This is a genomic window from Citrobacter sp. RHBSTW-00859 (assembly GCF_013729795.1).
GTDB classification, from domain to species: domain Bacteria; phylum Pseudomonadota; class Gammaproteobacteria; order Enterobacterales; family Enterobacteriaceae; genus Citrobacter; species Citrobacter braakii.
The window spans coordinates 3,663,217-3,887,675 of sequence record NZ_CP056284.1 but is presented as its reverse complement, the minus strand read 5'-3'; the positions used below and the strand labels follow the sequence as shown (position 1 = coordinate 3,887,675).

Below are 224,459 nucleotides of genomic sequence, written 5' to 3'. Positions count from 1 at the left end.
CATATCGGTCCACGCTTCCACGTCGTACAGCGCGCCGAGGTTACGACCGTAATCAAACGAGCCAAGGTTTTTTAATTTCAGACCGGCAAAGGCCAGACGGGTTTTTTGCTGGTTTGAGTCGTTTTCGGCTTTATTGCCGGCGAACTCTGCTTCCCAGCGGCCATATCCCGTCAGTTCATCGTTAATTTGCGTTTCGCCTTTAAAACCTAAACGGATATAGCTCTGGTCGCCGTCTTTGCTGTCATAATCCGTCATGTAATGCATGGCTTTTACTTTGCCGTACAGGTCCAGTTTATTACCGTTCTTGTTATACACTTCCGCTGCCTGTACGGATGCCGACGCAGTAATACCCATCACCACTAATGCCAGAGTGCTCTTTTTCATTTTCATTCCTGATTAAAAGTACGCGCTAATATTCACTGGGTGTGATCCCCGTTAAAAGACAGGAGGGTTTTTAACGTCTGGTAATGAACGTTTTATGACAAAGTAAGAATATTTTTAAAAAAGGATGTTTTTTTGTTTCTGTAATAAATGCGTCAAAATCTGCCGCTACGCTTGCTGATCCTGCGCAATAAAATTTCATGCTTTGTGCGCTGGTTGTTGGCAACCGGGGCCAGTCCTGCTAAAACGTTCGTTTGATATCATTTTCCCCAATTTTGAATGGCAGAGAATCATGAGTGACAGCCAGACGCTGGTGGTAAAACTTGGCACCAGTGTGTTAACGGGCGGATCGCGCCGCCTGAACCGCGCCCACATCGTAGAACTGGTTCGCCAGTGCGCGCAGCTCCATGCCGCAGGGCATCGTATTGTTATCGTTACCTCGGGCGCGATTGCCGCCGGACGTGAGCATCTGGGATACCCTGAGCTCCCGGCAACGATAGCCTCGAAACAGCTGTTGGCGGCGGTAGGGCAGAGCCGATTGATTCAACTGTGGGAACAGTTGTTCTCGATTTACGGTATTCACATCGGACAGATGCTGCTAACGCGTGCGGATATGGAAGACAGAGAGCGCTTCCTTAACGCCCGCGATACGCTACGCGCGCTGCTGGATAACAACATCGTTCCTGTCATTAATGAGAACGACGCCGTAGCGACCGCCGAAATTAAAGTCGGTGATAACGACAACCTTTCAGCGCTGGCGGCGATTCTGGCCGGGGCCGATAAGCTGCTGCTGCTGACCGATCAGCAAGGGCTGTTTACCGCCGATCCGCGCACTAACCCGCAGGCTGAGCTGATCAAAGACGTTCACGGTATTGATGATGCGCTGCGCGCCATTGCCGGTGATAGCGTCTCGGGTCTGGGAACCGGTGGTATGGGGACTAAACTGCAGGCCGCTGATGTTGCATGCCGCGCCGGGATTGACACCATTATTGCCGCAGGCAGCAAGCCGGGCGTAATTGGCGACGTGATGGAAGGCGTTTCCGTTGGGACGCGTTTCCATGCACAGGCCTCTCCGCTGGAGAACCGTAAACGCTGGATCTTCGGCGCACCGCCAGCCGGGGAAATTACCGTTGATGAGGGGGCGACCGCAGCGATTCTGGAGCGTGGCAGTTCATTACTGCCAAAAGGTATTAAAAGCGTGACAGGCAACTTCTCTCGTGGTGAAGTGATCCGCATCTGCAATCTCGAAGGGCGCGATATTGCCCACGGCGTTACCCGCTATAACAGCGATGCGCTGCGCCGTATTGCCGGACATCACTCACAACAGATCGACACCATCCTGGGCTACGAATACGGTCCGGTTGCTGTCCATCGCGACGACATGATTACCCGTTAAGGAACAGGCATATGCTGGAACAAATGGGCATTGCTGCCAAAGCTGCGTCATACAAGCTGGCGCTGCTCTCCAGTCGCGAAAAAAACCGCGTACTGGAAACGATAGCTGATGAGCTGGAAGCGCAAACGGAAAGCATCCTCAGCGCGAACGTACAAGATGTTGAGCAAGCGCGAGCCAACGGCCTGAGCGAAGCAATGCTCGACCGCCTGGCGCTGACTCCGGCGCGTCTGAAAGCGATTGCCGACGATGTGCGTCAAGTATGTAATCTCGCCGACCCGGTCGGGCAGGTGATTGACGGCGGTCTGCTGGATAGCGGCCTGCGTCTCGAACGTCGTCGCGTTCCGCTGGGCGTGATTGGCGTGATTTATGAAGCGCGTCCAAATGTCACCGTTGACGTGGCTTCCCTGTGCCTGAAAACCGGTAATGCGGCGATCCTGCGCGGTGGGAAAGAGACGTACCGGACGAATGCGGCAACCGTGGCGGTTATCCAAAAGGCGCTGGAAGCCTGTGGTTTACCCGCTGCAACCGTGCAGTCGATAGATAACCCGGACCGCGCGCTGGTCGCTGAAATGCTGCGTATGGATAAGTACATTGATATGCTGATCCCTCGCGGTGGCGCGGGTCTGCATAAGCTGTGCCGTGAGCAGTCGACTATCCCGGTCATCACCGGCGGCATTGGGGTTTGTCATATTTATGTTGATGATAGCGCGGAGATCGACCCGGCGCTGAAGATTATCGTCAACGCCAAAACCCAGCGTCCGAGCACCTGTAACACCGTAGAAACCCTGCTGGTGCATCAGGATATCGCTGCGCGTTTTCTGCCTGCGCTGAGCCAGCAGATGGCACAAAGCGGCGTCACGCTGCATGCCGACGACACCGCGCTGGCCACATTGCAGGCAGGGCCCGCTAACGTGGTTGCGGTGAAAGCCGAAGAGTATGACGACGAGTTTCTGTCGTTGGATCTGAACGTGAAAATCGTTACCGATCTGGACGATGCTATCACCCACATTCGCGAGCATGGGACCCAGCATTCCGATGCCATCCTGACGCGCACCCTGCGTAACGCCGATCGTTTCGTGAATGAAGTGGACTCTTCTGCCGTGTACGTTAACGCCTCTACTCGTTTTACCGATGGCGGCCAATTCGGACTGGGGGCGGAAGTGGCTGTGAGTACGCAAAAACTGCACGCGCGTGGCCCAATGGGTCTGGAAGCACTGACCACCTATAAGTGGGTTGGCTTCGGTGACGACACGATTCGTGCGTAATTGAAAACGGGCGATGCCATAATAGGTCTATGATTTTCAGGTCTGTTAAGGCATTGCTCGGTTAATTCTACTCTTTACCCCGCTACCGCATTTGTTTTCTATCCTGTGTTTTATCATCATCCGCATCAGTCTGGTTTTTAGCCATGTGCTCCCCGGCGTCGAAAAGGCGACGTATCACAGAATTTTCCCTACCAGCATGAATTTTCTGGGTCTGCGGCTCACGTATTGTTCCTATGGTCCAATCTATTAGAATCAGTCTCATTTTTATGAGGAGTCGTTGCGTGAAATCGGATATTCACAAACATAGCATTCCTGTTGTGCCACTCGGCAACCCGTTTCCCCCCCGCCATTGTTCACTGTGTCCAAAGGGCGCGGCGATTGATCGTGATAATCAATACCGATTAATAGACAAAAGAAGGAAGTTTAAAGCGGGGGAGATACTCGCCCGCCAGGATGGAGCCGCGGACATGCTTTTTGTTATTCACGAGGGGTACTGCACGTCCAGCGTGGAATGTGGTGATAACGATTTTATCAGTCGCTTTTATGTTCCGGGAGACATCATGGCGCTGGATGCCGTTGAGGGGGGTAAGTATCTGACAACGATCAAGGCTGCAACGGCTGCGGAGGTATGTCATATCGATATTGCGCGGTTGTTCAAGGCAGCAGAAAAGGAGCCGTCGGTTGCAGCGGCAGTCATCAAGTTTCTCTGCAGGGACAATGGATTCATTGTTGAAAAACTACGGCGTTATGCCAATAAACATGCTGAGGCCAGAATCGCTGCTTTCCTCGTGGAGTTTTACGAAATGCATTTACGTATTGGCAGGCCTGAAACGACGCTTCGCTTGCCATTCTCGCGGGAGGAAATTGCCAGTTATCTCGATCTTAAAATTGAAACCGTTAGCCGCTCATTAAAATCCCTCGAACATCAAAAGTTGATTAGCTTACATCGGGTCCGTACGGTAACAATTAATAGTTATTTGGGGTTAAAAGGTTTCAGCTAACCCTATCTTTGCCGTGCGTTATTTATCTCTTGATATTCCAGGAATATTCATTTTATATGGAAAATTCCTGGTTTTATTTATGTGGAATAATTATCAATTCGAATGATAATCCTACAGGTCAGCGCTATTTTTATAAGAATATTCCCTCTTAAATAAATATTTCATGAGAATTTTCTTGTGAAGTTAAAAAGTTAGCATAATTGCAACAAATAATAAGCATTACAGAGAGAGTATGTGGATGTTAATTATCTTTATGTTTTTTAAGAGTTTTACTCCTGGGCTATTTGTATGATCTTTTTGATATTTATCAAAAACATAAAAAAGATGAATTGTTTGGTTTTTATTGTTCGTGTGGATAATAATTCTAAAAATGTACGTATTTTAAGGTAATTATATCTTAGGAAACTTCTTGGATAATGTTTTTTATAGGAAAATTCTTAGTTTTTTGTAATTTTTACGTTTCAGGGTTTGTTGAGATGTTACTTAATCCAAATGATAATTTTTTGGCGCGGCAATTCTGGCTCGCAATTAATGGAACCGCTGGAGTGACTTAATAATAAGACTCGGTGGTGAGTTTGTTCTTAGGAGAAGATAAAATGAAAAAAATATTATTAGTAACATCTCTGGCTTCTGTATTTGTTGCAGCAAATGCAATGGCAGATGTTACTGCTTCTGCAACAGCCTCGTGGGACGCGACGGCAACGAAAGATACCACCAGCATGTTGGTTGTCACCCCGCTGAACTCTTTAACTTTCCAGTATGCTGAAGGGCTGAATGCCTTCAACTCTCAGGACGGTGCTTTTGATGTGACGATTCAGGGTCAGGAGACGGCAACTGATTTTGAACTGACTGCTCAGATTATTAGTAACACTCTGATCAACGCCAGTGGTGATGCTTCTACCCTGAACGTAGGGGTGGCATGGAATGGCACTGCGCTGACTAATTCATCAGATACTGTCCTTGTTAACTCCAGCTCCACTTCTGGTCTTGAAAGCTTGATGGCTGATGGCGCTTATAACGGTGCCGATCGTGTCAGCGATCAATCCAACTTCAAATTCACCATCGCGTCAGCGACTTCTGATGGTAGTCAGACAGTAGCAGATTACTCTGCACTGCCAGACGGCTATTGGACTGGCGATGTAAAAGTACAGTTCAATGCAACCTGGACGACTCCGTCTGCCTAAGTAATAAAAATTCGGGAGAATTTTTTCTCCCGAATTTATCAGGAATGGTGTCATGAAAAAATATTTACCGGCAGCGATGTTGGTAGGGTTAGTAGCATCTTTTCCCGGATGGGCAATTAATGTTGGTGAAATCACATCGATCATGACTTCTGCTGAGAGTTCATTATCGAAAGAAATTATAAATACGACAGATGCGGCGCGTTATGTCAGTGTTTCGGTAAAACAATTGTCATCACCTTTGGCGGGGGGAATCGAAATAAAGCCCGTTAATTCCGGAGAATTACTCTCTACACCTGCCAATCTTATTCTTCCTGGCCAGGCGAAGGATGTATTTCGTTTCTTTTATAAAGGACCTGCAGATGATGTCGAGCGTTATTATCGTCTGCAATGGATAGATGAGCCGGTCACCGAGAGCGCGGAAACCCGGGCGAATAAAATGGCTGTTGCAACAGCGTCGGCTGAAATTGGCACTATCCTGGTAGTCGCGCCGCGCAAGGAGCGTTTTGAATATAGCCGAAATGGCGATGTTATTACTAATACCGGCAATGTTTCGTTTCGTGTGATCGCCTATGGGGCTTGTAAAGATAAGGCTCGCGATCGGGGACGAGGCTGTCGCGAACGTTATTACATTATGCCGGGTACAAAAATAAAATTACAGTTTACCGACATTAGTAATAGCCGTTCACGCATCGGTATCTGGCACGGTAAGCAGTTTATTACAGTGAAGTGATGGTCAATAGCAGGGATAAATAAAATTACCGGAATGTAAGGATGCAGATGACAACAACAAATATTGTCGGCGGTAGCATTTGTCTTTTTCTTGCGCTGACACCAGGATTTTCACATGCAGCCCCAGTAAAAGTGGGTAATTATGTTATCCCCAGCGCTTTCGCCCGTTCACTGGAGCAGGGAATGACGGTGCCGGTATATATTCGTTACAACGAGACTGATGAGAAAAGTCAGCAAAAAGTTGCCGATGCGGTGATTTCCCTTGTTGATGGCAATATTACGGTTAAAGCCTTGGCTCTTGCTGAATTGCCCAATAATGCCGTGTTATCTGGAAAAACCCGCGCGTTGGTGGAAAAAATTCGTGATGTGAAGTTTCACGATAACACCAACATCGAGCTATCGAATGATGCACGTCTGCAACTCAATGTCTCCTCATTTCACCTGGAGATGATTGTCAGCAAAGATGCGTTAACTGAAGCGATTGTCGCACGCAGCAGCCTGCTTGGACCTTCCAGCGTGGAGACTCTCTCTAACGTCCTGAACTATAACTTTGGCACCTACTACAACGATTATCATAACGGCAGCAGTACCCGCAGCTATCTGACGATGGACAATACAACATCGCTGCGTGAACACCATGTCAACATTAACGGTTCGTTTTACGGCATAGGCGACAGCAACAGCACCAGTAAACTCTATCGCGCGATGTATGAGCGTGATTATGACGGATATCGACTGGCGCTCGGGATGCTCGACACCTGGAATGTCCAGTCTATTGCCAGCCTGAATGCGCTGAATGGTGGGAAAATTTATGGCGTAAGCTACGGAAACAAAGGAAGTACGGTTGTTGAGAATACCTCGCTTTCGCTCACGCCAATTACCGTATTTTTGCCAGCCGCTGGCGAGGTTCATGTATTTCGTGACGGGCGTTTGCTCAGCGTACAGAACTTTAATATGGGCAGTTATGAAATTGATACCAGTCGTTTCCCGTATGGTGTTTATGATGTCACGGTAGATATCGTGGTCAATGGCCGGACAATTAATAGTCGTATCAGTCGGGTTAATAAAATCTTTGCCCGCCAACAGGCAGCCGGAATTGATCAGCTCTCATGGCAACTGTTTGGTGGCTCACTGGATTATGACCGTGTGAGTTATAAGCGAAACCACTATCAGGATTTAGGCAATGAGCAGACCTGGATTGCCGGCGGTGCCGCATCGGTGACGCTGGCGATATTGTCGGGGCTGGGCCTGAAATCTACGCTCTACGGTTTTGGCAACAATACGGTTAATGAAACGGATGTCACACTCAATGTGAATGAATACGTAAGCATTGGCAATCAGACGCTGGTAGCGAACGATTCGTCATGGCGAAACATCAGTAATATCAATCTCAATATCCCCGAGGGATATGGTTCCCTTTGGGCATCTCGTGAAGACAGTAAAATTGGCGACCGTCTGCCCATGCAGGAGCGTGACAATTATTCCATTGGTGGCACTCTTAACCTCGGAAAGTTTATTCCTCATGGCGGCTCGCTTACCGTGAGTCAGACGGAGAATCGCTACTCGGGAAATAAATACCGTAACCTGGACTACAGCACGAACCTTTATTCAGGCAAGTATGCCACGGTTGGGTTGCGCGCAGGTATTCAGCGTTATTACTACAACAACCGGAATGACGATGGGCGACAGGAACGTTATGTCAGCCTGGATTTATCGTTGCCGTTGGCGTCCTGGATGAGCATGGGCGTCTCCCGGGATCGCTATGGTAGCACTCAGGGTAATCTCAGCGCGCGCAAGCAGTATGCTGAAGGCCCCATTAAATCGGTCGGATTGTCGGCTTCGACACGCCTGAGTGGTGAGCAGTATTACGACAATAATTACTCGGTAAACGGCAATCTGAGTTATGACACGAAATATAACGCCGGCACCGTATCGGTAACGCGTTCTGCGGACAACTCCACCAATATGAACTTCTCTTCTCAAGGTTCCCTGGCGTGGGCAGGAAAAGATTTCGGTCTGAGTAAAGAGAGGCAAAGGTCAGGCATTATTGTGAAAACCGATTTGACCGGCGAAGGGAAACTGGCTGCGAAGATTAATAACCGAAATTATCTTCTCAGCGGTAAATCAAATTTCATTGCACTGCCGCCTTATGCTCAGTATAAGCTGGAGATCCTCAATGATAAAAACTCTGAAGACAGCTTTGATATTGTTTCAGGGCGCAAACAGGAACTGACGCTATATCCGGGTAACGTGGGTGTTATCAACCCTGAAGTGAAAAGTATGGTCACCGTATTCGGGCGTATTCGTTATCCCGATGGGCAGTTGGCTGCAAACACCGATATTCATAATCACATCGGTAAAACGCGTACGGATGAAAAAGGGGAGTTTGCTATCGATATCGATAAGAAATATCCGGTCATCACGTTAATTTCAGCCAATGGCAGCCTATGCGAAGCCGATCTCGATTTGGAAAAAGCACGCGGCGCAGCGTGGGTTGGTGATGTGAAATGTTCCACGCAAACCACGATGGCGCAGAGGTAATAAAATGAAAGTATTAATTAAAGTAGCTACTGTAATCTGTGCCGTGGGGAGTTTCACGCCTGCGCCTGCTTTGGCTTTAAATGCAGTATCTTCCGGCTCAGTCAGTAATAACTATTTGTTTATTGAAAATGCCATTGATAGTGAATACTTTATCACCCCCTCCGCACTCGACCCTCGTTTCAGCGGTTCAAACACGTGGATAAAATACGGTACCTCTCAGGTAAGTCTCGGGTATTTAGGTTTTGTCATCTGGACTGCGCCAGGAAATTATTATCAGGACATGTGGATTGATAATTCCCCGATTAACGGGCCTTTTCGGGGGATCCGTTGTTATAGCGGCAGCCAGTGTCCATCAACTGGATTTATTGCCGGGCAAGGCACTGATAAAAACGGCTTTTATCATGCGCAGGTAGGCTCTGTCGCAGGTGTTATTGGTGGCGCCTACGGATTCGCTTCCCTGACGGATACTGCCTATGAGTACTTTCGCAATGTGCCTACCGGTAGCAGCGAAACCTATGTGTTCAACCGTTGTTATACTTCCGTGGATTATGATTATTCTTCCGGGCAACGTTGCAAAGATCAATCGAAAGGATTATGGAATTACGTCAATTATACGTTAACCAAACGCGGTCATCTGTCACTGGTATCGACTAATGCATTTCAGGAGCTTTGGGTTGCCAGCGACGGTACGCCGAGCATCACCAAAGACACTGGTTATTGCGAGCTTGGCGTGGTTAACGGCGAAGACGGCGTGATTTGCAAAATGGTAAATTATAACCTGCAACAAACCGCCAATCTGACCGCCTCTCTGACGTTTCGCGCTTATGTCGACACGGCGATGCTTGGTTTTACGCCTGGACCGGCCACCGTGAAATACTCCGGGAATGGTTCAAACTGGTATAACTATGGTACTTCAACTGCTTATTACAACGTTTTCACGACCTCTGGAGAGTACATATATATTTTTCTGTCAAAAGTGTTCCTGAAAAAACTCGTCGATTCAGGAATTAGCATTACTAACACTCAACCGTTTACCTTCGGTTTTTATAATGGCTTAACACCTGAGTCAGGGCACTACCAGTTTACGCCTTCGCTACAGATCAATATTGTGCCGAAGGAGTATGGGATCAGTATCGTCTCTTCAGACAACACCGCTTCTGCGAGCGGCAGTGGCAAGATTGGCGACGCCGCTCCTATAGAAATAGATTACACCGTGACAGTCTCCGGTCCTCGTCAGGCTGATAGCATTACCGCGCAAGTTATCGGAGAAAGTACGACGATAAACAGTGTGCCTTACTGTCTGTTTACCTCCCCTCAAGGCGGGCTGTCAGTCCCAATCCCCGCCTTTCTGCAGTACAACAGTCAGTCGGGGGGCGTGGTGAAGAAACGAAATAGCTGTAGTGAAGCAGCAATCAATATGAGCGATGCGCAGTGGCAACAGACGCCCTGGGACGCAAATAACAATGATGATGGAAGCTACTATACTACGGATTTAAAATTGCTTTTCCCAATGAATGATTCAAGGTCGATGTTAACTGTTTCCGGTACAGATTGGGAAGGTGTCGTCAGTGCCAGTGGAGAGATAAAAGTCACGGCGAATTGGGTGGGAGTGACGCCATGAACCGCTGCCGTTTGGTGTTTAGATGGGTATTTATCTTACTTTCCGGGTTGACTATATTCTCCGCACAGGCTGTCTACCTGGAGTCGACCATTTATGAGATGCCATCGGATAAATCATTTATCAGCAAACGGATCTATAACGATAGTCAGAAACAGAATTTGTACAGTATTGGCGCAGTAAAAATTGATAAGCCTGGACCGGGAGGTGAAAACAGAAGTGCCATTGCTGAAGGCGAACTTCTGTTTACGCCGCTGAATTTTTCACTGGCTCCGCAGGCGAGTGAGTTTTTTAAGATTTTCTACCGTGGACCGCAGGATGATAAAGAACGCTATTACCGAATTCTGTTTCGTGAAATGCCGATAACGCTGTTTACCGAGCGTAATCAAGGGAAAGGAGGGCAGGCTCTCCCGGTGATCGCTATGGACACCATATTGGTTGTTCGCCCGAGAAAAATGAATCTGGCCTACACCATTGATGAGGCAAACGGAACACTGAAAAACACCGGGAATACTTTTTTTAAAATCATCGTACACCTGGGGTGCAACTCAACCGATGATGAAGCCACCATGCGTTATGTGTTGCCGGGTGAAACCTGGCGTAGTAGCGAATTGAAATCAAAAAACCGGAAATTTATCGTTGCATTGCAGAAATACATACCAGTAGGTCAGGGGTGCTTCAAACTCAATCAATAGTAAGCATTAAGTCTGATCCGATATGTCATGGTTAGATATCGAACCTATACTGTAACTATCTTTATACAATGCAGTGATCAGCTCGGCACAGATGAAATTTTAGTCATTTGCACTCAACGTCACGGTAATTAAGAGTCAGGTAGTATGAACAGTATAATTAATGAACAGGTTGAGTATGATTCCACCAGAAAAAGCCTGAAACATCGCGATACGACAATAATTCTTTCGGCGTCTACCGCGAGACTACTTGAGCTATTCATTGCCCATAAAAATCAACAAGTCCACCGCGAGTTTATCATTGAAGAAGTCTGGAAAAAGCATGGCATGGCCCCATCGGGTCATAGTCTTAATAAAAGCATCAGTATTTTGCGAAAAGCATTTAGTGAGCTGGGGGCGGGTAATCCCATTGAAACGCTGCCTCGGCAGGGATTTTTGTTCCATGCTTCGATCAGCGATGAATCGTCATCTTCCTCTGAAGATGAAACTGTGCGTTCGGTAACTGAGACGGTGAACTCATCCGTAAGACCAAAACGTAAAAACATTATTCTGTTCATTTTATTATTTGCATTTCTTGGAAGCGCTATTTTTATATTTTTAGCACTTAATTCAAGTTCCAAAAATTTTATCTATATCAGGGCAATAGATGATTGTGAACTTTATACTGCCGATGACAATAATGCTGATAAAACGAAAGCATTTTTATCTTCTGATATGTGGCGAAAAGTAAATGCGGCTTGTCATGATGGCAAGAAAACAATTGTTTTTTATGACGATAATAATTTATCAGCCGGCAATGATCTTAGAGTGAATTTGCTTGGGATTTGTACGTTAGAGAAAGGAGGGGTTGTCCGTGAATGTGAAAATTTTGTTTATTAGTGGGGCAATCTTTCTTGCAGCGATAACAGCATATTTTTTATATCGCCATCAAGAACCTGAGACGCTGACCTGCTCGGCAAAAACTTGGAGGCGCAAACTCAGAGGGTAAAAATTGAAGGTGAAGTTCTGCTGGTTTTTCGTATTTCTTCTGCTACCGAAGGGCGGGTATCTCAGATAGGAAGCCTCAATATTCAGGGTAAAAATTATGCTGTAGATCGTAATGTTATCCTGAATTTTATTGGTAAAGATCGTGATGGTTACCTGCAGACCCGTCGTGTAGCTATTGTTAAAAATAAAAATGATAATGTTCCTGATGACGTTACCGAACAACTCATGTCACGACAGGAAATTTTTTATTATAAGATCATCCATATCGCCAAAAATGTCTATGCGATCAGAGATCTGCGACGTACGTTAATGGTTTGTCGGGCAGCATGAGTAACAATAATATGTTATCCTTATGGTTTTGGTGGTTTTATATTTTGTCGTTTTTAGTATTCGTGGTTTTTTGTTTTGTCTTGCAGTGAAAATGAGCAATAGGATTTGTATTGATGAAGAATTAGGATTTTTCCTTTTTCAATAATTAAAATGGCCTTAACATTTAATGGTAATATTCATATGGATAATCGTGATTATAAAATCTGAAACTGCGTGAGATGACTTATGGATAAAGTTAATTCGCGGACTGCATTGTAATTTCTGGAGGCTAAAGGTGTTGTATATTCTCTCGTGTATAAAACGAGGGACCTGGCATGCCATAAATTTAAGTTGGTGGTAACTATGAATACGAAAAAGGTTTTTCTGCTCAGTTATGATATTTTTCTTTTCTCAGGGATAAAAGCGTGGTTGCCAAATCTGGTGTTGGTCGATGCGCGGGCATTTATTTCTGGTTCACAGTCAATTATTCCACGGTATCCATCCTGTTTACTGGTGATCGATAACCGGTTACCATTATTCCAGGTCAGGAAGTGGTTTCAGAGAAATAGCACGCAGTTTATCAATATAAACTGTATTGTTCTTCGGATGAATGAAAACCGTTCTATTAATCGGGGATATGAAGAGTATGCATTCATTAATGGACGGGAACTATCGGATCAGCTGATTTCTCAGTTGAGAGCCAATCTAATGGCTCCCAATGAGGTTGTGGAAGTCACTAAAGGTTCAGCGATATTTACGTTTCATTTGACTGAGTTTGAAGAGAAAATGCTGTATGCATCTTTCACAAAGGAAAAATTGCACGATTTTTGTCATGCTAACTCGATAACAATTAAGTCAGTGTATCGATATCGGGAACGAATTACCGCTCGTCTGGGATTTTCTCATTTTAATGAAACTATCATTTTTTTAACCAGGAATAATCTATTGCATGAAGGTTCCTCGACGAACAGTTATTCTGGTAAGAATGTAATATACGGCGAAGCATATGATGTCTCAGATTCTAGTCGACTGAGTATGGCAATAAGGAATGAAGAGATCATTCCTTATTTTCAACCCATCGTAAATATCAACGAAGATGTCTGTGGTGTTGAGGTTTTGGCTCGTTGGCCACAGGGGGATAATTATGCTATTTCTCAGCGTGAGTTTATACCGCTGGCTGAAAAAAGTGGCTTAATGAATGAGTTAACGAGCTATTTAATGAACACCGTCGCGCGTAATCTGGTCGACGGAAGCGAGGATTTCAATAAAACTTTATTCGTCTCTTTTAATGTGAGTCCATCAGGTTTAAGTAACCCCGTCTTTTATTGGGAGTGTCTTAATTTTATGGAAATAACGCAAAGGCTACCAATAAAATTGATGATTGAAATAACTGAAAACCAGACTCTCACTATTACTCCTGCAATCAAAGAGCTGATACGATCGTTGCGAAACAGAGGGGTTCTGTTTGCTTTAGATGATTTTGGGACGGGATACGCTAACCTTTGCTATCTCAATGAGTTAGACCTGGATGTTATAAAAATTGATAAAACGTTTATCAAAGCTATTAAAGAAGTTGAGCAACATATCCCTATGCTCGAGTCAATCATTCACCTTTCCGAACTCCTGGGGTTACGCATGGTGGCGGAAGGCGTTGAATATGGCTATCAGCAGCAATGGTTGGGGAAAAATAATGTTGATTACCTGCAGGGTTATCAATTTTTACCGCCAGTGACGTTTGATGATTTTATGCGTTACTACAAGCAGTCTTTAGATTTTTTTGAATCAGCGTCGGATTCTACTTTCTCAACGTAAAGCCTTTCGGGAACATCAGGGGCGGATGCCTCTGATGCAGGTATTTTTGTCGAGGTGAGTACGATAACTCCCGCCTGTCTGGTGAAGGCGATAGCCTGTTGTGAGTGAGGCATCGTTTGTTTATGTATCTAATACGGGGTATTTATAGCGGTATCAGCGTTAATTAAACCGATTCCAAGGTGAGTTCCTGGCCATGCGTCATTTCCTGACAAAATTAAGAGTCTGGTTTCCGCCGCCTCTTATCTTAGTACTTTTTCTCGTTGCGGATGTGCTGACGGCGAGTCCGCGTTTCACATTCGGCGGGGTGAATATCGTGATAAGCGCATTGCTGGCCGGCGTCAGTCTGTTGGTGATATTGCATACCGCGTGGCAGATGCGGATGAAACGTACGACCCTGAATCCGCTGCATGCACATAAATCTACCACGCTTGTTACCGACGGATGTTACGCCTGGAGCCGCAACCCGATCTACCTTGGTATGAGTGGACTCCAGTTGGCCTTTGCTCTTTGCATCGGTAGCCTGACTGGAGTACTGGCTGTACCGGTGTTTATGCTGGCGGTTGCCAGATTGCATATCGACTTTGAAGAGGAACAACTGCGAAAACATTTCGGGCTGGAGTGGGAGCGCTATGAACAACACGTTCGCCGCTGGTTATAGTAATACCCGACCACGTATAAGCATGCCTGTAACGACACGATTCGTGCGTAATTGAAACCGGATGATGCAAAAATAGGCGTTTGATTCGCAAGGCCATTGACGCATCGCCCGGTTAGTTTTAACCTTCTACCCCGTGCTCACATTCTTGGACATGTCCTTTTCAGGGCCGATATAGCTCAGTTGGTAGAGCAGCGCATTCGTAATGCGAAGGTCGTAGGTTCGACTCCTATTATCGGCACCACTAACCACGCGGGTTCACGCGATATTCACCAGCCCAGCAAAAGCGCCTTGTGCCATATTTGTGCCATTCCCCGCCAGGAATGAGTCGATTTGCATGGCGTGCTGCGTCAGGTGATTCGGTGCCAGATGTGCATAACGCTGCACCATCTCGATACTTTCCCACCCGCCCATTTCCTGTAGCGCACTGAGTGGCACGCCGGACTGTACCAGCCAGCTTGCCCAGGTGTGCCGCAGGTCATGGAAACGGAAATTTTCTATTCCCGCCCGCCTTAACGCCGCGCGCCATGCCGTGTTAGCATCAGACCGCATTTTGCGCACCGCCTTTGTTCTCGTTCCATCCGGGCGAACGGATGATTCAGTGTGAACAAAGACCCACCGGTTATGTTTCCCCAGTTGCTCCCGTAGCACCTTACAGGCCGATTCGTTCAGGGCGACCCCAATCGCCCTTCCTGCTTTCGCGTCCTCGGGGTGAATCCACGCGACCTTCCTCTGCATATCAATTTGTGACCACTCCAGATCGGTGATGTTCGACCTGCGCAGCCCTGTCGCCAGTGCAAAAATAACAACTGGCTTCATATGCTCGGGAAGCTCCCGGATCAGGTTCGCCGCTTCCTCTTTGGTTAGCCAGCGAATACGCTTATTTTTCGGCACCGGGCATTTGATGTTCGGCGCTTTGGCTATCCATCGCCATTCGTTGGCCGCGCATCGTAACAGCGCCCGGATGAAAGCAAGGTGCGTCGCCTTCGTCGCCAGCGACGCTGGTTTATCCTTAAATTCAGGAACCGGCTTACCTCTTCGCAGCAGGCTGTCCCGTTTAGCCTCCCAGTTCATTCGATGTTTGCGATTAACCATCGAACTCACCGCCGACAAGATCCTGTCTTCCGTGATTGCTGACAGGTCCATTCCTTTGAAGTGCATCCTCCAGAATCCGATCCGGCTTTTGTCATCGTCCAGGCTTTTCTTGTGCTGCTTTTCGTTAAGCCAGCGAACGCATGCTTCATCGAACGTTCGCGGTTTAAACTCCCCCATCTTATCAACTCGCCATGCTTCAGCTTTCAGCTGATCATAGAGCTCCTGCGCTTGCCTTTTGTCCGTTGTCCCAAGAGACCGTCTAATTCGACTTCCACCAGGCGTAACGAAGTCGCAGTGCCACGTACCGGCACGTTGTTTGATTGACATGCTTTATCCTCCTGCACATCAACCGCATTCACGGGTTGATTGTGGATCGGGTTCTTCACTGCCGCAATACAGTCTGTTTTGCAGATCAGATATGGGCTTTTTTTCTTATGTGGATTTTTTCGGGTAGCAGCCAGGCGACCGGACTTTATCCACTGGGCAATCGTGCCTTTATCCACTTTTAGGAAGGCGGCGGCCTCATCTCTGGTAAATACTTCTTCTTCCATCGATGTTCTCCAGTGGCCCCCAGCCGGGGCCGTCATTGTTAATAAGTGTGCCTGTGCTGGCAGGTTTCGAAGTTTACGAACGCCGATCATTGCTGTGGCGACATAGCTGGTTGCCCGGTTGACGACTTCGACAGTGACCTTCATACCATCAACCTCAACGGTGTAATTTGTCTGGTGTTTCTGCCTGCCATAATCGCCATATTTTGCGTGGTGCGCCGCCAGCGCAACATCGCAAGCGCGGCGACCGATAGGTGATTGCTTACTGCGATTAATCAGCTTCATCATCACTGCACTCCCAAAGTGGCTACGACATCACTCGCTGTTTCGCGGGTGCTGCCTTTGCTGGATATAGCCCGGCGAGCATTGACGTGGTGCAGCGTGAAGCCGTGCTGTTCGTAAAGTTCAATTACGCGCGGAGCGGTAGAATTGCTGATCACCACTTTTGCACCTCGCTGGTGGGCTGCCACACAGCTTTCCGCAAGCTCTACCTGGCTATCCCATGAGAACCCACCAGCCGCGTAGTTAGTGAAACCAGCGGTGCCGGGCAGCGGTTCATAAGGCGGATCGCAGTAAACGACGTCACCATCACCTGCCAGCGCGAGCGTGCGCCTGAAGCCTGCATTCATGAATACGCATGCGTGAGCCTTCCGCTTAAATGCCCTGATCTCTTCTTCCGGGAAATATGGCGCTTTATATTTCCCAAAGCCGACGTTAAAAAAACCGTCCAGGTTGTAACGGATCAGCCCGTTGAAGCAGTGCCGGTTGAGGTAAAGGAACGCTGCTGCGCGCTCGACCGCATCCAGCCGCTGCGCGTTGAATGCTTCACGAATTACCGTGTAGTTTTCGGCATCATTCAGATGCCTGAATGCCTTCATTGCCTCATAGATCACCGAGTCGGGGACCACCGCCAGCATCTGATACAGGTTAATCAGGTCAGCGTTGACGTCAGCCAGAAGAAAGCGTTCGTGCTTGTCTGAGTTAAGGAACACCGATCCGCCACCCACAAAAGGCTCAATAAGGCGTTTCCCTGCGGGGATCAGGCGATCCAGTGCCGGCAGCAGCGAATATTTGCCGCCAGCCCATTTAAGGAACGGGCGCTGCCAAATTCGTGATGCTGTATTGTGTGCGGGTGGCAGCTTAACCGCTTCATTGAATTGCTCAACGCAAACACTTACAAATCCGTAATTCATGCTGCACCTGCTTTTCGTTAAGTTCTTCAGCCAGTCGTTGCGCCTTCAGTGGGTTGGTAACGACATCACCCCACGGCAGCAACCATCCGTTTTTCTCTTTGAGCCAGGGAAGGCGCACCGCGCCAACCCTGATTTCGTCCTGCGCGTGCGTCATAGCGCATAGATAGAGTGAGAAGGGAACGGAAGACCGATCGGCGCAAATGGGATATCGTCGTCAAAGTCGACTGGTGGCTGACCGCTGTTCTGCTGCAAGCGAGACTGTGGTGCGCCACCAGTCTGATTTGCATAAGGGTTACCGCCATGTTGGGTATTGCGTGGGCCAGAGAATTGCGCGCCGCCGTGGATACGTTCGTCCTTGTCCTTCATCGACAGTTCAAGCGCGGCGATCGCTTCTGCCGGGGAATTTTCTGCGTGCTCGGCGTAGGTTTTACGCGTTCCCGGCTGGAAAACGTGGCGAACTTCGAACTTGTAGCCGTCGCCGCCGTCGTTTTTGGTGTACAGCACCTTCTGAAGGAACAGGCCCACCTTTTTGCCAACCAGTGCCGGGCAGTGCCATTCGATGCCGTTTTGACCCTGTACCTGCTGCGGTTGCGCCTGTTTGACCTGGGCGACCCACATAAGCGCTGATACCAGCCCCATGCCGAAAGTCTGCTGGCCGTCTTTCCCGAGGAAGTTAATGCGCAGGTAATTTGCTTTTGCCCCGTTCGAGTCCAGGCTCAGTTCGAGCGCCTGGGACTGGCTGCCATCTTTACCGAAGGTGTACACCGCAGAAACGATTTCACCCTCGTAAGCGCCGGTTTCGCTGATCCCGCCTGTTGCGCCAGCTTTCTTCGCCATCTCAGCCGTTTCGTTGTTCCACATAAAAGTCATTGGTTGGTTCATCGTTAAATCCTCAAAGTTACAATTCGGTCATAAATTCGGTGATAGCCACGTCTACGGCGTGGAGGTCGTTGTCCATTTCCGTCTGATCAGGGAACAGGTCAGGCGGCGCTTTGGCGGTGTCGTTGTCATCGCCTTTGATGAGAAAAACGTGTTTGCCGTCTTTCTTGATGGCGCGCAGCACGATGGAGAAATAGCCCTCTGGCGTCAGCTTTTCGTTAAGCATCTTCCCGGTGGTCTTCATGCGGATCTTTCCCTCGGTCTCTTCGGTGTGAGCCAGGAAATAAACACGGAAGTCGTCCGGAAGTTCGGTGGCCGCCATGATGATTCGCCAGATGTGATCTGCCATTTCGGTGAACTTGGCATAGCCGGTCTGGTACGCGCGGTTCATGTTCTCGTGCTGCATGACCACCTGGAAATCGTCGATGATCAGGACGCGGCGCGTTTTCGACTGCACCATGCGATAGATGGTGTCCAGCACCGTTTCCCAGTTATCCGAGCGCAGAACGTTACCGCGCTGTTTGCTTCCGTCTGGCAGCTGCTTGCCGTGAAGTTTCCAGCCCGCAGACTTGAACGGCAGCATTTTGGGGATGCACTGGAGCAGCATCACATCGTCCGGATTGAAGTTGCGCAGGCTGTAGGACTTGCCCGCGCCAGAGTCACCGAGGATCAGCACTGGAGTACCCATCATTTACCCCCGTTCAGCCAGTGTTCAGCCGTAAACAGCACGTCTTCGTCGTCGCTGTTGGCAACGAGCCAGCGCAGGTAACCCGGTTCTGTTTTTGCCAGCTCTGCGAACGAGACGCCTTTATGCTTACCGAAGCGGAGCGCATGCAGCAGGGAAGGGTTATTGGAAATGGCGCGCATTTCGCCCATCGTCCATTTCGCCAGGCGGCCCATATAGAGCAGCAATTCGGCGGTGACGTAGCAGTCATACAGCGCTCGGTGAGCGTAAAGCCCTTCTGGTACTTCCGGTTTCAGCCCGAGGCTGTAACGCAGGTACTGGTTGCTGTGGCTCTTGTGCTCCGGCAGGAGCGAACGCGCCAGCTTGGCGGTGCAGAGCCATGGAGCGTTCATTGCGGGAAGCTTGGCTTTATCGAACTTCGCGTTGTGGGCGACGTATGCATCGGCACCCATATAGCGGCCAATTACTTCACTGAGCAGCGGCGCGCCTTCCACCATGTCTTCGGTGATATGGTGAATCGCCATGGCCTCAAAACCGATCGCCACGCCTGGCTTAACGAGGTCGCTCATTGGGTTGCAGATCACCCCGTCGACAATATCGACGCTGGCAATTTCCACCACGGTTTCCGGGCCGCCTTCCAGCCCAGTCGTTTCGGTATCAATGACACGCAGCATTGTTAATCCCCTGTGTTCTGTAATCACAAACTGCATCGAAGTGCGCGAGCTGGTGGGCGATGGCCTCAAGGTCAGCTGGCGATAAGTGGTACATCAGGCACAGCAACGCGATAAGGTTCATCGCCTGCTGCTGTTTGGTCGTAGCCTGCATATCCATTCCTCTTAAAAAGGTTGTAAGAATCCCGCCGCTGAATAAGCCGACTGTTTGTTAAATTTGGTTTTACTGATTCCCTGCTAATGGATGGCAGGTTTACCGTGCTGGTTGAGATAGACTTCTATCTCTTCACTAGTGATTCGCAGACGTTCGAACAAAGTGAACAGATACAAGCCTTTTCCTACGTTTGCTGAAGCACGGTATGTGCGCCCCTGATACTTAACCAACATTCCAGGTAGAACACTGTTTCTTGGTAATGTTGTTGTGCCGTAATTAGCCATCTCATCCCCTTGCCGTCTTCCCGGCTGCCAGAACTTTTACCCGGGCATTCGCGTTTGAATGCGTTGTTTGGATGAGCTAACAATAGCTAAAGCGATTATTTGAGTCAATCGCTTAAACGATAATTTATTTAGCTAAAGCGATAATTTTATGATTTATAAGATTATTTATTTGATTGGGAAATGTGCGATGAAATGATATTAGCGAAGGAATTGGGGGAATTTTAATCAGGTCAGGAACAATAAAAAACCCGGCAAGCCGGGTTTATGCGAAGCGCTTGTACTCTATTGATTGTCTTAGTAGCACTTTAGCCATTACGTAGAACTGATCTTCGTCTTCTGACTCAACATACCATTTCTCGTAGATAGGGTTGTCTGAGATGACAGCAAGCCGATCTCTTTGCATCTGAAGTCTTTTGACGTGCAGAGTTTTTCCGAACACAAATACGTAAACGCCATCACCATCAAAATGAGTCACGCCAGTATCAACAAAAATTTGATCTCCTGGTGAGATGGTTCCATCCATGCTGTCGCCGTTAACAGTGATAACTTTTACATTATCTGCGGGGCGGTTTCCGAAAAGTGCGCGAGCCTGTTCAGTTGTGTATTCGATTGCTCTTATGGTTTCGATAAAATCACTGGTAACTAGCGAGCCAGGACCGGCGCTGGCCTTAACGTCAAGCACATCCACGCGGTAAACCTCATTCATAACTGGTTTAATTTGGCATAGCGTGTTTGCTTCGCGAATGCCAGATTCCAACATCTCACCTTGCCCCGTTGAAAGCCATTCAGGACGCACACCCAGAACAGATGCGATCTCTACTGTTTTTCGTGAGCCGTTCGCACCTTTAAGTAACTTATTTACGCTGGACTGAGCCATGCCTACATCTTTCGCCAGCCTAGCCTGCGTGTATCCAGCGACGTCCATTGCGTGCCCTAAGCGTTCTGAGAATCCCATAAAAGCCTCTTTTTAAGTCCTCTTTAAATAGTATCGCCAAGGCGATTGTTTGGCAAAGAATCGCATAGGCGATTGACAATCGCTAAAGTGATATACATAATCGCTTTAAACTGATAGCTGAGGTGATTATGAAGAACCCCGCAGTAGAAAAAGCGATTGCCCTTGTCGGTAGTCAGAAAGAGTTAGCTAAACGCTGTGGAAAGGCTCAATCAACGATCTGTGATTGGTTGAACGGGAAGAAGCGTATTTCTCCTGTTCATGTCCCAGACCTTGTTAATGCCGTTAACGGAGAGATTCAGGCATACGAATTTCGGCCTGATCTTCCATCCATTTTCCCACATCCAAATAACCACGCCATTTAGTCAAACCAGTGGCGTAACTCACTTTATGAGGATTATCACCCATGGAGAACGCAATCGCACGAAAGTTAGACCCGCCAGTTATCAATCCGGTTGAGATCGAAAGCGTCCTGCTCAACCGGCTTGCATCAGTGGGCCAGAAGTCTTACGCCGAGCATATGGGCATCAGCGAGTCGACAGCCAGCAGGCGTAAAGCCGAAGGGCATTTCAGCACCATGGCGAAAGAGCTGGCCTTCCTGGGGATTCAGGCCGCACCACCGGAAGCAGTGCTGGTATCGCGTGAATATCTGGCCTCAGTCGAAACGCTCGCTGATATCGGGCTGAAAGCCGAACGGGCAAGGCCGGGGCCGCTGGGGTGGGATTAAACCATGAACCATATCGAATTCATCGAAAAGCATGTGCGTGAAGAACTGCTGAAGCTCGGTTTCTCTCTGGGTGTGGCTCAGGGGGGGGGCGTTCCAGGCTATCGACATGTACAAGCGCATGAGCCAGGCAAGCAGAAAGGGGAAGATTTTTGATGATGTTTTACGGCACGCAAAACTGAGGGCGGAGAAGCAGCAGTTACCCGCTGACCGCTTTGAGAAGCGAAAAGTTAAACGGAACGCCCAGCCGGGCCTGTTCTGAAAAGGCGAAAGCCGCTGTGCACGAACACAAGCGGCTCTCAGGTGCAACAAACGTCAGTAAATTGCGAGGTTAATTCTAATGCCAAAGCGCAAAAAGTACCAGGAAAATGAGGAACGACGCCTTCAGGATTCCCCTGACGGGCTGGTGGTTGCCGCGTCAAAAAACAGGGCGTTCGCCGAACGTCTTGTTGGCGTGATCCGTCTGGCTCTCGCTACGTCGGGAGTGAAAAATGGGCGTCGTTAAGTTAGCAGACTACAGGCCGCCGCTGGAGGTCGTGGAGCATCGCGTGGCGCAGCTGGAAGATGGTTTTACTCGTGTTGCTAATGAGCTTCTCGATGCTGTCATGGCATCCGGACTAAGCGAAACAGAGCTGTGTGTCGTCCTCGCTGTTTGGCGCAAGACGTACGGCTACAACAAGAAGATGGACTGGGTTAGCAATGACCAGCTTGAGCAGATGATTGCCAAGCATCACACACACTGTTCGACTGCAAAAAATCAGCTTGTTGCCAAAAAAGTCTTGGTCCAGGAGGGGCGTAGCGTGGGTATGAATACCAGCATCATCGAGTGGAAAACAAAGATTAACGGATTCTGCAAAACATTAGCTAAACCTGCTAAGGATTCTTTAGCGGAAGTTGCTAATAAAAACTTAGCTGAAAGTGCTAAGGAAACATTAGCGGAAGGTGCTAAGGATGATGGTGAAACCTTAGCAGAATCTGCTTTTGAAACTAAGCAGGATCTGCTAACCACAAAAGACAATATACAAAAGACAATAAACAATACCCCCCTACCCCCAGAGGGGGAGTGTGTCGGGCAGGAAGAAAAACCTGTCACAAAGAAAACTCAGATCGACTACCAGGCGGTGCTGTCTGCATACAACACCACCCTGGGAGACCGCCTTCCCCAGGCAGAGGCACTAAACGACAAACGTCGCCGTGCTATCAAACGCCTGCTGACCGAACTGAAAGAGCCAACCGTCGAGGCGGTGGAGAATTACTTCGCCGCTTTCGCTGAGCGAGCACCAAAGTTTTACTTCGGTGAGAACGACAGAGGCTGGCGCGCCAGTTTCGATTATCTGTTGCGCTCTGACACCCTGCTGAAAACCAGGGAGAAAGCGCTATGACCGACATGAACATGATCCCGCAGAACATCGAAGCCGAACAAAGTGTGCTGGGCGGCATGATGCTGGATAGCGGTAGCGATCGCTGCCAGACCGCCATGTCGATGCTCAAACCAGAATCGTTCTACATCCGCCCCCACCAGGTGATTTTCGCCGAGATGCGGGAGCTGGCAGCCAACCAGAAGCCTATCGACCTGATCACCCTGATTGAGTCGCTGGAATCTAAAGGGCTTGGCGAGCAGGCTGGTGGCTTCGCTTACATGGCCGAGATATCCAAAAACACTCCCAGCGCGGCGAACATCGTTCACTACGCCATGCTGGTGCGCGAGAAAGCCATGGAGCGTTACGGCATTGACAAGCTGAACAGCGCCACCGAGCTGCTGTATTCCCGCAACGGGATGACCACCAGCCAGAAGTTTGACGCTATTCAGACCCTGTTCACTGATATCGCTGACTACGCGAAAACCGGTAACCGCCGGGGGCTCCGCGAGTTTTCGGAAGTGATGGGCGACTGGGTGGACGAGGTGGAAGCGCGCTGGAGCGACTCAGACGCAACGCGTGGACTGTCGACGGGGATTGGCTCGCTGGATGACCTGCTGCAACCGAAAGGACTGGTTAAAGGTGCTCTGATGGTGATCGGCGCACGTCCGAAGATGGGTAAAACCACGCTGTATAGCCAGCTGGCCGTCAACTGTGCCGAAGTTGAGCAGCTCCCCGCGCTGATGTTTAGCCTCGAAATGCCGGATAAGCAGATTGTGGAGCGCATGATCGGGCAGGTCAGTCGCGTGAATACCGACGTGTTTTATGGCGATCGGTACGACGACGCGCAGGTGGCAATGGCTTTTGCCGCTGGTGGACGTCTGGCCCAGACCGGAAACCTTTACGTCGACGACACGCCCGGGATCACGCTGGCGCACATCGTCGCAGAGTCACGCCGCATTAAACGCGAACGCGGCGCTGTCGGCATGGTGCTGGTGGACTACCTGACCCTGATGACCGCAGACAAGGCTGACCGTAACGATCTGGCCTACGGGATTATCACGAAGGGGCTGAAGAACCTGGCGAAGGAACTGAACTGCATCGTGGTGCTGCTTACCCAGCTGAACCGTGATCTGGAGAAGCGCACTAACAAACGCCCGATGCCGAGTGATTCCCGCGACACCGGGCAGATTGAGCAGGATTGTGATTACTGGATCGGCATCTACCGCGAAGGCGCATACGACGAAAACGCAGATCAGGCGGCTACCGAATTGCTGTTGCGCCTGAACCGCCACGGCCCGACCGGCGTTGTGTATTGCGACCAGCGCAACGGTGCGATCTACGACTGTGACCAGGCTGCTGCTGAGCAGAAACGCCGCGCGAATGATGCCAGACCCAACAAAAAGAGGGAATTTTGATGAAAATTTACATTGCTGGGCCAATGACCGGCATCCCGAAATTTAACCGCCCTGCGTTCCATTTTGAGGCTATGCGCCTGTCGTCGGAAGGCCATGTGGTGTTAAACCCTGCGACGCTTCCCGATGGCCTGAGCCAGCCAGAGTACATGGATATTTGTCTCGCGATGCTCCGCTGCGCTGACGGCATTTTCCTGCTGTCCGGCTGGCAGAACTCCGCAGGCGCAAAAGCGGAACACGCTCTGGCTCAAAAGCTGGATCTGGAAATCATTCATCAGGAGAGTGCGGTATGACCAACAAAACTAAAGAACTCGTAGCTGCCGGGCATGCGCTGGCGAAAGAGCTGCATTGCGCTGAGTCTGCCGCACTGGTGCGTGAACTGGCTACGCAACTGGATGTGCAGCGTGCTCGCGCTGATGTGTTGGCTGACGCAGAGAAGCAGAACGCCGAGCTGAAAGACGAGAACGAGTACATTCGGAATCGCTTCAAAGAGCTTGATCGGATGTTCGGTAAGAACCTGATTGTCATGCAAGCGGCTGTTATCGACTGGCGCACCACCGGCGACGCCAAGAACGGGATGGCATGGATTTTTAACACCCTGCTTGGTCCTGGTGAGCTACCCAACGAGGACGAGAAAGACGCTCAGGCCTACTTTGACCGCGAATACGCGCCACTCGACAAAGAGTTAATGGAATTGCACCAGTGGTTTTGGGAGCGCCATAAGCGCATTGAATCCAAAGGTACTGTTATTCAGGAGGCTGCCCAGTGAACGAAGTATTTGTATTGATCAAGATAACCGCGATGGTCATTGGTATTTCTGTCGCTGTGCTGGGGCTGATGTCATTCGTGATGTGGCAAAACCCGTTTCGCTTCATCAAACCGATGTTTGCCGTAAGGGTTTTGGTGGCGTTAGTAGCATACGCATGGTTCCTTTGCTTTATTCCGGGGGCATCACAATGAACAGGAACACCATCAATATCGGCGAGTCAGCATCATCGGCGCAATTACGCAGGTTGATACGTGATCGGCACGCTGCATGGTCACAGGAAACCTTTGGGGATGTTGGTCCAGTCGGTCCGCTGAAACACCTTGCGAAAGAAGCGCTGGAGGCCGCCGCCGCGCCAGATGATTTATCCGAATGGGCGGATCTCCAGTTCCTCTTGTGGGATGCCCAGCGGCGTGCCGGCATCTCTGACGGCGAAATCACAGCAGCGATGGAAGAAAAACTGAAAGTGAATATGGCGCGCCAGTGGCCTGAACCGAAGGACGGAGAGCCGCGCCAGCATATCCAGAACGATTGGCAGAGTTGTAACCATCTTCTCCCGATTGGCGAGTTACTGAAGCGCCTCAATGAGCAAACGGGCGAAGAGTGGGTAAGCACTACAGATTTAGACTATGGGAAATGGGTGAGATGTAGTGATCGCATGCCAGCAAAAAGGGTAAATGTTCTCGTTTCCGATGCTGGTGGCAACAAATTTATTTGCTGTCATGAAAACGGATTTTGGCGCGATTTTAGGGTTGGTTTTAGTCGCTATGAAATCATTCACTGGATGCCACTGCCAGCAGCACCGCAGCAGGAGGTGATGTGATGAACTCTTTCGCGAAATACACAATTATTGACTGGATTGTCCTCTTTCAGGTGGTGCTCATCTGGTTTTTTATGGCTTACAGGGCAGGGAAATGGATTTTCGGCATAGCACTTCGCAAAGGCTGGCGGTGGTGGAATCGTAAGGATGAGAAGTTGCTGGCTTTGGATTCCTTTTACGAGGCGTTTAACCTTGGGGATATCCAGCCGGGGAATGCCATGGTGGTCACCACTGAAAGTGGTATGACTATTCGCATCCACAAGCCAAAGGGGCCGGATAATGGCTAAAACCGCCGCTGAACGCAAAGCTGCCCAGCGCGCCCGGCAAGCCGCAGCTGGTGGGCGTAAATTTGAGCTCATACTTGATACGCAGGAACTGGAGATGCTGGAACGTAATTGTGTATTACGCCGCCCAGGGCGAGCGCCGTATGAAATGAGCGAATACGTCGCAATGCTGATCCGCCAGGACGATGCCCGCGTTCGTGGTCGCATTAAGTCAATCAGCGCGAACCGCTGCGGTAAATGCGGAGATGCGCTGCCGGTTAAGTCGTGTCCGTGCGACGGTGATTCGCAATGCTGGGTTACGCGTGGTTGGCACGAAACCAAATTGACGGCGTGACATGTCACAATGTAATCAATAACATACAAGCCTCTTCGGGGGCTTTTTTGTCGGCGTTAAATTGCTTTTGCCACAATGCCCAGCCATAATATCCCTGTCAGCCTGAACAACTGACACCCGGACATTCGCGCCACGGAGAACACCATGGCGCAGCACCACCAGCTTAAACACAATCGCCTGACGTTATCCGACGTCAGAGATTTGTCGTATCTGTCGCTTAACCTCTTCGGGGGTGACGCGTGAGCCAACAATTCCACCTCGTTAACGAAAGCGTTAAGCAGAACGCTATCAACTACATTCGTCAGTTGCCAGTCGACAGTAAGCGCCCGCTGATACTCGACGTCAAAGAGTCGACGCGCACCGCTATTCAAAATCGCAAGATGTGGCCGCTACTGAAAGATCTTTCCGACCAGGTTCTCTGGTTCGGCAATAAATACGATTCCGACGACTGGAAAGACCTCATCACCGCGCTGGTGGCGAAGACCAAAAAGCAGGAACAGCGAATGGCCCCCGGGCTTGATGGCGGCGTCGTGATGTTCGGCCAGCGCACCAGCAAAATGACCATTCCCCAGATGGTAGAGGTCATCGAGGCGATTTACTGGTTCGGCACCCAGCAGGGCGTCACCTTCAGCGAACAATCCCGCAATGAAATCGAGTGGGCAAAGCGTTGGGGTGAAAAATGATTACTCACTTCCATGGAACCCCTATTTGGGGGGATTCAGGCTCAGTCCACCGAATTGCCGTAACCGGGGCTGGTGCATTTGTCTCTTACGCCCGACCAGATCAGTTAGCCGCTTCAATTAACCATGCAGTAGAGGTTGGAATTGATAATGGTGCTTTCTCGGCATGGAAGCGTGGTCTCGTTATTGATTGGGTCCAATTCTATCAATGGTTGATCAACTGGTATCACCATCCGAAGGTTAAATTCTTCGTTATCCCGGATGTTGTGGAAGGCGGGGAAGAAGATAACGACACTCTGATAAAGCAGGTGCCATCAATGTTCAAGGATAAGGCGGTTCCAGTATGGCACTTGCATGAGAGCATTGATCGCTTAGTTGAATTGTGCCGAAACTGGCCGCGAGTATGCTTTGGGTCTTCTGGTCAATTCGCAGTTATTCGAACCCGCCAATGGCATGCACGTATGACTGAAGCGTTTGAGGCAATTTATTGCCGTCATAACTTCAGGACGCTGATTCATGGTCTGCGCATGCTCGATGGAAGGGTGCTGGGAAATTACCCATTAACAACAGCAGATAGCACAAATTTAGCCTGCAATGTTCCCAAATTCGACAAAAAATACCCCGAACTAACCCGTGCGATCCGGGAGGCAGATTACTCAAAAGGTTTGAGTGAGAAAGAAGTAAAAGCACTCGTCTTGCGTGGAAGATGCGCAATCATGAAAAACACCATTGAATCAGTTCTGCCACCAACTCCAGAGCGGTGGGCATCCTCGTATCGGGAGGCAGCGTAATGGCTATCTACCGTAGCAAAAAATGGCTCGCTGCTGTCGGAAAGATCGAGCAGTGCGTGTTATGCGGTTCATGGGGGACGCAGGTAGCACATCGCAATGAAGGCAAAGGCATGGGCCTGAAAGCTGATGATTGCGCCACGGCGGCGATCTGCGTTTGCTGCCACGACAGCATCGACAACGGAAGCAAGCTATCGCGCGACGAACGTCGCCAGCTTATGGACCGCGCTATCGTTCTGACCGTTATCCAGATAGCCCGCCTTGGGCTGGTGGTGCCAGCATGAAAATTTACGACATCACCACGATCGGCAAGCCCCGTATGACCCGCGCCGACAAATGGAAAACACGGCCTGCGGTCATGCGTTACCGCGCATCCTGCGATGAAGCACGTCTGCGCAAAATCAATCTCCCTGAGTCCGGCGCGCATATCACCTTCGTTATGCCAATGCCCCCGAGTTGGAGCAAAAAGAAGCGGGAACAGCTCAACGGCAAGCCGCACCAGTCAAAACCAGACTGCGACAACATGCTTAAAGCACTGATGGATGCCCTGTTTGATGATGATTCCAGTGTCTGGGATTGTCGCATTACAAAGCTATGGGGCGAGAAAGGCCAGATCATCATTCGGGAGAACGGACAATGACACGCAACGACATTAACAATTACCAGAAAGCGTCTGTTGAGCGTACCAACCCGCAAAACGCCTGGGTGACGCTAGCAGCAGCTCCACGCAGATCTTACCTGGGGAAATACCGCCGACTTACACCATCGCAAAGCCGTTGGGTTCGTTCGTTGCTGAACCACTGGGGCGGCATGTACGGTGGCAGCGGAACAGAGCACCTTTCTGGTGGCGGTGGTATGTGGTCAATGATATTGACCGGCTGGACTGGCGAGCAGCAGGAGCGGATCGCTACCGTGCTGTCTGGTCTGCGTAAAATTGGCTATACCGGCGATGCGTTGTTTGAGCAGGCGAAAGCCATCATCTGGCCGAAGAAATCACTTTCTGACCTGATCGGCAACGCCGGGGATCAAGAGGAAGCTGCATTCATGGAGGCTATCATCCTGAAGTCCTTCAAGCCGGGTAATCCCGTGTATGAGATAGGGAAGGACTATTACACCTGGCGGAAAACCATCAATGGCATGGCACGATGGATGCAGTATTACTACGCGCCGTTTCTGACCGAAAAGCAATGTATTGACCGTGTGCGCTGGTGTATTGAGTTGTTCAACTCTGCTGTCTTCTTCACGCTAAAAGATGAATTAGGCTTCGAAAATGCAAAAACTTGCGAAAAAGACTTGAAAACGAGTTTTGAAACTGCATAATTCAGATATGCTCGGACGTCAAAGGCGAAAGAGCTTACCCACCAGCGGAGATGCCTTGCGCGGAGCGGTGGGAACCACATTTAAGCCCTTGCAGAAATGCAGGGGCTTTTTTATTGGCTCAATGCCACCGGGTGAATAACGTATGTACACGGCGATCATCTGCGCTTCTGGCCCGTCCCTTACTCCCGTTGACTGTCAAATAGCTGCACGCTCAGGGCTTCCTGTGATAGCGGTTAATTCATCGTGGCGAGCCATACCGGAATGCACCCACATTTACGCTGGCGATCTGCGCTGGTGGGATGTGAACATTCCCGCGCTGCCCGATGGCCCCGAACGCTGGTCATGTAACCGGAGAGCACACACCCGATACGGAGTGAACCTCTTCCCGACAGATACCAGCGGCACATTCAATTCGGGGCAGAGAGCGATCCTGTTTGCTCACTGGCTCGGGGCCATGCGCATCATCCTGCTCGGCTTCGATTGCTCGATCTCAAACGGTAGTCACTGGCATGGAGATCACACCGCCCTTGATAATCCGACAGCAGCTAACGTGAAGCGCTGGCATAGCGAGTTTGCCAGGGTTGCGGCGCAGCTGCGTGGAAACGTCAATATCATCAACAGCAGCCGCCAGACGGCGCTTAATTGCTTTCGTCGTTTACCTCTTGAAGCGGCGATCAGCGAGGTTACATGCTGAATTCTCCGATTTACATTGATGGCATGCTGGGAATGGGAGACACCATTTACCAGCGCGCTTTCGTCAAACAGCTGCCTGCGGGGACATTCATTAAGACGGCATGGCCGGAACTTTACGAAGACCTGCCAGTTAAAGCTGTCCGAAGTGATACCACTCTGAGAACGCAGCGTAAAAATGAGTTTCGCAGCTCCGCAAAGTTTTATCTGCCGCCATCGCCACGCCAGACGAAGCGAATATTTTACGGCCCGGATGATCTGCGGCGCGGTTCGATATTCGATGCCATGCGCCGCCAGTTCGGCGTAACGCCAGCAGCGCTTGATTTGCCATCCTTTGGCCCGGCGCAGTTTACGCACCAAAAGCCGATCGCCGTTATCCGTCCGGCAACGGTTCGTTCTGAATGGCGTAGCGACTCCCGAAACCCTGACCCCGATTACCTCCTGCGCGCATCGAGAATCCTGCGGCAACATTTCTGCGTGATTAGCGTTGCGGATTTGCAGGACGGGGAAGAGTGGCTGGTGGGTGAAGAACCAGAGGCGGATCTGAAAATGCACGCTGGCGAGCTCAATATCAAAGAGCTGATGCGCCTGGTTGAGCATGCCGCTGTCGTGATTACGCCTGTTGGCTGGGCGCTGCCCGCTGCCATTGCGTACAAAACACCTGTTTACGTTGTCGCTGGTGGGCGCGGTGGGCATAACGCTCCCGAAATAGTCACCGATCCGGCGATGGATTTATCCCGTGTTGGCTGGGCTATCCCGGACAATTATTGTCGCTGCGAAGCGTGGGATCACCATTGCGACAAACGCATCTCCAACTTTGATTCAAAATTCGAGGCCTGGCTGAATGAAGTCGTTTTATCAGGAACTGAACAGCGGGCTGGTATTCCTCCCGGAGCTGGGCATCGGTCGTTATCCGGTTCCAGCGTCACGCCCGTATGACGAGCAGTATTTCGCGAAGTATCAGCAGCTGGCCGACACCGAAACGGGCAGAGCCTTAACGCAATCCCGTATTGAGTTGGTGGCGCGCCATTTTCACGGTCCTGTTCTCGACGTTGGTATCGGTGCCGGTCAGTTCGTCTCTACCCGACCGGGAACGCTTGGGTATGACGTTAATCCGGCTGGTATCACCTGGCTGAACGAGCGGGGCGCATTCGCTGACCTCTACGCCAGTCAGTGGCGCGCGCTGACGATGTGGGATGTACTGGAGCACATCGACGAGCCGGAGCTGGCGGTACAGCAGGCTACAGAGTTTGTTTTCGTGTCGATCCCCATTTTTACTGATGCCGGAGACATTCTTCGCTCGCACCATTTCAGGAAGAACGAGCACATCTGGTATTTCACTGACGACGGTATTAAGCGCTGGTTTGCTGAGCAGGGCTTCAAATGCGCCGAACAGAACACCATCGAATGCCAGTTAGGGCGCAAGGGCGTCGCTTCGTCCGCTTTCCGCCGCGTTTAGTCCCCTCTTAGCCCATTGCATTTGGGTTTATTCCAGTTTCGCACACAGCACCCGCAAACAGGCGAGGTGAACCTATGAATAGCTCTCACGGGATTTTTGAACAAACCATGAAATGGATCGCGCTATATCTGCCGTCAGTTTACGCCGGGTTATGCGCTCTGGGCATCTCCGCGCTTATCGACATACGCGCAGGGAAGCCGAAACTCTACACCGCCACTGGCGCGCTAATCTGCGGCATATTCGCGCTGGCTGTTTCCGCATTGCTGGAATACCTGGGGCTGCCTGCTAATTCAGGGGCATTCGTTGGTGCGCTCGTCGGGTTTGTTGGAGCGGACAGACTGCGTGACATGGCGCTCGCTATCGTTGCCAGACGCGCCGGAGTTGGCAGCACTGAGGAAAATAAATGAATCAATCTCAATTTCAAATGGCGGCTGGTATCAGCGCCGGGTTGGCTGCGCGCTGGTTTCAGCCAGTAGATGCGGCGATGAAAGAATTTGGCATTACAGCACCTGCGGATCAGGCCATGTTCATCGCTCAAGTCGGTCATGAGTCAGGTGGCTTTAGCGCTGTAGTTGAAAATTTGAACTACACACCATCTGCGCTGGTGGCGACCTTCGGAAAGAGGATCACACAGCAGCAAGCTGATGCGCTTGGCAGAACAACCGAACACGCAGCCCGCCAGGATGCTATCGCCAATCTGGTGTATAGCAACCGCCTGGGTAACAAAGCGCCAGGCGACGGTTGGAAATATCGCGGCAGAGGGTTAATTCAAATCACTGGCCTCGACAATTATCGCACCTGCGGGGCGGCGCTGAAGTTAGACCTCGTTACTTCACCTGAACAGCTCGAACAGGAACTTCAGGCAGCACGCTCTGCCGCCTGGTTCTACACATCCAAAGGGTGCATGACCTACGGTGCCGATATTACTCGTGTTACGCGCATCATTAACGGCGGCCTGAATGGCATTGAGGACCGTAAGATCCGCTACAACAAAGCGCGGGCGGCGCTGCTGGTATGAAAATGAGTTATTGGGTGCTCATAGTGACGTTTATCGCCTGTATTGCAGGCGGTCTTGTCTGGTCAGCGGATCACTACCATGGAAAATTCCTGGAGGCACAGCGTCGCGCTGACGATGCAGAACAGCGTGCTGATTCCTCTGAGACAATCACCGCGAATGTCCTGCGCACCGTGGCAATAACGAACATCATTCTGGAGACAAACCAACATGCTAAGCAGCAGATCGCACTGGAGTCACAGAGAGCCGAGAACGATATCAAAGCTGCTGTTGCGGATGATGATTGTGCTGTTCGTGTTGTGCCTTCTGGCGCAGTTAAGCGGCTGCACGAATACGCGAACAGTCTACGTGCCGGTTCCGGTAGTCCCGTTACCAGACAGCCTGACGGCTGAAACACCGCAGCCAGACTTACCCGACCCGTTTACGTGGGGAGCAAGTCTTGACCTGAATGTCGCATTGCTGTCAGCGCTGGCGCAGTGCAACAGGGATAAGGCTGATATCAGGATTTTCGAGAACAACAGGGCAGGACAAACCGATGGCACGATTAAACGTTGAAGTTATCCCACCAGACAGCGAGGTGCTGAACGGGATTTTTGCAGAGATTGAGCGCAAATATGCGCGTCAGCCGCTGACGCCAAAAGTAATTGATGAAATGCAACGCGAAGCGACGCGCCTTGTACGGCGAATGATAACCACAAAGGTTACGTTCGTCCGGGACTGACATTACAGAAGCCCTTCACTGAGGGGCTTCGATAATGGAGCACTGGGATTATTCATGAACAGACCACACCCACCAGCGCATTTTACGATGCCACCTGACCCGAAGCCTTACATCAGCATAATGCCCGCCATTGACGTTGGCGAGTGGCTGAATCAGCACATCCTGAGCGATGAGGGTGACCTCTACAACCCTGACCACCAGCATTTGCTTGAAGCGGATCTGTGCTTTCTCTGGGCGTCGAACACTTTCGAGAAGAAAGGGCGGTCCGTGCTGGGGCAGGCGGAAGAAGTGGCAATGCGGGCTGGAGGCTGGCAGAAAGCGCGGATGGAGCAGCAGATGTATGAATGGTTCGGCAGGGTGCCGCAGTTCATCATCACGCTGGCCGCCGATTACTGCTCGCAATGTTCCGATCTGGAATTCTGCGCGCTGATAGAGCACGAGCTTTATCACATCTGCCAAGCGACAGATGAATTTGGTGCGCCGAAGTTCACGCAGGAAGGGCAGCCAAAGCTGAAGCTGCGCGGCCATGACGTGGAAGAGTTTGTGGGCGTGGTTCGCCGTTACGGTGCGAGCCGGGACGTGCAGGAAATGATTGATGCGGCGAATCAGCCAGCGGAGGTTGCTCATCTCGATATTGCCAGAGCGTGCGGGACGTGCATGCTGCGACTGGCTTAAATACTGGACTGTATAAGACGAATGGTGATTTATGGCTGCATTAAAACCTGATGTGAAAGCCTTCATCATTCAGTCGCTTGCGTGCTATGACACGCCATCGCAGGTGGTCGAGGCTGTCCAAAAAGAATTCGGGATCAGGATCACCCGCCAGCAGGCTGAATCTCACGACCCCACGAAGGCCAGCGGTAAGACGCTCGCCAAAAAGTGGATCGAGATGTTCCACGCGACGCGCGAACGGTTCCTGACCGAAACCAGCGACATTCCGATCGCGAACAAATCATATCGCCTCCGGGTGCTTGACCGCATGGCTACCCGAACGGAAGGGATGAAGAACTTCTCCCTGACGGCCCAGCTGATCGAGCAGGCAGCCAAAGAAGTTGGCGATGCCTACACCAACCGGCTCAAAGTTGAGAGCACCGGCAAAGACGGTGGGCCAATCAGAACGGAAACCGTGTCGTTGTCTCCGCAGGAGGCTGCCGAAGCCTATAAAAAATTCCTGGGCTGAGAATGCAAATTAGAGGAATGCTCCTGTGCCGATCCCGTTCCCTTTCGATTTCCACAAACCGGACTACAACGCCGTGTTTGATTGGAGAATGGAGAGGCTGGAGCGGATCAGGAAAACCCCTGAAATGCTTCCAGCCCTTCGTCAGTTTTATCGTACTAATCCGGCCCAGTTCATCATTGACTGGGGTATGACGACGGACCCGCGAAACCTCGACTACGGACTCCCGGCTACCATCCCTTTTTTGCTGTTCCCCCGTCAGGAGGAATGGATTAACTGGATCATGGACAGGCGTTCCAGTCTTGAACATGGACTGACGGAAAAAAGCCGTGAAATGGGGCTGAGCTGGACCTCTATCGGCCTGGCCTGTTCGTTATGCCTTTTCAATAAAGAAATGGTGATCGGATTCGGCTCCCGCAAAGAGGAATACGTCGATAGCACCGGCGACCCGAAAGCCCTGTTCTGGAAAGCTCGAAAATTTGTCGAACTTCTTCCGGTAGAGTTTCGCGGTTCATGGGATGAGAAAAAGCATGCGCCTTATATGCGCGTGGAGTTTCCGGAAACCGGCGCAGTCATTAAGGGCGAGGCTGGCGATAACATCGGTCGTGGCGACCGTACCACGCTTTATTTCGTGGATGAGGCGGCTTTCTTGCAGCGTCCATTGCTCATCGATGCCGCGCTTTCCCAGACAACCCGCTGCCGTATAGACCTCTCTTCGGTCAACGGCATGAGTAACCCATTTGCTCAGAAGCGACACAGCGGGAAAATCCCGGTGTTTACGTTCCACTGGCGCAGCGACCCGCGCAAGGACGATGAGTGGTACCGCAAGGAATGCGAAAAAATAGATAACCCGGTCATCGTCGCCCAGGAACTGGACCTGAACTACCAGGCATCTGCTGAGGGTATCCTGATCCCTTCTGAATGGGTGCAGGCTGCTGTCGATGCGCATATCAAACTGGGCATCCAACCGAGCGGCCAACGCCTTGGCTCAATGGATATCGCTGACGAGGGGAAAGACAAAAACGGCTTTTCTGCCCGTTATGGTTTCCTCCTGCAGAGTGTCCACGAATGGTCTGGCGAAGGGAGCGACATATACGCTTCCGTCGTGAAATCGTTTGGTTACTGTGACGATTACGGCCTCGATGAATTCCGTTTCGATGAAGATGGACTCGGCGCTGGTGCGCGCGGCGATGCTCGCGTGATAAACGAGCTCAGGCAGGCTGAGGGTCGGGGAACAATCACTGCTACGCCCTTCCGTGGTAGCGGCAGTGTTTTCGATCCGGAAGATGAAGCAGTTCCTGGCGATAACGGTAAAGCGGCGCGCCTGAATAAAGACTTCTTCGCGAACGCCAAAGCACAGAGCTGGTGGCATCTCCGCAAGCTGTTTCGTAACACCTTCCGCGCGCTGCAGGGAATGGACTACAACCCTGACGAGATCATTTCAATAAGCAGCGAAATAGAGAACAAAGACCGTCTGCTGATGGAGCTTTCACAGCCCACATGGTCGAAAAACGCCGTCGGAAAAATTCTCGTCGACAAGCAGCCGGACGGCACCAAATCACCGAACCTCGCGGACGCAGTAATGATCAATTACGCGCCGATGGATTCCTCTCTTGATGTTTGGGCCAAACTGGCCGGAGCGTGACATGTCCCGAAAGAAACGCCAAAACGGCGCACAAAAGCCCGTTGCGACAGCTGACGGGTATAACAACTTTAAAGCCAAACTCGGCAATAACACTCAGAACATCCAGACCGGCGGCATGTACATGCCTGGGTATATCACCCGCAACCGAGTGATGCTGGAGTTCGCCTACCGCTCATCTTTCCTGGTGGGTGCTGGCGTTGACTCTATGGCTGATGACATGACCCGCAAAGGCGTGTCGATCACGTCTAAGCTGGAACCGGGGCAGAAGGGGAAAGTCGACACTTTCTGGGATGATCTCGCTATCTGGGACGGCCTCAACGATACGTTGAAATGGTCGCGCCTTTACGGCGGCGCGCTGCTGGTGGTGCTGATCGAGGGGCAGGACATGTCTACCCCTCTGAAGCTGGACCGCATCAAAGAGGGGCAATTCAAAGGCGTGATGTGCCTCGACCGCTGGATGGTTAACCCGAGTTATTACGATCTGGTGACTGATTACGGCCCCGAGTTCGGTAAGCCGAAGTTCTACAAGGTGATCACCAATCAGCAGGGAATCCCACCCTGGAAAATTCACCACTCCCGCCTGATCCGCATGGAGGGCGATTCATTGCCATTCCAGCAGGCTCAGACGGAGAACGGCTGGGGCATGTCGGTAGTTGAACGAATTTTCGAACGCATTGAGGCGTTCGATACCGCGACTGTCGGCACCACGCAGCTGATCCATAAAGCGCACCTGCGAACGTACAGCATCGAAAAGCTGAGGAATATCCTCGCCACTGGCGGCGACCTCGAAAAAGCGCTGATGAAGCACATGGACATGATCCGCGAGTATCAGACCATCGAGGGCATGACCATCATGGATGCCGCCGATAAGTTCGAGACACACAGCTACTCGTTTGCAGGTATCGCAGATGTTTTACTGCGCTTCGCAGAACAGGTATCAGGCGCGACGGGCATCCCGTTGGTCCGCCTGTTCGGCCAATCGCCAGCAGGCTTTAGCACCGGTGACGGCGATCTGGAGAACTACTACAGCCGCGTGAACTCGCTGCAGGAACGCCGCCTTCGTCGCCATATTCGCTGGCTGATGGAAATCTCGTGGCGCTCCCTCTTCGGTGAGCCGCTGCCGGAAGATTTCACTTTCGAGTTCAACAAGCTCTGGGAAATGTCGGACACAGACCGTTCGACGATGGCAAGTAATGTGACGACCGCCCTGGCTACCGCCGTTCGTGATCTGAGCATGCCACCAGCCGCCGCCCTGAATGACCTCCGAAATCTTTCTGAGGTCCTCGGCATTGGCGGCTCAATCACCGACGAGGATATTGAAGATGCGAAGTCCCAGTGGCAGGAGGATGAACCTGAAACCATCCCAGCGCCGCCGATCGGAGATCCAGTATCGAAAAAGCCTGTTGGCGATAGCAAACCAAATCGGGCAAATAGTCGATGGTTCCTACGATGGTTCACAGGTAAGCGCTGACAACATATCGAAAACGCTGGTGGACTACTCCGAGGTGATCAGCGACTGGGCCGAGCAGGTCGGGCGCAGGATGTTCATTCAGGTCGAGCGGGAAGAATGGAACCAGTGGCGATCAGTATCTGAGGAAATTGGCGCAGGCCTGCGTGATGTAGTGGGCAATACGCCCGTCGGGCAGGTGGCGCAGGATATCGTTTACCGCCAGATTCAGCTGATGAAATCCCTGCCGCTGGAAGCCGCCGATCGCGTGAAGGATATCCAGCAGCGCGCAATGCAGGCGGTGGTTGCTGGTGAGCGTCCAGAACAACTCTACGAGATGATTATGGCCTCTGGCGATGTGGCAGCCAGCCGGGCGCAGCTGATAGCCCGAACTGAGATTGGCCGCGCTACCGGCGCGCTGACTCAGGCCCGAGCGCTATCTGTAGGTTCGGAGGGCTACTGGTGGCGCATCCACGGCGCAGGCACGCGCAAATCTCATCGCGGCATGAAGGATAAATTCGTGCGCTGGGATGACCCTCCCACGCTCGACGGCATGACCGGCCACGCTGGATGTCTACCGAACTGCGAGTGCTGGCCGGAAGTGCAGGTGCCAGCGCCGAGGAAGTAAGAGCGTTTATGAAAGATAAACTCCTCTATTCGTTGTTTATTCCCCGATTGCTTCAAGGGGTGGTGTTGTAGATTGGCAATTCCAATAACCGCAATTTAGGGGATTTAAATGACTGACTGGTTCGTTTCTTATACGGCTTATGATGCCGAGTTCAATCCGATGAAGCATGGCGTTCAAATTCTACCATTTGACTCCGCAATGTCAGCGTCGGATGTGCTTGCTGCAATTGATAAGCAGCTTTGCGCTGATTTTGATATCAACCCTAATTATCTGCAATACAACGCATTTAACCGAGTTTAAAACACATTCTCGTACCAAGGCCGCCACTGAGCGGCCTTTTTATTGCCCGCAATTCAGCAGGTAACTCATGAAATATTTCTTCACCACACGCCTGGGCGAAACTCGCTACCTACAGGCGGACGGCTCGCTGCTGTGCAAAGACGTTCCGATCGCCCGAACAGGAACGCAGGTCTACTTACCGGAGGAAATCGACCTCGAACCCGACGCCAGCGGTACTGTTACGGTGTGGCGAACGGAAGACGAGGTGTTTTCCACTGAGACAATGGCGAGCTTTGAGGGCGTGGCCGTCACGTTGGGGCATCCGGAAGACGACGCCGGAAACATCGTTTTCGTTAATCCTTCCAATTTTTCTGATCTGGCCCACGGACACATTCAGAACGTCCGGCGCGGCACCGGTGATAAATCGGATCTGCTCATTGCTGACGTGCTGATTAAGCGCCAGGAAGCAATCGACGCGGTGAACTATGGCCTGACCGACGTCAGCTGCGGCTATGACGCGCAGTACAAACAGCTGGCACCCGGTAAGGGCAAGCAACACCAAATCACAGGTAACCATCTGGCCGTCGGCATCGACCGTGGGCGCGCTGGTGGCCGCTGTGCAATCGGGGATTCCATCCCATCAACCAAAAAGGAGAAGCCTGTAATGTCATGGCTTAAAAAACTGGCTCAGGCCATTAAGACGAAAGATGAGGATGCACTCGCAAAACTCATCGATGAAGCGCCGGATATGCCGTCTGATGGCATGACTTCGATCCCCGGTTCCTCTATCACTATCAACATTCCTTCACAGGCTACGGCCTTACCAGAAGGGAACCGCACCACTACCGATGAAGATGATCCGAACAAAGGTAAAACCGGCACGGGTGATGAAGAAATTCCAGCCTGGGCGAAAGCGTTGCTGGTCCGCCTGGAAAAGCTGGAGGGTAAAACCACCGACGGCGACCCAGACCCGAACAACATGACTGGCGACGAAGACGCAGAAGAAGACCGCAAAGTAACGGGGGACGCTGCGTTTAAACGCAACCTGATCGCCGATGCGGAAATCATCTGCCCGGGCTTCCAGCCAACCGGTGACAAAGGTCTGAAACGTCAGGTGCTGAGCCACGCGATGCGTACCGGCGACAGCCTGAAATCGTTCGGTGTGAGTGATTTCGCCAAAGCGCCAAAAGCAACGGTAGATGCCGTGTTTACTGCGGCGCTGGCACTCAGCAAAGCGAAAAATCACCTCGCACCGCTTAACCAAGGAACCCGCACCACTGACAGCGCAGCCAGCACCAAGCACCTCTCCCCGGCAGAACTGAACAAGCTCAACGCCGAATTCTGGGCCAAAAACAAATAAGGTAAATCATCATGGCAGGTACTGCATATTTAACGCGGATGCCCCTGGGCATTGCCGGGGGCGTTACCCGTCCTCGTGATCTCACCATTGAACCAGTGACCCTGGATCACTCAAAGCAGTTCGCGTCGTACGGCCTGGCCGGTAAATACGTGAACGATAAATTCGTTCCGCTGGAGTCTGGCGACACCATCAGCAAAGTGAAAGGGATTCTGGTCCGTCCGTTCCCGATTACCTCGACGGCAGATCTGGCGTATATCGGCGTGAACGTGAATCAGGTCGGCGACAACCTCAAACGCGGTTATATCTGCGTTATTGCTACCGCAGGTAACGCGACAAGCGCGAAGAAAGGCGATCCGGTTTACGTTCGCGTGGCTGGTGGCACCACTCAAAGTCCGGTTGGCTCTTTCGTCCTGTCTCCGGACTCCACCGCATCAAACACGCCTCAGCTGACAAATGCAGAGGTCATGGGGCCGGGTAGCGCCGACGGCCGTATCGAAATTGCATATAACATCTGAGGGAATAATTAATGTTTACAATTGATAAGGCGACCATTGACTCCTCCGGCGCGTTTCTCGTCGGGGAGCTGGAGCGCATGGATCAGACGCTGAACATGCCGCTGACCTCCGTAAAGTGGTCACGCGACATGCCGCTGCGTAGCGATATTTCTATCGCTGATGAAGTGTCATCCTTCACTAACACCGATTTCGTCGGCGTTGGTGGTCCTAACCCTAACGGTAAAAACTGGATCGGTAAAAAATCCACCGCCGTTCCTGGTATTGAACTCGATATCCAGCCGACTCGTAACAATCTCACCCCATGGGGGCAGGAAATCGGCTGGACGGTGCTGGAACTGGCCTCCGCGCAAAAGCTGGGCCGCCCTGTTGACGTCCAGAAATACGAAGGCATGAAGTTGAAGTGGGCGATGGACACCGACGAACAGGTTTACATCGGTGATACCGAACTGGGCGTTCGTGGCCTGCTGAACCTGCCGGATGTTACCCCAGTGGCCGCCGCTGCAGCGTGGACCGCAACCACCGATCCGGATGTGATCGTTCAGGATATTAACCTCGTTCTGTCCGATGGCTGGGTTCGCTCTGGATACGCGGTGTGCCCGGCGAAAATCGGTCTGGCTCCTGAGCTGTTCGGCCTGCTGGCGAGCAAAAAGGTTTCCTCCGCAGGGAATATCTCCGTACTGGAATACGTGAAGATTAACACCATCGCGTTCCAGGAAAACGGCACACCACTGGAGATCGTCTCCATGAAATGGGCCTCCAGGCGTGGCGCTGGTGTCGCGCATCGTATCGTCGCTTACACCCAGGACGAAAAGTACGTTCGCTTCCCGATGGTTCCGCTGCTGAACACCCCGCTGGAATATCGTGGGCTGCAGCAGTTGACCACTTACTACGGCAAGCTGGGCCAGGTGGAAACTCCGTATTCCAATACGATCTCTTACCTGGACGTTCCGGCGGCCTGACCTGAAACAGGCGGGGAAACCCGCCGTTTTTTATGGAGCATTAACATGAAATACGTTGTTTCTGGTGGCGCAACCCTGAGCTTCGCTGACGGCACTAAATTTGAGCTGTTGCAGGGTATCTATGACGGTTCTTTCTTCCCCGGTAACGTAAAAGATCACTGGGCCTTTAAAGCCTACGCTAAGCCGCTGGACGAATCTGAACTGGCGGAAGAACAGAACGCCGAAGACCTCGCGGCAAGCCTGGTTCTGCTGGCCGAGGAAAATAACACCCTGAAAGCGCAGCTGGTGGTTCATGAAAACACCATCACTGAGCAGGGTAATGAAATTACCAGCCTGAAAGCGCAGCTGGATGCAGCGTTGGCAGCTGCAGGCGGTAAACCTGCCGATACCACGGACAAAACCGAGAACACCGGTGGGGACGCGAAAAATGCCAAAAAACAGCAGGCTTCCAACTAACGAGCAGTTCCGCACCGACTTCCCCGAATTCGCCGACACCACCCGCTACCCTGACCCCTCAGTAAATTTTTATCTGGGGCAGGCGGACACGCTCCTGAATCAGGACGTGCTCGGCGATCAGTTCGTCTATCTGGCTGAGCTTTTCACCGCCCACTATACGGAACTGCGTGGGAAAACACTTTCTGCGGCGAGCGCTGGCGGCGTGAACAGTAACGGATCTGCGGGTGTCGTGTCCTCCAAATCGGTGGACAAGGTATCTGTGAGCTATGACACCACCGGCGTTATTAATCCTGACGCTGGTTTCTGGAACAACACCGCCTACGGGCGGGAGTTCTACTGGTGGTGGTCTATGTTCGGCGCTGGAGGGAGACAGCTTCTGTGAAAAGCGGACTGACGGTTACCACGGATAATTCTGTCGCGGTGCTGGAATCCCTTCGGCAGCTTTCCGGTATGGATGTGCTGGTGGGCATCCCGGCAGATAGTGCGTCTCGTGAAGATGGTTCAAAAATCAATAACGCTGAAATCGGCTACCTGCAGTCGACTGGGGCAACGGTTGAAATCGACGGGACAACCGTCACGCTACCACCGCGCCCGTTTCTGGATATGGGGATCGAGGAATCGAGGCCCCGCACCACAGAACACCTGAAAGCGGCGGCCATTGCGGCGCTGGACGGTAAACAGGATGCGGCTATGCGTGAACTGGAAAGCGCCGGGCAGATCGCGCGTGATGCCTCTAAAGCCGTTATTAGTTCAGGCGATCAGTTACAGCCCCTTTCCGAGGCAACCATAAAACGCCGTCGGGCTTCAAAACCCCCGATTATTGATGACAAACCCCTGTGGGCCCGCGGTTACCTGCTGCGCTCCATCAACTACATCGTGAGGTCGAAATAATGCCGTTTCTCGATGTGAGTGAGGTTCTACTCGATCCTGATTTCGCTGATGACACTCTGGTTTGCCACCGGCAGATACAGACGGTCGACAGCGATAATTTCCCGACCAACACCCCGCAGGATATCCCGTTTATCGGGGTGGTGACCGTAGACCGCTCTCTCGAAGCCAAACGCATGGCAGCCGGCCAGAACATCAACGGGGCGATCCTGATTTTGACGCAGTTCCGGCTGACGCAGGGACAGCCAGAAACGGACACCAACCCCCGACTGGATGCTGATGTGGTGACGTATTGCGGCCGTGAATATCGTGTGACGTTCGTTGACCCGTACACCCGCTACGGTGCCGGTTTTGTGCAGGCCCATTGTGAGCTGATGGATTTCGACGGAGGGACGCCAGTTGAGTAACGACAGCACCGCGCGCGGCTACCTGACACCCGTCGGGGAAGGCCCAAAGTATGACGAAGAACTGGAGCGGGAAATCAGCCGGTGGATTCGTGGCGTGTCGGGGTTGCCAGCGAAAGTTGTTTTCTCTCGCTGGACCGACCCTCAGCCGCTTATCCCGAAGAACGGAGTCACTTGGTGCGGTTTCGGTATAACCACCGTCCCGCAGCCGTTAAGCCAGTCTGATGTTCAGGTTTCGGATGAACAATCAGAGCAGTGGACCTGGGAACAGGTCACGGTGATTTGTTGCTTCTATGGCCCTCTGGGCTCCAGCACCGCATCAACATTCCGGTCGGGGATTTTCGTAGAGCAAAATAATGCCGAACTGAATCTATCCGGCCTCTCGCTGGTGGATGCCGGGACCATCTACAACCTGCCTGAACTCATCAACAACCAGTGGGTAAGGCGGTACGACCTCACCATCACGCTGTCCCGCAAGAACACTCGCACCTACAACGTCAGGACGCTGGAAGATGCGCCCGTTTCATTTTTCGGAGACTAAATTATGCCGCAGGGATTACCTGTATCTAACGTCGTTAATGTCGACGTGATCATTGGGCCGCGTGCGGCTACTGGTCGAAACTTTGGCTCACTGCTCATTCTCGGGAGCTCGACGGTTATTCCGGTAACGGAGCGCATTCGCCTTTACTCATCCCCTGAAGATATCGGCTCTGATTTCGGCGTGGATAGCCCGGAATACGACGCTGCTACCGTTTATTTCTCACAGTCGCCCAAACCGCAACAGGTGTATGTGGGCCGCTGGGCGAAAACGCTTGTATCGGCTGAAAGCGGTTCAACGGAAACCCTGCTGCAGGCTGTGAACGCCGTGCTGAATTACACGAACTGGTACGGTCTGGCCGTGGCGGATGATGAGGATATCGACGATGCCGACTGGCTGAGCGTGGCCGCTGCTATTGAGGCTTCCAGCCTCAGCCGCATTCTGGCGATCACTACTGACGATCCGGAAACGATTAACACGACGTCGACAACCGATCTGGCCTCTAAACTCAAGGCGGCAAAGTACGGGCGCACGTTCGTGCAGTATTCCACCAGCAACAAATACGCCGCGCTGTCAGCGTTTGGCCGCGCGTTTACCGTGAATTTCAACGGCAGCAACACCACCATTACCCTGAAATTCAAACAGGAGCCGGGGATCACGTATGAAACCCTGACCACCAATCAGGCGGCGGCGCTGGATGCCAAGAATTGCAACGTGTTTGTGTACTACCAGAACGATACGGCAATCCTGCAGCAGGGCGTCATGTCCAGCGGTGATTTCTTCGATGAACGCCACGGGCTCGACTGGCTGCAGAACTACGTTCAGACCAACCTGTATAACCTGCTCTACACCAGCACAACCAAAGTCCCACAGACCGATGCTGGCGTTACGCGCCTCCTTTCCAATGTCGAACAGTCGATGGATCAGTCTGTCACAAACGGACTGGTGGCGGCTGGCGTCTGGAGCGGTGGCCCGATTGGGCAGCTGGATTCCGGCGACACCCTGACGAAAGGGTATTACGTGTACGCGCAGCCGATTTCCGAGCAGGCGCAGGCAGACCGCGAAGCGCGTAAGGCACCGGTAATTCAGGTGGCCTGTAAGCTGGCGGGTGCGGTGCATTTCGCTGATGTGCAGATCAACGTCGTTCGCTAAGGGGAAACTGAATGGCTACTTATTCTTTTATGGACGTCACGGCGTCCCTTTCTGGCCCGACCGGAGAGATTGATCTGGGTTATGGCTCTGCCAACTCAGAAGAAGGGATCACCGTCGCGATGGGCGGCCCTAAAAACACCATGACTATTGGCGCTGATGGTGAAGTAATGCACAGCCTGCATGCGGACAAAAGCGGCACGATTACCGTCAACCTGTTGAAGACCTCACCGACAAACAAAAAACTGTCGCTGGCGTATAACGCCCAGAGTCAGTCCTCAGGTACCTGGGGGAACAACGTCATTGTGATCCGAAATAAGGTGAGCGGGGACATCATCACGGCGCGCAGCGTGGCATTCCAGAAACAGCCGGATAACGCCAACGCAAAAGCAGGCAACACGATGCCGTGGGTATTTGACGGCGGCAAAATCGACCAGGTTCTTGGGGAGTTTTAACGAATGGAATGTTCAATCAAAGGCCACGATTACCGCGTGGCAAAGCTCAGCGTTTTTGACCAGTTGAAAGTCACGCGCAAACTGCTGCCGGTGCTGGCTGGGATGATGTCAGATTTCGGGAGCATTCGCTCCCTGCTGCCTGCCGACGGCAAAATCGACACCGTGAAATTCGAACAGCTGAAACCGGTGTTCGAAACCCTGCTGCCGCGAATTGCTGATGAGTTGTCGTCTCTGACCGAGGAAGACACCAACGCAATTATTCATCCTTGCCTGGCCGTGGTATCACGTAAGCATATGGACGGATGGACGCCGGTGTTTAATAGCGGCCAGTTGATGTTCGACGATATCGATCTGCTCGTCATGCTGCAGCTGGTGGCGCGGGTGGTCGCCGATTCGCTGGGAAATTTTTTGCCCGTGAGCCCTACCAGCGCGACGGCGGACCAGCCTCAGGGCTAACCCTCAACAGCCTGCCTGACGGGCTGTCTTATCTCCTTGACCCGGTTGACGCCGGGTTAATCCCTTATTACGCGCTAAAGGATGGATCAGTCGATCTGTGCGATATCGCGCTGATGAATGACCACCTGGCCGTTAAGGCAGACAACCAGCGCCGTATTGAGAAATGGAGAGAGGATAATGAACGCTGAGACTATTAAAGATTTCCTCGTCTCACTCGGCTTCGATATTGACGAAGCAGGCGCGGAAAAGTTCGATTCAGTCCTCGCAGGTACGACCGCAAACGCCATCAAAATGGGGCTGGCCGTCGAAGGTGCCGCGCTTACCGTGGTGGCTTTCACCGCTAAGATCGCCTCAGGTCTGGATAATCTTTACTGGGCATCACAGCGCACCGGCGCGACGGTTCAGGGGATTCAGTCGATTGGCTATGCGGTTTCGCAGGTGGGCGGCAGCGTGGACGCGGCGCGCTCATCTCTGGAAAGCCTCTCCCGGTTTGTGCGAAATAATCCCGGTGCGGAAGGCTTCCTTAATCGCCTGGGCGTACAGAGCCGTGATGCCAGCGGTAACATGCGCGACATGGCCGCTATCTTTACGGGTGTCGGTCAGAAGCTCAGCAGCATGCCGTATTACAAAGCCAATCAGTATGCGCAGATGCTGGGCATCGATGAAAATACCTTGATGGCGATGCGCCGTGGTGTGGGTGGTTTCTCCGGGCAGTACAGCGCGATGGCGAAGGCGATCGGTTTTAATGCTGACGAGGCGGCCAGAAGCTCTAACAAATTCATGACCTCTTTGCGCGAGTTTGGCGCGATGGCAGGCATGGCCCGTGACAAAATCGGCTCTAATCTTGCTGGTGGCCTGGCGGGTTCGCTGGACACCCTGCGCCGTCATATCCTGGACAACTTCCCGCGCATCGAGCAGACCCTGACGAAAGCCATAAAGGGCATTCTGGCGCTCGGGGACATCATCGGGCGGCTGTTCTTCCGGCTCATTGAGGGAACATCAGACCTTATCACCTGGTGGCAATCACTCGACAAACAAACGCGGGAACTGATCTCACTGTTTGGCGCGCTGACAATTGCGCTGCGCATTCTGAACAGCACGTTCTGGATGTCACCGATTGGCCTGATCACCGCGCTGGCTGCTGGTATTGCGCTGCTGTGGGAAGACTATAAAACATGGAAAGAAGGCGGTCAGAGCCTGATTGACTGGGGTAAATGGAAGCCAGAAGTCGACGCCGCGCTGAAGATGACGCGTGACCTGCAGACTACCGTCATCGACCTGACGAAAGCGCTGGCGAAGCTGCTCAACATTGATCCGAAATCATGGTCCCTGAAGTGGGATTTCAGCAATTTCATTTCGCAAATGGGCGAATTCAGCAAGATGCTGAACATGATTGCGGATCTGTTGAATGCTATCAAAGATGGGCGATGGTCTGAGGCTGCCAGCATTGGTAATCAGCTCCTGAATCAGGGTAGCGGGAATCCGAGTGCTATGCCGATGGTGACCGACAGTGCGAACAGTACCGCCGAATGGATGAAAAACACGCTTGGGTTTGATCCTCGTAGCGTGGGACGCACAGTGCGCGGCTGGTTTGGCGATGATGAACCAGAGCAGTACGGCCAGTCAGTTAAGCGACCACAGCCAACCAAAGCGGGTTCTGAGTTGCTGGGCTGGATGCAGCCGATGCTTACCAATCTGGAGCAGCTATACCGGCTTCCGGAAGGACTGCTGAAAAGCGTTGCGATTACGGAATCTGGGGGCAATCAGTTTGCGGTGTCCGGTGCTGGCGCGAAAGGTCTGTTTCAGTTTATGGACGGCACCGCGCGTGACATGGGGCTGCGCGGGAACGATGTTTTCGACCCGGAGAAGTCGGCGCAAGCTGCTGCGAAGTACCTTTCCCGGCTACTGCAGGCGAACGGTGGAGACCTGAGTAAGGCGCTCGCGTCTTACAACTGGGGGATCGGGAACGTGCAAAAGCACGGCATGGCTCTCATGCCGCAGGAAACCCGCAACTATATCCCGAAAGTGATGAGCAACATGCCCGGGAACGGTGTGCGTGTGGATCAGAAAAACACCTATAACATTTTTGGTGGCGGTGATCCGCGTTCTGTTGGTACTGAGGTTGAACGTCGGCAGCAGTCTGCAAATGCCCAGGTCATGCGCGGTAATCAAACTAAGGTGGGTTAATGGATATTCTCTCTACGCTCTTTCAACAGCAGACTCGGAAAATAGGGATGATTATCCCGAGCGTTGTTGTCTCAGAGAAGCACAACGACACGCTGGAGATAACCGAGCACCCCGTCGAGGTTGGGGCCGCCATCGCTGACCACGCCTACAAAAAACCGTCTGAAGTGGTGATGGAGGTCGGTTTCGCTGGAGGCGGATCGTTACTGGATTTTGCCAGTAACCTGACTGCCACCAGCTTACTGGGCCTGAGTCCGCAGCAGACGTATCAGGAAATTCTGGACCTGCAGGCGAGTCGTATCCCTTTCGATGTGGTGACCGGTAAACGGCTGTACAGCAACATGCTGATCCGCGCGCTGGAAGTGACGACCGACAAAACAACTGAAAATGTCCTGTCGGTCGTCCTCACCCTGAGGGAGGTTCTTATCTCGCAGACGCAGCAGATCACCGTCGCGGATAAAACCAACATGAAGGACGGGGCCAGCACGTCGGCGGTACTGAATACCGGGAACAAAACCACAAAGCCGCCAAATACCTCGCTGCTGCAAAGCATCACGGGTAATGCGGCGTCATTACTGGGGCTCGGCTAATGGCAATTCAGGAAATCCCGCTTACAGCGGATAACCAGCAATTCAGCATCATCCTTGCGGGGACCACTTGGCGGATTAGCATCACCTGGCGCGATCTGTACTGGATTATGGACCTGCAGAACGACAGAGGGGAGTCGGTAATCTCCGGTATTCCTCTCGTCACGGGTGCTGACCTGCTGGCGCAGTACGCCTATATGGGCCTCGGTTTTAAGCTGGTGGTGATCTGCGACGAAAGTACACAGGATTATCCCACGAAAACCGACCTTGGCGGCCGCAGTCATTTACTGGTATCAACGGAGTAAGCATGTCACAGAACTGGATGAGACATTTCGAGCTGCAGCTCGTGGATGAGAGCGGGCAGGGTATTGAGCTCAGCGATTTTAAAGTGACCTTCACGATCGACTGGTTCAACATCAGCAGCGCGTCCCGTGTGGGAACGTTCAAAATCTACAACCTGTCAGCCGATACGGTGAATCGCATCACCGGGCAGGAGTTTTCGAAAGTACGGCTGATTGCCGGTTACGACGGTATCGCGCCGGAGGTATCGGCCAGCGATGTCGGGACCGTTCGGGAAGTCGACGCGGCGGCCGTGGGCCAGAGTGATGGCCGCAACTACGGACTGATTTTCAGCGGTGAAATTCGCTACTCGGTCACAGGAAAGGACAGTCCGATCGATTCCTATGTCCTGATTCAGGCGGCAGATGCTGATCTGGCTTTTGCCACCAGCATAACCTCGCAAACGCTGGCAGCCGGTTATACGGTCGCAGATGTGAACCGCGCGCTGATGAAGGACTTCGAGGCCAAAGGCGCGACCGAAGGTCTGACGCCAGAAATGCCTGTAACCGTGTTCCCCCGGGGCCGGGTGCTGTTTGGCATGACACGGCATCTTATGGATAACGTGGCCGGGCAATGTGGCGCAACATGGCAGTTCGTGGACGGCCAGCGGCAGATGGTGGCGAATAACGAGTATGTTCACGACGCGATTGTGCTCAACAGCGCCACCGGGCTGATCGGTATGCCGCAGCAGACCATCGGCAATGGCGTAAACGTCCGCGCGCTGATTAACCCGAACATCCGGGTAAACGGGCTCATTCAGCTGGATCAGGCCTCTGTATTCCGCACAGCGTTGTCGAACAACGATATCGCGATGGCAGGTGGGCAGATCACAGACCAGAACACCGACGGTAATATCACGCTCAGCGGTACCACGGCGCAGCCTGCCAGCATCGCAACGGATGGCGTTTATATTGTGCGCGGGATTATGTACACTGGCGACACAAGGGGCCAGGCGTGGTACATGGATATGATGTGCGAAGCGCGTGGCGCGGCGGATCTCCGTTCGGCGACGTCTTTACAGCGGGAGGTTGGATAGTGAAAAAGTGGATTGTTATCGGACTCTGTTTTCTTCCGGGATTGGCGTTTGCTGCGAATCCTGGCGGCATCACGCTTCAGTGCGGTGGCTACAAATTAGAGTTGATCCCTGATTCACTGTTCAGAATTAATGGTGAGACCGTAACCTCCCAGAAAATTAAGACGCTCGGCAACGGCAATGGAATGAAGGCTGACATGGGCCTTATGCCAGCCAAAGACGGTAACAATTATGGTTTCGAGTTTATTCGCCGCCCAGGCACTGAAACGCGTTTCCTGAACGTCCAACTGCTTCAGAACAGCATGGACGCGCCGAAAATTATCGGATCTTTCCCGTGTAAGAAAATAGATACTTAACATCTATGCAACCCCTTTAAAAACTTGGCGAGCTTCTCTCCATCAAGCTAAAGTGAAGTTACACCATAACGAATAGTGTTGGTGCATTGACTCAGGGCACATTTAAGCAGACAATCCCATGCCCTTGTTCAAGGGAATTTTCTGCACAAAACCTGTAAAGTGAGACTTTGTGACACAGCTCAAGACACAAGAAGATAGGGATATCGAAACGACTAACCGCATAATGGCTAACATTAAGCCGTATCTTTTCTTTCAACAGGAGATTACGGATTTTGTAGCTAAGCGGATGCTGGCTCAGGCAGAAGAGATTCGAACTAAGGGGTTAAAATCTGTTGCATTAGCAACTATCTATTACTCAATGAACAACCCTGAACTAGGTTCTGAGCTAATGGAAGAGGCGCTTACTTTGCGTCCCCAAGATTGGATCACTTGGCGTCAGTATTCACTGTGTGCTTTTTGGCGTTGTGGACCAGTAGTTGCTCGCGAAATTACTCGGCGATCTCGTGAGCAGGTTATGAGCCCATTAATTGCTCGTGATGCCTTGTTTTATGCCATGAATACTGGTGACTTTGCGTTCATGCGTGAGATGTATTCTCTGCTTACCAAAACCAATATGTTGGATGAAGTCTTCTCCAATGGTTATGAAAAAGAGAGGAGCGACATGGAAAATGGAATGGGCTATTTAGAACTTGCTGAAAAAACCGGCAAGTCTGAGACAATCAAGCATCTTGCTGAAATTATGTACGATGAGTTGAATCTCGGGCAAAAACTGCAAGCCGTTAACCATTTGATCGATGTTTCGGAATATGCTGATGAAACATCGTTGCTATACGAATTGCATGTTCCTGATCTAGAACCTCAAGCTTGTGCAGCGATGAACTTAAGCTTGATAACTAAGCGTGTCCAGGATGGGGTAGTTGATTGGGAAGTTGGCGCTGTGTTTGTGAGTGAGTCAAAGGAAGATAAAGCTGATGCCTGTAACGCCTGATGATTTCTTGGATTTAGCATGTGATTTCGATTCGGCTGCAGATGAAATGCAACTCAGAAACTCTGTAAGCAGAGCCTATTACTCAGGTTATTTGCATGTCATTGACCGAGTTAAGAAGGCTGGCATATTACTTTCGGATGCACCTTCAGGCATGCATGACAAGCTAATAAATTCACTAAATGCGAATTTATGTTCAGGTTTGAACGGGGGCATGACTCCGCCAAAACAAAAGGAGCTTGCTGGCATTTTGCATCTAACTAAACAGTTACGCACCAAAGCTGATTACAAGCTTAAAGAAACAGTTACTCAGTATGACAAAGACGCTGCTATAGCAAATGCTAGAGAGATAAAGTCGATGTTACCTTAAGTTAAGTAGTAAACCGTCTATCAAGACCCGCCTCCCGGCGGGTTTTTTGCTTTCTGGAGCCTACCCAATGGCAGTATCTGACCAGACCCGCAGCGGCGACCTTGCCGAAACATTCAAATCTGAGCGGGAAACCATAAAAAACCAGATCCGCGTTGCTTTACCTGGCATCGTCCAGTCGTTCGACCCGGGTACGGTAACGGCTGTGGTGCAGCCTGCTATCCGTTCGGTTGAAACGGATAACGACGGGAACCGCATTACCAAAAATTACCCGCTGCTGGTGGATGTGCCGGTGGTATTCCCGCGCGGCGGGGGATGCACGCTAACGTTCCCGGTTAAAGCCGGCGATGAATGCCTGGTGATTTTCGCCGATCGCTGCATCGATTTTTGGTGGCAGAACGGCGGGGTTCAGGAGCCTGTCGACGACCGGGTGCATGATTTATCGGATGCGTTCTGTATCATCGGGCCGCAGTCACAAGCAAAGAAAATCGGCGGTATCAGTACCGGGGCCACGCAGCTGCGCAGCGACGACGGGAGCACCTATTTCGAGCTCAATCCCACCACGCAGAAAATTAAAATCGTAGCGCCGGGCGGTCTCGATGTTATCGCCCCCGAATCGACGTTTTCGGCGAAGGTCACGATTACCGGACTACTCACCTGGATGGGAGGGATGGTCGGCAGTCTCGCCAGCGGCACAGCGGCGAAAATTACTGGTGCGATAGAATTCTTCGGAGCACTTAAATCGAACGGTAAATCCATTGACGACACGCATACCCACAAAGGCGTTCAGACGGGAAGCGGCAATTCTGGCGGGGTGAACTGATGCGATACAGACGTGAAGACGCCGACGGCGATTACACCTTTGGCAGCGGCGATGATACATGGCTGATTAACTCACCTGAGGCCGTGGCGCAGGCTGTGAAAACGAGATTCGAATTGTGGTATGGGCAATGGTTTCTCGACACCACAGAGGGGACACCGTGGATTCAGTCCGTACTCGGTAAGCAGAAGCCAGAAACCTACAACCTGGCGATCCGTAAGCGCATCCTCGAAACACGGGGGGTGAAGTCCATCCTCTCCTTCAATACGACAGTGAATACCACGACGCGGCGCGTCCAGTTCTTCTCTGAAATAGACACCATCTACGGAACAACGACAGTAACCAGCGAGGCATAAATGGCCCTCAATTTGGACACACTCGGCTTATCGGCAACGGTAACCGCTGAGGGGATCAGTGCGCCTGACTACCAGACGATACTCGATACCCTGACGAGCTATTTCCAGCAGATTTATGGCAGTGACGCCTATCTGGAACCGGACAGTAAAGACGGCCAAATGGTGGCGCTGGTGGCGCTGGCTATCCACGACGCCAACAACACAGCGATAACAGTCTATAACTGCTTTTCACCGGCTACCGGGTACGGCGCGGCGCTGACCAGCAATGTGAAAATTAACGGTATTGCGCGCAAAGGGGCGACGAACTCCACCGTGGATCTGCTGCTCACCGGCACCGCAGGGACAATTATCACGAACGGTACCGTGAAAGACACTAATAACGTGATCTGGCGCCTTCCTGCCTCGGTAGTGATTGGCGTTGACGGTACGGTGACGGCCACTGCCACCTGCTCAAACAGCGGCGCGGTCGCAGCGCTGGCGGGAACAATTACTACCATCAACACGCCGACCCGAGGCTGGACATCGGTAACAAACCCGGCGGCGGCCACCGTAGGCGCACAGGCAGAAACCGACGCAGAGCTTCGCATCAGGCAGGGGCAGAGCGTCGCGCTACCCTCTATCACGCCGTTTGAGGGCGTTGACGGTGCGATTGCTAACGTTGCTGGCGTGACACGTCACAAGCTCTACGAGAATGATACCGGTGCTACCGATAGTAACGGGCTGCCGCCACACTCTATCTCGGCCATAGTGGACGGTGGGGACGTAACCGACATTGCCCAGACTATCCGGGGTAATAAAGGGCAGGGAACGGCGACCTACGGGACGACCTCTGTCACGGTACCGGACACTTACGGCAATCCACACGTGATCAGTTTTTCGCGCTCGACTGATGTCCCGATTTTCGGGCATATCACACTGAAAGCCTTTACGGGCTACACGTCGCAAATTGGCGTACAGATTCAGCAGGCCGTCGCGGATTACATCAACGGGCTGACGATCGGTGATTCTGTTCTGCTGAGCCGCATTTACTCCCCGGCGAACCTCGGCGTAGTCAGTGGCGGTAGTGCACGCTATTACGACATTCAGGAGCTGCTGATTGGCAAATCTGCCGGAACTGTAGCGGCGGCTAATATCAATATCGCTTACAACGAATCAGCGTCCTGTAAGCCGGAAAATATTGTTCTAACGGTGACGTCATGAGCAAATACACCGAACTGATTACTAACTACCACGCTACCAAGCCACAGTTTTTTGACCATATAGATCTGAGCACCCGCCCGCTGATTGATGTGTCCAGCACTATGTCAGGGCTTGTAACAGCCTTCGATATCGATACGGCAGTCGGCGTGCAGCTCGACACGCTCGGGATCTGGATAGGGCGCAGCAGAACGGTTAGCCAGCCGATTAGCGGTGTTTATTTCAGCTGGGATACCGACGGTTTGGGATATGACCAGGGTGTCTGGCAAGGACCGTATGACCCTGATTCGGGCTATACAACGCTGAGCGATGACACCTACCGCGTCATTCTCAAAGCTAAAATTGCGATTAACAATTGGGACGGTCGCAACGATTCACTGCCCGCAATTCTCGACGCTGCGACGACGGGATCTGGCCTGCGTATGCAGATTGTCGACAACCAGGACATGACGATATCGGTCTGGGTATTTCCGGAAACTGATATTGCCGATGTCTCTCTCGAACTGATAACAGCCATCCGGCAGGGCTATCTAACTGTAAAGGCTGCCGGTGTATGGGCTGGTGGCATTGAAACGCCTTCGGTGGAAACACCCAGCGAGGGCACAAAATTCTTTGGATTCGACATGGACAATGACTATATCTCCGGTTTCGATGCCGGTGCATGGGGGAAATTACTCTGATGGCTAAAAATGAATTTAAACCATTTGCAACCGGCTCTGGTGCTAACGTAACAACTCAGACAGACTGGGAATCATTACCTGTCCTATCTGCTGGCTTTACATCAGGGAAGGCATCAAGTGCTCAGGTGAACAAAGGTCTGAGGCAAGGAACGGCAATGGCGGCTGCTGCGGGGCAGTTTATCGCAGATAAGACCAATGAGGATGTGAAAGATGATGGTGATATTGCGGGGCTCTCTGCGCAATTAGCGAGTGCGATAGAGCAGGCAGCAACAGGACGGCTTATTGGTGTTCGCACAATAACGACATCCGGGACTTATACGCCAACCCCAGGAACGAAAAGCATCATTGTTGAGGTTCAGGGGGCTGGTGGAGGGGGAGGTGGGGTTGGTACTACTAATTCTACCAGTGTTGCAGTTGGGTGTGGAGGGGGAAGTGGCGCCTACGCTAAATCCCGTATCGCCAATTTAGACTCAGCATACACCGTAATTATTGGTGCTGGTGGTGCTGGTGGAGTAAATGGTAATGGAGGGAATGGAGGTGGCACTTCTTTTGGAACGATTACCGCAGGTGGCGGATATGGTGGTGGTTCAGGTAACTCCGCTCCTCCAATTATCCAGAATGCTTCTGGAATTCCTACAGCCACTGGTGGGAATATCATAAACTTATCTGGAAATAACCCTAGCATAGGCATGGCATTTTCTGCCAACGTCATTATTTCGGGAGGAGGTGCTAGTAGTATATTAGGGGCTGGTGGTAGCCCACACGGTACAGCAGGCATTGGTAGAGAAGCTACCGGCTATGGTGCTGGAGGTGGTGGCGCAAATGCATATCAAAATAGCAGCGCACAATACAATGGTGCATCTGGTAGCAGTGGGGTTGTTATTGTCTGGGAGTATGCATAATGAAATACGCTATTATTGAAAATAACATCGTAAAGAATTTGGTTTTATGGAACGGTAAAGGAGATTTACTTGGTGTGTCACAGCGTTATAAAGTCGATGATGACATAACTGTAAATATCGGAGATGAAGTTAGAGTCAATAATGGAGTGTTAGAAATTGTAAGCAAATATCCATTTTTCCCATTGTAATTTAAAAGATGGGGGTGTCTTCATAGTTGCCCCCACATAGATATCACTATTTTATTTGTTATTTTCTTCTAACGTTATATGTTTGATTGATTCTCTGTTGTAAGTATAAGTTATATGTATTTTCCCATTTGAGCTTTGTATAATCGCAGGATAGGAGAACTCTTTTCCCTCTTGTGATTCCAGCGTTAACACATTACCCCATGTTTTCCCGTTATCATTAGATCTGGAAATAGACAAGATGCTTCTGTCTTTCCCTGGGTTATGCACAATTAACCCTGTACCATCTCGTAATACGATGCCGTCAACACCACTATTAGTTGAGGGTATCGTGCTTTTTCTTAGCGTAGTCCATGAGTGACCACTATCTGATGACTGAGATTCCATTAATACTCCTTGATCGCTGCGAGTATACATTTTTATCTCATTATCACGGAATTTTAATAGCGTTGGTTGTATAGCTGAGGTGCCTGTAGGTTTCGATACTTCTATCTTATTAAAATTCTTCATGTTACTGGTTGTTTCTATGTGAACAAACCATCCCTTATCATTCTCCTCACTGGAAGGGAACAAAACGTTCTTTCCAGAAAGAATTGGCTTGTTTTTTATTGGCCCGTAAATTCCGTTTGGCAATGCTTGTTTTTTACTCCAACTTAACCCATTGTTGGTCGAAGTAATATATTTACCTTCCCATGTGCTAGGTGTTTTTCCTACTTTATAGAAAAGGTATGTTTTATTATGTATATTGAATAAAACTGGATTCCATGTAGGAAGCGGCTTGCCATCCTCACTGCCATAGGCAACAACGCGCGGTTTTGACCATCCGGATTCAGTCATGGAGGATTGCCAAATCTTTACGTCATCATCACCCTCTTTTGTCCCACCAAACCATGAGACAAGGATGGTTCCATTACTCATCTCTGCAATAGTGCTTGCGTGAGATTCTTTTATCAACCCCAGTGGGAAGATCAATTCTTGCTTTATAATTTTAAATGTGCTTTCAGCGTGTGCTAATAGTGATAGCTGAAAAGTTAGAAAGCCTAAAATGAAATAAACATATTTACGCATCTTTGCCATTCTATAAAAATTTAACATTATCATATGGTAACACTCCCTGATCTAAAAAAAACGCTACGTATGGAAACACGCAACGAGCATGCATAGTCTCGTCATCATGTGCCATTTTTGTGTCATACATGTAGCAGCTGTATTCACTAACTTACATCATGTGCCATTGAGTTGCGCAATGTGAATGCGGTAATGTGCATGTAAAACAGTTAGTTAAATATAATTCTACTAATTCGTAATGCGAAGGTCGTAGGTTCGACTCCTATTATCGGCACCATTAAAATCAAATTGTTACGTAAGATCTTATCATTCTCCCACCAAAAAATTATCTTAATGTAACAGCTGGTGTAAGTAAATTCTATCAACGAAGATCAATCTTATCTACTGACCAAAAAGGCCTGATAGGGCTTCGCTCACTATACATCCTTGGCTGCAGGTTTAGTTGTACACCATTCCTAAATTTAATGTGTTGGCAATGTGTTCAATAAAGCTCGAACAAATTAGCTCATTATGATCGGTTAATACTTCAACTTCTGGTTGCATGATTGTTTGTCCGTAAAAAGATAACGCGCCTGCCGGGTAGTAGCAGGCGCATTACGCAATAGGTAAACAAGGGAGGAAGTTCAGAAATGTAAATCGGGAAGGTTGTACGCAATGTTCATCGTACTACGTTGTTACGGCTTTGCCGCAACAAGCCAGTTGCCTGCCGCGCTCGCAGAATGTCTGCAGCCCGGAGATAAGGAGATTGTTCCTGCCAGCTAAATCCCTTCCTGTCGATACGAACCAGCTCGTATTTTTCTACCAGAAAATTCACGGCATCGGCTAGGGTGATACCGGCATCGATGTGTTCCTTAATCACAGCCTCATTGCAGAATGGCGTGTCGTTTATTGTCAGACCATAGTGCTGTTCCAGCAGACGTGTCAGTAACATTTGCCAGACAGCCACGGGTGACAGGCAGGGCTTCACCGCCCGCTGAGTTGTTGCAGGTAAAGTTTTCATGTTTGCTCTCGTGTAGGTAATTAACGCTGAGTGGGGTAAATGGCGATGTATACGTAGCCGCAACTGCCAAGGGTGTCGGCTTCGCAGGTTAAATCGTTGTGGTACAGGGTAACGCAGTGGGCATGGTGGGGGCTGAGTTCACCGGTGGTCAGCATCGATTCCATCTGGCGGATAAAGTGCGGGAATGTTTCATCCAGCTTCCGGCATTCGATGTCACTGAACTTGCCGGTGATGCTGGCCCGGTCAGCCAGATAATGCAGTCGGTTGCCTTCCTGCACCAGACGGGCTCTCAGGCGCAGTGTAATCTCCCGCTGCAGGCCCCTGGTAGGGTTGCTCATTACAGTTCTCCACTATTGTCAGTTCAGGGTGATGCTCATCAGGCAGGTATAGGGCCCATTGCGGTCCTGGCGGCGTTCGGCGTATACCGCGAGGACTCCGGCGATATCCGGAACGTCCCTGCCGGTGTAATGACAGACGCTACCGTGCCACTGGTATTTGCCGGTGCAGTAGCGAAAGATTCGGGACTCAGGATGCTGGCGGTATATCGTCATTGCCCTGCGTTTACTGATAATTTTCATGTAATACCTCAAAGCAGACCGTGTTCTGCGAACGAATAGATTTGCCTGCCACCGACAATCAGATGGTCAGGGACACGGATATCCACCAGCTGAAGCACCTGAACCAGTCGCTGCGTGAGGGTTTTGTCGGCCTGGCTAGGTGTCGTCTCGCCGGAAGGATGGTTATGCGCGAGTATCACCGCCGCCGCGTTGAAGTGCAGAGCACGTTTGACCACCTCCCGGGGATGCACCTCGGTGCGGTTAATCGTGCCGGTGAAGAGCGTTTCATGGGCAATCAACTGATTCTGGTTGTCCAGATACAACACCCGGAACTCTTCCCGCTCAAGCGCGGCCATATGCAGTCGCAGCCATTCACGTACGGCGTGGGTAGAGGTGAAGGCTACGCCGGGCTCATGCAGGTGGCGGTCCAGAGCCCTGAGCGCCCGCTGAATGAGACGCCGGTCCTGTGGCGTCATCTCGCCGGGTAAAAAGGAAAGCTGTTTCATCTGTTGCTCCTTCGGTCAGTCGATAATACGCAGAATGGCGTGAGCCTCTGGATGTTGCATGGCATACTCCCGCAGGCGGTAATAGTGTGCGGTCATCGCGTCACATTCTGTACGGCAGGCATGGTGGCTATACGCAATCAGGCAGACAGCAATACCTGCTGCTTCTGCACTCATTTGGGCATCGTTACCGTTCAGGCAGTTAAACAGACGCCATGTCTCATCGTTGTCAGGCTCGGGGGACATAAATGCGCCGCCATTGCTGAGGGTGTAGAACGACCAGATACCACCGCTGTAGCCCTCACAGAAGCGGTCCATCCAGGCGAAGATATGCGGCTCCAGGAGTAGCCACTGCGGGATAGCGCCAAAGTACTGTGGCCAGAAATCGATACGCTGTTCATCGGGGACCGGCGTGACGGTCAGTTCAAATTCGGGTTGGTTAGCGGGTGCGAGGTCGTGCTGCGTCTGTGTTGTCATGGGTATGTCTCCGTCAATAAAAACGCCAGCGGCGATGGCTGGCGTATGGGGATATAAAGTGTGTTCTGGGAGGTGAATGCGGGTAAATGCTTCGCGATCAGCGGGTGGCCGTGTCTGTACGGATGCCTGAGGTGCGGATATAGCGGTTAAGACCTTCACCGGCATCCGGCTCAAAGTTCCATGCCCGCCAGACCATCCGGCCTTCAGTATCACGAACCACCAGACGGAAGTGACTGCCCTGGTCGTCTTCGAGTGTGATATTGCTGTACGTGGTAGTGACCGCTTGCGCTTGTCTCCGGGTGAAAGGCCCCGGTGGCAGCAACACGGATTGGGTCATTTTCGGGCTCCTGATAAAAGAAAACCCCGGCAGCCTGCTAGCTGTCGGGGTGGATTTGCTGGGGAAGATACTACTATCAGTCGTTGCTGCAGTCTCCGAGAGTGGACAGAACTTTCTCAGCGTTCTTCCGGTCCGCAGTGAAGGTCCCTGCTTTGTGGTCATTGACGTAGACGTCGAACTGCCCGGACTCAGAGATATTGCTGATGAAGTCAAACCAGGCGTTATCGCCGTTACGCCAGCCCAGGCTGGACGGAATAATGTACTGCTGGTGATCCATCACTACGGTGATAGTAGTGTCGTCATCGTGCGAACTGACCATCTTGTCATCGGCAAGGGTAAGAAAGACTGAATGCTGATAGAAACCATTCTGGTCCGGGTTCCCTGTGCAGTTGATGGTAAACGTCTTTCCGCTGGCTTCGGTCACGCTGTATTCCGTATTGCCCTGACCGTAACCCTGCTGCCAGAACCCCGGGATAGCAGAGGCATTAAAGCTCGCGAGCAGTACACCCGCCAGCATAAACCGACTTAGTGAAAGTATTGTCATTCTTGTCTCCTTTGTCGTTGTTTTATTCCTGGTTCTCAGGGTTTGAGGGTATCAGCAGTCGCCCCATCAGTTTGCCGTCATGGGCGTACTCAAAGTATTTTTCTTTGGTATACGGGTCCGTCACCTCCTGGTATTCCAGTTTGATGTTATCGGCAATACACAGCGCATTCATCAGTGGCTGGACGGTTTTTTCCTGCATATCCACGAGGTAGTAGTAACTGCCACCCTCGCAGCCATCGGGCGACTGGTGGGTACGTAAAACCTGCAAGGTGGGACCGGATAAGTAGTCAACCTGTGACCATTCTTCGCTGACATCATCCTGGTGGCTGACCACATCACTGAAACGCGGTGGGGTTAGATCCTTAAATTTGCTGATGGCCTTCAGGTCATCACTTCTGTTATCGCATGCGCTGAGAAACAGCGTGGTGGCAACCAGCACCAGCAGAGGCAGTGTTTTACGTTTCATTATTTTTTTCCTGAAATCAGACGAACCACTTTGGCAAAGACATAAATGCCGACGAAAATACCCACCGGCACGCCGACGAACGGTGTCAGCGCGACACTGGCAGCACCGGCTGCGCCACCTCCCGTCAGCAGTGCGGCAACAGTGGCAAGGGTCAGGGCCGCGAGACTGTCGGACACCCCGGTTTTGTTCAGAATGATGACGATGACAACAATGGCGATAATGGCAATAACGGGCATAGGGCTCCTCCCTGTTGCCGGGTTGATAACAACGCTTACGCTATTCTGGTGGGCTGTCGGCCGGAACAAACGCAAGCAGCGACTGCTGGATAAAGCGAAAATGGGGTAAGGCCTGAATAAACACCGGGTCTTCAACCAGACTGCACAGACTGTCGTTGCGGCGAAAAGTCTCCTGCAGGGGCTGAACCAGATGGATCTCATCCAGGGAGAATACGGCGATATGTCCGTCGTGCTCTGCCACCAGATACCAGGCCTGCTGGTGGATGAGTAACCGGCAGGGAGCCAGCCGCTCACAGCGCTGCCCCTCGGCAATCAGAGTCACCCGCCTGCGCCCGGTAATGGCCTGAATCAGTCGCCAGAAAGACAATGCGCCTGATGGCGAAGGAGCCGGACTGGCGGGTGCGATTACGCAGGGAGACTCATCGCACATCAGCAGTGCGTTTACCAGACGACGGTCAAAGCCAGGGAAAAGACCGGCCATCCCGCTGCGGTGGGCAAAGATAAGCACGTCGGGCACCATCTGCGTCTCACTGCCCGCAGTGCGTAAGCGGCAATATCCGGACTGATACTCCAGGTCCAGATACATCAGCCGCTCACGAAAATCACGCCGCAGCGTGCGCACCGACACACCAAACTCAGCGGCAAGCTTACGCACACTCAGCGTTTCCCCTGCCACCAGACGGCTGATTATCAGTGACAGCCTGACAGCCAGCCGGTCATGGCGGCGTTCTGCCTGTGTCATGAGACGTTCTCCGTGAAAGTTAACTGACTGAAAATGATGTGATTACTTTAAAGAGGGGGTCGGACAGGGTATGGACACCACAGAAACTATTTTTCATTTCTGCAAAAGCCAGAGGCAGCGGGGGTTACAGGCCTTCCCTCGGTGAGTGAGGACCGTCAGCACGGTGCGATGCGGACAGGTGGTGTCCGATATTAACAAAGCAGCAACATTAAACGGTCACTGCAGTTGCGTGAGCAGGGCTTCCGCCATCACCCACAGTGCCCGGTTAAGTTTCACGTCCCCGTCGATACCGCGAACGGCACGGGTATGTGACCGTCCTCCTTTGGCATTACGGCCACTGAGCCCGCCCTTAATCAGGTTCTCCTGAATACGCTGGTACGTGGTCCACAGGTCATTGCTCTCATCCTGCCAGCGGCGAGGGGAGAGGATCTGCGATTCAGTCACCGGCTGGTGGTCTTCACCAAAGCGGTATGTGAGGGCGGCTTTTGCCAGTGCCTGCTGTGCCGGGGGTGGCAACAGCAACGACTGCATGGCATCCCGTTTCTCCTCCACCCGGTCAAAAATCCCCAGCACCTCATACGCGCCTTCAATCACCTGACTCACCACGTCCCCCTTGTGTGGCACCCGCACCTCGCCAAACGACTCACCGCAGACGAGCCCGTTCTGACAAACCGCACGAAATAGTCCCGGCAACATCTGATACGAACTAGTGCCATCGTGGGAGTTGAGCAGGATAATTTCTGGTACCTGTTTACCGGTAATCTGCCCCTCACGCCGCAGACGCAGCATATGCTTTGTATGTTCACGACGACCGGGGTCACGCACGCGGGTCTGACAGGCAAAGAATGGCTGGAAGCCTTCTCGCTGTAGGCTGTCGAGCAGGGAGATGGTAGGTATATAGGTATAACGCTCACTGCGGGATTCATGTTTGTCCTCGCTGAACACACTGGGCACCACGCGAAACAGCTCCTCACGGGTTAACGGGCGGTCGCGACGGATAAGGTTTGCTGCGCCAAAGCGCGAAGCCAGACGGGTCATAAGCAGACTCCTCATAATGGGAAAACAAATAAAAGAAATCCCCGTCGCATCGGCGACAGGGTTAGGGAAATAACAGGGATGGGTTAAATACTCAGAAGAAGAAATCCCAGACGGCACGGGCCACTGACACCACGGTGGTGCGCACGGCCTGAATGACGGCCCGCACCGGGGCGGGTATCAGGGGAAAGGCACTGATGCTATCGAGTACAGCACCGACGGTTTCACCAAAATCGCTACGCGCCTGTTCCCGGACTACCGTCGTGCGAAAGGAAGGCTGGAGTTGCGACACCACCGGGCTGGTGGCCTCACGTGGCAGGCACTTAATCATTCGCTCGGCCATCACCCGCAGTCCCCACTGAAGACGGACCGACACGGCACACACTGGATGTACGGGCTGGAACAGCTCATGCAGCAGACAGATTTTACGGCTGATATTCTGCTTCTGCTCTTTGGACAATGGCCCCCCACCGCTGGTGGGCTCGACCTTATCCGACTGGCTGATAACAAACAGCACCTTATGCCGGTATGCCTCCCCAATCACCTGATGATAAAAGTGCTCATCCACCGCCAGCGCTCGGTCATCGGCCTTAATCAGCCACAGAACCAGGTCGAGCCGGGGGAGTTGTTCGCGATACAGCGCAGCATACTCGGTATCGCGAGCGCCACTTTCGCCTACACCGGGTAAATCCACGACGGTCATATAGCGCTCGCCAACCTGCAGACGAAAGCGTAAAGGTTCACGGGTGCAGGCGGCCACATCGCTGACCGGTGATACCTCACTGGCAAACAGGGCATTGCAGAGTGAGGATTTACCGGCACCGCTCTTACCCATAATGCCGATCACTGGCTCGTAGTCAGTTAACTGGTTAATTTGTTGCAGAATCCGCTCTGTTACCCACTGCGGTAGGCCGGAAAGCGATTGCTGAAATGACTTCAAACCTTCAGAATTTTTCATTACTACTCCTCTGAAAAATAATACAAAAACGGCAGAGTCGTGAGATTCTGCCGTTAGTCGGGTATGTTCAGAGTGATGATATATATCTGAAGATTTTTTCAATCCCCTGCGCTTGAGGTAGCTGCGCGACTGCTGGCTCAGGCAATGAATGAGCTATAACAGGGGCATTTACTAACAGGGATTTATTGAGAGTATGAGCCGCCGTGATACACCTTAAAATCGGCTACCATCTGCGTTCGTTGGCGGAAACGGCGATGTCGCGGATGAAGATGCAGTTCGGAGAACGGTTGTCGCTGCGTGATTACGATGCGCAGGTGGGCGAGGCAAGGGCGCGGGTGAAGGCGTTGAATAAAATGACACTGATGGGTGTACCGTTCAGCGTGCGGATTGCCTGAAAGAGGGGGAACAAGGGCTTTGCCGCATCTCGAGGTAATGACTCTAACTTACTGATAGTGTTTTATGTTCAGATAATGCCCGATGACCTTGTCATGCAGCTCCACCGATTTTGAGAACGACAGTGACTTCCGTCCCAGCCTTGCCAGATGTTGTCTCAGATTCAGGTTATGTCACTCAATGCGCTGAGTGTAACGCTTGCTGATAACGTGCAGCTTTCCCTTCAGGCGGGGTTCATACAGCGGCCAGCCATCCGTCATCCATACCACGACCTCAAAGGCCGACAGCAGGCTCAGAAGACGCTCCAGTGTGGCCAGAGTGCGTTCACCGAAGACGTGCGCCACAACCGTCCTCCGTATCCTGTCATACGCGTAAAACAGCCAGCGCTGACGTGATTTAGCACCGACGTAGCCCCACTGTTCGTCCATTTCAGCGCAGACAATCACATCACTGCCCGGTTGTATGCGCGAGGTTACCGACTGCGGCCTGAGTTTTTTAAGTGACGTAAAACCGTGTTGAGGCCAACGCCCATAATGCGTGCACTGGCGCGACATCCGACGCCATTCATGGCCATATCAATGATTTTCTGGTGCGTACCGGGCTGAGAGGCGGTGTAAGTGAACTGTAGTTGCCATGTTTTACGGCAATGAGAGCAGAGATAGCGCTGATGTCCGGCAGTGCTTTTGCCGTTACGCACCACGCCTTCAGTAGCGGAGCAGGAAGGACATCTGATAGAAACAGAAGCCACTGGAGCACCTCAAAAACACCATCATACACTAAATCAGTAAGTTGGCAGCATCACCGGAAAAGGCGTCGAACTTCTTCACCATCTTTTTCCAGAACAACATAACAACAATCCTCGATTTGAAACATCGGCGCTATTTTAGTCAGCGCCGACAAATCGTAAAGTCTGTTGCCTCGTTCCGTTCCCGGGGCGGTGTAAACCTTTTTGGTCACTATGTCGTCAAATTCGATTGCCGCGAATTTGACGGGGTTGACAATGGTTTACGCCATAAACCAGTAATAAAACAGACCGACTTTCAGGCCGAGGATCACAATGTAGGCGCAGCAGTATTTCATGGTGCCAGACATAATCTGGTTGGCCTGACCGTCCATTTTGGTGGCAGAAACCGCGATGGCGATGCTTTGCGGCGAAATCATTTTCCCCCCCGTAGCGCCAGAGGTATTGGCCGCCGCCAGCCAGTTAGGATCGATATGTAACTTGCTGGCGGCAATGGTTTGCAGCTTGCCGAACAGAATGTTCGAGTTGGTATCACTGCCGGTCACGAACGTGCCCAGCGCGCCAATCACCGGGGCGAGGAAGACGTACGAGCTGCCGGTCAGATCGACAATCGACTGGGCCAGCGTGGAGATAATCCCGCTGAGATCCATCACCGTGGCCAGCGCGACGATCGCCATAATTGCGACGATAGAGTTTTTAAGCTGGAAAATCGTTTTGATAAATACTTCCAGCATCCCACGTGCGGACGCTCCCTGAATAAAACCGCCGATAATGGTCGCAAAGATGATCAGCATCCCCGGTGTGGTCGCCCATTCAACTTTCAGCGCCATCGTTTTGCCGTCAGCCAACGTGAAATGCAGCACCGAAGCCAGTTGGGATGCCGCGCCTTTTATTGTCGGGAACAGCGGCGAACACAGCAGGATAAACACAAAAATAAACAGATAAATAGAGCCAACCCGGAACAACACTTTTGCCGAGCGCGGCGTGGTTTCGCGGGTATGGCTGACCTCAATGCGCCACTCGGGATCGGTTTTCCCTTTGCGCAGGCGACTGACCATCGCCACGGCAAACAGGCTGACCAGGCTACCGGCAAAGGCGGGTAATTCCGCGCCAAGATGGATGGCGACAAAATATTGCGGAACCAGCGTGGAAATGCCGCAAATCAACGTGATCAGAAATACGCCGCGAATGGCTTTCAGGCCACCGCCAATAATGCAGACAATCACAAACGGCAGCAGGATATTAAACAGCGCGAGCTGCAAAATAATGGTTCCGCCTAAGGTATAAACCGGCAGATTAACCTGCTCTGCCAGAATAGAAACCGGGATCCCAACCGCGCCAAATGCGGTCGGAACGGTATTTGCTACGAGGGAAGCAATCGCCGCCTTCAACGGGTTGAATCCCAGCGCAATGAGAATACCGATCGGAATAGCGACCGCCGTGCCATAGCCCGCAGCGGCTTCAAGAAATCCACCAAAACACCATGAAATCAGCAGCACCTGAATACGCTTATCTTCGCTAATGCTGGCGAGAATATCGCGCAGAATATCCAGCGCTTTGGTCGCCTGCATGACGTTATAACTGAAGATAGCGCCGAGGATAACAATTACGATCGGCCATAGTCCCTTCAGTGCACCATAGCCTATCGCGGCTTTCAGATTCTGTGTGGGCATTTCCCAGAATATTGCCGATAGTGCAGCGGTGAATACCAAAGAGATCAGTACGGAATAATGGATGGGCATTTTTAATTTCAGTATTAAAAATACCATCAGCAGCAAAGGAGAGAGTGCCAGAGCAAACATTAAATATTCGTGCATTACAATTCCCGATTTACTTTTTTAGACTTAACTATATTTAGGGGGAAGGAGGCTACCTTAATAATAAAATAAAAAATGCAAACTGAATCGCTTCAGTAAAATAAAGTTACAAAGGTTAATAATTGTATAAATAATGTTATTTTTTTATTAAATATGAATAACCACTAAATATAATAATACCCATTAGAGTTAATCATTAATAGGTATGAAATGGTCTTTGCAATAAATGAAATAAGCGTTTTGGCATCCAGTAAAAGAACGGAGTATGAATTATGTGGTAGTGGTAATTTCATTACAAAATGTGAGCGGTGCCGAAAGAAATAAAATGGGGTATTGCATGTGGATATTGATTGAGGGAATATTCTGTTTTGTCGTACAAATGAACTTATGGCCATTTTCACTGGCCCTGATATAAGGAGCGGAGAGCCGCCCTCCATGAAACATACTGATAATAAGACCTTTTTGACAACTCTTACCCAATTGGTTGGCCCTGCTCATATCCTCACCGAACCGTCAAAAACTGCGCGTTACCGTAAGGGTTTTCGCTCGGGTCAGGGTGATGCTCTGGCGGTGGTTATCCCCGGCTCTTTGCTTGAACTCTGGAAAGTCCTTAGCGCCTGCGTTGAGGCCGATAAAATAATCCTGATGCAGGCGTCGAACACTGGCCTGACTGAGGGTTCGACGCCCAATGGTAATGATTACGACCGCGAGATCGTCATTATCAGCACGCTGCGGCTGGACAGTCTGCATGTGCTGGATGAGGGTAAGCAGGTGCTGGCTTATCCGGGCACCACGCTGTATTCGCTGGAAAAGGCGCTGAAGCCGTTTGGCCGTGAGCCGCATTCGGTGATTGGCTCTTCGTGCATCGGCGCGTCGGTTATCGGCGGTATCTGTAATAACTCCGGCGGTTCTCTGGTCCAGCGTGGCCCGGCTTATACCGAGATGTCGCTGTTTGCCCGTATTGATGAACAGGGACGCTTGCAGCTGGTCAATCACCTCGGCATTGAGCTAGGTCAGACGCCAGAGCAAATCCTTGCCCGGCTGGATAACAATGCGATTGAAGCCGTGCTCGTCAACCATGACGGGCGTCACGCGCACGATCACGACTATGTTAGCCGCGTGCGGGACATCAATGCCGACACGCCAGCACGTTACAACGCTGACCCGGATCGCCTGTTTGAATCCTCTGGCTGTGCGGGCAAGTTAGCGGTGTTTGCCGTACGTCTGGATACCTTTGAAGCCGAGAAGAACCAGCAGGTCTTTTATATCGGTACCAATCAGACTGATGTCCTGACTGAGATTCGCCGCCACATCCTGGCGAATTTTACAAACCTGCCGGTTGCTGGGGAGTATATGCACCGCGATATCTATGATATTGCAGAGAAATACAGCAAAGATACCTTCCTGATGATCGACAAACTTGGCACGGACAAAATGCCGTTCTTCTTCAACCTGAAGGGGCGTACCGAGGCCATACTTGAGAAGGTGAAGATCTTTCGCCCGCACTTTACCGACCGCGCGATGCAGGCTTTTAGCCATCTGTTCCCGAGCCATCTCCCGGCGCGGATGAAGACCTGGCGCGATAACTATGAACACCATCTGATGTTGAAAATGTCCGGTGAGGGTGTGACCGAAGCCCAGGCATGGTTAACGGACTATTTTAAATCGGCCGAGGGCGCGTTCTTTACCTGTACCGCGGAAGAGGGCAGTAAGGCGTTTCTGCATCGTTTTGCCGCCGCGGGTGCTGCCATTCGTTATCAGGCCGTTCATTCTGACGAGGTTGAGGATATTCTCGCGCTGGATATTGCATTACGCCGCAATGATACCGAATGGTATGAGCATTTACCGGCGGAAATTGACAGTCAGTTGGTGCATAAACTCTATTACGGCCATTTTATGTGCCATGTATTCCATCAGGATTATATCGTTAAAAAAGGCGTAGATGCCCACGCGTTAAAAGAACAGATGCTGGAATTACTGCGCCAACGCGGAGCGCAATATCCGGCGGAACACAATGTCGGCCATCTGTATAAAGCGCCGGAAAATTTGGCACGTTTTTATCAGGAAAATGATCCGACCAACACTATGAACCCAGGTATTGGTAAAACCAGCAAACATAAAAACTGGGCATGAAATACGAATGAACATTTGTTTGATATCGCGATATCAAGCGCAATAAACAGAAATGAAGCAATGGAGTAGTTATTGTGAATGTAAATTTCTTTGTTACCTGTATTGGTGACGCACTGAAATCACGGATGGCACGAGACTCCGTATTGCTGCTGGAAAAACTGGGTTGTCGCGTTAATTTCCCCGAGAAGCAAGGGTGTTGCGGTCAGCCAGCCATCAACAGCGGTTACATCAAAGAGGCGATCCCCGGGATGAAAAACCTGATCGCCGCGCTGGAAGACAACGACGATCCGATTATCTCCCCGGCGGGCTCCTGCACCTACGCGGTTAAAAGCTACCCGACGTATCTGGCCGATGAACCGGAATGGGCGCTGCGTGCTGAGAAAGTTTCCGCGCGTATGCAGGATCTCACCTCCTTTATCGTCAACAAACTGGGTGTGGTGGACGTTGGTGCCAGCCTGCAGGGCCGCGCTGTGTATCATCCTTCCTGTAGCCTGACCCGCAAACTGGGAGTGAAGGAAGAGCCGCTTACGCTGCTGAAAAACGTGCGCGGACTGGAGCTGTTGACGTTTGCCGATCAGGATACCTGTTGCGGCTTTGGCGGGACGTTCTCGGTCAAGATGGCCGAGATATCCGGTGAGATGGTGAAAGAGAAAGTATTACATCTGATGGACGCAAAGCCGGAATTTTTGATTGGCGCAGACGTTAGCTGCCTGCTGAACATTGGCGGTCGACTGCAACGGGAAGGCCAGCCGGTCAAAGTGATGCATATTGCTGAAGTGCTGATGAGCCGCTGAGGGGAAAGAGATGTCGATAAAAACCAGCGATGTAGAATTTAAACTGCGTATTCGTCAGCAGATAGAAGATCCGATTATGCGCAAAGCCGTGGCTAATGCGCAGGAGCGTATCGGCGCGAATCGGCAAAAAATGGTCGATGAGTTAGGCCACTGGGAAGAATGGCGCGATCGTGCCAGCCAGATCCGCGATCACGTTCTGAGCAACCTCGACGCTTACCTGTACCAACTCTCCGAGAAAGTGACGGAAAACGGCGGACACGTCTATTTCGCCAAAACCAAAGAAGATGCCACTCGCTACATTTTGCAGGTCGCGCAGAGTAAAAATGCGCAGAAGGTGGTGAAGTCCAAGTCGATGGTGACCGAAGAAATCGGCGTCAACCATGTGTTGCAGGATGCCGGAATCCAGGTGATCGAAACCGATCTCGGGGAATATATCCTGCAGTTGGATCAGGATCCGCCTTCGCACGTCGTGGTTCCGGCGATTCATAAAGATCGCTACCAGATCCGCCGCGTGCTGAACGAACGTCTGGGGTACGACGGCCCGGAAACCCCGGAAGCTATGACCTTGTTCATTCGTCAGAAGATCCGCGAGGATTTCCTCAGTGCCGAAATCGGTATTACCGGCTGTAACTTTGCCGTGGCGGAAACCGGCTCGGTGTGTCTGGTGACCAACGAAGGCAACGCGCGCATGTGCACCACGCTACCGAAAACGCACATTGCGGTGATGGGCATGGAGCGTATCGCGCCGACCTTTGCCGAGGTGGATGTGCTGATTACCATGCTGGCGCGCAGCGCCGTGGGCGCACGTCTGACGGGCTACAACACCTGGCTGACCGGCCCGCGTGAGGCGGACAACGTTGACGGACCGGAAGAGTTCCATCTGGTGATTGTCGATAACGGTCGCTCGCAGGTGCTGGGCTCAGAGTTTCGCGATGTGCTGCGCTGCATCCGCTGCGGAGCCTGTATGAACACCTGTCCGGCGTACCGCCACATCGGCGGGCACGGCTATGGCTCTATCTATCCCGGCCCTATCGGCGCGGTGATTTCTCCGCTGCTCGGCGGCTATAAAGATTTTAAAGACCTGCCGTACGCCTGTTCTTTGTGCACGGCTTGTGACAGCGTCTGCCCGGTGCGTATTCCGTTGTCAAAACTGATCCTGCGTCATCGCCGGGTGATGGCCGAGGAGGGCATTACGCCGAAAGCCGAGCGACGGGCGATCAGGATGTTCGCCTATGCCAATAGCCATCCGGGGCTGTGGAAAGTCGGGATGATGGCGGGCGCGCATGCGGCGAGCTGGTTTATCAATGGCGGCAAAACCCCGCTCAAGGTTGGCGCGATTGGTGACTGGATGGAGGCGCGCGATCTGCCTGATGCTGACGGCGAGAGCTTCCGCAGCTGGTTTAAGAAACATCAGGCGCAGGAGAAAAAGAATGGATAACCGTACCGCGTTTTTAAACACCATCGCCCAGGCGCTGGGTCGCCCGCTGCGCTTCGAACCGCAAGCGGATGCCGCACCGGTTAACAACTATGCCAACGAGCGCCTGACCGAGCTTAGCCCCGAGCAGCGCTGCTCTGCGTTTATCCAGTTTGCCAGCGAAGTGATGCTGGCCCGCTGCGAACTGACCAGCGAGGACCAGGCCGCAGACGCGGCACTGCGCCTGTGCGAAGAATTGGGTCAGCAGCCGGTGGTGCTGAGCGGCGACAGCCGGCTGGTGGAGCTGGGCATCACCGAACGCTTGCAGCAGGAATGCAACGCCGTGGTCTGGGATCCGGCGCGTGGTAGCGAAAATATTACCCAGGCCGAGCAGGCGAAAGTCGGCGTGGTGTATGCCGAATATGGCCTGACCGAGTCCGGCGGCGTGGTGCTGTTTTCCGCACCGGAGCGCGGGCGCTCCCTGAGCCTGTTGCCGGAGTCCTCTATTTTCGTGCTGCGTAAAAGCACCATCCTGCCGCGCGTGGCGCAGCTGGCAGAAAAACTGCATCAGAAAGCACAGGCCGGTGAGCGTATGCCATCGTGCATTAATATCATCAGTGGACCCAGCTCGACGGCGGATATTGAGCTTATCAAGGTGGTTGGGGTGCATGGTCCGGTGAAGGCGGTATATCTGATTATTGAGGATTGTTGAGGCAGGATGGAAAACCGCTCTGGCTCTGTGGGCCAGAGCGGTATCAACGTTATGCAATCATGCTGATGATCAACACGATTATCAGGCCAACCACGGAGTTTACCAGCTCCAGCAGACCCCAGGTTTTCAGCGTATCCTTCACCGACAGATCAAAGTAGCCTTTGAACAGCCAGAACGAAGCATCGTTGATATGGGTCAGCGTGTTGGAGCCAGCCGCTGTTGCCAGCACCAGCAACGCCGGGTCGACGCCCACCAGTTGACCGGTTGCCGGGTCGAGGATTGCTGCGCTAATAATCCCCGCCGCCGTCATGGCTGAGACCACGCCCTGACCCGTTGCCAGACGGATCAGCACGGTTATCAACCACGCCATGATGTAGGGAGAAATATTGCCGTGTGACATCAGCATGCCGATGGTATCGCCGATGCCGGTATCGATAATGGTTTGCTTCAGTACGCCGCCAGCCACTGACTGCCGGAGCAGGGACTGCGCTGACTCTGTAAATCCGCCGCTCTGTACGTTGGGATTGTTAATCCGAGTAACTAAGTAACACGCTATACCTTGACTCCTTATGCTTACATGCTTGCACATCGTTACGGCACAAAATTCAACTGTGGCAAAGCAAGTGCGCTGTTGCGTTCTCTTGGGAAGGTGCGAACAAGTTCCTGATATGAGATCATCATATTCATCCGGAGCGCATCCCAGAGGGACATCATGAGCCATCAACTCACCTTCGCCGATAGTGAATTCAGCACTAAGCGCCGTCAGACCCGAAAAGAGATTTTCCTCTCCCGCATGGAGCAGATTCTGCCATGGCAGAATATGACCGCTGTCATCGAGCCGTTTTATCCCAAGGCGGGCAATGGCCGACGGCCCTATCCGCTGGAGACCATGCTGCGTATTCACTGCATGCAGCATTGGTACAACCTGAGCGACGGTGCCATGGAAGATGCCCTGTACGAAATCGCCTCCATGCGCCTGTTTGCCCGATTATCCCTGGATAGCGCCCTGCCGGACCGCACCACCATCATGAATTTCCGCCACCTGCTGGAGCAGCATCAACTGGCCCGCCAATTGTTCAAGACCATCAATCGCTGGCTGGCCGAAGCAGGCGTCATGATGACTCAAGGCACCTTGGTCGATGCCACCATCATTGAGGCACCCAGCTCGACCAAGAACAAAGAGCAGCAACGCGATCCGGAGATGCATCAGACCAAGAAAGGCAATCAGTGGCACTTTGGCATGAAGGCCCACATTGGTGTCGATGCCAAGAGTGGCCTGACCCACAGCCTAGTCACCACCGAGGCCAACGAGCATGACCTCAATCAGCTGGGTAATCTGCTTCATAGAGAGGAGCAATTTGTCTCAGCCGATGCCGGCTACCAAGGAGAGCCACAGCGCGAGGAGCTGGCCGAGGTGGATGTGGACTGGCTGATCGCCGAGCGTCCCGGCAAGGTAAAAACCTTGAAGCAGCATCCGCGCAAGAACAAAACGGCCATCAACATCGAATACATGAAAGCCAGCATCCGTGCCAGGGTGGAGCACCCGTTTCGCATCATCAAGCGGCAGTTCGGCTTCGTGAAAGCCAGATACAAGGGGCTGCTGAAAAACGATAACCAACTGGCGATGTTATTCACCCTGGCCAACCTGTTTCGGGTGGACCAAATGATACGTCAGTGGGAGAGATCTCAGTAAAAACCGGAAATAACGCCAGAAATGGTGGAAAAAATAGCCTAAATAGGCTGATTCGATGTGTTTGCGGGAAAAAAATCGGCCCAGATCCGCGAAATTTTAATCAGCGAGTCAGCTTGGGAAGAAATGACCTGCTTATTCGCACTTTCCTTAACGCAAATAAATCATCTAAATAACTTATCACTTGCGCGCCATTAGCATCAATGTATAAATAATGACCATGCATGTCGCTTCTGGGGTGCACCGGCTGTTGACAAAACCATTAAAAATAGTAGCTTTGCATTGGGATTTCTCTGGTTAACATTTTGCGCTAAATCAGAATTGCCTCTTGCTAACTTTTTAATAGTGAACGACCAAAATGATAAGAATGACGCATTCTGTTGAACAGTTAGTTAGCTTCACAGAACATCTTTTTTCTCGCCCGTATTATCGCCACCTCTCTGTTCATAATACTCTCTGTGAAGTGGTCAACAAAAACTGGCCACCGAGTTAGAGTTTTTCCAGTATCGATTTTCCGATTCGTTTGGGGGTAACCCACCGTTATATTCGTGCGGTCTTAGTGCGCTGTAATATCCAACGATATAATCCGTTATGGCGTGAGCTGCCTCGCTGAAGCTTACGTAACCCACCACCGGTATCCATTCGTTCTTCAGACTTCTGAAGAAGCGTTCCATTGGGCTGTTATCCCAGCAATTTCCGCGCCGGCTCATACTCTGCCTGATCTGGTATCGCCACAATAACTGCCGGAACTGCCTGCTCGTATAATGACTGCCCTGATCGCTGTGGAACATCACCCCGCCGGGCTTACCACGGGTTTCCCATGCCATTTCCAGCGCTTTCATGGTGAGCCTGCTGTCCGGCGAGAACGACATGGCCCAGCCCACTGGTTTTCTTGCGAACAGGTCGAGAACAACGGCGAGGTACGCCCAGCGCTTACCCGTCCAGATATAGGTCACATCACCGCACCACACCTGATTTGGCTCGGTCACGGCGAACTGCCGTTCAAGGTAGTTAGGGATAGCAACATGTTCATGACCACCACGTTTATACCGGTGAGTCGGCTGCTGACAGCTGACCAGCCCCAGCTCTTTCATGAGCCTGCCAGCAAGCCAGCGTCCCATCTGGTAGCCTCTCCGGGTTGCCATTGTGGCGATGCTTCTTGCTCCGGCCGAACCGTGGCTGATGCCATGTAGCTCAAGTACCTGACTGCGTAATACAGCCCGTCTGCCGTCTGGTTTTTCAGGACGGTTTTTCCAGTATCTGTAGCTGCTGCGATGAACCCCGAACACATGGCAGAGTGTGACCACAGGATAATGCGCTCTGAGTTTCCCGATTATCGAGAACTGTTCAGGGAGTCTGACATCAAGAGCGCGGTTGTAGATTCAATTGGTCAACGCAACAGTTATGTGAAAACATGGGGTTGCGGAGGTTTTTTGAATGAGACGAACATTTACAGCAGAGGAAAAAGCCTCTGTTTTTGAACTATGGAAGAACGGAACAGGCTTCAGTGAAATAGCGAATATCCTGGGTTCAAAACCCGGAACGATCTTCACTATGTTAAGGGATACTGGCGGCATAAAACCCCATGAGCGTAAGCGGGCTGTAGCTCACCTGACACTGTCTGAGCGCGAGGAGATACGAGCTGGTTTGTCAGCCAAAATGAGCATTCGTGCGATAGCTACTGCGCTGAATCGCAGTCCTTCGACGATCTCACGTGAAGTTCAGCGTAATCGGGGCAGACGCTATTACAAAGCTGTTGATGCTAATAACCGAGCCAACAGAATGGCGAAAAGGCCAAAACCGTGCTTACTGGATCAAAATTTACCATTGCGAAAGCTTGTTCTGGAAAAGCTGGAGATGAAATGGTCTCCAGAGCAAATATCAGGATGGTTAAGGCGAACAAAACCACGTCAAAAAACGCTGCGAATATCACCTGAGACAATTTATAAAACGCTGTACTTTCGTAGCCGTGAAGCGCTACACCACCTGAATATACAGCATCTGCGACGGTCGCATAGCCTTCGCCATGGCAGGCGTCATACCCGCAAAGGCGAAAGAGGTACGATTAACATAGTGAACGGAACACCAATTCACGAACGTTCCCGAAATATCGATAACAGACGCTCTCTGGGGCATTGGGAGGGCGATTTAGTCTCAGGTACAAAAAACTCTCATATAGCCACACTTGTAGACCGAAAATCACGTTATACGATCATCCTTAGACTCAGGGGCAAAGATTCTGTCTCAGTAAATCAGGCTCTTACCGACAAATTCCTGAGTTTACCGTCAGAACTCAGAAAATCACTGACATGGGACAGAGGAATGGAACTGGCCAGACATCTAGAATTTACTGTCAGCACCGGCGTTAAAGTTTACTTCTGCGATCCTCAGAGTCCTTGGCAGCGGGGAACAAATGAGAACACAAATGGGCTAATTCGGCAGTACTTTCCTAAAAAGACATGTCTTGCCCAATATACTCAACATGAACTAGATCTGGTTGCTGCTCAGCTAAACAACAGACCGAGAAAGACACTGAAGTTCAAAACACCGAAAGAGATAATTGAAAGGGGTGTTGCATTGACAGATTGAATCTACAGTAGCCTTTTTTAATATTTCATTCTCCATTTCAATGCGTTGTAGCTTTTTCCTCAGCTCACGTATTTCGATTTGTTCTGGTGTTATCGGAGAGGCTTTTGGTGTTTTGCCCTGACGCTCATCACGCAGTTGTTTGACCCATCTTGTCATTGTGGAAAGGCCAACATCCATAGCTTTGGCGGCATCTGCCACCGTGTAGTTCTGGTCAACAACCAGTTGAGCGGATTCGCGTTTAAACTCTGCGCTGAAATTTCTTTTTTTCATTGGAGCACCTGTGTTGTTCTGAGGTGAGCATATCACCTCTGTTCAGGTGGCCAAATTCAGTGTGCCACTTCAGGGGTCGGGGAATGCGCCATTCCTCGCCTTCGTTGAGCTCATCCCGCAAATTGCCGCCAGTATGGGCGCTAACGCCGTTGCCATGATCCTGCCGATGCAGCAGGCATCGCATATGGGACGGGCCATTTCACCGGTATCCGGCGTCGTGATTGCCGTTTCCAGCGGAGCGAAAATAACCCCATTCGATGTGGTGAAGCGTACCGCCGTACCGCTGATTGTGGGGTTCGTTACTCACACCCTGATCATTGGTATTTTCTATTAACCGTACCAGCGACAAGCCAACCTCCGGTTCATTGAATCCGGATGTTGGCTTTTTGAATTAGGCAAAATTTAAAAGCGTTAATATTACTGATACCTGTATAAAAAGCCTTGCCTGCTGCTGTGAGGCTGTCTGTCGCTCAGCGGAGGATAAAATGCGATTCCATTAGGATGTTTAATGGCTGTTTAGCGTTGAAATGGGTGTTTGTCTGGGGTGTCTGGTTAAAACTATCAGGATATTTCTTCTAATCAGCAATTTTTGAAGTTTTATGATGATCATATTTTTAACAGTAGGTGGAATTGATAACCTGTGAGTATTATTAGTTTTTATCTTTATCGTATAATTCTTATTATTTATCGCTGAGCCATCCGGGTATCAATGATTAATAAGAGTGATGTGTTAAGTTTGCAATTTTATTACATAGGGATTAATTAATCTGGATCATATTTTGATGTTTTTAGTTGTAGTATTTTTTAAAATGAAATAATGCAAGATTTACATGTAATAATGATTTATTTGGGCAGGTTTAAGTGGTAAGGGATTCAGGAAAAGTTAGTACGTTACGACACCATTATCAGGATGACCTGGAAGCGTTTACCTGGAGTGCATTGGTAGCAATTGGTATCGCAATACGGGACCGTAAGATTCATTCTAAAATGTCAGAGCATCTTTTTATTATGCAATGGCTGGCCATCGCTAAAAAAAGAAAACTCTTCTCAAGGAACGTAGTCAATGAACTTCAATGGCTAATTGATGAAGGCAAGAAAAAAAGCCTCAATGCACAACTTAAATTTAAAATAGAATATCTATACTCGACTTCGAGTGGCGATGTATCGATGCAAAACGACTATTTTAAGTTTACTCATACGATTGAGGTGTTGAGAAATAATGGCTGGGAAAGCTTTCTGCTTACGCCAGAGAAATGGCGAGATCTGCATGAAAAGATTAAGGTAAGAGAAGGTAATTTTATTTTTATGGATGACACTCGGCTGCAGGCGTGTTTTGGCGTGCAGGGTGAGATTGTCAAACCCTTCTGTATCCGGGTATATGGCGATGTTGAGTTTGCAAAGTTAACGTTCATTAAACATAACCTTCCGGCTGAATTTGTAAAGCACGTTTCAAATGAGTTTTATCACTTCCATTTTCTTCTGGTAAGTAATGCTTAACTGACGATGTGAACAATGTGCTGTTAATGCAAAGAATAGATTGATCAACTTGTAAATTTATCGGATAGAAACCACGCGCCAAGGACAGCGAATGTTTACTCGAAAGTTAGTGATTGCCAACGAATGGATAAGGTTGTCTGATATTCCAGACAGTGTGTCCATTTCTTTTCGGGGCATTCTCGAGATAACTGAAAGTACAGGTGTGCCAGACGCCAGCACGCCGTTGTTACGTTTAGAAAATGAAATGGCACCGATCACCGTCGATTCGTTGTCCTGGGTGCGGGTGCCTGTCGATAGTCAGAAAGACATTACCGTTTATATCCATAAATAATATTAATGTTGAATGGTTTTGGCCTTATTTTTGCCAATGTTAGAGGGCTGCTGTTTATCGCAGTATGTCCCCGTGAGTAATTAATTTATTACCTAAGAATGAATGTGGAAACTTTCTAATAATTAACCATTTTACAGGTTAAGGTATTGCGTGATGTGTCGATAACAATTAAGTCGTAGAGGATTTTTATTGTTATGGAGATGTTTAAATGTTAAAGAATATGAGAATTAAAACCAGCCTGTTATTATTGCTGTTGTTATTTACCTTCATGCAGTTCTTTTCCAATGGATTTGAGTTAGTTGATCTCAAAGGAAATCAAAAAAATACGTTATTACTACATAACATCATTAAGGAGCAGGATACCCTGCATAAGGTCGTTGAGGCTGTTTATAAAGTCAGAAGCGTTCGTGATAATATTCAACAACATAATGCGACCGATGCCCGACAGACAGTGAATCAAATGCAAGATCAGATGGCGTATGCCAGAAAACAGTTCGATATTTTCTGGGGTATTCCTGGATTGACGGCTGACGATCCGCAAATCGGTAAAGTCATCAGAACGGCTTTTGAGCAACAAATGAATGCTGAGCAAAAGTCTATTGATACATTAAATCAGACGCTTTCCAGCAACGGTATTATTAATGCACAAGAAAATGCTAATGCGGAACTGCTCGCGGCTCGCAAAAATTTCGATAACGAAGTGACGAATTATTACAAATCAACAATGCTGATTGGTGAGAAGATCGTTGCACAAACACACGTTCAGTTTAATACCTCGATCCTGAAAGTATCCGTGATCCTGGTCATTACGGTACTTATCTTCTTTATCTGTAATTTCTGGTTGAACCGGACCATCATTCAGCCTTTAAAAATCGTTTCTGAGCATTTTGCGCGGATTGGTAAAGGCGATCTCAGCCATCCTGTTAAGGTATCGGGTAACAATGAAATCGGCATACTGTGCTTAAATTTGCATAATATGCAAAAAGGCCTGCGGGAGACTGTCAGCACTATTCGCGATGGCGTTGAGTCTATTAATATCGGTATGCAGGAAATTGCTTCCGGTAATTCCGATTTATCAACCAGAACGGAACAGCAAGCTGCGGCAGTCGTTGAAACGGCGGCCAGTATGGAGCAGATTTCAGTCACAACAAAAAATAATACTGATAAGTCACATCAGGCATCCGTCATGACCAGCGAAAGTACGGAAATGGCATTGCGTGGCGAGCGTTTAATGAGTGATATGGTTGAGAAAATTCACCTGATCAGCCGTAATGCGCAAGGCGTGAACGAAATATCCAATGTTATTGATAGTATTGCTTTTCAAACCAATATCCTGGCATTAAACGCGGCGGTGGAAGCCGCACGCGCTGGTGAGTCCGGGCGTGGGTTTGCCGTTGTGGCGAGTGAAGTCCGAACGCTTGCCCAGCGCAGCGCCTCCTCGGCGAAAGAAATCAGTGAACTGGTTGCCAAAGCGGCAATTAGCGTCAAGGAAGGGGTAGAGATAGCCGAAAACAGTGGCGCCATGATGGCGGATATTGCGAAGGCAATACGCAACATTAATGTCTTAATGGAAGATATCTCTGGAGCCTCAGGGGAACAGAGTCGCGGCATCGAACAGATCCGGGTTGCGGTAACACAAATGGAGCAAGTGACTCAGCAAAACGCCTCGCTGGTTGAGGAGATAGCCGCCACGACAGGCAGTGTGGAAGAGCAGTCGGCAATGCTATCCCAGGCTGTGGCGGTGTTCCAGGTGGAGGAAAACCAGCCTTCAGCATAATAAGTAGAGTACAAACTCGGCGGGTATCGTGGTGCGTTTGACGTGCCCGTTTATGACAGTGAGAAAGGTTGAGCTGCACACGGCTCACAGACCGCAGCTCATCAGGCGTCAATGTTGCCTGATGAGCTGCGCGAGAAGAATATCGGGAATGACGTTCTCCAGCGCGATTTGAAATCGCATCCGTCATGTTGATAATAATTCTCATTATTATTGTTGTGTTGTACAGGTAATGGTAATGTTGCTTCAGTTATCAACCGTTAATCCCATTTCCTGTGCAGAAGACAGCATGAACAACACCACCGCCCTGAATACGTCCAGACGCGTAGCCCGCACCTTCTCCGTCAGCGAGTTTATGGATTTTGGTGAGCGTTACGGGATCGATTACCGCTTTCCACTGCTGGCGCAAAAGCCGGATTTGTCGTCTTGCAGCCCCGTTCTGCAGGGTGAGGTTGAGGAGATGACGCTCCCCTGCGGGATGTGTGTCACGCACTCTGATGTGCAGGTGCTACAACCCTACGAAACCACCTCCCGCCACAGCAGTCCTCTGTATATGCTGGTGGTTCTGGAAGGCTGCGTCATCCTGACGCTCAACGGGCAGGAGCATGTGGTACGTTCCGGGATGGCGTTTAGCTCACGCCTGAGCGAGCATCAGACGATGCGTGCCCGCCATCATGCTGACTGCAAACTGCGCACGTTATCGCTCGGTCTGTATCCCGACGGCGCGTGGCGCACGGGGTTGCTCGAATCGTTGATGCGTGAGTGGGAAAGATGCGAAACGCCGACGCTTATCTGGCAGGTGCCGGGGTTTTTACTCAGCGGCCTGCAGTATGCGCAGCGGAGCACGATCGGCCATGTTTCTCGCCAACTGATGCTGGAAGGGCTGATATTACAACTGTTCGGCCATGGCCTCAGCGTGTGTCAGGTTGAGAGTGGCAAGCGGCTTGCGGCAAGCGGTGAACAGCAGCGGCTGGAGGTCGTTCGTCGTCTTCTGGAGCAGAGTCCCGAGAATGACTACACCCTCAATGCCCTGGCCCAACGCGCGGCGATGAGCCCCAGCAGCCTGCGCAGCAAGTTCCGTGCGGCCTATGGCTGTTCCGTCTTTGACTACCTGCGTGATTGCCGTCTGGAACGCGCGCGCGGCTATTTACTGGAAGGATACAGCGTACAGCAGGCGGCCTGGATGTCGGGTTATCAACATGCTACCAACTTCTCTACCGCATTTCGGCGTCGTTACGGCTTTTCGCCTGGCGATGTGCTCAAACTTTGCTAATCCATTTTTACGTTTTTCGCACGTGCCTTCCCGACAATTTGGCACTGCGCATAGGCAACCTGGCATCCTGCATAGCTATCTCCGTTAGCAAAAAGGTAATAATTCTCACTTACAATTAGACATGCCTTTGGAGATATTCATGTTCGCGAAGACTCGGTTGGCGCTAGTGGTGGGATGGGTGACCGGTAGCGTGGCTTTTCCACTGCTGGCGCAGGAAACAACAAAAAACGATACGGTGGTTGTCACCTCGCAAATGCAAAGCGGGGCCACGAAGCTCGCCACGCCGGATATTGAAACGCCTCAGTCGGTATCGATCATTACCCGTGAACAGTTTGAAGAGCAGGGCGCAACCAGCGTGCGCCAGGCCGTAAGCTATACGCCGGGGGTGTACAGCAATCAGATTGGTGCCTCCAACCGCTTTGACTATATTGTGCTGCGTGGTTTCTCGGATGGTAGCCTGGACAACGTCTATCTCGATGGCCTGAAGATGATGGGGGACACCAACTCACACAGCTCGCTGGTGGTCGATCCGTGGTTCCTCGAAGATATCGAAGTGGTACGCGGCCCGGCTTCCGTACTGTATGGCCGTTCTTCTCCGGGCGGTATTGTCGCGCTGACATCACGTAAGCCGTCGTTTGATGCCGGCGGAGAAGTGAAACTGTTTGCTGGCAACAATAACCAGCGCGGCGCGGCGTTTGACGTCACTGGGGCGCTGGATGATAACGATCGCGTGGCGGCACGACTGAGTGGAATGACGCGTTACGCAGACTCGCAGTTTGGTCCATTGAAAGAAGAACGTTATGCGATGATGCCCAGCCTGACCTGGCGCATCACCGACCAGACGCGTCTGGATCTGATGGCTTATCTGCACCGTGACCCGGAAGGCGGAAGCCACTCCGGTCTGCCGTATGACGGCACCGTGGTTCCACATTACGGGCAAAAGATCTCCAACACTTTTTACGAAGGCGAGGATGATTACGACAAATACGATCGCCGTGAAAACATGGTGGGCTACAACGTTGAGCACCTGTTTGATAACGGCTGGTCGGTGCGGCAAAAACTGCGCTACCTGCATACCGACGTTGAGCTGAATCAGGTGTATGCGGCGGGCTGGCTGAATGAAACCGAGCTTAACCGCGGCTACTCCGGCTCCGATGAAAAAATGTCAGCGATTACGCTGGATAACCAACTCGACGGCAGCTTTGATACCTGGCAGGTCAACCACCGTGTGCTGGTGGGGATCGACTATCAGGATCGCAGCAACAATACCACCGGTTACTACGGTGCATTCCCGCCGATTGACGCCTTTAACCCGGTATACGGCGCGCAGCCTGATTACATCAACATGTATGCGCGTGAGAAGCACAAGCTGCGCCAGACAGGCTACTATTTGCAGGATCAGATGTCATGGGATCGCTGGCGTATTACGCTCGGCGGTCGCTACGATCAGGTCAGCGTTTCTAACATTGATAAGATCAACGATACCCGCAGCGATCTGGATAAAAACAACTTCAGCACCCGTGCTGCGCTGCTCTATTTGTTCGATAACGGCTTTGCGCCATATGTGAGTTATTCCACCGCCTTTACGCCAACCAGCTTTGCCGATGAGAACGGCAATCTGCTGGATCCGATGAAAGGCAAGCAGTGGGAAGCCGGGCTGAAATATGAGCCGGAAGGACTCAACAGTCAGTTCAGCGCGTCGGTATTCCGTATCAATCAGACGAATATCGCCACCAAAGAAGAGCCGACCGATCCGTACCGCTCGATTGGGGAAATTGAGTCTGAAGGGGTAGAGCTGGAGGCCATTAGCCAACTGACGGAGAGCTTCCGTCTGCAGGCGGCGTATACCTATACCGACATTCGCTATAAGAAAAGCAGCCCGGAAGAGCAGGGTAAGCGCGCAGTGTACGCGCCGCGTAACCAGGCCAGTACCTGGCTGAGCTACGATGTGAAAAGCGGTCCGCTGGATGGCCTGACGCTGGGCTCAGGCGTGCGTTATGGCAACGGTATTGCCAGCGATCGCCTGAACACTCACACTCTGCCGTCCTACACGCTGGTGGATATGGCAATTGGCTACGACTTAACGAATATCGGTATTAAAGGGTTGAGCGCTCAGTTGAACGTCAACAACCTGACCGACAAGCGCTACGTTGCGGCTTGTAATTCGCTCTCATACTGCTACTTCGGTGCCGAGCGTAGCATTGTCGGCAGCGTTTCATGGAAGTTCTGAGTATCGTTTTTTAGCCGGATGGCGGCGCTGGCACCTTATCAAGCCTACAGTTGCGTGCAAATTGTAGGCCTGATAAGCGCAGCGCCATCAGGCTGGGGGATTGCGGTTATTGTGTAAAACCGTTTTGCATACAAATCTGCGCGCTGGTTCTCAGGGTAAAGGCGACTTTGTCTGGGTACTGGCTGTAATAGTTATGCTCTTCTTCCAACCCTTTCGCCTGCGCCAGACGTACCGTTTCCAGCGAGCAGGTACGATAGATCAGGTCTTTATTCATATTGGTCTGCTTTTCACGCTGTTTATCTGCGGACAGCGCCAGCCAGCTCTCGGACAGCGAGTAATCGTAGACCACCCGATTTCCTTTCGCCTGCACATTTTCAATGGTAATGAATTCGTCGATTTTCAGTCTTGGCTGCCCACGCATTTTTTTCCTATCTTCTGCTGCGGCATATTGGGCCAGCGCATTAATATCCATGCCTGCTATTTTCTGTTTATAGATATCGACATAAGCGGCGGGCTGCTGATAACGCTGAGCGTAAGCGTTTCTTAATTCTCCATCGCTCACCGTACAACCCGCCAGAAACAGAGGTAAAAGCAGCGCCAGTTTTATTTTAGTCATGATGTTATCCCGTTCATTATTGTGGTCCCAGTCGCCCATAACATAATAAAAAAATGATTACGGGTGATATTTAAGGTTGTATAAACGGGGACACGATGACACAAGTGCAATAGTCTTAAAATGGCGTTACAGGCAGGAAACCCTGCCAGAATTGGCAGGGGTTTTGAACATACTGGTAAAGAATTAATGGCCGATCATTTTTGCTTTCGGGATCAACTGGAAATACAGGTGATCCGGCACCGGCGTATCCCAGACATTGGCATATACCGCATAACCAATGGTGGCAAACAGAATCCCCAGTACCAGTATTGTCATGGCAACACCCGACAGTGCCGTTTGTCGCCATAACGTTTTACCGCTGCCTTTTGCACCCGGCGGTGTCTGCAGGGAAAAGCTCAGCGTTGAAGCCACCGGGCAGGATTCAACACACGTCATGCAGCCAGTGCATTCCACAGTACGCACCTGAATCAGTCTGTCTACCGGGATTTTCGATGGGCAATTTTTCGCGCATTTCCCGCAATCAATGCAACTGTCGGCGTTGCGGCGGATTTTAAACGGCGAGAACAGCGAGAACAGACCAAGCAGTGCGCCGTAAGGGCACAGATAACGACACCAGGCGTTGCGAATAAACAGGCTCAGGAGGCTGATAACCACCACGGAGATGAGCGTGGCGGAGCCAATATGGCGAAAGAAATCGAGCATCTTCACATCGATGATGATTCCATAGGCTGACGTCAGAAAGTACTGAATCCCCTGGGCGGGCATCGACAGGGCGATATACAAGAAAAACCCCAGCAGCAGATACTTCAGGCTGAGCAGCGGGATATCCAGCCAGCGCGGCAGCGTAAAGTTACGACCGAATAATTTTCTCCCCAGATTACCGAGCAGTTCGGAAAGCGTCCCCACCGGGCATAACCATGAACAGAAAGCTTTTTTTAACAACAGGCTAATCAGGATAAACGCAACTAACAGCAGCATTGAGGCGGCATGGATAGGCGGAAGAAAACCGGTCTCTAGCGTATAGCGGAAATTCATCAAACCCGCTATCGGCAGCCATCCCTCAATACCGCCGGGCCTTGGAATATAAACGCTGGTGCCGGCGGTTTCGAAATAGCGGACCCAATACCAGAACGCCACGCCAATATAAATATTGATAGCCAGCAGGAGAAACTGGGTGGCTTTTCGCCAGCTGCTGGCGTTGCGCCAGTCATTCCACGGCAGTTTACCCCCGGTCGTGCCTGGGCGGCGCTGCCAGCGCGTTCTCATCTTCCCGTTCATGGTTTTATAGTATCCCTCATATTTCCCCTTCTGCATTCAGAAGGCGTCATCACCGGGATATGCTAGCGCTATTCAGATTTGGTGTATTTGATTTGCATCTTATTACGCGGCTGTTATTTTCTTCATGCCAATATGCCTGAAAAATAATAACAGCCCGATATTTATCACAGGTCAGATAAATACCCTGAACGGGGTATTTATTTCTCTGCAGGGCAACGATTATTCCTGATAAACCTCAACGCGGTCGCGGCCATTACTTTTCGCCAGATAAAGTGCGCGATCGGCTTTATCAACCAACTGTTTATAGTCGGGATGATAGTCATATTCGGCAATACCAATACTGACGGTAATAGAAAACGGGTGATGCTGCCAACTTACTGATTTAGTGTATGATGGTGTTTTTGAGGTGCTCCAGTGGCTTCTGTTTCTATCAGCTGTCCCTCCTGTTCAGCTACTGACGGGGTGGTGCGTAACGGCAAAAGCACTGCCGGACATCAGCGCTATCTCTGCTCTCACTGCCGTAAAACATGGCAACTGCAGTTCACTTACACCGCTTCTCAACCCGGTACGCACCAGAAAATCATTGATATGGCCATGAATGGCGTTGGATGCCGGGCAACCGCCCGCATTATGGGCGTTGGCCTCAACACGATTTTACGTCACTTAAAAAACTCAGGCCGCAGTCGGTAACCTCGCGCATACAGCCGGGCAGTGACGTCATCGTCTGCGCGGAAATGGACGAACAGTGGGGCTACGTCGGTGCTAAATCACGTCAGCGCTGGCTGTTTTACGCGTATGACAGGATACGGAGGACGGTTGTGGCGCACGTCTTCGGTGAACGCACTCTGGCCACACTGGAGCGTCTTCTGAGCCTGCTGTCGGCCTTTGAGGTCGTGGTATGGATGACGGATGGCTGGCCGCTGTATGAATCCCGCCTGAAGGGAAAGCTGCACGTAATCAGCAAGCGTTACACTCAGCGCATTGAGCGACATAACCTGAATCTGAGACAACATCTGGCAAGGCTGGGACGGAAGTCACTGTCGTTCTCAAAATCGGTGGAGCTGCATGACAAGGTCATCGGGCATTATCTGAACATAAAACACTATCAGTAAGTTGGAGTCATTACCCAAGGGCGTGAGATGACAATGAGTGTATCTAAAGAGCCTGTATGTGGTTATTGCCGCGGTGATATAGCAGTTATGGCTGATAAAGCGGGGCTAAAATCTTTAACAATTTATGAAGAGGCTACAGGTTCTGTCCTCTACTGGCAGCCTGGCATGAAATCTCTCAAGGTTAGGGATTAAAATGAAATTTAAAATGAGTTGGACACTGGACGAAACAGGTGGCAATAAACAGATCTCAAATTGGGATATGGTATTAAATCAGTTTAAACAAATTCAGGGGAAAAAAGGAACCCTTACTCTTGATATACTGAACAGTGGCGATGATAGCGCTGAAATGCTTCAGGTCAGAACGGAGAATGATTATTACTTGATAACATTAGGTGAAATTGTCGAAGATGAATACCAAGTAAGAACGTACTGGGATTCATCTAAACCTGATATAGGAATGGTGATTCTTGGAGATTACTGGCCGGAATCTCAGCTTACAAAAGACTGTGAACTTATTGTAAAAATCTTAAAAGAGTTTTTTGATACTGGCAACGTATCAAAAGAACTTCTTAATTGAAATATAAATCCAAGACTTCAGCATCCTAAGTGGTACTGTAGTTTGCTTATATGATGGTGGCGCGATAAACCTTGTGTCACGGCAGGGCGGTAGCGTCTGTGGCCCCAAAAACGCTTAACAGCGCAAAAATCCTAGGCATAAAGTACAACAGGAAAAAGCAGTTGTAACCCACGGAAAGTACAGGGGAAAAGTGGTTACGGCGGCTGAGTTCGCACCGGAGCGAGTTGTTGTGGAGAATAACTCGCTGAGCAAGGATAAGCCCGGTATCTTTGATATCAATCCAATGCTGAAAATCGGGATTGAAGGGGCTGATGGCGAGCTACTGAAGGGTGGAGGTGGAGTCTCTAAGAATGGAAAGCCAAAAGATACTCAGATTTGGACAGAAACTAAGAAGAATGAACCAGTTTCCAATGCTTATTCACATTGGGATAAACACAAATCTGAGTTCCCAGAGTATCAGAACTCAAAACAATATGTAGATGCAGCACATAATTTTGTAACAAATCCGCCAATAGGCACACTTTCCACAACACGTAAAAACGGTGATACGATTTACTACAATCCATCGTCAAACACGTTTGCAGTCAAAAATGCTGATGGTGTTCCTAAAACAATGTTCAGGCCAGATCCCGCAGATCATGGTTATCCAACAAATTTGGACTATTTCAATGCACAAAAATAATGAACTATATATTTGCCGGGTATGTGGTGCTGAGCAATTAGATGCCCCTTGGGGCGATGATGGAGAATCACCAACATACGATATATGTGATTGTTGTGGGGTCGAGTTCGGTTACGAAGATTCAACATTGCAAGGAGTTAAGAAATATCGGCAAAAATGGCTAGATGGTGGTGCTAAGTGGCATCATAAAAAATCTGAGCCTGAAAACTGGTCTGCTGAAGAACAGTTATCTCATATCCCAGTAAAATATCTATAGTTTTAGATCCCGAAGTTGGAACCGGGATCATTTTATAAGACGTAACAATGCACTAGGTACCGTGGCCGGGCGGTAGCGTCTGCGGAGCTAAAAACGCTTAACAGCGCAAAAAGTTGCCGTTCCGGAAGTACAGCAGGTAAAATCTGTTGTAACTCACGGAAAGCACAGGGAAAAATTGGTATCCTCACTGGAGTGTACGTCGGATCGAGTTGTTGTTGAGAATAACTCAATGTCTGTGCTTGTGCCGCCTCGCGTACAGCAGGATGCATCTCTGGCATTTGATCCGAATCAGCAAGGAAAGAGCGCAGAAGAGGTCGGTGATGCAATAGATGCTTCGCATATGGGGCCTTCATGGGGAACAGAGTCAAGGTGAAACCATATGCTAAAGGTGAAGTAGCCGGAGGTGCAGGTGCCGGTTATTATTTTGATACAAGTATAGATCCATCCCAGTTTTGGTAATGACTCCAACTTACTGATAGTGTTTTATGTTCAGATAATGCCCGATGACCTTGTCATGCAGCTCCACCGATTTTGAGAACGACAGTGACTTCCGTCCCAGCCTTGCCAGATGTTGTCTCAGATTCAGGTTATGTCGCTCAATGCGCTGAGTGTAACGCTTGCTGATTACGTGCAGCTTTCCCTTCAGGCGGGATTCATACAGCGGCCAGCCATCCGTCATCCATACCACGACCTCAAAGGCCGACAGCAGGCTCAGAAGACGCTCCAGTGTGGCCAGAGTGCGTTCACCGAAGACGTGCGCCACAACCGTCCTCCGTATCCTGTCATACGCGTAAAACAGCCAGCGCTGACGTGATTTAGCACCGACGTAGCCCCACTGTTCGTCCATTTCCGCGCAGACGATGACGTCACTGCCCGGCTGTATGCGCGAGGTTACCGACTGCGGCCTGAGTTTTTTAAGTGACGTAAAATCGTGTTGAGGCCAACGCCCATAATGCGGGCGGTTGCCCGGCATCCAACGCCATTCATGGCCATATCAATGATTTTCTGGTGCGTACCGGGTTGAGAAGCGGTGTAAGTGAACTGCAGTTGCCATGTTTTACGGCAGTGAGAGCAGAGATAGCGCTGATGTCCGGCAGTGCTTTTGCCGTTACGCACCACCCCGTCAGTAGCTGAACAGGAGGGACAGCTGATAGAAACAGAAGCCACTGGAGCACCTCAAAAACACCATCATACACTAAATCAGTAAGTTGGCAGCATCACCCCAGTTTTCAGCTAATCGTGGAGAAACCTTAGCTATTGGTGGGCGTATCTCTGGGCAAATAGGGATACAGTTTGGACCATATTTCTCCGGATCTATTAATTCCGAAAGAAATAGTTCCGCAGGCTTTGGGCTCGGGATCGTTTCTAGCGAAATATCTTATGGAAAAGATGGTGTTGGTTTTAGTTTCGGAGTAGGGCCGGCTTGGGGGTGGAGCGGAATATCAACCAATGTTGCCGGTGAAAAAGTGGATATCAACGGTTCCTCTGGAACTGAATTCTTTCATCATGACTTCTACCAGGGTAAAGCAAAATGAGCCCCGATATCATCACGATCGCGCTATCACTAGCAATTTTTTTCATATCATTCTTTCACTATGCTAGAAGCAATATGCTGCCCCTAAATTCTCCAATAGGCATGAATGAATATTTTAGTGGCATATTTTTCCTTAGAAGGAAGTCCTTTAGTTTATTTATGGGGAGGATAGCGTTGCTTGTTGGTTTCCCATTATCATATGCTCTCAAATTCATTAGTGGTGGTCAGGGAGTAGCTTACTTTCCACTGATTGTGATAACTTGGTTTCTAGCGTTGTATTTTTACAAATATGCTGGCCATTTCAAGGGAGCAGTTGATGGTCGGAAGGGTTTTTTTAGCATACTATTAGCAGGAAAAACCTATGGATTTGCTGGGGCTTTGTTATGGTTTCTCAGAGCTTTATATATTGCATCAGTAATGTATGTATTATTATTTAGATAGGCTTATCACTAATGTTGAGAATAACTATCTTAGCTGGGATGAAACACAGACTTTCGATAAAGAAATGACAGCCTGTCGTGAACCCGGGGGGGACTGTGGTGATATCCAGAATAAATATGCTGTAATGAGTGCTGACAATCGACAGAAATTGCATATTGATGTCGCTGCGGATCCTCTGACGGCGCTGTCCGGGGAAGATAAATGGAATATTGAGGGTGGACTCAGCGCAGCGGGCAGACCTGGCTGGTTATATGGTTCGCTGGAAAACCAGGATGTGAGGGATTACGTCACTGACGGTAACAGCTATGACCTGAACTATCTGAACAGCAATACGTCACAAAGTGATAGGGCACTGGCCTTCTTCGGAGAGCCAGAAAATTACTGGGGTACTGTTGCCGGAGCAGGTTCATTATTAACGTCATCAGCCACGCTGGGTGAAAAAGTTGTCAGCGCCGGGTTGAGTTATGGCGCGAACGGCGCTGTTCAGATTGCAACTGGTAATTCAGGAGATAAATTTGATTATCTCAGTTTCATAATGTCAGGCTTAACAGGGGGAGGTACACCGCCATCCTGGAGGGGGAGTGGCGGCGAGGATAAATGCTCGATGGCGCTTCGCTTAGCAGGCCAGCAGGGGAATCATTATTTTTTGCTGTTTAATCACCGGAATATCCCCTAAATCATTTAATGCTCCGGGAAAAGACTTTAACTACTTTCCTTCGTTACTACACTATTTAACCTGTGGCTGTTATACCGAGCTGAATAAAAACACAGTCATTTAAATAAGGGCTGATTTATTAAATTCGAAGCGGCTCCAGAAAATAGTGTTGATATATGCAACGTATTGCAGCCAATAAAACATATCGCGAACCATGAAATAAGAATGCTATCATTCACACCAGACGCGGCAGGCAACTGCTGGCACACGCATTTACCCCGGAGCACCCGATGAACAACGACATTCCGCTAAAATTTTATGATATCGCCGACGAATACGCGACTGAAGCTGCAAAGCCGGTGAGCGATACAGAACGCGACGCACTGGCACACTACTTCCAGCAGTTGATCACTCGTTTGATGAACAATGAAGAGATCAGCGAAGAAGCGCAGCAGGAGATGGCAACCGAGGCCGGAGTCGACGCACAGCGTATCGATGATATCGCGGAGTTCCTCAATCGTTGGGGGAACGAGTAGCCAAAGACATGGCCTGTGTTTTACACTGCGCGCAAATTGAGTAGGTATACTCTACAAGTAATAGGTTTAATCAGGCGGAAACAGCAATGAACGGAACAATCACAACGTGGTTTAAAGATAAAGGCTTTGGATTTATCAAGGATGAAAACGGCGACAACCGCTATTTTCATGTGATTAAGGTTGCTAATCCTGAGCTGATCAAGAAAGACGCGGCGGTGACCTTTGAGCCTACCACCAACAACAAAGGCTTATCTGCCTACGCGGTAAAAGTCATACCCGACAGCAAATACATCTATATCGCCGGTGAGCGTCTGAAGCTCACGGCGATCAAGTCTTACCTGGTCTACAGCGAAGAAGTCCCTGCTGAGACTCGTATCGACAAAGAAAATGCGGTGCTGTCCGTTGGTGTGCTGATGAACAGCATCCGACCGAAATCAGACGTGAAGCCTGGTGAAATGCGCACGCTGAAAAAGCTGGCCATCACCACCTTCCAGGGCACGACGCTGATCTTCTCGGAAGATGAAATCGATATCGACGAGACGGTGAAACTGCTTAAGGTCTGAAGCCCTTCAGAGTGAATGAAAACCGAAATCCTGCTCTTTTTTGAAGCGGGGTTTCGGTTTAGTACTGTGTGAATGGGGTGAATTGAGAATAGCTTTCTTTGACAACTCGAATCCCACTTGCAGCAGTATAAGAATTCTTTTGATTATATTGAATTGTTTTGTAAGTATTCCAGATGATACAGTTATCCCGACAGTGACAAAGCCGAGGTCTGATGCTTACCTCATTATGAGGACATAAATATCTGTCGGAGTTGGTCACTTCGTAATGAGTTTATATGAATTTTTCGGGCGAAAGATGAAAATATATAAAATAGCGATCATTGTAGCAGGTTTGTTTATTTTGCAGGGTTGTGATAGTCAGGAAACGAAAGTTAAAAAGTTACTAAAGTGTGGTTTGGCAGTTAATGAGGTAGGTAATTCCCTGGCACAAGAAAATTACAAAAAAAATGGTGTCACTGCTATATTTGGACGCTCACCACCACATATTAGCTCTTATGACATGATGAGAATAGGTCAGGATGCCAGAGATGAGTTATGGATGAATGGCCGAAACCGTAGAGGAGAGGCCCAAAAAATAATTGAAGAGTATGAAGAGAGCTACTGTGTTGACATACACCAGGTTCCGGATGATGAAAATATTAAAAAATTAAAATTGATGTTGCGCATATGAAAAGCAGAAGGAGCGACTGTTGACGCTTCTCTTTATTGATATGACTCTGGCTTCGTAATTAGGGATAGGAACTCTTGTTCGCTGACCATAGTTCTATTATTGAGAATATCCTGGCCTCTTTACAAGAGACCAGGGTCAGCATCTGGCTACTTAAGCTTGCCTCTCAATCCTTCATAGACATCGAGTGCTTTCTGTACATTTGCCTCGTTTATCGATATCTCAGAGAAGTCGATAAACCAGGTACCGGAACTATGTTTATTAATGACAAAAAGTTTGTTGCCCTGAACAAAACGATACTCAACGTCGTATTCCTTGTTAAACGTTGAGCCAGCATCTGGGATGGTGAACGTTGTTGTTACACTCGAATTTTGTGGATCCCATTTTAAGAAGTTTGAATAAAGTGCGATCCAGTTATCAAGATTGCTTTTCGTGACATAGCCGAACTGATTAACGACATTCCCGCCGTTATAGATAACTATCATCGCATAATCGCCATCGTCGTCGAGGCGTAAAGTCCCATGAAAAGCATCATTATATTTAGGGGCTTTCGGCAACTGGATATCGATGCCCGTTTTGTACTGCGTTCAGGGGTAGTAAAAGGCTGGTTTGCCTGGTGTGGAGCATCCTGTTAAAAACATAATTAATAGTAATCCAAGTACTTTCTTCATTATCTATCCTGTTTCTTAATTATGATGAGACCGTCGGATTTACCACGTCATCCATCAGTATGTAACGTGCTTCCTGGCGCGTGTATTGATCGATTAACGGCACAAGTCGCCGGAAATGCTCACTGGCACAATGTTCATCGAGAGCCGCGTGGTTTGGCCATTCTTCGATAAAAATAAAATGCCCCGGATCTTTTTCATCAATATAGAGGTCATAAGCAATGCATTGCGGCTCTTTCTTCGTCGCCGATATTAGCTCACGGTACCAAGGGAGAACGGTTTCAATATACTCAGGTTTGATGAAATCTTCGGCAATGACCTTTAACATGCAGCCTCCTGGCAGAAAACGAATGCACACTATGTGATGAAGATATATTTAGGGCAAGACGCCACAGTGTTATATCGGTCGGTGAGTGAGTTATCTCAGCTATTAATCCGATGATCCGCTTAACTGTGATCCATCTCACCTCCCGGCAACCAAAATCTCCTGCGACTCAACGCCGTCCTCTATCTGTTTCGCCACCTTTTGTAAGGCCGGAAGATGTTTTTCTGCGGCCTGTTCGATGGTCATGGCGCTGGCCATATACACCAGATTCAGGCAGCCGATCACCCGCTGTTCACTGCGAATGGGGACGGCGATGGAGGCGATTTTCTCCTCCTGATCCCAACCGCGAAAGTTCTGGCCAAAACCGTCTTTTCGCGCACGGCTCAAAATGGCGTCGAGCTTCAGCCGTTCGCGCGCCAACTGGAACTCATCTCCTGGTCGTGAAGCCAGCATTTCAATCAGTTCCTGACGTTCATTCTCCGGGCTAAATGCCAGCCAGGTCAGGCCGGATGCGGTTTTCAGCAGCGGCAAACGACGCCCGACCATCGCCCGATGAAACGACAGGCGGCTGAAGCGATGGGTGGTTTCACGCACCACCATCGCGTCCACATCCAGCGTGGAAACGTCGGTCGGCCAGATGACCTCGCGCAGCAAATCTCCCAACAGCGGGGCGGCGAGCGCAGAAATCCACTGCTCGTCACGAAATCCCTCACTGAGCTGACGGACCTTAATGGTTAAGCGAAAGCTGTCATCGGACAGACTGCGCCGGACGTAACCCTCATCCTGCAGGGTTTCCAGTAGTCGCCTGACCGTGGTGCGGTGCAGGCCGCTCAGCTCTGCCAGCAGGCCAACGCTGGCCCCGCCGTCGAGACGATTTAACATATTTAATAACATTAGTCCGCGCGTTAACCCGCGCACGGTTTTGTATTCGGTACTGTCGTCACTTTTCATATTTATTGACAAATCTACAGTTAAAACAACGTGGTGCACTTAGTGCACATCCAGGCATGTTTTGATTGTAGCGCAAAAACTCACTTCTATACTGACCGCACAATAAAAAATTATTCACATTCTTTTAACAAAAAAACAATTGCGCCTCACCAGGGTCTGCAATTGCATTTTGTCCGAGTAGTGAGGTTCTGAAATGACAACAATAAATCCAGATATCCAACCCGCTGTGCAGCACACCGTGCAGGTAGCGATTGCCGGAGCCGGTCCGGTAGGGCTGATGATGGCGAACTATCTTGGCCAGATGGGCATTGAGGTGCTGGTGGTGGAGAAGCTCGATACCCTTATCGACTATCCTCGCGCCATCGGCATTGACGATGAAGCGCTGCGCACCATGCAGTCCGTCGGTCTGGTCGAAAATGTTCTGCCGCACACCACGCCGTGGCATGCGATGCGCTTTCTCACCCCGAAAGGGCGCTGTTTTGCTGATATCCAGCCGATGACCGACGAATTTGGCTGGTCGCGCCGCAACGCGTTTATTCAGCCGCAGGTGGACGCGGTGATGCTGGAAGGGCTGTCGCGTTTTCCCAACGTGCGCTGCCTGTTCTCTCGCGAACTGGAAGCTTTCAGCCAGCAAAATGGTGAAGTGAAATTGAACCTGAAAGCGCCGGATGGCCAGCGTGAAACGGTGAAAGCTCAGTGGCTGGTGGCCTGCGACGGTGGGGCCAGCAACGTCAGACGTTCGCTGAATGTGCCATTTGAAGGCAAAACCGCGCCGAATCAGTGGATTGTGGTGGATATCGCTAACGATCCGCTCAGCACGCCGCATGTGTATCTGTGCTGCGATCCGGTGCGCCCGTATGTCTCCGCCGCGCTGCCGCACGCGGTGCGCCGCTTTGAATTTATGGTAATGCCAGGGGAAACCGAAGCGCAGCTCAGCGAACCGCAGAATATGCGCCAGCTTTTGAGCAAAGTGCTGCCGAACCCGGACAACGTCGAGCTGATCCGCCAGCGCGTATATACCCATAACGCACGTCTGGCCGAACGTTTTCGCATTGACCGCGTGCTGCTGGCGGGCGATGCGGCGCACATTATGCCGGTCTGGCAGGGGCAGGGGTACAACAGTGGCATGCGCGATGCCTTCAATCTGGCGTGGAAACTGGCGCTGGTGATTGAGGGCAAAGCCGGTGATGCGCTGTTGGATACCTACCAGCAGGAGCGCCGCGACCACGCCAAAGCGATGATCGATCTCTCGGTGACCGCAGGCAACGTACTTGCGCCGCCGAAACGCTGGCACGGCGCGGTGCGCGACGGGGTTTCCTGGCTGCTGAACTACATTCCGCCGGTCAAACGCTACTTCCTTGAAATGCGCTTTAAGCCGATGCCGCAGTACCACGCCGGGGCGCTGGTGCGTGAAGGCGACGCGAAAACCTCCCCCGTTGGCAAGATGTTTATCCAGCCGAAGGTAACGCTGGAATCAGGTGAAGTGACGCTGCTCGACAACGTCATCGGACCGAATTTCGCGGTGATCGGTTGGGGCTGTAACCCGCTGTGGGGCATGAGCGAGGCGCAGATCCAACAGTGGCAGGCGCTGGGGACGCAGTTTATCCAGGTGGTGCCGGATACACAGATACAAACCGATCAGGATAACCACGACGGCGTTACCCGCATTGGCGATACGCAAAACCGCCTGCGCACGTGGTTTGCCCAGCACAACGCCGCGCTGGTGGTGATACGCCCGGACCGCTTTGTGGCCGCCATCGCCATTCCGCAAACCCTGGGCAGTACCCTGAATAAACTGGCGTCGGTAATGACGCTCACCCGCGTTAATGCCCACATTCCCGCTGAAAAGGTGGCCTGATATGCACGCTTATCTTCACTGTCTTTCCCACTCGCCGCTGGTGGGTTACGTCGACCCGGCGCAGGCCGTGCTCGACGAGGTTAACGGTGTGATCGCCAGCGCCCGGGCACGTATTGCGGCGTTCGACCCTGAACTGGTGGTGCTGTTTGCCCCCGATCACTACAACGGATTTTTCTACGACGTGATGCCGCCGTTCTGTTTAGGCGTAGGCGCTACGGCGATCGGCGATTTCGGCAGCGCGGCGGGGGAGCTGCCGGTGCCGACAGATCTCGCTGAAGCCTGCGCCCACGCGGTAATGAAAAGCGGCATCGATCTCGCCGTGTCCTACAACATGCAGGTCGATCACGGCTTCGCGCAGCCGCTGGAGTTTTTGCTCGGCGGTCTGGATAACGTGCCGGTGCTGCCAGTCTTTATTAACGGCGTCGCCACGCCGCTGCCGGGCTTTCAGCGTACCCGCATGCTCGGTGAAGCGATTGGCCGATTCGCCAGCTCGCTGAATCAGCGTGTGCTGTTTTTAGGCTCCGGCGGCCTGTCGCATCAGCCGCCGGTCCCGGAGCTGGCGAAGGCCGATGCCCATATGCGCGACCGCCTGCTCGGCAGCGGCAAACAACTGCCTGAAAACGAGCGCGAGCTGCGCCAGCAGCGGGTGATCAGCGCCGCCGAGAAGTTTGTGGCCGATCAAAACACGCTGCATCCGCTTAACCCTGTCTGGGATAACCGCTTTATGACGCTGCTTGAACAGGGACGTTTGCAGGAGCTGGACGCGGTCAGTAACGAAGAACTGTCCGCGATGGCGGGCAAATCAACGCACGAAGTTAAAACCTGGGTTGCTGCCTTCGCCGCTATTTCTGCCTTTGGCAACTGGCGCAGCGAAGGCCGTTATTACCGCCCGATCCCAGAGTGGATCGCTGGATTCGGCTCCCTGAGCGCCACCACACAGAACTGAAACAGAACTGAATATGCAGGAGAACATCATGACTTACCAACCGCAAACCGAAGCCGCAACCAGTCGTTTTCTGCAGGTGCAGGAAGCAGGCGAAACGCTGCGCGTGCATTTCAATGACTGTGGGCAGGGCGAAGAGACTGTCGTGCTGTTGCATGGATCTGGTCCGGGTGCGACGGGCTGGGCGAACTTCAGCCGCAATATCGATCCGCTGGTGGAGGCTGGATACCGGGTGATCCTGCTGGATTGTCCTGGCTGGGGCAAAAGCGATGGCATCGTTAACCGCGGTTCGCGATCCGATCTCAATGCTCGCATCCTGAAAAGCGTCGTCGATCAGTTGGATATTCAGAAAATCCATCTGCTGGGCAACTCGATGGGGGGCCACAGTGCCGTGGCGTTCACCCTGAGCTGGCCGGAGCGTGTGGGCAAGCTGGTGCTGATGGGCGGCGGGACGGGGGGCATGAGCCTGTTTACCCCGATGCCGACCGAAGGCATCAAGCGCCTGAATCAGCTGTACCGCGAACCGACCATCGAGAACCTGAAGCTGATGATGGAGATCTTTGTCTTCGACACCAGCGACCTGACCGAGGCGCTGTTTGAGGCGCGTCTGAATAACATGCTGTCGCGTCGCGATCACCTGGAAAACTTTGTCCACAGCCTTGAAGCCAACCCGAAACAGTTTCCGGATTTCAGCCCGCGCCTGGGCGAAATCAAAGCCCAGACCCTGATTGTCTGGGGACGCAACGACCGCTTCGTGCCGATGGACGCCGGCCTGCGCCTGCTCTCCGGGATTGCCGGGTCTGAGCTGCACATCTACCGCGACTGCGGGCACTGGGCACAGTGGGAACATGCGGATGCTTTTAACCAGCTGGTGCTGAACTTCCTCGCACGCCCTTAAGGAACGGACATGACGAATCTTAATCTTGAGCAGTTAGCCGCCGATTTACGTCAGGCTGAGGAAAAAGGGGACGCTATCGCCCCGCTGCGTGAACTGATCGGCGTGGATAACGCCGAAGCGGCCTACGCCATTCAGCGTATCAATGTGCAGTATGACGTGGCGCGAGGGCGTCGCGTCGTCGGGCGCAAAGTGGGGCTGACACACCCGAAAGTGCAACAGCAGCTGGGCGTCGATCAGCCGGACTTCGGCACGCTGTTCGCCGACATGTGCTACGGCGACAACGACACCATTGCGTTTGCCCGCGTGCTACAACCGCGTATTGAAGCGGAGATTGCGCTGGTGCTGAACCGCGATCTGCCCAATGCCGATACCACCTTTGACGAGCTGTACAACGCCATCGAGTGGGTGCTACCCGCGCTGGAAGTGGTCGGCAGCCGTATTCGCGACTGGTCGATCAAGTTTGTTGATACCGTGGCGGATAACGCCTCCTGTGGCGTGTATGTGGTCGGCGGTCCGGCACAACGTCCGGCAGGATTAGATCTGAAAAACTGCGCGATGAAAATGACGCGCAATAACGAAGAGGTTTCCAGCGGGCGCGGTAGCGAATGTCTGGGACATCCGATCAACGCCGCCGTGTGGCTGGCGCGCAAAATGGCCAGCCTCGGCGAGCCGCTGCGTGCCGGGGACATTATTCTCACCGGGGCGTTAGGCCCGATGGTGGCGGTGAATGCGGGCGATCGTTTCGAAGCCCATATCGACGGTATTGGTTCAGTTGCCGCCACCTTTTCAGCGGCGGTTACAAAAGGAAGTCAGTCATGAGTAAGCGTAAAGTCGCCATTATGGGCTCTGGCAACATCGGCACCGATTTGATGATTAAAATTCTGCGTCACGGCGTACGTCTGGAGATGGCGGTGATGGTGGGGATTGATCCGCAATCCGACGGTCTGGCACGCGCCCGGCGTATGGGCGTTGCCACCACTCATGAAGGGGTGACGGGGCTTCTTGCGATGCCAGAATTCGCTGACATTGACATCGTGTTTGATGCCACCAGCGCGGGCGCGCACGTGAAAAATGACGCCGCGCTGCGCGCCGTAAAACCGGGGATCCGTCTAATCGACCTGACGCCCGCAGCGATCGGCCCGTACTGCGTCCCGGTGGTGAATCTGGAGGCCAACGTTAACCAGCAGAACGTCAATATGGTGACCTGCGGCGGGCAGGCGACCATCCCGATGGTGGCGGCGGTTTCTCGCGTGGCAAAAGTCCATTACGCCGAAATTATCGCCTCGATCGCCAGTAAATCTGCGGGACCGGGCACCCGCGCCAATATCGACGAGTTTACCGAAACCACCTCGAAGGCGATTGAAGTGGTGGGGGGCGCGGCTAAAGGCAAAGCCATTATCGTACTTAACCCGGCTGAGCCGCCGCTGATGATGCGCGACACGGTGTATGTGTTGAGCGAAGCGGCCTCCCAGCTTGAAGTTGAAGCGTCGATTAATGACATGGCGGCGGCGGTGCAGGCGTATGTGCCGGGCTATCGCCTGAAACAGCGCGTCCAGTTTGAAGTCATCCCGGAGGATAAACCGGTGAATCTGCCGGGTATTGGTCAGTTTTCCGGGCTGAAAACCGCGGTGTATCTGGAAGTAGAAGGTGCGGCGCACTATTTACCCGCCTACGCGGGCAACCTCGACATTATGACCTCCAGCGCGCTGGCGACCGCTGAGCAGATGGCGCAGTCACTCACCCGTCAGGCAGGAGAAGCAGCATGAACGGTAAAAAACTCTATATCTCTGACGTGACCCTGCGCGACGGTATGCATGCGATTCGTCACCAGTACTCGCTGGAAAACGTGCGCCAGATTGCCAAAGCGCTGGACGACGCGCGGGTTGATTCCATTGAGGTGGCCCACGGCGACGGTTTACAAGGTTCCAGCTTTAACTACGGCTTTGGCGCGCACAGCGATCTCGAGTGGATTGAAGCGGCAGCAGACGTGGTCAAACACGCAAAGATCGCCACGCTGTTGCTGCCGGGCATCGGCACTCTTCATGACCTGAAAAACGCGTATCAGGCCGGCGCGCGAGTGGTGCGCGTGGCGACCCACTGCACCGAAGCGGACGTGTCGGCCCAGCATATTCAGTACGCGCGTGAGCTCGGCATGGATACCGTCGGCTTTCTGATGATGAGCCATATGACCACGCCGGAGAATCTGGCGCAGCAGGCGAAGCTGATGGAAAACTACGGCGCGACGTGTATCTACGTGGTCGATTCCGGCGGGGCAATGAATATGAGCGATATTCGCGCCCGCTTCCGCGCCCTGAAAGCGGTGCTGAAGCCGGAGACAGAAACCGGAATGCATGCGCATCACAACCTGAGTCTCGGCGTGGCGAACTCGATTGCTGCGGTGGAAGAGGGCTGCGACCGTATCGACGCCAGCCTGGCGGGTATGGGCGCTGGCGCGGGCAACGCGCCGCTGGAAGTGTTTATCGCCGCTGCGGATAAGCTCGGCTGGCAGCACGGCACCGATCTGTATGCGCTGATGGACGCCGCCGACGATCTGGTGCGTCCATTGCAGGACCGTCCGGTGCGGGTGGATCGCGAAACGCTGGCACTGGGCTATGCCGGGGTGTACTCCAGCTTCTTGCGTCACTGCGAAGTGGCGGCGGCGCGTTATGGCCTGAGCGCGGTCGATATTCTGGTTGAATTGGGCAAACGCCGAATGGTGGGCGGCCAGGAAGATATGATCGTCGACGTGGCGCTGGATCTGCGCAATAGCAAATAAAAATGATTACGCGGCTGGCAACGTATCAGCCGCGACTCACCTGCATCGTGACCTCAGAGGTACATCTTATGACTACCCGTACCCCCACATCTTACCGCCTGACGTTGACCGTCGGGCTTTGCTTTTTAGTTGCCTTGATGGAAGGGCTGGATCTACAGGCCGCCGGGATCGCTGCCGTCGGTATCGCCCAGGCGTTTGCGCTGGATAAAATGCAGATGGGCTGGATCTTCAGTGCGGGCATTCTCGGGCTGCTGCCCGGCGCGCTGGTGGGCGGCATGCTGGCCGATCGCTATGGCCGCAAGCGTATTCTTATTGCCTCCGTGGCGCTGTTCGGCCTGTTCTCGCTGGCGACGGCGATTTCCTGGGATTTCTCGTCGCTGGTGTTTGCCCGTCTGATGACCGGCGTCGGGTTGGGCGCGGCGTTGCCGAATCTGATCGCGCTGACCTCCGAAGCGGCGGGCCCCCGTTTTCGCGGTACGGCGGTGAGCCTGATGTACTGTGGCGTGCCGATTGGCGCGGCGTTAGCGGCGGCGCTCGGGTTTAGCGGTCTGGCCGCCGCCTGGCAAACGGTGTTCTGGGTTGGCGGAGTGATCCCGCTGCTGCTGGTGCCGTTGTTGATGCGCTGGCTGCCAGAATCACAGGTTTATGCCCAGCAAACGCAGGTGGCCGCCGCGCCGTTGCGCGCCCTGTTCGCACCTGCTACCGCGACAGCCACGCTGCTGCTGTGGCTGTGCTATTTCTTCACCCTGCTGGTGGTGTATATGCTGATCAACTGGCTACCGATGCTGCTGGTGGAGCAGGGCTTTCAGCCCTCGCAGGCGGCTGGCGTGATGTTTGCTCTGCAAATCGGTGCGGCCAGCGGCACGTTAATTCTCGGGGCGTTAATGGACAAACTGCGCCCGGTGGTCATGTCGCTTCTGATCTACACCGGGATGTTGGCTTCGCTGCTGGCGCTGGGGACGGTGTCGTCATTGAGCGGTATGCTGATGGCCGGATTTGTGGCGGGGATGTTTGCTACTGGAGGACAAAGCGTGCTGTATGCGCTGGCTCCGCTGTTTTACAGTACGCAGATCCGCGCGACAGGCGTGGGTACCGCCGTCGCCGTTGGGCGTCTGGGGGCGATGAGCGGCCCGCTGCTGGCAGGAAAAATGTTAGCGCTCGGCACTGGAACGGTAGGCGTGATGGCAGCTTCTGCGCCGGGCATTTTACTGGCAGGGCTGGCGGTATTTTTCCTGATGAGCCGTAAATCGCAGATGCCGATCCCGACCAGTGGCTCATAAACAATCGTTCGGTTGTATGAGTGGGGAGATACGGTTCCCACTTCCGGGTGAACGCCAGCCGGCGATGACGTTGCCAGAGTTTATGTAAAGCCTGGCAACGGAGGCGTTATGAGCTGGCGGCCCTTTTTATATTTGATAATTAACCCCCACCCGATATTAAGCGCCCGGCGCGGTCATCTGCGTCTGGTGCAGGGTTGATTTTGCATTGTGTTAACAAACGCGGTATAACACACCTTCTTTGGATGTTTAGATGTCCATACGTTTGGAAGGTTATATGCAAACAACACAGCAAAATGCGCCACTGAAGCGCACGATGAAAACGCGTCACCTGATTATGCTCTCCTTAGGCGGCGTGATTGGCACAGGGTTATTCTTCAATACCGGCTACATCATCTCCACTACCGGGGCCGCGGGAACGCTGCTGGCCTATCTGATTGGCGCTCTGGTGGTCTGGCTGGTTATGCAGTGTCTGGGCGAGCTGTCGGTCGCGATGCCGGAGACCGGGGCGTTTCACGTCTATGCCGCGCGCTATCTCGGCCCGGCGACGGGGTATACCGTGGCCTGGCTCTACTGGCTGACCTGGACCGTGGCGCTTGGTTCGAGTTTTACCGCTGCCGGATTCTGTATGCAGTACTGGTTTCCGTTGGTGCCAGTATGGGTCTGGTGCGTGGTGTTCTGTGTGATTATTTTTGGCCTGAACGTTATCTCCACGCGCTTTTTTGCCGAAGGGGAGTTCTGGTTCTCGTTGGTGAAAGTGGTCACTATCATCGCCTTTATTATCCTTGGTGGGGCGGCGATTTTTGGCTTTATCCCGATGCAGGATGGCTCGCCCGCGCCGGGGCTGAGTAATATCACGGCGGAAGGTTGGTTCCCGCATGGCGGCTTACCGATCCTGATGACTATGGTGGCGGTGAACTTTGCTTTTTCGGGAACTGAGCTTATCGGTATTGCCGCCGGTGAAACGGAAAATCCGCGCAAGGTGATCCCGGTGGCGATTCGTACCACCATCGCGCGACTGATTATTTTCTTTATCGGCACCGTGTTTGTGCTGGCGGCGCTGATCCCGATGCAGCAGGCGGGCGTGGAGAAAAGCCCGTTTGTGCTGGTATTTGAGAAGGTAGGTATTCCGTACGCCGCCGATATTTTTAACTTCGTGATCCTGACAGCCATTCTTTCTGCGGCGAACTCCGGGCTGTATGCCTCCGGGCGCATGCTCTGGTCGCTGTCGAATGAACGTACGCTGCCAGCCTGTTTTGCGCGAGTAACGAAAAACGGCGTGCCGCTGACGGCGCTGTCGGTCAGTATGCTCGGCGGCGTACTGGCGCTGTTTTCCAGCGTGGTGGCCCCGGACACGGTATTTGTCGCGCTGTCGGCAATCTCCGGGTTTGCGGTGGTGGCGGTGTGGCTGAGCATCTGCGCCTCTCACTTTGTTTTTCGCCGCCGTCATCTGCAACAGGGTAAGGCATTGAGTGCATTACATTATCGTGCGCCGTGGTATCCGCTGGTGCCGGTATTGGGATTTGTGTTGTGCCTGGTGGCCTGTGTAGGGCTGGCATTCGATCCAGCGCAGAGAATTGCGTTGTGGTGCGGGTTACCGTTTGTTGCGTTGTGCTATGGTGCATATTTCCTTACTCAACCCCGTAACGCAAAACAGGAGCCAGAACATGTCGCAGAATAATCCGTTACGCGCTCTCCTTGAGAAACAGGATGTCCTGTTACTGGATGGCGCGATGGCGACGGAGCTGGAAGCGCGAGGGTGTAACTTAGCCGACAGCCTGTGGTCAGCCAAAGTGCTGGTAGAAAACCCGGAGCTTATCCGCGAAGTGCATCTTGATTATTACCGGGCGGGGGCGCAATGCGCGATCACTGCCAGCTATCAGGCGACACCGGCGGGCTTTGCCGCGCGTGGTCTGGATGAAGCGCAGTCGAAAGCGCTGATTGGCAAAAGCGTGGAGCTGGCGCGTAAAGCTCGTGAAGCGTATCTGGCAGAGAACCCGCAAGCGGGCACGCTGCTGGTGGCGGGATCTGTCGGACCTTACGGCGCGTATCTGGCGGACGGCTCTGAATACCGTGGCGATTACCAGCGCAGCGCCGAGGCATTCCAGGCGTTTCATCGCCCGCGCGTGGAAGCATTGCTGGATGCCGGGGCCGATCTGCTGGCCTGCGAAACCCTGCCGAATTTTGTCGAGATTGGCGTACTGGCTGAGCTGTTGACCGCGTACCCGCGTGCACGAGCCTGGTTCTCATTTACTCTGCGTGACAGCGAGCACCTGAGCGACGGTACGCCGCTGCGTGACGTGGTCGCGTTGCTGGCGGATTATCCGCAGGTGGTGGCGTTAGGCATTAACTGCATTGCGCTGGAAAACACCACCGCTGCGTTGCTGCATTTACACGGCTTAACGGCGCTGCCGCTGGTGGTGTATCCGAATTCGGGCGAGCAGTACGATGCCGCGAGCAAAACCTGGCATCATCACGGTGAGTCTTGTGCACAACTGGCGGATTATCTGCCACAGTGGCAGGCCGCTGGCGCACGATTGATTGGCGGGTGCTGTCGCACCACGCCTGCGGATATTGCCGCGTTAAAAGTTCAGGCCCAGGCCCGATAAGACGTAAGCCGCCATCGGGCATTTTTTGCCAGATGGCGATACGGTATGAACCGGAAACATGGGTAACACTTTATGCCGCATCCGCCAGCACAAACATGCCGTACGGATGGATTTCGAGATAATACTGCTCGCCGACGTCCGGCTGCAGACGCGTAGCGTTGACCTGCAATAAAATCTCCTGTCCGTGCCACTCCACCGTGACCTCATATTGGGGTCCCATATACGCGACGTGGCGGATCACGCAGCGCTGGCTCTCTTCGCCGCGGTCGCTGAGGGTGATCGCTTCCGGGCGCACGCCTACCATGCCCTCGCCTTGATCGCTAAAGTGCAGTGGGCGCGGCAGATGATAGCCGTAGATATCAACGTATCTGTCGCTGAAGGTGGCCGGGAACAGGTTGGCATCGCCCATAAAGCTCGCCATAAAGCGGGAGGCGGGCTGGCGATAGAGATCCTGCGGCGAGCCGATCTGCATGATGTGTCCCTTGTTCATCACCAGTACGGTATCGGAAACCGCAAAGGCTTCGCTTTGATCGTGGGTGACGTACAGCGAGGTGATATCAAACTGCTTTTGCAGCTCGCGGATTTTGTCGCGCATGCTGCGACGCAGGTTGGCGTCCAGGTTACTTAACGGTTCATCAAACAGAAGCACTTTCGGTTTGAGGATCAACGCACGGGCCAGCGCCACGCGCTGCTGCTGACCGCCGGAGATCTGATCGACAAAGCGGTCTTCAAATCCTTCCAGATCCACCATCGCCAGCGCCTCTTTGACGCGGGTTTTCACCTCCGCGCGCGACACGCCGAGCATCTTCAGGCCATAACCGACGTTCTCCCCTAACGACATGTGCGGGAACAGGGCATATGACTGAAACACCATACAGATATCGCGCTGCTGAATAGAACGATGGGTAACGTCTTCGCCATCAATGAAAATTTGTCCTTCGCTCGGTTTTTCCAGCCCGGCAACCAGACGCAAGATGGTGGTTTTACCGCAGCCGGACGGGCCGAGCAGCGTTACCATTTGCCCCTGCGGAATGGTGAGGTTGATATTGTCGATAACCGTGTTGCTGCTAAATCGTTTAGTGACGTTGCGCAGTTCAACGAAATTTTTCTGAGTCATAGTGCGCTCCATTACGCCTGGTTTTTGGCTTTTGAACGGGAGGTACGTGATTCACCGATCAGCCAGTCAAAGATGAAAATAATCGCCAGCATCACCACGATTAAAATAGAACCGTAGGCAATCGCCACGCCGTATTCGCCGTCTTCTACGCGGTTCAGGATGTAGGCCGTGGCCACGCGGGTATCCGGCGTGACGAGGAACACAATGGCGCTGACGGTGGTAATGGCGCGCACAAAGCTGTAGATCAGCGCTGAGAGGATCGCCGGGCGCAGCAGCGGCAACAGGATGTGCGTAATGGTGCGCAGGGAACCGGCACGCAGACTGAGCGAGGCTTCATCCAGCGATTTATCGATTTGGCCTAAGCCCGCAATGCCCGCCCGGATACCGACCGGGACGTTACGCATCACCATTGAGATAATCACGATGGCGGCGGTGCCGGTGAGGTATACCGGGGCGCTGTTAAAGGCCAGAATGTACGATACGCCCGCTACGGTGCCCGGAACGGCAAAGCACAGCATTGTGGTGAACTCGATGGTCTTTTTGCCTTTAAACTGCTGACGCACTACTACCCATGCGATCAGCAGGCCGAAGATGGCGGTGATCGGCGCGGCAATCCCGGCGTAGAGCAGGGTGTCGAGCAGTGAAGGCCACGCGCCGTCGCTCATTCCCTGACCGAACAGTTTGGTAAAGTTCGCCAGCGTCAGGGTGTAGTCCACGCCCCAGTTTACGGTGAAACTGCCGTAGAAAATGCTGCCATAGAGCAGGGCGTTAAAGGCAATCCACACCGCCAGCAGCGCGACCACGCTCCATACCAGCGTTACCGGCAGCGGCTGCACGTCGCCCCGATAGGATTTACCGGAAACGGTGACGTACGAGCGTTTACCAATCCACATGTACTGCACGCAGAACACCAGCAGCGAGAACAGCAACAGGAAGGCACCCAGCGTACTGGCGGCCTGGTAGTCGAGCTGGGAACCGGTGATGTAGAAGTAGATTTGCGTTGCCAGCACATCGAAGTTACCGCCAAGCACCAGCGGGTTACTGAAGTCGGCCAGCGACTGCACCACCACAATTAAAAAGGCGTTTGCCAGCGCCGGTTTTAGCAGCGGGACAAACACGCCGTTAAAGGTTTGCCAGCGGCTGGCGCGCAGGGTGTATGACGCCTCCTCCAGCGACGGATGAATGGTTTTGATCGCCCCGTCGAGGATCATAAACGCCATCGGAGTGAAGGCCAGCACCTGCGCCAGCCAGATGCCGGTAAAACCGTACAGCCAGTTGGTGTTGGTCAAACCAAACCATTCGACCATAAATTCGGTGATGTAACCGGAGCGTCCCATCATCAGCGTTACGCCTAAACCCACAACAAACGGCGGGGTGACGATCGGCAGAATCGAGAAAATACGTCCAATAATGGCGCTGCGTTTCGCAATACGGGTGGTGTAGATAGCCAGCACCAGGCCAAAGAAGGTACAGCCGACGCCGACGGCAATCGACAGCATAATCGAGTTGAGGATCACCTGAATGATATGCGCCTGCGACAGCACATTCATAAACGCCAGCGGAGCAAATTCTCCGGCGTCGTTGGTGAACATCGGAATGAAAATAGCGATACTTGGCCAGACGATAAAAATACCGATCAGCGCGACAATCGCGGTGAGCGAGCCGATGACGAAACGGTCGCCGCCCAGCCATTCCAAACGGGTGAGCGCCAGGGTCATGATCGCGCCAAGTGCCACAAACAGCACGATGGTGGCATAGCCTAAGCCGCGTCCCTCAATAGTCGCGCTGGCGACGATAAACGCCATACAGAAAAACGCCCAGCCCGCGTCAAAATAATGGCGGCTGCGCTGTTCGCGTCTGGCTTCATGGAACGGGCGCACCAGCAGCAGGCTTGGCAGCAGATACCAGAGCCAACTGATATTGAACTGTGACCAGCCGTAGGCGGCGAGAATTTCTTCGCGCGTCGATTCCAGCAGACCGTAGTCCAGGCTCCAGCTCGGCAGCAGGGCAAACGCCAGCCAGCCGAGTAAAATCCAAAGAAATATCGCATCCCGTTTTTTCACGGGATGGAGTGCAAGTGTGTGTGACATAGCGGTTCCGGTATTTCAGGCCGGATATGGCGTTGAGGCCGTATCCGGCAAATGAACGCAAATCTGGGGTTATTTACCCATCTTCACTTCGCTGACCCACTTATTGATCAGGGCTTTACGCACGTCGGTCGAGCCGTACTTATCCATGTCGTAATTGATAAGCTTCAGGTCGTCGAGCTTCAGCGAGTTAGGGGACGTCTCGGCGGTGGTGTTGGTCAGGATCTGATAGGATTTACCTTTCTTCCACGCCAGCTCCTGCGCGTCTTTCGACAGTACCCAGTCAACGAACAGTTTGGCGTTATCGAGGTTGCGCGCGCCTTTCAGGATGCTGACACCGCCGATTTCATAACCGGTACCTTCGCACGGTGAGACAAGTTCCAGCGGTGCGCCCTGTTCTTTTTCCAGCGAGTAGTCGTGCAAGAAACCGATGCCGATAGCCGTTTCGCCACGGGCGGCGTTACGCGCCGGGGCAATGCCGGATTTGGTGTACTGGGAGACGTTGGCGTTGAGCTGTTTCAGGTAGTCAAAGGCCTGATCTTCCCCCCACAGTTGGGCAAAGGTCGCCAGTGCGGTATAGGCGGTACCGGAGCTTTGCGGATCAGCAATCTGGATTTCGCCTTTGTATTCCGGTTTGGTCAGATCCTTCCAGCATTTTGGCACCGGTAGGTTTTTCTCTTTCAGGCGCTGGGTATTGACGCCAAAGCCCAGAATACCGACATAAACCGCCGAGGAGAGGTTGCCCTTCACTTTTGCCGGATCGCGGAACTTCTCCATGATTTGTTCGAGGTTTGGTGATTTATACGGCTGCAGCAAGCCCATTTCACCGGCCTGAGACTGTGGATCCAGCGTACCGCCATACCAGACATCCGCTTGCGGGTTTTTCTTCTCGGCATCCACTTTCGCCAGCGTACTGCCTGAGCCGTTGCGAATGAATGAAGTCTTCACATCATATTTTTCACCGAAGGCTTTGGTTTCGGTTTCGCACATTTCGTTGGTGGCGCTGCAATACACCACCAGACGACCCTGCGCCTGAGCTGCACTGCTGAAGGCTGCCAGCGTCAGAGCGGAGGCAATTAGGGTAGAGGTAAGCGTCAGTTTCATTGTTTTATCCTTTGACTGAGAGAAGGGGGAATGCCCGCAATGAGCAATGGCATCAGCAATAAACCCATAAAGACAGCGGCAACCGAGAGCAAACTGAACATTCCCGACCAGCCGTAGTGTTCTATGACCAGCGACAGCGGCCAACCCGCCAGCGCGGCCCCCAGATAGGCGAACAGCCCGAGAAAACCAGTAATTGAACCTGCCGCCGCTTTATGTCCGCATTCCACGGCCGCGAGGCCAATTAGCATCTGTGGGCCAAACACAAAAAAGCCCACGGTAAAGAAACACACTGCCAGTAGCGCGTAGTGGTGCACCGGCGCCAGCCACAGCGCGGCGACGGAGACCATCAGCCCCAGTGTGAATAGCAAAATCATTGGCGCACGCTGACCGCTGAACAGCAGATCCGAACCCCATCCGGCAAACAGCGCCCCCAGCAAGCCGCCGACTTCAAACAGCATTACCGTGGCATTGGCGCTGAGCAGGTTCACACCGTGGCTTTCCGTCAGCCAGATGTTGCCCCAGTCGTTGAGCGCAATGCGGATCAAATAGACCAACACATATGACACGCCGAGTAGCCAGATCATCGGATTCTTCAGCATGGTGGTGCGTAACATTTGCCACAGCCCCATCGGCGGGCTTTGCTGCTCCTGACGCAACTCCAGCGGGTCTTGCCGCCATTCCCCAACCGTGGGTAAGCCTTCTTCCCGGGGCGTGCCTTTCAGTTGCAGGGTGAGCCAGACGCCTAACGCCATGCTGATTATTCCCGGCGCCAGCATGGCTGCCTGCCAGCCCCACCAGTGGGCGGCAAAGGCGCTAATCAGCGGAATGATGGCCCCACCGATGTTGATCGACATATTCCAGCAGCCCCACCAGAAGCCGCGTTCGTTGCGCGAGTACCAGTGGGTCAATAGTCGGGCGCATGGCGGCCAGCCCCAGCCCTGAAAAAATCCGTTCAGCGTCCAGACCACCAGGAGCAGCGTCAGCGATTCACCAAAGGCGAACAGCACGTTTAAAACGCCGGTGGCAAACAGGCCAATGCCCATAAACGCGCGCTGTCCGTGGCTGTCGTGCCATAGCCCGGCGGTGAATTTCGACAAGCCATAGGTCAGATAAAACAGCGATCCCAGCAGGCCGATATCGCCTTTATCCAGACCCAGATCCGTTTGCAGCGCCGGGAGGACGTAGTTAACGCTTTTGCGCGTCAGATAAAACGCGGCGTACCCAATCACCATACACATCAGCAGCCGGGGGCGTAGCGCCCGGTATTGTTGGTCTGTTTCGCGTGATGCACGTGCATGCATGGCAGCCTCCGTTTGTGCTGACTATAGGAAAGTGAAAGCAAAATGGGATGAGATAAAGTCCGCAGTGACTAAGACTTTTTCCTGGTTAACGGCTGATTTGTTGCAAATTTGTGGGCAGGTTAACAATTACCCGCGTGCCGTTGTTCGATTCGAGCGTCAGTTCGCCGCCAAGGGCGCTGACCCGCTCACGCATCCCCTGGATACCGAACCCGGGGATTTTCTCCGCGAGAATACCTACGCCGTTGTCAGCGACGTGCAGAAACACGCGGTGTTCCTGCTGGCGCAGCGTAATCGACACTTCGCTGGCGTCGGCATGTTTACAGACGTTATTGAGCAACTCCTGCAGCAGGCGATACAGTGTGAAACGCACCGTTTCATTTTCTGGCGTATTTTCAAGCTGATAGTCAAACCAACAGCGAATGCCGCGTTCGGCAAAGGCAAATTCATTCACCAGATGATGCAGTGCATCTTTAAAGGCCAGTTCATCGAGCGCGGGCGGTCGTAGCTGGCGCAGCAGTTGGCGGGTGGAGTGGTGAATGCGCCGGGCAAGGTCGTTGATCTGATTTGCCGCTTCAAGCGTTTGCTCGCGACCCGGCGCGCGCTTGACCAGTTGCGACTGAATTTGAATGGCGGTGATGTTCTGACCAATTTCGTCGTGTAGCTCCCGCGCCAGGCTTTTGCGCGTATTTTCCTCGGTGCGGATCAGTTGTTCGGTCAGCGCGCGTCGCGCTGCCAGTTCGGCTTCCAGACGCTGGCGATAATGGTGCAGGTTTTGCGCCAGATGCTGCTGGCGGCTGATAGCGATCCCGAGCCCTATGCCCAGCAGCGCCTGGGTGGCGAGGAAAATCTCCAGCTCCAGTAAATTGCTGAACCCGACGCCGATTTGCCGGGCGATGGTGATCATCATGCTGCCGAGCAGTCCGGACAACACGCCGCCCTGCCAGCCAAATTTCCACGCCATCACCACGTTTGGTAAGAACACTACGATTAGCAGCAGGCGCTCGATCTCAGGTGACAGCACCATCTGGGTACCTATGCCAATAATGAAAAACAGACTGCACCAGATGATAAGCGAGGTACGCAGGGGAGGATTGGTGGTATCCAGTCCGAGCAAATGATAGCGGTGCTGCTGGCGCAGAAATTCATAGATCAGATAGACAAACGGCGTCAGCAGCACGCCGCCGGTAAACGATGCCAGGCCAATTAACGTTGCCGGGCTTTGGATAAACGGTGAAAGCAGGAGGGTATTGAGCAATGACGTGATCGTCACCGCGGCCAGCAGCAACGTTAAGCGCTGCCAGTAAAGGGGGAATCGGTGCCAGTATGACTGGCCGATACTCGCCGGGATCAGGCTAATCAACGGCGCAACTAGCAGGATATAGCCATTCACTAATTGCTCGCTGTGCAGCCAGAACAGCATCAGCACCGGCGGCAGTACCAGCGCGGGCCAGTAACGGCGAGAAAGCAGGATTAGCAGGGCGAGATAGACGCCGTGCGGCAGGAATAGCGCTGCCTGCTGGCCGTTGTGGGTCAGGTAAAACCCCAGCGTCCACAGCATCAGCCAGCCCGATCCCCAGGCCAGCAGAATAAACAGAGAAATAACCCAATGACGAAGGCTGCGTGACATTAATGCCCCGTCAGCAACTGGTGGTCGAGTGCAAAATGCACCAGATCGATGGTGCTGTGGCATTGCAGTTTGCCCAGCACGTTCGCACGATGAACGTGCACCGTTTTATGGCTGAGGTCGAGCTTGAAGGCGATCTCTTTTACGCTGTCGCCTTTGACCAGCAGATCAAACACTTCGCGCTCGCGCGGGGTCAGTACCTCCAGTACCTGCGCGGGCTGTTCGCCGCCGCGTAGCGCCCGTAGCGCGTCGGCGCACAGGTAATGCCCGCCCATACCAACCGAACGTACCGCCTGCACCAGTTCCTCTGGCCCGCAGCGTTTGGTCAGATAACCGCTGGCACCGGCATCCAGTGCGCTTTGCACAAACGTGGGTGAGTCATAGATGCTGAGAATAATGGCGCGAAAACCGGGCTTCTGCGCCCGCAGTCGTTTTAACAGGCTCAGGCCATTTTCATCCGGCATGGCGATATCCATCACCGCAACGTTGACGTCATCATGCAGTAGTGCAGGCCACGCCTGTGCCGCGCTGCTGTACTGGCCAGCAACGTTGAGATCGTCTTCGAGACTGAGTAATTGCGCAAAGCCGGAACGCACCACCACATGGTCATCCACCAGCACAACATGAATCATGATCTTGCTCTCTTGCCTGACAATAGCGTCTATGATGCCTGCCAGCGCCGCGCTGGCAATCCCCGTGGCGCGGATATGTAACGAATGTAACAAAATCGCAATAATTTGCCGGGTGTTGTAGGACGGATAAGCGTTGCGTATCCGGCATTGATTAATGGATGGCGGCGTGAGGGCTGAGAGAATGGCTATTTCATTGGTGGTTGATTCTCCCCTATCGAGGGGGAGAGATTTAAAACTGCCAGGTGAGATCGGCGAGAATTTGCTGGCTGTGATAGCTCTCAGCCGGCGTGTCATACCATTGTTTGCCGAGGGCAAGACCGAGAGTTAATTGATCGGTCAGCGGCTGATTGCGACGCAGGCTGATGCTTTTTAACGTTCCTTTTTTGGTGTCCGGTGACCAGTCATAGGTATAGGCTCCCGTTCCGCGGCTTACCCAGAGCTGCGTATTGCCTTTACCGTTCGGGTCGTTCAGGCGCAGTGAAACGATGTGGCTATAGCTTCCCCCAGCATCTTCAGTATCGTAATGCGTATAACGCCATGAGGTGATAAACGGTCCGGTATACAGAGATATTCCGCCTGAAAAAGCATTGACGTCCGTATCGTCAAAGTAGTTGGCATAGCGATAACCAAAGGTAAATACGGTTTTAGGCAGAACTTTTACGCTGATATCCTGCTGAGCATCGCGTCTGGCAAAAACGGGGGTGTTTTCGGCAATTGCCAGACCCGTTTTTGTTGATAACCACTGATTCCAGTTATACCAAACGGTCGCGCGGCCACGTAACGCGTTCCATGATTCACCGTTGTCGTAATCGCGTCTGCCTTCGGAAATATTGAAAACCGCGGCACCATCGTCAATCTGCGTCTTTAATTCGCTGAACATGACGGTACGGGTACCATGCCCTGCTGAATAATCAGTAAAGTCGTATCCGGCTGTCAGCTTCAGGTCGGTTGCTTCAGCCGGGAGAGAAGCCGTGCCGAGTATCAACGATACAAATAAAGTCCTTTTCATTATTCTTCACCTACGAGACAGGAGATCTCTTGTTTGAGGATATATTTACCTTTTGGCAGGTTTTTCTCGATGGTTATCCGTGGGCCAATTGTGCTTTCAGCTGCGATATATCGGCCTGGTAAAATAATGACCTGAACACCAAGCCGCGCACCGGGACCGATATAACACCCTAATTTTTCGCAGCCTGTATCAATGTCTTCACCGTCCAGCCTGACATGCACGGTTTTACCATCGAGGCGATGATTGCTGGTTCTTACCTGCGCGCCCAGGTATGCGCCTTTGCCAATAACCGAATCAGAAATAAAGCATTGGGGACCGATGGTGGCCGTCGATTCCAATACTGCGTTTTTGATTTCGGTGCCATAGCCAATACGTACTTGATTGCCAATTAAGCAACCAGGTCGAATAAAGGCGTAATTACCAATAATGCAATCGGCCCCAATTACGACAGGCCCCTGAATAACTGCACCATGACAAATTTTACTGCCAGCACCGATCGTCACAGCTCCCGCGCTTTCATCAATAACAACGCCAGGTGCAATGGATACTGACTTATTATTCTGTTCACTAAGCTTTAGATAGTTCTTCACCACCGTGGGTAGCTGTGGGGGGGTTATTGTTTGGCGCATCCACCACCGCGGTATAGCGTGTGGGTTTGTCACGTAGGGGTTCACGTCCAGTAAAAAAGGCAATAAGTCCATATACAATCCAAATTAAATAAGCCAGAAGTACGTAAAAAACAGAAAAAGGCGCAAGGAAAATAAGTTTCCAGCATCGGTGATACCAGGCACTAAATGCTCCAATTGAGCAAACCACTCCAACCCAAATAATGGGAAACAAGGAAAGCACAATCGCATGTGGGCCGATAGTGAGCGTGATGTGCTGCCATGTAATGAGATAGATTGCTACGCCATACAACACGACCAGCACCATTGGGAGTATGCTGAAGATGCCGAATCTGCTGAGGATGAGTGATTTATGCAGACGCATGCAAACGGCATAGCCCACGATCCAGCGCCGCCATCGTTTCCATTCATCGCCCAAGGTATTGCACTCCTGAGGATAAACAATGCAGCGGTTTGCCTGACGGATACAATAACCATTCGCGACCAGGGTCCAGGTCAAATCGAGATCCTCCACCTTGGTACGATCGGAAAAACCAAATTTGCGCAGCACATCAGTACGAAACATGCCGCAGGCTCCGCTAATAATAAAAGGTGCACCGCCGAGCAACTGCTGTAATGTCCGCTTCATGACGATCATCGGAAGTTTTACCGTTGCACGGATATGTGGCAGCAATCCAGCACCAGGGAGATGTGTTGAGGGGATTCCACCAACGGCATCGGCGCCATTTTCTATTTCTGCTAACATGAATCCCATACCGTCACCATCAGGAGGGACATAGGTGTCAGCATCGCTTAAAAAAACCTGCTCACAGGTAGCATAGTTTAATCCATTCATTAAGGCGCCACCTTTCCCGGTATTCTTTTGCGTCACGGTAATCAGGCGTTCTCCCCATTTTTCTTTCACTTTATGCATAATGATTTCGGTATCATCAGTGGAACCATCGTTTACACATATGACTCGATGAAAATAGGGATTTAATAACAAGTTTTCCAGCGATTGTGCCAGGCAAGGACCTTCGTTATAGGCCGGAATAATGGCGTCAATACTGTCGTTACGTAAACTAGGTTTTCGTTTTAAGGTTGTGAGGAACCAAAGTAATATACATAGGCTCATCATAATAAAAAATATTGTTTTCATATAATTAGAGAATCATTTTGTGAACAACAAAACCTTCAGATAATTCACATCCGGCCTGTTGCCCTCGGAATTGAGCTACGGTACGCAGACGTTCTGTACGCATATAATCACGTTGCTGCTGGCTTTGGTGAAATGAAAGCGCACGAAGTTTTTGAATGAAACAGTTTTCACTGACCTTTTCAAAAACTTGGGGAATAAACGTCAGCCAGGTACTGGGGGTTTCATAACCGAGAACCTGGGGAATATTTCGGCAGGCAACGATAGAAGCCTTATGTACCGCGCGATGATCCTGATGCCGGTCAGAATCATGCATAGTATAAGTTCGCACGATGTTGATTTGTTCGGGAATGTGATTTGTGATGACGTCTTCAAGTGATTTGATCATCGTATCAACAAAGTACGGTGTGCGTGTGTCCTCAAAATGAAAATGAAAAATCTGATGGCAGCCTAATGATGTTAATGCCGATTGAGATTCTGCGTGTCGGTCGGCTTTTAAAGCGCATCCTTCAGCCCCTGCGGTCATGACGACGGCAGTAACGTGATAGCCTTCTTTTATTAAGCGGGATAACGAGGCACCACATCCGAGTTCAATATCGTCCGGATGCGCACCGATTGCTAATATCCCTTTTTGGTATGATGTAACCATGAGCAAATCCTTCACATTTCTATGAGAGTGTTATCTGGGTGTTCAATGAATATAAACACAATATCTGTTTTGCAGATATTTTAAGCTCTTGTTGGAAAGACAGGATGGATTAGTGTTTGCCGTAATAAAGATATTACAGTGTGTAATTAGATAATGAAGTTATTAAATTGTACTGTAACTATACCTTCAAACAGAAGAATGGAATACATATGTCATTTTGGTATTCATTTACGAATAATTGATATTGATTGTAATGATGAATTTCAGAGGGGATATTACTTTCAGAATGAATCATAAACAGCAAGACGCTGAGCGCTGGTACTCGTTAGAATCTTTAGGCTGGCGATAAAAGGCCGGATGGTTTACGCCACCCGGCATGGAACAATAAAGTTAGCGCAGGATTTTTTTCTCAGCCAGATCCAGTGCGAAGTAGCTGAAGATCAGATCCGCGCCAGCGCGTTTGATCGAGCCTAAGCTTTCCAGCACCACTTTCTCTTCATCTATGGCACCCGCGAGGGCTGCAAACTTGATCATCGCGTATTCACCGCTGACCTGATAAGCGCCAATCGGCAGCTCGGTGCGCTCGCGGATATCGCGCAGAATATCGAGGTATGCGCCAGCCGGTTTGACCATCAGGCAGTCTGCGCCCTGGGCTTCATCCAGCAGCGATTCGCGGATCGCTTCCCGACGGTTCATCGGGTTCATCTGATAGGTTTTACGATCGCCCTTCAGCGCAGTACCTGCGGCTTCACGGAATGGGCCATAGAAAGAAGAGGCAAATTTGGTGGAGTAGGACATGATCGCGGTATCGGTAAAGCCCGCGGCATCCAGCGCCTGGCGAATCGCCTGCACCTGGCCGTCCATTGCGGCGGAAGGGGCGATGAAATCTGCGCCCGCAGCGGCGGCAACGACCGCCTGTTTGCCGAGATTGGCAAGGGTTAAATCGTTATCAACGCCGTGCTCGCATAATACGCCGCAGTGACCGTGCGAGGTGTATTCACAGAAGCAGGTGTCGGACATGACGATCATCTCCGGTACGGTCTGCTTACAGATACGCGACATGCGCGCCACCAGACCGTCTTCTTTCCAGGCATCGCTGCCGGTGTCATCGGTGTGATGAGAAATGCCGAAGGTCATGACCGAGCGGATGCCTGCATTAGCAATGCGTTCAATTTCGCGCGCCAGATGCTTCTCTGGAATGCGCATCACGCCGGGCATGGCCTCGATAGCTTTGTAATCGTCGAGTTCTTCTTCAACAAAGATCGGCAACACCAGGTCATTTAAGCTGAGTGTTGTCTCTTCAAACATAGCGCGCAGCGCAGGTGATTTGCGCAGGCGGCGAGGGCGTTGGATTAGGTCTGTCATGGTATGCCTGATGTTTGTGGAATCGAAGGCCGTAGTATACCCGAACCTGAGGGTGGGTGGTTTACGAAAGTTGGCGTTATATCTGGATTTTCCATCGTGGAAGGCTGAGTCATTAGAGCAATTTATTCACATGCATGGCAAGTTATTTATATTCATTATTTTGCTTGTTTCTGTTTTTATTATTTTAAATATCGATGCGTTTATTTGTGTAGGGCTGGTGATAATTCCTCTTTATTTATTGTTTATTTGTTTGGGTGAGTGGTGAGTTATTTATTAATTATATGTTTCAGAGGTGTTTTGTGCGGTATTTCATTGAAAGAATGAGTGTTTTTTCTTTTGTGTCAGATGAGAGGATATTCGTAGTGTTGTCCGGTTTCGGACGACTAGCAAAGAATAATTGAACCTTTACTTTGTGAAACCGCATAATCATCCCCGAGAAACATAAAATGTTTTCTTTGCATTGATAATTGATGGATTAACTATATTACGTCCCTGAGGAGGGATGACAAATGCACACTTGGAAAAAGAAACTAGTAGTCTCACAATTAGCATTAGCCTGTACTTTGGCAATCACTTCTCAGGCGAATGCTTCTACTGATATTTCTGGAACCACATACACAACGTTCACCCATTATAATGACGCATCACATGTTGATGACGTTTACTTCGATGGATATGTCGGTTGGAACAATTACGGCACTGATAGTATTTATAATGGTGATATTTATCCGGTAATCAATAACGCTACTGTCAACGGCGTTATTTCTACTTATTATCTGGATGATGGACTGTCAACTAACGGCAATTATAACAGCCTGACGATTAAAAACAGTACCATTCACGGAATGGTGACATCCGAATGTATGACCACGGATTGTACTAAGGAAGGTGCGAACAAGTCCCTGATATGAGATCATGTTTGTCATCTGGAGCCATGGAACAGGGTTCATCATGAGTCATCAACTTACCTTCGCCGACAGTGAATTCAGCAGTAAGCGCCGTCAGACCAGAAAAGAGATTTTCTTGTCCCGTATGGAGCAGATTCTGCCATGGCAAAACATGGTGGAAGTCATCGAGCCGTTTTACCCCAAGGCTGGTAATGGCCGGCGACCTTATCCGCTGGAAACCATGCTACGCATTCACTGCATGCAGCATTGGTACAACCTGAGCGATGGCGCGATGGAAGATGCTCTGTACGAAATCGCCTCCATGCGTCGGTTTGCCCGGTTATCCCTGGATAGCGCCTTGCCTGACCGCACCACCATCATGAATTTCCGCCACCTGCTGGAGCAGCATCAACTGGCCCGCCAATTGTTCAAGACCATCAATCGCTGGCTGGCCGAAGCAGGCGTCATGATGACTCAAGGCACCTTGGTCGATGCCACCATCATTGAGGCACCCAGCTCGACCAAGAACAAAGAGCAGCAACGCGATCCGGAGATGCATCAGACCAAGAAAGGCAATCAGTGGCACTTTGGCATGAAGGCCCACATTGGTGTCGATGCCAAGAGTGGCCTGACCCACAGCCTAGTCACCACCGCGGCCAACGAGCATGACCTCAATCAGCTGGGTAATCTGCTGCATGGAGAGGAGCAATTTGTCTCAGCCGATGCCGGCTACCAAGGGGCGCCACAGCGCGAGGAGCTGGCCGAGGTGGATGTGGACTGGCTGATCGCCGAGCGCCCCGGCAAGGTAAGAACCTTGAAACAGCATCCACGCAAGAACAAAACGGCCATCAACATCGAATACATGAAAGCCAGCATCCGGGCCAAGGTGGAGCACCCATTTCGCATCATCAAGCGACAGTTCGGCTTCGTGAAAGCCAGATACAAGGGGTTGCTGAAAAACGATAACCAACTGGCGATGTTATTCACGCTGGCCAACCTGTTTCGGGCGGACCAAATGATACGTCAGTGGGAGAGATCTCACTAAAAACTGGGGATAACGCCTTAAATGGCGAAGAAACGGTCTAAATAGGCTGATTCAAGGCATTTACGGGAGAAAAAATCGGCTCAAACATGAAGAAATGAAATGACTGAGTCAGCCGAGAAGAATTTCCCCGCTTATTCGCACCTTCCCTAACCGTACGGGTACCGACTATTACTACGACCGTCTGGCAATGAACGTCATCAATTCCACTATCGATGACAACTACGAACATTATACCTACAACGGTACCTATAATGACGTGGCTGATACGCACGTTGTCGACGTTTATAACCTGGGCACGGCTATCACTTTGGATCAAGAAGTTGATCTGTCTATCTCCAACAACTCTCACGTCGCGGGTATTACCCTGACTCAGGGTTATGAGTGGGAAGATATTGACGATAATACCGTCATCACCGGCGTAAACAGCGGCGAAGTGTTTAACAACACTATCGCTGTTACCGACTCTACCCTGACCTCAGGTTCCTGGTCTGATGAAGGAAGATCCGGCTGGTTTGGTAACACCAGCAATGCGAGCGACTACAACGGTAACGGTTGGAACGCGAATGATATCGCATTGGCGGTTATTGCTAATCCCAATGCAGATAACGCGATGCAGACCACCGCCACGTTTGATAACGCTACGCTGATGGGCGATGTGCTGTTCTCCAGCAACTTTGATGAGAACTTCTTCCCGAACGGTGCTGATACTTACCGCGATACCGATGCCGATCTGGATACCAACGGCTGGGATGGTACTGACCGTCTGGATCTGACCCTGAACCACGGCAGCAAGTGGGTTGGTGCGGCAATGTCCGTCCATCAGGTTGACGTTGATGGTGATGGCGTTTACGAAAGCTATGCTGAGGGTACTGAAGCCACCCCTACGCTGATTGATATCGCTGCCAACAGCCTGTGGCCTTCTTCAACTTACGGTATCGATAGCGACACATCCTCTTATGACGAAAATGGTCATGTGGTTGGCAATACCGTTTATCAGAGCGGTCTGTTCAACGTGACGCTGAACGGCGCTTCCCAGTGGGATACCACCAAAACTTCTCTGATTGACACTTTGAGCATCAACAGCGGTTCCGTTGTCAACGTGGGTGATTCTGCGCTGGTTTCTGACTCCATCACTCTGACCGGTGCTTCTGCACTGAACATCAATGAAGATGGTCGTGTTGCGACTAATACGCTGTCTATTGACAACAGTACCGTAACGATTGCTGATGATGTCTCTGCTGGCTGGAATGTGCTTAATGCCGCGCTGTATGCCAATACCATTAACGTCACCAACAACGGCGTTCTGGATGTGGGCAACAGCACCGGGAACGCGCTGCAGGTTGATACCCTGAATCTGACCAGCTACACCGACGCTTACAACCATGTTAATGCGGGTGTTTTCGACATCAACAGCGCTAACTATGTGTTGAATGCTGACCTGACCAACGATCGTACCAACGATACGCGCCAGGCTAACTACGGTTATGGCGTGATCGCGATGAACTCTGATGGTCATCTGACTATCAACGGTAACGGCGATTCCGACACCTCAGGCGATCAGTCTGAAGTTGATAACTACGGTGATCACGTAGCAGCGGCAACCGGTAACTATAAAGTTCGCATCGATAACGCCACTGGCGCAGGTTCTGTTACCGATTACAAGGGTAACGAGCTGATCTACGTTAACGACAAGAACAGCACCGCAACCTTCTCTGCAGCCAACAAAGCAGACTTGGGTGCTTACACCTATCAGGCTCAGCAGCAGGGTAACACCGTTGTTCTGCAGCAGATGGAGCTGACCGACTACGCGAACATGGCGCTGAGTATTCCGTCTGCCAACACCAATATCTGGAACCTGGAGCAAGACACCGTTGGTACTCGTCTGACTAACGCGCGTCATGGTCTGGTAGATAACGGTGGTGCATGGGTGAGGTACTTCGGCGGCAGCTTCGATGCGGATAACGGCAACATTAACTATGATCAGGATGTTAACGGCATCATGGTCGGTGTTGATTCCAAAATCGATGGTAACAACGCTAAGTGGATTGTCGGTGCTGCGGCAGGCTTCGCGAAAGGTGACATGAGTGATCGTACCGGTCAGGTAGATCAGGATAGCCAGACTGCCTATTTCTACTCTTCTGCTCGTTTTGCGAACAACATCTTTGTTGACAGTAACTTAAGCTACTCCCACTTCAACAACGATCTGTCTGCCAGCATGAGCAACGGTCAGTATGTTGATGGCAGCACCTCTTCTGATGCCTGGGGCTTCGGCTTGAAACTGGGTTATGACCTGAAGCTGGGTGAAGCAGGTTACGTAACCCCTTACGGTAGCGTATCCGGTCTGTTCCAGTCTGGTGATGACTATAAGCTGAGCAACGACATGAAAGTTGACGGTCAGTCTTATGACAGCATGCGTTATGAACTTGGTGTAGATGCGGGTTATACCTTCGCCTACAGCGATGACCAGGCGCTGACCCCGTACTTCAAACTGGCCTACGTTTACGACGACTCTAACAACGATTCTGATGTAAACGGTGATTCTATCGACAACGGCGTAGAAGGTTCTGCGGTACGCGTTGGGCTGGGTACTCAGTTCAGCTTCACCAAGAACTTCAGCGCGTACACCGATGCTAATTACCTCGGTGGCGGTGATGTCGATCAAGACTGGTCTGCAAACGTTGGTGTTAAATATACCTGGTAAAAACTTTCTTGCAGAGAAATAAAAGGTAATTTTATTTAGAAATAATGCCCGTCACGCATTTGACGGGCATTTCTTGCAAGGAATTCGCACATGCTATCTTCAAATAAACCTCTTCTTGAGTTTGGTAAGCTTGATAAATGTTTAGCGAAATATGGTAAGCACTTTGAGTGTGATAACGACAAAGAAATAATTTTTTCCAGCGATATTAATAGTGACGAAACTTTTGTTATTTTAAGTGGTGTTGTTTCCTTACGTAGAGGGGAAAGCGTGCTGGTCGGGATTGCACAGGCGCCTTTTATTATGGGCCTTTCTGATGGTGTGATGAAAACAGATGTACAATACAGATTAATAACCGAAAATAATTGTACGGGATACCACCTGCCTGCTTCGCAAACGATAAATATAATTGAACAATGCCAGCTTTGGCGTGAAGCCTTTTGCTGGTTAGCATGGCAAAATTCCATGTTTGAGTTGCGCGATCTGCAGCTGATCGGCAATAACTCCTACGATCAGATCCGCGCGACACTGATATCCATGATGAAATGGGACGACGTACTGCGTTCGCGTATCGGCGTCATGAACTATATTCACCAACGCACGCGAATTTCACGCTCAGTTGTCGCTGAGGTTCTCGCGGCATTGCGTAAAGGTGGTTATATTGAAATGAATAAAGGCAAACTGGTGAGCATTAACCGTTTGCCTTTTGAGTATTAAGTCAGGATGCAGGAATAACCTGCGGTTTGTTCCCGCTCAGCTCTGCAACCAGATCGTTGATACCGTCGCTCATATTGGTAAAGCGGGTTAGCGGAGAGCGGGTCACCACGATAAATGCCCCGACGTTTTGCTGCGGGATCATCGCCATATAGGTAATGAAGCCGCCGCCACCACCGGTTTTTTGAATAATTCCCGGTCGCCCATTCTTCGGCGCCATATAGACCCAGCCCAAACCCAGCGCATCGGCTCTACCTGGAACATCCATCCCTATCACTTTGGTTAACTGCGTACGCTGATAAATCAGCGTCTGCATACGGTCGGCCTGCTGGCTACGATGGTAAAAATCAGATGAGAGATACTGCTGCATCCAGCGCATCATATCGCCGGGCGTTGAATAAACACCGCCGCTGCCCATCGCCGCCAGGGTATTGTTGCAAGGACTGGCACCTTTTTCCGCGACCATCAGGCGTCTGCATTGATCGGGGGATGGGGTAAAAGTGGTGTCTTTCATCCCCAGCGGACGGGTAATTTTTTCTTCAAACAGCTGTGGATAAGGCTTTCCGGATGCGGTTCCCAGCGCATCGGCCAGCAGGTCAAACGCCAGGTTGGAATAAGAAGCCTGCGAACCCGGTGCGGCTTTAAGCGTGGCGGTTGAGAGATAGCTCCAGCGCTGTTCACGGGTTGGCCAGACAAACACCGGGCGCTTCGCCGCGCCGCCAGGCTGTTCGCGCGGCAGCGCGCTGGTATGCGTCGCCAGATTCACCAGCGTAATCGGCGTGCCCTGATAAGTCGGCACGCGCGCGCCAGGCGGCGCATATTTGCTCAATGGATCGTTGAGTTTAACCGTACCCTGATCGAGTAATTTCACCAGCATTTCGCTGGTCATTAATTTAGTAATAGAGGCAATTCGAATAACGGAATCCAGCTGCGGATGAACGTTATTGCCAGGGCGTGTTTCGCCGAAGCTGCGAAATACGCGCTGGTTACCATCAATCACCACGAGCGCCATCCCCGTAGCACCGCTGCCGTAAAATATATGGTCGGCATAACGATCGACGATATCAGAGGCGAAGACTGGATCGGTTATAGGCTGTGCCGCCTGGACAGATGTCAATGACGCCGCACACAGCGCGGCAGAAAAAAGCAGACTACGTTTCAACGGTGATGTCCATGAGTTAGAGAAAGTGAAAAAGGATGTCGTGCGTATGCGTATTTATACTACTCATCGGCGTATTGCAAAGCGCTTATCAGCCAATGATAGTGTGAAAAACGTAACGATGAGTAAACGCGAGCGTTTCCCGGATTACGGATGTTCGCTTTTGTGATCTCACGCTGTGATAATCTGCACTTGCTGGAACGTTGTCGAGTGTGAAAATCACAGAAACAATTCTTCATACCCGGGTGCGAACTAAGTGCCGCGGTTTTGGTCACACTTGTCGGTTTCAGCTTGTGTTTTTGGGCGTAAGCCGTCTGGCCGTCGCACTCCACGGTGGCAAATACACAGCAGTCGTCATAACGATAAGAAGTTAGCAGGAGAGCACTATGTTTAAGTCTTTTTTCCCAAAGCCGGGGCCGTTCTTTATTTCGGCATTTATTTGGGCACTGGTCGCCGTTGTATTCTGGCAAGGAGGTGGGGGAGCCTGGGTTGCACATATTACCGGCGCGTCGGGAGACGTACCGATTAGCGCGGCCCGATTCTGGTCGCTGGATTACCTGATTTTTTATGCGTATTACATTCTTTGTGTTGGTGTGTTCGCGCTGTTCTGGTTTATCTACAGTCCGCACCGCTGGCAGTACTGGTCCATACTGGGCACGTCGCTGATTATTTTCGTGACCTGGTTTCTGGTTGAAGTTGGTGTCGCCGTCAACGCGTGGTATGCGCCATTCTATGATCTGATTCAGTCCGCGTTGAGTGCGCCGCATAAGGTGAAGATTGAGCAGTTCTATCATGAAGTAGGCATCTTTCTTGGCATTGCGCTGATTGCCGTGGTCATTGGGGTGATGAACAACTTCTTCGTCAGCCACTATGTATTCCGCTGGCGTACCGCAATGAACGAACACTATATGGCGCACTGGCAGCATCTGCGTCATATCGAAGGCGCGGCGCAGCGTGTGCAGGAAGATACCATGCGTTTTGCCTCCACGCTTGAAGATATGGGGGTCAGCTTTATCAATGCGATTATGACGCTGATTGCCTTCTTACCTGTACTGGTCACACTCTCAGCCCATGTGCCGGACCTGCCCATTGTTGGACATGTTCCTTATGGCCTGGTGATTGCCGCGATTGTCTGGTCGCTGATGGGAACCGGCTTGCTGGCGGTAGTCGGCATCAAACTTCCGGGGCTGGAGTTTAAAAACCAGCGCGTGGAAGCGGCCTACCGTAAAGAACTGGTTTACGGCGAAGATGACGCTAATCGTGCGACCCCGCCGACGGTGCGTGAACTGTTCCATGCGGTGCGCCAGAACTACTTCCGCCTCTATTTTCACTATATGTACTTCAATATCGCCCGTATTCTATACCTGCAGGTTGATAACGTTTTCGGCTTGTTCCTGCTGTTTCCGTCGATTGTTGCCGGTACGATTACGCTCGGCCTGATGACGCAAATCACCAACGTGTTTGGCCAGGTGCGCGGCTCGTTCCAGTATTTGATTAACTCCTGGACAACGTTAGTCGAACTGATGTCTATTTATAAGCGTCTGCGCAGCTTTGAACGTGAGCTTGATGGCCAGGATATTCAGGAAGTTACCCATACGCTTAGTTAATAAAAAAGGAGATGTTATGTCGACGGTTTCCCGTCTTTACCCCTTGTCCGGTCTGGCCGCTCTGGTGCTGGTGGGATGTAGTAGCCAACCCGCGCAGCCGCTAAAAAAAGGGGAGAAAGCCGTCGATGTGGCGAGCGTGGTGCGCCAGAAAATGCCCGCCAGCGTGAAAGACCGGGAAGCATGGGCGCAGGATTTAGCGAAGACGTTTGAAAGCCAGAAGCTGGCGCCGACGGTTGAAAATATCTGTTCGGTGCTGGCGGTCGCGCAACAGGAGTCAAACTATCAGGCGGATCCGGCCGTTCCAAACTTAAGTAAAATCGCCTGGAAAGAGATCGACCGGCGCGCCGAGCGTATGCATATCCCGCAGTTTGTGGTGCATACCGCACTGAAGATTAACTCGCCAACGGGGAAAAGCTACAGCGAGCGTCTGGATACGGTGAAAACGGAAAAACAGCTTAGCGCCATTTTTGATGATTTTATCAATATGGTACCGATGGGGCAGACGCTGTTTGGTTCGCTTAATCCGGTACATACCGGTGGGCCAATGCAGGTCAGTATCGCGTTTGCCGAGCAGCACGCCGACGGGTATCCGTGGAAAATGGCGGGAACAGTACGTCAGGAAGTGTTCAGCCGCCGCGGTGGGCTGTGGTTCGGTACGTATCATCTGCTTAACTACCCGGCGAATTACAGCGCGCCAATCTTCCGTTTCGCTGATTTCAATGCGGGATGGTATGCCAGCCGCAATGCGGCTTTCCAGAATGCGGTCAGTAAAGCCAGCGGAGTGAAGCTGGCGATGGATGGTGACTTGATTCTCTATGGCAGCAGCGAGCCGGGCAAAACCGAGCTGGCGGTACGTAAACTGGCCGGGAAGCTGGGGATGAGCGAGAGTGAGATCCACCGTCAACTGCAAAAAGGTGACAGTCTGGCTTTTGAAGATACCACTCTGTACGAGAAGGTCTATAAGCTGGCGGAAGCGAAGACTGGGAAAGCGCTACCCCGTGAAATGCTGCCAGGCATTCAGCTGGAAAGCCCGAAGATTACACGTAATCTGACTACCGCGTGGTTTGCGAAACGCGTGGACGATCGTCGAGCGAAATGTATGGGTCAGTCATCATTATTATGACGGCGGCGCCAGCGCACGAATGCCGCGATGGCGCCAAGAATCAGACTTCCGGCAAGGAAAGGGACCAGCCCAAAAAGGGTACCGACGCCTAAGCCAATTTCAACTCGTGGGCGTCCTGTCTCTTGCATTTGCAACTGCATCAGCTGTTCATAGATGCCGGGAGCGTGGGCCAACAGATTTAAAACCTGCGCGCCTGCCCAAAAGCAAAACAGCACAAATACGGCATACGCAATGTTGCCGGGCAGGGAGGAGGTATCCCGATGTTTGCCCTTAAACAGGGATTTTGAGAGCGTAAAATCAGCCATAAAGACCTCCGGAAATAACCTGCTTTTTTTGACGTGATGCCTGGAACTGACAGTGAGTCTGACAGGTGATCGGCAATGTCAATATCAGAATGATGGTAATTTCAGGTAGAGATTATTCCTGGATCTCGGTTTTTTGCTGGTTGTCACAATTAAGTAACCTTAAGTGAAATCAAGTTACATTTCAGAAATTCCGCACAGGCCACAGACGTCTATGAGGAAATGTGCGAGGATGTGCTATCACGTTGTATTTCCACCGGAGCCGTTATGAACCTGCCTGTTAAAATCCGCCGAGACTGGCACTACTATGCCTTCGCTATTGGGCTTATCTTTATTCTGAACGGTGTGGTGGGCTTACTGGGTTTTGAAGCGCAGGGATGGCAGACCTATGCGGTGGGGTTGGTGACGTGGGTGATTAGCTTTTGGCTGGCCGGATTAATTATCCGTCGCCGCGTGGAAGATGAAGAAGAAGCAAAGGATGCCCAATAGCTATCGATCAGGCATCCAGGCGGGTTTACATACTGGTTTTCAACGCGCTATCCGCCGCATGACGTTCCAGCGCCAGTTCGATCAGGCGAGTGATCAAATCGGTATAGCCTAAGCCGCTCGCCTGCCACAATTTTGGATACATGCTGATGTTGGTAAAGCCCGGCAGCGTGTTGATCTCATTGATCACAACATCGTTCTCTGCGGTTAAGAAAACGTCCACGCGCGCCATACCGGCGCAGCCCAGCGCCTGATAAGCCTGAATAGCAATGTCGCGGATCTTATCGTTAACTTCCGGTGCGATCGCTGCCGGAACAACCACTTTGGCACCGTTATCGTCAATGTATTTGGTGTCGTAAGCGTAAAAATCACTGTTCAGCACGATCTCGCCACAGGTACTGGCCTGCGGTTGATCGTTGCCCAGCACCGCGCATTCGATCTCGCGGCCCTTGATCCCTTGTTCCACCACGACTTTATGGTCGAATTCAAATGCCAGCGCGACGGCCTGATTGTATTGCGCCTCGCTGGTCACTTTACTGACGCCAACGGACGAGCCCTGGTTGGCTGGTTTCACAAACAGCGGCAGGCCAAGGCGGGATTCCACCTCGGCAAAGCTGATGCGGTTGCGATTGGCGCGAGTGAGCGTAATAAATGGCGCGATGTTTAATCCGGCATCGCGCAGTAGACGTTTGGTCACGTCTTTATCCATACAGGCCGCAGAACCCAGGACATCAGAACCGACGAACGGCAGATTCGCCACGCGCAGCATACCCTGCAGAGAGCCATCTTCACCCAACGTGCCGTGTACGATCGGGAAAATAACATCGACCGTTGGCAGTGGCTGACCGTTTTGCGCATCGATCAACTGGTGCTCTTGTTTACCCGGGACTTGAGCCAGGCTGGTCGCGGAAGGACGCAGCGCAATATGCGCTGGATCATCTGAATTGAGCAGATAGTTACTGGCATCGCTAATGTGCCATTGTCCTTGCTTATCAATACCTAACAGCACAACGTCAAAGCGAGTCTTGTCGATGGCATCGACAATATTTTTTGCCGATTGCAATGACACTTCATGTTCCGCTGATTTACCACCAAATACGATTCCTACCCGCAACTTTGCCATCTTAAAAACCCATTCCATGAATGCAAAGCACATACATTACCACGACAAAACGCAGGTTTCCTCGGCTTCTGGCAGATTGTTTTGGTGGGCAACAGAGGAACAGATAAGCGCAAACGCGCAGAACGGACGCGGAGCATAAACCCCTGCTGATATTGTGGGGTTGATGTGAGGTATATCACAAATATGATGAGCGGGAAGATAAAATTCTAAACTGTGATATATCGCACCTGTGGACCCTTATTTGGCTAAGTAATTTGTTAAGCTGCTCGCAGTTTTCAGCTACTTATCGTTATGAGTCCCTATGGAATCCTGGAGAGTCAACCTCATTTCCGTATGGTTCGGTTGCTTTTTCACCGGCCTGGCAATCAGCCAAATCCTGCCTTTTTTACCGCTCTATATCTCCCAACTGGGGGTAAGCTCCCATGAAGCACTCTCAATGTGGTCTGGCTTAACGTTTAGCGTCACCTTCCTGATTTCAGCCATCGTCTCTCCGATGTGGGGGAGTTTAGCCGACCGTAAAGGACGCAAGCTGATGCTGCTGCGGGCCTCTTTGGGTATGGCGATTGCGATTTTACTGCAGGCCTTTGCCACTAACGTCTGGCAGCTTTTTCTGCTGCGTGGGGTCATGGGGTTAACGTCTGGCTATATTCCCAATGCGATGGCGCTGGTAGCCTCACAGGTTCCGCGCGAACGCAGCGGGTGGGCGCTGAGTACGCTCTCGACGGCGCAAATTAGCGGCGTAATTGGCGGACCGCTGATGGGGGGCTTTATTGCCGACCACGTTGGCTTACGGGCGGTATTCTGTATTACCGCGGCCTTGCTGGTAGTGAGTTTTCTGGTCACGCTGTTCTTAATCAAAGAAGGTGTGCGCCCGACAATCAAAAAAAGCGAACGCCTGAGCGGGAAGGCCGTCTTTGCCTCGCTGCCTTATCCGGCGCTGGTGATCAGCCTGTTTTTTACTACGATGGTGATCCAGTTATGTAACGGCTCAATTGGGCCAATTCTGGCGCTGTTTATTAAATCAATGGTCCCAGACAGTTCTAATATTGCCTTTCTCAGCGGGCTGATTGCTTCGGTTCCGGGCATCTCGGCGCTGATTTCTGCGCCCCGGCTAGGTAAATTAGGCGATCGTATTGGGACCGAGCGGATTTTAATGGCAACGTTAATCTTCGCCGTCGTGTTGTTTTTCGCCATGTCATGGGTCAATACGCCGTTGCAGTTGGGGATCTTACGTTTTCTGCTCGGCTTTGCCGACGGCGCGATGTTGCCCGCGGTGCAGACGTTGCTGGTGAAATACTCCAGCGACCAGATAACCGGGCGCATTTTTGGTTATAACCAGTCATTTATGTACCTCGGCAACGTAGCCGGGCCATTAATGGGAGCAACGGTTTCGGCAATGGCGGGCTTTCGCTGGGTGTTTATTGCCACGGCGTGCATTGTGCTAATCAACATCTGGCAACTGGCTATCGCGTTGCGACGTCGGCGCTGCGCACGCTGAGTACCTGATTAACAACGCTGCCCGCAAGCGTTGTTAATCCATCATTATGCATTTATATATCCAGGTGATTATTAATCCCCTTACCCTTTTATATGGAATAATTCTGCGCTAAGACTCCTTCTCCCTTATTTTGTGTTGTGATTGTTTTCGCAAAACGTTTTATTTCTTATGAAAATACAACTTTCATCCTCTAGGCAGTTGTGAGTCTTAATGATAACGTGGCCTATATTTGGTTAAGGGAATACGTAAATGAAAAATCTCGTTACTGAGTTGTTACTTAAGCTCGCCCAAAAAGAAGAAGAGTCGCAAGAACTGACGGCGCAGGTTGAAACGCTGGAGCAGGTAATCATCGAAATGCTGCGCAATATGACGTGTAACGATCGGCAGATATTTATTCGCCAAATTGAGGGGGCTTTGGCTGGAGAAGGCCGTATGCCTGCGTTTCTGACCAACGTTCATAACGCTGGCGAGAGTGTGCCAAAAGCGTTTTGAGTAATCCGTGGTGCGTCATCCACAAATTATCATAAAAGTGTCACATCAAATACTTATAGTCGCTTTGTTTTAATTTTACCGTATTTATACATGGAGAAAATAAAGTGAAACAAAGCGCACTTGCTATTGCCCTGTTACCTTTGCTGTTTACCCCGGTTATTAATGCAGAAACCTCTGCCATAGCGGTTATGGATAATCGTGCCGCTCAGGGTGATATCACCACGCCGGGCGGCGCCCGCCGATTGTCTGCCGATCAAACGGCGGCTCTGCGCGAATCTCTGAGCGATAAACCGGCCAAAAATATTATTTTATTGATTGGCGATGGGATGGGTGACTCAGAAATAACGGCCGCGCGAAATTATGCCGAAGGCGCAGGCGGCTTTTTTAAAGGGATTGATGCTTTACCGTTGACCGGACAATACACGCACTATGCGTTGGATAAGAAAACGGGTAAACCCGATTATGTGACGGATTCTGCGGCATCCGCGACGGCGTGGACCACCGGTGTGAAAACCTATAATGGCGCGCTGGGCGTTGATATTCATGAAAAAGATCACGCCACAATTCTTGAAATGGCAAAAGCGGCGGGGCTGGCAACGGGCAACGTTTCTACCGCTGAATTGCAGGATGCTACTCCGGCGGCGCTGGTTGCCCATGTGACTTCGCGTAAGTGCTATGGCCCTGGCGTGACACGTGAAAAATGCCCAACCAATGCGCTGGAAAAAGGCGGTAAAGGGTCAATCACCGAACAATTACTGAATGCCAGGGCTGACGTTACGCTGGGCGGCGGGGCCAAAACGTTTGCGGAAACCGCTGCGGCAGGCGAGTGGCAGGGTAAAACGTTGCGTGAACAAGCCCTGGCCCGCGGTTATCAGATGGTGAGTGATACCGCGACGCTGGCGGCGATTACCGAAGCTAATCAGGATAAACCGCTGCTGGGCCTGTTCTCTGACGGCAATATGCCCGTGCGCTGGGAAGGTCCGAAAGCGTCTTATCATGGCAATCTGGATAAGCCGGTTGTGACCTGTACGCCAAATCCAAAGCGTGACGACAGCGTGCCAACGCTGGCGCAGATGACGGATAAAGCGATTGAGCTGTTAAGCAAAAATGAGAAAGGTTTCTTCCTGCAAGTGGAAGGGGCGTCAATCGATAAACAGGACCACGCCGCCAACCCGTGCGGACAGATTGGCGAAACGGTCGATTTGGACGAAGCGGTACAGCGCGCGCTTGCCTTTGCGAAGAAAGATGGCAACACCCTGGTGGTGGTAACCGCTGACCACGCACATGCCAGCCAGATTGTCGCGCCGGATACCAAAGCACCAGGCCTGACCCAGGCGCTGAACACCAAAGATGGCGCGGTTATGGTCATCAGCTACGGCAACTCTGAAGAGGAATCTCAGGAGCACACCGGCAGCCAACTGCGAATTGCAGCCTATGGCCCGCATGCGGCGAATGTGGTCGGCCTGACCGATCAAACCGACCTGTTTTACACCATGAAAGCGGCGTTAGGACTGAAATAACCCGACGCCCGGCGGCAATACTTTTGCCGCCGGGTGGTATTTTTATCGTTAGCAGCCAAACTTACCTGTGTGTTGTCGTTCAGAAAAGAAGGATGCTATGAAAATTACATTATTAATGACGCTGCTTTTTGGTCTGATTTTTTTAACTACCGTCGGTGCTGCCGAGAAGACTTTAACCCCGCAACAACAGCGTATGACCACCTGCAATCAGCAGGCAACGGCGCAGACCTTAAAAGGGGATGCGCGTAAGACATATATGAGTGATTGCCTGAAAAACAGTAAATCTGCTCCGGAGGAAAAGAGCCTGACGCCGCAGCAGCAAAAAATGCGTGAATGTAACGTTAAGGCGACGGAGCAGTCTCTGAAAGGTGATGATCGTAATAAATTTATGAGCGCTTGCCTGAAGAAATCTGCGTAGCACTTACGGGTGAGCAGGTAAAATCGCTCACCCGAAATATCATACTTCCGCCACCAGACCCCTTCCTATAATTTGGGAAATTTGTTTCAGAATATTCCCAAATACAATGAATGATGAAAACTTTTATCAAAAGAAGGTCGTCCCGAATGAAGCATTTTTATCGCTTCATCAAAATGACCACCAACGTTCCGGTCTGCGATTCGCCCGACGAATCAGGCTGCCGCGAGCGGTGGGATTGGGGGGAATGTTTTTCCCTATCGCGTCGGTATTAGTTGCTCAGCCTATTACCGGTGGCTGGTGGCTATTACTGGTGGGATGGGCGTTTGTCTGGCCGCATTTGGCCTGGCAGTTGGCCAGCAAAGCCGACGATCCTCTGCATAGCGAATTTACCAACTTAAAAGCCGATGCCATTCTTGCCGGTATGTGGATAGGGATTATGGGCGTAAACCTGTTGCCATCCACGGCGCTGCTGATGATTATCTGCATCAACCTGATGGGCGCAGGCGGGATGCGAATATTCATCGCAGGCGCCGTTTTGATGATGGTTTCATGCCTGGTGACGTTACAGTTAACCGATATCTCCGTCGCTTTTAGCAGTACTCAGCTTAGCGTGCTATTGACGCTGCCGGTGCTGGTGATTTATCCGCTGCTGTTTGCCTGGGTCAGCTACCAGACGGTCATCAAGCTGGCGGAACATAAACGCCGTTTACAGGTGATGAGTACGCGAGATGGCATGACTGGGGTGTACAACCGCCGCCATTGGGAACTGTTACTGCGTAATGAATTTGATAATTGCCGCCGCTACCAGCGTGACGCCACGTTACTGATTATCGATATCGACCATTTTAAGAGCATCAATGATACCTGGGGTCATGACGTTGGGGACCAGGCGATTGTCGCGCTGACCCGCCAGTTGCAGATGACCTTACGCGGTAGCGACGTGATCGGGCGCTTTGGCGGTGATGAGTTTGCGGTGATTATGTGCGGCACGCCGGCAACCAGCGCGATTGCGGCGATGTCTCGTGTTCACGAACGACTTGGCCAAATGCGTTTATCCTGCGCGCCGCAGGTTGCTCTGCGGATCAGCGTGGGCGTTGCGCCGCTGACCGCAGAAACCGAGCATTATCGAGAATGGTTAAAGTCGGCGGATATGGCGCTCTACAAAGCAAAGAATTCCGGACGTAACCGCACTGAGGCGGCGGCCTGACGTCCGGCGGTGTTAACTCAGGAGCGGCTGAGTTTTTCCGACTGCTCCATGCACTTAATCATCGCTTCAATCACTGATGAACGAAAACCTCGTTCTTCCAGGACGCGTACCGCTTCAATGGTGGTTCCGCCAGGCGAGCACACCATATCCTTCAGTTCTCCGGGATGTTTACCCGTATCCAGCACCATCTTTGCCGACCCCATTACTGCCTGCGCCGCGAATTTATAAGCTTGCGCGCGAGGCATGCCACCCTGCACGGCGGCGTCCGCCATCGCTTCAATAAACATAAACACATAAGCCGGGGCTGAACCACTGACGCCAACGACCGGATGAATCATTGCCTCCGCAATGACTTCCGCTTCGCCAAAGCAGCGGAAGATATTCAGCACGTCGGCCGTGTCTTCTGGCGTGACTAAGGCGTTCGGCGTGACGGAGGTCATTCCGGCATTCACCAGTGACGGCGTGTTTGGCATCGCGCGAATGATTTTACGGTCATGGCCTAGCGCGCGGGCGAGCTGATCGAGGGTGACGCCAGCGGCAATCGAGACGACCAGGGAGTCTTTGTTCAGGCTGGAGGTAATTTCGCTCAGCACTTTAATCATGATGCCTGGTTTTACGGCCCCAAAAACGATGTCAGCGATTTGCGCGACCTCTTGCGCAGACTGCGCCGCATTAATACCGTACTGGTCGTGCAATGCAGCGACTTTATCGGGGGAAGGGGTGTAGACCCAGATTTGTCCGGGGAGAACCTGGCCGCTGGCGATCATGCCGCCAAGTATCGCTTTGCCCATATTACCGCAGCCGATAAAACCGATTTTCTTGTCCATTTTGTCACTCCCTATGCGTGATATTCATTGTTTTACCTGGGAAAGCTAAGCTTAGCGCGGATTGAATATGTGCAGAAGGATAAACAGCACTTTGCCTGCAAGTAAAAGCACGCGACAATGTGCAACTGCACATCAGTGGGGAGAAATTATGACAATATGGGTGGATGCCGATGCGTGTCCGAATGTGATTAAAGATATTTTGTACCGCGCTTCTGAGCGCATGCAGATGCCGCTTATTTTGGTAGCCAACCAAAGTTTGCGCGTCCCGTCTTCGCGGTTTATCCGCACATTACGTGTTCCCGCCGGGTTTGACGTGGCGGATAACGAGATTGTACGTCAGTGTAGTGCCGGTGATTTAGTGATAACGGCGGATATCCCGCTGGCGGCAGAAGTCATTGAAAAAGGTGCGGCGGCGCTTAATCCGCGCGGTGAACGTTATACCGAAGCCACGATCCGTGAGCGTCTGATGATGCGTGATTTTATGGATACGCTACGCGCCAGCGGTATTCAGACCGGCGGGCCGGACAGCCTTTCACCACGAGACAGGCAGCATTTTGCTGCTGAGCTTGATAAGTGGTGGCTGGAAGTACAGCGTAGAAAATAAAGCGTGTAATTTATTATTTACACTTTATTCATGGTGAATTCTTGTTATAGTAGGGGTTAATAGGTACAGCTACCCTATATGTAATTTTTTCTTTACGTTTTGGCGATGTACTAGTTTGGTGATATGATTATATCTTTAACCGCATCAGATCCCGCTCGCTCGCGGCTCCCTGGGGAATTTCTGTAATGACGCAACCTCTTTATCTTGTTGGCCCCCGGGGGTGTGGTAAGACAACTACCGGTATGGCGCTGGCGAAGGCTATCGATTTCCAGTTTGTCGATACCGATCGCTGGTTGCAATCGCACGTGCAGATGACCGTGGCGGAGATCGTCGAAAGGGAAGGATGGGAAGGGTTTCGTGCCCAGGAGACGAGCGCTCTGCAGGCCGTCACAGCCCCGGCAACGGTTGTTGCGACCGGCGGCGGCATCATTCTTACCGAATTTAATCGTCATTACATGCGCAGCCACGGCGTGGTTATCTATTTAAGCGCACCGGTATCAGTACTGGTTGATCGTCTGGAGGCCACGCCTGAAGAGGGATTGCGCCCAACCTTAACCGGTAAGCCGCTGACTGAAGAGGTGCAGGAAGTGCTCGCTCAGCGCGATGTTCTGTACCGTGAAGCTGCGCACTACATCGTTGATGCCACCCATAAACCTGCGCAGGTGGTGGAAGACATTCTTGAGATACTGGCGCAGGCAGCGCCACGGTTACAGGGCGGTGTCTATACTTAATGTTCATCCAGTGAAAAGGAAGAACTATGCCGACAAAACCACCTTACCCACGTCAAGCGAACATTGTTACGGTTGAAAAGGGGACGCCAGGCCAGACGGTAACCTGGTATCAACTTCGAGCCGATCACCCTAAACCGAATACGTTGATCAGTGAGCATCCTTCTGCGCAGGAAGCCATGGATGCCAAAAAACGCTACGAAGACCCCGATAAAACCTGATATTAAGCACCGTCCTGGTACGAGTCTGAAAAGTGCCAGGACGGGCGTTCATCACATTTTCTTAAATTTCGCCGTATACCGTTAAAATTGAAAATTAAGCAATAACAATCCAGTACCGGAATGATTTGGAATCTTTACACAATACACCGCCGATCAACTGCTACGCTTTTGAGCATTTGTAGCGCAGGTCAGCGCCCGGCACTTGCCCGGGATTTCACAGCAAAGTAAGAAGATGGTGGAGCAACAAATGAGTGCGTCGTTGGCTATCCTCACGATTGGCGTGGTGCCAATGTGTGAGGTGTTACCGCTCCTGACGGAATATATCGATGAACAGCACATTACTCACCACAGTCTGCTTGGACAGATGCGGCGAGAAGATGTGATGGCTGAGTACGGCGTTTCGCCCGGTGACGAGCCTTTATTAACGCTGCTCAGCGACCACCAACTTGCGCATGTCTCACGCCAGAAGGTTGAGCGCTCGCTGCAAAGTATCGTGGAGGTGCTGGATAACCAGGGCTTTGACGTGATCCTGCTGATGAGTACCGCCTCAATCGCTCGCCTGACCGCCCGCAATAGCATTCTGCTGGAGCCGTTACGTATTATCCCCCCGCTAGTGGCCTCGATTGTCGATGGGCATCAGGTCGGGGTTATTGTCCCCGTCACCGAATTGCTCAAAGCCCAGACGCAAAAATGGCAGGTGTTACAAACTCCACCAGTGTATGCCGTGGCGAATCCGATCGAAGGTACCGAACAACAATTAATTGATGCCGGGAAAGAACTGCTGGAGCAAGGCGCGGATGTGATCATGCTGGATTGTCTGGGGTTCAATCAACGCCATCGCGATTTACTGCAAAAATCGCTGGATGTCCCGGTTCTTCTGTCTAATGTGTTGATTGCCCGACTGGCTTCGGAGCTGTTGGCGTAATTTTGCGTGACAGGTGGAACGTCAGCCCCCTATATTGGTTCTCAACTTAATCACGAGATAGGGCCAGTTGTATGCTTCAAAGTAATGAATACTTTTCCGGCAAAGTAAAATCGATCGGTTTTACCAGCAGCAGTACTGGCCGCGCCAGTGTTGGCGTGATGGCTGAAGGCGAATATACCTTTAGTACTGCGGCGCCTGAAGAGATGACTGTCGTTAGCGGCGCACTGAACGTGCTGCTGCCGGGGGAAACCGAGTGGAAGGTGTATGCCGCAGGGGACGTGTTCAACGTACCGGGCAACAGCGAGTTTCATCTGCAGGTGGCAGAGCCAACATCCTATCTTTGCCGCTATCTGTAAGCATAGAAATGACGAATGGCGACATTGTGCCGCCATTCGGTAAACACGGCTTAACGTTGCGCTTCGCCGCCTAATCCTTCCACCAGACTTTTAATCAGCGCCGCCAGTTCACCCGTCATCAGGATGAAATCGGCATCAAAACGCTGAGCATAATCTTCGCGGTCAATATCTTCGTTCTGATCGCGCAGCTCGTCGCTAAACTTCAAACGCTTAATAGAGCCGTCGTCACACATCACGAACTGAATGCGCTGCTGCCAGTCGAGGGCCAGTTTGGTGACCAGTTTGCCCGCTTCGATATGCACGGCGATTTCGTCGCAGACCAGATCCTGCTTTTTCGCGCGGATCACGCCGCCGTCTTCAAGGATCGCTTTTAGTTCGGCTTCATCCAGTAACTGGAATCCCTGTGCCGTTGTACCGGAACGAACCCATTCGGTCAGCGTCAGCTCAATGGGGTTTTCCATCGTCAGCGGAACGACCGGCAGCGAACCGAGACTCTTACGCAGCAGCGCCAGCGTATCTTCGGCTTTCTTCGCACTCGCGCAATCAACCATAATCAGATCGTTGACGGTATCGATCCACATCATCGTCTGGCTGAAACGGCTAAAGGCGCGCGGCAGCAATGAGTGCAGAACTTCATCTTTCAGCGAGTCTTTTTCGGTCTTCTTGAGTTTGCGACCTTGCTCAGCTTCCAGTTTGAAAATTTTGGCTTCCAGCGCCTGTTTGATAACCGGCGACGGCAGAATTTTTTCTTCTTTGCGGGCGCAGATAATAATTTGGCCATTGGCGGTATGCGTTAATGCATCGCTGTGCGATCCCATCGGCGGAACCCAGCCCATTTTTGCCATATCCTGGCTACCGCAAGGGGTGAACGTCATTGATGCCAGCTGTTTTTCCATCTCTTCGGCACGCAAAGAAACATCGCGGCTAAGACGGTAAACCATTAAATTTTTGAACCACAGCATGATAATTTCCACGGCCTTGTCGTTAAATCCAGCGGGCATGATAGCGAATTGTCGCTATGCTTGCATTGTTAATCGGGAAGAGGAGCAAACAGTGCGTATAGGTATCGATTTAGGCGGTACGAAAACGGAAGTTATCGCGCTTGGCGATGCAGGCGAACAGCTTTTTCGCCATCGCCTGCCCACGCCGCGTGATGATTATCGGCAAACGATAGAAACCATCGCCGCGCTGGTGGAGATGGCGGAAAAGGCCACCGGGCAGTCGGGAACCGTCGGGATGGGCATTCCCGGTTCAATTTCGCCCTACACCGGAGTGGTGAAGAATGCCAACTCGACCTGGCTTAACGGGCAACCTTTTGACAAAGACCTGAGTACGCGTCTGAATCGCGAAGTGCGGCTGGCAAATGATGCCAACTGCCTGGCGGTTTCTGAAGCCGTTGATGGTGCAGCGGCGGGGGCGCAAACCGTGTTTGCGGTGATTATCGGTACAGGATGTGGCGCTGGAGTGGCGCTGAACGGACGGGCGCACACGGGCGGGAACGGTACTGCGGGCGAGTGGGGGCATAATCCGCTGCCGTGGATGGACGAAGACGAACTGCGTTATCGGCAGGAAGTGCCCTGCTATTGCGGCAAGCAAGGCTGTATTGAAACCTTCATTTCCGGAACCGGTTTTGCCACCGACTACCAGCGTCTGAGCGGTAAGTCGCTCAAGGGCAGTGAAATTATCAGTCTTGTTAATGCCCGGGATGCCCAGGCCGAACAGGCGTTGAGTCGTTACGAGCTGCGTCTGGCGAAATCACTGGCGCATGTGGTGAATATTCTCGATCCGGACGTAATCGTGCTGGGCGGTGGAATGAGCAATGTCGACCGACTGTATCAAAACGTGCCAACGTTGATTAAACAGTTTGTCTTTGGCGGCGAGTGCGAAACGCCTCTACGCAAGGCGCTGCACGGTGACTCCAGCGGCGTGCGCGGCGCGGCCTGGTTGTGGCCGCAGGAGTAATGTTCGCGTTGCCGGGTAGCGCAGAGGCTATCCGGCAGCGGGAGTCATCCGGGATACGCTGCGCTTCAGGCGACCGTAGAGCAGCAGCGACGACATTGCAGAAAACGACAGCAGCGCCGCCGGCAACGTCACGTAGTTGTAGGCAAAGCCCAGCGTCAGCATCATACCACCGCACCAGGCGCCAATCGCGCTGCCGAGATTAAAAGCAATTTGCCCCCCAGCCGCACCCAGCAGCTCACCCCCTTTAGCATTTTGCAGCAGCAAAATTTGCAGCGGCGCCGACAGGGCAAACAGGCCCGCGCAGCAAATAAAGGCGAAGAGCAGCGACGCGGCTTTGATCCCGCCAAAGGCAAAGAGCAGCAGCAGAGCCAGCACAATTACAAAGTCGGTTATTACCGCAATACGCAGCGGCGTATAGCGGCCAGAAAGGCGACCGCTCAGCAGATTTCCCAACACCATCCCCAATCCCACCAGCATCATGATGAGGGCCATCAGCGCTTCGGAAAAGCCGGAGATGAACATCATGTACGGTTTGACGTAGCTGAACCAGGCGAAAACCCCGGCGTTACCAAACATGGTGGCGGAAAAGATGAGCCACGGGGCGGGGGTTTTCAAAAAGTGAAATTGTTCGCGCAGTTTCCCTTTTGCTTCATCGCTGATGTTGGGTATCCAAAAAGTAATCGAGACCATCACGGCGATATTAAAGACGGCTATCAGCAGAAACGTGTAGCGCCAGCTAAATTCCTGGCTCAGCCAGGTGCCGATGGGAATGCCAATCAGATTAGCAACGGTCATACCCGAAACCATGCCCGCGACGGCGGCGGTGACTTTTCCCGGACGGGCCAGCTTCGACAGGATAATCGCGCCAACGCCAAAAAACGCGCCGTGTGGAAAGCCGGAAACCAGCCTGCCCACCGCCAGCATTAAATATGAGGAGGAGAGGGTGAAGATGGCGTTGCCGATCACGCACAGCGTGACCAGAAACAGCAGAATATGCTTGAGAGAAAAGCGGTTGGAAAAGAGCGCAATAATAGGCGCGCCCAGCACCACGCCAAAAGCGTAAAACGAAATCATATGGCCAGCGGCAGGGATGGTAATTCCCACGTCCCGCGCCAGCTCGGTGAGTACACCCATGATGCCAAACTCGGCCATGCCCAGCCCAAATGTCCCCAGAGCTAAAGAGAAAATGACTTTTTTCATACCACCTGCCAACAAGAAAGACGCACGATGTGCGCCATAGCGGCGAACGTTCGCCGCCAATAGAGATAGCTTGCGGATAAGCGAAGTGGAATGCCATTTCATATCCGTCTTTGTGTATTCACGATCGTGCTATGTGCCGTGCCGGATAGCGCTGGCGCATATCCGGCCTTCTGGAGCTGAGCTGCTATCAGGCATCAACTGCAAATATTTTATCGAGTTTGCTGTAGCCCAGTCCGTTGATTTTTTTGACCTTGATCTGTACCGGAATGCGTTCTTTCATCGCTTCAACGTGGCTGATGACACCAATGGTTTTGCCAGTGGCGTTGAGCGCATCGAGCGCATCCAGGGCGGTATCCAGCGTTTCGCTGTCCAACGTGCCGAAACCTTCGTCGAGGAACAGGGAGTCAATTCGCGTTTTGTGGCTGACCAGATCGGACAACGCCAGCGCCAGCGCCAGACTCACGAGGAAGCTCTCGCCGCCGGAAAGCGTACGCGTGTCACGCACGGCATCGGCCTGCCAGGTATCAACCACTTCCAGCTCCAGCGCTTCGCTGGCCTTGCGCTGCAACAGATAGCGACCGTGCAGACGGGTCAACTGGTTGTTGGCAAGCCAGACCAGATTATCCAGCGTCAGCCCCTGGGCAAACTTGCGGAATTTATCTCCCTCTTTCGAGCCGATCAGCGCGTTCAGATAGCCCCAGTCTTCGACCTGCTGTGCGACTTTCGCAATCTCCAGCATCAGCGCCTGCTGCTGCTGGCGGTTTTCACCATCCTGCTTGAGCTGCTGGCGAATTTCGCCCTGACGAGTGGTGTTCTCCCGTAGCTGCTGGGTGAGTTGCGCCAGCGCGTCGTGAAGATGTTGCACGGTGAGCGTGAGATCCACCCCGGTTGGTAGCTGTTGTTGATGAGTCGCCAGCGACTGCTGCGCCTGATTAAGCAGCGTTTGCGCCTGCTGTCGCTGGCCTTCCAGTGATTGCTTCAATTGTTCAAGACGGTTAAAGGTCTCTTCATCCAGCAGAGCGGCAACAAAGGCGTCGCGATCGGCAAAGATGCTGGCCTGCAATGCGGTATCAAACTGCGCCTGAATTTCTGCAGCGCGCTGAACCTCCTGCGCCTCCTGCTGCTGTAAGGTTTGCCACTGCCCCTGTAAAGAGAGGCAATCGTCGTGCACCTGCCGCCAGTTTTCCAGCGACAGATTCTCAATGTTTTCACAAAGCGCATCGGTTTCAGGCAGCGTTTCCAGCACCGGCGCAAGCTGGGCGATTCGGGCCTGTAATTCAGTCAGTTCGTTCTGGCGCTGCTGCCACATTTGCGCTTCGTTCGCCCGTTCGCTCAGCCATGAGGCGACTTCACCCTCGGCCGGAAGGGACAGACCATGACGGGCCAGCTCGGCGGTTAACGTTGCCTGACGCTGGTCAATATGCTGCTGGAGCTGAGTAATCTGCTCTGTGTGTGCGGTGATTTGCGCTTGCAGGGTATGACGCAGACTCAGCTGGTGAAGCTGCTGCTCGTACTCTTCCTGGGCGGCAACCCACGGGGCGATGTCATCCTGCGGTTGCAGCGTCACGTTGAGGCTGGCGGTGACGGTCTGCCACTCTTGAGTAAGTGCTTGCTCTTCCTGAGAAAGCGTTTGTACTTCGCGTTCATCGCGCTGAAGTTGCTGGGTTATCGCCTCAAGTTGACCGCGTAGCGTTGACCCCTCATCGGCCAGCGTTTTGACCTCTTTTTCCAGCGCTTCACGCCGTGTCTGATTCACACTCAGTTCGAGCGTTTGATAGCGCTCAATCGCCGGGTGCGTGGTGGAGCCGCAAAGTGGGCAAGGCATGCCGGATTGCAATAGTGCCCGCTGGCTTTCCAGATCTTTGATGCGGGCTTCCTGCTCGCAAATGATTCTCACATTGGCAAGCTGCTGATTTTTATCTTTATAGCGCTGACGCTTTTCTGTAAGCACCGCATTGCGCTGGGCCAGCTCCTGCTGACGCTGCACAAGCGTGGCGCGTAGCTGCGCCAGTTGCTTTTGCTTCGGGGCGATTTGCCCATGCAGATTACTCAGCCGCTGGCGTAACGGACGAAGCTGCACATGTTGCGCCAGCGCTTCCGTTACCTGTTGTGCCGAAAGGGTCAGCGTGGGAAGCGCCAGCGCATCGAGCTTGCGCGTGTCGTTCTCCCGCAACTGCTGCCACTGGCGCAGTTGGGCGCTGGCGTCGGACTGTTGGGCCAGCAGCGCTTTCCATCCTGCCAGTTCGCTACTCCACAAACGGAAGCGGTCATGTTCCTTCAACCAGTCGGTTAACGTTTGCTGTCCGGCGAGCATAGCGGCTGACTGCGTTTGTGCCTGCTGACGAATACGTCCGCGCAGCGCTAAGCTGCTTTGTAAGCGAGCATTCACTTCCTGAATCTTCTGCCGCGTACGGTCAATCGTAGCCGTTTGTTCCTGGATTCGCTCCCAGTGTGGGCGTAACGCTCTGGCCGGGAGTGCCAGACTCAGCGCCGCCAGTTGCGGCTGCGCGTCTTCCTGCGCCTGAAGTGCAGCCTGTAATGCCTGCTGGTGACGGTTTATCTCCACCTGTAGCTCATTTTGCCGCATGAGCCAGTTGAGGTGCTGCTGCTGGGCTTGTTGGCAGGTAAGATATTGTTTTTCTTCGTCAGTAAGTACCTGCAAACTTTCTGTCAGGGATTGCAGCTGTTCTGGCGTTAACAGCGCAACACCGCTGGCCTGGGCCTGCAATTTTTCCAGTTCCGTACGCGCTGATTTGTGCTTTTCAAATACCATGGCGGAGATTTGGCCGTAGATCTCAGTGCCGGTCAGCTCTTCCAGCAGCTCGGCGCGCTCTTTCGGTTTGGCATTGAGAAATGCGGCAAACTGCCCCTGAGACAGCAGCATCGAACGGGTAAAACGTCCGTAATCCAGCCCGGTAAGCTCGGCGGTCATCTCCAGCTTATCTTTGACCTTATCGGCGAGAATTTTACCGTCGGAGCAGCGGGCCAGCTCTACGCGAGGGACCTGCAGATTGCCCTCCGGCTGATTGCGCGCCCGGTTCTGGCTCCAGAATGCGCGGTAGGCTTCGCCCCGCACCTCAAACTCGACCTCGGCCAGACACTCCGCGGTGTCGCGGGTCATCAGGTCGTTTTGCGACTGTGACACGGTATTCAGGCGTGGCGTTTCGTGGTACAGCGCAAGGCAAATTGCGTCCAGCAGGGTCGTTTTCCCCGCACCCGTTGGCCCGGTGATGGCGAATAACCCGTTGCTGGCAAACGGTTCTGCCGTAAAATCGACTTTCCATTCTCCCTTCAGGGAGTTGAGGTTTTTCAGGCGCAGGCTGAGAATTTTCATGCTTCAGCCTCCCCGGCGAGCGTTTGTAAGGTTGCGCTAAACAGCTGGTTAAGCCGGTCACGCTGCGGTTCTTCGAGTTCTTCCAGCGCCAGGCGGCGGTCAAAAACCTCTGCCACGCTCAGCTCGCTTAACGTTTCACGTCGTTCATTGGCCATAATGCGTTCGCGTTGTTCCCGACTGCGGCGCACCAGTAGCACTTCTACCGGTAAATCTTCGGTTAAGGCCTGGATCTTACGTTGCATATCATGCAGGTAGTCGTCGGTGGTTATTTCAATATCCAGCCACACCGGTGGCTCTTGCTGCGCGCCGCGCCACTGCTCAAGCTGGGTAGTAATGGCGGCTAAATCGCCTTTCAGTACCGCAAGCTGCTGCGTAACCGGCACGGTGAGATTTTCAACGGCGCTGAGTTTCCCCGCGTCAAAGCTCACCAGATGTACACATTTGCTTTTGCCGCACTCGTCAAAACTGAGAGGAATCGGCGAGCCGCAGTAGCGAATATGTTCCGTGCCGCCGATAACCTGCGCCCGGTGAATATGTCCCAGCGCGATGTAGTCTGCCGGTGGGAAGTTTTGCGCCGGGAAGGCGTCCAGCGTACCGATATAAATGTCACGTACGGCGTCGCTTTTACTGGCACCGACGGTGGTCAAATGCCCGGTCGCAATGATGGGAAGATTGTGGTCGCCGCGCAGCGTGCAGGCATCCTGATACTGCTGCTGATAGTAGTCGGTGATTGCGCCCAGTAAATGCTGTTGTTTTTCTTGTCCTGTCAGCCCGGCCTGGCTGGTGATGATGTCGCGCGGACGTAAAAAAGGCACCGGACACAGGATCGCCCCCGGTGTACCGTCGCGTAGCGGCAGTATCTGCGGCCCATGGCCAGCGCTGGCAACCACCGTGGTGTTGAGAAACGCCAGAATATCGCGGGATTCATTGAGCGTGGCGACGGAGTCGTGGTTGCCTGCCAGCACCACCAGATGACAGCCGGTTTGCTGCAGATTGACGACAAAACGGTTATACAGCTCACGGGCATAGCTAGGCGGTGAGCCGGTATCGAAAATATCGCCTGCCACAATAATGGCATCCACCTGCTGGGATTGTGCCGTTTCCAGCAGCCAGTCGAGAAAGGCCTGATGCTCGGCGGCGCGGCTCTTGCTGTAGAAGTTTTGGCCCAGATGCCAGTCAGACGTGTGAAGGATGCGCATAAGAGTTCCATGACGATAAAACAATGGCGGGGATTATAACCCTTCACGAGTGGGAATATCTTGTCTCCGGGCTGTCATAATTCGCCGGGCTGCGTTAAACCTGGACTATCTTTTCATAAATCTGTCATAAAACTGACGCATAATGGCACTGTATTGATGGCAAACGATTTAATTACAAACAGGGCAAATCATGGCGAGACGTATTCTGGTCGTAGAAGATGAAGCTCCAATTCGTGAAATGGTCTGCTTCGTGCTCGAGCAAAACGGATTTCAACCCGTTGAAGCCGAAGACTATGACAGTGCTGTGAACCAACTTAATGAACCCTGGCCGGATCTCGTCCTGCTTGACTGGATGCTTCCAGGCGGCTCGGGTCTACAGTTTATTAAACATCTCAAGCGCGAAGCGATGACGCGGGATATCCCGGTGATGATGCTGACAGCGAGGGGGGAAGAGGAAGATCGCGTCCGAGGGCTGGAAACCGGCGCGGATGATTATATTACCAAGCCCTTTTCTCCCAAGGAACTGGTGGCGCGTATTAAAGCAGTTCTGCGTCGTATTTCACCGATGGCGGTGGAAGAGGTTATAGAAATGCAGGGGCTAAGCCTTGATCCCACCTCGCATCGCGTGATGACCGGCGAGGATCCGCTGGATATGGGGCCGACCGAATTCAAACTGTTGCACTTCTTTATGACTCATCCCGAGCGTGTCTACAGTCGCGAGCAACTCCTCAATCATGTCTGGGGAACCAATGTGTACGTGGAAGACCGGACAGTGGATGTGCACATCCGCCGCTTACGTAAGGCGCTGGAGCACAGCGGACACGATCGTATGGTGCAGACGGTTCGCGGGACGGGATATCGTTTTTCAACCCGCTTCTGACTGACAAGAATCAGGGCCTGAAGGATTAGGCCGTATAGGGAGTAAGACGTTTGCTAGAACGATTGTCATGGAAAAGGTTGGTACTGGAGCTGATCCTGTGCTGCATACCGGCATTTATCCTTAGCGCTTTTTTCGGTTACCTGCCCTGGTTTTTACTGGCGTCGGTAACGGGCCTGCTTATCTGGCATTTCTGGAATTTATTACGTTTGTCCTGGTGGCTATGGGTCGACAGAAGCATGACGCCGCCGCCGGGGCGAGGCAGTTGGGAGCCGTTGCTGTACGGGCTGCATCAAATGCAACTGCGCAACAAAAAGCGCCGTCGTGAACTGGGTAATCTGATTAAACGTTTTCGCAGCGGGGCGGAATCGCTACCCGACGCGGTGGTGCTGACCACTGAAGAAGGCGGTATCTTCTGGTGTAACGGACTGGCTCAGCAGGTTCTGGGACTGCGCTGGCCGGACGATAGCGGGCAAAATATTCTTAACCTGTTGCGCTACCCGGAATTTACACAATATCTGAAAACGCGCGATTTTAGCCGACCGATCAATCTGGTACTCAATACCGGACGGCATCTGGAAATTCGCGTGATGCCCTATACCGATAAGCAATTGCTGATGGTGGCGCGCGACGTTACCCAGATGCATCAACTGGAAGGTTCACGACGTAACTTTTTCGCCAACGCCAGCCATGAACTGCGTACGCCGCTGACGGTGTTACAAGGGTATCTGGAAATGATGCAGGAGCATCCGCTGGAAGGGACGACGCGTGAAAAAGCGCTGCATACCATGCGTGAACAAACGTATCGCATGGAAGGGCTGGTGAAACAGCTGCTGACGCTGTCAAAAATTGAGGCTGCGCCGACGCTACTGCTGAATGAGAAGGTCGATGTGCCCATGATGCTGCGCGTGCTCGAACACGAAGCGCAAACGCTGAGCCAGCAAAAACATACGTTTACCTTTGATGTTGATAACAGCCTGAACGTGCGGGGTAACGAGGAGCAGTTGCGTAGCGCTATCTCGAATCTCGTCTACAACGCGGTGAACCATACGCCAGCGGGAACGCACATTACCGTACGCTGGCAGCATGTGGCGTCGGGGGCGGAGTTTTGCGTGGAAGACAACGGTCCAGGCATTGCCGCCGAGCATATTCCACGATTAACCGAACGTTTTTATCGTGTGGATAAGGCGCGATCGCGGCAAACGGGCGGCAGCGGACTTGGTCTGGCCATCGTTAAGCATGCGCTGCATCATCACGACAGTCGCTTGAGTATCGAAAGCGAACCAGGCGTTGGGACGCGATTTAGTTTCGTGATCCCGGAACGTTTAATTGCCAAAATTAACGGTTAAGGCGCATTCGTAAGATAATCTTTCCAAAAGCCAGCGCAAGCTGGCTTTTTCTATGCGGTCAATATAACCATCCTGAATTTTACGACGTTTGGTTGTTTTTTGTTCGAACTATTACCCATACCTTTTTCTATGAAATGGTGTTTTGTGCTAACCCCATTTTTCATATCGCTATATTGTTCTGGTTTTTGGATCCCACCTTGCTTTAAAACGTTATAAGCGTTTAAATTGCGCTCCAGGTGCTGTCATACCGACTGCATTTACGCGGTAAATCGAAAAACTATTCTCCGCCGCGCCAGTCTGGGAGTGTTTCCCGCTGGAATTGAGCAAAAATGCCGCTGTATTGTCCCCCAGGGAAAGGCAAAAATTTATTATTTTCAACACCACATCCACAGGCAGTAAGACTTTATGACCCATCAGTTAAAATCGCGCGATATTATCGCTTTGGGATTTATGACATTTGCACTGTTCGTTGGTGCAGGTAACATCATCTTCCCCCCAATGGTTGGTTTGCAGGCAGGTGAACACGTCTGGACTGCGGCTTTTGGCTTTTTGATTACCGCCGTTGGCCTGCCGGTACTTACCGTTGTCGCGCTGGCGAAAGTCGGTGGTGGTGTGGACCGACTGAGCACGCCTATCGGTAAAGTCGCTGGTTTGCTGCTGGCGACCGTGTGCTACCTGGCTGTTGGACCGTTATTTGCTACGCCGCGTACCGCGACGGTCTCTTTCGAAGTCGGGATTGCACCGCTGACCGGTGACTCCGCTCTGCCACTGCTTATCTACAGCGTGGTCTATTTCGCGATTGTGATTCTGGTTTCGCTGTATCCGGGCAAACTGCTGGATACGGTTGGTAATTTCCTGGCCCCGCTGAAAATCCTGGCGCTGGTGGTCCTGTCTGTCGCCGCAATCGTCTGGCCAGCAGGCCCGATCAGCAATGCGATGGAAGCCTATCAAACTGCGGCGTTTTCTAATGGCTTCGTGAACGGATATCTGACCATGGATACGCTGGGCGCGATGGTATTTGGTATTGTTATCGTCAACGCCGCTCGCTCGCGTGGCGTTACTGAAGCGCGTCTGCTGACCCGTTATACCGTTTGGGCGGGTTTGATGGCGGGTGTGGGCTTAACGCTGCTGTATCTCGCGCTGTTCCGTCTGGGTTCAGATAGCGCAATTCTGGTCGATCAATCTGCTAACGGCGCGGCAATTCTGCATGCGTATGTTCAGCACACCTTTGGTGGCGCAGGGAGCTTCCTGCTGGCGGCGTTGATTTTCATCGCCTGTCTGGTCACCGCTGTTGGCCTGACCTGCGCGTGCGCAGAGTTCTTTGCCCAGTACGTTCCACTGTCTTATCGTACGCTGGTATTTATCCTCGGCGGCTTCTCGATGGTGGTCTCTAACCTGGGTCTGAGCCATCTGATTCAGATCTCTATTCCGGTGCTGACGGCTATCTATCCGCCATGTATCGCACTGGTTGTATTAAGTTTTACCCGCTCATGGTGGCATAATTCTTCCCGCGTCATTGCACCTGCGATGTTTATCAGCCTGATTTTTGGTATCCTTGATGGCATTAAAGCTTCTGCAATTGGCGACGTGTTACCGGCCTGGACCCAGCGTTTACCGCTGGCGGAGCAGGGGCTGGCGTGGTTGATGCCAACAGTCGTGATGGTGGTCCTGGCAGTTATCTGGGATCGTGCAGCGGGTCGACAAGTGACCTCCAGCGCACACTAATATCACTGACAATAAGTTTTAACCACGGGGCTATTAACATGGCCCCGTGGTTTTTTATTGTGTTAACAGGTTAGGAATCGATGGAAAGTAATAACAAGCTAAAGCGTGGGCTGAGCACCCGGCACATTCGCTTTATGGCATTAGGTTCAGCAATTGGTACCGGGCTGTTCTACGGCTCGGCCGATGCCATCAAAATGGCGGGGCCAAGCGTGTTGCTGGCCTATATTATCGGCGGCGTAGCGGCGTATATCATTATGCGCGCGCTGGGCGAAATGTCCGTTCATAACCCTGCAGCCAGCTCCTTCTCGCGCTATGCGCAGGAAAACCTCGGACCGCTGGCAGGCTACATAACCGGCTGGACCTACTGTTTTGAAATCCTGATTGTCGCCATTGCCGATGTGACTGCCTTTGGTATTTACATGGGCGTCTGGTTCCCGGCCGTACCACACTGGATTTGGGTACTCAGCGTGGTATTGATTATCTGCGCCATCAATCTGATGAGCGTGAAGGTGTTTGGCGAGCTGGAATTTTGGTTCTCGTTCTTTAAAGTCGCCACCATTATCATCATGATTGTCGCCGGTTTTGGCATCATCATTTGGGGGATTGGTAACGGCGGACAGCCTACCGGTATCCATAATCTGTGGAGCAACGGCGGTTTCTTCAGCAACGGCTGGCTCGGCATGGTGATGTCGCTACAAATGGTGATGTTCGCCTACGGCGGGATTGAGATTATTGGGATTACCGCTGGCGAAGCCAAAGACCCGGAAAAATCTATTCCGCGCGCCATCAATTCCGTACCGATGCGTATCCTCGTGTTTTACGTGGGGACGCTGTTCGTCATCATGTCTATTTACCCGTGGAACCAGGTCGGCACTGACGGTAGCCCGTTCGTTCTGACGTTCCAGCATATGGGGATTACCTTTGCTGCCGGGATCCTCAACTTCGTAGTCCTGACCGCGTCGCTGTCGGCCATCAACTCTGACGTCTTTGGCGTGGGGCGTATGCTGCACGGTATGGCGGAGCAGGGCAGCGCGCCGAAAATGTTCGCCAAGACGTCGCGTCGTGGCGTGCCATGGGTGACGGTGATGGTGATGACCATCGCGCTGCTGTTTGCGGTGTATCTTAACTACATCATGCCGGAAAACGTCTTCCTGGTGATAGCCTCTCTGGCGACCTTCGCAACGGTATGGGTGTGGATTATGATCCTGCTGTCACAAATTGCCTTCCGTCGTCGTCTGCCGCCGGAAGAGGTTAAGGCGCTGAAATTTAAAGTGCCGGGTGGGGTTGTGACGACCGTCATTGGCCTGATTTTCCTGGTCTTTATCATCGCGCTTATCGGCTATCATCCGGATACCCGCATTTCGCTATACGTCGGCTTTGCGTGGATTATCCTGCTGCTTGCCGGCTGGGTTTTCAAGCGCCGTCGCGAGCGCCAACTGGCTGAAGCGCAGTAATATTTTTGCCGGGTAGCTTAATGTTACCCGGCAATTTTCTCCTCCCCCACACTCCTCCCCCAATAAACGTTAAGATGATGAGTGATCCTGCACTTCGCTATGGCAAGGTGACGTCATTATCATCAAAGGGGATACGTGATGTTGAACGCCTGGCACCTTCCGGTTGCCCCATTTGTTAAGCAAAACAAAGATCAACTGACGATTACATTATGGCTGGCGGGGGAAAATCCACCCCAGCGGGTGACGCTACGCGCAGAAAACGATAACGAAGAGATTTCGCTGGGTATGCACAAGCAACGCAGCCAGCCGCAACCGGGCGTGACCGCGTGGAGAGCGGCGATCGATCTCTCCAGCGGACAGCCTCGTCGACGCTATAGTTTTAAATTACTTTGGCTCGATCGTCAGCTGTGGTTCACCCCGCAGGGATTCAGCCGTTTTCCGCCTGCGCGTCTGGAGCAGTTTGCTGTTGATGTGCCGGATAACGGTCCGCAGTGGGTCGCCGATCAGATTTTTTACCAAATTTTCCCGGACCGTTTTGCCCGCAGCCAGTCGCGTGAAGCGACTCAGGATAACGTCTATTACCACCACGCTGCCGGACACGATATTGTGCGGCGCGAGTGGGATGAACCGCTTACGGCCCAGGCCGGTGGCTCCACGTTTTATGGCGGCGATTTGGACGGCATCAGCGAAAAGCTGCCGTATCTGAAAACGTTAGGCGTCACGGCGCTGTACCTGAATCCGGTATTTACCGCGCCGAGCGTGCATAAATACGATACCGAAGATTACCGTCATGTTGATCCGCAGTTTGGCGGCGACAGGGCGCTGCTGCGCCTGCGTCACACCACCCAACAGCTGGGGATGCGCCTGATTCTCGACGGTGTTTTTAACCATAGCGGCGATTCACACGCCTGGTTTGACCGACATAATCGGGGAACGGATGGCGCGTGCCATAATCCGCAATCCCCCTGGCGCGACTGGTATCATTTCTCAGCCGACGGCGTCGCGCTCGACTGGCTGGGGTATTCCAGCCTGCCCAAACTGGACTTTGCCTCTGAAAGCCTGGTGAATGAAATTTATCGCGGCGAAGACAGTATCGTTCGCCACTGGCTGAAAGCGCCGTGGAGTATGGACGGCTGGCGTCTTGACGTGGTGCATATGCTGGGAGAGGCCGGTGGTGCGCACAACAACCTGCAGCACGTGGCCGGAATTACGCAGGCGGCGAAAGAGACCCAGTCAGAGGCGTATGTGGTGGGCGAGCATTTTGGCGACGCGCGCCAATGGTTGCAGGCCGACGCGGAAGATGCCGCCATGAACTATCGCGGTTTTACCTTCCCGATATGGGGATTTCTCGCCAATACCGATATCTCATACGATCCGCAATTCATTGACGCCCAGACCTGTATGGCGTGGATGGATAACTATCGCGCGGGTTTGTCACATCAGCAGCAGTTGCGGATGTTCAACCAGCTCGACAGCCACGATACCGCCCGTTTTAAATCTCTGCTCGGTAAAGACGTCGCACGTTTACCATTGGCGGTGGTGTGGCTGTTTACCTGGCCTGGCGTGCCCTGTATTTACTACGGTGACGAAGTGGGACTGGATGGGAACAACGATCCGTTTTGTCGCAAACCATTCCCGTGGCAGCCTGAAAAACAGGACGCTAACCTGCTGGCGTTGTATCAGCGGCTGGCAACATTACGCCACCAGAGCCAGGCGCTGCGCCATGGTGGTTGTCAGGTGATTTACGCCGAGGATAACGTGGTGGTGTTTGTACGCGTGCTAAACCGCCAGCGCGTATTGGTGGCGATTAACCGTGGCCACGCTTGTGAAGTGGTCCTGCCAGCCTCGCCATTACTGAGCGTCAGTCAATGGCAGCACCAGGAGGGCAAAGGCGTGCTTGCCGAGGATATCCTGACGCTGCCGGCGATTTCCGCCTCGGTGTGGATGGGTCATTGATATAAGCGCGTAACATCCTGGCTTGCCAGCAGCGTTTCCCGCCACCAGCGCTGCGCTAATCCATCGCGGTTATTGCGCCAGGCCATATAGGCCACGTCTTTTTGGCGAAATGAGATGACCGTTTTTTCCACCAGCTCGCCCGTGGCAAGCCACGGGTTAGCAATATGGCGGGGGAGAAATCCGCAGCCCAAGCCGGCCCGCAGTAGCATCACCTTACTGTGGAAATCATCAACGCGAATCTGCGCCTGCTCCTCCATCAGATTGGTTTGTAACGGATGACAAAAGCGGGCGCTGTCGCTAATAACAATCGCCCGGTGCAGGCACAACTGTTCGTTAGTCAGGCCATCCGGTGCTGCGGCCAGCGGATGCTCAGGCGCAACGACAAACACATTGTCCAGCGTGCCAAGCATTTTGTAGGACCAGGCCGCTGACGTAGGCGGTTCATTAATCGCCCCCAAAATAATATCTGCTCCATTATGCGTCAGCTCCTCCCAGGAGCCCGCCAGCGTATGGTGGGTGAAGTTAAGGCGGGTTTGCTTATTCAGCGCGTGAAATTCATCGATAATGGGCAACAGCGAGGCGAAAGGGAAGGAGTCGTCCAGCGCAATCGCCAGCTCTTTTTCCCAGCCTGAACTCAGCTGCACCGCCTGCTTTTCGAGATCTTTTGCCGCACTCAGTAGCAAACGTCCCTTTTCCAGCATCATCTGACCGGTGTCGGTAAATTTTGCCCGGTGACCGGAACGGTCAAGCAACTCGATATTCAAATCACTTTCCAGCTTTTGAATCATATAGCTGAGTGCTGCAGGGGTTTTAAACAGCGATTCCGCCGCCGCGGCAAATGAACCCTGTTTATCGAGTGCGTCGAGAATTAGCAAAACATCCAGATTGATGCGCATAAGCAGAAAATATCCTGAAAATTAAACCCCTCTGTTGTACCGAATGGAGAAAAACAATGCCAGTGAATAAATTAGATGAGTCATGCGCATTTTTTTGATGTTGTTTAGGATATATCGCAACACAAAATTAATAGTTTCACTGGATGGTAAGTTTTCTTTAATAACTCGTTAGAAATTTCCCGCTATACTCAACAAGCTTTCTGATTCAGGATCCTGCTGCTGACGGCAGATACAGACCGTTGCCTTTTAACTTATTGATTAAGAAGGTGTGCTATGTCTATTCGGGAACTGATTGACCCTCAAAACTCAACGCTTATTTTTATTGATCATCAGCCGCAAATGTCATTTGGTGTGGCGAATATTGACCGCCAGACTTTGAAAAATAATACCGTGGCATTAGCGAAGGCCGGGAAAATATTCAATGTTCCGGTGATTTATACTTCTGTGGAAACGAAAAGTTTTAGCGGTTATATCTGGCCGGAATTGTTAGCGGTTCATCCTGATGTTAAACCAATTGAACGCACCTCGATGAACTCCTGGGAAGATGCGGCGTTTGTGAAAGCCGTGGAAGCGACCGGGCGTAAAAAATTGATTATCTCCGCGCTGTGGACCGAAGTATGCCTAACTTTCCCGGCGCTGATGGCGCTGGAAGCGGGTTACGAAGTTTATGTGGTAACTGACACTTCCGGCGGCACATCCGTGGATGCCCATGAGCGTTCTATCGACCGCATGGTACAGGCGGGTGCCGTACCAGTGACCTGGCAACAGGTTCTTCTCGAGTACCAGCGCGACTGGTCCCGCAAAGAAACCTACGACGCCGTCATGGATCTGGTACGTGAGCACAGCGGCGCCTACGGTATGGGCGTGGATTACGCCTACACCATGGTGCATGGCGCGCCGGAACGTAAAGCCTAAATACACCTCATCCTTCATGTTGCCTCTTTGTGGGCTTCGTTTGCGAACCCCGGTCACTAACTTTTGTCAGCCTCCGGGGATACACAATCTTGCCGTTTCGATGCGCCATGAATGATTTTGTGTATTGCTTCCGTGGCCTAAGCGGGCCTGTTTCCTCTCCACAAGGAACCCTTTATGGCGCAGAACAAACATGTGACGTTGGTGATTTCCCACACCCTGCTGCCTGAACAAGCGCAGCGGTATGAGCAGTGGCTGGGGAAAATCATGCCGGTGGCGGCCGAGTTTCCCGGTCATCTGGGGGCGAATGTGATTCGTCCTGCAGATGGCAACAATCTGTGGAACATCATTATCCGCTTCGACACGCTTGAGCATCTGTATAACTGGACCCAGTCCGATACGCGCCGCGTGCTGGTCGAAGAGATTGCCCCGCTGCTGGCGGAGGGGGATAAAACCGAAATCCGAACCGAAGCGGCGTTCTGGTTTACGCCGCCCGCGCCCCATGTACGTCAGCCCAGGCGCTGGAAACAGTTTCTGATAACCCTGCTGGTGATTTTTCCCAGCACCAATCTGGTGCCGTGGTTGACCGGCATTGTGCTGCCTGCCATGAAGGGCTCGTTACTCCTGCATCTGATCAATGATGCCTGTGTGGTTGCGCTGGTGGTCTGGTTCTGGATGCCCATCGTAACCCGTCTGTTTGCCGGATGGCTGAAAAAAGCCTGACCGGTTTCTCAGGAGATTGTTATGTCTCAAACTGCCACACTGATTCTGACTCACGGAAAAATTCATACTCTCGAAAGACAAAACCCGCAGGTCGAGGCGGTGGCGATCGCCAATGGTAAGATCCTGGCGACCGGTAGCCACGATCGCATCATGAGTTTTGCCACCGACGGGACGCAGGTTGTCGATCTGCAGGGACATACGGTGATCCCGGGCCTGAACGATTCGCACCTGCACCTCATTCGCGGCGGTCTGAATTACAACCTGGAATTGCGTTGGGAAGGCGTACCGTCGCTGGCGGACGCGCTGCGCATGCTCAAAGAGCAGGCTGACAGAACGCCATCGCCGCAATGGGTGCGCGTGGTGGGCGGCTGGAGCGAATTCCAGTTTGCCGAACGTCGCATGCCAACCCTCGAAGAACTGAATGAAGCTGCCCCGGATACCCCAGTTTTTGTTCTGCACCTCTACGACAGAGCTTTGCTGAACCGTGCCGCACTGAAAGCAGTCGGCTACACCAAGGCGACGCCGGACCCGGCGGGTGGTGAGATTGTGCGTGATAGCAACGGTAACCCAACTGGGATGCTGATCGCCAAACCCAATGCCATGATCCTTTATTCGACGCTGGCAAAAGGACCAAAACTGCCGCTGGAAATGCAGGTCAACTCGACCCGGCAGTTTATGCGCGAGCTGAACCGTCTCGGGCTGACCAGCGCCATCGATGCAGGCGGTGGTTTTCAGAACTACCCGGAAGATTACGAGATAATTGAGCAGTTACACGCCAACAAACAGATGACGGTGCGCATCGCCTACAACTTGTTTACCCAGCGTCCGCAGCAGGAACTGGAAGACTTTGAACGCTGGACCGATATGCTCAAACCAGGGCAGGGGACCGACTTCTACCGTGCCAATGGGGCAGGGGAAATGCTGGTCTTCTCGGCCGCGGATTTTGAAGACTTCCTCCAGCCACGCCCGGATCTGCCGGAAGGTATGGAAGATGAGCTGGAGCGCGTGGTGCGCCACCTCGTGGAGCACCGCTGGCCGTTCCGGCTGCACGCCACCTACGATGAATCCATCAGCCGTATGCTCGACGTATTCGAGAAGGTGAATCGCGATATCCCGTTCAATGGCCTGCACTGGTTCTTCGATCACGCTGAAACGATTACCGAACGGAATATCGAGCGCGTAAAAGCGCTGGGGGGCGGGATCGCTGTTCAGCACCGTATGGCGTTTCAGGGCGAATATTTTGTCGATCGCTACGGCAAAGATGCGGTCAAACATACCCCGCCGGTGGCGAAAATGCTGGCGGCTGAAGTTCCGGTAGGGCTGGGGACTGATGCCACCCGCGTGGCCAGCTACAACCCGTGGACAGCGCTCTACTGGCTGGTTTCGGGCCGTACTGTGGGAGGGATGGCGATGTACGATGATAACAATCGCCTGCCACGCGATGTGGCGCTGGAACTGTGGACGGCCGGTAGCGCCTGGTTCTCCAGCGAACAGGGTAAGAAAGGGCGCATCGAGAAAGACCAACTGGCCGACCTGGTGGTGCTGTCTAAAGATTACTTCAGTGTGCCGGAAGAGGAGATCAAAGGCATAGAGTCGGTAATGACCATTGTCGATGGCAAAGTGGTGTATGCTGCCGGGCATTTCACTCCGCTGGCGCCGCCGGCCATCCCGGTTGTACCTGACTGGTCGCCGGTGGTAAAAGTGCCGGGGCACTATCGCTCAGCGCCGCCTGCTGCGGCGAAAATTGGCGCACTGGTGCAGATGCACCAGTGCTGCGGCAGCTGCGGCGTACACGGCCATCAGCATGATATAGCGCGTAAATCGGCAATTCCGGTGTCAGATGACCGGGCTTTCTGGGGCGCGCTTGGCTGCTCCTGCTTCGCGTTTTAATCCCTCATCACAGCCCCTGGCCAAACGCAGGGGCTGATTGTCTATTCTGAAAAGCGGTTCATCGTGTTAACCGATATGGCGCAACTGCAACAATTTGTGTCATTCTGGTCTGTCTTTATACAGTGAAGGTGGAAACATGGATGAGCTGCTAACCCTTGGCTGCATTGTATTATTCTTCGCGCTGGTAGTGGTTCCTGGCCTCGCGATCGTGGCATTCAGACGCAGTGCGGCTGTACGTTCTGAGCTGATGGTCTTGCGCCGTCGGGTAGAGGAGCTGGAGCTGCGCGGTGTGGCGCAGACCAGCGCCGTTGAGCCAACGGCAGCAAAAGAAATTGTTCCTGCCGATGCGTCAACGGCTGCGATGAGCAGCGTATCGCCGGAGCCTGTAACTGAGCCGCCGCCTGAGCCCGTTAACCCGTGGGCTTCACAGCCGAAGCCGGATAATGCGGCGGTATCTACGCCCGACGTCGAGCGGCCTTCTGCTTTTGGCGGGGTAATGTCATCGCTGGTGCGCTGGTTTATGCAGGGTAACCCGTTGGCAAAGCTCGGTATTTTGCTCCTGTTTTTGGGGCTTTCTTTCCTGCTGCGTTATACGGTCGAACATTCTCTGTTTCCGCTGGAGCTGCGTCTGGTGGCGGCCGCGCTGTTCGCTATTGTGCTGTTGGCGTTGGGCTGGCGGTTGCGGCATAAGCAACCGATTTATGCGCTGATATTACAGGGCGGAGCTACCGGAGCACTCTATCTCACCGTGTTTGGCGCGTTCCGGCTGTGGCAAATGCTGCCAATGACGCTGGCATTTGCGCTGCTGGTGGTGATTTGTGCGGCGAGTGTGGGGCTGGCTATTCTGCAAAAGGCGCTCAGCCTGGCGATGCTGGCAAGTCTTGGCGGTTATCTCGCGCCGCTGTTGCTTTCCACCGGCGGTGGCAGTCATGTCGCGCTCTTCTCATTCTATCTTCTGCTCTCGGTCGGCATTCTCGCCATCAGCATCTGGCAGCACTGGCGGGAGCTTAATCTGCTTGGCCTGCTGTTCACCTTCGGCGTTGGCGGGGTATGGGGCCTGGAGGACTATCGACCAGAGTATTACCTGAGTTGCCAACTGTTCCTGATCGCCAACACGATTATTTTTGGCGTGCTGAGCGTGGCGTTGTCGCTCCGGGCGCAGGAAAAAGGCAAACAGATTATTGACGGCGTACTGCTGTTTGCCCCACCGCTGATCGGTTTTGGAATGCAGTATGCCATTACCCGGCATATGGCTTATGGTCCGGCGCTTAGTGCGCTGGGCTACGGTGGTTTCTATCTGGTGTTAGCAAAGTTTGCGTTGCGCCGTTCCTTTTCTCTGGGGAGACCTTTGGTATTGTCCGCCCTGGCGCTCGGTGGTGCGTTTACCACGCTTGCTATCCCGTTGGCGCTTTCAGCCCGTTGGACGGCGATGGCCTGGTCGCTGGAGGGGCTTGGGATCCTCTGGCTGGGCGTGCAACAACAGCAACGACGCATGAGTTATAGCGGTACGGCGCTGCTCGTGCTGGCCGTGGGCAGCGCGCTATGGGCGCTGGCGAACGGAACAACCGCGCTCTCAGTCATGCTGATTTTTGCCGTGCTCAGCCTCAGTTGGCTGGTTGCTGCATGGCTATGGCGCAACATTTGGATGCCGGGCAGTTGGGCGCTACTCGCTGGTGGTTTGGTTTTCTGGATTGTTGCGCTCGTTGCGGCATCGCAACTCGTTCTGAAACAGGAGCGGTGGGTACTGTCTGGCGTGCTGGCATTAATGGCGGTATCGAGCTGGGGCTGGCGAAGTATTGCGGGTCGCCTGGCGTGGCGGGAACTGGATGCCAGTAAATGGCTGCTGTGGCCGATGATGCTGGTGATGCTGATCTATCAGATCTCTGTACAGCAGATTTTTGCGGCGGGCTGGCCGAATCTGGCCTGGTGCGCGGCGCTAATTGTTGCGGTAGCGCTGCTCTGGCGTGATGCACAAATATTACCGCCAATGCTTTCCAGACTGGCGCATTTATCGTTCTTCTGGATGATTTTACTGGCGCTCGCGGTTGAGCTGTTCTGGTTCGCGCAGGGGCTGCCGTGGGGAAGGGCCGCGTGGGGTAGCGGCCTGATGATGGCTGCTGGCGGGCTGCTTATTTTCCTGATTTATCAGTCTGTTCATCGACAAATCTGGCCGTTTCGCATCTGGCCGGCCCTCTATTCTGTTCAGGCGATGGTTCCCGTTGTGCTGGTGCTGGTCAGTCTGCTCGTGCTGACGAATTTACAAGATGGCGTGGTTTATCGTCAGACTTATCTGCCGTTGCTCAACCCGCTGGAAGAGGGCGCAGCTTTTGCCCTGCTGGGCCTGGTGGTGTTTTATCGCGCGTCTGAACGCTATTTCCCGGCGCAGCTTTCGGTATGTCGCCCATGGCCGGTTGTGGCGCTGATGGCGCTCAGCTTTTGGTGGCTCAATGGTGTGCTGCTGCGCGCATTGTCCTGGTATGGCGAGGTTGCGTGGCGTGTAGACACACTATGGGATTCACGGCTGATTCAAACCTGTTTTGCTCTGTTCTGGATGCTGGCGGCATTGGTGGTGATGCTGCGGGCGACCCGGCGCCGCTCGCGTCGGGAATGGCTGTGTGGCGCGGTATTGTTGGGGATAGTCATTGTGAAACTGATGCTGGTGGACAGCGCAGGAGGCGGCGGCCTGGCGCGCGCGGTTGCGTTTATCGGCGTGGCCATTCTGGTGTTGATTATCGGGTATTTTTCACCATTACTGCCCAAAGCTGGAGAAGAAAAATGAAATGGATGAAAGCGGTGTTATGCAGCGTACTGCTGGGCGCGACAGGCGCGGCGGTAAGCAGCGATGAAGTGAAAGAGTCTCCCGCGGACTACGTAACGGGGGTGACGCTGGAAACTACGGGCACATCACCGTGGTATCGTGTTTCGCTACCTCCGGCGGTGTATCCGGGTACCGCCTGGGCGGATTTGCGCGATGTCCGGGTCTTTAACCATCTGGGGGAGACGGTGCCGTTTACTCTGGTGGCGCAGAAAACCCAGCCCGTTACGCCAGAGGCAGTGGCGCTGCGTTTTTTCCCGCTTGATATGTCACCGGTTGCGCCGCGTGAGGAGGGGCAACGAGGCGGAGACGCTATTGTTTTACGCTCGAAGAGCGGCATTGAAATTCATTTGCAAAGTGATGATGTCAAAGCGCTCGGCCAGAGCTATTTACTGACGCTCCCGGAAGAGACGAAAGATGCCTTTTCACTGGCGCAGTTACGCCTGAACTGGGACTCGCAGGCGGGCAACTGGCAGGGGAAAGCCTCGGTTTATGCAAGCAGTGATTTGCGCTACTGGCGACCCGTGCAGGAAGATGCGCCGTTAATGGATCTGACGCGTGATAACGATCGCCTGAAAATGGACACCATCAGCGCCAGCCTCACGCTCTCTGTGGAGGCGACTCGCTACCTGCTTGTGATCCTCGACTCGCAAAGTCCGGCGCTGACGTTAAACAGCGTGAGCGCGATAGCGGCCAGCAGCGAGCCGGAATCCGAGCGTATCGTGATTGAAGCCCAGGGGAATAAGGTTTCGGATGACGAAGCCGTCTGGCGATGGGCGCAGCCCCAGCCGCTGACCTCGCTTCGCATCGATCTGGAAAGTGAAGGTGTTTTACCGGTGGAACTGGCCTGGCGCAGCGCTGAAAAAGAGCCTTGGCAGCCGCTGACAAAAACCATGCTTTACAATCTGGACTGGAGGAGTTCGGAAGATATTCGTCTTTCCGGTCAGTTGGTTGAGGCCGTCCGGATGACGACCATTAACGCCCGGTTGCCAGAGAGGCTGCCTGAGTTGAGCGGCATGCGCGACAGTTATCAACTGGTGTTTAATACGCAGGGCAAAGGGCCTTATATGCTGGCGTGGGGAAACCGGGCGGCGAAAAAGGCAGATGTTGGTCTCGATATGCTGATCCCGGCGTCGCTGCGTAAATCGCAGGAGATAGATTATCTACCGTGGGCGACTCTTCAGGAGAGCGTGGCGCTTGGTGGTGAAGCGCGATTGACGGCAACGTCAGTAGCTGAGCAACAAAGCCAGTGGAAAACGTTGTTGGTGTGGGGGGCGTTAATTCTTGGGGTCGCCGTACTGGCGCTTATGGCGTGGCGAATCTGGCGTGAAGTGAAAAAGGATAATCCGACATAGACCAATAAAAAAGGCCCGCATTTGCGGGCCTCTTACGATTCATGCCAATTACAGGCTGGAAACGTTCTCGGTCAGGTATTTTGCTACGCCGTCCGGAGACGCGTTCATACCTTCTTTACCTTTTTCCCACTGTGCCGGGCAAACGTCGCCGTGCTCTTCGTGGAACTGCAGCGCGTCAACCATGCGCAGCATTTCGTCGATGTTACGACCCAGCGGCAGATCGTTAACCACCTGGTGGCGAACAACGCCGTTAGCGTCGATCAGGAAAGAACCGCGCAGAGCAACGCCCGCTTCCGGGTGCTCGATGCCGTAGGCTTTCTGGATTTCGCGTTTGATGTCAGCAACCATTGCGTATTTCACTGCACCGATGCCGCCTTTGTCGACAGGGGTGTTACGCCATGCGTTGTGGACAAATTCAGAGTCGAAGGAAACGCCAACAACTTCCACGCCGCGCTTCTGGAATTCTTCGTAACGTTTGTCGAAAGCGATCAGTTCAGACGGGCAAACGAAGGTGAAGTCCATCGGCCAGAAGAACAGAACGGTAGTTTTACCGTTGGTATGCTGTTTGAAGTTGAAGTTTTCAACGATCTCACCGCTACCCAGTACCGCAGCTGCTGTGAAATCCGGAGCCTGACGAGTTACCAGTACCATATAATTCTCCTGCAATGTTAAGGGGTTTTTGGAACGCAACGCGGGCCAGTATAGAGAGTGTTCGCGAATAAGACAAAGAGGCGCTGGCAATCAATGAGACAGGTTTTGTCTATCAATCTTTTACCGGATGGCGGCTACTGCTTATCCGGCGGCTAATACGGGCTGTAATCAAAGGGTTTTACGCTGCGCCTGTTCCATCATTTGCGGATAAAACTGCCAGAATCGTTCCTCTAACGCATCGTAATGCGTATCCAGGTCATACCATGAGTCACGCAGGGCATCGAGTCGTGGGCGGCGGCTGGCCATGCCATTCAGGACGTTCTGGATAAAATCCATGTCCCGATAGCGCTCAAGCCATTTCTCTGACCATATATAGTTGTTTAAATTGATAAAGCGCGGTGGCGATTCAGGCAAAATAGTGGTCACCTGGGTGCGTGCATAGCGGACAAAGTCCGCCAGCGGGAAGTCGGGGGATATTTCCGACCAGTGGCGCGACAGAAAATGATCCCACATTACGTCCAGCGTAATCGGCGCGACACGGCGCGTTTCGCTGCGAAACCACTCTTTGGCTTCACGCACCTGCGGCAGGTTATCGGTCATCACGTCGATACGACGGTGCATGAAGATGCCTTCCACCACGTCAGGCGAATAGTGCGTTTCCGGATTGCCCCGGACAAAGTCGGCCAACAAATTGCCGGAAAGCGAGCTGTCGGCAAGGTGAGCCAGATGCAAATGTGCAAGAAAATTCATATCCACTTCATCCTTCAAACTGCCTCTTTGTTGGCTGCCTTCACTCACCCCAGTCACTTACTTGAGTAAGCTCCCGGGGACTCATTCAGTTGCCGCCTCGATGCATCTTGAATGATTTTGTGTATAGATTATGTCTTTTAACTTGAGGGGTAAAGGTTGCAGGGAGGACGCCCCGGCACTAGACTACCCGCCTCTTATTTTAGTCTGAGTCAGTGTCATGCGCGTTACCGATTTCACCTTTGAACTACCCGAATCCCTGATTGCCCACTATCCGCAAGCTGAGCGCAGTAGTTGCCGCTTGCTGTCTTTGGACGGGCCGACGGGCGCGCTGACGCACGGTACTTTCACCGATTTGCTCGATAAGCTCAACCCTGGCGATTTGCTGGTCTTTAACAACACCCGCGTTATTCCGGCGCGTCTGTTTGGCCGTAAAGCCAGCGGCGGCAAGATCGAGGTGCTGGTCGAGCGTATGTTGGATGACAAACGTATTCTGGCGCATATTCGCGCCTCGAAAGCGCCAAAGCCGGGGGCCGAGCTGCTGCTGGGCGACGACGAAAGTATTAAAGCAACGATGGTGGCACGCCATGACGCGCTGTTTGAAGTCGAGTTTAACGACGAGCGCAGCGTGCTGGATATCCTTAACGCCATCGGCCATATGCCGCTGCCACCGTATATTGACCGTCCGGATGAAGATGCCGATCGCGAGCTGTATCAGACCGTGTATAGCGAAAAACCGGGTGCGGTCGCCGCGCCGACTGCGGGTCTGCACTTTGACGATCCGCTGCTGGCTAAGCTGCGCGATAAAGGCATTGAAATGGCGTTCGTCACGCTGCACGTGGGCGCGGGGACTTTCCAGCCGGTGCGCGTAGACACCATCGAAGATCACATCATGCACTCCGAATATGCGGAAGTGCCGCAGGATGTCGTTGATGCTGTGCTGGCGGCGAAAGCGCGCGGCAACCGCGTGATTGCGGTGGGCACCACCTCCGTACGTTCACTGGAAAGCGCGGCACAGGCGGCCAAAAACGACCTTATCGAGCCGTTTTTCGGCGATACGCAAATATTCATTTATCCTGGCTATAAATATCAGGTGATTGATGCCCTGGTAACCAACTTCCACCTGCCGGAATCAACGCTGATCATGCTGGTTTCCGCGTTTGCTGGTTATAAAAACACCATGCACGCCTATCATGAAGCGGTAAAAGCGGAATATCGCTTTTTTAGTTACGGTGATGCGATGTTTATCACGTACAATCCGCAGGCTATTTCTGAGCGTGTCGGGGAATAAATCCGCGATATGAGTATTTAAAACGTCGGACTGTTTTTCTGACGCAGGAGTTAAGATGAAATTTGAACTGGATACCACAGATGGTCGCGCTCGCCGCGGCCGCCTGGTTTTTGATCGTGGCGTAGTAGAAACACCTGCTTTTATGCCGGTCGGTACTTACGGTACTGTGAAAGGCATGACGCCGGAAGAAGTTGAAGCAACTGGCGCGCAGATTATCCTCGGTAACACCTTCCACCTGTGGCTGCGCCCGGGACAGGAAATCATGAAACTGCATGGCGATCTGCACGATTTTATGCAGTGGAAAGGGCCAATCCTCACCGATTCCGGCGGCTTCCAGGTTTTCAGCCTGGGTGATATCCGTAAGATTACCGAGCAGGGCGTGCATTTCCGTAACCCGATCAACGGCGATCCGATTTTCCTCGATCCCGAGAAATCAATGGAGATTCAATACGATCTCGGTTCCGATATCGTCATGATCTTCGACGAATGTACACCGTATCCGGCCGACTGGGACTATGCTAAACGCTCGATGGAGATGTCTCTGCGTTGGGCGAAGCGCAGTCGGGATCGTTTTGATAGCCTCGGCAACAAAAATGCGCTTTTTGGCATCATTCAGGGCAGTGTTTACGAAGATTTACGTGATATCTCCGTTAAAGGTCTGGTAGACATCGGTTTTGATGGCTACGCTGTCGGCGGTTTGGCTGTCGGTGAGCCGAAGGAAGATATGCACCGCATCCTGGAGCATGTATGCCCACAGATTCCGGCAGATAAACCTCGTTACCTGATGGGCGTCGGCAAACCAGAAGATCTGGTTGAAGGCGTACGTCGCGGTATCGATATGTTTGACTGCGTGATGCCAACGCGAAATGCCCGTAATGGTCATTTGTTTGTGACTGACGGCGTGGTAAAAATTCGTAACGCGAAACATAAAAGCGACACCAGTCCGCTCGATGCTGAGTGTGATTGCTACACCTGTCGCAATTATTCGCGCGCTTACTTGCATCATCTCGACCGTTGCAACGAAATATTGGGCGCGCGACTCAACACGATTCATAACCTTCGCTACTACCAGCGTTTGATGGCGGGTTTACGCAAGGCTATTGAAGAGGGTAAATTAGAGAGCTTCGTGACCGATTTTTACCAACGTCAGGGTAGACCAGTTCCACCTGTGAACGTTGATTAATTTTAATAATGAGGGAATTTGAATGAGCTTTTTTATTTCTGATGCGGTAGCGGCAACAGGTGCTCCGGCGCAGGGCAGCCCGATGTCTCTGATTCTGATGCTGGTGGTGTTTGGTCTGATTTTCTACTTCATGATCCTGCGCCCGCAGCAAAAGCGCACCAAAGAACACAAAAATCTGATGAACTCCATTGCGAAAGGCGATGAAGTGCTGACTAACGGTGGTCTAGTGGGTCGCGTGACCAAAGTAGCAGAATCTGGCTACATCGCTATCGCGCTGAACGACACCACTGAAGTGGTTATTAAACGTGATTTCGTAGCTGCCGTTCTGCCGAAAGGCACCATGAAGGCGCTGTAATTTATTGTTTTCCCAAAGGGAACTGCCGTGTTAAACCGTTATCCTTTGTGGAAGTATGTCATGCTGATCGTCGTTATTGTCGTCGGTCTGCTCTATGCGCTTCCCAACCTGTATGGTGAGGATCCGGCTGTTCAAATCACTGGCGTGCGCGGTGCCGCCGCCAGTGAGCAAACGCTGATCCAGGTCCAGAAAACGTTACAAGAAGATAAAATCACACCTAAGTCTGTGGCTCTGGAAGAGGGTGCTATTCTTGCGCGCTTCGACTCCACTGATACCCAACTGCGCGCACGTGAAGTGTTAATGGGCGTATTGGGCGATCAATACGTCGTGGCGCTTAACCTTGCACCGGCAACTCCACGCTGGCTGGCAGCCATTCACGCAGAACCGATGAAACTCGGTCTTGACCTGCGTGGCGGCGTTCACTTCCTGATGGAAGTGGATATGGACACCGCGCTGAGTAAGTTGCAGGAACAAAATATCGATAGCCTGCGCAGCGATCTGCGTGAAAAAGGCATTCCTTATACTACCGTTCGCAAAGAAGATAACTACGGTCTGAGCATCACCTTCCGTGATAGCAGCGCCCGTGATGAAGCTATCTCTTACCTGAGCAAGCGTCACCAGGATCTGGTTATTTCCAGCCAGGGCAGCAATGCTCTGCGTGCGGTGATGACCGATGCGCGCCTGAGCGAAGCCCGTGAATACGCGGTACAGCAGAACATCAACATTCTGCGTAATCGTGTTAACCAACTGGGTGTTGCTGAGCCGGTGGTCCAACGTCAGGGTGCTGACCGCATTGTGGTCGAACTGCCAGGCATTCAGGATACCGCGCGTGCGAAAGAAATTCTGGGCGCTACCGCGACGCTGGAATTCCGTCTGGTGAATACCAACGTTGACCAGTCTGCTGCGGCATCCGGGCGTGTACCGGGTGATTCGGAAGTGAAACAGTCTCGTGAAGGTCAGCCGGTTGTGCTGTACAAACGCGTGATCCTGACCGGTGATCATATCACCGACTCCACTTCCAGCCAGGACGAATACAATCAGCCGCAGGTTAACATCTCGCTGGATAGCGCGGGTGGTAACATCATGTCCAACTTCACCAAGGACAACATCGGTAAGCCGATGGCGACCCTGTTCGTGGAGTACAAAGACAGCGGTAAAAAAGATGCCAACGGTCGCGCAGTGCTGGTGAAACAGGAAGAGGTGATTAACATCGCCAACATCCAGTCTCGCCTGGGCAACAGCTTCCGTATCACCGGTATTAACAACCCGAACGAAGCTCGTCAGCTTTCTCTGCTGTTACGTGCCGGTGCGTTGATTGCGCCGATTCAGATTGTTGAAGAACGTACCATCGGTCCTACCCTGGGTATGCAGAACATTAAACAGGGTCTGGAAGCGTGTCTGGCCGGTCTGGTGGTGTCTATTCTGTTCATGATCTTCTTCTATAAGAAGTTCGGTCTGATCGCGACCAGTGCGCTGATTGCTAACCTGGTACTGATTGTCGGTATTATGTCGCTGCTGCCGGGAGCCACGCTGAGTATGCCGGGGATTGCGGGGATCGTCTTAACCCTTGCCGTCGCGGTCGATGCGAACGTACTGATTAACGAACGTATCAAAGAAGAGTTGAGTAACGGGCGTTCGGTGCAGCAGGCCATCAATGAAGGTTATGCGGGTGCATTTAGCTCCATCTTTGATGCGAACATTACGACGCTGATTAAGGTCATTATCCTGTACGCAGTTGGCACCGGGGCAATTAAAGGGTTCGCGATTACTACCGGTATTGGTGTGGCGACGTCGATGTTTACCGCGATTGTCGGTACACGTGCCATCGTAAACCTGTTGTATGGCGGCAAGCGCGTCAAAAAGCTGTCAATCTGAGGAGTGCGAAGTGGCACAGGAATATACTGTTGAACAATTGAACCACGGCCGTAAAGTCTGGGACTTTATGCGCTGGGACTACTGGGCTTTCGGCATTTCAGGTTTCCTGCTGATTGCGGCCATCGTGGTGATGGGCGTACGCGGGTTTAACTGGGGTCTCGATTTCACCGGTGGTACGGTAATTGAAATCACGCTGGAAAAACCGGCCGATATGGACGTGATGCGCGATGCGCTGGAGAAAGCGGGCTTTGTTGATCCGCTTCTGCAGAACTTCGGCAGCAGCCACGACATTATGGTGCGTATGCCGCCAACTGAAGGCGCAGACGGCGGTCAGGTACTGGGCAGCAAAGTGTTGAGTGTGATTAACGAATCCACCAACCAAAACGCCGCAGTGAAGCGAATTGAATTCGTGGGTCCGAGCGTGGGTGCAGACCTGGCGCAAACCGGTGCAATGGCGCTGATGGCGGCGTTAATATCCATCCTGGTGTACGTCGGTTTCCGCTTTGAGTGGCGACTGGCGGCAGGGGTAGTTATCGCTCTGGCGCACGACGTGATTATCACACTTGGGATCCTGTCGTTGTTCCATATCGAAATTGATCTGACTATCGTCGCATCGTTGATGTCGGTAATCGGTTACTCGCTGAACGACAGTATCGTCGTATCTGACCGTATTCGTGAAAACTTCCGCAAAATTCGTCGCGGTACGCCTTACGAAATCTTTAACGTGTCATTGACTCAGACGTTGCACCGTACGTTGATTACGTCCGGTACGACGTTGATGGTTATTCTGATGCTGTTCCTGTTCGGTGGTCCGGTACTGGAAGGCTTCTCGCTGACGATGCTGATCGGTGTTTCCATCGGTACTGCATCTTCTATCTACGTAGCATCGGCGCTGGCGCTGAAGCTGGGTATGAAGCGTGAGCACATGCTGCAGCAGAAGGTTGAGAAAGAAGGGGCGGATCAACCGTCAATTCTGCCTTAAACTATTAAGAGTGAAGATACTGGAATCCCGATCGCAAGGTCGGGATTTTTTTTGCCTGCGATTTGCTAGCAGTCCATTATCTTTTCCGGTCGCCATACTACTGACAGTATGCTGTCAGTAGCCCTGTCTTATAGTCCTTCCGAGATTACCCACACAGGCAGGAGGAAGTATGAATAACGTAATTAGCTGGTTTGAAATCCCCGTGGCACAAATGGAGCGCGCCATTGCTTTTTATGAGCCAGTGATGCAGGTTTCATTGCGTCGTGAGAATATGGACAGCGCGGAGCTGGCCGTATTTCCACATCAGGATCCCGCTCCCGGCGGGGCGCTGGCTAAATTTGACGGTATTACGCCTTCAGCGCAGGGCGCTATTATTTATCTGTATACGGATGATTTGGCTGCAACGCTTAAACGCGTCGCCACCGCTGGCGGTCAGTGCGTGTTTGGTCCGCTCGAACTGGGGCAGGATATTGGCACTATTGCGTTGTTTACTGACAGCGAAGGCAATCGTGTTGGTTTACATCAACCCGCGTAATATTTTCAGGACTGAGGATTAAAATGACCAGACGCGCCGACCGCTTGTTTCAGATTGTACAAATCCTGCGTGGCAGGCGAGTGACAACGGCGGCGCTGCTGGCAGAACGTCTTGAGGTTTCTGAACGGACGATTTATCGCGATATCCGCGATCTCTCTTTATCCGGCGTGCCCATTGAAGGTGAAGTGGGCAGTGGATACCGCTTAATGGCGGGGTTTGATCTGCCGCCGTTGATGTTAACGCATCGCGAATCAGAAGCGTTAATGGTAGCGATTCGGTTGCTGAAAACATGGGGCGGGGATTCACTCTCACAGGCGCTGGAATCCGCGCAGGAAAAAGTGCTGGCGATATTGCCGCCAGAGTGTCGGCGCAGAGCCGAGCAAACGCGGGTTTTCGCGCCAGATTTTGGCAATCAGCCGCATTCACGCAGTGCTTTTGATCTCTTACATCGCGCGGTTTCGGCGCAGCATGTGTTGGCGCTGCATTATCGCGACGAGTCCGGGAATCTCTCTTGGCGCGACGTTCAGCCGCTGGGGTTATTTTTCTGGGGTGAGCACTGGTTGCTGGTTGCCTGGTGCGAGAAACGTGACGATTATCGCTGCTTTCGCGTTGATCGTTGTCTGAAGATCACGCCGCTCGACAGGCATTTTCGTGAATCTGCAGATCGCTCGCTAAGTGACTTTTTACGTAAAGTACGCTGTGAAGACCAGCCATAAAAAAGCCAGCGGTTAAGCTGGCTTGTCTGCGATAAATTGGCAGGATTAGAAGTTGTAACCTACGACCAGGTAACCACCCCAACCGGTAGAACGGACGTTAAAGTTGCCTTTATTGAAGTTCAGCTCTGCATCATCATTCCATTGACCCCCGTTGTGCCAGTAACGAGCGACGACGGAATAATGCCAGTGATCGTAATTCAGCGCCAGAATATGGCTGGAAGCGATAGAGTTGTTAGTACGCGCTTTATTGCCATTAAGATCGGAGAAATCATCGTCGCCCAGATCGGATCCCCAATCGAAGTTGGTAAAGCCAATGTAGCTAAGATTACCGCCCCACAGTTCAGTGATTGGTACAAAATATTTCACTTTGAAACGATAGCCGTCCCACTCGTTTTCGTTGGCTGCACCGTAGTTCTGCCACTGATATTTGGCATACACGTTAAGAGACAGGCTCATCGGCAGACCGGTATCGATATCGGTACCCAGACCCATATACCAGGTGCTCTGGCGGCCATCTTTGTTACGACCCATATCGTAGATGTAGTTATTGGCGAAGTACCACTCTTTGAATGGACCGAAGCTCAGGTCGGTGCCGGTCAGTTTATCGATGGAGAAGCGCGGTTCAATTTCCATAAACAGCGGAGAACCGTGGTTCCAGATACCTTTCGCATCAGTGTTACCACCAAAGAAGACAGGTGCATCCATGTAACCATAGAAATCGAACCAATCTTTTTTCGCAAAAGCTTCATATTCCAGGTAGGTATCGTTGCGAATCTGCGGTCCGAAACGGGTGTGGTAGCTTCCCACTACGTTGACGCTCTGGTGCCACCAGTCGGACAGATATTGCGGTTTGTCATTTTCTGCAGCGTTGGCAGTAAAAGACGAGGAGAGCGCCAGCACTGCACCGGCTGCAAGTAATGTTTTTTTCATATGTATGCCACTGTTTGAAATCCCTTTCGGGAGTGAAAAAGGCGCAAATTGCGTTTCTAAATATTTCGTGTTTCTTCGGAGCCTATTATAAAAATCATTGTTCACAAAAATATGTGTTGTTTCACAGTTCTATCATTTACGTAATCGATTGCGTTCACGTTTGCTTACTTTAGGCGGCGAATTGTACTGGCTCCCATGAATGTTGCCAAGTTTTACCAGAAATATCGGTTATGTCAGGTGAGTAACAAAACGGGCCGGAGTGATGTTGCGGAACGCACAAAACGTCCCGCAAAAAAGTTTATTGATTAACAGGCTGGATGTCGTGGATACGAACAAATCCTAACTGGTCCGGAGAGAGGCCATTTATTTGCAGCGGAATGTCTACGTCGCTGGGAGCAAGGATACTTGCCGGGGCCGTTACCAATTGGTTCTGAACGTTCGCTTCCTGATAGTTATCCGTGGTGCCCTGAATTTGTCCATACTCGACGGTGGCGCTAAAGGCGGGTAAAGGCGTAGTGGATTCACCCTGAATACGTAATGTGAGCCGCGTGCCGTCGGCGTTCGGCGCAATATTGACAAGTGACATCCGTAACATGCCAATCTGGCTGTCCAGTCGGGCTGGTGTATTGGAACCCGGCAGCAGATAGGCTCCGCTGGTTGATTTGGCATTCAACATATTTTGTTGTGTAATTTTTACCGTTTCCTGATTTAGCTGTGTCATCTCTTTATTCAACGTGCTAACACTTTGATGCATCTGGCGTACTTCGCTTTGCTGTGCGCATGCGCTAAGACTAAAGAGACTTCCCACCAGGAGAATTCTTAGGTAACGTCTTGTCATTGTGATTACTTCCTTCATTGTCGCGATAGCATAATGGTAGTGCGCACCGAGCACGAAGGCATCGATCCTTTGTCTCAAAAGCGCTGCGCCTTTGTTGTCACGACAGTTCAGGGTAAAATAGATTTCTGTTAACCACTGAGGACAGGACGCCGTATGCATTGCCCATTCTGTTTCGCCGTAGACACTAAGGTAATTGACTCTCGTCTTGTAGGCGAGGGCTCCTCAGTACGCCGCCGTCGGCAGTGTCTGGTCTGTAACGAACGTTTCACCACTTTTGAAGTGGCTGAACTTGTCATGCCGCGCGTTGTGAAAAGCAACGATGTGCGTGAACCCTTTAATGAAGATAAGCTGCGCAGCGGCATGCTCAGAGCGCTTGAGAAACGTCCGGTCAGCTCAGATGACGTCGAAATGGCGTTGAACCATATCAAATCACAACTGCGTGCGACTGGCGAGCGTGAGGTGCCGAGCAAGATGATCGGCAACCTGGTGATGGAGCAGTTGAAAAAACTCGATAAAGTCGCCTACATCCGCTTTGCCTCGGTTTACCGGAGTTTCGAAGATATCAAAGAATTTGGCGAAGAGATTGCTCGCCTACAGGACTAAGCCATGCAGGATGAATTGTACATGGCGCGCGCGCTGAAGCTTGCTGCGCGCGGACGTTTTACCACTCACCCCAATCCCAACGTGGGCTGCGTGATTGTCAAAGATGGGGAGATCGTCGGTGAAGGGTATCATCACCGCGCGGGCGAACCGCATGCCGAAGTCCACGCTCTGCGCATGGCTGGAGAAAAAGCGCAAGGGGCGACTGCCTATGTAACGCTTGAACCCTGCAGCCATCATGGTCGTACCCCCCCGTGCTGCGATGCGCTGATTGCCGCAGGCGTGTCACGTGTGGTTGCAGCGATGCAGGATCCCAATCCGCAGGTAGCAGGTCGTGGTCTCTACCGTTTGCAACAGGCGGGCATTGACGTCAGTCACGGGCTGATGATGAGCGAGGTTGAGCAGCTTAATAAAGGCTTTCTCAAGCGTATGCGTACGGGATTCCCCTACGTGCAGCTTAAACTTGGTGCGTCGCTTGATGGGCGTACGGCGATGGCCAGTGGTGAAAGCCAGTGGATAACCTCGCCACAGGCGCGTCGCGATGTGCAACGATTACGGGCGCAAAGCCACGCCATCTTAACCAGCAGCGCTACGGTGTTGGCTGACGACCCTCAGCTTACCGTGCGTTGGTCGGAACTTGGGGAGTCAACCCAGGCGAGTTACCCGCAGGAAAATCTGCGCCAGCCTATCCGCATTGTTGTTGATAGCCAGAATCAGGTCACGCCGGAACACCGTATTGTGCAACAGCCTGGAGAAACCTGGATTGCCCGGACAAAAGATGATCCTCGTAGTTGGCCGGAGACGGTGCGCAGCCTGAAGGTGCCGGAACATAACGGGCACCTGGATCTGGTGGTGCTGATGATGCAACTGGGCAAGCAGCAAATTAACAGCATTTGGGTTGAAGCAGGTCCAACGCTTGCGGGCGCGTTATTACAGGCCGGACTGGTCGATGAGCTAATCGTGTATGTTGCGCCTAAACTGTTAGGCAGCGATGCACGAGGATTATGTGTGCTTCCAGGCCTTGAGAAACTGGCTGACGCCCCCCATTTCAAATTCAACGAAATACGCCATGTAGGTCCGGACCTTTGCCTGCATTTAGTGGGCGCATGATCTCCCGGTTCGAAAGGGAAGCAGCGCACAGATTATTATGATAAAATCCGCCCCCCTGCGGGGTCTAGTGAATCCGAAGGAAGAATATGAACATTATTGAAGCTAACGTTGCTACCCCGGACGCTCGCGTCGCCATCACCATTGCGCGTTTCAACAACTTTATCAATGACAGCCTGCTGGAAGGTGCGATCGACGCCCTGAAACGTATTGGTCAGGTTAAAGATGAAAACATTACCGTCGTTTGGGTTCCGGGCGCGTATGAGCTGCCGCTGGCAGCCTCAGTACTTGCAAAATCCGGTAAATACGACGCGGTGATTGCGTTAGGTACGGTGATTCGTGGTGGCACCGCGCACTTCGAATATGTGGCTGGCGGTGCAAGCAATGGCCTGGCGCATGTCGCTCAGGACAGTGGCATTCCGGTAGCCTTCGGTGTTCTGACCACCGAAAGTATTGAACAAGCCATCGAACGTGCTGGCACTAAAGCTGGCAACAAAGGCGCAGAAGCTGCACTGACTGCACTTGAAATGATTAATGTATTGAAAGCCATCAAGGCCTGATTTTTGTAAGGGGAAATCCGTGAAACCTGCTGCTCGTCGCCGCGCCCGTGAGTGTGCCGTCCAGGCGCTCTACTCCTGGCAGTTGTCCCAGAACGACATCGCTGATGTTGAATACCAGTTCCTGGCGGAACAGGACGTAAAAGATGTCGACGTTCTGTATTTCCGTGAACTGCTGTCCGGGGTGGCGACTAACAGCGCGTACCTGGATGGATTAATGAAGCCTTATCTGTCTCGTCTGTTGGAAGAGCTGGGTCAGGTAGAAAAAGCCGTGCTGCGTATTGCGCTGTTTGAACTGTCTAAACGTAGTGATGTGCCGTACAAAGTGGCCATCAACGAAGCGATTGAACTGGCGAAAACCTTCGGCGCTGAAGACAGCCATAAATTCGTGAACGGCGTACTGGATAAAGCAGCACCTGTGATTCGCCCCAACAAAAAGTAATCCCGAGGCCGGCTGGATGGTGGAACTTGTTTCCGCTGCCCCCGGCTTTTTCTTTTTTTTCTGCTGAGGCATAACGTATGGCATGCGGCGAATTTTCCCTGATTGCCCGTTATTTTGACCGCGTAAGAACGTCTCGTCTTGATGTCGAAACCGGTATTGGTGACGATTGCGCACTTCTGAACATCCCTGAAAAACAGACGCTGGCGATCAGCACCGATACGCTGGTGGCAGGCAACCACTTCCTCCCCGACATTGATCCCACCGATCTCGCCTGGAAAGCGCTGGCGGTGAATTTGAGCGATCTGGCGGCGATGGGAGCCGATCCTGCGTGGCTGACGCTGGCGCTCACACTGCCTGACGTCGATGAAGTCTGGCTTGAAGCCTTCAGCGATGGCCTGTTTGAACTCCTCAATTACTATGATATGCAGCTGATAGGTGGTGACACCACGCGTGGGCCACTGTCGATGACGCTGGGTATCCACGGCTACGTCCCTGTTGGACGGGCCTTAAAACGCTCCGGTGCGAAACCGGGGGACTGGATTTATGTGACCGGTACGCCGGGCGACAGCGCGGCCGGGCTGGCGATTTTGCAGGATCGCTTGCAGGTGGCAGATGCAAAAGACGCAGACTATCTGCTTAAACGTCATCTGCGTCCAACACCGCGTATTTTGCAGGGACAAGCCCTGCGCGATCTGGCCAGTGCGGCTATCGATATTTCCGACGGCCTGATTTCCGATCTGGGGCATATCGTCAAGGCCTGCGGCTGTGGGGCGCGGGTTAACGTCGATGCGTTGCCATACTCTACGGCATTTGCCCAACACGTTGAGCCGGAACAAGCCCTGCGCTGGGCGCTCTCGGGTGGTGAAGATTATGAGTTATGCTTTACCGTACCGGAAATTAACCGTGGCGCACTGGACGTGGCGCTGGGAAATCTCGGCGCATCGTTTACCTGCATTGGGCAGATGAGCGCGGACGTGGAAGGCATTCACTTTACGCGCGACGGAAAACCCGTCACGTTCGACTGGAAAGGATATGACCATTTTGCCGCGCCTTAAAAAAGATGTCGCCAAAAGCCGCCTGAGTATGCGCAATCCGTGGCACCTGTTGGCCACCGGTTTTGGCAGCGGGCTGAGCCCAATTGTTCCAGGCACGATGGGATCGCTGGCGGCGATCCCTTTTTGGTATTTAATGACGTTTCTGCCGTGGCAGCTGTATTCACTGGTGGTCATGTTGTCTATCTGTATCGGCGTTTATCTGTGCCATCAAACGGCGAAAGATATGGGCGTGCACGATCACGGTAGCATTGTCTGGGACGAGTTTGTCGGGATGTGGATAACCCTGATGGCGCTGCCGACCCACGACTGGCAGTGGGTCGCCGCCGGATTTGTGATTTTCCGTATTCTGGATATGTGGAAGCCGTGGCCGATCCGTTGGTTCGATCGCAACGTGCATGGCGGTACGGGGATCATGATTGATGATATTGTGGCCGGAATACTCTCCGCCGGAATTTTGTATTTTATCGGCCATCACTGGCCGGTAGGTATCATTTAAATGGGCTTGCCGGATGGCAGCGTAAACGCCTTATCCGGCCTGGAAACACGATGGCGGTTTCGTAGGCCCGATAAGCGCAGCGCCATCGGGCAATGCCAGATTATTTAAATCCGACCACCGGATGCTGTTTGTACGGCGTTTCCAGCTCGGCAATCTGCTCTGGCTTCAGCGTCAAATCCACCGCATTAAGTAACTCATCCAACTGTTCCTCGCGTGAAGTGCCGATAATCGGCGCTGCCACCCCCGGTTTGCTCAGCAGCCAGGCCAGCGCAACCTGCGCACGCGTTACGCCTAATTCCTCACTGACACCGGTCAGCCGCGCGGCAATTTGCGCGTCGTTTTCATCGCTGTCACTGTATAAATTTTTACCGACTTCATCAGAAACCAGACGTGCGGTCGTTTCTCCCCAGGGGCGCGTCAGGCGACCACGCGCCAGCGGACTCCAAGGGATCACCGCGACGCCTTCCTGATAGCAAAGCGGCAGCATTTCGCGTTCTTCCTCACGGTAGATCAGGTTGTAGTGATCCTGCATGCTAACGAACTGCGCCCAGCCGTGTTGTTTCTGTAAGGCCAGCGCCTGAGCAAACTGAGACGCGTGCATGGATGAGGCGCCAATATAGCGAGCTTTACCGGCTTTCACTACGTCGTTAAGGGCTTCCAGCGTTTCTTCGATAGGCGTATTGTAATCCCAGCGGTGAATTTGCAGGATGTCCACATAGTCCATACCCAGGCGTCTGAGGCTATCGTCGATTGAGCGCAAGATTTGTGCGCGGGATAATCCTTCCGCTAAATCATCAACCTGGTGAAAAACCTTGGTGGCGACCACGACCTCTTCGCGGCGGGCGAAATCACGCAGCGCGCGGCCGACAATCTCTTCGCTGCTGCCAGCGGAGTAGCTGTTGGCGGTATCAAAAAAGTTAATGCCGCCTTCAATAGCGTGTTTGATTATCGGGCGGCTGCTTTCTTCTGGTAGCGTCCAGGCGTGATTGCCGCGATTGGGCTCGCCAAACGTCATGCAACCCAGGCAAAGGCGGGAGACCCGTAGGTCGGTTTTTCCTAAGGTGTTGTATTTCATTAATCCACTCCTGCTTAGCTCGTGATGAGTTAAGCATAGCAGGAGCGGGGAGGGGATTATGCCAGCCAGGCCTTGATTTTGGCCTCAATTCCGGCGGCATTAAGTCCCAGTTCGGCGCGAGCCTCGTCCTGAGTCCCCTGCGGGATGAAGAAGTCAGGCAGGCCAATGTTCAGCACCGGAACAGGCTTGCGATGGGCCATTAGCACTTCGTTTACGCTGCTACCAGCGCCGCCCATAATGGCATTCTCTTCGAGGGTGACCAGCACCTCGTGTTGGGCTGCCATTTCGAGGATCAACGTTTCATCCAACGGTTTCACAAAGCGCATATCAACCAGCGTGGCGTTCAGTGACTCTGCGACCTGAGCGGCTTCCGGCATTAGGGTGCCGAAGTTGAGAATCGCTACTTTCTCCCCGTGACGCTTCACGATGCCTTTGCCGATTGGCAGATGTTCCAGCGGCGCCAGCTCAACGCCCACCGCGTTACCGCGCGGATAACGTACGACCGTTGGACCGTCGTTGTAGTGATAGCCGGTGAACAGCATCTGGCGACATTCGTTCTCATCGCTTGGGGTCATAATGACCATTTCCGGGATGCAGCGCAGGAAAGAGAGGTCGAACGCCCCTTGGTGGGTTTGTCCATCAGCGCCAACGATACCTGCCCGGTCGACGGCGAACAGGACCGGCAGTTTCTGGATGGCGACATCATGCAGTACCTGATCGTAAGCGCGTTGCAGGAAGGTGGAGTAAATAGCCACGACCGGCTTATAACCGCCAATCGCCAGACCGGCTGCAAACGTCACCGCGTGCTGCTCGGCAATCGCCACATCAAAGTAGCGGTCCGGGAACTTACGTGAGAACTCCACCATACCGGAGCCTTCGCGCATCGCCGGGGTGATCGCCATCAGCTTATTGTCTTTCGCCGCGGTCTCACACAGCCAGTCACCGAAGATTTTTGAATAGCTCGGCAGGCCGCCGCTGCTTTTCGGCAGACATCCGCTGGATGGATCGAATTTTGGTACCGCGTGGAACGTAATCGGATCTTTTTCCGCCGGCTCGTAGCCACGACCTTTTTTGGTCATGATGTGCAGGAACTGTGGACCTTTGAGATCGCGCATGTTCTTAAGCGTGGTGATAAGCCCCAGCACGTCGTGTCCGTCCACCGGACCAATATAGTTAAAGCCCAGCTCTTCAAACAGCGTACCCGGCACAACCATGCCTTTGATGTGCTCTTCGGTACGTTTGAGCAGTTCTTTAATCGGTGGTACACCGGAGAACACTTTCTTCCCGCCTTCGCGCAGCGAGGAGTAGAGTTTGCCTGAGAGCAGTTGCGCCAGGTGATTGTTCAGCGCGCCGACGTTCTCTGAAATCGACATTTCGTTGTCGTTGAGGATAACCAGCATGTCGGGTTTAATATCACCCGCGTGGTTCATCGCTTCAAATGCCATGCCTGCGGTGATTGCACCGTCCCCAATCACACAAACGGTACGGCGTTCCTTGCCTTCTTTCTCGGCGGCAACCGCAATACCGATACCTGCGCTGATGGAGGTTGAGGAGTGCCCAACGCTCAGTACGTCATATTCGCTCTCACCGCGCCATGGGAATGGATGCAAACCGCCTTTCTGCCGAATGGTGCCGATTTTATCGCGGCGGCCGGTCAGAATTTTGTGCGGGTAAGCCTGATGTCCCACATCCCAGATTAACTGGTCAAACGGGGTGTTGTAGACGTAGTGCAGCGCTACGGTGAGTTCCACCGTGCCCAGACCAGAGGCGAAGTGCCCGCTGGAACGGCTTACGCTGTCGAGCAAATAGCGGCGCAGTTCGTCGCAAAGCTTTGGCAGGCTCTCTTTTGGCAGCAGGCGTAACTCCTGAGTGGAGTCGACCAGCGCCAGGGTCGGGTATTTGGCTATATCAAAACTCATCGCAAGCTCATGGGATATGTTGGTTTATTTATCACGCTGGATTATGTAGTCCGCTAGCGCTTCCAGTGCCGAGGTATCGAGTGACTGTGCGGCCAGCAAACTTAGCGACTGGCGGGCATCCTCAATTAAATCCCGGGCTTTATTCTGGGCTTGCTCAAGACCCAGAAGTGCAGGATAGGTACTTTTGCCAAGCTGCTGGTCAGCACCCTGACGTTTACCCAATGTTGCAGTATCGCCTACCACATCCAGGATGTCATCCTGAACCTGGAAGGCCAGACCGATGCTTTCTGCGTACTTGTCGAGTATTGCCAGGCATTCTCGCCCTTTATCGCCAGCGCTTAACGCACCCAGACGCACGGCGGCGCGAATCAATGCCCCGGTTTTATGGCGGTGAATACGCTCCAGCGCATCCAATTCTACCTGATGGCCTTCAGCGTCCAGATCCAACGCCTGACCGCCGCACATACCGGCGATACCGCTGGCCTGGGCCAGTTCAGAGATCATCGCGATGCGGTCACGGTCAGAAACTTCCGGCATCGGGGCGTCGCTGATAATGGAGAACGCCAGCGTCTGTAGCGCATCTCCGGCCAGGATCGCATTCGCCTCGCCAAATTTTACGTGGCAGGTCGGCAGACCGCGGCGCAGGTCATCGTCGTCCATCGCGGGTAAGTCATCGTGCATCAGCGAATAGGCATGGATACACTCGACGGCGGCAGCGGGAGCATCAAGCGTACTCAGGCTGACGCCAAACATCTGACCGGTCGCATACACCAGAAACGGGCGCAGACGTTTACCGCCTAATAATGCGCCATATTGCATGGTTTCGACCACGGGAGTGTTCTGAAAGGGCAATGGCGCGATAAAACGGCTCAGTGCCTGGTTGGCCTGCTCAACGCAAGCCTGTAGCTGCTGCGTAAAATCCATTTACTCATTATCCGGTGTGAAAGGCGTAAGGGCGGCGTCTTCAGTATCTGATAGCAGGATTTGTACGCGCTGTTCAGCCTGCTGCAACTTGACCTGTCCCTGACGTGCTAACTGTACGCCACGTTCAAATTCGTTCAGCGCTTCTTCCAGCGGCAGGTCGCCGCTTTCCAGACGGGTAACAATCTGTTCCAGGTCGCTCAGCGCTGTTTCAAAACTGGCTGGCGCTTCATTTTTCTTCGGCATAATGAATGTCTGACTCTCTGTATTGGCAGCACAAGGCTATGGTAACGGACTCGCACTGATAAGCAAATAACGCACAATGGTAAGGCGATGTGCACAGGATGACCATGATGGTGGTATACTTGCGCGCCTGGATGCAGCCGCAGGGTATGGGCTGCTGTATTTTTTTCCATTACAAGTCATTCAGACTTGCCAAAGAACCATTGCCGCCATGAAGTTTATCATTAAATTGTTCCCAGAAATCACCATCAAAAGCCAATCTGTGCGTTTGCGCTTTATAAAAATTCTGACAGGGAACATTCGTAACGTTTTAAAGCACTATGATGAAGACCTTGCCGTTGTCCGCCACTGGGATCACGTTGAGGTTCGCGCTAAAGATGAAAGCCAGCGCCTGGATATTCGCGACGCGCTGACCCGTATTCCGGGGATCCACCATATTCTCGAAGTTGAAGACGTGCCGTTTACCGATATGCACGATATTTTCGAGAAAGCGCTGGTGCAGTATCGCGATCAACTGGAAGGCAAAACCTTCTGCGTACGCGTTAAGCGTCGCGGTAAGCATGAGTTTAGCTCTATTGAGGTGGAACGCTATGTTGGCGGTGGACTGAACCAGCATATTGAATCCGCGCGCGTGAAGCTGACGAAGCCGGACGTGACGGTTAATCTTGAAATCGAAAACGACCGTCTGCTGCTGGTTAAAGGCCGCTATGAAGGTATTGGCGGTTTCCCGATCGGGACGCAGGAAGATGTACTGTCGCTGATTTCCGGTGGTTTCGACTCCGGCGTGTCCAGCTATATGCTGATGCGTCGCGGCTGCCGCGTGCACTACTGCTTCTTTAATCTCGGCGGCGCAGCGCATGAAATCGGCGTTCGTCAGGTGGCGCATTATCTGTGGAACCGCTTTGGTAGCTCGCATCGCGTGCGTTTTGTCGCGATCAACTTTGAGCCGGTGGTTGGCGAGATCCTGGAGAAAGTCGACGACGGTCAGATGGGCGTGGTCCTTAAACGTATGATGGTTCGTGCAGCGTCGAAAGTCGCTGAGCGCTACGGCGTACAGGCGCTGGTAACCGGTGAAGCGCTGGGCCAGGTGTCCAGCCAGACGCTGACCAACCTGCACCTGATCGATAACGTTTCTGACACCCTGATCCTGCGCCCGCTTATCTCCCATGATAAGGAGCACATCATTAATCTGGCGCGTGAAATTGGTACTGAGGACTTTGCCCGTACCATGCCGGAATACTGCGGTGTGATTTCAAAAAGCCCGACGGTGAAAGCGATTAAAGCGAAGATTGAGGCCGAAGAAGAAAACTTCGATTTCTCTATCCTCGATAAAGTGGTTGAAGAAGCGAACAATATCGATATTCGTGATATCGCCCAGCAGACGCAGCAGACCGTGGTGGAAGTGGAAACCGTGAGCGGCTTCGGCCCGAACGATGTGATTCTGGATATCCGCTCTGTGGATGAACAGGATGACAAACCGCTGAAGGTTGACGGTGTGGACGTCGTTTCTCTGCCGTTCTACAAACTGAGCACCAAATTCGGCGATCTAGACCAGAGTAAAACCTGGCTGCTGTGGTGTGAACGCGGGGTGATGAGCCGTCTGCAGGCGCTGTATCTGCGCGAGCAGGGCTTTGAAAACGTGAAGGTATATCGCCCGTAGTGACTTTTGCCTGAGGGTGCTGCGCTTATCAGGCCTGCAAGCTGTATATTTTGTAGGCCTGATAAATAGGTTACGCTGCCATCCGGCAATATAACAATATTATTCAAAACGGATGGGGAGCTTTTTCCCGTTCGACTCCCAGACACCCTGATAGACGCCGTCTTTTAACTCCAGCGTTATCTTCTCTTCCGATTGTTCAGCGGCAGAGGTCTTCAGTACATAATGTTGATTGTAGGCTGTGTCGCATTTACCGTTTAATTCAATCGGTGCGCCAAATTTCTGGTAAAAGTAAGCCCCTTCAAAAAAATCACCGTATTTGCAGTCGACCTTCAACACAATACGCATGCTTTTTCCCAACGTGCCGTACATGACCTTGCCGTCAATGCCGGGCGCTGGCGAAACCGGTGTTGTTCTCTTTGCGGTAGTCAGATACTGGCCGTAAGGCGTGACCTGATTATGCAGTTCAACGGTCGGGATTTTCGTGGTGAAATCGCCCAGTTCGTCACCCGCGCGATTGGCGTGGTTGCTACAACGTCCATTCAGGAAAGCCAGATGGTCTTTTTGCAGGGAGAATTTGTCGATGTAGTACAGACCGTCGGTGTAGGTTGCACACGATGCGTAGAATTCGGCAAAGCCAGAATCTCCACCGTCTTCTTTTATTTGCTCCGGCTTTTGTGATTTCTGTGCGGCAACAAAGGTATCAATTTGGCTGCGGATATCTTTTCTGATACGGGTGTTCAACTCGTTCATCGTGGAGCGGGAAAAGAGGTCGTTAAGGGTAATTGTCGCGCCGTTGGCTAAATCGAAGCTGATCGGTACATTGTACGACTCGCAATACGCCCCGCAGCCTTCGACAAACATGTTGAGGGTCAACACTTTGGCGTCGCGATACTCAACCGTGTAGTCAAGGTTTGCGGTGGGATTCATCTCTGATTTCGCAAACTGATTCACGGTCGCTTGTGGATTATTTCCCGGTAGCTGATTGATAAAGCTTGTGAAAATATAATCGTTAATGCGTTTTGCAACCTGTGGGTTATCCGTTGAGGTAAACCACGGCACGCGATATTGCATCTCAGTGCTTGCGGGATAGCGATACTCAAGGCTCTCAATTTCAAGTTGAGTCGCACTGGCGTAGCCGGAAAGGAGCAGTAAAGCCACTCCGCTCAGATATCCTTTCATCATAATTCCTTGAATGCGAGTGGCCTGAAGATTACTCGTAGTAGTTATAAATTCCTGCAGCCATCACCAGTTGTGATGCCACTTCGTAAGCCTTTTCGCGACTCACCAGGAGATCAATGATTTTTAAACCGAAATCGATTGAGGTTCCCGGTCCCTGGCTGGTTAACAGATTGACGCGCGGATCCCATACGACGCGCTTATCCTGCCACTGGTCAGTGGGAATATTGTCTTTCAGCGCCGGAAAACCGGTCATGTTACCGATGGGAAAAATATCGTGTGGGACGAGGACTGTGGCGGCAGCGGCGCAAATTGCCGCGACAATGCGCCCGGAGCGATGAAACTGTTTCACGGTTTCGACAAGCAGAGGGCTGTCGCGAAAACACTCGGCGCCTTTAATACCGCCGGGCAACACGATAATGTCGAAATCCCCGTCAGCAACTTCCACTAATGGTGCATCCGCCAGTAGTTTCACGCCGCGTGAGCACACGATCGTCAGGCCGCCATCGCTGGCAACGCTGGCGGTCGTGACCTTAATTCCGCCGCGAACCAGCAGATCGATAGTGGTGACCGCTTCGGTCTCTTCACTACCAGGGGCGAGACATACCAGTGCTTGAGCGCTCATACTCACTTTCCTTTCTCTTAACCATTTCAAACAGGCGGGCATTTTCCGGTACGGCGATGCCGTGCGCGCGGGCGCGTTTTAACAAATAACCGGTAATGTAGTCGATCTCAGTATGGCGCAGGGCATGTATGTCTTGCAGCATTGATGAGATATTTTCCGCCGTACTGTCAATCACTTGCTCAACATAATAGCGTAAATCATCTGCTGATGTGTGGTGGCCTTCGCGTTCAATGACCGCCGCCACCTCCTCGCAGATGAGCGCTATTTTTTCAGGATGATGGCGTAACTCTCCATTTGAGCAATCCCATAATGCGGTCAGCGGGTTAATGACGCAGTTGACGGCCAGCTTGCGCCACAACTCAGCGCGAATATTGTTGTGCCAGGCGACGTCCGGCAGCACCTCTTGCAGGACTTCAGCCAGATAACTGAAATCACCGTCTTGTTCACGCGCCGGACCAATCCTTGTTGTTCCCTGAGCGACATGAATGATCACGTTGCCGTCACGGCGTGCCGCGTGGGTTGTGGTGCCCATCAATAGAGGTTGCTTAATGTTATGCAACTCTTCAATCGTCCCCATACCGTTGTGAATCAGCAGAATGGGAGTGGTGTCAGGCAGAATGGAGGCCAGGCCTTTGACCGCATCAGAAACCTGCCAGGCTTTCAGAGTGACAAGCAACAGGTCGCTTTTCGCCAAAAAATCGGGGTCGTTTGCCGTCAGGGATTCATTGAATACTGACCCATCCGTGTCGATCAGGTTAACGCTGCAATAGGGTTGCGGTACGCGTAGCCACCCCTGAACCTCATGTCCATGTTTGCACAGCGTGGTTAGCCAAAGCTGTCCTAACGCTCCACATCCCAGTACGGTAATTTTCATTCTTCCTCCTCACCTGCAACATCACCAGGTGTTAATCCATATCGGCCGTACCCCATTATTGTTCGCAGGTATCAGTACCACGTACAATTAAAGGATACAGCCTAGTATAGCGCTGTCTGTTGTGTAACTTTGCAGGTATTATGCTTCGCATCAAAAATGAAGGGAGAGGAAAAGATGCCATCTTTCGATATTGTTTCTGAAGTTGATCTTCAGGAAGCCCGTAACGCGGTAGATAACGCCAGCCGCGAAGTGGAGTCACGCTTTGATTTTCGTGGCGTTGAAGCGACTTTTGAGCTGAACGAGTCGAATAAGACGATTAAGGTGCTAAGCGAGTCTGATTTCCAGGTCAATCAGCTGCTGGATATTTTACGTGCCAAGCTGCTGAAACGTGGTATTGAAGGCACTTCGTTGGACGTACCAGAAACCTTCGTGCATAGCGGTAAAACCTGGTTTGTTGAAGCTAAGCTGAAACAGGGCATTGAAAGCGCGGTGCAAAAGAAAATCGTTAAGCTGATCAAAGACAGCAAACTGAAGGTGCAAGCGCAGATTCAGGGCGAAGAAATCCGCGTGACTGGCAAGGCGCGTGACGATCTGCAATCCGTTATGGCGCTGGTTCGCGGCGGCGATCTCGGCCAGCCGTTCCAGTTTAAGAACTTCCGCGATTAAGTCGTAATGCCTGATGGCGCTACGCTTATCCGGCCTACAGGTTGCACACGCTATTTGTAGGCCGGGTCAAACGATAGTCGCCATCTGGCACTCTTCACGCCTGGCTGATGGCCTGTTCAACCTCAAATCGATTCGTCACTTTGCTGTCGATTTTCACGTAAGCCGAATGCTCTTTCGCTACAATTAACACTTCGCTTATCCCTTCTTTAGCCAGCAGACGCTGCTTAAGGGTGTCATCTGCGGCAATCTCAGGTGGGATTTCCACTCGCAGGCTACTGACATATGGCGGCTCTTTCATTGTGCTTGCCACCAACAACCAAACTGCCGCCAGAAGCGCGCCGGCCAGGAATACCGCCTGACCATCAAACATTTCGACCACCCAACCGCCGAGCGAACCGCCAATCGCCACGCCAAGAAACTGGCTGGTGGAGTAAACGCCCATCGCCGTGCCTTTATAGCCAGCCGGAGACTCTTTGCTGATAAGCGAGGGGAGGAGGGCCTCCATCAGGTTGAAGGCGAGGAAGAATATCTGAACGCCCGCAATCAGCCCCCAAAAACGCACGTTAGCGCTCCATAATACAATCTCTGCGATAAGGATCAGTAACACGCAGGCGAGGAATACGCGCTTCATCCGCCGCTTCACTTCTGCGTAGATGATGAACGGCACCACGGAAACAAAGGACAGCAGCATCGTCACCAGATAAATTTTCCAGTGTTCTGCGGCGGGGAAACCGGCTTTCGCCAGTTGGCCCGGTAAGGCGACGAAAGTGGACATCAACAAAATGTGCAGACACATGATGCCAAAGTTGAGCTTGAGCAGTTTGGGCTCCGCTAGCACTTTGCTGAAGCTGCCTTTTACCATGCCAGATTCGCGGTTCAGCACGTGGCTGGTGCTATTGGGAACGACCCAAATGGTTAGCACGATGCCGGTGGTTGCAAGAGCCGCAATCATCCAGAACAGCGCGTGTAGCCCCAGCGCATGGGTAACGATCGGTCCTAGCACCATCGCAATGGCGAAGGTGATACCAAAGCTGACGCCGATAAACGCCATCGCTTTGGTACGGTTTTGCTCACGGGTTAAGTCGGAAAGCAGCGCCATCACGGCGGCGGCAATCGCGCCAGAGCCTTGCAAAGCGCGACCGAGAATAATGCCCCAGATTGAATCGGAGAGGGCGGCAATCACGCTGCCGAGAACGAACACCGCCAGCCCGCCGACGATAAGCGGCTTACGACCGATTCGGTCAGAAAGCAGACCAAAGGGGATCTGGAAAACGGCTTGCGCCAGACCATAAATGCCAATGGCAAGGCCAATTAGCGCTTCACTGGCACCCTGTAGCGCCATACCGTACGTGGTCAGAACCGGCAGAACCATAAACATGCCAAGCATGCGCAACGAGAATACGGTCCCTAAACCCCAGGTGGCGCGCAACTCACCGGGCGTCATTTTGTAATCGTTCATTCCCACCTCTGTATTAATTTCGCGCCTAGTGTAAAGCGGGGAAGGAGTGCGGTAAACCTCTACGATATGTGGAATTGTGTAGTGGGAAAATCGAAATAATTACAGATGCAACTAATTTACTTGTGATAATTACAGGTGTAGTCTTTTTGTGGTTATTTCTAATGGAAAGAGGGAAAAGGAAAATGGCGATTCCGGGCAATATGTGGATTTATGACGATGGTGGTGCGCTGATTAAGGGCGGGTGTGATGTAGAGGGAAGAGAATACAGTATTGAATTTAAAGGCTTTCATCACAATTTGTCTATTCCCACTGATAACGGTACAGGCAAGCCAACTGGCACACGCCAACATTCACCGATGATGATCGTCAAAGAGTTTGACTACTCTAGCCCGTATTTATACAAAGCTGTCGCTTCTGGTCAGAATCTTAAGTCTGCAGAGATTCGTTGGTACAAAATCAATGATGCCGGTCAGGAAGTTGAATACTTCAATATGTTTCTGGAAGGGGTGCGGATTGTCTCCGTTTCTCCCTCGATGGCTGGTCCAGAGGACATGAATAATAACCATCTTGAAACCATAGAATTACGCTACGAAAAAATCACCTGGAAGCATTGCGACGGGAACATTATCTATACCGACGCATGGAATGACCGGCAGACGGCATAATGGGGGATAGAATGGACACAACTGAAGAGGCGAATGGAACCTATTGGTATCATGGTCACAGCAATCTGTCCGCTGGCGAATTGTTCGATCTCATCTTTCTGGAACAGTTTTGTGATGAGTTAGGTATTGGTATTGAATCGGGAGCCGCTATTCTGGCTGGTCAACCCTGGTTGAAGACGAGACAAAAACCTTACGGGGCTATTGAAGGAACAAGTGTTGTTTCCAAATACGGGAGAATGCTTCTGAAAGATGCGCGGGTACCATTTGGTATTAAAGTCCCCACCCCGGTGGGGTTAAGGGTACAAAGCACTAACAAACTCGCTGCTGTGATTGCTCGTTATGTACCCTGGCTTGGGTGGATTGGTCTTGTAAATGCACTTGTGCAAGTATCCAGAAAGACTCAGATAAAATACAACTTAATTGCTCGCTCTAAAGATCGCATTCAGTGGACATCATTCTAATGAGTATTCAAGACGATGTGTTAAAGCTTTTCAGGGAAGAAATACCTGGGTATTTGGATGAAAACTGGAAAGAGGTTCCTTTAGAACTCGACTCAGATTTGTTTGATGCCCCCGGTGATGATCTTCACAGTGCTCTGGATCGATATGAGAAAGAGTTCAAAGTCGATTTATCATGTGTGAACTGGAAACCTTATTATCCATGGCACAATCTGCCACTATTCACTAGATGGTTCAAAGCTAACCGGGAAGAAGTGGAAGCAACACGCATACCGCTAACCGTAAGGATGTTTGCTGAGTCGGCTGAAGCGGGGAAATGGCTTTATGACTGAATAACATCCCTGCCAATAAAAAAGGGTGCCGGAGGCACCCTTTTCGTATCAGCAGATCTTTACCAGACGTAAGTCAGCAGGTTCTGCGAGTTTGGCACCATAAAGTCAACGGACATCATCACGGAAAGCGCGGTAATGGCGATGATGGAGAAACCGAACAGCTTGCGTGCCCAGACCCTGTCATCTTCCACTTTATAACCGCGCAGCGCCATGCCCAACCACCAGACGCTCACCGCCGCAGCAACAATCAGGTATTTATAACCAGCATAGCCGCCCAGGGTTAGCATCAGCGTGGCGATAGCAAACGCCACGATGTACAGCGTGATATGGTTCTTCGCGACCGAAATACCTTTCACCACCGGCAGTACCGGGATGTTGGCTGCCTGATAATCCTTAAAGCGGAAAATCGCAATCGCGTAAGAGTGCGGCATCTGCCACAGACTGAAAATAGCCAGCAGAATCAGCGCACCACTATCGAACTCACCGGTTACGGCGCAGTAGCCAATCACCGGCGGCGCAGCGCCGGAGAGTGAGCCAATCAGCGTGCCATAAACGGAATGGCGCTTCATGTACAGGCTATAGACGCCCACATAGACCACGAAGCCCATTACCCCCAGCCAGCAGGCCAGAGGGTTCGCGCCAAACCACAGCAGCATAAAGCCAGCAATACCCAGCAGGGTGGCGTATACCAGCGAGACCGCAGGGGAAATCAGACCTTTAACCAGCACGCGGTTTTTGGTCCTCTCCATCTTCCTGTCGATATCCCTGTCGATGTAGTTGTTAAATACACAACCCGACGCCACAACCAGTGACACCCCAACCAACGTGTAGATAAACAGGGGATAATCAATGCTGCCTTTCGAGGCCAGCAGGAATCCCCCAATCACCGAGATCAGGTTGCCAAAGATGATGCCTGGTTTTGTTACTTGCAGGTATTGCTTAAACATCATAATCGCCGCTCTTAGTGCATCATCATGTTGTAGTTAAGGTTCCACATAATCCAGATGGAGCCCACAACCAGGATGGCGATGATTAGCACAGTAAAGACAAAGGCTGTCATGTTCCAACCTTCATCAGATTTGCTATTCATGTGCAGGAAGCACACCAGGTGCACCAGAATCTGTACCACTGCCATTGCCAGAATAGTTCCCAGAATGACGGCTGGAGAGGCAGAACCTGTCATGACCATCCAGAACGGAATAACCGTCAGGATTATCGACAGGATAAAACCTGTCATGTAGGTTTTTACGCTGCCATGGGATGCGCCGCCGCTCTCGTTAGAATGACTCATTACATCGCCCCCATCAGATAAACAACAGTGAACACACAGATCCACACCACATCCAGGAAGTGCCAGAACAGGCTCAGGCACATGATGCGGGTACGGTTAGTACTGGTCAGGCCGCGACGAGCAACTTGCACCATCAGCACTGCCATCCAGATAAGACCGGAGGTGACGTGCAGACCGTGCGTGCCGACCAGCGCGAAGAACGCAGACAGGAAGCCGCTGCGATCCGGGCCCATACCGTTAACAATCAGGTGATGGAATTCATAGAGTTCCATCCCGATGAATCCGGCACCGAACAAGAAGGTCAACGCCAGCCAGGAGATAACCTGGCTCTTGTTGTTCTTGTACATGGCGATCGCCGCCATGCCGTAAGTAATAGAGCTGAATAACAGCAGGAATGTTTCAACCAGAACGAACGGCAGTTCAAAAATGTCCTTACCTGTTGGGCCACCAGCGGTGCCGTTCACCAGAACGGCATAGGTTGCAAACAGAATAGAGAACAGAATGCAGTCGCTCATCAGGTAGACCCAGAATCCGAAGATCTTGGTCTGGCCTGCATCGTGGTGCCCGTGTTCGTGCGCGTGGGCAGTCGCGTGCGTTAAAGTATCAGTTGCCATTTTTCAGCCCTGCCTTAGTAATCTCATCGAAATGCTGGTTTTCCAGTTTTTCGACTTCCGGGACCGGCACGTAGTAATCCACGTCTTCATCAAAGCTTTTCACAATCCAGCTGATGATCATGCCTGCGAAGCTTGCAATCGCCAGCCACCAGATATGCCAGATCATGGCGAAACCAAACAGTGTTGCGAAAGCGGTAATGACGATACCGGCACCGCTGTTTTTCGGCATATGAATTTCTTCATAGTGCGCAGGCTGCTTGTACGCTTCACCTTTTTCTTTCATTTCCCAGAAGGCATCACGCTCGTGAACGTGCGGCACAACGGCAAAGTTGTAGAACGGAGGCGGGGAAGAGGTTGCCCACTCCAGCGTACGACCACCCCATGGGTCACCGGTCAGGTCGCGGTTCTGCTCGCGGTCGCGAATAGAAACGAAGATCTGAATCAGCTGGCACAGGATACCCAATGCAATCAGCGCGGCACCGCAGGCGGCAACGACCAGCATCGGATGGAACTGCGGGTCAATCTGCTGGCTGAGGCGACGGGTCATCCCCATAAAGCCCAGCACATACAGCGGCATAAACGCCACGAAGAAGCCGATGATCCAGAACCAGAATGCGCGTTTACCCCAGGTTTCGTTCAGCGTGAAGCCAAACGCTTTTGGCCACCAGTAGGTCATACCTGCGAAGCATCCAAATACGACGCCGCCGATGATAACGTTATGGAAGTGCGCAATCAGGAACAGACTGTTGTGCAGCACGAAGTCCGCACCCGGAACCGCCAACAGTACGCCGGTCATGCCGCCGACTGAGAAGGTAACGATAAAGCCAATCGTCCACAGCATCGCTGAGTGGAATACGATACGACCCTGGTACATGGTGAACAGCCAGTTGAAGATCTTCACCCCGGTCGGGATGGCGATAATCATGGTGGTAATACCGAAGAAGGCGTTAACGTTAGCGCCTGCACCCATGGTGAAGAAGTGGTGCAGCCAAACAACGAACGACAGAACGGTGATACAGACGGTTGCCCACACCAGTGAGGTGTAACCAAACAGACGTTTACGTGAGAAGGTTGCAGCGATTTCGGAGAACACACCGAAGACCGGCAGAACCAGAATGTACACTTCCGGATGGCCCCAGGCCCAAATCAGGTTGATGTACATCATCATGTTGCCGCCCATATCGTTGGTAAAGAAATGGGTGCCCAGATAGCGATCCAGGGTCAGCAACGCGACGGTAACCGTCAGGATTGGGAAAGACGCGATAATCAGGATGTTCGCACACAGCGATGCCCAGCTAAATACCGGCATCTTGAACATGGTCATTCCTGGCGCACGCATCTTAATGATGGTCACAAAGAAGTTGATCCCGGTTAGGGTTGTACCAATACCGGACAACTGGACTGCCCATATCCAATAATCGACCCCGACGCTTGGACTGTACTCTATTCCCGAGAGTGGCGGGTACGCCAGCCAACCGGTCTGTGCGAATTCACCCACGCCCAGAGACAGGTTAACCAGGATTACGCCGACAACGGTGAACCAGAAGCTCAGGTTGTTCAGGAACGGGAATGCAACGTCACGTGCGCCGATCTGCAGCGGAACCACCAGGTTCATCAGACCGATAACAAATGGCATTGCCACGAAGAAGATCATAATCACGCCGTGAGCCGTGAAGATCTGGTCGTAGTGGTGAGGTGGCAGGAAGCCCGCTTCACCTGCAGAAGCCAGCGCTTGCTGACTACGCATCATGATGGCGTCGGCAAAGCCACGAATCAACATGACGATTGCGACAATGACATACATGATGCCAAGGCGTTTGTGGTCAACCGAAGTTAGCCACTCTTTCCACAGGTAGGTCCACTTACCGAAGTAAGTGATTAGGCCCAGTAAGGCCGCACCACCGATGATAATGGCAGCGATCGTAACCATGACAATTGGTTCATGGAACGGCACTGCATCCAGCGTCAATTTTCCGAACATCGTATTCTTCCTCGGCCCCTTAGTGAGCGGATTCCGCGTGGCTCATGTCCATGCCTTCCATTCCTTCGTGTGCGCTGTGCTCACCTTCGGGTTGGGTCATGTCCATGCTCTTACCGTGAGCCATAAATTTGTTAATAACGTCTTTAAACAAATCTGGTTTCACGTTGGAGAAGTATTCCACCTGGTTGTATTCGCTTGGCACAGCCACTTTTTCGAACGCAGCCATGTCGCTCATGGTGTTCGTGGACTGTTTAGCTTTAGCAACCCATTGGTCGAATTCGGCGCGGTCCTTTGTTGCGATAGCCTTGAACTTCATACCGGAGAAGCCTGGTCCGCTATAGCTTGCGGAGATACCATCATAAGTACCGACTTCGTTGGCGATCAGATGCAGTCGAGTCTGCATTCCGGCCATGGCATAAATCTGGCTACCCAGACGCGGGATAAAGAAGGAGTTCATCACGGAGTTGGACGTCACTTTGAACTCAACCGGAGTATTCGCCGGGAAGGCGATTTCATTCACGGTAGCGATACCTTGTTCCGGATAGATGAAGAACCATTTCCAGTCCATGGAAACCACTTCAATGGTAATGGGCTTCTCGTCATGCGCCAGCGGTTTGCTTGGCTCAAGAGCGTGAGTAGTTTTCCAGGTCAGTACTGCAAGGAAAATGATGATTAAGATCGGCACCGTCCAGACCACAGCTTCCACTTTATTGGAGTGTGACCAGTTCGGGCTGTACTTCGCATCTTTATTGCTTGCACGATACTTCCAGGCGAAACCAACAGCCATCAAGATGGCAGGAATAACGACAATCAACATCAGGCCAAATGCCGTCAGTATCAGAGAACGTTGTTCCAGTCCAATCTGTCCTTTAGGGTCAAGCAGCGCAGAATTACAGCCACTGAGTAATGCAGTGCCTGCAATTAATGACAACCATCCCAAACTTTTATTGTATTTCCTGAGTCTCATTTAACGACCTCAATTCCACGGGACCGGGTGGCGTTTAAAGTGTGAGGGCATTTTACGGGAAGGTTACATTACTGTAAACATCCTTGGGTCTGTGCTACTGGGTTCTGCCGGGCATGTCACATATGTTGCAATATATGTCGTTTTGACTTTAAGAACCTGTTGCAACATCACGTTATAACGAAAGCGGGCAAGCGGGAGACGTGCTGAGGGCAATTGGTATAACCAATACGAAAATAAAACAATTGTTTAACAATTGATTATCAATAAAAAGACAATTGCAGAACAAAAAATAAATCTGTAGTGGCTGAATCGAGTAAGGGAAATAGTATATATAAAAGGCGTCAATAATTTCCAAATTCTTTGGCGCACAAAATAACAAATAATATTTTTAATAATTGTTGTTTATTTAGCCGTTATAATTACGCAGGGTGATTACAACGGCGATATTAATGTGGATTTTTACGCCAGGCGGGTTTTGCGCAGTGCCAGATAATCCAGCAATCCACCAAAAACGACCCCGCAGACCGCGACCACCACCGAGATTTCCAGCAGTTCCGGCAGGAAGGAGAAGTGGGTGTAATCCAGCGCGTTCATGGTTAACAGCAGCAGCCAAACCACCAGCAGACAGCAGCCCGCAACCAACGTCATTAATGCCAGGCTGTACGCACCACGAAATTCCGTGCGCGGAATGAAGCTCTCATTTTGCCAGCTATGTTCCAGAGTCTGACGACAAACCAGCAGCAGTATGAGGCCGGGGATAGCGGCAAACACAGAGAACAAATAAAACGTTGGCCACCCGTGCGCTTCAACAAACCAACCTGCTACCGGGCCAACGTAAACGCGACCAACGGCGGAAAGCGCGGAGAGCAGAGCGAACTGGGTCGCTGAGAAGGACTTATTGCACAGCGTCATTAATAAGGCGACAAACGCTGCAGTACCCATGCCACCACACAGGTTTTCAAAGAAGACGGCGGCGGCCATACTGAACATGTGTTTGTCAGTGATGGACAATAACCAGTAGCCCGCATTCGACGCCCCCTGCAGGATGCCGAAAATCAGCAATGCGCGAAACAGCGAAAGGCGTTGCATCAAGATCCCGCCGTACAGCGCGCCAACGATGGTTGCCAGCAGTCCGAGCGTTTTATTCACCACGCCAACTTCACCCGCATCAAATCCGACGCCGCGGATTAAAAAGGTTGTAGTCAGGCTCATGGCAAAGGCATCCCCGAGCTTATACAGAACGATAAGCAGCAGAATTAGCCAGGCGTTGTTACGACCAAAGAAGTCGCGCAGCGGGGCCACAACCGCTTGCTCCAGCGTTTTGGGCACCGGAATGGCATCAGTCGGTTCGGGCGCTAGCAGGGTAGCGATGATGCAAGGTATCAGCAGCGCCGCCATCAGCCAGTACATTCCTTGCCAGCCCAGCCAGCGGTCGGCCATCCACAGAGCCAGCCCACCGGAAACCAGCATCCCTAAACGATAGCCCAGCACGCTGATAGCCGCGCCAGTGCCGCGTTCTTCGGCGGGTAGCACGTCGGTTTTCCATGCGTCAAAGACGATATCCTGCGATGCCGAGCAAAACGCGATCACCACCGCAAGCGCGGCCATCCAGCGTAGCTGCGTGCCAGGCTCCAGAAAGCCCATCGCGGCGATAGAAATCAGTAACAGCACCTGAGTTGCCAACAGCCAGCCACGGCGTCGACCTAAAAACGGCGGCGTGTAGCGGTCCATTAGCGGAGACCAGAGGAACTTAAACACGTAGGCCTGGCCGACCAGAGAAAAGAAACCGATAGTTTTAAGATCGATATTCTCGACTGTCATCCATGCCTGAAGCGTACCCGAGGTCAGTGCGAGTGGTAAACCGGAGGCGAATCCCAGTATGAGCAGGATAGCTGAACGTGGTTGCTGAAAAATACGTAAGTAATGACTGGACATGGGCTTCTATAGGCCCGACGAACGCCGGGCCATATGGGCAGAAATTAACGAGCGTTCTGCTTGATGAAATCGTGAACGCTGGTGTCCTGAGACATATCAGCGATGGTATCGGTCAGCACGCTGTTAACGGCGTCAGCGATATTTTTGTTAGAGGCCTGCAGTGCGCCTTCAACAGAATAGCTTGCGCGGTAGTTTTTGGTCATCTTGTTGCCGTTAGCTGCAGTCGCAATGATGGCGATGTCTGCCTTGGTGGCGATGTTATAGCGCACGCTACCCTGGGACACGTCTGCATACAGCTGGCTAACAATGATTTGCAGGTTAACAGCACCGTTTGGCCCAATCATATAACCGCGTGCGGTCATCTGTTTTTCCAGTACTTCTTGTAGCAGGAAGCGCAGATCGCGGGACGCGGTCAGGGTAACAAGCTGGTTGTCACGGGTAACTTTTGCCAGCGCCTGATCCTGACGCTGGTCGGCACCGTTGATGCTAACGGTCACACCCATCAGGCTCGGGTCCTGCTGTGGCAGGGTAATTTTCGGGGAAACTTCAATAGTGGTCGGCGGCGTTGCGCATCCAGCTAACATAAACAGCGCGACAAACGGGACGAGGATTTTTTTAAACATGCCAGGGCTCTCAGCGAATCTAAATTGTATGGTTGGAGAAAATTCCCGCCATCATAACATCGCCAACGATGAGGGGAAGTGGGTAACGCATGTAAATTCATTGTGTTGTCAGTTTTATGTCTTTGTGGAGACCATAAACGGACTTTTTGCAATAAATCGAAGTGAGGATTTAGTGAACTTCATCCATTTGGCTGAGAAAATCAGACAAACGCTAATTTTTTGTTGCTAAGGTGTAATGAAAGCGGTAAAAGCGGCTAGTATTTAAAGGGATGGGTGACATCTCAGCGTTGTCGGAGGAAAAACTTCATGATGATTCGTGAGCAAATAGAAGAAAAATTAAGGGCAGCGTTCCAACCCGTGTTCCTCGAAGTTGTGGATGAAAGCTATCGTCACAATGTCCCGGCAGGTTCTGAAAGCCACTTTAAGGTTGTGCTGGTTAGCGATCGCTTTACAGGTGAGCGTTTTCTGAATCGTCATCGGATGATTTACAGCACCTTAACGGTGGAGCTTTCCACAACCGTTCATGCACTTGCCCTGCATACCTACACCATTAAGGAGTGGGAAGCGTTGCAGGATACGATTTTTGCATCGCCTCCGTGTCGTGGGGCGGGAAGCATCGCGTAAAAACGGATTTGCAACAACCGACGCTTTTCCAGTATGTTGCTACAGATTATGTGAAAACGGCCTGCGGGCCGTTTTGTTTTGTCTGAATTCTGGGGCAGTCGTACAGTATTCAGACAAAAATTAGCCGGGAATTGTGAAAAAAGCCGCAGCAACGCGCGATAACCGTTCTCGACTCATAAAAGTGATGCCGCTATAATGCGCGTCTTATTTTTCGGAATGTCTTCGGGATGATTCTGACGACAGGGAATGTGATTGCTTATGAGAACATCCCAGTTCCGCGAAGCCAACAACCTGTGCTTGCGGAGAAGAGTTGACCGAGCACTGTGATTTTTTGAGGTAACAAGATGCAAGTTTCAGTTGAAACCACTCAAGGCCTTGGCCGCCGTGTAACGATTACTATCGCTGCTGACAGCATCGAGACCGCTGTGAAAAGCGAGCTGGTCAACGTAGCGAAGAAAGTGCGTATTGACGGTTTCCGCAAAGGAAAAGTACCGATGAATGTTGTTGCTCAGCGTTATGGCGCGTCTGTTCGCCAGGACGTTCTGGGCGACCTGATGAGCCGCAACTTCGTTGACGCGATCATCAAAGAAAAAATCAATCCGGCTGGCGCACCGAACTACGTTCCGGGCGAATACAAACTGGGTGAAGATTTTACTTACGCGGTAGAGTTCGAAGTTTACCCGGAAGTTGAGCTGACTGGCCTGGAAGCAATCGAAGTTGAAAAACCGGTTGTTGAAGTCACCGACGCTGACGTTGACGTGATGCTGGACACCCTGCGTAAGCAGCAGGCTACCTGGAAAGACAAAGACGGCGCTGCTGATGCAGAAGACCGTGTAACCATCGACTTCACCGGCTCTGTAGACGGCGAAGAGTTCGAAGGCGGCAAAGCGTCTGACTTCGTACTGGCGATGGGCCAGGGTCGTATGATCCCAGGCTTTGAAGAAGGCGTTAAAGGCCACAAAGCTGGCGAAGAGTTCACTATCGATGTGACCTTCCCGGAAGAGTACCACGCTGAAAACCTGAAAGGTAAAGCCGCTAAGTTCGTTATCAACCTGAAGAAAGTTGAAGAGCGCGAACTGCCGGAACTGACTGAAGAATTCATCAAACGTTTCGGCGTTGAAGATGGTTCCGTAGCGGGTCTGCGCGCTGAAGTACGTAAAAACATGGAACGCGAGCTGAAAGGCGCTGTGCGTAACCGCGTTAAATCTCAGGCGATCGAAGGTCTGGTAAAAGCTAACGACATCGACGTTCCGGCTGCTCTGATCGACAGCGAAATCGACGTTCTGCGTCGTCAGGCTGCACAGCGTTTTGGCGGCAACGAAAAACAAGCTCTGGAACTGCCGCGTGAACTGTTCGAAGAACAGGCTAAGCGTCGCGTAGTTGTAGGTCTGCTGCTGGGCGAAGTGATTCGTACCAACGAGCTGAAAGCTGACGAAGATCGCGTTAAAGGCCTGATCGAAGAGATGGCTTCTGCTTACGAAGATCCGAAAGAAGTTGTTGAGTTCTACAGCAAAAATAAAGAGCTGATGGACAACATGCGTAACGTCGCTCTGGAAGAGCAGGCTGTTGAAGCCGTTCTGGCGAAAGCGAAAGTGACTGAAAAAGCCACTTCCTTCAACGAGCTGATGAACCAGCAGGCGTAATTCGTCTCTTATTTAGCACGAATTTCGTACGCAAGCCCGTCACCTTTTGGTGGCGGGTTTTTTTTTGTCACGGATTTTGCATGGGAAGAGTGCGAAAACAGCGTTTCAGTGTTAGCGTTACAACAAAAGATTGTTATGCTTGAATTATGGCGATGTCGTACCCATTACTGAGGGACTAGCTGATAATCCGTCCATAAGGTTACAATCAGCACAGCAGGTTTTTTCAAATTTTATCCAGGAGACGGAAATGTCATACAGCGGCGAACGAGATAACTTTGCACCCCATATGGCGCTGGTGCCGATGGTCATTGAACAGACCTCACGTGGTGAGCGCTCTTTTGATATCTATTCTCGTCTACTTAAGGAACGCGTCATTTTTCTGACCGGCCAGGTCGAAGACCATATGGCTAACCTGATCGTGGCGCAGATGCTGTTCCTGGAAGCAGAAAACCCAGAAAAAGATATCTACCTGTACATCAACTCCCCTGGTGGAGTGATCACTGCCGGGATGTCTATCTATGACACCATGCAGTTTATTAAGCCGGACGTCAGCACCATTTGTATGGGCCAGGCGGCCTCAATGGGCGCGTTCCTGCTGACTGCCGGGGCGAAAGGTAAACGTTTTTGCCTGCCTAACTCTCGCGTCATGATCCACCAGCCTCTGGGCGGTTACCAGGGCCAGGCAACGGATATTGAAATTCATGCCCGTGAAATCCTGAAGGTAAAAGGGCGCATGAACGAACTTATGGCGCATCATACGGGTCAATCTCTTGAGCAGATTGAACGTGATACCGAGCGCGATCGCTTCCTCTCCGCTTCTGAAGCGGTAGAGTACGGTCTGGTCGACTCGATTTTGACCCATCGTAATTAATGCCCAGCGCGCAGGTGTACCGCTATAATTACCTGGAGCGGCACAACGCTGACTAGCGTCTTGCGCCTGAGAATGGCATTTGCGTCGTCGTGTGCGGCACAAAGAACAAAGAAGAGGTTTTGACCCATGACAGATAAACGCAAAGATGGCTCGGGCAAATTGTTGTACTGCTCTTTTTGCGGCAAAAGCCAGCATGAAGTGCGTAAGCTGATTGCCGGACCATCCGTGTATATCTGCGACGAATGTGTTGATTTATGTAACGACATCATTCGCGAAGAGATTAAGGAAGTAGCACCGCACCGTGAACGCAGTGCGCTGCCGACGCCACATGAAATTCGCAACCACCTGGACGATTACGTTATCGGTCAGGAGCAGGCGAAGAAAGTGCTGGCGGTCGCGGTATACAACCATTACAAACGTCTGCGCAACGGCGACACCAGCAATGGCGTCGAGTTGGGCAAAAGTAACATCCTGCTGATTGGCCCGACGGGTTCCGGTAAAACGCTGCTGGCTGAAACGCTGGCACGCCTGCTGGACGTTCCGTTCACTATGGCCGATGCCACCACGCTGACCGAAGCTGGTTATGTGGGTGAAGATGTTGAAAATATTATTCAGAAACTACTGCAGAAGTGCGATTACGACGTGCAGAAAGCACAGCGCGGGATCGTCTATATCGATGAAATCGACAAGATTTCTCGTAAGTCTGACAACCCGTCCATTACCCGTGACGTTTCTGGCGAAGGCGTACAGCAGGCGCTGTTGAAATTGATCGAAGGTACGGTTGCTGCCGTTCCACCGCAGGGAGGGCGTAAACATCCTCAGCAGGAATTCCTGCAGGTTGATACCTCCAAGATCCTGTTTATCTGTGGCGGTGCCTTTGCCGGTCTGGATAAAGTCATTGCTAACCGTGTTGAAACGGGCTCCGGCATTGGTTTTGGCGCAACGGTAAAAGCGCAGTCTGATAAAGCCAGTGAAGGTGAACTGCTGTCGCAGGTGGAGCCGGAAGATCTGATCAAATTTGGTCTGATCCCTGAATTCATCGGGCGTCTGCCGGTTGTAGCGACGCTGAGCGAACTGAGCGAAGAAGCGCTGATCCAGATCCTGAAAGAGCCGAAAAACGCCCTGACCAAGCAGTACCAGGCGCTGTTCAATCTTGAAGGTGTTGATCTGGAATTCCGTGAGGAAGCGCTGGATGCTATCGCCAAAAAAGCGATGGCACGTAAAACCGGTGCTCGTGGTCTGCGTTCTATCGTCGAAGCCGCGCTGCTTGACACCATGTACGATCTGCCTTCTATGGAAGACGTAGAAAAAGTGGTGATCGATGAGTCGGTGATTGGCGGCCAGAGCAAGCCATTGCTGATTTACGGTAAGCCGGAAGCGCAGCAGGCATCTGGCGAATAATTCATCAATTCATACAGACATTTAATTAATAAGGGGGGATTTTATCTCCCCTTTTATTTTTCCGTAAACATGGCGTTGAATGTGTGGGAAACATCCCCATATACTGACATACATGTTAAAGGTGGTGTGGAGCACAGTCGTACCACCTGATTACCTGGCGGAAACTAAACTAAGAGAGAGCTCTATGAATCCTGAGCGTTCTGAACGCATTGAAATCCCCGTATTGCCGTTGCGCGATGTGGTGGTTTATCCGCACATGGTCATACCCTTATTTGTAGGGCGGGAAAAATCTATCCGTTGTCTGGAAGCGGCTATGGACCATGATAAAAAAATCATGCTGGTTGCCCAGAAAGAAGCGTCAACGGATGAGCCGGGTGTAAACGATCTTTTCACCGTCGGGACCGTGGCCTCTATTTTGCAGATGCTGAAACTGCCTGACGGCACCGTAAAAGTGCTGGTCGAGGGGTTACAGCGCGCGCGTATTTCAGCGCTGTCTGACAACGGCGAGCACTTCTCTGCGAAAGCGGAGTACCTTGACTCGCCTGCTATTGATGAGCGCGAACAGGAAGTGCTGGTGCGTACCGCTATCAGCCAGTTCGAAGGCTATATCAAGCTGAACAAGAAAATCCCACCCGAAGTGCTGACGTCGCTGAACAGCATTGACGATCCTGCACGTCTGGCGGACACCATCGCTGCGCACATGCCGCTGAAGCTTGCTGACAAGCAGTCCGTACTGGAGATGTCCGACGTTAACGAACGTCTGGAATATCTGATGGCGATGATGGAATCTGAAATCGATCTGCTGCAGGTTGAGAAGCGCATTCGCAACCGCGTGAAAAAGCAGATGGAAAAATCCCAGCGTGAGTACTATCTGAACGAGCAGATGAAAGCCATTCAGAAAGAGCTCGGCGAGATGGATGATGCGCCGGACGAAAACGAAGCGTTGAAGCGTAAAATCGACGCGGCGAAAATGCCGAAAGAGGCAAAAGAGAAAGCGGAAGCAGAACTGCAGAAGCTGAAAATGATGTCTCCGATGTCAGCGGAAGCGACCGTAGTCCGTGGCTACATCGACTGGATGGTTCAGGTGCCGTGGAATGCGCGTAGCAAGGTCAAAAAAGATCTGCGTCAGGCTCAGGAAATCCTCGATACTGACCATTACGGTCTGGAACGTGTCAAAGACCGTATTCTTGAGTATCTCGCGGTTCAAAGCCGTGTGAATAAAATCAAGGGGCCGATCCTGTGCCTGGTTGGGCCGCCGGGGGTAGGTAAAACTTCTCTGGGACAGTCCATCGCTAAAGCAACCGGACGTAAATACATCCGTATGGCGCTGGGCGGCGTGCGTGATGAAGCTGAAATTCGCGGTCACCGCCGGACCTATATTGGTTCGATGCCGGGTAAACTGATCCAGAAAATGGCTAAAGTGGGCGTTAAAAACCCGCTGTTCCTGCTTGATGAGATCGACAAAATGTCTTCCGACATGCGTGGCGATCCGGCTTCCGCACTGCTTGAGGTGCTGGATCCAGAGCAGAACGTGGCGTTCAGCGATCACTACCTGGAAGTGGACTACGATCTCAGCGACGTGATGTTCGTTGCGACCTCTAACTCCATGAATATTCCCGCACCGTTGCTGGATCGTATGGAAGTGATCCGTCTGTCCGGGTATACCGAAGACGAGAAGCTGAACATTGCTAAACGTCACCTGTTGCCGAAACAGATTGAGCGTAACGCGCTGAAAAAAGGCGAGCTGACGGTCGACGATAGCGCCATTGTGGGCATTATTCGTTATTACACCCGTGAAGCTGGCGTGCGTAGTCTGGAGCGTGAAATTTCCAAACTGTGCCGTAAAGCGGTGAAACAGCTGCTGCTCGACAAGTCGCTGAAACATATTGAGATCAATGGTGACAATCTGCACGACTACCTGGGCGTACAGCGCTTTGACTATGGCCGCGCGGACAACGAAAACCGCGTTGGTCAGGTAACTGGTCTGGCATGGACGGAAGTGGGCGGCGATCTGCTGACCATCGAAACCGCTTGCGTACCGGGTAAAGGTAAGCTGACCTACACCGGTTCTCTGGGTGAAGTCATGCAGGAATCCATTCAGGCTGCGCTGACCGTGGTGCGCGCGCGCGCGGAAAAACTGGGCATTAATCCGGACTTTTACGAAAAACGCGACATCCACGTTCACGTACCTGAAGGGGCGACGCCGAAAGACGGTCCAAGTGCGGGTATTGCCATGTGTACCGCGCTGGTTTCTTGTCTGACCGGTAACCCGGTTCGCGCCGACGTAGCGATGACCGGCGAGATCACCCTGCGTGGCCAGGTTCTGCCTATTGGTGGTTTGAAAGAAAAACTGCTGGCAGCACACCGTGGTGGTATTAAAACGGTCTTAATTCCAGACGAAAACAAACGTGACCTGGAAGAGATTCCGGACAACGTAATTGCCGATCTGGACATCCATCCGGTGAAACGCATTGAGGAGGTTCTGACGCTCGCGTTGCAAAATGAGCCCTCCGGAATGCAGGTTGTGACCGCAAAATAGTGACCTCGCGCAAAGAGCACTAATAAAAACAGGGCTGGCAGGCCATTTCGGACTTGCCAGCCTTTTTTTGTATAGCTAATTTAGATGACGGATTGGGCTTGCCATCATTAACGGGTGTTGTAAGGGCATGGCAGGCCTGATATAACTGCTGCGCGTTCGCACTTTGAAGGATTCAGGTGCGATATAAATTATAAAGAGGAAGAGAAGAGTGAATAAATCTCAACTGATCGACAAAATTGCTGCAGGGGCTGATATCTCTAAAGCTGCGGCTGGACGTGCGTTAGATGCAATTATTGCTTCTGTTACCGAATCTCTGAAAGAAGGTGATGACGTAGCGCTGGTAGGTTTTGGTACTTTTGCCGTTAAAGAGCGTGCTGCCCGTACTGGTCGCAACCCGCAAACAGGTAAAGAGATCACCATCGCCGCGGCTAAAGTACCGGGCTTCCGTGCAGGTAAAGCACTGAAAGACGCGGTAAACTAAGTGATTTCCCCTTTGGGGATGTGACGAAGTACAAGGGCGCATTGACTGATGTGCCTTTTTTATTTGTAATTCCGGTACTTTCTACGCGTTGTGGGCTGACAATTGCCCCTGTTTCTTGTCACAATAGGCCTTTGTACGCAGCGTTCAGGAAACGCTATGCTGCGTGAAGCATATATACTCAAAATCCTTGCCGCCGCTGTGGTGACAACGCGCAGGCGGCTTGAGAGATAACGCGTATAGTCATCTACAGCGGAGTGTGGTTACACCATGATGGACAGCTTACGCACGGCTGCTAACAGTCTCGTGCTCAAGATTATTTTCGGTATCATTATCGTGTCGTTCATTTTGACCGGCGTGAGTGGTTACCTGATTGGCGGGGGCAATAACTTCGCCGCCAAAGTGAATGGCCAGGAGATTAGCCGCGGGCAGTTCGAGAATGCGTTCAACAGCGAACGTAACCGCATGCAGCAACAGCTGGGCGATCAATACTCCGAGCTGGCTGCGAACGAAGGCTACATGAAAACGCTGCGTCAGCAGGTGCTGAATCGTCTAATTGACGAAGCGCTGCTGGATCAGTACTCCCGCGAGCTTAATCTCAACATCAGCGACGATCAGGTTAAACAGGCTATTTTCGCCACGCCTGCGTTCCAGGTGGACGGTAAATTTGATAACAATCGCTACAACGCGATTGTTAATCAGATGGGAATGACCGCAGACCAGTATGCTCAGGCATTACGTAATCAGCTTACTACCCAGCAACTGATTAACGGCGTTGCCGGTACGGACTTCATGCTGAAAGGCGAAACGGACGAGCTGGCGGCGCTGGTCGCACAGCAGCGTATCGTTCGCGAGGCGACAATTGACGTTAACGCACTGGCCGCGAAGCAGTCTGTTACCGAGCAGGAAGTTGCCAGCTACTACGAGCAGAATAAAAACAACTTTATGACGCCGGAACAGTTCCGCGTGAGCTACATCAAGCTGGATGCTGCTGCTATGCAGGAGACGGCCAGCGATGCTGATATTCAGGCATATTATGACCAGCATCAGGATCAGTTCACTCAGCCGCAGCGTAACCGCTACAGCATCATTCAGACCAAAACGGAAGATGAAGCCAAAGCGGTACTGGACGAGCTGAACAAAGGCGGTGATTTCGCTGCGCTGGCAAAAGAAAAATCTGCTGACATCATCTCTGCCCGTAAAGGCGGCGATATGGGATGGCTGGAAGATTCCACCACCCCGGATGAGCTGAAGAATGCCGGTCTGAAAGAGAAAGGCCAGCTGTCAGGTGTGATTAAGTCTTCCGTTGGTTTCCTCGTTGCGCGTCTTGACGACGTACAGCCTGCGCAGGTTAAACCGCTGAGCGAAGCCCGTGACGACATTGCGGCGAAAGTGAAGCAGGAAAAAGCGCTGGATGCCTACTATGCGCTGCAGCAGAAAGTGAGCGATGCCGCCAGCAACGATAACGAATCCCTGGCGGGCGCGGAGCAGGCGGCGGGTATGAAAGCGGTTGAAACGGGCTGGTTTAGCCGTGACAGCCTGCCGGAAGAGCTGAACTTCAAACCGGTCGCTGACATCATTTTCAATGGTGGTTTGGTTGGTGAGAACGGTACGCCTGGCAGTAACTCCGACATCATCACCGTGGATGGCGATCGCGCGTTTGTATTGCGAATTGCAGAGCACAAAGCTGAAGCCGTTAAACCACTGGCTGAAGTGAAAGATCAGGTAACTGCGCTTGTTAAGCACAATAAAGCAGAGCAGCAGGCGAAGCTTGATGCCGATAAACTGCTGGCGGATCTGAAAGCTGGTAAAGGCGATGAAGCCATGAAAGCGGCGGGTCTGAGCTTTGGCGAAGCGAAAACGCTGAGCCGTACGGGTCAGGATCCGCTGAGTCAGGCGGCCTTTGGCCTGAGCCTGCCGGCGAAAGACAAACCGAGCTACGGCGTGGCGAACGACATGCAGGGTAACGTTGTACTGCTGGCGCTGGACGAGGTGAAAGCCGGTTCTATGCCTGAAGAGCAGAAGAAAGCGATGGTTCAGGGGATTACCCAGAACAATGCGCAGATTGTCTTTGAAGCGCTGATGAGCAACCTGCGTAAAGCCGCAAAAATTAAAGTCGGTGACGCACTGGAACAGCAGCAATAACCGAGGCTACTCGCAAAAAATTGCAAAAAGTTGTATCAACCAAAGGCCGCTTTCGCGGCCTTTTCCATTTCTGATATTTGCCGTTTGTCTGCCGTTCTGCACCTCGCTATCGTGATTCCACTGTTAACAAACAAGGAGAAAACAGTATGAAACATGGAATCAAAGCCCTGCTTATTACCCTTTCATTGACCTGTACCGGTATGGCTCAAAGCGCACTGGCTGCAGAGCCAGTCGCCAAAAGCCAGGCGACTCAAGCCAAAGTGGATGCTACGGGGGTAGCACAAAGCAAAGCCACGCAACCGGCTAAAGCGAGCGATGATGAAGGCACCAGGGTAAGCATCAACAGCGCTTCTGCGGAGGATTTAGCGCGAGTCATGAATGGCGTAGGTCTGAAGAAAGCACAGGCGATTGTGAGCTATCGTGAGGAGTACGGGCCGTTTAAAACGGTGGAGGACTTAAAGCAGGTGCCGGGCATGGGGAGTTCGCTGGTAGAGCGCAATCTGGCAGTTTTAACACTTTAATAACTTGCAGAGTGCTGAAAGTTTGCCAGACTGTAGAGGTCATACCAGTTATGACCTCTTACCCTGAAGTGTGTTCCTATAAAAACAACGTAAGGCTCCTGCGCTATGCAAACACAAATCAAAGTTCGTGGTTTTCATCTTGATGTCTATCAGCACGTTAACAATGCTCGCTATCTTGAGTTTCTGGAAGAAGCCCGCTGGGATGGCCTGGAAAACAGCGACAGCTTTCAGTGGATGACCGCACACAACATCGCTTTTGTGGTCGTGAATATTAACATTAACTACCGCCGCCCTGCGGTGCTGAGCGACCTGCTGACCATTACCAGTCAGGTGCAACAGTTAAATGGCAAAAGCGGTGTGTTGAACCAGACTATCACCCTGGAGCCGGAAGGACAGGTGGTGGCAGACGCGTTGATTACCTTCGTCTGTATTGATTTGAAAACGCAAAAGGCGCTACCGCTGGAAGGGGAGTTGCGCGAAAAACTGGAGCAGATGGTGAAGTGATGGAAGGAAGCCTGACGGCGCTTCGCTTATCAGGCTTACGGCGATATTGACCACGGTGAATGTCGAAAGCCGGATAAGGTGCGTGCACCGCCATCCGGCAAAACGATCACTTTAGTCCTGTTTTCTGCTTCATTGCCGCCATCACTGCTGGTTTATCTGCCAGATAATGGTTCAGGCCGTTGGCGCGCAGATTACAGGCCGCGCAGTGACCGCAACCGTCACCTTTGATGCCATTATAGCAGGTCAGCGTTTCTTCGCGTACCAGGTCCAGCTTGCCCCAGTAATCGGCCAGTGCCCAGGTTTCGGCTTTATCGATCCACATCAGCGGGGTTTCAAAGCGGATATCTTTCGCCATTCCCAGGCTTACGGCATGGTTCAGGGCTTTGACGAACTCATCGCGGCAGTCCGGATATCCAGAGAAATCCGTTTCACAAACGCCGGTAATGACCGCCTCCGCCTGCACCTGATACGCGTAAATCGCCGCCAGCGTTAAAAACAGAATATTGCGTCCTGGCACAAAGGTATTAGGAATGCCGTTCGCATCCGGTTCGTAATCGGGTACCGGAATGTTATCGCGGGTCAGGCTGCTGACGGCCAGTTCGCTGAGCAGTGTTACATCAAGTACCTTGTGCGCACGCGCGCCAAGTTTTAAGGCCAGGTCACGTGCGACATCAATCTCAGCGCGATGGCGCTGACCATAATCAAAGGTCACGCAGTGCACTTCATCATACTGATGCAGCGCTTGCGCCAGACAGGTTGTGGAGTCCTGACCCCCACTGAATACAACAACGGCACGTTTCATGGTTTTTCCTGACAAATAACGAAACCCTTATGGTAGCGCCTGGGCGTGTCGCCGACCAGCTTCTTCACGCCGACGGAGGCGGTAGCCAGGCTTCGGTAAATTCAAACCAGCCGCGAGGATTCAGGCGTACGCCGTTCACGCCCGGCGGAGCGCTAATACGATAGTGATAATTGAACAGCGGTGTCAGGGTCGCGTCATGCATTAGCGAGGCGAAAACGTGTTGTAAAGCCGCATGACGATCGTCCTCATCGGCCTGAATTTGCAGGGCATCCAGGGTGGTTTGCAGATGAGTATATGCCGGTGAGCTCAATACATGTGACCAGAGCTGATCGCAGCGCAGCCACTGTTCGAGGGTATATTCAGGTGCTTCGCCAATCAGCCTGTCTCCCATCATCAGGTCGGCCTGGGCTAAAGGATGGTCGCCATCCCAGTTTTTAGCATTATGAAAAATAAGCGTTAATTCACAGCCGAGTAGCGCCAGCGCCTGGCGAAGCTGTTCAGCCATGGCGTGCAACTCTACCGGCAGGTGATAGGCCAGCGTAAGTTTTTCCGGTAGCGGCACGTCGTCCAGTTCATCCCATTGGGGGATCGTCCATCCCGGCAGCAGCGCATTGCTTGGCGTGATCAGGTTTTCATCCACGTCAAGCGTTTGTAGCAGGGAAGATCGGTGGATAATATTGACCAGGCGACGGGCCTGCTGCGTATTCAGCCGCGCGCTTTTTCTGAGCGTGAGATAGCAGAAACCGAGGCTGATCCCGCTGCTTACCTGGCTTAGCATGGGAAGCTCTTCGGGTTTACCAATTGCAATTTGAACCGGATGGCGACAGCTGGTGCCCAAATCCTGGGAGAAAAGCTGCGGGGTTATCCAGTATTCAATGGCTTTTAGTAGCGGATGACTCAGGTGGTAGTGATCGTGACTCTCGATGCGCACCAGGTCAGGGGTAAACAGCGTCAACCGGAACGGACCGGTACCAACAAACGGGAATTCGGGATGTGCCAGGTGACTGCTGTAGCTTGCCAGACGATGCGCCAGCCAGAAGTCTGGGCGATGCAAAATAAAGGTTAGGCACTGGGGATGCGTCACCTCAATGCGCTTTACGCTGATAAACAGCTTGTTTAACGCGGGTAGCTCTAACAGCTTCAGCAACTGTTGATGTAGCTGTGTGCTGCTGACCGCATCGCCGTTATGCCAGTACAGGGTGGAGCGAATATAGAAATCCCAGCGCTGGCCATCGGCGGAGATATTCCAGTGGTGGGCTAAATCTCCGCAGGGGCGTTGCGTAATACTGTCGAACCGGGTCAGGCCCGAGAATATTTGTCCGGCGAGGTGTTGTTCTGCGCGACCAGGGAGAAATCCAGGGTGCAAAGGGTCGAGCTGGCGGTAATAGGGGATGCGCAGGGTTGGCGTGTCGTTTTGCCACTGACCGCCCATAAACGGCTGGAGCAGCGTTCTTAATTCTCCCGGCGCCAGCTGAGCCAGCTCAAGTACGCTAAGTTGCTCCCCCTTTTGCAGCGCTTGCTCCATCATAATGCTGCGTAGCGAATCTGGCGTCACCAAAAAGCGCAGCTGCCCGCGTTTCCCTCGCCCCGACTGGGCGTGCCACTCCAGCCAGCCAGCATCCTGCGCTTGCTTCAGCAGGGTACGCACGTGGCGCTCGCTGCAAAAACAGCGTTCTGCCAGCTCCCCGACGGTCACCGACTGCGGTTCTCCCGCCGACGGCTGCCACAGGCGTTGGTACTGATTCAGGCGATTCAACAATCTCATATACACGTCATCCTTCAAGCTGCCTCTTTGTTGGCGGCGTTAATTCACCCCAGTCACTGCATGCTCCTGGCCTTTCATTCACTTGCCGCCTGGATGCAACTTGAATGATTTTGTGTAATAAACCCGGAACAATTAATTTTATCTATTCACTATTACTTCCGTATATCTCAGGTGATACTGAATCACAAGTTAACCGCGTCACAGTGTGGAGAAAGAAATGGCTCGTCTGGCTGCATTTGATATGGATGGCACCCTTTTGATGCCGAATCACCATTTAGGTGACGAAACGCTTTCAACGCTGGCGCGCCTGCGTGAACGCGAGATCACCCTGACATTTGCCACCGGCCGCCATGTGCTGGAGATGCGCCATATTTTGGGGGCTATCTCACTGGACGCCTTTTTGATTACGGGTAACGGCACGCGCATTCACTCTGTTGAGGGCGATGTATTGCACCGTCAGGATCTGGATCCGACTGTGGCGGATATCGTGTTACATCAGAAGTGGGATACCACAGCCAGCATGCATGTCTTTAATGACAAAGGTTGGTTCACCGGACAAGAGATCCCATCGCTGCTACAGGCGCATGTGTATAGCGGATTTCGCTACCAGATCGTCGATGTGAAACGTATCCCGGCTCATCAGGTAACGAAAGTCTGTTTCTGTGGGGATCATGACTCCCTGATCCAATTACGCATTCAACTGAATGAGGCGCTGGGTGAGCAGGCAAATCTCTGTTTTTCCGCGGTTGATTGCCTTGAGGTGCTACCGGTGGGCTGTAACAAAGGATCGGCGCTGGCGGTACTAAGCGACCACTTAGGTTATTCAATGGCCGAATGTATGGCGTTTGGCGATGCCATGAACGATCGCGAAATGTTAGGTAGCGTTGGGCGCGGCCTGATTATGGGTAACGCGATGCCACAACTGATTGCTGAACTGCCGCATTTGTCGGTGATTGGGCATTGCCGCAATCAGGCGGTGTCACACTTTTTGACGCATTGGCTGGACAATCCGCATCTACCTTATTCCCCCGAATGAGAGATCCCTTCCAGCAAGCCAGACTTCGCGTCTGGCTTTTTTTTTATCCCATTAATGGGTGTTCAGAAGCCGGGTGAGTTCCGCTTTCCACTGCGTTAAATCACCGATGTGCGTGTCGATCCACTGCGGGTTGTAGTAGGTTTCAAGATAGCGTTCGCCGCTGTCGCACAGCAGCGTGACCAGTGAACCGCTTTCTCCGGCATCGCGCATACGGGCGGCAAGTTTCAGTGTTCCCCACATGTTGGTGCCGGTTGAAGCGCCGACTTTGCGGCCCAACTGCGTTTCCAGCCAGTGTGCGGTGGCCACGCTTGCGGCATCCGGTACGCGCAGCATTTCATCGACTACGTCAGGAATGAAGGAGGGTTCGACACGTGGGCGGCCGATGCCTTCGATTTTGCTTCCTACCGGGCTGCGTAACGTTGCATCGCGATCCTGCCAGAAGGGCAGAAAGACTGAGTTTTCCGGATCCACCACCATCAGGCGGGTGTCGTAGCCCTGACAACGAATATAGCGGCCAATGGTTGCAGAGGTGCCGCCGGTTCCGGCGCTCATCACAATATGGCGGGGGCCGGGGTTGGGCTCGCACTGCATCTGACGGAAGATGCTGTCAGCAATATTGTTATTGCCACGCCAGTCGGTAGCGCGCTCAGCATAAGTGAACTGGTCCATGTAATGACCGTTCAACTCACGCGCCAGTTGTTCAGAGGCCGCATAGATTTCGCAGGCGCTTTCCACGAAATGACAGCGACCGCCGTAAAATTCAATCTGTTCAATTTTACGCTTCGCCGTACAGGAAGGCATGACGGCAATAAACGGCAGCCCTAACAGTCGGGCGAAATAAGCCTCAGAGACCGCCGTTGAACCGGACGATGATTCAATGATGGTGGTGCCTTCTTTAATCCAGCCATTGCACAATCCGTACAGAAACAGTGAACGCGCCAGACGATGCTTCAGGCTCCCGGTGGGATGCGTGCTCTCATCTTTTAAATAGATCTGAATGCCCGGGAACGCCGGTAGCGACAGACGAATGAGATGCGTATCCGCAGAACGCTGATAATCCGCGTTGATTTCATTGATGGCGTTTTTAACCCAGGAGCTATTCATCATTAATAGATATCCATTTGTCATTTTGTGCCAAGAATAGCGAAAAGCACGGAAAAAATTGTTGCCATTTAGCCTTTAAAATAGAATGTAAGGAGAAAATTCTTCTCTGTGGAGTGGATATGTTAGACAAAATTGACCGTAAGCTGCTTAGCTTACTGCAACAGGACTGCACCCTTTCTTTGCAGGCGTTAGCAGATGCCGTTAATCTGACTACCACCCCCTGCTGGAAACGCCTCAAACGGCTTGAAGATGACGGTATCCTGCTGGGTAGAGTCGCCCTGTTGGATCCAGAAAAACTGGGGCTGGGGCTGACCGCGTTTGTGCTGATTAAGACTCAGCATCACAGCAGTGAATGGTATTGCCGCTTTGTCACCGAAGTCACCGGTATGCCGGAGGTTCTGGGGTTCTGGCGTATGGCAGGGGAATATGATTACCTGATGCGAGTGCAGGTCGCCGATATGAAAAGCTACGATGAATTTTATAAGCGCCTGGTGAACAGCGTACCGGGCCTGTCTGACGTCACCTCCAGCTTTGCGATGGAACAGATTAAATACACAACTGCTCTCCCGATTGAATAACTCTCCCGGCGCTTATTGCCGGAAATCTTGTCAGGATATAACGCGTGCGATTATTTGCTCAATTAAGCTGGTACTTCCGCCGGGAGTGGCGTCGCTACCTCGGGGCGGTGGCCCTGCTTATCATCATCGCTATCCTTCAGCTTATTCCGCCGAAAGTGGTCGGGATCATTGTGGATGGCGTGACGACTCAACGCTTCACCACCGAGCGGCTGCTGATGTGGGTGGGAACAATTGCCCTGATTGCAGTGGTGGTTTATTTGCTGCGCTATGTCTGGCGCGTGCTGCTGTTTGGCGCATCCTACCAACTGGCGGTTGAGCTGCGGGAAGATTATTACCGTCAGTTGAGTCGCCAGCATCCAGAATTTTATCTGCGTCACCGCACGGGCGATCTGATGGCGCGTGCGACCAACGATGTCGATCGGGTCGTATTTGCCGCCGGAGAAGGCGTGCTGACGCTGGTAGATTCGCTGGTAATGGGATGTGCGGTGCTGATCGTGATGTCAACGCAGATAAGCTGGCAGTTGACGTTAATTGCGCTGCTGCCGATGCCGGTGATGGCGTTGATGATCAAACGTTACGGCGATCGACTGCATAACCGCTTTAAGCTGGCGCAGGCGGCGTTTTCCAGTCTCAACGACCGTACTCAGGAAAGCCTGACCAGTATTCGCATGATCAAGGCCTTCGGTCTGGAGGATCGGCAATCGGCATTATTTGCCGCCGATGCCGAAGATACCGGTAAGAAAAACCTGCGCGTGGCGCGCATTGACGCCCGTTTTGATCCCACGATTTATATCGCCATTGGCATGGCTAACCTACTGGCGATTGCTGGGGGAAGCTGGATGGTGGTGCACGGTTCGCTGACGCTCGGCCAGCTCACCAGCTTTATGATGTATCTCGGTTTGATGATTTGGCCGATGCTGGCGCTGGCATGGATGTTTAACATCGTCGAACGTGGCAGCGCGGCGTACAGCCGTATTCGCGCCATGCTGTCTGAAGCGCCGGTGGTGGATGACGGCACTGAACCGGTACCGGAAGGGCGTGGGGAGCTGGCGGTGGCGATTCGTGAATTTTGCTACCCGCAAACGGCACATCCGGCGCTGGAAAATGTGAACTTCCAGCTTAAACCTGGGCAGATGTTGGGCATTTGTGGGCCTACCGGCGCGGGGAAAAGTACGGTGCTGTCGCTGATTCAGCGTCATTTTGATATCACCCACGGCGATGTGCGCTTTCATGATATCCCCTTAACGCGATTACAACTGGATAGCTGGCGCAGCCGGCTGGCAGTTGTCAGCCAGACGCCATTCCTGTTTTCGGATACCGTTGGCAATAACATCGCGTTAGGACGCCCTCAGGCCACGCAGGAAGAGATCGAGTATGTGGCACGCCTTGCCAGCGTTCATGAGGATATTTTACGTCTTCCGCAGGGCTACGACACCGAAGTGGGCGAACGTGGGGTGATGTTGTCTGGTGGGCAAAAACAGCGTATTTCTATCGCTCGAGCGCTACTCCTGAACGCTGAAATCCTGATTCTGGATGATGCGCTGTCGGCGGTAGATGGTCGTACCGAGCATCAGATCCTGCATAACCTGCGCCAGTGGGGCGAAGGCAGAACCGTCATTATTAGCGCCCACCGTTTATCGGCCCTGACGGAAGCCAGCGAGATTATCGTGATGCAGCATGGGCATATTGCCCAGCGCGGCGAGCATGATGCGTTAGTGCAGCAGCCTGGCTGGTATCGCGATATGTACCGCTATCAGCAACTGGAAGCGGCGCTGACTGATGCACCAGAGATAAACGAGGAGGCGGCTAATGCGTAGTTTTGGGCAATTATGGCCGACCCTAAAAAGATTGCTGGCGTATGGCTCTCCATGGCGAAAACAGCTGGCTATTGCGGTAGTCATGCTGTGGGTGGCGGCTGCGGCGGAAGTCAGCGGTCCGCTGCTGATTAGCTATTTTATCGATAACATGGTGGCGAAGAATAATCTGCCGCTGGCGATGGTCGCCGGGCTGGTTGCGGCATATATCGGTCTGCAACTGCTGGCGGCTGGCCTGCATTACGCGCAGTCATTGTTGTTTAACCAGGCGGCAGTTGGCGTAGTACAACAGTTGCGCACCGACGTAATGGACGCTGCGCTGCGCCAGCCGCTCAGCGCCTTTGATACTCAACCCGTCGGGCAGCTAATCTCCCGCGTGACCAACGACACTGAAGTTATTCGCGACCTGTACGTGACAGTGGTAGCAACAGTCCTGCGCAGCGCGGCATTAATTGGCGCCATGCTGGTAGCGATGTTCAGCCTTGAGTGGCGTATGGCGTTAGTGGCGATGGCCATTTTCCCGGCCGTGCTGGTGGTGATGGTGATTTATCAACGCTACAGCACCCCGATTGTGCGCCGGGTTCGCGCTTATCTGGCGGATATTAACGATGGCTTTAACGAAGTCATCAACGGCATGAGTGTTATCCAGCAGTTCCGCCAGCAGGCGCGATTTGGCGAGAGAATGGGCGAAGCAAGCCGCTCGCACTATATGGCGCGTATGCAGACCCTGCGACTGGATGGTTTTTTGTTGCGCCCGCTGCTTAGCCTTTTCTCGGCGCTGATCCTCTGCGGATTGCTGATGCTGTTCAGTTTTACCTCTGGCAGCTTGATCGAGGTTGGCGTGCTATACGCGTTTATCAGCTACCTCGGCCGTTTGAACGAACCGCTGATCGAGTTGACAACTCAGCAATCAATGCTGCAGCAGGCGGTTGTCGCCGGTGAGCGAGTGTTCGAACTGATGGATGGGCCACGTCAGCGCTATGGTGAAGATGAGCGACCGCTAAAGAGCGGGGACATTGAGGTGGATAACGTTTCATTTGCCTATCGCGACGACAATCTGGTGCTGCAAAATATCAGTTTGTCCGTGCCTTCGCGCAGCTTTGTGGCTTTGGTCGGACACACCGGCAGTGGTAAAAGCACGTTCGCCAGCCTGCTGATGGGTTACTACCCGCTGACGCAGGGGGAAATCCGCCTTGATGGACGGCCGCTGTCTTCACTGAGCCACGGTGCGTTACGTCAGGGCATCGCCATGGTGCAGCAGGATCCGGTGGTGATGGCAGATACCTTCCTGGCGAACGTCACGCTGGGCCGCGATATTTCAGAAGAGCGGGTATGGCAGGCGCTGGAGACCGTGCAACTGGCAGAACTGGCGCGAGGTCTGAGCGAGGGGATTCATACCCGGCTGGGCGAGCAGGGCAATAATCTCTCCGTTGGTCAAAAACAGCTGCTGGCGTTGGCGCGGGTGTTGGTTGAAACGCCACAGGTGTTGATCCTCGACGAAGCGACGGCCAGTATTGACTCCGGTACTGAACAGGCCATTCAGCAAGCTCTGGCGGCGGTACGTGAACACACCACGCTGGTGGTGATTGCGCATCGGTTATCGACGATTGTCGATGCGGACACCATTCTGGTGCTGCATCGCGGTCAGGCGGTTGAGCGTGGTACGCACCAGCAATTACTCGCGGCGCAAGGCCGTTACTGGCAGATGTATCAGCTGCAACTGGCGGGTGAAGAGTTAGCCGCCAGTACGCAAGACGATTCTGTTATCGCCTGATGGCGCGGCGCTTACCCGGTCTGCGGCCAGCGCGGTCTCGTAGGCCGGATAAGGCGTTTACGCTGCCATCCGGCAATCAACAATCTGGTGCAAAAATGTAACGCACTATGCACCGTTATAGTGCGTTTTTTCTTTTTCTCTCCCGGAAGTACCCTGAGAACCTGAATCATCCCGCCTTTTTCATTTCTGGCACATCCCTTGCAATATTCCTCTCGTGTATCTGCAGCCACTACTGAATTCTGACTGGAGGGGATCTATGAAGCTGGTTACCGTGGTAATCAAACCGTTCAAACTGGAAGACGTCCGTGAAGCATTGTCGTCTATTGGTATTCAGGGGCTGACCGTCACCGAAGTGAAGGGGTTTGGCCGACAGAAAGGTCATGCTGAGCTGTACCGTGGGGCTGAATATAGCGTCAATTTTCTGCCCAAGGTGAAGATTGATGTGGCGATTGCCGACGACCAACTGGATGGCGTGATTGATGTCATCAGTAAGGCGGCATACACCGGAAAAATTGGCGACGGCAAAATCTTCGTCGCCGAGCTGCAACGTGTGATTCGTATTCGTACCGGCGAAGCCGACGAAGCCGCACTGTAACGTCTGGCACACAGTGATAGGAAACCAAAAAATGAAGATAGCAACGATGAAAACAGGTATTGCTTCACTGGCGCTGCTGCCGGGACTGGCGATGGCGGCACCGGCTGTTGCGGATAAAGCGGATAACGCTTTTATGATGATCTGTACCGCGTTGGTGCTGTTTATGACCATCCCTGGCATTGCGCTGTTCTACGGCGGTTTGATTCGCGGTAAGAACGTGCTGTCGATGCTGACTCAGGTCACGGTGACATTCGCTCTGGTTTGTATTTTATGGGTGGTTTATGGCTACTCACTGGCATTTGGTGAAGGAAATAATTTCTTCGGCAACTTCAACTGGGTATTGCTGAAGAATATTGCGCTGACGGCGGTAACGGGGAGCTTCTACCAGTACATTCACGTTGCTTTTCAGGGCTCGTTCGCCTGCATCACCGTTGGGCTAATCGTCGGTGCGCTGGCTGAACGTATTCGCTTCTCCGCGGTGCTGATTTTTGTGGTGGTATGGTTAACGCTGTCGTACATCCCCATTGCCCATATGGTCTGGGGCGGCGGCTTGCTGGCTTCCCACGGCGCGCTGGATTTTGCCGGCGGAACGGTTGTGCACATCAACGCGGCGATTGCCGGTCTGGTAGGCGCGTATCTGATTGGCAAACGTGTCGGTTTTGGCAAAGAAGCTTTTAAACCGCATAACCTGCCGATGGTCTTCACCGGTACCGCTATTCTCTACATTGGTTGGTTTGGCTTTAACGCTGGTTCAGCGGGTACGGCAAATGAAATCGCCGCACTGGCCTTCGTCAATACCGTGGTCGCCACCGCTGCAGCCATCCTCGGATGGATCTTCGGTGAATGGGCGCTGCGTGGTAAACCGTCTCTGCTGGGCGCCTGCTCTGGCGCCATTGCGGGTCTGGTGGGCGTAACACCTGCATGTGGCTATATCGGTGTCGGCGGCGCGCTGATTATCGGTGTCGTTGCGGGTCTGGCAGGCCTGTGGGGCGTGACCATGCTGAAGCGTTTTCTGCGTGTGGACGATCCGTGTGACGTGTTTGGCGTTCACGGCGTGTGCGGCATTGTCGGCTGTATCCTGACCGGAGTTTTCGCTGCCAGCTCTTTGGGAGGCGTGGGCTTTGCCGAGGGCGTGACCATGGGGCATCAGCTGCTGGTGCAACTGGAAAGCGTGGCTATCACCATCGTTTGGTCTGGCGTGGTGGCTTTCATTGGCTATAAGCTGGCGGATATGACGGTTGGTTTGCGCGTACCGGAAGAGCAGGAGCGCGAAGGTCTGGATGTAAACAGTCACGGCGAGAACGCTTACAACGCCTGATTCTCAATTTGCCGGATGGCAACGCTTTTGCGCCACCATCCGGTAATTCTCAATTGCGATTACGCATTACCCCTTCCTGTACGGTAGAAGCGACCAGCACGCCATCCTGGGTATAAAACTCTCCGCGTACAAAGCCCCGGGCACCGGATGCCGAAGTACTCTCGACGTTATACAGCAGCCATTCATTGATATTAAACGGACGGTGGAACCACATGGAATGGTCAATGGTGGCGATCTGAATCCCTTTTTCCAGGAAGCCAATCCCGTACGGTTGCAGCGCAACAGGCAGGAAGTTCAGGTCTGAGACATAACCCAGCAGATACTGATGGACGCGCAGATCGTCCTGCAGCACGCCGTTAGCTCGGATCCATACCTGGCGCGTCGGAGGTGCGACGTGACCTTTTAGGGGGTTATGAAACTCGACAGGGCGTACTTCCAACGGACGATCGTTGATAAATTTTTCTTTCAACAGCGGCGGCAGCAAATGCGCCACTGAGCGGGCAATTTCCGTTTCTGATTTCAGCTCATCGGGACCCGGCGCATCTGGCATGGTTTTCTGATGTTCAAATCCGTCTTCCGGTGCCTGAAAAGAGGCAGTCATGTAAAAAATGGGTTTACCATTCTGGATCGCGGCAACGCGGCGCGCGCTGAAGCTGTTACCATCACGCAGGACTTCCACATCATAGATGATGGGCTTTTGGCTATCGCCGGGGCGTAAAAAGTAGCTGTGAAAAGAGTGTACCAGCCGCTCTTCCGGTACGGTTTCTTTTGCGGCATATAGCGCCTGACCGACAACCTGTCCCCCAAAAACCTGACGTAACCCTAAGTCTTCACTTTGGCCCCGAAAGAGTCCTTCTTCAATTTTTTCCAGATTTAACAATGTCAGCAAATTTTTCAGTGCCAGACTCATACGTGCTCTCCAGGTGATATCGATGTCGCAGCGAGGTAGGCAGAGTATAACGCAATTTTAAAAGTGGTCCGATGGGTGCAATTGTCTGAATTACTGGCCTATTACAGGCAAAAATAGCTGTCTTGTGCCACACTTAGTCACGTTATGTTTTTGTTAACCACTCTTCTGGCGAGGAAAGTTCTCGCTGGTGCATAGATGATAAGGAGAATTTAATGAAACTCGTGCACATGGTAAGTGGTTTAGCGGTTGCAGTCGCTCTGGCGGCCTGTGCCGATAAAAGCGCTGATATTCAGACACCTGCGCCAAGCCCTAATACGTCAATTTCTGACACACAGTCTAAAATTCAGCAGCCAAATGTCTCCGGTACAGTATGGATCCGTCAGAAAGTGGCCTTGCCACCCGATGCGGTGCTAACCGTTACGCTGTCAGATGCTTCACTGGCCGATGCGCCGTCAAAAGTGCTGTCGCAAAAAGCGGTTCGTACTGAAGGTAAACAAGCGCCATTCAGCTTTGTATTACCGTTCAACCCGGCAGATATTCAACCTAACGCCCGTATTCTGTTGAGTGCGGCTATTACGGTAAATGATAAACTGGTCTTTATTACTGATACCGTTCAGACGGTCATCAATCAGGGTGGGACTAAAGCTGACCTGACGTTGGTCCCTGTACAGCAAACAGCAGTACCGGTTCAGGCGAGCGGTGGGGCTACTACCACGGTTCCGTCAACGTCACCAACCCAGGTGAATCCGTCATCTGCGGTTCCGGCTCCCACGCAGTACTAAGGTCGTTGTAACCCTCTCCGCCTGGAGAGGGTTAGTACACCCAGCGATAGCGCTGTAAATCGATCTGTCCGCTTCCTGAAACCACTATTCCTTCTGCTAGCAACGCCTGACGTTGTCGTTGCAGGTCGGGACCTGTCAGCGAAATGGCCCCATGGCGATTGACCACCCGATGCCAGGGCAGGGCGCTGCCTTCGGGGAGACGCTTAAGCACGCCGCCTACCTGACGCGCAGCGCGCGGCGATCCCGCAAGCCGGGCAACATCGCCATACGTGGTGACGAAACCTTCGGGGATTGAAGCGACAATTTGCCAGACGCGTTGGGGGAAAGAGTCCTGTATATCCATCATTTATTCCTGCGCTAATCCTCCAGCATAATGCCGAATGGCGAAGGAGTGAAGCCGCATTGCACAAGAAAACAGCATCCGATGCTGGATGGGTTGCAATTACAGGGTGCAGCAGTGATAATGCGCCTGCGCGTTGGTTAACAACGCTCTCAATGGGGGCTCTGTTGGTTCTCCCGCAACACTACTCTGTTTACCAGGTCAGGTCCGGAAGGAAGCAGCCAAGGCAGATGACGTGTGTGCCGGGATGTAGCTGGCAGGGCCCCCACCCAATTCTGCCGTCCGGCAATTTCTCTTCTGTTTATCTTCTTTTCTTTGTCATCGTATCGTCATTTTATTGTCATCAAATACTGTCACTGTGTTTTGGGGATGTTATTTGAGTTTTTGCCGCCGCCATTGCGCTGTAATGACATGGTCTTACATCCGGTGTGTTGTGGCTGACCACAAGGATTTTCTACGATGTCGACCGCTGTATTGAATGTCAAAGTTGATGAGGCGCTAAAAGAAAAGCTTCGCCATTATGCTGAAGTGCATAATGAAAATTTGAGTATCGCCACGGAAAAACTGCTACTGATCGCGTTTTCCGCCATTGAAGAGGTGGGAGTCTCCGCTGAGGATATCGATAGCCAGCATACGGAAGAATCCGTAGTTGATGCACTGACTCCTAAAGAAATCAAAGCATTGCGAAGATTACTGAAGAAGAAAAAATGAAACAACAATCGCTCTCAACCGCCTGTAATTACGGCGAAGCCTGTGAAATGCTGCGCTCCGGTTATGTGAAACACGTTCGTCTGAGCTGGAATGTCGGCAGCGATGAGTTCTTCCGTATTGCCTCCGACTGGTGTGATGCCGGGGCAAAAATTAAGAAAGACGGTGAGAATTTCGTGATTTCCTTGAAGGGTTTTCCGGTTCCTCCTCAGCGGTAGTATTGCCAGGACCTCCTCGTCCATCACGGCATTCAAGAGCGAGTCCTTTAACTCGTCGTTTAGATTATTTTACGCATTTTCCCACTGCTGGCCTGCAAGCGCAGGCTATCCCAAATGGGTTGCAACACTCTGAAGGCGGCACACGCTGTGTCATCCGGCAACGTGAAGGGCATACGCAAAAATCGGTCGAATGCGCCATCAAGGCCGAACCGTGTACCGGTTCCCAACTGAATGCCTGCACTTTCGGCGCGCGTGGCAAAGAGCGTCGCCAGCGTATCAGGCAGTTCAACCCAGAAAGAGAGTCCTCCTTGTGGCTGGGTAAACTGCCATTCCGGAAAATGTGAGTTCATCAGGCGCGAGCACAGGTCTCGCTGTGATGTGAGTCGGCGTCTTCTGTCAGGAAGAAAGTCCTCGGCGTTATCCAGCAGCCAACTGGTGGCGAGTTGTTCAAGCACTGGGGAGCCCAAATCGAAAGTGTCGCGGGTTTGGACCAGCGCGGCAATGGTACGCGCCGACGCCCGAATCCAGCCCAGACGTAATCCGCCCCAAAAGCTTTTCCCTGCTGAACCGAGCAGGATGATTGGGGCATCGCGATTGAATGCGGCAAGCGGCGGTGGCGGTGGGGCGTCATACCACAGGTTCACCATGGTCTCATCGACCACCAACGTCGTGTGGGTTCTTTCAGCAATATCCGCCACGACCTGGCGAGTAGCGGTGTCCATACAGCGCCCGGTCGGGTTGTGAAAATCCGGCATCAGATAGGCCATTCTCGGTGCAGTTTGCGCGATGGTGGCGACCAGACCCGCCGTATCCCAACCGTGCTCGGGCAGCGACACGCCGACGGGGCGACATGACGCCCCTTGTATTGCTGCAATGGCCAGCGGATAAGTGGGGTGATCTACCACTACGCGATCGCCGGGGCCGGTGAGTAAACGCAGGATCAGTGCCAGACCGCTGACCGCGCCGTTCACGACCATTATTTCGTCGGGCTGCGTCGGGAGTCCGCGTTCGCAATAATGCCGGGCGATGGATTCACGCAAAACCGACAGTCCCTGCGGTAGATACCCGGAGCTCAGCAGATGCTGCGGCATTGCGAACAGTGCCTGCTGGTAAGCCTGATGAATTTCAGGACCGGCACTCAGCGCTGCCGTGGACAAATCAAGCGCTGTGCCAGTGTTGGTCCGCGTTGGCACATGGCGAATGTGTTCCGGCAGGATCACCCGTGAACCGCTACCATGTCGGCTTTCCAGATATCCCTCCTCACGCAGTTGCGCCATGGCGCTGGCGACGGTGGTTCGGCTGACTTGCAGAACGGCAGCGAGCTCACGTTCACCGGGCAAGCGGCTATCCAGCGCCAGTCGTCCATCGAGGATCAGCAAACGTAACGCTTCTGCCAACTGTCGCCAGATGGGCGTTCGCGAGGGACTTTCCTGCCAGTGTCCGAGCAGGCGTTGCAAAGACTGGCTTCCGTAACGGCGAGATGACATAGCAGTCCACTTTTTGAAAACTGGACATTAATCATAGTGCCAATTGCGGTGAAGATGAAAGTTATCTGAGAGTAAGAGGGGAAGAACATGCTGCGTCGTTTATTTCAGCTGTTTATCGGGCTGACGCTGTATGGTGTGTCGACGGCGATGTTTGTCCGTGCCGATTTAGGGGCCGATCCGTGGAACGTGTTTCACCTGGGGGTGGCAAATTTACTGTCGATGAATATCGGCGTGGTGATTATTGCCGTGGGTGTGTTGGTGCTTCTGGCGTGGATACCGCTACGCCAGCGCCCAGGGTTTGGCACGTTGAGCAACGTGATTATGATTGGGCTGGCGGCAGATGTCGCGCTGCTGGTGATTCCGGGATTTGAATCCCTGCTGGCGCGCAGCGGGCTGCTGGTGTCAGCGGTGATACTGAATGCGTTAGCAACCGCTCTGTACATTGGTGCCGGTTTTGGCGCGGGCCCACGTGACGGTCTGATGACTGGAATTCACGCGCGTACCGGCTGGCCAGTACGACGAATTCGAACCGCAATTGAAGTGTCGGTGCTGCTTATTGGTTGGCTGTTGGGGGGAACCGTTGGGTTTGGAACGGTGCTGTATGCACTGGCTATTGGGCCGCTGATTCAAATTTGCCTGCCATGGTTTTGCCATCAGCCGCAGGCGCGTATTCGTATCAGGAATGCGCCTGGGGCACGATCGCCTACTGGCGACTAAACTTAACCTCGACTGACGCGGCCGGAATCGGCTTGTCGCGCAGTACACTTCGGAGGTTTTTCTCATGAAGTATGTTGATGGCTTTGTGGTTGCCGTACCCGCTGAAAACAAGGAGGCGTACATTGCGATGGCGGCAAAAGCAGCTCCGCTTTTCAAGGAGTTCGGTGCATTGCGCGTGGTGGAGTGCTGGGCAGATGATGTCCCCGACGGCAAACTGACCGATTTTCGCATGGCTGTGAAAGCGCAGGATCATGAAGAAGTGGTATTCAGCTGGATTGAATACCCTTCCAAAGAGGTCCGCGATGCGGCGAATCAGAAGATGATGTCCGATCCCCGTATGAAGGAATTCGGTGAATCTATGCCATTTGATGGCAAGCGAATGATCTACGGTGGATTTGCGCCCATTATGGAAGAGTGATGTGACTGGCTGTGCGGCGTGCCGCCAGCCATCTCAACATCAACAGCCATGCTAAAGACGTTTTTCTGCCCACAGAATAAATTCCGCTTTCGGCAGCGCTTTACTGTAGAGCCAGCCCTGACCGTACTGCACGCCGTGCTGGCGTAGCCAAGCTTCCTGATTCTCGGTTTCAATACCTTCTGCCACCATCTCCAGCTTCAGCGTTTTCGCGATCTCGATGATATGCGGCGTGACGTTGTTGTACTCCAGCGCATCGACGAACGATTTGTCGATCTTCAGGATATCCACATCCAGATCCTGCAAATAGCTAAGACTTGAATAGCCGGTACCAAAATCATCAATATAGATCGAATGGCCCGCCTGTCGGTATTTAGCAATAAACGGCGCGCTGTTTTTTGGGTCGGCAAATTCGCGTTCGGTCAGTTCCAGCGCGATTTGTGCAGGCTTAAGTTGCCAGTGGTTCACCTTCTGGCTTAACAGAGCAGGAAGTGTTTCGGAGGTCAGATCGGCTGACTCAAGGTTAATGGATATATGCTGGTGGGGATATTGACGCAGCCATTTTCCTAAATCGTCAAATACGCTTTCAATAATCAAACGGGTGAGCGGCTCTGAAAGCCCGGTCTCTTGCGCCAGTGCGACGAAAATCTCAGGCGACAGATAGCTCCCGTCGGCCTGTGGCCAGCGAGCCAGCGCCTCTGCCCCGACCACTTTCCCCGTTTTGAGCGAGATAATCGGTTGGTAGTAGACCTTGATATCCCGATGCTGGATAGCGTCCTGCAACTGGTGATGAGGGGACTGCAAACGGCGCAAAATACGCAGAATAAAGGCTGCGGTGAGTAAGCCGAGAAGGATCCCTGCCGGCAGCCAGATTAGCGCTTGTCGGTGCCAGCTCTTTTGCAAAGGTACAGTGGATGCCCAGGTTACAACCGTAATGCCCAGTTCGGGGAAGGGGCGGGCGTTATAAATACTGCCGTCTTTCTGCAGATGGGTAATCGAATGCTCTAGTTGCACATGTTGTAAAACATCCGGTGGCAGATCGGTGCTACTGGCTACCACCGTGTTACGCGCGGTACCAATGATAGCGACTTCAATCGGCCATGAGCCAAACGGGATGACATCAATAAAAGAACCGGGATCGATCATCACGACGTAATGCTTGCTACCTAATGCCGCCATAAAACGCTTGATGCCCAAATCGTTTTGCATGGTCAACCATGCGTGGTAGCCATCGGGCGTGATTTTCATTGCTGGAGGAAACGCGGCTGCCCGGCTTCTTTTTTCCAGGGATGAGCATTGTGGAACGTTATCTTTGAGGTACAGCACTTCCTGAATATAGCGATAGCTATATGACAAACGACGCATTTCAAGCAGATGCTCTTCACTACAAGGTTCACCCTGAAAAGCTTCAATATGGCGCAACGCTTTTTTGGCCTGTTCACCTACGCGTTCCGTACGTAATGCGACTCGGGTTGAGAACATATCGAGTTCATCGATAAATTTCGTTTCGACCTGACGATGCGCCAGCCACAGGCTTAAACCTACGGGCGCGAGGATGGAAAGAAACAGCACCCCAGTCACCAGGCTTATCAGATGTCGTGTTATCACAGTGATATCCTTATTAACACAGCGTAGGGAAAGTATATCCGAAAGCCGAAAAAGCTATTCGATTGGCATCATATATTTACGGCCACTTATCATCCCGTTTAACTCTTAATCGCGTAAACCAGGTTGTGATTTATACAAGAGTGGTGTATTTTGATAGTTATGTTATAACGTAACAAATTGAGGTTACCATGAAGCCGGATATTCATCCTTTTTACCGTACTGTGGTGTTTCACGATACCAGCGCCAATGAATTTTTTAAGGTCGGCTCGACCATTAAAACGGAACGTGAGATTGAGTTTGAGGGGAAACTTTACCCGTACGTGACCCTGGATATCTCTTCCAAATCGCATCCGTACTATACCGGGAAACAAAAAACCTTTGATAACGAAGGCAGTGCAGCACGTTTCCAGAAACGTTTTGGTCATTTTATTGGCACTAAGCGAGGTTAAGATGCAGGTACTCAATTCACTTCGTAGTGCAAAACAGCGTCATCCTGACTGCCAGATAGTGAAACGCAAAGGGCGTTTGTACGTAATCTGTAAAACGAATCCGCGCTTTAAAGCTGTTCAGGGGCGTAAAAAAAGACGTTAGTTTCTTTACCAACATTTCAGGGATTAAAGTGCGTTTCCTTCACCGGGACGCACTTTTTTTATCTGCGTTGAGATGTGGTTACTGGCTGGTCTGGGGACGGGTTAGCGTAAATACATCGTAGAACGAGAGTTCTCCCTTACGCGATATCATCTTTTGCAGCTGCGCTTTATGTTCGCTATCGACGGAAGGTGAGTGCAGGATGGTATCGATGAGTGAAGGGGGGACAAAGCGCGTGTTATACCATTCCCCGTTATAGCAAACTCTGAAATCCAGTACGTCGATATCTTCAAAGCGGTATCGCGGCGCAACGTCGAAAAAGAAAAACGCGTTGAGTATGACGAACAGAACCACCAGCAGCCATACTGAATCGACTAACGTTTCTGACTGCAGCATCACCGCCAGCGTGGCAAACCACGCAACATACATGCCGATGAACAGGCCGGGATGTTTGCGAATAAAGCTGATGCTAAAGCGCGGTTTGTTGTCGCGCTTTTCGCGAATATTTAAGTCGTCGATGGTTTCGGTAAGCAGGCGC

General features: G+C 52.3%; 240 protein-coding genes, 1 tRNA gene, 1 other RNA gene and 17 pseudogenes (2 of these 259 only partly in view). 175 read left to right on the top strand and 84 right to left on the bottom strand.

Features of this window, described 5'->3' with window-relative positions; genetic code table 11:
- Nucleotides 1-384, bottom strand: the 5' end (the start) of a protein-coding gene (gene phoE / locus HV302_RS19590) for a phosphoporin PhoE (protein WP_181626471.1). Its footprint begins 672 nt before the window's first position; only the first 384 of its 1,056 coding nucleotides appear in the window; it begins with the start codon at nucleotides 382-384; the stop codon falls past the left edge of the window.
- Between the two features lie 289 nt (nucleotides 385-673).
- Between phoE and proB the strand changes: the two genes are divergently transcribed.
- The 13 genes and pseudogenes from proB (at nucleotide 674) to HV302_RS19525 (ending at nucleotide 14,814) form a co-directional block, all read left to right on the top strand.
- Nucleotides 674-1,777 carry a glutamate 5-kinase gene (gene proB / locus HV302_RS19585; protein ID WP_003031373.1) on the top strand — a complete coding sequence of 368 codons (1,104 nt, stop codon included), beginning with the start codon at nucleotides 674-676 and terminating at the stop codon, nucleotides 1,775-1,777.
- A gap of 11 nt (nucleotides 1,778-1,788) precedes the next feature.
- Nucleotides 1,789-3,042, top strand: coding sequence for a glutamate-5-semialdehyde dehydrogenase (gene proA / locus HV302_RS19580; protein WP_181626470.1), 1,254 nt, complete (start codon nucleotides 1,789-1,791; stop codon nucleotides 3,040-3,042).
- A 281-nt stretch (nucleotides 3,043-3,323) separates the two neighbouring features.
- Entirely contained in the window at nucleotides 3,324-4,043 is a 720-nt protein-coding gene (locus tag HV302_RS19575; RefSeq protein WP_047498426.1) for a Crp/Fnr family transcriptional regulator, read from the top strand.
- Between the two features lie 596 nt (nucleotides 4,044-4,639).
- Nucleotides 4,640-5,227 (top strand): common pilus major fimbrillin subunit EcpA, encoded by a 588-nt coding sequence (ecpA, locus tag HV302_RS19570; protein WP_046276283.1) that lies wholly within the window; start codon nucleotides 4,640-4,642, stop codon nucleotides 5,225-5,227.
- Nucleotides 5,228-5,279: 52 nt separating this feature from the next.
- Nucleotides 5,280-5,957: a hypothetical protein gene (locus HV302_RS19565; protein WP_046276284.1), complete on the top strand. Its 678-nt coding sequence runs from the start codon at nucleotides 5,280-5,282 to the stop codon at nucleotides 5,955-5,957.
- 47 nt (nucleotides 5,958-6,004) lie between these two features.
- Complete coding sequence (locus HV302_RS19560; RefSeq protein WP_094169205.1) at nucleotides 6,005-8,497, top strand: CS1-pili formation C-terminal domain-containing protein; 2,493 nt, start codon at nucleotides 6,005-6,007, stop codon at nucleotides 8,495-8,497.
- Nucleotides 8,498-8,501: 4 nt separating this feature from the next.
- A complete protein-coding gene (locus HV302_RS19555; protein ID WP_181626469.1) occupies nucleotides 8,502-10,118 on the top strand; it encodes a fimbrial protein in 1,617 nt (538 codons plus the stop codon).
- Nucleotides 10,115-10,810, top strand: a complete 696-nt coding sequence (locus HV302_RS19550; protein WP_047417050.1) for a fimbria/pilus periplasmic chaperone — start codon at nucleotides 10,115-10,117, stop codon at nucleotides 10,808-10,810. The genes HV302_RS19555 and HV302_RS19550 overlap by 4 nt, the downstream gene beginning before the upstream one ends.
- Nucleotides 10,811-10,954: 144 nt before the next feature.
- Entirely contained in the window at nucleotides 10,955-11,686 is a 732-nt protein-coding gene (locus tag HV302_RS19545) for a winged helix-turn-helix domain-containing protein (RefSeq protein ID WP_019076099.1), read from the top strand.
- Nucleotides 11,661-12,124, top strand: a pseudogene (locus HV302_RS19540) (hypothetical protein). The gene HV302_RS19545 and the pseudogene HV302_RS19540 overlap by 26 nt, the downstream one beginning before the upstream one ends.
- Before the next feature lie 342 nt (nucleotides 12,125-12,466).
- Complete coding sequence (locus HV302_RS19535) at nucleotides 12,467-13,915, top strand: EAL domain-containing protein (RefSeq protein WP_046276289.1); 1,449 nt, start codon at nucleotides 12,467-12,469, stop codon at nucleotides 13,913-13,915.
- A gap of 313 nt (nucleotides 13,916-14,228) precedes the next feature.
- Complete coding sequence (locus HV302_RS19530) at nucleotides 14,229-14,573, top strand: methyltransferase family protein (protein ID WP_235116686.1); 345 nt, start codon at nucleotides 14,229-14,231, stop codon at nucleotides 14,571-14,573.
- Nucleotides 14,574-14,738: 165 nt separating this feature from the next.
- Nucleotides 14,739-14,814: transfer RNA gene (locus tag HV302_RS19525), tRNA-Thr, on the top strand.
- Between the two features lie 14 nt (nucleotides 14,815-14,828).
- Here HV302_RS19525 and HV302_RS19520 read toward each other — a convergent pair.
- The 11 genes and pseudogenes from HV302_RS19520 to HV302_RS19470 form a co-directional block, all read right to left on the bottom strand.
- A complete protein-coding gene (locus HV302_RS19520) occupies nucleotides 14,829-15,986 on the bottom strand; it encodes a site-specific integrase (protein WP_230133458.1) in 1,158 nt (385 codons plus the stop codon).
- Nucleotides 15,869-16,216 (bottom strand): helix-turn-helix domain-containing protein, encoded by a 348-nt coding sequence (locus HV302_RS19515; RefSeq protein WP_074147367.1) that lies wholly within the window; start codon nucleotides 16,214-16,216, stop codon nucleotides 15,869-15,871. Before HV302_RS19515 ends, HV302_RS19520 begins: the two co-directional genes overlap by 118 nt.
- A 45-nt stretch (nucleotides 16,217-16,261) precedes the next feature.
- A pseudogene (locus HV302_RS19510) lies at nucleotides 16,262-16,498 on the bottom strand (DUF4060 family protein); the annotation flags it as partial.
- A gap of 2 nt (nucleotides 16,499-16,500) precedes the next feature.
- Nucleotides 16,501-17,406 carry a DNA adenine methylase gene (locus HV302_RS19505; RefSeq protein ID WP_234692740.1) on the bottom strand — a complete coding sequence of 302 codons (906 nt, stop codon included), beginning with the start codon at nucleotides 17,404-17,406 and terminating at the stop codon, nucleotides 16,501-16,503.
- Nucleotides 17,375-17,560 (bottom strand): DUF1317 family protein, encoded by a 186-nt coding sequence (locus HV302_RS19500; RefSeq protein ID WP_181626468.1) that lies wholly within the window; start codon nucleotides 17,558-17,560, stop codon nucleotides 17,375-17,377. The genes HV302_RS19505 and HV302_RS19500 overlap by 32 nt, the downstream gene beginning before the upstream one ends.
- Nucleotides 17,557-18,288: a hypothetical protein gene (locus HV302_RS19495; RefSeq protein ID WP_181626467.1), complete on the bottom strand. Its 732-nt coding sequence runs from the start codon at nucleotides 18,286-18,288 to the stop codon at nucleotides 17,557-17,559. The genes HV302_RS19500 and HV302_RS19495 overlap by 4 nt, the downstream gene beginning before the upstream one ends.
- A gap of 16 nt (nucleotides 18,289-18,304) precedes the next feature.
- Nucleotides 18,305-18,973 carry an AAA family ATPase gene (locus HV302_RS19490; RefSeq protein WP_180260115.1) on the bottom strand — a complete coding sequence of 223 codons (669 nt, stop codon included), beginning with the start codon at nucleotides 18,971-18,973 and terminating at the stop codon, nucleotides 18,305-18,307.
- On the bottom strand, nucleotides 18,973-19,644 hold the full coding sequence (gene exoX, locus HV302_RS19485; RefSeq protein WP_181626466.1) for an exodeoxyribonuclease X: 672 nt from the start codon (nucleotides 19,642-19,644) through the stop codon (nucleotides 18,973-18,975). Before exoX ends, HV302_RS19490 begins: the two co-directional genes overlap by 1 nt.
- Nucleotides 19,628-19,795, bottom strand: a complete 168-nt coding sequence (locus HV302_RS19480) for a hypothetical protein (protein WP_167513844.1) — start codon at nucleotides 19,793-19,795, stop codon at nucleotides 19,628-19,630. Before HV302_RS19480 ends, exoX begins: the two co-directional genes overlap by 17 nt.
- 83 nt (nucleotides 19,796-19,878) lie before the next feature.
- Nucleotides 19,879-20,079, bottom strand: coding sequence for a cell division protein FtsZ (locus HV302_RS19475; protein ID WP_181626465.1), 201 nt, complete (start codon nucleotides 20,077-20,079; stop codon nucleotides 19,879-19,881).
- A gap of 262 nt (nucleotides 20,080-20,341) precedes the next feature.
- Nucleotides 20,342-21,034, bottom strand: a complete 693-nt coding sequence (locus tag HV302_RS19470; RefSeq protein WP_000506949.1) for an XRE family transcriptional regulator — start codon at nucleotides 21,032-21,034, stop codon at nucleotides 20,342-20,344.
- A 128-nt stretch (nucleotides 21,035-21,162) separates the two neighbouring features.
- On the opposite strand from HV302_RS19470, the gene HV302_RS19465 reads away from it, so the two are divergent.
- The 56 genes and pseudogenes from HV302_RS19465 to HV302_RS19200 all read left to right on the top strand — a co-directional run bounded on the left by HV302_RS19465 (nucleotide 21,163) and on the right by HV302_RS19200 (nucleotide 55,755).
- Nucleotides 21,163-21,396 carry a transcriptional regulator gene (locus tag HV302_RS19465; RefSeq protein WP_000795144.1) on the top strand — a complete coding sequence of 78 codons (234 nt, stop codon included), beginning with the start codon at nucleotides 21,163-21,165 and terminating at the stop codon, nucleotides 21,394-21,396.
- A gap of 41 nt (nucleotides 21,397-21,437) precedes the next feature.
- Entirely contained in the window at nucleotides 21,438-21,758 is a 321-nt protein-coding gene (locus HV302_RS19460) for a CII family transcriptional regulator (RefSeq protein WP_000426372.1), read from the top strand.
- 3 nt (nucleotides 21,759-21,761) lie between these two features.
- Nucleotides 21,762-21,911 carry a hypothetical protein gene (locus tag HV302_RS19455; RefSeq protein WP_016243550.1) on the top strand — a complete coding sequence of 50 codons (150 nt, stop codon included), beginning with the start codon at nucleotides 21,762-21,764 and terminating at the stop codon, nucleotides 21,909-21,911.
- Between the two features lie 184 nt (nucleotides 21,912-22,095).
- Nucleotides 22,096-22,260: a hypothetical protein gene (locus HV302_RS19450; protein WP_021241755.1), complete on the top strand. Its 165-nt coding sequence runs from the start codon at nucleotides 22,096-22,098 to the stop codon at nucleotides 22,258-22,260.
- Complete coding sequence (locus tag HV302_RS19445; RefSeq protein WP_000539346.1) at nucleotides 22,247-23,137, top strand: replication protein; 891 nt, start codon at nucleotides 22,247-22,249, stop codon at nucleotides 23,135-23,137. Before HV302_RS19450 ends, HV302_RS19445 begins: the two co-directional genes overlap by 14 nt.
- Nucleotides 23,134-24,531, top strand: coding sequence for a DnaB-like helicase C-terminal domain-containing protein (locus tag HV302_RS19440; RefSeq protein ID WP_047063806.1), 1,398 nt, complete (start codon nucleotides 23,134-23,136; stop codon nucleotides 24,529-24,531). Before HV302_RS19445 ends, HV302_RS19440 begins: the two co-directional genes overlap by 4 nt.
- Entirely contained in the window at nucleotides 24,531-24,821 is a 291-nt protein-coding gene (locus HV302_RS19435; RefSeq protein WP_021241752.1) for a DUF4406 domain-containing protein, read from the top strand. The genes HV302_RS19440 and HV302_RS19435 overlap by 1 nt, the downstream gene beginning before the upstream one ends.
- A 134-nt stretch (nucleotides 24,822-24,955) precedes the next feature.
- Nucleotides 24,956-25,297: pseudogene (locus tag HV302_RS19430) on the top strand (ead/Ea22-like family protein); the annotation flags it as partial.
- Nucleotides 25,294-25,488, top strand: coding sequence for a hypothetical protein (locus HV302_RS19425; RefSeq protein ID WP_181626464.1), 195 nt, complete (start codon nucleotides 25,294-25,296; stop codon nucleotides 25,486-25,488). The pseudogene HV302_RS19430 and the gene HV302_RS19425, both read left to right, overlap by 4 nt.
- A gap of 59 nt (nucleotides 25,489-25,547) precedes the next feature.
- Nucleotides 25,548-25,820 (top strand): annotated as a pseudogene (locus tag HV302_RS28650) (dATP/dGTP pyrophosphohydrolase domain-containing protein); the annotation flags it as partial.
- Between the two features lie 132 nt (nucleotides 25,821-25,952).
- Nucleotides 25,953-26,117, top strand: coding sequence for a DUF551 domain-containing protein (locus HV302_RS28645; protein ID WP_410705849.1), 165 nt, complete (start codon nucleotides 25,953-25,955; stop codon nucleotides 26,115-26,117).
- Entirely contained in the window at nucleotides 26,117-26,401 is a 285-nt protein-coding gene (locus tag HV302_RS19415) for a DUF4752 family protein (protein ID WP_181626462.1), read from the top strand. Before HV302_RS28645 ends, HV302_RS19415 begins: the two co-directional genes overlap by 1 nt.
- Entirely contained in the window at nucleotides 26,394-26,732 is a 339-nt protein-coding gene (locus tag HV302_RS19410; RefSeq protein ID WP_181626461.1) for a hypothetical protein, read from the top strand. Before HV302_RS19415 ends, HV302_RS19410 begins: the two co-directional genes overlap by 8 nt.
- A 239-nt stretch (nucleotides 26,733-26,971) precedes the next feature.
- Nucleotides 26,972-27,415, top strand: a complete 444-nt coding sequence (locus HV302_RS19405; protein ID WP_096890205.1) for a recombination protein NinB — start codon at nucleotides 26,972-26,974, stop codon at nucleotides 27,413-27,415.
- Nucleotides 27,412-28,203, top strand: coding sequence for a hypothetical protein (locus HV302_RS19400; RefSeq protein WP_021241744.1), 792 nt, complete (start codon nucleotides 27,412-27,414; stop codon nucleotides 28,201-28,203). The genes HV302_RS19405 and HV302_RS19400 overlap by 4 nt, the downstream gene beginning before the upstream one ends.
- Nucleotides 28,203-28,484, top strand: a complete 282-nt coding sequence (locus HV302_RS19395) for a DUF1364 family protein (RefSeq protein ID WP_021241743.1) — start codon at nucleotides 28,203-28,205, stop codon at nucleotides 28,482-28,484. Before HV302_RS19400 ends, HV302_RS19395 begins: the two co-directional genes overlap by 1 nt.
- A complete protein-coding gene (locus tag HV302_RS19390; RefSeq protein ID WP_181626460.1) occupies nucleotides 28,481-28,840 on the top strand; it encodes a RusA family crossover junction endodeoxyribonuclease in 360 nt (119 codons plus the stop codon). Before HV302_RS19395 ends, HV302_RS19390 begins: the two co-directional genes overlap by 4 nt.
- Nucleotides 28,837-29,520: a hypothetical protein gene (locus tag HV302_RS19385; RefSeq protein ID WP_181626459.1), complete on the top strand. Its 684-nt coding sequence runs from the start codon at nucleotides 28,837-28,839 to the stop codon at nucleotides 29,518-29,520. The genes HV302_RS19390 and HV302_RS19385 overlap by 4 nt, the downstream gene beginning before the upstream one ends.
- Nucleotides 29,521-29,821: 301 nt before the next feature.
- Complete coding sequence (locus HV302_RS19380; protein WP_326928726.1) at nucleotides 29,822-30,214, top strand: hypothetical protein; 393 nt, start codon at nucleotides 29,822-29,824, stop codon at nucleotides 30,212-30,214.
- A complete protein-coding gene (locus tag HV302_RS19375) occupies nucleotides 30,208-31,149 on the top strand; it encodes a hypothetical protein (RefSeq protein ID WP_174335155.1) in 942 nt (313 codons plus the stop codon). The genes HV302_RS19380 and HV302_RS19375 overlap by 7 nt, the downstream gene beginning before the upstream one ends.
- Nucleotides 31,055-31,669 carry a methyltransferase domain-containing protein gene (locus HV302_RS19370; RefSeq protein WP_181626458.1) on the top strand — a complete coding sequence of 205 codons (615 nt, stop codon included), beginning with the start codon at nucleotides 31,055-31,057 and terminating at the stop codon, nucleotides 31,667-31,669. The genes HV302_RS19375 and HV302_RS19370 overlap by 95 nt, the downstream gene beginning before the upstream one ends.
- Nucleotides 31,670-31,743: 74 nt before the next feature.
- Nucleotides 31,744-32,076, top strand: a complete 333-nt coding sequence (locus HV302_RS19365; RefSeq protein ID WP_021241738.1) for a phage holin, lambda family — start codon at nucleotides 31,744-31,746, stop codon at nucleotides 32,074-32,076.
- Complete coding sequence (locus HV302_RS19360) at nucleotides 32,073-32,687, top strand: glycoside hydrolase family 19 protein (protein ID WP_181626457.1); 615 nt, start codon at nucleotides 32,073-32,075, stop codon at nucleotides 32,685-32,687. The genes HV302_RS19365 and HV302_RS19360 overlap by 4 nt, the downstream gene beginning before the upstream one ends.
- Before the next feature lie 207 nt (nucleotides 32,688-32,894).
- Nucleotides 32,895-33,239, top strand: coding sequence for an Rz1-like lysis system protein LysC (lysC, locus tag HV302_RS28385; RefSeq protein WP_442780436.1), 345 nt, complete (start codon nucleotides 32,895-32,897; stop codon nucleotides 33,237-33,239).
- Entirely contained in the window at nucleotides 33,220-33,405 is a 186-nt protein-coding gene (locus HV302_RS19350) for a hypothetical protein (RefSeq protein WP_001567572.1), read from the top strand. The genes lysC and HV302_RS19350 overlap by 20 nt, the downstream gene beginning before the upstream one ends.
- A gap of 54 nt (nucleotides 33,406-33,459) precedes the next feature.
- Nucleotides 33,460-34,080 carry a putative metallopeptidase gene (locus HV302_RS19345; RefSeq protein WP_001567573.1) on the top strand — a complete coding sequence of 207 codons (621 nt, stop codon included), beginning with the start codon at nucleotides 33,460-33,462 and terminating at the stop codon, nucleotides 34,078-34,080.
- A gap of 31 nt (nucleotides 34,081-34,111) precedes the next feature.
- Nucleotides 34,112-34,585 (top strand): DUF2280 domain-containing protein, encoded by a 474-nt coding sequence (locus HV302_RS19340; RefSeq protein ID WP_181626455.1) that lies wholly within the window; start codon nucleotides 34,112-34,114, stop codon nucleotides 34,583-34,585.
- Nucleotides 34,586-34,610: 25 nt separating this feature from the next.
- Nucleotides 34,611-36,227, top strand: a complete 1,617-nt coding sequence (locus tag HV302_RS19335) for a TerL protein (protein ID WP_181626454.1) — start codon at nucleotides 34,611-34,613, stop codon at nucleotides 36,225-36,227.
- A gap of 1 nt (nucleotide 36,228) precedes the next feature.
- The gene (locus HV302_RS19330; protein WP_181626453.1) at nucleotides 36,229-37,698 is read left to right on the top strand and encodes a DUF1073 domain-containing protein; all 1,470 of its coding nucleotides are present in this window, start codon (nucleotides 36,229-36,231) and stop codon (nucleotides 37,696-37,698) included.
- A gap of 70 nt (nucleotides 37,699-37,768) precedes the next feature.
- The gene (locus HV302_RS19325; protein ID WP_181627481.1) at nucleotides 37,769-38,302 is read left to right on the top strand and encodes a phage head morphogenesis protein; all 534 of its coding nucleotides are present in this window, start codon (nucleotides 37,769-37,771) and stop codon (nucleotides 38,300-38,302) included.
- A gap of 108 nt (nucleotides 38,303-38,410) precedes the next feature.
- Nucleotides 38,411-38,602, top strand: a complete 192-nt coding sequence (locus HV302_RS19320; protein WP_181626452.1) for a hypothetical protein — start codon at nucleotides 38,411-38,413, stop codon at nucleotides 38,600-38,602.
- Between the two features lie 67 nt (nucleotides 38,603-38,669).
- Nucleotides 38,670-39,941, top strand: coding sequence for a DUF2213 domain-containing protein (locus tag HV302_RS19315; RefSeq protein WP_181626451.1), 1,272 nt, complete (start codon nucleotides 38,670-38,672; stop codon nucleotides 39,939-39,941).
- Nucleotides 39,942-39,952: 11 nt separating this feature from the next.
- Nucleotides 39,953-40,456 carry a structural cement protein Gp24 gene (locus HV302_RS19310; protein WP_181626450.1) on the top strand — a complete coding sequence of 168 codons (504 nt, stop codon included), beginning with the start codon at nucleotides 39,953-39,955 and terminating at the stop codon, nucleotides 40,454-40,456.
- A gap of 11 nt (nucleotides 40,457-40,467) precedes the next feature.
- Nucleotides 40,468-41,415 (top strand): DUF2184 domain-containing protein, encoded by a 948-nt coding sequence (locus HV302_RS19305; RefSeq protein WP_181626449.1) that lies wholly within the window; start codon nucleotides 40,468-40,470, stop codon nucleotides 41,413-41,415.
- Nucleotides 41,416-41,460: 45 nt separating this feature from the next.
- On the top strand, nucleotides 41,461-41,871 hold the full coding sequence (locus HV302_RS19300; protein ID WP_181626448.1) for a hypothetical protein: 411 nt from the start codon (nucleotides 41,461-41,463) through the stop codon (nucleotides 41,869-41,871).
- Nucleotides 41,843-42,253 (top strand): DUF4054 domain-containing protein, encoded by a 411-nt coding sequence (locus HV302_RS19295; protein ID WP_155027390.1) that lies wholly within the window; start codon nucleotides 41,843-41,845, stop codon nucleotides 42,251-42,253. Before HV302_RS19300 ends, HV302_RS19295 begins: the two co-directional genes overlap by 29 nt.
- Nucleotides 42,250-42,762, top strand: a complete 513-nt coding sequence (locus tag HV302_RS19290) for a hypothetical protein (protein ID WP_181626447.1) — start codon at nucleotides 42,250-42,252, stop codon at nucleotides 42,760-42,762. The genes HV302_RS19295 and HV302_RS19290 overlap by 4 nt, the downstream gene beginning before the upstream one ends.
- Nucleotides 42,762-43,166 carry a head-tail adaptor gene (locus tag HV302_RS19285; protein WP_181626446.1) on the top strand — a complete coding sequence of 135 codons (405 nt, stop codon included), beginning with the start codon at nucleotides 42,762-42,764 and terminating at the stop codon, nucleotides 43,164-43,166. The genes HV302_RS19290 and HV302_RS19285 overlap by 1 nt, the downstream gene beginning before the upstream one ends.
- Entirely contained in the window at nucleotides 43,159-43,704 is a 546-nt protein-coding gene (locus tag HV302_RS19280; RefSeq protein WP_136698461.1) for a phage neck terminator protein, read from the top strand. The genes HV302_RS19285 and HV302_RS19280 overlap by 8 nt, the downstream gene beginning before the upstream one ends.
- 3 nt (nucleotides 43,705-43,707) lie before the next feature.
- A complete protein-coding gene (locus tag HV302_RS19275) occupies nucleotides 43,708-44,853 on the top strand; it encodes a DUF3383 family protein (RefSeq protein WP_181626445.1) in 1,146 nt (381 codons plus the stop codon).
- A gap of 11 nt (nucleotides 44,854-44,864) precedes the next feature.
- Complete coding sequence (locus tag HV302_RS19270) at nucleotides 44,865-45,305, top strand: DUF3277 family protein (RefSeq protein WP_181626444.1); 441 nt, start codon at nucleotides 44,865-44,867, stop codon at nucleotides 45,303-45,305.
- A 3-nt stretch (nucleotides 45,306-45,308) separates the two neighbouring features.
- Nucleotides 45,309-45,761: a phage tail assembly chaperone gene (locus tag HV302_RS19265; RefSeq protein ID WP_181626443.1), complete on the top strand. Its 453-nt coding sequence runs from the start codon at nucleotides 45,309-45,311 to the stop codon at nucleotides 45,759-45,761.
- Between the two features lie 23 nt (nucleotides 45,762-45,784).
- A complete protein-coding gene (locus HV302_RS28380) occupies nucleotides 45,785-45,949 on the top strand; it encodes a DUF6889 family protein (RefSeq protein ID WP_023229521.1) in 165 nt (54 codons plus the stop codon).
- On the top strand, nucleotides 45,939-47,948 hold the full coding sequence (locus HV302_RS19260; protein WP_181626442.1) for a transglycosylase SLT domain-containing protein: 2,010 nt from the start codon (nucleotides 45,939-45,941) through the stop codon (nucleotides 47,946-47,948). The genes HV302_RS28380 and HV302_RS19260 overlap by 11 nt, the downstream gene beginning before the upstream one ends.
- Nucleotides 47,948-48,535, top strand: coding sequence for a phage baseplate protein (locus tag HV302_RS19255; protein WP_181626441.1), 588 nt, complete (start codon nucleotides 47,948-47,950; stop codon nucleotides 48,533-48,535). Before HV302_RS19260 ends, HV302_RS19255 begins: the two co-directional genes overlap by 1 nt.
- A complete protein-coding gene (locus tag HV302_RS19250) occupies nucleotides 48,535-48,837 on the top strand; it encodes a phage baseplate plug family protein (RefSeq protein WP_181626440.1) in 303 nt (100 codons plus the stop codon). Before HV302_RS19255 ends, HV302_RS19250 begins: the two co-directional genes overlap by 1 nt.
- Nucleotides 48,838-48,839: 2 nt before the next feature.
- Nucleotides 48,840-49,907: a hypothetical protein gene (locus HV302_RS19245; RefSeq protein ID WP_181626439.1), complete on the top strand. Its 1,068-nt coding sequence runs from the start codon at nucleotides 48,840-48,842 to the stop codon at nucleotides 49,905-49,907.
- Entirely contained in the window at nucleotides 49,907-50,260 is a 354-nt protein-coding gene (locus tag HV302_RS19240; protein ID WP_181626438.1) for a hypothetical protein, read from the top strand. Before HV302_RS19245 ends, HV302_RS19240 begins: the two co-directional genes overlap by 1 nt.
- A 223-nt stretch (nucleotides 50,261-50,483) precedes the next feature.
- Nucleotides 50,484-51,248 carry a hypothetical protein gene (locus HV302_RS19235; protein WP_181626437.1) on the top strand — a complete coding sequence of 255 codons (765 nt, stop codon included), beginning with the start codon at nucleotides 50,484-50,486 and terminating at the stop codon, nucleotides 51,246-51,248.
- Nucleotides 51,232-51,615: a hypothetical protein gene (locus HV302_RS19230; RefSeq protein ID WP_181626436.1), complete on the top strand. Its 384-nt coding sequence runs from the start codon at nucleotides 51,232-51,234 to the stop codon at nucleotides 51,613-51,615. Before HV302_RS19235 ends, HV302_RS19230 begins: the two co-directional genes overlap by 17 nt.
- 67 nt (nucleotides 51,616-51,682) lie before the next feature.
- Nucleotides 51,683-52,435 carry a Gp138 family membrane-puncturing spike protein gene (locus HV302_RS19225; RefSeq protein WP_181626435.1) on the top strand — a complete coding sequence of 251 codons (753 nt, stop codon included), beginning with the start codon at nucleotides 51,683-51,685 and terminating at the stop codon, nucleotides 52,433-52,435.
- Entirely contained in the window at nucleotides 52,435-52,788 is a 354-nt protein-coding gene (locus HV302_RS19220) for a hypothetical protein (protein ID WP_181626434.1), read from the top strand. The genes HV302_RS19225 and HV302_RS19220 overlap by 1 nt, the downstream gene beginning before the upstream one ends.
- Nucleotides 52,789-53,988: a baseplate J/gp47 family protein gene (locus tag HV302_RS19215; RefSeq protein WP_181626433.1), complete on the top strand. Its 1,200-nt coding sequence runs from the start codon at nucleotides 52,789-52,791 to the stop codon at nucleotides 53,986-53,988.
- Complete coding sequence (locus HV302_RS19210) at nucleotides 53,985-54,665, top strand: DUF2612 domain-containing protein (RefSeq protein WP_181626432.1); 681 nt, start codon at nucleotides 53,985-53,987, stop codon at nucleotides 54,663-54,665. Before HV302_RS19215 ends, HV302_RS19210 begins: the two co-directional genes overlap by 4 nt.
- Nucleotides 54,665-55,567 (top strand): glycine-rich domain-containing protein, encoded by a 903-nt coding sequence (locus HV302_RS19205; RefSeq protein WP_181626431.1) that lies wholly within the window; start codon nucleotides 54,665-54,667, stop codon nucleotides 55,565-55,567. Before HV302_RS19210 ends, HV302_RS19205 begins: the two co-directional genes overlap by 1 nt.
- Nucleotides 55,567-55,755 carry a hypothetical protein gene (locus HV302_RS19200; RefSeq protein WP_001619367.1) on the top strand — a complete coding sequence of 63 codons (189 nt, stop codon included), beginning with the start codon at nucleotides 55,567-55,569 and terminating at the stop codon, nucleotides 55,753-55,755. Before HV302_RS19205 ends, HV302_RS19200 begins: the two co-directional genes overlap by 1 nt.
- A 51-nt stretch (nucleotides 55,756-55,806) precedes the next feature.
- Here the strand turns inward: HV302_RS19200 and HV302_RS19195 are convergent, their stop codons facing one another.
- The 13 genes from HV302_RS19195 to HV302_RS19135 form a co-directional block, all read right to left on the bottom strand.
- Nucleotides 55,807-56,853 (bottom strand): sialidase family protein, encoded by a 1,047-nt coding sequence (locus HV302_RS19195; RefSeq protein ID WP_001619368.1) that lies wholly within the window; start codon nucleotides 56,851-56,853, stop codon nucleotides 55,807-55,809.
- 625 nt (nucleotides 56,854-57,478) lie between these two features.
- Complete coding sequence (gene ykfI / locus HV302_RS19190) at nucleotides 57,479-57,820, bottom strand: type IV toxin-antitoxin system toxin YkfI (protein WP_000854680.1); 342 nt, start codon at nucleotides 57,818-57,820, stop codon at nucleotides 57,479-57,481.
- Between the two features lie 20 nt (nucleotides 57,821-57,840).
- Complete coding sequence (yafW, locus tag HV302_RS19185) at nucleotides 57,841-58,158, bottom strand: type IV toxin-antitoxin system antitoxin YafW (RefSeq protein WP_032180339.1); 318 nt, start codon at nucleotides 58,156-58,158, stop codon at nucleotides 57,841-57,843.
- Between the two features lie 18 nt (nucleotides 58,159-58,176).
- Complete coding sequence (locus HV302_RS19180) at nucleotides 58,177-58,398, bottom strand: DUF987 domain-containing protein (protein ID WP_000691994.1); 222 nt, start codon at nucleotides 58,396-58,398, stop codon at nucleotides 58,177-58,179.
- 8 nt (nucleotides 58,399-58,406) lie between these two features.
- Nucleotides 58,407-58,883 carry a JAB domain-containing protein gene (locus HV302_RS19175; protein WP_000811693.1) on the bottom strand — a complete coding sequence of 159 codons (477 nt, stop codon included), beginning with the start codon at nucleotides 58,881-58,883 and terminating at the stop codon, nucleotides 58,407-58,409.
- 15 nt (nucleotides 58,884-58,898) lie between these two features.
- The gene (locus tag HV302_RS19170) at nucleotides 58,899-59,357 is read right to left on the bottom strand and encodes an antirestriction protein (protein WP_000211838.1); all 459 of its coding nucleotides are present in this window, start codon (nucleotides 59,355-59,357) and stop codon (nucleotides 58,899-58,901) included.
- A 97-nt stretch (nucleotides 59,358-59,454) separates the two neighbouring features.
- A complete protein-coding gene (locus tag HV302_RS19165) occupies nucleotides 59,455-59,694 on the bottom strand; it encodes a DUF905 domain-containing protein (protein ID WP_000194654.1) in 240 nt (79 codons plus the stop codon).
- A 76-nt stretch (nucleotides 59,695-59,770) separates the two neighbouring features.
- Nucleotides 59,771-60,238: a protein YkfB gene (gene ykfB, locus HV302_RS19160; protein ID WP_023305531.1), complete on the bottom strand. Its 468-nt coding sequence runs from the start codon at nucleotides 60,236-60,238 to the stop codon at nucleotides 59,771-59,773.
- Nucleotides 60,239-60,260: 22 nt separating this feature from the next.
- Nucleotides 60,261-60,704 carry a YfjS/YafY family lipoprotein gene (locus tag HV302_RS19155; RefSeq protein WP_053263801.1) on the bottom strand — a complete coding sequence of 148 codons (444 nt, stop codon included), beginning with the start codon at nucleotides 60,702-60,704 and terminating at the stop codon, nucleotides 60,261-60,263.
- Nucleotides 60,704-60,940, bottom strand: coding sequence for a protein YpjK (gene ypjK / locus HV302_RS19150; RefSeq protein ID WP_001144031.1), 237 nt, complete (start codon nucleotides 60,938-60,940; stop codon nucleotides 60,704-60,706). Before ypjK ends, HV302_RS19155 begins: the two co-directional genes overlap by 1 nt.
- A gap of 40 nt (nucleotides 60,941-60,980) precedes the next feature.
- On the bottom strand, nucleotides 60,981-61,682 hold the full coding sequence (locus tag HV302_RS19145) for a DeoR family transcriptional regulator (protein ID WP_039025442.1): 702 nt from the start codon (nucleotides 61,680-61,682) through the stop codon (nucleotides 60,981-60,983).
- A gap of 216 nt (nucleotides 61,683-61,898) precedes the next feature.
- Nucleotides 61,899-62,720 (bottom strand): DUF932 domain-containing protein, encoded by an 822-nt coding sequence (locus tag HV302_RS19140; RefSeq protein WP_000197389.1) that lies wholly within the window; start codon nucleotides 62,718-62,720, stop codon nucleotides 61,899-61,901.
- Between the two features lie 91 nt (nucleotides 62,721-62,811).
- Nucleotides 62,812-63,675 (bottom strand): GTPase family protein, encoded by an 864-nt coding sequence (locus HV302_RS19135; protein ID WP_001581464.1) that lies wholly within the window; start codon nucleotides 63,673-63,675, stop codon nucleotides 62,812-62,814.
- Between the two features lie 215 nt (nucleotides 63,676-63,890).
- Here HV302_RS19135 and HV302_RS19130 point away from each other — a divergent pair.
- Nucleotides 63,891-64,070, top strand: a pseudogene (locus HV302_RS19130) (IS5/IS1182 family transposase); the annotation flags it as partial.
- A 48-nt stretch (nucleotides 64,071-64,118) separates the two neighbouring features.
- Here HV302_RS19130 and HV302_RS19125 read toward each other — a convergent pair.
- Nucleotides 64,119-64,816 (bottom strand): annotated as a pseudogene (locus HV302_RS19125) (IS1 family transposase).
- Between the two features lie 257 nt (nucleotides 64,817-65,073).
- Nucleotides 65,074-66,627, bottom strand: coding sequence for an L-lactate permease (locus tag HV302_RS19120; protein ID WP_000545262.1), 1,554 nt, complete (start codon nucleotides 66,625-66,627; stop codon nucleotides 65,074-65,076).
- 387 nt (nucleotides 66,628-67,014) lie between these two features.
- On the opposite strand from HV302_RS19120, the gene dld reads away from it, so the two are divergent.
- From dld to HV302_RS19100, 4 genes are all read left to right on the top strand, one after another.
- Entirely contained in the window at nucleotides 67,015-68,760 is a 1,746-nt protein-coding gene (dld, locus tag HV302_RS19115) for a D-lactate dehydrogenase (protein WP_170972936.1), read from the top strand.
- Nucleotides 68,761-68,834: 74 nt separating this feature from the next.
- Nucleotides 68,835-69,554: a (Fe-S)-binding protein gene (locus tag HV302_RS19110; RefSeq protein ID WP_001102105.1), complete on the top strand. Its 720-nt coding sequence runs from the start codon at nucleotides 68,835-68,837 to the stop codon at nucleotides 69,552-69,554.
- Nucleotides 69,555-69,564: 10 nt separating this feature from the next.
- Nucleotides 69,565-70,992 (top strand): LutB/LldF family L-lactate oxidation iron-sulfur protein, encoded by a 1,428-nt coding sequence (locus HV302_RS19105; RefSeq protein ID WP_023157193.1) that lies wholly within the window; start codon nucleotides 69,565-69,567, stop codon nucleotides 70,990-70,992.
- Entirely contained in the window at nucleotides 70,985-71,680 is a 696-nt protein-coding gene (locus HV302_RS19100) for a LutC/YkgG family protein (protein ID WP_000370411.1), read from the top strand. Before HV302_RS19105 ends, HV302_RS19100 begins: the two co-directional genes overlap by 8 nt.
- Nucleotides 71,681-71,729: 49 nt before the next feature.
- Here HV302_RS19100 and HV302_RS19095 read toward each other — a convergent pair.
- Nucleotides 71,730-72,143: pseudogene (locus HV302_RS19095) on the bottom strand (GntT/GntP/DsdX family permease); the annotation flags it as partial.
- A 249-nt stretch (nucleotides 72,144-72,392) separates the two neighbouring features.
- On the opposite strand from HV302_RS19095, the gene HV302_RS19090 reads away from it, so the two are divergent.
- Both HV302_RS19090 and HV302_RS28375 read left to right on the top strand, forming a co-directional pair.
- Nucleotides 72,393-73,373 carry an IS5-like element ISKpn26 family transposase gene (locus HV302_RS19090; RefSeq protein WP_181626430.1) on the top strand — a complete coding sequence of 327 codons (981 nt, stop codon included), beginning with the start codon at nucleotides 72,393-72,395 and terminating at the stop codon, nucleotides 73,371-73,373.
- Nucleotides 73,355-73,546, top strand: a complete 192-nt coding sequence (locus HV302_RS28375) for a hypothetical protein (protein ID WP_307721834.1) — start codon at nucleotides 73,355-73,357, stop codon at nucleotides 73,544-73,546. Before HV302_RS19090 ends, HV302_RS28375 begins: the two co-directional genes overlap by 19 nt.
- A gap of 291 nt (nucleotides 73,547-73,837) precedes the next feature.
- On the opposite strand, the pseudogene HV302_RS19085 reads toward HV302_RS28375, so the two are convergent.
- Nucleotides 73,838-74,743 (bottom strand): annotated as a pseudogene (locus HV302_RS19085) (IS3-like element IS911 family transposase); the annotation flags it as partial.
- Here HV302_RS19085 and HV302_RS28370 point away from each other — a divergent pair.
- Together HV302_RS28370 and HV302_RS19080 are read left to right on the top strand one after the other, a co-directional pair.
- Nucleotides 74,731-74,811 (top strand): annotated as a pseudogene (locus tag HV302_RS28370) (hypothetical protein); the annotation flags it as partial. The pseudogenes HV302_RS19085 and HV302_RS28370 sit on opposite strands and share 13 nt — an antisense overlap.
- The gene (locus HV302_RS19080) at nucleotides 74,808-75,959 is read left to right on the top strand and encodes an IS30-like element IS30 family transposase (RefSeq protein ID WP_001254932.1); all 1,152 of its coding nucleotides are present in this window, start codon (nucleotides 74,808-74,810) and stop codon (nucleotides 75,957-75,959) included. The pseudogene HV302_RS28370 and the gene HV302_RS19080, both read left to right, overlap by 4 nt.
- A 12-nt stretch (nucleotides 75,960-75,971) precedes the next feature.
- Here HV302_RS19080 and HV302_RS19075 read toward each other — a convergent pair.
- Nucleotides 75,972-76,229 (bottom strand): annotated as a pseudogene (locus tag HV302_RS19075) (IS3 family transposase); the annotation flags it as partial.
- Nucleotides 76,230-76,296: 67 nt separating this feature from the next.
- Between HV302_RS19075 and HV302_RS19070 the strand changes: the two are divergent.
- The 7 genes and pseudogenes from HV302_RS19070 to foxA all read left to right on the top strand — a co-directional run.
- A pseudogene (locus HV302_RS19070) lies at nucleotides 76,297-76,563 on the top strand (C4-dicarboxylate transporter DcuC); the annotation flags it as partial.
- Between the two features lie 605 nt (nucleotides 76,564-77,168).
- On the top strand, nucleotides 77,169-77,726 hold the full coding sequence (locus HV302_RS19065) for a DUF2913 family protein (RefSeq protein WP_230675897.1): 558 nt from the start codon (nucleotides 77,169-77,171) through the stop codon (nucleotides 77,724-77,726).
- A 91-nt stretch (nucleotides 77,727-77,817) separates the two neighbouring features.
- Complete coding sequence (locus HV302_RS19060; RefSeq protein WP_046275631.1) at nucleotides 77,818-78,057, top strand: hypothetical protein; 240 nt, start codon at nucleotides 77,818-77,820, stop codon at nucleotides 78,055-78,057.
- 208 nt (nucleotides 78,058-78,265) lie between these two features.
- Nucleotides 78,266-78,994: pseudogene (locus HV302_RS28640) on the top strand (Tar ligand binding domain-containing protein); the annotation flags it as partial.
- Nucleotides 78,995-79,033: 39 nt separating this feature from the next.
- Complete coding sequence (locus HV302_RS28635; protein WP_441549293.1) at nucleotides 79,034-79,834, top strand: methyl-accepting chemotaxis protein; 801 nt, start codon at nucleotides 79,034-79,036, stop codon at nucleotides 79,832-79,834.
- A 286-nt stretch (nucleotides 79,835-80,120) separates the two neighbouring features.
- Entirely contained in the window at nucleotides 80,121-81,104 is a 984-nt protein-coding gene (locus HV302_RS19050) for a helix-turn-helix transcriptional regulator (RefSeq protein WP_032931274.1), read from the top strand.
- A gap of 121 nt (nucleotides 81,105-81,225) precedes the next feature.
- Nucleotides 81,226-83,334, top strand: coding sequence for a ferrioxamine B receptor FoxA (foxA, locus tag HV302_RS19045; protein WP_181626428.1), 2,109 nt, complete (start codon nucleotides 81,226-81,228; stop codon nucleotides 83,332-83,334).
- A 106-nt stretch (nucleotides 83,335-83,440) separates the two neighbouring features.
- Here the strand turns inward: foxA and HV302_RS19040 are convergent, their stop codons facing one another.
- The 3 genes and pseudogenes from HV302_RS19040 to HV302_RS19030 all read right to left on the bottom strand — a co-directional run.
- Complete coding sequence (locus tag HV302_RS19040) at nucleotides 83,441-83,950, bottom strand: hypothetical protein (RefSeq protein ID WP_326928724.1); 510 nt, start codon at nucleotides 83,948-83,950, stop codon at nucleotides 83,441-83,443.
- A 183-nt stretch (nucleotides 83,951-84,133) separates the two neighbouring features.
- Nucleotides 84,134-85,228, bottom strand: coding sequence for a 4Fe-4S binding protein (locus HV302_RS19035; protein ID WP_094169206.1), 1,095 nt, complete (start codon nucleotides 85,226-85,228; stop codon nucleotides 84,134-84,136).
- Nucleotides 85,229-85,447: 219 nt separating this feature from the next.
- A pseudogene (locus tag HV302_RS19030) lies at nucleotides 85,448-85,585 on the bottom strand (diguanylate cyclase domain-containing protein); the annotation flags it as partial.
- 57 nt (nucleotides 85,586-85,642) lie between these two features.
- Between HV302_RS19030 and HV302_RS19025 the strand changes: the two are divergent.
- From HV302_RS19025 to HV302_RS28630, 6 genes and pseudogenes are all read left to right on the top strand, one after another.
- A protein-coding gene (locus HV302_RS19025) for an IS1 family transposase (protein WP_223429336.1) occupies nucleotides 85,643-86,340 on the top strand; the annotation gives its coding sequence in 2 pieces (ribosomal slippage) (nucleotides 85,643-85,892 and nucleotides 85,892-86,340; 699 coding nt in all).
- 27 nt (nucleotides 86,341-86,367) lie between these two features.
- Complete coding sequence (locus HV302_RS19020; RefSeq protein ID WP_181626426.1) at nucleotides 86,368-86,532, top strand: cytidine deaminase-like fold-containing protein; 165 nt, start codon at nucleotides 86,368-86,370, stop codon at nucleotides 86,530-86,532.
- 13 nt (nucleotides 86,533-86,545) lie between these two features.
- Entirely contained in the window at nucleotides 86,546-86,917 is a 372-nt protein-coding gene (locus HV302_RS19015; RefSeq protein WP_225622988.1) for a DUF6911 family protein, read from the top strand.
- Between the two features lie 355 nt (nucleotides 86,918-87,272).
- Nucleotides 87,273-87,599, top strand: a pseudogene (locus HV302_RS19010) (VENN motif pre-toxin domain-containing protein); the annotation flags it as partial.
- Nucleotides 87,586-87,855, top strand: a complete 270-nt coding sequence (locus HV302_RS19005; protein ID WP_181626424.1) for a hypothetical protein — start codon at nucleotides 87,586-87,588, stop codon at nucleotides 87,853-87,855. The pseudogene HV302_RS19010 and the gene HV302_RS19005, both read left to right, overlap by 14 nt.
- 229 nt (nucleotides 87,856-88,084) lie before the next feature.
- Nucleotides 88,085-88,228 carry a polymorphic toxin type 25 domain-containing protein gene (locus HV302_RS28630; RefSeq protein WP_181626423.1) on the top strand — a complete coding sequence of 48 codons (144 nt, stop codon included), beginning with the start codon at nucleotides 88,085-88,087 and terminating at the stop codon, nucleotides 88,226-88,228.
- Nucleotides 88,229-88,324: 96 nt separating this feature from the next.
- Here the strand turns inward: HV302_RS28630 and HV302_RS18990 are convergent.
- Nucleotides 88,325-89,022 (bottom strand): IS1 family transposase gene (locus HV302_RS18990; RefSeq protein WP_223429336.1). Its coding sequence is split into 2 segments (ribosomal slippage): nucleotides 88,325-88,773 and nucleotides 88,773-89,022, totalling 699 coding nucleotides; the frame shifts between segments, so codons are not numbered across the junction.
- Between the two features lie 41 nt (nucleotides 89,023-89,063).
- Here HV302_RS18990 and HV302_RS18985 point away from each other — a divergent pair.
- From HV302_RS18985 to HV302_RS18960, 6 genes are all read left to right on the top strand, one after another.
- The gene (locus HV302_RS18985; protein ID WP_181626421.1) at nucleotides 89,064-89,390 is read left to right on the top strand and encodes a polymorphic toxin type 25 domain-containing protein; all 327 of its coding nucleotides are present in this window, start codon (nucleotides 89,064-89,066) and stop codon (nucleotides 89,388-89,390) included.
- A complete protein-coding gene (locus HV302_RS18980) occupies nucleotides 89,387-89,830 on the top strand; it encodes a hypothetical protein (protein WP_181626420.1) in 444 nt (147 codons plus the stop codon). The genes HV302_RS18985 and HV302_RS18980 overlap by 4 nt, the downstream gene beginning before the upstream one ends.
- On the top strand, nucleotides 89,811-90,506 hold the full coding sequence (locus HV302_RS18975) for a hypothetical protein (protein WP_326928723.1): 696 nt from the start codon (nucleotides 89,811-89,813) through the stop codon (nucleotides 90,504-90,506). The genes HV302_RS18980 and HV302_RS18975 overlap by 20 nt, the downstream gene beginning before the upstream one ends.
- 269 nt (nucleotides 90,507-90,775) lie before the next feature.
- The gene (locus HV302_RS18970; protein ID WP_016151965.1) at nucleotides 90,776-91,021 is read left to right on the top strand and encodes a YmjA family protein; all 246 of its coding nucleotides are present in this window, start codon (nucleotides 90,776-90,778) and stop codon (nucleotides 91,019-91,021) included.
- An 86-nt stretch (nucleotides 91,022-91,107) separates the two neighbouring features.
- Complete coding sequence (locus tag HV302_RS18965) at nucleotides 91,108-91,584, top strand: cold-shock protein (RefSeq protein ID WP_016151966.1); 477 nt, start codon at nucleotides 91,108-91,110, stop codon at nucleotides 91,582-91,584.
- A 295-nt stretch (nucleotides 91,585-91,879) separates the two neighbouring features.
- Nucleotides 91,880-92,254 (top strand): hypothetical protein, encoded by a 375-nt coding sequence (locus HV302_RS18960; RefSeq protein ID WP_202633421.1) that lies wholly within the window; start codon nucleotides 91,880-91,882, stop codon nucleotides 92,252-92,254.
- A 146-nt stretch (nucleotides 92,255-92,400) separates the two neighbouring features.
- Here HV302_RS18960 and HV302_RS18955 read toward each other — a convergent pair whose 3' ends face one another.
- The 3 genes from HV302_RS18955 to HV302_RS18945 form a co-directional block, all read right to left on the bottom strand.
- A complete protein-coding gene (locus HV302_RS18955; protein ID WP_326928722.1) occupies nucleotides 92,401-92,808 on the bottom strand; it encodes a hypothetical protein in 408 nt (135 codons plus the stop codon).
- A gap of 133 nt (nucleotides 92,809-92,941) precedes the next feature.
- Entirely contained in the window at nucleotides 92,942-93,247 is a 306-nt protein-coding gene (locus HV302_RS18950) for a putative quinol monooxygenase (RefSeq protein WP_101700596.1), read from the bottom strand.
- A 135-nt stretch (nucleotides 93,248-93,382) separates the two neighbouring features.
- Nucleotides 93,383-94,195: a DNA-binding transcriptional regulator gene (locus HV302_RS18945; protein WP_181626419.1), complete on the bottom strand. Its 813-nt coding sequence runs from the start codon at nucleotides 94,193-94,195 to the stop codon at nucleotides 93,383-93,385.
- A gap of 193 nt (nucleotides 94,196-94,388) precedes the next feature.
- On the opposite strand from HV302_RS18945, the gene HV302_RS18940 reads away from it, so the two are divergent.
- The 9 genes from HV302_RS18940 (at nucleotide 94,389) to mmuM (ending at nucleotide 104,556) form a co-directional block, all read left to right on the top strand.
- Nucleotides 94,389-96,053, top strand: a complete 1,665-nt coding sequence (locus HV302_RS18940) for a bifunctional 3-(3-hydroxy-phenyl)propionate/3-hydroxycinnamic acid hydroxylase (protein ID WP_181626418.1) — start codon at nucleotides 94,389-94,391, stop codon at nucleotides 96,051-96,053.
- A 1-nt stretch (nucleotide 96,054) separates the two neighbouring features.
- A complete protein-coding gene (mhpB, locus tag HV302_RS18935; protein ID WP_016151972.1) occupies nucleotides 96,055-96,999 on the top strand; it encodes a 2,3-dihydroxyphenylpropionate/2,3-dihydroxicinnamic acid 1,2-dioxygenase in 945 nt (314 codons plus the stop codon).
- A 28-nt stretch (nucleotides 97,000-97,027) separates the two neighbouring features.
- Complete coding sequence (gene mhpC / locus HV302_RS18930) at nucleotides 97,028-97,894, top strand: 2-hydroxy-6-oxonona-2,4-dienedioate hydrolase (protein ID WP_016151973.1); 867 nt, start codon at nucleotides 97,028-97,030, stop codon at nucleotides 97,892-97,894.
- Between the two features lie 9 nt (nucleotides 97,895-97,903).
- Nucleotides 97,904-98,713, top strand: coding sequence for a 2-keto-4-pentenoate hydratase (gene mhpD / locus HV302_RS18925; RefSeq protein WP_016151974.1), 810 nt, complete (start codon nucleotides 97,904-97,906; stop codon nucleotides 98,711-98,713).
- Nucleotides 98,710-99,660: an acetaldehyde dehydrogenase gene (gene mhpF, locus HV302_RS18920; protein ID WP_181626417.1), complete on the top strand. Its 951-nt coding sequence runs from the start codon at nucleotides 98,710-98,712 to the stop codon at nucleotides 99,658-99,660. The genes mhpD and mhpF overlap by 4 nt, the downstream gene beginning before the upstream one ends.
- The gene (gene mhpE / locus HV302_RS18915) at nucleotides 99,657-100,670 is read left to right on the top strand and encodes a 4-hydroxy-2-oxovalerate aldolase (protein WP_016151976.1); all 1,014 of its coding nucleotides are present in this window, start codon (nucleotides 99,657-99,659) and stop codon (nucleotides 100,668-100,670) included. Before mhpF ends, mhpE begins: the two co-directional genes overlap by 4 nt.
- 68 nt (nucleotides 100,671-100,738) lie before the next feature.
- Complete coding sequence (mhpT, locus tag HV302_RS18910) at nucleotides 100,739-101,950, top strand: 3-(3-hydroxy-phenyl)propionate transporter MhpT (RefSeq protein WP_016155816.1); 1,212 nt, start codon at nucleotides 100,739-100,741, stop codon at nucleotides 101,948-101,950.
- Nucleotides 101,951-102,224: 274 nt separating this feature from the next.
- Nucleotides 102,225-103,628: an S-methylmethionine permease gene (gene mmuP / locus HV302_RS18905; RefSeq protein ID WP_032946968.1), complete on the top strand. Its 1,404-nt coding sequence runs from the start codon at nucleotides 102,225-102,227 to the stop codon at nucleotides 103,626-103,628.
- Nucleotides 103,615-104,556, top strand: a complete 942-nt coding sequence (gene mmuM / locus HV302_RS18900; RefSeq protein WP_181626416.1) for a homocysteine S-methyltransferase — start codon at nucleotides 103,615-103,617, stop codon at nucleotides 104,554-104,556. Before mmuP ends, mmuM begins: the two co-directional genes overlap by 14 nt.
- Before the next feature lie 70 nt (nucleotides 104,557-104,626).
- Here mmuM and fbpC read toward each other — a convergent pair whose 3' ends face one another.
- The 11 genes from fbpC to hemB all read right to left on the bottom strand — a co-directional run bounded on the left by fbpC (nucleotide 104,627) and on the right by hemB (nucleotide 117,205).
- Nucleotides 104,627-105,673: a ferric ABC transporter ATP-binding protein gene (gene fbpC, locus HV302_RS18895; RefSeq protein ID WP_181626415.1), complete on the bottom strand. Its 1,047-nt coding sequence runs from the start codon at nucleotides 105,671-105,673 to the stop codon at nucleotides 104,627-104,629.
- 11 nt (nucleotides 105,674-105,684) lie between these two features.
- Nucleotides 105,685-107,763, bottom strand: a complete 2,079-nt coding sequence (locus HV302_RS18890; RefSeq protein ID WP_019076131.1) for an ABC transporter permease — start codon at nucleotides 107,761-107,763, stop codon at nucleotides 105,685-105,687.
- A gap of 69 nt (nucleotides 107,764-107,832) precedes the next feature.
- Nucleotides 107,833-108,864 (bottom strand): ABC transporter substrate-binding protein, encoded by a 1,032-nt coding sequence (locus tag HV302_RS18885; protein WP_016151983.1) that lies wholly within the window; start codon nucleotides 108,862-108,864, stop codon nucleotides 107,833-107,835.
- Nucleotides 108,861-110,165 (bottom strand): MFS transporter family glucose-6-phosphate receptor UhpC, encoded by a 1,305-nt coding sequence (gene uhpC / locus HV302_RS18880; RefSeq protein WP_049042254.1) that lies wholly within the window; start codon nucleotides 110,163-110,165, stop codon nucleotides 108,861-108,863. The genes HV302_RS18885 and uhpC overlap by 4 nt, the downstream gene beginning before the upstream one ends.
- A gap of 85 nt (nucleotides 110,166-110,250) precedes the next feature.
- The gene (locus HV302_RS18875; RefSeq protein ID WP_046275611.1) at nucleotides 110,251-111,792 is read right to left on the bottom strand and encodes an MASE1 domain-containing sensor histidine kinase; all 1,542 of its coding nucleotides are present in this window, start codon (nucleotides 111,790-111,792) and stop codon (nucleotides 110,251-110,253) included.
- Nucleotides 111,792-112,421 carry a response regulator transcription factor gene (locus tag HV302_RS18870; protein WP_029139427.1) on the bottom strand — a complete coding sequence of 210 codons (630 nt, stop codon included), beginning with the start codon at nucleotides 112,419-112,421 and terminating at the stop codon, nucleotides 111,792-111,794. Before HV302_RS18870 ends, HV302_RS18875 begins: the two co-directional genes overlap by 1 nt.
- A gap of 229 nt (nucleotides 112,422-112,650) precedes the next feature.
- Nucleotides 112,651-113,433 carry a YaiO family outer membrane beta-barrel protein gene (locus HV302_RS18865; RefSeq protein WP_326928778.1) on the bottom strand — a complete coding sequence of 261 codons (783 nt, stop codon included), beginning with the start codon at nucleotides 113,431-113,433 and terminating at the stop codon, nucleotides 112,651-112,653.
- Nucleotides 113,430-114,059, bottom strand: a complete 630-nt coding sequence (locus HV302_RS18860) for an acetyltransferase (protein ID WP_181626413.1) — start codon at nucleotides 114,057-114,059, stop codon at nucleotides 113,430-113,432. The genes HV302_RS18865 and HV302_RS18860 overlap by 4 nt, the downstream gene beginning before the upstream one ends.
- Nucleotides 113,998-115,194, bottom strand: coding sequence for a glycosyltransferase (locus HV302_RS18855; protein ID WP_181626412.1), 1,197 nt, complete (start codon nucleotides 115,192-115,194; stop codon nucleotides 113,998-114,000). The genes HV302_RS18860 and HV302_RS18855 overlap by 62 nt, the downstream gene beginning before the upstream one ends.
- A gap of 4 nt (nucleotides 115,195-115,198) precedes the next feature.
- A complete protein-coding gene (locus HV302_RS18850; RefSeq protein ID WP_016151990.1) occupies nucleotides 115,199-115,840 on the bottom strand; it encodes a PIG-L deacetylase family protein in 642 nt (213 codons plus the stop codon).
- Nucleotides 115,841-116,230: 390 nt separating this feature from the next.
- Entirely contained in the window at nucleotides 116,231-117,205 is a 975-nt protein-coding gene (gene hemB, locus HV302_RS18845) for a porphobilinogen synthase (RefSeq protein ID WP_016151991.1), read from the bottom strand.
- A gap of 509 nt (nucleotides 117,206-117,714) precedes the next feature.
- Between hemB and HV302_RS18840 the strand changes: the two are divergent.
- From HV302_RS18840 to iprA, 4 genes and pseudogenes are all read left to right on the top strand, one after another.
- Nucleotides 117,715-118,098, top strand: a pseudogene (locus HV302_RS18840) (autotransporter outer membrane beta-barrel domain-containing protein); the annotation flags it as partial.
- 58 nt (nucleotides 118,099-118,156) lie between these two features.
- Nucleotides 118,157-119,137, top strand: coding sequence for an IS5-like element IS5 family transposase (locus HV302_RS18835; RefSeq protein WP_042934497.1), 981 nt, complete (start codon nucleotides 118,157-118,159; stop codon nucleotides 119,135-119,137).
- A 160-nt stretch (nucleotides 119,138-119,297) separates the two neighbouring features.
- Nucleotides 119,298-121,838, top strand: a pseudogene (locus HV302_RS18830) (autotransporter outer membrane beta-barrel domain-containing protein); the annotation flags it as partial.
- A gap of 90 nt (nucleotides 121,839-121,928) precedes the next feature.
- Nucleotides 121,929-122,552 carry a hydrogen peroxide resistance inhibitor IprA gene (gene iprA / locus HV302_RS18825; RefSeq protein ID WP_047357670.1) on the top strand — a complete coding sequence of 208 codons (624 nt, stop codon included), beginning with the start codon at nucleotides 121,929-121,931 and terminating at the stop codon, nucleotides 122,550-122,552.
- Between the two features lies 1 nt (nucleotide 122,553).
- Here the strand turns inward: iprA and ampH are convergent, their stop codons facing one another.
- On the bottom strand, nucleotides 122,554-123,711 hold the full coding sequence (gene ampH / locus HV302_RS18820) for a D-alanyl-D-alanine-carboxypeptidase/endopeptidase AmpH (protein ID WP_016151995.1): 1,158 nt from the start codon (nucleotides 123,709-123,711) through the stop codon (nucleotides 122,554-122,556).
- 383 nt (nucleotides 123,712-124,094) lie between these two features.
- Between ampH and sbmA the strand changes: the two genes are divergently transcribed.
- Complete coding sequence (sbmA, locus tag HV302_RS18815; RefSeq protein WP_016155831.1) at nucleotides 124,095-125,315, top strand: peptide antibiotic transporter SbmA; 1,221 nt, start codon at nucleotides 124,095-124,097, stop codon at nucleotides 125,313-125,315.
- Between the two features lie 16 nt (nucleotides 125,316-125,331).
- A complete protein-coding gene (locus tag HV302_RS18810; RefSeq protein WP_181626410.1) occupies nucleotides 125,332-126,438 on the top strand; it encodes a DUF1615 domain-containing protein in 1,107 nt (368 codons plus the stop codon).
- Here HV302_RS18810 and HV302_RS18805 read toward each other — a convergent pair.
- Complete coding sequence (locus HV302_RS18805) at nucleotides 126,420-126,743, bottom strand: YaiY family protein (RefSeq protein ID WP_181626409.1); 324 nt, start codon at nucleotides 126,741-126,743, stop codon at nucleotides 126,420-126,422. The genes HV302_RS18810 and HV302_RS18805 overlap by 19 nt on opposite strands.
- 264 nt (nucleotides 126,744-127,007) lie before the next feature.
- Here HV302_RS18805 and HV302_RS18800 point away from each other — a divergent pair, with 264 nt between their 5' ends.
- Nucleotides 127,008-127,229, top strand: a complete 222-nt coding sequence (locus tag HV302_RS18800) for a DUF2754 domain-containing protein (protein ID WP_019076140.1) — start codon at nucleotides 127,008-127,010, stop codon at nucleotides 127,227-127,229.
- A 25-nt stretch (nucleotides 127,230-127,254) separates the two neighbouring features.
- Here HV302_RS18800 and ddlA read toward each other — a convergent pair whose 3' ends face one another.
- The gene (gene ddlA / locus HV302_RS18795; RefSeq protein WP_047416933.1) at nucleotides 127,255-128,349 is read right to left on the bottom strand and encodes a D-alanine--D-alanine ligase; all 1,095 of its coding nucleotides are present in this window, start codon (nucleotides 128,347-128,349) and stop codon (nucleotides 127,255-127,257) included.
- A gap of 301 nt (nucleotides 128,350-128,650) precedes the next feature.
- On the opposite strand from ddlA, the gene HV302_RS18790 reads away from it, so the two are divergent.
- From HV302_RS18790 to adrA, 5 genes are all read left to right on the top strand, one after another.
- Entirely contained in the window at nucleotides 128,651-129,847 is a 1,197-nt protein-coding gene (locus HV302_RS18790) for a multidrug efflux MFS transporter (RefSeq protein WP_181626408.1), read from the top strand.
- 249 nt (nucleotides 129,848-130,096) lie between these two features.
- Nucleotides 130,097-130,339, top strand: coding sequence for a sigma-S stabilization anti-adapter protein IraP (locus HV302_RS18785; protein ID WP_016152002.1), 243 nt, complete (start codon nucleotides 130,097-130,099; stop codon nucleotides 130,337-130,339).
- 104 nt (nucleotides 130,340-130,443) lie between these two features.
- The gene (gene phoA, locus HV302_RS18780) at nucleotides 130,444-131,859 is read left to right on the top strand and encodes an alkaline phosphatase (RefSeq protein ID WP_019076143.1); all 1,416 of its coding nucleotides are present in this window, start codon (nucleotides 130,444-130,446) and stop codon (nucleotides 131,857-131,859) included.
- 97 nt (nucleotides 131,860-131,956) lie between these two features.
- Nucleotides 131,957-132,277, top strand: a complete 321-nt coding sequence (psiF, locus tag HV302_RS18775; RefSeq protein ID WP_003830956.1) for a phosphate starvation-inducible protein PsiF — start codon at nucleotides 131,957-131,959, stop codon at nucleotides 132,275-132,277.
- A gap of 91 nt (nucleotides 132,278-132,368) precedes the next feature.
- Nucleotides 132,369-133,484: a diguanylate cyclase AdrA gene (adrA, locus tag HV302_RS18770; protein WP_181627480.1), complete on the top strand. Its 1,116-nt coding sequence runs from the start codon at nucleotides 132,369-132,371 to the stop codon at nucleotides 133,482-133,484.
- A 17-nt stretch (nucleotides 133,485-133,501) separates the two neighbouring features.
- Here the strand turns inward: adrA and proC are convergent, their stop codons facing one another.
- Complete coding sequence (gene proC, locus HV302_RS18765; protein ID WP_016152005.1) at nucleotides 133,502-134,311, bottom strand: pyrroline-5-carboxylate reductase; 810 nt, start codon at nucleotides 134,309-134,311, stop codon at nucleotides 133,502-133,504.
- A 148-nt stretch (nucleotides 134,312-134,459) separates the two neighbouring features.
- Here proC and HV302_RS18760 point away from each other — a divergent pair, with 148 nt between their 5' ends.
- The 5 genes from HV302_RS18760 to ppnP all read left to right on the top strand — a co-directional run bounded on the left by HV302_RS18760 (nucleotide 134,460) and on the right by ppnP (nucleotide 137,145).
- Nucleotides 134,460-134,915, top strand: a complete 456-nt coding sequence (locus HV302_RS18760) for a YaiI/YqxD family protein (RefSeq protein WP_016155837.1) — start codon at nucleotides 134,460-134,462, stop codon at nucleotides 134,913-134,915.
- A gap of 185 nt (nucleotides 134,916-135,100) precedes the next feature.
- Complete coding sequence (gene aroL, locus HV302_RS18755) at nucleotides 135,101-135,646, top strand: shikimate kinase AroL (RefSeq protein WP_016155838.1); 546 nt, start codon at nucleotides 135,101-135,103, stop codon at nucleotides 135,644-135,646.
- A 26-nt stretch (nucleotides 135,647-135,672) separates the two neighbouring features.
- Nucleotides 135,673-135,864, top strand: coding sequence for a protein YaiA (gene yaiA, locus HV302_RS18750; RefSeq protein WP_016155839.1), 192 nt, complete (start codon nucleotides 135,673-135,675; stop codon nucleotides 135,862-135,864).
- A gap of 247 nt (nucleotides 135,865-136,111) precedes the next feature.
- A complete protein-coding gene (locus HV302_RS18745; protein ID WP_016155840.1) occupies nucleotides 136,112-136,789 on the top strand; it encodes an AroM family protein in 678 nt (225 codons plus the stop codon).
- A 71-nt stretch (nucleotides 136,790-136,860) separates the two neighbouring features.
- Nucleotides 136,861-137,145 carry a pyrimidine/purine nucleoside phosphorylase gene (gene ppnP / locus HV302_RS18740; protein WP_016152010.1) on the top strand — a complete coding sequence of 95 codons (285 nt, stop codon included), beginning with the start codon at nucleotides 136,861-136,863 and terminating at the stop codon, nucleotides 137,143-137,145.
- A 50-nt stretch (nucleotides 137,146-137,195) separates the two neighbouring features.
- Here ppnP and rdgC read toward each other — a convergent pair whose 3' ends face one another.
- The gene (gene rdgC, locus HV302_RS18735; RefSeq protein ID WP_003021479.1) at nucleotides 137,196-138,107 is read right to left on the bottom strand and encodes a recombination-associated protein RdgC; all 912 of its coding nucleotides are present in this window, start codon (nucleotides 138,105-138,107) and stop codon (nucleotides 137,196-137,198) included.
- A 91-nt stretch (nucleotides 138,108-138,198) separates the two neighbouring features.
- On the opposite strand from rdgC, the gene mak reads away from it, so the two are divergent.
- Nucleotides 138,199-139,107, top strand: coding sequence for a fructokinase (gene mak, locus HV302_RS18730; protein ID WP_016155842.1), 909 nt, complete (start codon nucleotides 138,199-138,201; stop codon nucleotides 139,105-139,107).
- A gap of 27 nt (nucleotides 139,108-139,134) precedes the next feature.
- On the opposite strand, the gene araJ is transcribed toward mak, so the two are convergent.
- The 3 genes from araJ to sbcD form a co-directional block, all read right to left on the bottom strand.
- Nucleotides 139,135-140,307, bottom strand: a complete 1,173-nt coding sequence (gene araJ, locus HV302_RS18725) for an MFS transporter AraJ (RefSeq protein WP_181627479.1) — start codon at nucleotides 140,305-140,307, stop codon at nucleotides 139,135-139,137.
- A gap of 187 nt (nucleotides 140,308-140,494) precedes the next feature.
- Nucleotides 140,495-143,641, bottom strand: a complete 3,147-nt coding sequence (sbcC, locus tag HV302_RS18720; protein WP_181626407.1) for an exonuclease subunit SbcC — start codon at nucleotides 143,639-143,641, stop codon at nucleotides 140,495-140,497.
- On the bottom strand, nucleotides 143,638-144,840 hold the full coding sequence (sbcD, locus tag HV302_RS18715) for an exonuclease subunit SbcD (RefSeq protein ID WP_181626406.1): 1,203 nt from the start codon (nucleotides 144,838-144,840) through the stop codon (nucleotides 143,638-143,640). Before sbcD ends, sbcC begins: the two co-directional genes overlap by 4 nt.
- 190 nt (nucleotides 144,841-145,030) lie before the next feature.
- Here sbcD and phoB point away from each other — a divergent pair, with 190 nt between their 5' ends.
- From phoB to malZ, 5 genes are all read left to right on the top strand, one after another.
- A complete protein-coding gene (phoB, locus tag HV302_RS18710; RefSeq protein WP_003021496.1) occupies nucleotides 145,031-145,720 on the top strand; it encodes a phosphate response regulator transcription factor PhoB in 690 nt (229 codons plus the stop codon).
- A gap of 50 nt (nucleotides 145,721-145,770) precedes the next feature.
- A complete protein-coding gene (phoR, locus tag HV302_RS18705; protein WP_029139432.1) occupies nucleotides 145,771-147,066 on the top strand; it encodes a phosphate regulon sensor histidine kinase PhoR in 1,296 nt (431 codons plus the stop codon).
- 405 nt (nucleotides 147,067-147,471) lie between these two features.
- Nucleotides 147,472-148,791 (top strand): branched-chain amino acid transporter carrier protein BrnQ, encoded by a 1,320-nt coding sequence (gene brnQ / locus HV302_RS18695; protein WP_016152017.1) that lies wholly within the window; start codon nucleotides 147,472-147,474, stop codon nucleotides 148,789-148,791.
- 80 nt (nucleotides 148,792-148,871) lie between these two features.
- Complete coding sequence (gene proY / locus HV302_RS18690) at nucleotides 148,872-150,245, top strand: proline-specific permease ProY (RefSeq protein WP_016152018.1); 1,374 nt, start codon at nucleotides 148,872-148,874, stop codon at nucleotides 150,243-150,245.
- A 138-nt stretch (nucleotides 150,246-150,383) separates the two neighbouring features.
- Complete coding sequence (gene malZ, locus HV302_RS18685; RefSeq protein ID WP_181626405.1) at nucleotides 150,384-152,201, top strand: maltodextrin glucosidase; 1,818 nt, start codon at nucleotides 150,384-150,386, stop codon at nucleotides 152,199-152,201.
- Here malZ and HV302_RS18680 read toward each other — a convergent pair.
- Nucleotides 152,195-153,097: a LysR family transcriptional regulator gene (locus HV302_RS18680; protein ID WP_049042268.1), complete on the bottom strand. Its 903-nt coding sequence runs from the start codon at nucleotides 153,095-153,097 to the stop codon at nucleotides 152,195-152,197. The genes malZ and HV302_RS18680 overlap by 7 nt on opposite strands.
- Nucleotides 153,098-153,370: 273 nt before the next feature.
- Here HV302_RS18680 and HV302_RS18675 point away from each other — a divergent pair, with 273 nt between their 5' ends.
- From HV302_RS18675 to HV302_RS18655, 5 genes are all read left to right on the top strand, one after another.
- On the top strand, nucleotides 153,371-154,012 hold the full coding sequence (locus HV302_RS18675) for a hydrolase (RefSeq protein ID WP_003021513.1): 642 nt from the start codon (nucleotides 153,371-153,373) through the stop codon (nucleotides 154,010-154,012).
- Nucleotides 154,013-154,186: 174 nt separating this feature from the next.
- On the top strand, nucleotides 154,187-154,732 hold the full coding sequence (locus HV302_RS18670; RefSeq protein WP_016152022.1) for an antibiotic biosynthesis monooxygenase: 546 nt from the start codon (nucleotides 154,187-154,189) through the stop codon (nucleotides 154,730-154,732).
- Nucleotides 154,733-154,753: 21 nt separating this feature from the next.
- Nucleotides 154,754-156,622: an amidohydrolase gene (locus HV302_RS18665; protein WP_181626404.1), complete on the top strand. Its 1,869-nt coding sequence runs from the start codon at nucleotides 154,754-154,756 to the stop codon at nucleotides 156,620-156,622.
- Between the two features lie 136 nt (nucleotides 156,623-156,758).
- Nucleotides 156,759-159,401 (top strand): DUF2339 domain-containing protein, encoded by a 2,643-nt coding sequence (locus HV302_RS18660; protein WP_181626403.1) that lies wholly within the window; start codon nucleotides 156,759-156,761, stop codon nucleotides 159,399-159,401.
- On the top strand, nucleotides 159,398-160,792 hold the full coding sequence (locus tag HV302_RS18655; protein WP_181626402.1) for a DUF3999 domain-containing protein: 1,395 nt from the start codon (nucleotides 159,398-159,400) through the stop codon (nucleotides 160,790-160,792). Before HV302_RS18660 ends, HV302_RS18655 begins: the two co-directional genes overlap by 4 nt.
- Nucleotides 160,793-160,840: 48 nt before the next feature.
- Here HV302_RS18655 and HV302_RS18650 read toward each other — a convergent pair whose 3' ends face one another.
- Together HV302_RS18650 and acpH are read right to left on the bottom strand one after the other, a co-directional pair.
- Nucleotides 160,841-161,443 (bottom strand): peroxiredoxin, encoded by a 603-nt coding sequence (locus HV302_RS18650; protein WP_003021524.1) that lies wholly within the window; start codon nucleotides 161,441-161,443, stop codon nucleotides 160,841-160,843.
- A 168-nt stretch (nucleotides 161,444-161,611) separates the two neighbouring features.
- Nucleotides 161,612-162,193, bottom strand: coding sequence for an ACP phosphodiesterase (acpH, locus tag HV302_RS18645; protein ID WP_016152027.1), 582 nt, complete (start codon nucleotides 162,191-162,193; stop codon nucleotides 161,612-161,614).
- 217 nt (nucleotides 162,194-162,410) lie between these two features.
- On the opposite strand from acpH, the gene queA reads away from it, so the two are divergent.
- The 7 genes from queA (at nucleotide 162,411) to HV302_RS18610 (ending at nucleotide 169,127) form a co-directional block, all read left to right on the top strand.
- Complete coding sequence (gene queA / locus HV302_RS18640; RefSeq protein ID WP_003021529.1) at nucleotides 162,411-163,481, top strand: tRNA preQ1(34) S-adenosylmethionine ribosyltransferase-isomerase QueA; 1,071 nt, start codon at nucleotides 162,411-162,413, stop codon at nucleotides 163,479-163,481.
- Between the two features lie 55 nt (nucleotides 163,482-163,536).
- The gene (gene tgt / locus HV302_RS18635; RefSeq protein WP_003021535.1) at nucleotides 163,537-164,664 is read left to right on the top strand and encodes a tRNA guanosine(34) transglycosylase Tgt; all 1,128 of its coding nucleotides are present in this window, start codon (nucleotides 163,537-163,539) and stop codon (nucleotides 164,662-164,664) included.
- Nucleotides 164,665-164,686: 22 nt separating this feature from the next.
- Nucleotides 164,687-165,019, top strand: a complete 333-nt coding sequence (gene yajC / locus HV302_RS18630; protein ID WP_003021544.1) for a preprotein translocase subunit YajC — start codon at nucleotides 164,687-164,689, stop codon at nucleotides 165,017-165,019.
- A 27-nt stretch (nucleotides 165,020-165,046) separates the two neighbouring features.
- Complete coding sequence (gene secD, locus HV302_RS18625) at nucleotides 165,047-166,894, top strand: protein translocase subunit SecD (protein WP_003021547.1); 1,848 nt, start codon at nucleotides 165,047-165,049, stop codon at nucleotides 166,892-166,894.
- 10 nt (nucleotides 166,895-166,904) lie between these two features.
- Nucleotides 166,905-167,876 carry a protein translocase subunit SecF gene (secF, locus tag HV302_RS18620; protein ID WP_003021550.1) on the top strand — a complete coding sequence of 324 codons (972 nt, stop codon included), beginning with the start codon at nucleotides 166,905-166,907 and terminating at the stop codon, nucleotides 167,874-167,876.
- A 169-nt stretch (nucleotides 167,877-168,045) separates the two neighbouring features.
- Nucleotides 168,046-168,411: a VOC family protein gene (locus HV302_RS18615; protein ID WP_181626401.1), complete on the top strand. Its 366-nt coding sequence runs from the start codon at nucleotides 168,046-168,048 to the stop codon at nucleotides 168,409-168,411.
- A 23-nt stretch (nucleotides 168,412-168,434) separates the two neighbouring features.
- Entirely contained in the window at nucleotides 168,435-169,127 is a 693-nt protein-coding gene (locus tag HV302_RS18610; protein ID WP_049042280.1) for a helix-turn-helix transcriptional regulator, read from the top strand.
- Between the two features lie 45 nt (nucleotides 169,128-169,172).
- On the opposite strand, the gene HV302_RS18605 is transcribed toward HV302_RS18610, so the two are convergent.
- Both HV302_RS18605 and HV302_RS18600 read right to left on the bottom strand, forming a co-directional pair.
- Nucleotides 169,173-170,057 (bottom strand): nucleoside-specific channel-forming protein Tsx, encoded by an 885-nt coding sequence (locus tag HV302_RS18605; protein ID WP_016152030.1) that lies wholly within the window; start codon nucleotides 170,055-170,057, stop codon nucleotides 169,173-169,175.
- A 298-nt stretch (nucleotides 170,058-170,355) separates the two neighbouring features.
- Nucleotides 170,356-170,895, bottom strand: a complete 540-nt coding sequence (locus tag HV302_RS18600; protein ID WP_029139433.1) for a DUF3251 domain-containing protein — start codon at nucleotides 170,893-170,895, stop codon at nucleotides 170,356-170,358.
- 153 nt (nucleotides 170,896-171,048) lie between these two features.
- Between HV302_RS18600 and nrdR the strand changes: the two genes are divergently transcribed.
- From nrdR to pgpA, 6 genes are all read left to right on the top strand, one after another.
- Nucleotides 171,049-171,498 carry a transcriptional regulator NrdR gene (nrdR, locus tag HV302_RS18595; protein WP_016152032.1) on the top strand — a complete coding sequence of 150 codons (450 nt, stop codon included), beginning with the start codon at nucleotides 171,049-171,051 and terminating at the stop codon, nucleotides 171,496-171,498.
- Between the two features lie 3 nt (nucleotides 171,499-171,501).
- Nucleotides 171,502-172,605: a bifunctional diaminohydroxyphosphoribosylaminopyrimidine deaminase/5-amino-6-(5-phosphoribosylamino)uracil reductase RibD gene (gene ribD, locus HV302_RS18590; protein WP_016152033.1), complete on the top strand. Its 1,104-nt coding sequence runs from the start codon at nucleotides 171,502-171,504 to the stop codon at nucleotides 172,603-172,605.
- Nucleotides 172,606-172,691: 86 nt separating this feature from the next.
- Complete coding sequence (gene ribH / locus HV302_RS18585) at nucleotides 172,692-173,162, top strand: 6,7-dimethyl-8-ribityllumazine synthase (protein WP_016152034.1); 471 nt, start codon at nucleotides 172,692-172,694, stop codon at nucleotides 173,160-173,162.
- A 19-nt stretch (nucleotides 173,163-173,181) separates the two neighbouring features.
- The gene (gene nusB, locus HV302_RS18580; RefSeq protein WP_000801129.1) at nucleotides 173,182-173,601 is read left to right on the top strand and encodes a transcription antitermination factor NusB; all 420 of its coding nucleotides are present in this window, start codon (nucleotides 173,182-173,184) and stop codon (nucleotides 173,599-173,601) included.
- A 77-nt stretch (nucleotides 173,602-173,678) separates the two neighbouring features.
- Nucleotides 173,679-174,656, top strand: a complete 978-nt coding sequence (thiL, locus tag HV302_RS18575; RefSeq protein ID WP_181626400.1) for a thiamine-phosphate kinase — start codon at nucleotides 173,679-173,681, stop codon at nucleotides 174,654-174,656.
- Nucleotides 174,634-175,152, top strand: coding sequence for a phosphatidylglycerophosphatase A (gene pgpA, locus HV302_RS18570; RefSeq protein WP_016152036.1), 519 nt, complete (start codon nucleotides 174,634-174,636; stop codon nucleotides 175,150-175,152). Before thiL ends, pgpA begins: the two co-directional genes overlap by 23 nt.
- Nucleotides 175,153-175,252: 100 nt before the next feature.
- On the opposite strand, the gene yajO is transcribed toward pgpA, so the two are convergent.
- The 4 genes from yajO to xseB are packed head-to-tail and all read right to left on the bottom strand — an operon-like array spanning nucleotide 175,253 to nucleotide 179,313.
- Complete coding sequence (gene yajO, locus HV302_RS18565; RefSeq protein ID WP_016155855.1) at nucleotides 175,253-176,227, bottom strand: 1-deoxyxylulose-5-phosphate synthase YajO; 975 nt, start codon at nucleotides 176,225-176,227, stop codon at nucleotides 175,253-175,255.
- Nucleotides 176,228-176,283: 56 nt separating this feature from the next.
- Complete coding sequence (gene dxs / locus HV302_RS18560) at nucleotides 176,284-178,146, bottom strand: 1-deoxy-D-xylulose-5-phosphate synthase (RefSeq protein ID WP_153690671.1); 1,863 nt, start codon at nucleotides 178,144-178,146, stop codon at nucleotides 176,284-176,286.
- Between the two features lie 24 nt (nucleotides 178,147-178,170).
- Nucleotides 178,171-179,070 (bottom strand): (2E,6E)-farnesyl diphosphate synthase, encoded by a 900-nt coding sequence (gene ispA, locus HV302_RS18555; protein ID WP_016152039.1) that lies wholly within the window; start codon nucleotides 179,068-179,070, stop codon nucleotides 178,171-178,173.
- Nucleotides 179,071-179,313 (bottom strand): exodeoxyribonuclease VII small subunit, encoded by a 243-nt coding sequence (gene xseB / locus HV302_RS18550; protein ID WP_016152040.1) that lies wholly within the window; start codon nucleotides 179,311-179,313, stop codon nucleotides 179,071-179,073.
- 208 nt (nucleotides 179,314-179,521) lie between these two features.
- On the opposite strand from xseB, the gene thiI reads away from it, so the two are divergent.
- Nucleotides 179,522-180,970 (top strand): tRNA uracil 4-sulfurtransferase ThiI, encoded by a 1,449-nt coding sequence (thiI, locus tag HV302_RS18545; RefSeq protein ID WP_181626399.1) that lies wholly within the window; start codon nucleotides 179,522-179,524, stop codon nucleotides 180,968-180,970.
- Between the two features lie 99 nt (nucleotides 180,971-181,069).
- On the opposite strand, the gene HV302_RS18540 is transcribed toward thiI, so the two are convergent.
- From HV302_RS18540 to panE, 3 genes are read right to left on the bottom strand one after another with little or no spacing between them, the layout of a single operon-like run.
- Entirely contained in the window at nucleotides 181,070-182,149 is a 1,080-nt protein-coding gene (locus HV302_RS18540; RefSeq protein WP_181627478.1) for a hypothetical protein, read from the bottom strand.
- A gap of 31 nt (nucleotides 182,150-182,180) precedes the next feature.
- On the bottom strand, nucleotides 182,181-182,771 hold the full coding sequence (yajL, locus tag HV302_RS18535) for a protein deglycase YajL (RefSeq protein WP_016152043.1): 591 nt from the start codon (nucleotides 182,769-182,771) through the stop codon (nucleotides 182,181-182,183).
- Nucleotides 182,734-183,645: a 2-dehydropantoate 2-reductase gene (gene panE, locus HV302_RS18530; protein WP_047416891.1), complete on the bottom strand. Its 912-nt coding sequence runs from the start codon at nucleotides 183,643-183,645 to the stop codon at nucleotides 182,734-182,736. Before panE ends, yajL begins: the two co-directional genes overlap by 38 nt.
- A gap of 174 nt (nucleotides 183,646-183,819) precedes the next feature.
- Here panE and HV302_RS18525 point away from each other — a divergent pair, with 174 nt between their 5' ends.
- Nucleotides 183,820-184,311 carry a YajQ family cyclic di-GMP-binding protein gene (locus HV302_RS18525; protein WP_003831002.1) on the top strand — a complete coding sequence of 164 codons (492 nt, stop codon included), beginning with the start codon at nucleotides 183,820-183,822 and terminating at the stop codon, nucleotides 184,309-184,311.
- 94 nt (nucleotides 184,312-184,405) lie between these two features.
- Here the strand turns inward: HV302_RS18525 and HV302_RS18520 are convergent, their stop codons facing one another.
- Nucleotides 184,406-185,770: an MFS transporter gene (locus HV302_RS18520; protein ID WP_016152045.1), complete on the bottom strand. Its 1,365-nt coding sequence runs from the start codon at nucleotides 185,768-185,770 to the stop codon at nucleotides 184,406-184,408.
- Between the two features lie 182 nt (nucleotides 185,771-185,952).
- On the opposite strand from HV302_RS18520, the gene HV302_RS18515 reads away from it, so the two are divergent.
- Genes HV302_RS18515 through HV302_RS18505 form a run of 3 tightly spaced genes read left to right on the top strand, consistent with a single transcriptional unit; the run spans nucleotide 185,953 to nucleotide 187,225 of the window.
- Nucleotides 185,953-186,435 carry an Hcp family type VI secretion system effector gene (locus HV302_RS18515; protein WP_047416886.1) on the top strand — a complete coding sequence of 161 codons (483 nt, stop codon included), beginning with the start codon at nucleotides 185,953-185,955 and terminating at the stop codon, nucleotides 186,433-186,435.
- A gap of 11 nt (nucleotides 186,436-186,446) precedes the next feature.
- The gene (locus HV302_RS18510) at nucleotides 186,447-186,896 is read left to right on the top strand and encodes an STM2901 family protein (RefSeq protein ID WP_181626398.1); all 450 of its coding nucleotides are present in this window, start codon (nucleotides 186,447-186,449) and stop codon (nucleotides 186,894-186,896) included.
- Nucleotides 186,896-187,225 (top strand): DUF1493 family protein, encoded by a 330-nt coding sequence (locus HV302_RS18505; RefSeq protein WP_047357697.1) that lies wholly within the window; start codon nucleotides 186,896-186,898, stop codon nucleotides 187,223-187,225. The genes HV302_RS18510 and HV302_RS18505 overlap by 1 nt, the downstream gene beginning before the upstream one ends.
- A 59-nt stretch (nucleotides 187,226-187,284) precedes the next feature.
- On the opposite strand, the gene cyoE is transcribed toward HV302_RS18505, so the two are convergent.
- The 7 genes from cyoE to HV302_RS18470 form a co-directional block, all read right to left on the bottom strand.
- On the bottom strand, nucleotides 187,285-188,175 hold the full coding sequence (gene cyoE, locus HV302_RS18500; protein WP_003831005.1) for a heme o synthase: 891 nt from the start codon (nucleotides 188,173-188,175) through the stop codon (nucleotides 187,285-187,287).
- Between the two features lie 11 nt (nucleotides 188,176-188,186).
- Nucleotides 188,187-188,516, bottom strand: a complete 330-nt coding sequence (locus tag HV302_RS18495) for a cytochrome o ubiquinol oxidase subunit IV (RefSeq protein WP_003831006.1) — start codon at nucleotides 188,514-188,516, stop codon at nucleotides 188,187-188,189.
- Nucleotides 188,516-189,130: a cytochrome o ubiquinol oxidase subunit III gene (locus tag HV302_RS18490; RefSeq protein ID WP_003831007.1), complete on the bottom strand. Its 615-nt coding sequence runs from the start codon at nucleotides 189,128-189,130 to the stop codon at nucleotides 188,516-188,518. Before HV302_RS18490 ends, HV302_RS18495 begins: the two co-directional genes overlap by 1 nt.
- A complete protein-coding gene (gene cyoB, locus HV302_RS18485; RefSeq protein ID WP_003831008.1) occupies nucleotides 189,120-191,111 on the bottom strand; it encodes a cytochrome o ubiquinol oxidase subunit I in 1,992 nt (663 codons plus the stop codon). Before cyoB ends, HV302_RS18490 begins: the two co-directional genes overlap by 11 nt.
- Nucleotides 191,112-191,130: 19 nt before the next feature.
- Entirely contained in the window at nucleotides 191,131-192,078 is a 948-nt protein-coding gene (cyoA, locus tag HV302_RS18480; protein WP_003847580.1) for a cytochrome o ubiquinol oxidase subunit II, read from the bottom strand.
- Between the two features lie 459 nt (nucleotides 192,079-192,537).
- Complete coding sequence (gene ampG / locus HV302_RS18475; RefSeq protein ID WP_047357698.1) at nucleotides 192,538-194,013, bottom strand: muropeptide MFS transporter AmpG; 1,476 nt, start codon at nucleotides 194,011-194,013, stop codon at nucleotides 192,538-192,540.
- A 44-nt stretch (nucleotides 194,014-194,057) separates the two neighbouring features.
- On the bottom strand, nucleotides 194,058-194,636 hold the full coding sequence (locus HV302_RS18470; RefSeq protein WP_016152050.1) for a lipoprotein: 579 nt from the start codon (nucleotides 194,634-194,636) through the stop codon (nucleotides 194,058-194,060).
- A gap of 306 nt (nucleotides 194,637-194,942) precedes the next feature.
- On the opposite strand from HV302_RS18470, the gene bolA reads away from it, so the two are divergent.
- The 9 genes from bolA (at nucleotide 194,943) to fadM (ending at nucleotide 205,362) form a co-directional block, all read left to right on the top strand.
- Nucleotides 194,943-195,260, top strand: coding sequence for a transcriptional regulator BolA (bolA, locus tag HV302_RS18465; protein ID WP_016152051.1), 318 nt, complete (start codon nucleotides 194,943-194,945; stop codon nucleotides 195,258-195,260).
- A 344-nt stretch (nucleotides 195,261-195,604) separates the two neighbouring features.
- Nucleotides 195,605-196,903, top strand: a complete 1,299-nt coding sequence (gene tig / locus HV302_RS18460; RefSeq protein WP_003021622.1) for a trigger factor — start codon at nucleotides 195,605-195,607, stop codon at nucleotides 196,901-196,903.
- A 247-nt stretch (nucleotides 196,904-197,150) separates the two neighbouring features.
- Nucleotides 197,151-197,774 (top strand): ATP-dependent Clp endopeptidase proteolytic subunit ClpP, encoded by a 624-nt coding sequence (clpP, locus tag HV302_RS18455; protein ID WP_003021624.1) that lies wholly within the window; start codon nucleotides 197,151-197,153, stop codon nucleotides 197,772-197,774.
- A 126-nt stretch (nucleotides 197,775-197,900) separates the two neighbouring features.
- Nucleotides 197,901-199,175, top strand: coding sequence for an ATP-dependent protease ATP-binding subunit ClpX (clpX, locus tag HV302_RS18450; protein ID WP_003831013.1), 1,275 nt, complete (start codon nucleotides 197,901-197,903; stop codon nucleotides 199,173-199,175).
- A gap of 184 nt (nucleotides 199,176-199,359) precedes the next feature.
- Nucleotides 199,360-201,714 carry an endopeptidase La gene (gene lon / locus HV302_RS18445; protein WP_016152052.1) on the top strand — a complete coding sequence of 785 codons (2,355 nt, stop codon included), beginning with the start codon at nucleotides 199,360-199,362 and terminating at the stop codon, nucleotides 201,712-201,714.
- A 208-nt stretch (nucleotides 201,715-201,922) separates the two neighbouring features.
- Nucleotides 201,923-202,195: a nucleoid-associated protein HU-beta gene (hupB, locus tag HV302_RS18440; RefSeq protein ID WP_003021629.1), complete on the top strand. Its 273-nt coding sequence runs from the start codon at nucleotides 201,923-201,925 to the stop codon at nucleotides 202,193-202,195.
- A 267-nt stretch (nucleotides 202,196-202,462) separates the two neighbouring features.
- Nucleotides 202,463-204,337 (top strand): peptidylprolyl isomerase, encoded by a 1,875-nt coding sequence (gene ppiD / locus HV302_RS18435; protein ID WP_016152053.1) that lies wholly within the window; start codon nucleotides 202,463-202,465, stop codon nucleotides 204,335-204,337.
- Nucleotides 204,338-204,483: 146 nt separating this feature from the next.
- Nucleotides 204,484-204,858: a helix-hairpin-helix domain-containing protein gene (locus HV302_RS18430; protein WP_095715158.1), complete on the top strand. Its 375-nt coding sequence runs from the start codon at nucleotides 204,484-204,486 to the stop codon at nucleotides 204,856-204,858.
- A gap of 105 nt (nucleotides 204,859-204,963) precedes the next feature.
- The gene (fadM, locus tag HV302_RS18425) at nucleotides 204,964-205,362 is read left to right on the top strand and encodes a long-chain acyl-CoA thioesterase FadM (RefSeq protein WP_016152055.1); all 399 of its coding nucleotides are present in this window, start codon (nucleotides 204,964-204,966) and stop codon (nucleotides 205,360-205,362) included.
- 106 nt (nucleotides 205,363-205,468) lie between these two features.
- On the opposite strand, the gene queC is transcribed toward fadM, so the two are convergent.
- Together queC and HV302_RS18415 are read right to left on the bottom strand one after the other, a co-directional pair.
- A complete protein-coding gene (queC, locus tag HV302_RS18420; protein ID WP_003021638.1) occupies nucleotides 205,469-206,164 on the bottom strand; it encodes a 7-cyano-7-deazaguanine synthase QueC in 696 nt (231 codons plus the stop codon).
- 64 nt (nucleotides 206,165-206,228) lie between these two features.
- Nucleotides 206,229-207,929, bottom strand: coding sequence for an SgrR family transcriptional regulator (locus tag HV302_RS18415; RefSeq protein ID WP_181626397.1), 1,701 nt, complete (start codon nucleotides 207,927-207,929; stop codon nucleotides 206,229-206,231).
- Between the two features lie 217 nt (nucleotides 207,930-208,146).
- Here HV302_RS18415 and cof point away from each other — a divergent pair, with 217 nt between their 5' ends.
- Entirely contained in the window at nucleotides 208,147-208,965 is an 819-nt protein-coding gene (gene cof, locus HV302_RS18410; protein ID WP_181626396.1) for an HMP-PP phosphatase, read from the top strand.
- A 51-nt stretch (nucleotides 208,966-209,016) separates the two neighbouring features.
- Here cof and HV302_RS18405 read toward each other — a convergent pair whose 3' ends face one another.
- Nucleotides 209,017-210,072 (bottom strand): PLP-dependent cysteine synthase family protein, encoded by a 1,056-nt coding sequence (locus tag HV302_RS18405; protein WP_181626395.1) that lies wholly within the window; start codon nucleotides 210,070-210,072, stop codon nucleotides 209,017-209,019.
- A gap of 116 nt (nucleotides 210,073-210,188) precedes the next feature.
- On the opposite strand from HV302_RS18405, the gene decR reads away from it, so the two are divergent.
- The 5 genes from decR (at nucleotide 210,189) to amtB (ending at nucleotide 216,148) form a co-directional block, all read left to right on the top strand.
- Nucleotides 210,189-210,647 carry a DNA-binding transcriptional regulator DecR gene (decR, locus tag HV302_RS18400; protein ID WP_016152059.1) on the top strand — a complete coding sequence of 153 codons (459 nt, stop codon included), beginning with the start codon at nucleotides 210,189-210,191 and terminating at the stop codon, nucleotides 210,645-210,647.
- Between the two features lie 44 nt (nucleotides 210,648-210,691).
- Complete coding sequence (locus tag HV302_RS18395) at nucleotides 210,692-212,464, top strand: SmdA family multidrug ABC transporter permease/ATP-binding protein (RefSeq protein WP_016155869.1); 1,773 nt, start codon at nucleotides 210,692-210,694, stop codon at nucleotides 212,462-212,464.
- Nucleotides 212,457-214,235, top strand: coding sequence for a SmdB family multidrug efflux ABC transporter permease/ATP-binding protein (locus HV302_RS18390; RefSeq protein ID WP_181626394.1), 1,779 nt, complete (start codon nucleotides 212,457-212,459; stop codon nucleotides 214,233-214,235). The genes HV302_RS18395 and HV302_RS18390 overlap by 8 nt, the downstream gene beginning before the upstream one ends.
- Before the next feature lie 256 nt (nucleotides 214,236-214,491).
- Entirely contained in the window at nucleotides 214,492-214,830 is a 339-nt protein-coding gene (gene glnK / locus HV302_RS18385) for a P-II family nitrogen regulator (RefSeq protein WP_003021657.1), read from the top strand.
- Nucleotides 214,831-214,861: 31 nt separating this feature from the next.
- The gene (gene amtB, locus HV302_RS18380) at nucleotides 214,862-216,148 is read left to right on the top strand and encodes an ammonium transporter AmtB (RefSeq protein ID WP_008783954.1); all 1,287 of its coding nucleotides are present in this window, start codon (nucleotides 214,862-214,864) and stop codon (nucleotides 216,146-216,148) included.
- 49 nt (nucleotides 216,149-216,197) lie between these two features.
- Here amtB and tesB read toward each other — a convergent pair whose 3' ends face one another.
- Complete coding sequence (tesB, locus tag HV302_RS18375) at nucleotides 216,198-217,058, bottom strand: acyl-CoA thioesterase II (RefSeq protein WP_181626393.1); 861 nt, start codon at nucleotides 217,056-217,058, stop codon at nucleotides 216,198-216,200.
- 212 nt (nucleotides 217,059-217,270) lie between these two features.
- Between tesB and HV302_RS18370 the strand changes: the two genes are divergently transcribed.
- The gene (locus HV302_RS18370) at nucleotides 217,271-217,840 is read left to right on the top strand and encodes a YbaY family lipoprotein (RefSeq protein WP_016152063.1); all 570 of its coding nucleotides are present in this window, start codon (nucleotides 217,271-217,273) and stop codon (nucleotides 217,838-217,840) included.
- A gap of 31 nt (nucleotides 217,841-217,871) precedes the next feature.
- On the opposite strand, the pseudogene HV302_RS18365 reads toward HV302_RS18370, so the two are convergent.
- Nucleotides 217,872-218,261, bottom strand: a pseudogene (locus HV302_RS18365) (MGMT family protein).
- An 84-nt stretch (nucleotides 218,262-218,345) separates the two neighbouring features.
- Here HV302_RS18365 and ffs point away from each other — a divergent pair.
- From ffs to HV302_RS18350, 3 genes are all read left to right on the top strand, one after another.
- Nucleotides 218,346-218,442, top strand: an RNA gene (ffs, locus tag HV302_RS18360) — signal recognition particle sRNA small type.
- Nucleotides 218,443-218,639: 197 nt separating this feature from the next.
- A complete protein-coding gene (locus HV302_RS18355) occupies nucleotides 218,640-218,891 on the top strand; it encodes a hypothetical protein (RefSeq protein ID WP_016152065.1) in 252 nt (83 codons plus the stop codon).
- Nucleotides 218,888-219,106, top strand: a complete 219-nt coding sequence (locus tag HV302_RS18350) for a hypothetical protein (RefSeq protein WP_016152066.1) — start codon at nucleotides 218,888-218,890, stop codon at nucleotides 219,104-219,106. The genes HV302_RS18355 and HV302_RS18350 overlap by 4 nt, the downstream gene beginning before the upstream one ends.
- Nucleotides 219,107-219,165: 59 nt before the next feature.
- Here HV302_RS18350 and yczR read toward each other — a convergent pair whose 3' ends face one another.
- Complete coding sequence (yczR, locus tag HV302_RS18345) at nucleotides 219,166-220,593, bottom strand: MocR-like transcription factor YczR (protein ID WP_181626392.1); 1,428 nt, start codon at nucleotides 220,591-220,593, stop codon at nucleotides 219,166-219,168.
- A gap of 87 nt (nucleotides 220,594-220,680) precedes the next feature.
- Between yczR and yczE the strand changes: the two genes are divergently transcribed.
- On the top strand, nucleotides 220,681-221,310 hold the full coding sequence (gene yczE, locus HV302_RS18340; protein ID WP_181626391.1) for a membrane protein YczE: 630 nt from the start codon (nucleotides 220,681-220,683) through the stop codon (nucleotides 221,308-221,310).
- 64 nt (nucleotides 221,311-221,374) lie between these two features.
- Nucleotides 221,375-221,728 (top strand): DUF1428 domain-containing protein, encoded by a 354-nt coding sequence (locus HV302_RS18335; protein ID WP_003831033.1) that lies wholly within the window; start codon nucleotides 221,375-221,377, stop codon nucleotides 221,726-221,728.
- Nucleotides 221,729-221,779: 51 nt separating this feature from the next.
- Here the strand turns inward: HV302_RS18335 and HV302_RS18330 are convergent, their stop codons facing one another.
- Nucleotides 221,780-223,333 (bottom strand): EAL domain-containing protein, encoded by a 1,554-nt coding sequence (locus tag HV302_RS18330; RefSeq protein ID WP_047416867.1) that lies wholly within the window; start codon nucleotides 223,331-223,333, stop codon nucleotides 221,780-221,782.
- Nucleotides 223,334-223,521: 188 nt separating this feature from the next.
- On the opposite strand from HV302_RS18330, the gene HV302_RS18325 reads away from it, so the two are divergent.
- Together HV302_RS18325 and ykgO are read left to right on the top strand one after the other, a co-directional pair.
- Nucleotides 223,522-223,782: a type B 50S ribosomal protein L31 gene (locus tag HV302_RS18325; protein WP_181626390.1), complete on the top strand. Its 261-nt coding sequence runs from the start codon at nucleotides 223,522-223,524 to the stop codon at nucleotides 223,780-223,782.
- A 1-nt stretch (nucleotide 223,783) separates the two neighbouring features.
- Nucleotides 223,784-223,924 carry a type B 50S ribosomal protein L36 gene (gene ykgO / locus HV302_RS18320; protein WP_005125190.1) on the top strand — a complete coding sequence of 47 codons (141 nt, stop codon included), beginning with the start codon at nucleotides 223,784-223,786 and terminating at the stop codon, nucleotides 223,922-223,924.
- 78 nt (nucleotides 223,925-224,002) lie between these two features.
- Here ykgO and HV302_RS18315 read toward each other — a convergent pair whose 3' ends face one another.
- Nucleotides 224,003-224,459, bottom strand: the 3' portion of a protein-coding gene (locus HV302_RS18315; RefSeq protein ID WP_016152071.1) for a YlaC family protein. Its footprint extends 14 nt past the window's final position; only the last 457 of its 471 coding nucleotides appear in the window; the start codon falls outside the window, past its right edge; its stop codon occupies nucleotides 224,003-224,005.

Excerpts from the sequence above, each read along its gene's own strand:
- ykfI (WP_000854680.1), bottom strand. The coding sequence starts at position 57,820 with ATGAAAACTTTACCTGCAACAACTCAGCGGGCGGTGAAGCCCTGCCTG.
- rdgC (WP_003021479.1), bottom strand. The coding sequence starts at position 138,107 with ATGCTGTGGTTCAAAAATTTAATGGTTTACCGTCTTAGCCGCGATGTT.
- decR (WP_016152059.1), top strand. The coding sequence starts at position 210,189 with ATGTTAGACAAAATTGACCGTAAGCTGCTTAGCTTACTGCAACAGGAC.
- HV302_RS18495 (WP_003831006.1), bottom strand. The coding sequence starts at position 188,516 with ATGAGTCATTCTAACGAGAGCGGCGGCGCATCCCATGGCAGCGTAAAA.
- HV302_RS19475 (WP_181626465.1), bottom strand. The coding sequence starts at position 20,079 with ATGGCTAATTACGGCACAACAACATTACCAAGAAACAGTGTTCTACCT.
- HV302_RS18335 (WP_003831033.1), top strand. The coding sequence starts at position 221,375 with ATGAAGTATGTTGATGGCTTTGTGGTTGCCGTACCCGCTGAAAACAAG.
- yajC (WP_003021544.1), top strand. The coding sequence starts at position 164,687 with ATGAGCTTTTTTATTTCTGATGCGGTAGCGGCAACAGGTGCTCCGGCG.
- HV302_RS19020 (WP_181626426.1), top strand. The coding sequence starts at position 86,368 with ATGACAATGAGTGTATCTAAAGAGCCTGTATGTGGTTATTGCCGCGGT.
- HV302_RS19245 (WP_181626439.1), top strand. The coding sequence starts at position 48,840 with ATGTCACAGAACTGGATGAGACATTTCGAGCTGCAGCTCGTGGATGAG.
- ribD (WP_016152033.1), top strand. The coding sequence starts at position 171,502 with ATGCAGGATGAATTGTACATGGCGCGCGCGCTGAAGCTTGCTGCGCGC.
- HV302_RS19500 (WP_181626468.1), bottom strand. The coding sequence starts at position 17,560 with ATGACGCACGCGCAGGACGAAATCAGGGTTGGCGCGGTGCGCCTTCCC.
- HV302_RS18655 (WP_181626402.1), top strand. The coding sequence starts at position 159,398 with ATGAAATGGATGAAAGCGGTGTTATGCAGCGTACTGCTGGGCGCGACA.
- ypjK (WP_001144031.1), bottom strand. The coding sequence starts at position 60,940 with ATGCCCGTTATTGCCATTATCGCCATTGTTGTCATCGTCATCATTCTG.
- sbcC (WP_181626407.1), bottom strand. The coding sequence starts at position 143,641 with ATGAAAATTCTCAGCCTGCGCCTGAAAAACCTCAACTCCCTGAAGGGA.
- cyoA (WP_003847580.1), bottom strand. The coding sequence starts at position 192,078 with ATGAGACTCAGGAAATACAATAAAAGTTTGGGATGGTTGTCATTAATT.
- cof (WP_181626396.1), top strand. The coding sequence starts at position 208,147 with ATGGCTCGTCTGGCTGCATTTGATATGGATGGCACCCTTTTGATGCCG.
- HV302_RS19260 (WP_181626442.1), top strand. The coding sequence starts at position 45,939 with ATGAACGCTGAGACTATTAAAGATTTCCTCGTCTCACTCGGCTTCGAT.
- mhpF (WP_181626417.1), top strand. The coding sequence starts at position 98,710 with ATGAGTAAGCGTAAAGTCGCCATTATGGGCTCTGGCAACATCGGCACC.
- thiL (WP_181626400.1), top strand. The coding sequence starts at position 173,679 with ATGGCATGCGGCGAATTTTCCCTGATTGCCCGTTATTTTGACCGCGTA.
- HV302_RS19270 (WP_181626444.1), top strand. The coding sequence starts at position 44,865 with ATGGCTACTTATTCTTTTATGGACGTCACGGCGTCCCTTTCTGGCCCG.
- HV302_RS19495 (WP_181626467.1), bottom strand. The coding sequence starts at position 18,288 with ATGAACCAACCAATGACTTTTATGTGGAACAACGAAACGGCTGAGATG.
- HV302_RS19390 (WP_181626460.1), top strand. The coding sequence starts at position 28,481 with ATGAAAATTTACGACATCACCACGATCGGCAAGCCCCGTATGACCCGC.
- dld (WP_170972936.1), top strand. The coding sequence starts at position 67,015 with ATGGCCATTTTCACTGGCCCTGATATAAGGAGCGGAGAGCCGCCCTCC.
- mhpT (WP_016155816.1), top strand. The coding sequence starts at position 100,739 with ATGACTACCCGTACCCCCACATCTTACCGCCTGACGTTGACCGTCGGG.
- HV302_RS19120 (WP_000545262.1), bottom strand. The coding sequence starts at position 66,627 with ATGCACGAATATTTAATGTTTGCTCTGGCACTCTCTCCTTTGCTGCTG.
- HV302_RS19105 (WP_023157193.1), top strand. The coding sequence starts at position 69,565 with ATGTCGATAAAAACCAGCGATGTAGAATTTAAACTGCGTATTCGTCAG.
- HV302_RS19330 (WP_181626453.1), top strand. The coding sequence starts at position 36,229 with ATGTCCCGAAAGAAACGCCAAAACGGCGCACAAAAGCCCGTTGCGACA.
- HV302_RS18650 (WP_003021524.1), bottom strand. The coding sequence starts at position 161,443 with ATGGTACTGGTAACTCGTCAGGCTCCGGATTTCACAGCAGCTGCGGTA.
- HV302_RS18970 (WP_016151965.1), top strand. The coding sequence starts at position 90,776 with ATGAACAACGACATTCCGCTAAAATTTTATGATATCGCCGACGAATAC.
- ppnP (WP_016152010.1), top strand. The coding sequence starts at position 136,861 with ATGCTTCAAAGTAATGAATACTTTTCCGGCAAAGTAAAATCGATCGGT.
- HV302_RS18760 (WP_016155837.1), top strand. The coding sequence starts at position 134,460 with ATGACAATATGGGTGGATGCCGATGCGTGTCCGAATGTGATTAAAGAT.
- HV302_RS19050 (WP_032931274.1), top strand. The coding sequence starts at position 80,121 with ATGAACAACACCACCGCCCTGAATACGTCCAGACGCGTAGCCCGCACC.
- HV302_RS19155 (WP_053263801.1), bottom strand. The coding sequence starts at position 60,704 with ATGAAACGTAAAACACTGCCTCTGCTGGTGCTGGTTGCCACCACGCTG.
- ykgO (WP_005125190.1), top strand. The coding sequence starts at position 223,784 with ATGCAGGTACTCAATTCACTTCGTAGTGCAAAACAGCGTCATCCTGAC.
- clpX (WP_003831013.1), top strand. The coding sequence starts at position 197,901 with ATGACAGATAAACGCAAAGATGGCTCGGGCAAATTGTTGTACTGCTCT.
- HV302_RS18965 (WP_016151966.1), top strand. The coding sequence starts at position 91,108 with ATGAACGGAACAATCACAACGTGGTTTAAAGATAAAGGCTTTGGATTT.
- amtB (WP_008783954.1), top strand. The coding sequence starts at position 214,862 with ATGAAGATAGCAACGATGAAAACAGGTATTGCTTCACTGGCGCTGCTG.
- HV302_RS19230 (WP_181626436.1), top strand. The coding sequence starts at position 51,232 with ATGCCTGTAACGCCTGATGATTTCTTGGATTTAGCATGTGATTTCGAT.
- HV302_RS19445 (WP_000539346.1), top strand. The coding sequence starts at position 22,247 with ATGGGCGTCGTTAAGTTAGCAGACTACAGGCCGCCGCTGGAGGTCGTG.
- thiI (WP_181626399.1), top strand. The coding sequence starts at position 179,522 with ATGAAGTTTATCATTAAATTGTTCCCAGAAATCACCATCAAAAGCCAA.
- queC (WP_003021638.1), bottom strand. The coding sequence starts at position 206,164 with ATGAAACGTGCCGTTGTTGTATTCAGTGGGGGTCAGGACTCCACAACC.
- proY (WP_016152018.1), top strand. The coding sequence starts at position 148,872 with ATGGAAAGTAATAACAAGCTAAAGCGTGGGCTGAGCACCCGGCACATT.
- HV302_RS19195 (WP_001619368.1), bottom strand. The coding sequence starts at position 56,853 with ATGATAATGTTAAATTTTTATAGAATGGCAAAGATGCGTAAATATGTT.
- proB (WP_003031373.1), top strand. The coding sequence starts at position 674 with ATGAGTGACAGCCAGACGCTGGTGGTAAAACTTGGCACCAGTGTGTTA.
- mmuP (WP_032946968.1), top strand. The coding sequence starts at position 102,225 with ATGCAAACAACACAGCAAAATGCGCCACTGAAGCGCACGATGAAAACG.
- iprA (WP_047357670.1), top strand. The coding sequence starts at position 121,929 with ATGCTATCTTCAAATAAACCTCTTCTTGAGTTTGGTAAGCTTGATAAA.
- yczE (WP_181626391.1), top strand. The coding sequence starts at position 220,681 with ATGCTGCGTCGTTTATTTCAGCTGTTTATCGGGCTGACGCTGTATGGT.
- HV302_RS19545 (WP_019076099.1), top strand. The coding sequence starts at position 10,955 with ATGAACAGTATAATTAATGAACAGGTTGAGTATGATTCCACCAGAAAA.
- HV302_RS18525 (WP_003831002.1), top strand. The coding sequence starts at position 183,820 with ATGCCATCTTTCGATATTGTTTCTGAAGTTGATCTTCAGGAAGCCCGT.
- HV302_RS18980 (WP_181626420.1), top strand. The coding sequence starts at position 89,387 with ATGAGCCCCGATATCATCACGATCGCGCTATCACTAGCAATTTTTTTC.
- HV302_RS18785 (WP_016152002.1), top strand. The coding sequence starts at position 130,097 with ATGAAAAATCTCGTTACTGAGTTGTTACTTAAGCTCGCCCAAAAAGAA.
- HV302_RS19535 (WP_046276289.1), top strand. The coding sequence starts at position 12,467 with ATGAATACGAAAAAGGTTTTTCTGCTCAGTTATGATATTTTTCTTTTC.
- HV302_RS18950 (WP_101700596.1), bottom strand. The coding sequence starts at position 93,247 with ATGTTAAAGGTCATTGCCGAAGATTTCATCAAACCTGAGTATATTGAA.
- HV302_RS18355 (WP_016152065.1), top strand. The coding sequence starts at position 218,640 with ATGTCGACCGCTGTATTGAATGTCAAAGTTGATGAGGCGCTAAAAGAA.
- yajO (WP_016155855.1), bottom strand. The coding sequence starts at position 176,227 with ATGAAATACAACACCTTAGGAAAAACCGACCTACGGGTCTCCCGCCTT.
- acpH (WP_016152027.1), bottom strand. The coding sequence starts at position 162,193 with ATGAATTTTCTTGCACATTTGCATCTGGCTCACCTTGCCGACAGCTCG.
- HV302_RS18660 (WP_181626403.1), top strand. The coding sequence starts at position 156,759 with ATGGATGAGCTGCTAACCCTTGGCTGCATTGTATTATTCTTCGCGCTG.
- HV302_RS19035 (WP_094169206.1), bottom strand. The coding sequence starts at position 85,228 with ATGAACGGGAAGATGAGAACGCGCTGGCAGCGCCGCCCAGGCACGACC.
- HV302_RS19235 (WP_181626437.1), top strand. The coding sequence starts at position 50,484 with ATGGCTAACATTAAGCCGTATCTTTTCTTTCAACAGGAGATTACGGAT.
- aroL (WP_016155838.1), top strand. The coding sequence starts at position 135,101 with ATGACGCAACCTCTTTATCTTGTTGGCCCCCGGGGGTGTGGTAAGACA.
- HV302_RS19490 (WP_180260115.1), bottom strand. The coding sequence starts at position 18,973 with ATGGGTACTCCAGTGCTGATCCTCGGTGACTCTGGCGCGGGCAAGTCC.
- foxA (WP_181626428.1), top strand. The coding sequence starts at position 81,226 with ATGCCTTTGGAGATATTCATGTTCGCGAAGACTCGGTTGGCGCTAGTG.
- yczR (WP_181626392.1), bottom strand. The coding sequence starts at position 220,593 with ATGTCATCTCGCCGTTACGGAAGCCAGTCTTTGCAACGCCTGCTCGGA.
- HV302_RS18610 (WP_049042280.1), top strand. The coding sequence starts at position 168,435 with ATGACCAGACGCGCCGACCGCTTGTTTCAGATTGTACAAATCCTGCGT.
- mmuM (WP_181626416.1), top strand. The coding sequence starts at position 103,615 with ATGTCGCAGAATAATCCGTTACGCGCTCTCCTTGAGAAACAGGATGTC.
- HV302_RS19255 (WP_181626441.1), top strand. The coding sequence starts at position 47,948 with ATGGATATTCTCTCTACGCTCTTTCAACAGCAGACTCGGAAAATAGGG.
- tgt (WP_003021535.1), top strand. The coding sequence starts at position 163,537 with ATGAAATTTGAACTGGATACCACAGATGGTCGCGCTCGCCGCGGCCGC.
- HV302_RS19435 (WP_021241752.1), top strand. The coding sequence starts at position 24,531 with ATGAAAATTTACATTGCTGGGCCAATGACCGGCATCCCGAAATTTAAC.
- HV302_RS18665 (WP_181626404.1), top strand. The coding sequence starts at position 154,754 with ATGTCTCAAACTGCCACACTGATTCTGACTCACGGAAAAATTCATACT.
- HV302_RS19505 (WP_234692740.1), bottom strand. The coding sequence starts at position 17,406 with ATGAATTACGGATTTGTAAGTGTTTGCGTTGAGCAATTCAATGAAGCG.
- HV302_RS19455 (WP_016243550.1), top strand. The coding sequence starts at position 21,762 with ATGAACCATATCGAATTCATCGAAAAGCATGTGCGTGAAGAACTGCTG.
- HV302_RS18605 (WP_016152030.1), bottom strand. The coding sequence starts at position 170,057 with ATGAAAAAAACATTACTTGCAGCCGGTGCAGTGCTGGCGCTCTCCTCG.
- ddlA (WP_047416933.1), bottom strand. The coding sequence starts at position 128,349 with ATGGCAAAGTTGCGGGTAGGAATCGTATTTGGTGGTAAATCAGCGGAA.
- HV302_RS18805 (WP_181626409.1), bottom strand. The coding sequence starts at position 126,743 with ATGGCTGATTTTACGCTCTCAAAATCCCTGTTTAAGGGCAAACATCGG.
- HV302_RS19005 (WP_181626424.1), top strand. The coding sequence starts at position 87,586 with ATGCACAAAAATAATGAACTATATATTTGCCGGGTATGTGGTGCTGAG.
- HV302_RS19100 (WP_000370411.1), top strand. The coding sequence starts at position 70,985 with ATGGATAACCGTACCGCGTTTTTAAACACCATCGCCCAGGCGCTGGGT.
- HV302_RS18390 (WP_181626394.1), top strand. The coding sequence starts at position 212,457 with ATGCGTAGTTTTGGGCAATTATGGCCGACCCTAAAAAGATTGCTGGCG.
- HV302_RS19460 (WP_000426372.1), top strand. The coding sequence starts at position 21,438 with ATGGAGAACGCAATCGCACGAAAGTTAGACCCGCCAGTTATCAATCCG.
- HV302_RS28645 (WP_410705849.1), top strand. The coding sequence starts at position 25,953 with ATGCCAGCAAAAAGGGTAAATGTTCTCGTTTCCGATGCTGGTGGCAAC.
- HV302_RS18370 (WP_016152063.1), top strand. The coding sequence starts at position 217,271 with ATGAAACTCGTGCACATGGTAAGTGGTTTAGCGGTTGCAGTCGCTCTG.
- HV302_RS19410 (WP_181626461.1), top strand. The coding sequence starts at position 26,394 with ATGGCTAAAACCGCCGCTGAACGCAAAGCTGCCCAGCGCGCCCGGCAA.
- HV302_RS19145 (WP_039025442.1), bottom strand. The coding sequence starts at position 61,682 with ATGACACAGGCAGAACGCCGCCATGACCGGCTGGCTGTCAGGCTGTCA.
- araJ (WP_181627479.1), bottom strand. The coding sequence starts at position 140,307 with ATGAAAAAAGTCATTTTCTCTTTAGCTCTGGGGACATTTGGGCTGGGC.
- queA (WP_003021529.1), top strand. The coding sequence starts at position 162,411 with ATGCGCGTTACCGATTTCACCTTTGAACTACCCGAATCCCTGATTGCC.
- HV302_RS18405 (WP_181626395.1), bottom strand. The coding sequence starts at position 210,072 with ATGATGAATAGCTCCTGGGTTAAAAACGCCATCAATGAAATCAACGCG.
- HV302_RS18940 (WP_181626418.1), top strand. The coding sequence starts at position 94,389 with ATGACAACAATAAATCCAGATATCCAACCCGCTGTGCAGCACACCGTG.
- ppiD (WP_016152053.1), top strand. The coding sequence starts at position 202,463 with ATGATGGACAGCTTACGCACGGCTGCTAACAGTCTCGTGCTCAAGATT.
- HV302_RS19265 (WP_181626443.1), top strand. The coding sequence starts at position 45,309 with ATGGAATGTTCAATCAAAGGCCACGATTACCGCGTGGCAAAGCTCAGC.
- HV302_RS19140 (WP_000197389.1), bottom strand. The coding sequence starts at position 62,720 with ATGACCCGTCTGGCTTCGCGCTTTGGCGCAGCAAACCTTATCCGTCGC.
- malZ (WP_181626405.1), top strand. The coding sequence starts at position 150,384 with ATGTTGAACGCCTGGCACCTTCCGGTTGCCCCATTTGTTAAGCAAAAC.
- brnQ (WP_016152017.1), top strand. The coding sequence starts at position 147,472 with ATGACCCATCAGTTAAAATCGCGCGATATTATCGCTTTGGGATTTATG.
- HV302_RS18875 (WP_046275611.1), bottom strand. The coding sequence starts at position 111,792 with ATGTCACGCAGCCTTCGTCATTGGGTTATTTCTCTGTTTATTCTGCTG.
- HV302_RS19060 (WP_046275631.1), top strand. The coding sequence starts at position 77,818 with ATGTTTACTCGAAAGTTAGTGATTGCCAACGAATGGATAAGGTTGTCT.
- HV302_RS19345 (WP_001567573.1), top strand. The coding sequence starts at position 33,460 with ATGAACAGACCACACCCACCAGCGCATTTTACGATGCCACCTGACCCG.
- exoX (WP_181626466.1), bottom strand. The coding sequence starts at position 19,644 with ATGCTGCGTGTCATTGATACCGAAACGACTGGGCTGGAAGGCGGCCCG.
- HV302_RS28630 (WP_181626423.1), top strand. The coding sequence starts at position 88,085 with ATGTCTGTGCTTGTGCCGCCTCGCGTACAGCAGGATGCATCTCTGGCA.
- HV302_RS19450 (WP_021241755.1), top strand. The coding sequence starts at position 22,096 with ATGCCAAAGCGCAAAAAGTACCAGGAAAATGAGGAACGACGCCTTCAG.
- HV302_RS19310 (WP_181626450.1), top strand. The coding sequence starts at position 39,953 with ATGGCAGGTACTGCATATTTAACGCGGATGCCCCTGGGCATTGCCGGG.
- HV302_RS19565 (WP_046276284.1), top strand. The coding sequence starts at position 5,280 with ATGAAAAAATATTTACCGGCAGCGATGTTGGTAGGGTTAGTAGCATCT.
- HV302_RS18885 (WP_016151983.1), bottom strand. The coding sequence starts at position 108,864 with ATGAAACTGACGCTTACCTCTACCCTAATTGCCTCCGCTCTGACGCTG.
- HV302_RS18855 (WP_181626412.1), bottom strand. The coding sequence starts at position 115,194 with ATGAAAACAATATTTTTTATTATGATGAGCCTATGTATATTACTTTGG.
- HV302_RS19205 (WP_181626431.1), top strand. The coding sequence starts at position 54,665 with ATGGCTAAAAATGAATTTAAACCATTTGCAACCGGCTCTGGTGCTAAC.
- HV302_RS19370 (WP_181626458.1), top strand. The coding sequence starts at position 31,055 with ATGAAGTCGTTTTATCAGGAACTGAACAGCGGGCTGGTATTCCTCCCG.
- HV302_RS19555 (WP_181626469.1), top strand. The coding sequence starts at position 8,502 with ATGAAAGTATTAATTAAAGTAGCTACTGTAATCTGTGCCGTGGGGAGT.
- HV302_RS19305 (WP_181626449.1), top strand. The coding sequence starts at position 40,468 with ATGTTTACAATTGATAAGGCGACCATTGACTCCTCCGGCGCGTTTCTC.
- HV302_RS19170 (WP_000211838.1), bottom strand. The coding sequence starts at position 59,357 with ATGACAACACAGACGCAGCACGACCTCGCACCCGCTAACCAACCCGAA.
- glnK (WP_003021657.1), top strand. The coding sequence starts at position 214,492 with ATGAAGCTGGTTACCGTGGTAATCAAACCGTTCAAACTGGAAGACGTC.
- HV302_RS18790 (WP_181626408.1), top strand. The coding sequence starts at position 128,651 with ATGGAATCCTGGAGAGTCAACCTCATTTCCGTATGGTTCGGTTGCTTT.
- HV302_RS19350 (WP_001567572.1), top strand. The coding sequence starts at position 33,220 with ATGGCACGATTAAACGTTGAAGTTATCCCACCAGACAGCGAGGTGCTG.
- HV302_RS18975 (WP_326928723.1), top strand. The coding sequence starts at position 89,811 with ATGTATTATTATTTAGATAGGCTTATCACTAATGTTGAGAATAACTAT.
- phoB (WP_003021496.1), top strand. The coding sequence starts at position 145,031 with ATGGCGAGACGTATTCTGGTCGTAGAAGATGAAGCTCCAATTCGTGAA.
- HV302_RS18670 (WP_016152022.1), top strand. The coding sequence starts at position 154,187 with ATGGCGCAGAACAAACATGTGACGTTGGTGATTTCCCACACCCTGCTG.
- xseB (WP_016152040.1), bottom strand. The coding sequence starts at position 179,313 with ATGCCGAAGAAAAATGAAGCGCCAGCCAGTTTTGAAACAGCGCTGAGC.
- HV302_RS18810 (WP_181626410.1), top strand. The coding sequence starts at position 125,332 with ATGTCGACGGTTTCCCGTCTTTACCCCTTGTCCGGTCTGGCCGCTCTG.
- HV302_RS19080 (WP_001254932.1), top strand. The coding sequence starts at position 74,808 with ATGAGACGAACATTTACAGCAGAGGAAAAAGCCTCTGTTTTTGAACTA.
- HV302_RS18680 (WP_049042268.1), bottom strand. The coding sequence starts at position 153,097 with ATGCGCATCAATCTGGATGTTTTGCTAATTCTCGACGCACTCGATAAA.
- HV302_RS19090 (WP_181626430.1), top strand. The coding sequence starts at position 72,393 with ATGAGCCATCAACTCACCTTCGCCGATAGTGAATTCAGCACTAAGCGC.
- ribH (WP_016152034.1), top strand. The coding sequence starts at position 172,692 with ATGAACATTATTGAAGCTAACGTTGCTACCCCGGACGCTCGCGTCGCC.
- HV302_RS19275 (WP_181626445.1), top strand. The coding sequence starts at position 43,708 with ATGCCGCAGGGATTACCTGTATCTAACGTCGTTAATGTCGACGTGATC.
- tig (WP_003021622.1), top strand. The coding sequence starts at position 195,605 with ATGCAAGTTTCAGTTGAAACCACTCAAGGCCTTGGCCGCCGTGTAACG.
- HV302_RS19215 (WP_181626433.1), top strand. The coding sequence starts at position 52,789 with ATGGCCCTCAATTTGGACACACTCGGCTTATCGGCAACGGTAACCGCT.
- sbcD (WP_181626406.1), bottom strand. The coding sequence starts at position 144,840 with ATGCGCATCCTTCACACGTCTGACTGGCATCTGGGCCAAAACTTCTAC.
- HV302_RS19285 (WP_181626446.1), top strand. The coding sequence starts at position 42,762 with ATGCCGTTTCTCGATGTGAGTGAGGTTCTACTCGATCCTGATTTCGCT.
- lon (WP_016152052.1), top strand. The coding sequence starts at position 199,360 with ATGAATCCTGAGCGTTCTGAACGCATTGAAATCCCCGTATTGCCGTTG.
- yafW (WP_032180339.1), bottom strand. The coding sequence starts at position 58,158 with ATGAGCAACCCTACCAGGGGCCTGCAGCGGGAGATTACACTGCGCCTG.
- HV302_RS19415 (WP_181626462.1), top strand. The coding sequence starts at position 26,117 with ATGAACTCTTTCGCGAAATACACAATTATTGACTGGATTGTCCTCTTT.
- HV302_RS19220 (WP_181626434.1), top strand. The coding sequence starts at position 52,435 with ATGCGATACAGACGTGAAGACGCCGACGGCGATTACACCTTTGGCAGC.
- HV302_RS18470 (WP_016152050.1), bottom strand. The coding sequence starts at position 194,636 with ATGTTTAAAAAAATCCTCGTCCCGTTTGTCGCGCTGTTTATGTTAGCT.
- HV302_RS18745 (WP_016155840.1), top strand. The coding sequence starts at position 136,112 with ATGAGTGCGTCGTTGGCTATCCTCACGATTGGCGTGGTGCCAATGTGT.
- HV302_RS18850 (WP_016151990.1), bottom strand. The coding sequence starts at position 115,840 with ATGGTTACATCATACCAAAAAGGGATATTAGCAATCGGTGCGCATCCG.
- HV302_RS19315 (WP_181626451.1), top strand. The coding sequence starts at position 38,670 with ATGAAATATTTCTTCACCACACGCCTGGGCGAAACTCGCTACCTACAG.
- HV302_RS18510 (WP_181626398.1), top strand. The coding sequence starts at position 186,447 with ATGGACACAACTGAAGAGGCGAATGGAACCTATTGGTATCATGGTCAC.
- HV302_RS18960 (WP_202633421.1), top strand. The coding sequence starts at position 91,880 with ATGAAAATATATAAAATAGCGATCATTGTAGCAGGTTTGTTTATTTTG.
- HV302_RS19550 (WP_047417050.1), top strand. The coding sequence starts at position 10,115 with ATGAACCGCTGCCGTTTGGTGTTTAGATGGGTATTTATCTTACTTTCC.
- HV302_RS19375 (WP_174335155.1), top strand. The coding sequence starts at position 30,208 with ATGCTGAATTCTCCGATTTACATTGATGGCATGCTGGGAATGGGAGAC.
- lysC (WP_442780436.1), top strand. The coding sequence starts at position 32,895 with ATGCTAAGCAGCAGATCGCACTGGAGTCACAGAGAGCCGAGAACGATA.
- bolA (WP_016152051.1), top strand. The coding sequence starts at position 194,943 with ATGATGATTCGTGAGCAAATAGAAGAAAAATTAAGGGCAGCGTTCCAA.
- mhpC (WP_016151973.1), top strand. The coding sequence starts at position 97,028 with ATGACTTACCAACCGCAAACCGAAGCCGCAACCAGTCGTTTTCTGCAG.
- HV302_RS19365 (WP_021241738.1), top strand. The coding sequence starts at position 31,744 with ATGAATAGCTCTCACGGGATTTTTGAACAAACCATGAAATGGATCGCG.
- HV302_RS18860 (WP_181626413.1), bottom strand. The coding sequence starts at position 114,059 with ATGCGCCAAACAATAACCCCCCCACAGCTACCCACGGTGGTGAAGAAC.
- sbmA (WP_016155831.1), top strand. The coding sequence starts at position 124,095 with ATGTTTAAGTCTTTTTTCCCAAAGCCGGGGCCGTTCTTTATTTCGGCA.
- proC (WP_016152005.1), bottom strand. The coding sequence starts at position 134,311 with ATGGACAAGAAAATCGGTTTTATCGGCTGCGGTAATATGGGCAAAGCG.
- HV302_RS19300 (WP_181626448.1), top strand. The coding sequence starts at position 41,461 with ATGAAATACGTTGTTTCTGGTGGCGCAACCCTGAGCTTCGCTGACGGC.
- cyoE (WP_003831005.1), bottom strand. The coding sequence starts at position 188,175 with ATGATGTTTAAGCAATACCTGCAAGTAACAAAACCAGGCATCATCTTT.
- HV302_RS19225 (WP_181626435.1), top strand. The coding sequence starts at position 51,683 with ATGGCAGTATCTGACCAGACCCGCAGCGGCGACCTTGCCGAAACATTC.
- ecpA (WP_046276283.1), top strand. The coding sequence starts at position 4,640 with ATGAAAAAAATATTATTAGTAACATCTCTGGCTTCTGTATTTGTTGCA.
- fbpC (WP_181626415.1), bottom strand. The coding sequence starts at position 105,673 with ATGACTCAGAAAAATTTCGTTGAACTGCGCAACGTCACTAAACGATTT.
- panE (WP_047416891.1), bottom strand. The coding sequence starts at position 183,645 with ATGAAAATTACCGTACTGGGATGTGGAGCGTTAGGACAGCTTTGGCTA.
- HV302_RS19295 (WP_155027390.1), top strand. The coding sequence starts at position 41,843 with ATGCCAAAAAACAGCAGGCTTCCAACTAACGAGCAGTTCCGCACCGAC.
- HV302_RS19015 (WP_225622988.1), top strand. The coding sequence starts at position 86,546 with ATGAGTTGGACACTGGACGAAACAGGTGGCAATAAACAGATCTCAAAT.
- mhpE (WP_016151976.1), top strand. The coding sequence starts at position 99,657 with ATGAACGGTAAAAAACTCTATATCTCTGACGTGACCCTGCGCGACGGT.
- HV302_RS19200 (WP_001619367.1), top strand. The coding sequence starts at position 55,567 with ATGAAATACGCTATTATTGAAAATAACATCGTAAAGAATTTGGTTTTA.
- HV302_RS19340 (WP_181626455.1), top strand. The coding sequence starts at position 34,112 with ATGGCTGCATTAAAACCTGATGTGAAAGCCTTCATCATTCAGTCGCTT.
- HV302_RS19175 (WP_000811693.1), bottom strand. The coding sequence starts at position 58,883 with ATGAAACAGCTTTCCTTTTTACCCGGCGAGATGACGCCACAGGACCGG.
- HV302_RS19470 (WP_000506949.1), bottom strand. The coding sequence starts at position 21,034 with ATGGGATTCTCAGAACGCTTAGGGCACGCAATGGACGTCGCTGGATAC.
- HV302_RS18415 (WP_181626397.1), bottom strand. The coding sequence starts at position 207,929 with ATGAGATTGTTGAATCGCCTGAATCAGTACCAACGCCTGTGGCAGCCG.
- HV302_RS19320 (WP_181626452.1), top strand. The coding sequence starts at position 38,411 with ATGACTGACTGGTTCGTTTCTTATACGGCTTATGATGCCGAGTTCAAT.
- cyoB (WP_003831008.1), bottom strand. The coding sequence starts at position 191,111 with ATGTTCGGAAAATTGACGCTGGATGCAGTGCCGTTCCATGAACCAATT.
- yaiA (WP_016155839.1), top strand. The coding sequence starts at position 135,673 with ATGCCGACAAAACCACCTTACCCACGTCAAGCGAACATTGTTACGGTT.
- clpP (WP_003021624.1), top strand. The coding sequence starts at position 197,151 with ATGTCATACAGCGGCGAACGAGATAACTTTGCACCCCATATGGCGCTG.
- HV302_RS19465 (WP_000795144.1), top strand. The coding sequence starts at position 21,163 with ATGAAGAACCCCGCAGTAGAAAAAGCGATTGCCCTTGTCGGTAGTCAG.
- HV302_RS18600 (WP_029139433.1), bottom strand. The coding sequence starts at position 170,895 with ATGACAAGACGTTACCTAAGAATTCTCCTGGTGGGAAGTCTCTTTAGT.
- HV302_RS19325 (WP_181627481.1), top strand. The coding sequence starts at position 37,769 with ATGTTCATTCAGGTCGAGCGGGAAGAATGGAACCAGTGGCGATCAGTA.
- HV302_RS19385 (WP_181626459.1), top strand. The coding sequence starts at position 28,837 with ATGACACGCAACGACATTAACAATTACCAGAAAGCGTCTGTTGAGCGT.
- HV302_RS18800 (WP_019076140.1), top strand. The coding sequence starts at position 127,008 with ATGAACCTGCCTGTTAAAATCCGCCGAGACTGGCACTACTATGCCTTC.
- proA (WP_181626470.1), top strand. The coding sequence starts at position 1,789 with ATGCTGGAACAAATGGGCATTGCTGCCAAAGCTGCGTCATACAAGCTG.
- HV302_RS18540 (WP_181627478.1), bottom strand. The coding sequence starts at position 182,149 with ATGAAAGGATATCTGAGCGGAGTGGCTTTACTGCTCCTTTCCGGCTAC.
- ampG (WP_047357698.1), bottom strand. The coding sequence starts at position 194,013 with ATGTCCAGTCATTACTTACGTATTTTTCAGCAACCACGTTCAGCTATC.
- HV302_RS18490 (WP_003831007.1), bottom strand. The coding sequence starts at position 189,130 with ATGGCAACTGATACTTTAACGCACGCGACTGCCCACGCGCACGAACAC.
- HV302_RS19250 (WP_181626440.1), top strand. The coding sequence starts at position 48,535 with ATGGCAATTCAGGAAATCCCGCTTACAGCGGATAACCAGCAATTCAGC.
- hemB (WP_016151991.1), bottom strand. The coding sequence starts at position 117,205 with ATGACAGACCTAATCCAACGCCCTCGCCGCCTGCGCAAATCACCTGCG.
- HV302_RS19180 (WP_000691994.1), bottom strand. The coding sequence starts at position 58,398 with ATGAAAATTATCAGTAAACGCAGGGCAATGACGATATACCGCCAGCAT.
- HV302_RS18430 (WP_095715158.1), top strand. The coding sequence starts at position 204,484 with ATGAAACATGGAATCAAAGCCCTGCTTATTACCCTTTCATTGACCTGT.
- HV302_RS18515 (WP_047416886.1), top strand. The coding sequence starts at position 185,953 with ATGGCGATTCCGGGCAATATGTGGATTTATGACGATGGTGGTGCGCTG.
- HV302_RS18615 (WP_181626401.1), top strand. The coding sequence starts at position 168,046 with ATGAATAACGTAATTAGCTGGTTTGAAATCCCCGTGGCACAAATGGAG.
- HV302_RS19515 (WP_074147367.1), bottom strand. The coding sequence starts at position 16,216 with ATGGAAGAAGAAGTATTTACCAGAGATGAGGCCGCCGCCTTCCTAAAA.
- psiF (WP_003830956.1), top strand. The coding sequence starts at position 131,957 with ATGAAAATTACATTATTAATGACGCTGCTTTTTGGTCTGATTTTTTTA.
- HV302_RS19395 (WP_021241743.1), top strand. The coding sequence starts at position 28,203 with ATGGCTATCTACCGTAGCAAAAAATGGCTCGCTGCTGTCGGAAAGATC.
- HV302_RS19165 (WP_000194654.1), bottom strand. The coding sequence starts at position 59,694 with ATGACCCAATCCGTGTTGCTGCCACCGGGGCCTTTCACCCGGAGACAA.
- HV302_RS18835 (WP_042934497.1), top strand. The coding sequence starts at position 118,157 with ATGAGTCATCAACTTACCTTCGCCGACAGTGAATTCAGCAGTAAGCGC.
- HV302_RS19480 (WP_167513844.1), bottom strand. The coding sequence starts at position 19,795 with ATGCAGGCTACGACCAAACAGCAGCAGGCGATGAACCTTATCGCGTTG.
- dxs (WP_153690671.1), bottom strand. The coding sequence starts at position 178,146 with ATGAGTTTTGATATAGCCAAATACCCGACCCTGGCGCTGGTCGACTCC.
- ykfB (WP_023305531.1), bottom strand. The coding sequence starts at position 60,238 with ATGACAATACTTTCACTAAGTCGGTTTATGCTGGCGGGTGTACTGCTC.
- HV302_RS19560 (WP_094169205.1), top strand. The coding sequence starts at position 6,005 with ATGACAACAACAAATATTGTCGGCGGTAGCATTTGTCTTTTTCTTGCG.
- fadM (WP_016152055.1), top strand. The coding sequence starts at position 204,964 with ATGCAAACACAAATCAAAGTTCGTGGTTTTCATCTTGATGTCTATCAG.
- nrdR (WP_016152032.1), top strand. The coding sequence starts at position 171,049 with ATGCATTGCCCATTCTGTTTCGCCGTAGACACTAAGGTAATTGACTCT.
- mhpD (WP_016151974.1), top strand. The coding sequence starts at position 97,904 with ATGACGAATCTTAATCTTGAGCAGTTAGCCGCCGATTTACGTCAGGCT.
- HV302_RS19210 (WP_181626432.1), top strand. The coding sequence starts at position 53,985 with ATGAGCAAATACACCGAACTGATTACTAACTACCACGCTACCAAGCCA.
- mhpB (WP_016151972.1), top strand. The coding sequence starts at position 96,055 with ATGCACGCTTATCTTCACTGTCTTTCCCACTCGCCGCTGGTGGGTTAC.
- HV302_RS18870 (WP_029139427.1), bottom strand. The coding sequence starts at position 112,421 with ATGATTCATGTTGTGCTGGTGGATGACCATGTGGTGGTGCGTTCCGGC.
- HV302_RS19135 (WP_001581464.1), bottom strand. The coding sequence starts at position 63,675 with ATGAAAAATTCTGAAGGTTTGAAGTCATTTCAGCAATCGCTTTCCGGC.
- HV302_RS19400 (WP_021241744.1), top strand. The coding sequence starts at position 27,412 with ATGATTACTCACTTCCATGGAACCCCTATTTGGGGGGATTCAGGCTCA.
- HV302_RS18350 (WP_016152066.1), top strand. The coding sequence starts at position 218,888 with ATGAAACAACAATCGCTCTCAACCGCCTGTAATTACGGCGAAGCCTGT.
- HV302_RS18505 (WP_047357697.1), top strand. The coding sequence starts at position 186,896 with ATGAGTATTCAAGACGATGTGTTAAAGCTTTTCAGGGAAGAAATACCT.
- tesB (WP_181626393.1), bottom strand. The coding sequence starts at position 217,058 with ATGAGTCTGGCACTGAAAAATTTGCTGACATTGTTAAATCTGGAAAAA.
- HV302_RS18325 (WP_181626390.1), top strand. The coding sequence starts at position 223,522 with ATGAAGCCGGATATTCATCCTTTTTACCGTACTGTGGTGTTTCACGAT.
- pgpA (WP_016152036.1), top strand. The coding sequence starts at position 174,634 with ATGACCATTTTGCCGCGCCTTAAAAAAGATGTCGCCAAAAGCCGCCTG.
- HV302_RS18890 (WP_019076131.1), bottom strand. The coding sequence starts at position 107,763 with ATGTCACACACACTTGCACTCCATCCCGTGAAAAAACGGGATGCGATA.
- HV302_RS28635 (WP_441549293.1), top strand. The coding sequence starts at position 79,034 with ATGCAAAAAGGCCTGCGGGAGACTGTCAGCACTATTCGCGATGGCGTT.
- HV302_RS18675 (WP_003021513.1), top strand. The coding sequence starts at position 153,371 with ATGTCTATTCGGGAACTGATTGACCCTCAAAACTCAACGCTTATTTTT.
- HV302_RS19360 (WP_181626457.1), top strand. The coding sequence starts at position 32,073 with ATGAATCAATCTCAATTTCAAATGGCGGCTGGTATCAGCGCCGGGTTG.
- HV302_RS19440 (WP_047063806.1), top strand. The coding sequence starts at position 23,134 with ATGACCGACATGAACATGATCCCGCAGAACATCGAAGCCGAACAAAGT.
- yajL (WP_016152043.1), bottom strand. The coding sequence starts at position 182,771 with ATGAGCGCTCAAGCACTGGTATGTCTCGCCCCTGGTAGTGAAGAGACC.
- uhpC (WP_049042254.1), bottom strand. The coding sequence starts at position 110,165 with ATGCATGCACGTGCATCACGCGAAACAGACCAACAATACCGGGCGCTA.
- HV302_RS18945 (WP_181626419.1), bottom strand. The coding sequence starts at position 94,195 with ATGAAAAGTGACGACAGTACCGAATACAAAACCGTGCGCGGGTTAACG.
- HV302_RS19040 (WP_326928724.1), bottom strand. The coding sequence starts at position 83,950 with ATGACTAAAATAAAACTGGCGCTGCTTTTACCTCTGTTTCTGGCGGGT.
- HV302_RS18520 (WP_016152045.1), bottom strand. The coding sequence starts at position 185,770 with ATGAACGATTACAAAATGACGCCCGGTGAGTTGCGCGCCACCTGGGGT.
- ispA (WP_016152039.1), bottom strand. The coding sequence starts at position 179,070 with ATGGATTTTACGCAGCAGCTACAGGCTTGCGTTGAGCAGGCCAACCAG.